The sequence below is a fragment of the Streptomyces sp. NPDC047982 genome, from assembly GCF_043204165.1.
In the GTDB taxonomy this organism is placed as follows: domain Bacteria; phylum Actinomycetota; class Actinomycetes; order Streptomycetales; family Streptomycetaceae; genus Streptomyces.
The window spans coordinates 130014-358389 of record NZ_JBIDBS010000005.1; the positions used below are offsets into that span (position 1 = coordinate 130014).

A 228376-nucleotide genomic window follows, 5' to 3' on the forward strand; every position below is an offset into this window, starting at 1 on the left:
AAAGCCCGGGGGTCCGCGTCCATGGCGCCGTTCGGCGTGGCCCGGCCGCAGGGGCGCGGCATGCACGGGTGGTGCGGGCACGGGCCCGGTCGTACTGTCGACTGAGGAGACGGTCGCCGGGACGTCCGCGAAGGACCGGCCGAAACGGTGGACGGGGATCGCCACACCGTTGTGGCGGTGGCCGCATCCAGTACGCCCGTACCAGGACGCGGTGCGCCCGCACGGCATACGGCGCGGGCCCCGCGCAAGCGGCTTACGAGGGTCGCCCGCGTCCGCGGTGCCCGAGAAGCAGTTGGGAGACGGCATGCCCGGACACGGACTCAGGAGCACGGTCATGTTGTGCGCGGCCTCGGCACTCGCCGTGACGGCGGCGCCGACGACCGCCCCCGCCGCGACGCCCGCGCGCTCCTCCTCCCAGTCCCCCTCGGCCCGCGCGGTGGCCGTCGACTGCTTCTCGCACGCGCGCATCCGTCCCGGCGACTTCCTGCTCGCCTGCGGGGACGGCAACAACCGCCTCGTCTCGCTGCGTTGGACCCAATGGGGGCAGGCTTCCGCCGAGGGCACCGGACTCGACGCGGTGAACGACTGCCGACCCTACTGCGCCGCGGGCACGTTCCACACGTACCCCGTCCAGGTGCGGCTCGACCGCCCGGCGAACTGGAAGAAGCATCCCGGACTCCAGCGGTTCACCCGACTGCGGCTCGTCTACACCGACGGCGTCCCGGCGCACACGGACCGGGTCGCATACCACACCCTCTGGGACTGACGCTCTCCGAAGCCCGTCGGGCGCCGTCGGCGCGAATCCCTCATGGAGACCGCCCGCGACGGGACGCGCAGGCGCCACCGGAAGTCCGGCACGGTGGACGTGTTGGTCCGGGCCTCCGAGGCAGGCCGCTGGAGGCTTCCGGGGCGAGGCGGCCCGGCGCGCACCGAGCGGTGACGCAGCCGTCCTCGTCGTCCCGGCCGGTCCGGTCGGCCCGGCGCGCGGCCGGGACGTTGCCGGAGTCGGCGCCGTCACGAGGACGCGGGGCCTCCCGGACCATCCACCGCGTAGACGGTGACGGCGTGGTGGTCGACGTGCCCTGTCGGTGCGGGGGACGGGGCGTTGCCGGGGCGGTGTGGCGAACCGCCCGTCGAGGCATCCTCGCGCCGCCTCGATGGCGCACCCGTTTCTCCAGTGTTCCGCCCGGGACTCCCAGCCCGGCCCGACCTCGTGGAACTCGTCTTCGGTAGTGCAGGCTGCTCCGGCCGATGAGCTCGCCGCTCGGCCCGAACAGGACGGCACACGGTCAGTGGCCCCGCTCGGCCCACTGACGTTCGACGACGGTGAGCCGTTCCAGCGCCTTGCGACGGGAACAGGCCCCCCACCGAACCGGGGCCGCTCCCGGGTCCGCGTGGAATTCGAACGAAGGCGTCGGCATCGGAGAGCCGAAGGGCCCCGCGGCGGTCGCTCGGTCTCGATCACCGCACTTGCCGCCCGGCACCCCGGCACCCCGGCGAGGGCGGTTCTCCGCGCCGGTCGGAACATTCGATTCCTGACGTTGCCGACACCGTCACCCGGCTTGACGTGCCGTCACCACTCAGGGGCGGGCCAGACTTTAGCTCCCACACATCGCGTCGCTGCCCCGGCCGGTGGGCCCGACCGACATCGAACACTGTCGAACAATGGTCATGCCCACGCACGCTACCGTGTGCCATCAGCGCTCTTCCGGCTCGTGTCCGGGTGATGGTCACACCGTCTCCCGGCACGAGGCGTCGCAGCGCCTGCCCACGTCCGTTTCCGAGCCCGCTGCACACCTTCTCTCAGCTCCGCGCCCCGGTGGTGCGGACCGCGCAACGACCCATGGAGAACACGTTGAGGACGAAGTTCCGTTCTCGTATCACCGCCCGGCTTGGGCGCACCTACCTGTCCAGGATCCAGAAGTACGGCATCGGCTCCTCCACGATCCGTCTGCTGCCCGACGATCTGCTGGCGCTGTTGCGCAGGGACGGTCTGGACCCGGTGGACAGGCTGGCCGCTCTCCGGGCGAACTCACCCGTGCACAAGGTCGCGTTGCCGTTCGGGATGGACGCCTGGGTGGTCAGCGGCTACGAGGAGTCGAAAGCCGTACTCGGTTCGCCCGACGGTTTCAGCACCGATTTCGCCCACCTGGCAACGAATGCCGGAGTGGCCGCGGAACAGAGCCCGGGCGGGCTCGGCTTCAGCGATCCTCCGGTGCACACGCGGCTGCGCCGCATCCTGACACCCGAGTTCACGATGCGGCGGCTGCGCCGGCTCGCGCCCCGGATCGACGCCATCACCGCTGAGCGTCTCGACGCGATGCAGGCCCGGCGCGGCCCGGTCGACCTGGTCAAGGAATTCGCGCTGCCGATCCCCTCCCTCACCATCTGCGAGCTGCTCGGGGTGCCCTACCAGGACCGGCACGACTTCCAGCAGCTGGCCATGGACCGGTTCGACCTCTTCGCCGGCACGACCGCGCCCTTCGGCGCCATGTCGGAGTCCCTCACGTACTTCAGAGAAGTGGTCAGGAAGCAGCGTCGCAACCCGGGTGACGGGCTGCTCGGCATGATCGTGAAGGAGCACGGTGACGACATCGACGACGAGGAACTCGCCGGCCTCGCCGACGGTGTGCTCACCGGTGGATTCGAGACGACCGCCAGCACGATCGCCCTGGGTTCCCTCGTACTGCTGCGGAACGAGGACGTGTTCGAGCGGATACGGACGGACGACGAGGCGGCCTCGCCGTTCGTCGAGGAAGTTCTGCGGTACACCTCCGCGGTGCAGATCGCGTTTCCCCGGTTCGCCCGCAGGGACATCGAGATAGCCGGGGTGGTCATACCCGAGGGCGACATGGTGCTCTGTTCGCTGAGCGGCGCCAACCGCGACGCGTCGTACGTGAGGGACGACGGACGTTTCGACCCGCACCGCAGTCCCACCGCGCATCTCGCCTTCGGCCACGGATTCCACCGGTGCGTCGGCGCCGAACTGGCCCGTATGGAGCTGCGCACCGCCTACCCGGCCCTGACCCGGCGGTTTCCCCGGATGCGGCTCGCCGTGGCACCGCAGGACCTGTCCTTCCGCAAGCTCTCGATCGTGTACGGCGTCGAGACGCTGCCCGTGCACCTGGACTGAGCGCGTACGAGCGCGCCGAGCGGACACGCCTCACCGGCCGGCGCGGTCGACGCGGCGCCGAAGGCACCGTTTTGGCATCCGGCTCCGGAGGAGTGCTGCCGCGGGCCGCATCCGTCCGGCTCGCAACCCGCGCCCTCCGGTCCGCGACGGCGTCGCGGACCGACGCCCGGCTACCAGGTGACGGCGATGCGCTGAGGGCTGCGGGAGGTGCTGCCACGCCGCCACTCGACCTCGTCGGCCGGACACGCGAGCCGGAGGCCGGGGAAACGGGCGGCGAGCCGGTGCAGGGACACCCGGAGTTCGAGCCGGGCCAGCCAGGCGCCGAGGCAGTAGTGCGGGCCGGCGCCGAACGCCAGGGTGGGCGCTTCCAGCGGGCTGAACAGATCGTCCAGTTGCCGGGGCGGGAACACGTCGGGGTCGCGATTGGCCGCGCCGCAGTCGGCCAGCACCACCGCTCTCCGCGGGATGACGACGCCGCCGACCTCGGTGTCCGCGGCGGCGTGCCGTGCGGTACCCCGGTCGTCGCCGAGCGGAACGAGGTGCAGCAGCCGCTCGGCGACCGCGCCCGCGGCCTCCTCGTCCGCGCCGATGCGGGGCCAGCACTCCGCACGTTCACCGAGCAGGTAGAGCAGGCAGTTGCTGAGCATCGTCATGGTGCTGTCGTGTCCTCCCACCACCAGTCCGCACACGAGGTCCACCAGTTGGCCCTCGGGGATGCCGCCCTCGTCGTCCGCCGCTCGGACGAGCATGCTGGTCAGGTCGTCGCCGGGATCCTTGCGGCGCTCCGCCAGGAGCGCCGCCCCGAACCCGGCGAACTCCGCCAGCACCGGTTCCGTGTCCTCCTCGGAGTGGGAGCCGTCGGAGAACGCGTAGCGGCTCCAGTGGCTCAGCCGTTCCCTCGCGGCGGCACCGAGACCCATGAGCCGGCTGATCACCTCGACCGGGAGGGGCAGGGTGAACCCGGCGACCAGATCCGCCGGAGGCCCGCCGTCCGCGAGAGCGTCCAGCCGCTGTTCCACGATCGAGGCGATCCAGGGCTGCCAGCGGGCGACGGCCCTCGGGGTGAACGCTCCGCGCAGGGTGCGGCGCAGGCGCAGGTGGTCCTCGCCGTCCTGGTTGAACAACAGGTCCGTGCTGGCGACGAGACCCGCTTGCCCCGCCAGGGGTGCGGCGTCCGTTATGCGGAGCCGTGCGCGTCCGAAACGGGGGTCGGTGAGGACCTTGCGCACGTCGTCGTAGCGGGTCACCTGCCACGCCCGGGCTCCGTCGGGCAGTACGACGGGCCGGGGCGGGCCCGGCGGGTCGAATTCCAGACGGTGCAGCGGGAGCGTCGACGGACCGTTGATCGCGTCGTGGTCGTCGGGACGGGGCATGGTTCCTCCACGGGTGCGGATTCGGTGGATCACGGTCACGGGCGGACGACGGAGGGGTGGGGGCCCGGGGCCGCGGGGCGGGAGCTCCAGCGGGTTCGCGTCCCGCCTGCCCGGGCCCGGCGGGCGGCCTGCCCGGGCGCGGGGTGCAGGGTGCGGGTCACGAACGCCCGGCGGGGGCGCAGCACACGGCCCCGGGGCAGGGCGCGGGGGCGGACGCGCGGCCCCAGGCGCGGATGACCGGAGGTCAGAGTTCCACCAGCACCTTGCCCCGGTGGGCTCCCGTGTCCTCGTAGAGGCTCCGGTAGGCGTCCGGAATGTTCTCGAAGCCGTGGTGGACGGTGTGGCCGAAGCGGACCTCGCCCCGCCGGACCCTGCCGCCGAGCTCGTGATGAAGCGCGCGCCAGTTCTCCTCCGTGAACCACTCCAGCGAGAAGATGCCGCGCACGCAGGTGCGCGGGAACATGATGTACGGCAGCAGCCGCGGGCCGGTCGCCTCCCGGCCGACCTGGGTGGCCCACTGCCAGCACACGGCCACCTGGCTGTCCACGTTGAGCATGGAGAACACGGCGTCCGTGACCGTGCCTCCGAGGTTGTCGAAGTACTTGTCGATCCCGTCGGGCGCCACCCAGCCGAGTGCCTCCCGGACCGCCTCCCAGCTGTCGCCGTGGCGGTAGACGACGACCGCGTCGAACCCCAGCTCGTCCAGGTAACCCGCCTTCTCCGCCGTCGACGTCGTGCCCACCACGCGGGCGCCCGCGAGCTTGGCGAGCTGCCCGACCAGTGATCCCACCGAGCCGGAGGCGCCGCTGATCACGACGGTGTCCCCCGGGCGGATGGACATGAACTTGGTCAGGGTGCCCCAGGCCGTCATGCCGGGGCCGCCCATGACGCTCAGCGCGGTGGTCAGCGGGAGCGCGTCGTCGTACCAGTTGCGATCCAGGCGCCGGAAGGCGGGGAAGACCATCGGGAACGTCCCGGTCTGCCACGGCGTCGCTCTGCCGTCGCTGACGAGATGGGTGCGCCAGCCGCCGAACCCCTGCACCAGGTCACCGGGGCGGTGGGCCGCCAGCGGGCCCGCCTCCAGCACTTCCATGATCGAGTCGGCCCCCATGTGCGCGCCGATCGGGGTGTCCAGCGCGATGCCCTGGAGGTAGGGGTCCACCGACACGTACCGCGTCCTCAGGAGCATCTCGTCGGGGGCGAGGTCGGTGTCGAGATCCTCCTCGACCATCCCGTACACCCGGTCGACGTCGGGCACGCCCTCGATGTGCTCCTGCACGACCCACTTCCTGGTCCTCATCGCATTCCCTTTCTCTCGACGAGGGATGAACGGTCCGCCGTGCCGGACGGGGTGTCCGGCCGGGGTCCCACCGGGATGACGCGATGGGTCGGTGGCGGCCCGCTCTCGTCGACGGAGGCGGTGAACGGCCGTCCGTCGTCCCGGCAGATGAACTGCATGACGTGCCGGCCCGCCGCCGCCGCCCGGATCAGGCCGCCCGTCGTCGCCCAGACACCGGACTGGTAGAAGTTGCGCAGTCCCGGAAGGCCGGGGCCGTGCTTCTTGACGAGCCTCTCCAGCGTCTCCCCGCTCTCCACGAACGGCTGCCAGCCGAGCACCGTGCCGTCGTAGTTGCCGGTGTAACGGACCTGCGTGAGCGGGCTCGACACGTCGCGGACGGCGATCGCGTCCCTGATCCCGGGATGGTGCCGTTCCAGGAACGTGATCAGCGCCTCGCGGGCCCGGCGTTTGGCGGCGTAGTAGCCGCGGCCATGGCGCACCGGCAGGGTGTGGAGCCGCTGGCCGCCGCGGCTGCGGGTCACCTGCTCCGGTCCTTCGTCCAGCGCCCGCCACGGTGCGATGTCGCAGAAGTAGGTGACGTAGGCGACGCTCGTTCCTTGCGGGGAGAGTTCCGGATAGTGCCTGCTGCGGAACTGGACGTTGATGCTCGGGTGACGCATCCCGGTGAGCTCGGCCGCGACCTCGTCGTCGAGCAGGTAGGTCGTGCACGGGTCGGCGTCGGGGAAGTCACGGCGCAGGCCGAGGAAGAGGATGAAGTATCCGGGAAAGACCATGCCGGGTTCGAGGATGGTGCGGGTGTAGAGCCGGCGGTACGCGTCGTCGAGATAGCGCCCGCCGAGCAGGTCCATCATCGTGGTGCGGCCGTCGCAGGCCGAGACGACGATGTCGGCGCGCAACTCCTCGCCGTCGCTCAGCCTCACCCCAACCGCCCGGTCGTCCTCGACCAGCACCTCTGCGACCTTGGTGTTGTAGGTGACTTCGCCGCCGAGCGCGCGGTATCGGCGCTCGATGGACTCGGCGAGGCCGAGCGATCCGCCCTCGGGGACGCCAGCGGAGAGGTTGGCGTGCGAGGCGAGCTGGAAGTGGAACGGCAGCACCGGGAAGGCCGGGTGCTTCTCGTACAGGATGAAGTTGAACGCCTCGCGCAGCAGGGGGTCCTCGAATCTGGCCGAGAAGTCGCTCATGAGAACGCCGATGGATTGGCGCACGGCGTTGAAGTAGGGAATGAAACCGGCCAGCATGCGCCAGCGTTCCGGCGTCGACATCAGCCCGACCGGTTTGAGGAAGGGGTAGACGGCCAGGCATTTGCAAAACGTGCGCAACTGCTTGCAAAAGCTGCGGATCAGGGGCGCGTCCGCGGGTGAGAGCTCCGTCAGGTGGGCCTGGAGGCGGTCGGGGTCCGAGTAGAAGTACACGGCCCGGCCGCACCGGCCGCGTACCACGTTGAAGACGTCGAAATGCCGTACCTCCTTGCCCTGCAACGCGCCCAGTTCCAGCCAGATCTGGTGCATCTCGTTGCCGGGCCCGCTGCCGAGGAGCCAGCTGACGCACGGGTCCAGCGTGAAGTCGCCGCGGTCCCAGGCGGTGCAGCAGCCGCCCGGCAGCTCGTGCATCTCCAGGATGTGGGTGCGGTAGCCGTTCATCCGGGCATAGCAGCCGGTGGACAGGCCGCCGAGCCCCGCACCGATGATGATCATCGATTCTCGTCGGGAACGCGACACGCGCGTGGTCTCCTCGGTGTTCATGTGCGGGTGTCCCCGCGGGTGGACCATCGGTCGAGCTGGGGCAGCCGGCCCAGCTTCCCGGGGTGCCAGGGTTCGTCGCCCCGGCTCTCGTACGCCGTGAAGGGGCGACCGAGTTCGTCGCAGAGGTACTGAACGACGAAGCGGCCGGTCGACGCGGCGCGGATGAGGCCGCCCAGGCCCACCCACTGCCCGGCCATGGAGAAGCCGCGCAGCCCGGGCAGGCGCATGCGGTCCTTGCCGACGAGTTTGGTCGCGATGTCGTCGGCCTCGGAGAACGCCTTCCAGGCGAGGATGGAGCCGTCGTGGTTGCCGGTGTAGCGGCGGGTCGTCGCCGGGGTGGCGATGTCGACGAGCTCGATGCGTCCGGCCGTGCCGGGCATGCGGCGTTCCAGGAAGCCCCTGACGAATTCGGCCACGTCGCGCTTCCGCGCGCGGTACGCCTTGCGATCGGCGACGCGCAGTTCCTTCCAGTGGGCGAAGTCGCTGAAGTACGTGCAGTGGATCACCGAGCGGCCGGGCGGTGCGAATCCGTCGGAGTAGTCGGAGCGCAGCTGGACCACCAGGCTGCTCTGGAGCGCTCCGGGCAGGCGTGCGGCGTCCTCGGGGGTGAGCAGGTAGGTGGTGCTGTGCGCCCGGTCGTGTCCCAGGTCGCCGCGGATCCCGACGAAGGCGGAGACCACGGCGGGGAAGAGGGCGCCCCGGCGGTGCAACAGGTCGTTGTACAGCTTGTCGATGCGTGGCCCGGTGTACCGGCCCTGGAGGAGGCCGTGGATGGTGGTGTGGCCGTCACATGCGGAGACGACGTGGTCGGCGTAGTACCGCCTGCCGTTGCGCAGTTCGACGCCGACGGCTCGTCCGTCCTCGACCAGGATCCTCTCGACCCGTGCCCGGTAGCCGATCTCGCCGCCCAGTCCCGTGTACCGTTCCTCGATCGACCGGGCCAGGCCCAGCGAACCCCCTTGCGGAAAGCCCGCGTTGCGGTGATGGGCGCTGGCCATGTTGAAGAGGTACGGCAGGAGCGGGAAGCCCTCGGGGTCCTGGAAGAAGATGTTGCGAAACGCCCGGCGCAGCAGCGGATCCTGGAAACGGTCGGCGAATTCGTGCATCGGGGTGGCCGCGGTGCGCCAGAAGAGGCGGAACGCGGGCAGCACGGTGCGCAGCGTCGCGGCCCTCTCGCGTACGGTCCTCAGAGCGGGTGCGGTCAGGAACGGGTACAGCTCGATGGCGGTGAACCGGCGCAGGTCGCGGCAGAACGAGCGGATCGGGCGGGCGTCGGTGGGCGACAGTTCGAGCAGGTGCTTCTCCAGCCGGTCCGGGTCGTTGTAGAAGACCACCGACCGGCCGGTCTCGTCGACGACCCGGTTGAACATCTCGAAGTTGGTGATGGTCTTGCCGTCGAGTGCGCCGAGTTCACGCCAGACCTGGTGGGCCTCGTTGCCCGCGGCCGTGCCGATCAGCCATTCGATGCAGTAGTCGAAGATGTAGCCGTCGCGCGACCAGGCGGTGCAGCAGCCCCCGGGCAGTACGTGCTTCTCGAAGATGCGCGACCTCATGCCGTTCATCTGGGCATAGCACCCGGTGGACAGTCCCGCGACGCCCGCGCCGATGACGATGACCCGGGGTGCGCCGTTTGCGGCGCGCCCGTCGCGGCCCCACTCGTCGTCCGTGTCATCGGTCATGACCGCCGCCCTCCCGGAGGATGTCGCGCACGAGTTCGGCGTTGCAGGCCACGTGCTTGGGGTCGAGCATGTCGGCGTGGACCCCGGAGCCGCGGAGCACGGCCGTGGCGGTGGTGGAGCTGCCGTACCAGGTGCCGCGCGCGTCGGCGGCGTACAGGCCGGACTTCTCCTCGTCCGTGACGACGCTGACGGTCGCGGACACCGTGCCGAGGTTGGGGCGGCGGCCGCAGAAGGCCAGGTATTCCGCGGCGTGGTCGAGGGTCTCGCGGGCGACGATCTGCGATCCCGTGTGCTTGAGGAGGTGTTCGGCCAGCTCCGCCTCGAAGATCTCGAGGTGTTCGGGGCCGGGGACATAGGGCTCGGTGATGCGGTGCGAGTCCAGGACGATCACGTGAGCGACCTCACGCCCGCGGCCTTCGAGTTCCTTGGCCACCTCGAACGCGAGGTTGCCGCCGAGGGAGTAGCCGAGCAGCCGGATGCCGCCGTCGGGCTGCATGGACTCGACGAGGTCGGCGTAGCGGGTCGTCTTGTCCTCCCCGGGGACGTAGTTGAAGGCGATCAGCCGGTGTCCGGGGAGCTTGGCGGCGAACGTCCGGTAGACGAGTCCGTGGCCGCCGGCCGGGGGGAAGCAGAACACGGTCCGTTTCCGGTCGGGGTTGAAGTCCAGGCAGGGCAGATCGTCCGCGAGACCGCCGGTGGCGAGGCGTTCCACCGTCGCGGCCATGCCCTGCAGGGTGGTGACCCGGTACAGCAGGCTGACGGGGATTCCCACGCCGAACTCCTGCCGCAGGCGGTGGATCAGTTCGATCAGTTTGATGGAGCTGCCGCCCACCTCGAAGAATTCGTGCGTCGCGCCGACCCGTTCGAGCCCCAGCAGGTCCCTCCAGTGCCGGGCCATGCTGATCTCGAACGGTGTGCCGGGCGTCTCCTCGGGTTCCTCGGCGGTCTCCGGCCGGGGGTCGGGCAGGCCGGTGAGGTCGACCTTTCCGTTGGGCGTCAGCGGCAGCTCCGGCAGGGTGACGAAGTGCGCGGGGATCATGTGGGCCGGCAGCAGGTCGGCGAGGTGGCGGCGCAGCGAGCGGCGGTCGAGTTCCGCTCCCGGCACCGGTACGCAGTACGCGCAGAGCGCGTCCTCGCCGCGGGCGTCGGGGCGGACGGTGACGACCGTGCGGGCCAGCTGCGGCCACCCGGCGAGGTGGGTCTCGACCTCGCCGGTCTCGATGCGGTGGCCGCGGAGTTTGATCTGGCCGTCGACGCGCCCGAGCAGGTGAACGACGCCGTTCGTGTCCCAGCGTGCCGCGTCCCCGGTGCGGTAGAGGCGTACGGGGCGGGCGTCCGGTCCCCGGCCGAGCGTCCGGGTCACGAAGCGTTCCGCCGTCTGCCGCGGATCGCCGGCGTAGCCGAGGGCGACGCCTTCGCCGCCGATCCACAGCTCGCCGGGGACGCCGGGCGGTACGGGTTCGCCGTGCCGGTCGAGGACGTGGAGCGTGCTGTTGGCCAGGGGTCGTCCGATGGGCACGGTCCGGCCCGGTTCGAGGTCGTCGGCGGGCCCTTCGAAGCAGGCGCTGTCGATGGTGGCCTCGGTCAGTCCGTAGGAGTTGAGCACGCGGGTCCGCGGGCCGCACAGGTCGCGCAGCCGCCGGTACTCCCCCACCTTCCAGGCGTCGGAGCCGACGACCAGCAGGCGCATGAAGTCCAGTCGGTGGCCTTCGCGTTCGCAGTGGTCCATGAGTCCGCGCACGACGGCGGGGACGAACTCGGCGCAGTCGACGTGTTCCTCGCGCATGGTGCGGTGGAGGCGTTCGGTGTCGAAGAGGAGGTCCCGGTCGACGAGTACGAGGGTGCCGCCCGAGCACAGCGCGCGCACCAGGTCGCCGGTGAAGACGTCGAACGAGGGGGCCGCCATCTGGAGGTGCACGCGCACGTCCCGGTCGAGCCGGTACTCGTCCCGCCATGCGCGGTACGCGGAGGCGAGGTTGCGGTGGCTGACCTGGACGGCCTTGGGGAGTCCGGTCGAGCCGGAGGTGTGGATGACGTAGGCGGGCGCGTCGAGGTCCACCGGGGGCGTGGCGCCGGGTGCGGGCGCCTGCCGGTCCTGCGGCGCGGGCGGCGCCTCGTACAGTTCGCGCAGAGTCAGCGTCCGGGCCGGCAGTCCGGTGAACCGGTCGCGGGCGGTGTCGTCCTCGACCAGGGCGAGGGTGGCGCCGGCCGTCCGCAGGGTGCGGGCGACACGGTCGGCGGGGTGGTCGGGCGGGACCGGGAGGTAGGCACCCCCGGCCTTGAGCACCGCGAGGAGTGCCACGACGAGGTCGGGAGACTTGTCGAGGCACAGTGCCACGGTCGAGCCGCCCCCGGCTCCCAGTCCCCGCAGCCGTGACGCCAAGTGGTCGGAGCGACGGTCCAGCTCCGCGTACGTCAGCCGGAGGGCCGGGCCGCGAGGTGCCGGTACGGTGACGGCGACCGCGTCGGGGCACCGGGCGGCGGCCTCGGCGATCAGTTCGTGCACCGGCCGGACCCGGCCGGTGCCGGTCTCCTCCGGCTCCGGGGACGCGGTGAGACGCCCGGCGCCGCTCCACTCGCCGACCAGGCGTTCGCGTTCCCGGGCGCCGAGCATCTCCAGCCGGGTGACGGGGTGTTCGGCGGTCGCCCGGGTCATGCTGTCGAGGAGCCTCGTGTAGTGCGACGCCATCCGTCGCACGGTCTTTGCCTCGAACAGGTCGGTGTTGTACTTGAGGACGCAGTGGAACCGGTGGTCCGCCTCGTCCTCGTAGACGGACAGGGTGACCTCGAACTGCCCCTCCTCCTCGGGGAGCTCGATGTATTCGAGCCGGTAGCCGTATTTCTCGGTGGCGACCTTGTGCGTGAGCAGGATGAACATGGCCTGGAACACGGCGGACCGGCTGGGGTCGTGCTGGAGGCCCAGTCGGTCCACCAGCAGGACGAACGGGTACTCCTGGTTGTCCAGGCCGCCCAGTACGGTCGTGCGGACCTGTTGCAGCAGTTCGGCGACCGATGGTTCGCCGGACAGGTCGGCGTGCAGCGGGAGCGGGTTGACGAAGTAGCCGTAGACGGAGGCGAACTCCTGCTCGGTGCGGCCGGTGACCGGGCTGCCCACGATGACGTGGTCCTGTCCGGAGTAGCGCTGGAGAAGCACGTAGTAGGCGCCGAGCAGCACCATGAAGGGGGTCACGTCGTGCCGGCGGGCCAGGGCGTGCACGCGGGCGGTGAGGGCCGTGTCCAGGACGAAGAACTCCGAGGCGCCGTTGTGGGTCTGGACGGCGGGGCGGGGCCGGTCGGTGGGCAGTTCCAGGACGGGGACCTCGTCCGGCAGGTGCGAGCACCAGTAGTCGAGCATGCGCTGCGCCGCGGGTCCGGCCAGGAACCGGTTCTGCGCGTTGAGGAAGTCCAGGTAGCGTGCGGTGACGGGGGGCAGTGAGGGCGCGCGGCCCTGGCGCAGCCCTTCGTACACCGCGAGGAGTTCCTCGATGAAGGTGAACGTCGAGATCGCGTCGGAGATGATGTGGTGGACCGCCTTCATGATCACCCAGCGGTCGGGGCCGCGCTTGAAGAGGCGGAAGCGGAACAGCGGGTCGTGTTCGAGGTCGTACGGTTTGCGGTACTCGGCCACGATCGTGCGGTGGATGTCCTCCCACTCCTGGTCCTGGACGTCGAACAGCGCGAGGTCGGGGCTCCGGTCGGTCGAGACCTGCTGCATCGGAACCCCGTCCACCGTGAGGAAGTTGGTCCGCAGCGCGGGGTGCCGTGCGACGAGGTGGCGGACGGCCTCGAACATCAGGTCGGGTTCGAGGGCGACCCTGACCTCGACCGCGCCGCCGATGTTGTACGCGTAACCCTCGGGGTTGAGCTGGCGCAGGAACCACAGGGCCTTCTGGTTCTGCGTCAGCGGGTACCGGAACGCGTCCTCGAAAACCTCCACCGCCGTCTTGTCGTCGCCCCCGGCCTTCAGTGCCACCGCCTCGGCGAGGCTGTCGTGGAGCTGTACGACCAGTTCGCCGACCGTCGTGCCGCTGAGCAGCGCCACCACGGGCGGGGCCACGCCGAGTTCGGCGCCGAGCCGGGCGCGGAGTTCCATCGCCAGGAGCGAGTCGAGGCCCAGCGCGTTGAGGCCCGCCTGCGGATCGATCTGCTCGGCGCCCGCCCGCAGCACGGAGGCGGCGACGGCGGTGAACCGGCGGGTCACCAGGGCCAGGCGTTCGGCCGCGTCCGCACCGCGGAAGATGTCGAGGAGACCGTCGCCCGCACCCGCGTCGGCCGTGTCCGCGCGGTCCGTCGCGGCCAGTTCGGCCACCAGCGCGGGCGGTGAGGCGTACCAGGCCAGGAACACCGGCCAGTCGACGACGGTCGCGACGAGCAGCTGCGCCCGGTCCTGGCCGATGACGCGCTCCAGGACCGCCATGCCGACGTCCGGCGCGAGGGAACTCATCCCCCGGCTGTGGAGGTAGTGGCCGACGAGGCCCAGCTCCTCGATCATGCCGGTGGCCCACGGGCCCCAGTCCACGCTCAGGGCGGGCAGGCCGAGTGCCCTGCGGTGGTGGGCCAGTGCGTCCAGGAAGGCGTTCCCGGCGGCGTAGTTGGTCTGGCCGGCGGTGGTCAGCAGGGAGGCGATCGAGGCGAAGAGGACGAAGTGGTCCAGGGGTTCGTCCCGCAGGTGCCGGTGGAGCAGGTACGCGCCGACGGCCTTGGGGTCGTGGGCATCGGCGAACGTGCGGTGGTCCATGTCCGCGACGAGGGTGTCGCGGACCTGTCCGGCCAGGTGGAACACCCCGCGGACGGGCAGCGGGTCGGTACGCCGGTGGGCGTCGAGCCAGGCCGTGAACGCCTCCTCGTCGGTGATGTCGAGCGGTGCCAGGACGACGCGTGCGCCGAGTGCCTCCAGTTCCTTGACGAAGGCGGCGGCGCGGCCCTCGGCGGTGCCGGGGTCGAGGTCGCGCCAGGCGGCGCGTTCCGGCAGCGCGGTGCGTGCGACGAGGACGAGACCGCGCGCCCCGCGCCGTACCAGGGTGCGGCAGAGCAGTCGGCCGAGCGCTCCGAAGGCGCCGGTGACCAGATAGTTCGCATCGGCGCGCAGGCGCAGCGGAAGGGGACGGGTCAGTCCCGCGGCGCGCCGTGCCCTGCTGGTGAAGCGTCGCGTGCCGCGCAGCGCGACCTCTTCCTCGTCGTCGGTGAGCATCTCCCGCAGGAGTGCCTCGGCCTCGGTCCGGGAGTCCTCGCCCTCCTGCGGGCGGGGGTCCAGGTCGATCAGCTTGCCTGGGTGGGTGAGCAGTTCCTGGTGTCGCAGGACCCGGCCGACGCCCCACGCGGGTGCGCCCAGCGGTTCGACCGTCTCGTCCGGCTCGACGTGCTGCGCGCCGCGGGTCACGATGTGCAGCCGCCCGCTCGCCCTGCGGCGCAGCAGCGTCCGGGCGAGCGTGATCAGGGAGTACGCGCCGGTGTCGCGATGGTGTGCCAGGTCGCTTCGTGTCGCGTCGGCGAGGTGCGGCAGGTCGAGGTTCCACAGGTGCACGACGGTGCCGGGGAACGGCGTCGCGCCGCCTCGTGCGTCCGTTCCGTCCGCTCCCTGCGGTCCGGTCCGGGCGCCGCTCCCGTCGTCTGCGGCCTCGTCCAGGTCGGCGAGGAGCCGTTCGAGGTCCACGACGGAGCCGGGGGCGACGGTGAACTCCCTTCCGTCGTTCGACCTCCGGTACGTCTTCCCCGGTCGTACGAGGCGGCATCGCTCGCCGCGCGCGGCGAGCAGGGCGCTCAGGGCGTCGCCGACACCCCGGCCGTCGGCGAACACCAGCCAGCCGCCCCCGGTGGCGCGGTCGGCTCCGGTCCGCGCTTCGTTCGCGGGCGCGTTCTCGTTCCCGTTCGTCGGCCGGTTCTCGTCCGTGCTCCCGTTCTCGCCGACGAGGGGCCGGTCGATCCAGACGGTCTCGGCGAGCCAGGAGTCGATCGTGCCGAGGCCGACCGCCGTGGATGCCTTCTCCACGTCGGCCGCGCGAAATCCCCGGATGTTTCCGAGTGGTTCGCCGTCGTCCGTGTAGAGGGCGATGTCCCCGACGAGTTCGTCCGCGTCCTCGCGGGTCACCGTGGCGTGCACCCGGATCGGGCGGTCCCCGACCGGGGCGAGGCACACCTCGTCGATCGACAGCGGCAGGCGGATGCCGGAGCCCCGGCGGTCGGTGCTGTCGCCCAGGAGCCGCGTGGTCAGCAGCGCCTGGAAGCAGCCGTCGAGCAGCGCGGGGTGGATGTGGTACCGGGCCGCGTCGCCGCCGATCGCCGCGGGCGGACGGAGCCGGGCGAGCACCTCGCCGTGTCCGATCCGTACCTCCTCGACGGCGCGGAAAGCGGGACCGTAGTGGTATCCGAGGGCCGCCAGTTCCGCGTAACAGTCCTCGCTGTCCAGTCGGCGTCGCATCCGTGCCCGGACGGCCTCGATGTCGGCCGGGGGGCCGGAGGGGCGCGGCTGCTCGGAGCGTACGACTCCGCTCGCGTGCACCGCGCGGTCGTTCTCGTCCTCCCCCGCCGAGGCGATCGTGAACGCCGCGTTCCGCGACGAGAGCGTCAGGCGTACGCCCCGGTCCTCGCCCTCGGGCAGGAAGAGGGCCTTGCGGAGTTCGATGTCCGTGAGCACGGCGTGGGTGCCGCCGGTCAGGGCGCGGACCGCCTGGATGGCCATCTCCAGATAGCCCGCTGCCGGGAAGACGACGGTGGACTGGATGCGGTGGTCGTCGAGGTAGGGCAGCCGCTCCGTGTCGAGTGCGGTGTGCCAGGTCGGTTCGGGGTGTGTGGTGCGCCGGCCCAGCAGCGGATGGTCGGTGCGGCCGAGGCGGACCTGCGCGACGGGGCCGGGCTCCGTCCAGTACCGGTCGCGCTTCCACGGGTAGCGGGGCAGGGTCACGGGAGTGCCCGCCGGGTGCAGGGTGTCCCAGGCGATGGGCACACCGAGGGTGTGCAGGTGCGCCAGCGAGGCGGCGAAGCGCTCCGGCTCGTCCTCCTGGCGGCGGATGGAGGGAAGGGTGCGTGCTGTGCTTCCCCGGCCGTCGAGACATTCGCGGATGGAGTGGCCCAGCACCGGGTGCGGGCCGATCTCCAGGAACAGGCCGTACCCGTCGTCGGCGAGCCGGTCCACCGCCGACCGGAAGCGGACACGGTCGCGGACGTTCTTCCACCAGTAGCCCGCGTCCAGTTCGGGGCCGTGCGCCATGCCCTCCTGGCCCGTCAGGTACAGCGGAACGGTCGCCGGTCGTGGTGCGAGTCCGTCCAGCGAGGCGAGCAACTCGTCCTTGATGGCCTCCATGCCCGGGCCGTGGTAGGGCACCTGCACGGTCAGGAACTTGGCGAAGACCTTCTCCGCCTCCAGCTCCTGCGCCAGTTCGGCGAGCGCGTCGCGGTCGCCGGCCAGGGTGACGGCCGAGGGACTGTTGACCGCGGCCACGGACACCCGGTCCCCGTACGCGGCCACCCGGGTCTGCGCCTCCTCCTCGGGCAGGCTGACGGCGAGCATGGTGCCGGTGCCGGTCAGCGTCTGCTGGAGCCGGCTTCGGTGCACCACGATCCTCACCGCGTCGTCCAGGGTGTAGACGCCCGCCTCGTAGAAGGCGGCGATCTCGCCGGTGCTGTGACCGACCACGGCGTCGGGCCTCACCCCGTACCGGCGCCACATCGCCGCGAGTCCGACCTGGACGGCGAAATTGGCCGGCTGTGCCAGCCAGGTCTCGGCCATGCGCGAATCGGCCTCGTCGGCCGTCATCTCCTCGATCAGGGACCAGCCCGCGAGCTCGCGGATCGCCCGGTCGCAGCGGGTGACGGCGTCCCGGAACACCGCGTCGCCCTCCAGCAGTTGGCGCCCCATGCCCCACCACTGGGGTCCCATTCCGGTGAAGACCCAGACCAGGCCGCGCTGTTCGGCGTCGAGCCTTCTGCCCTGGACGACCCGGGGGTGGGGTTCGCCGCGGAGGAAGGCCGCGAGCCCCTCGTCCAGGTCGGTCCGTGAGGAGTACACGACGCCGAGTCGGGATTCGAGGTGCTGACGGCGGCGGGCGAGCGTGTAGGCGAGATCGGGCAGCGGTGCCGTCGGTCCGTGCGCACCGGCCAGTTCGCGGCGGATGCCCTCCGCCACGTCCGGCAGCAGGTCCGCGGTCCTGGCGCTGAGCGGGAGGACGTTCCAGGCCCGCTCCTCGTGCGCGGTGCGCGGGGCTTCCCGTTCGGGCGCCTCCTCCAGGACGACGTGCGCGTTGGTGCCGCCGAACCCGAAGGAGTTCACACCGGCCCGTGCGGGGCCTTCGTGCGCGGGCCAGTCGGTCGGCTCGGTCGGGATCCGGTACGGGGCGGACGCCGCGTCGACGGCCGGGTTGATCCGTTCCAGGTTGATGTGGGGCGGGATCCGGCGGTGCTTGAGGCAGAGGACGGTCTTGATCAGTCCGGCGACGCCCGCCGCGGATTCGGTGTGCCCGATGTTGGTCTTGACCGACCCCACGTAGCACGGGTCGCCCGGTCTGCGGCCCTCGGCGAGCGCCCGGCTCAGCGCGTCCGCCTCGATCGGGTCGCCGACCGGTGTCGAGGTGCCGTGCGCCTCCACGTACTGCAGGGCGCCGGGCGTGATGCCGGCTCCGGCGCAGACGCTTCGGACGAGCCGGACCTGGGCGTCCGCGCTGGGTACGGTGATGCCGTTGGTGCGGCCGTCCTGGTTGACTCCCGTGCCGATGATCACCGCGTGGATCGGATCGCCGTCCCGCAGGGCGTCGTCGAGGCGCTTGAGGGCGACCATGCCCACGCCCTCCGCGCGTACGTAGCCGTCGGCGGCGGCGTCGAACGTGCGCGAGCGCCCGTCGGGCGACAGGAAGCCGCCCTTCGTCTCGGCGATGGTGTACTGGGGCGCCATGTGCAGCAGTACGCCGCCGGCCAGCGCGAGGTCGGTCTCGCGGTGGTGCAGGCTCCGGCAGGCGAGGTGCACCGCGACCAGGGAGGAACTGCAGGCGGTGTCGATCGACAGGCTGGGGCCCCGGAAGTCGAAGCAGTACGAGAGACGGTTCGAGACCATCGTCATCATGGTGCCGGTGGCGGTGTGGGCGGCCAGTGAGCCGAAGCCCAGGTCGGAGAACTGGAGGATCTTGTAGTCGAGCGTGAACGCGCCGACGTACACCGCCGTGTTGCTCCCGGCGAGCTCGGCGGGCCGCTGGCCGCCGTCCTCCAGTGCCTCCCAGGCCACCTCCAGCAGCTTGCGCTGCTGCGGGTCCATGTGGTCGGCCTCGCGCGGGCTGATGCCGAAGAACCCTGGGTCGAACTCGTCGAAACCGTCGATGTATCCGCCCCGGCCGCCGACGAGGCGTCCCGGCTTGTCCTTGTGCCTGCTACCCAGCGTCGTGATGTCGTAGCGGTCGGCCGGCGTCGGTGTGATGCAGTCCTTGCCCTCCATGAGGTTCTGCCAGTAAGTGCGGTGGTCGGACGCACCGCCGGGCAGTCGGCAGCCCATGCCGATGATCGCTACTTTGTCGCTCACAGAGGCACTGTTCACGTCGGGCAAGGTCGTACTCCTCAAGTAGTGGCGCCGGGGCACGGCATGGGTCGGGGGCTGTCCGGGTCATCACAAGAATCAGGAACGGTCACACGGGGCCGGGCCCGGCTCTCTTCGCGCGGCGCCAGGGGTGAAGAAGGGTGGAGGTGATCTCACCTGTCGGCGGGAACGACGCGGGGTCGACAATTCCGACCGCGACGGGTTCCCGGCCGGGCCGCCAGGTGTAGCTGTCGAAAAGGTGGTCCCAGATCGACAGGTCCGAGCCGTAGTGGCCCGCCTCGGACAGGTCGGTGCTGTGGTGCAGGCGGTGCTGTTCGGGGCTGGCGAGCACATGGTTGAGCCGGCCGATGCGTACGTCTATGTTGGCGTGAACGAAATATCCCTGGGCGGCCACGAACAATCCCACGACGAGCACGGATTCGCGCGAGAATCCGATCAGTGCCAGAGCCAGCTGGACAAATCCCTGGGCGATCACGATGTCCAGGATGTGATTGACACCGTTGTTGGCGACGTTGACCTTGTCCGGCACGTGGTGGACACCATGAAATCGCCACAATATCGAGTTGGTGTGACCGAGCCGGTGCACGAGATAACTCGCCAGAGAGCCCGTCAGGAGCGCTGCGGGGATTTCTTCCCAGAGGTCGAGTGCGGTCTCCTCGGGCGTCAGCGCGGAGACGGTCGTGGTGACCAGATACTGGGCCATTCCGCTGGCCGCCATCGTGAACAGGAAATAGACGCCGTACCAGCGCCACTCGCTGGGATTCGGATGCCAGGAACGCTGATAGGGAATCAGCCTTTCGAGGGCGGCGAGATAGGCGACGGTGCCGAGCAGGAAGAGCGGGCTCACGCTGTCCGGGTCCCAGCCGAACAGCAGCGCCGCTGTCGCCACGGACGCTGCGGCGACCAGCAGGATCGGGTACGCCGACACCCTGAGCAGACCGCGCGCCCGGGACGCGGGGGAACCTTTCCCCTCCGCCCCGACGCCCGGTTCCGGACCGCCACCGGGCATGGGTTCGCAATTTTTCATCCGCAGCACCTTCATGAAAGACGGCACAGAAAATGCGCAGACCGCGAAAGAGGTCTGACGACTTCCTGCGGGCGCGCGAGACCGGCGCACGGGCGCCGGTATTCACACATGAGTCATGGACGTTCGGGGCCGATACGGGCCGCTTCGCGACCCCCGCACGCAGGACGGGGACCCCGAGTGAACCCGCTCCTCTTTCTTTCCTCTCCCGACGCCGCCAACCGTCGGATTCCGGCCGCGTATCAGCGGGACGTGCATACCCGGGGCGATCTGCCACCCGTCCACTTTCCGATGACCCAGCCGGACCAGCAGGGCGGAATGGGAATAATTCGACCCACCTCCAAGTGGGTTACTAATCATATAGATTATTTATGGGCTTTCATATTTTCGATGCGGAATGTGAATCACTCCCCCTGACCTGTGTGCGACAGGGATCCCGGGACATGGCGCGCCGGAACGGGAAAGCCGTGCGCCGACCGGGCTCTCATCCGTACAGACCGAGGCGGCCCCGCGGTTCGGCCTCGGAATCCACGACGCGCCGGCCCGCCGCGGCATATGCAGGGCAACGCCTCGACCACTGGGACGAGCAGGGCGGCGGACCGGACACGATCGCGTTCCCGGGTGGCTCATAAACGCCGGGGGTCGAAGCGCCGACCGAGCCCGGTTCGCATCTGAGCGCCGACGAGACGGGGGACGTCGTCGGCGGTGGCACGCTGCGCGCGCGGACCGTGTACAGCGACGGCAACCTCCTCGCACCCGACATGCAGGCGTCGCTGGTGGTCGGCGAACACCCCGCCGGGATCCTCGGCGTGGTGGGTACGCTCTGCTCCGATCCGGTCCGCAACTCCGAACACACCCTTGTCGCGGGAGCCTTCGACGCCGGGTTCGTGTACGACGACACGAACATCGGGGGACTACGAGAGCGCCAGGCTGAGGCTGCTCGACGAGCTCGCCGCGCGTCTGCCGCGACGTTTCGTGGACGCGAACGAGGAGAAGGAGGAGCGCGTGCGCATCGCGGCCCTGCTGGAGCACGTCAAGGCGGGCGGCAGCCCGTTCCCCGACCGTGCCACCGCGGCGTGGCGGCGGGAGGTGGCGCGACGACGTCGCGTCACCTCACCGGGAGGCGTTCCGCGGCATGTGCAGGGCGGTGGCCACGGACTCCAGGACCTGGATGGGGCGCAGCAGGTCCGCGTAGGCGATCGGCGGCCTGCCCGTGCGGACCATCCCGAGAAACACGTCGAGACCCGGCACGCAGTAGTCCGCGTCGAGGGTGAGGGTCTGCTCGACCATGGTGTCCTGGGTGAACGTCATTGCGTGGAACGGGATCTGGCGGGTACCGGTGGGCTTGACGAAGTTCACGACGACACGGGTGGCGCCCGCCGTGAACGTGGCGGTGACGGTGGTGTCGGTGGTGTCCGTGCGCACGCCGGAGATCTCTCCGGGAGCGAGCCGGAGCGCGAGGTCCACCGGATGGATTCCGTAGAAGAAGATCCCTCCGTGGTCGCCGTCGGGGTCGGCGGGGCCGGACATGACGACCACGTGCGGCTGTCCGCCGCGCGCGGACCGGGCCACCAGCGCCTCCGCGTCGGGAATCCAGCGGAGGGCCGAGGACGAGGTGAGCGGTGCGTCGTGGGCGAGCGCGGTGTCGATCATGGCCCGGGCGTCCTCGACGGTGCAGGCCAGCGGCTTGTCGACGAAGACCGGAAGTCCCTCGGCGAGGAAGGGGACCGCATGGTCGCGGTGGTGTGCGCCGTGCCGGTCCGCGACGATGACGGCGTCCACCAGCCCGAGCAGGTCGGTGGGGGCGTCGACGATCCTCGTCGTCCCGCCGGTGGCGGCGAGTGTCTCGTTGCGTCGGCTGTGTCCGCCGCTCAGCGCGACGACGCGGGCGTCGCCGCCCGCGCGGCGGATGTTGAGGCGGTCGATGATCTGGTCGACGTGGCTGTTCTCGGTTCCGACGATCCCGATGCGCATCGGGAGATGCTACCTCCATGGTGTCGAGCCGACCGGGCGGGGGTTCCCCTGATCACGGGCGGTGATGTGCCGACCGCGCGCGCCGACCGCAGGGCCCGTCGACGCCGACGGTCGCGCCGGATCGTCCCTGTCAGATCGACGGGCCGCCCGCGCGCAGCCAGCCGAGCAGATCGTCCGTCATCAGGTCGCCGTTCGTCTCGATGCGCTCGTCGATCGCACCGAGGTCCAGGCGGTGCACGCGGGTCCGGTCCCGGCCGTGACGCCGCATGAACAGTCCGCAGCCACCGCTGTCGTCGCCGACCAGCACCCAGTGGGGCGCGTACCGGGCGACCTCGAAGGTCTCGTTGCGTTCCGTGAGGCAGTCCGGTCCGTAGATGTGAACGCCGTTGTCGAGCAGGACGCCCGGGGTCGACCGCCACAGGCGGGCGACCGTGGGGTTGGGCCCCTCCCTGAGTCCTCGCGAGAGCGCTTCCCGGACGGTCAGGAAACCTGCGAAGGATTCCGCGACGGGGTACTCTTCGCCGTCCGCTCCGTCGCGGCACACCACCGGATGCTCCCCGTCCCCCGCTTCGCCGTACCGGTCGAGGGCGAAGCAGTAGCTGTCGCCCCAGTCGGGCTCGACGGCGAAGCACAGCCGAGTGCCGTCCAGCCGCCAGTCGGCGGTGATGGACTCGTACACGTCGTCGGCGAAGTCGACCGGTACGACGGTCGCGATCTGCGCGCGTCCGGCCCGGCCGTGACCGAACTCCGCCAGCCACCACCGGTACGACGGCGGGAGCGGGCCGACGCGCGCCTCGGCCCGGCGGATCATCGCCTCCGGTGCGGCGACGGCCCGCCTGCGGCCGAGTTCCGGCGCCCCGTCGATCATGTCCCGAAGTCGGGTCAGGTCGGGTCTCACGACGCGGAGTCTGCCAGGCCCCCCGTCGCACCCGTGCGACGGGGGGCGCGGCAGTGCGGGAGAGGCAGCGGACGCATGCGTCACGTGCGCTTCACCGCGTCCTGCGGGGCGACGGGGTGCCGGCCATGTACGCGGCCATCGCGTCCACGTCGCCCGGCAGCCCGTAACTCCTCACGAGCGTGCCGACGTTGCCGAAGGGCCTGCCGTCCAGCAGCCAGGTCCCGGGCGACTTCGCGAGGACGCGGACCAGCCGTCGCCGACGGCCGTCGAGGGACGCGAACCGGGTCTCCTCGGGCAGGGCTCGTCCGGGGAACGCCAGACGCAGGGCGGCCTGGGCGACGGGCAGCGCCTCGGTACCGGACACGTCCGGCAGCGAGGTCAGCGGGGGCGGTGGACGTGTCGTCCGCGTACGCGTCGTCGAACAGGCACAGCGACAGCGCGGCGCATCCCCGTACGCCGCCGTCGAAGAACGGCGTCGCCTCGTTCCGTGCGCCCCGCCAGCCGCGACCGCAGACCCTCGGCGCCCCGGTGAGGTGACGGCGGCGAGCAGGACGGGAAGCACGGCGAGCGGTGGCAGTCCCGGCAGCCGTCGCCGGTACAGGACGCCGTAGACCGCGAAGGCCGTGGTCGCAAGCGCCCACCAGCAGCGGGCCCGGCCCGTCCGTGTCCCCGCGCCCGCGTCCCCCGCGGCCGCGCCGAGTGCCGCGTATCCGGCGGCCGCCGCGCACGCCATGACCGCAGCCACCACCGCGCGCCGCGGGCCGCTCGCCGAAGAGCATCGCGCCCACCGCCACCGAGGCGCAGGGCATCAGCGCGACGACGAGGTCGGTGAGCGAGGTGCCGATGCGCGGGATGGCGGGCAGAGGGTACCGGCCGCTTGTCCGGCGACTCCGAGCGGGCCCAGCAGCCATACGGTGCCCGGCGTCGCGGCAGCGGCCATGCGCGGCAAGGGCACGCGCGGTCCCGCGGGTCGCGGATCCGCGGACCGGGTGTCAGCCTGGGTACATGGCTTGGGCGTCATGGACCACTCGTGGTGTGTTCTCGGGGCGCGGCGGCGTGCTCACGGACGAGGCCGGCGTCCTGACCGGGGACCTGACCGTTCATACGACCTGGGCCGACGACACGGCCCAGGTGACCGTGCAGTACACGGGTGCGATCGACTGGTTCACCATGTCGGGCAGCCCCGTGCCCTGCTGTTCCGAGGAGGACAGCAGACGTCTTCACGAGGCGGCGGTGCGGTCCGTCCGGGACGGTGCGGCGGCGACGCTTCCCAGGCCGCCGCGGGAACGGCCGACGGGCAGCGCCCTGGAGTGACCACGAGCGAAGTGCGCCCCGCCCGCGGGCGGGGCAGGGGAAGGCGATGGGGCCCCGGGTACGACGCGACGGGATGCGCCCCTCGGGGAGCCGTGCGGCTTCCGGAGGGGCGCATCCGCGGCTTGCGGACCGGCACGGACCCGGGCCGGTGCGTGCCGGTATGGGTCAGTAGGCGCCGAAGACGTTGTCGATGGAGCCGTACTTGTCGGCGGCGTAGTTGCACGCGGCGGTGATGTTGGCGACCGGGTCGTAGCTGTCGAACGGGGTGCCGGGCACGTGGTAGGCGCGGAACGTCGGGTCGATGACCTGGAGCAGGCCCTTGGACGGCGTTCCGGCGAGGGCGTTCGAGTCCCAGTTGTTGATGGCCCGGGGGTTGCCGGAGGACTCACGCATGACGTTGCGGTGGATGCCGTCGTAGCTGCCGGGAATGCCGTGCTTGGCCATGATGGCCAGCGATTCCCTGATCCAGCCGTCCAGGTTGTCCGCGTATGAGACCGGCGCGGCGGTGACGGTCGCGGACGGGGCACCGGAGGCGCCGGTGGTGGCCTTGGACTCGGCCTTGGCACCGACGGCCAGCTTCATTCCGGGGAGAATCAGCGCGGGGTTGTTCCCGATGATCTCCCGGTTGTCCTCGTACAGCTTCTTCCAGCCGCCTTCGAGGGAATAGCTCTGTGCGATCTTGGAAAGGGTGTCGCCCGAGAGGACGGAATGCGTGACGGTCGCCGCCTTCGGCGCGGAAGTACTTCCGGTGGTGACGGCGGTCGGCACCGCGACCTTTTCGGTGGTGGCGGCCTGAGCCGGAGCGGCCGTGGCGAATCCCGCTCCGATCAGCGGAAGCACCAGGGCGACTCCGCCCGTGGCCGCGGCGATGAGCCCACGGGTCCGGGAAGTGGACGAGCGGCGACGGTACGTGCCCGTTGCGGTCATGGTGAATTCCTCTCCGTCGCCTGCGAGGTGAGCTGTCGGGTTCAGACGGGAGATGTCTGGCCGCAAGGAATGCGACTTCACCCCGAGCCGTTCCGGATACCGGACCGGCGGCTTACCTGGGTCCCCCGCTCCTGCCGTACACGAGTGGGTCGGTTTCTCGGACGGCGGCAGGATTCGGCGTTCCGTCCGGATTGATGGTGACCGTAGGCGAGAAAAGCGGAACGGAACAAGCCCCCATTTTTGATCACAATTGATTCGCATGATCAATTCATGGAATTCGCAGTAATCCAGCTCACAACCCGAACTCGAATCCCCTTGCGCGACAAGGGTGGTCGAGCCACGGACCGGCCCTTCGGGAGGTTTTTACGTGACTCACACCACGAGGCGACAAAAGGGACGTTTCACCTGACACCCAAACGCCTCAACGATTGCCGAAAGTATCTTTACCGGCCAAAATTGCAATTCACTTCAAATCAATCCAAAAGGGACATTTCACTTCTCGCTCGGTCGCAGGCTCCGGAAGCCCCAGCGGCCTCCGGCGCGGCACGCGTGAGTGCGGCACGCGTGAGTGCGGCACGCGTGAGTGCGGCACGCGTGAGTGCTCCGGGCACGAAAAAGGTGCGGAACGTCCGGTGGACGGCCGATCTCGAGGTCCCGGGCGTCGCGGATCGCCGCGGCCAGTTCCTTGATCCCGGGATCGGCGGCGCCGCCGTCGGCCGGCGCCACCGTCGCGACGGCCTGCTGGTGGTGCGGGATCATCTGCTGCGCGACCGTCGCGTCGCCCGGGTGCCCCGGGCTTCAGCGGTCGTTCCGGGCCCGCCTCCACGCGGCCTCGCGCAGCAGCCGGAGCCCGTTGAGGCCGACGAGGACGGTGGAGCCCTCGTGCCCGGCGACGCCGAGCGGCAGCGGGAGGGTGCCGGCCAGGTCCCAGACGACCAGGCCGGTGATGAAGACGCCGGCGATCGTCAGGTTCTGCACCACCAGGCGTCGGCAGCGGCGGGAGAGGGCGACGGCGGTGGGGATGGCGGCGAGCTCGTCGCGGACGACGACCGCGTCGGCGGTCTCCAGGGCGAGGTCGGAGCCCGCCCTGCCCATGGCGATGCCCGTATGGGCCGCGGCCAGGGCGGGGGCGTCGTTGACGCCGTCCCCGACCACGAGGACCTTGCGCCCGGCCCCCTCCATCTCCCTCACCGCACCCACCTTGTCCTCGGGCAGCAGCCCTGCCCGGACGTCCCGGATCCCGACGTCGGCGCCCAGGCGTGCGGCGGCGCGCGGATTGTCGCCGGTGACCAGCACCGGTGGGGCATCGGTGAGCGCGCTGAGCCGGGTGACGGTGTCGCGGGCGTCGTCGCGCAGCCGGTCGGCGACACCGAGGACGCCGACCGGGGCGCCGTCGAGGGCGACCAGCACGACGGTGCGGCCGTCCTCCTCAAGACGTGCGACGGCTTCGGCCGCCGCAGGGCCGGTATGCCCGTCGAGCACGCGTCCGGGGCTGCCGACGGCGACGGTACGGCCGTCCACCGTGGCGGTGACGCCGGTGCCGGGCGTGGAGGCGAAGTCCCTCACCGGCGGCGGTACGAGTCCGCGGGCACGGGCCGCGTCGACGACGGCCCTCGCCAGGGGGTGCTCACTCGGGTGCTCGGCCGCCGCGGCAAGAAGCAGGAGGGCGTCCTCGGTCAGGCCGGTCCCGGCCAGCGGACATACGTCGGTGACGCGCGGGGTGCCCTCGGTCAGAGTGCCGGTCTTGTCGAAGGCCACGGCGTCGATCTGGCCGAGGCGCTCCATCACGACCGCGGACTTGATCAGCACCCCGTGCCGTCCGGCGTTGGCGATCGCGGACAGCAGCGGCGGCATGGTGGCCAGGACCACGGCGCACGGTGACGCCACGATCATGAAGGTCATGGCGCGGAGCAGGGTCGGCTGCAGCGCCGCGCCGAACGCGAGGGGCGCGGCGAACAGGGCGAGGGTGGCCGCCACCATGCCGATCGAGTAGCGCTGTTCGACCTTCTCGATGAAGAGCTGAGTGGGGGCCTTGGTCCCGGACGCCTCCTCGACCATGGCGACGATCCGGGCGATCACCGAATCGGACGGATCCCGCTCCACCACGACCCGCAGCGCCCCGGTGCCGTTCAGCGTCCCGGCGAAGACCTCGTCCCCCGGTTCCTTGGCCACCGGCAGCGGCTCGCCGGTGATGGTGGCCTGGTCCACCTCGCCGGCCCCGTCGAGGACACGGCCGTCGGCGCCCACACGCTCCCCGGGGCGGACCAGGATCACGTCCCCGACCCTCAGCCGCTCGGTCGGCACCACTTCCTCGGCGTCGCCGTCACCCAGCCGGGTCGCCGTGGCGGGCGCGAGGTCGAGCAGCCCGCGCACCGAGTCGGCGGTCCGTGCGGTGGCCAACGCCTCCAGGGCGCCGGACGTGGCGAAGATGACGATCAGCAGGGCGCCGTCCAGCACCTGCCCGATCGCCGCCGCCCCGAGCGCGGCGACCACCATGAGCAGGTCCACGTCCAGCGTCCGGTCCTTGAGCGCCTTCAGCCCCTCCCACCCGGGCTCCCAGCCGCCCGCGGCGTACGTCAGGGCGTACAGCGGCCCCCATGCCCAGGCCGGGGCACCGAGCAGATGGAGGGGCAGCGCCGTCAGGAACAGCACCAGGGCCGCGGCGGCCCAGCGGGCCTCCGGAAGGGCGAGGATCCGGGTGCGGCGCCCGCCCGGCGCTCCCTCCCGGAGCCGTCCGACGGGTGGCGCCTCGGGGGTGAGGGTGACGGACATGGACGCTGCTCCTTCGCGCGACGGGCCGGAGTGGTGCGACCCGCACCATACAGGATTACATGAACAGTCATTCATGAAAGGTCTTCGTAGGATGAGGGCATGGGCCATGGAGTTGACGCGAACACCACTGCCACGGCGCGCGAGCGCCTCGACGCCGTGGGAGCCGCCGATGTCGCGACCACCTTGCAGGCCCTCGCCACCCCGTCCCGGCTGCGCATCCTCGCCCGCCTCCAGGAGGGACCGTGCGCGGCGACGGAACTCGCCGAGGCGGTCGGCATGGAGCAGTCCGCCTGCTCCCATCAGCTGCGGCTGCTGCGCAACCTCGGCCTCGTCACCGGTGAACGCCGGGGGCGGTCGGTGATCTACGCGCTGTACGACAACCACGTGGCCGAGCTCCTCGACCAGGCCCTCTTCCACGTCGAACACCTGCGCCTCGGACTGCGCGACGCCCCGGCACCGGGAGCCGTCCGGACCGGCGGGGCGGGCTGAGGGCCGTCCTCACACCACCGCCGCAGCACCGCGTGCGGAAGCGGACCCGCGCCTCTACGTTCATGTGTGGATCAATGCCGCCAACGGTCGTCACCCGACAGGAAGCGAGATCCCCATGGAGCGGCGCATGTTGTCGGGGCTGGGAGGGGAACTCGCGGCGGAATTCGCCGGAACGCTGATCCTCATCCTCTTCGGCTGTGGTGTGGTGGCCCAGGTGGCGGCCGGCGGCGCGCTCACCGATCCGCCGGGCGGACTCGGGGACCACGACAGCATCGCCTGGGCCTGGGGGCTCGGAGTCACCTTGGGCGTGTATGTGGCGGGCCGGCTGAGCGGTGCTCATCTCAATCCCGCCGTGACGCTCTCGCTCGCGGCGTTCAAGGATTTCCCCTGGAAGAAGGTCGCACCCTATTCCCTCGCGCAACTCGCGGGGGCCTTCGTCGCCGCGCTGGTGGTGCGATGGAATTACACCGAGGCGCTGGCGAAAGCGGATCCCGGACACACCATCAAAACGCAGGGGATCTTCTCCACCCTGCCCGCCAACGGCAATACCGCACTCCCCGTCACCGAATGGGGAGCATTACGGGACCAGATCATCGGCACCGCCATTCTGGTGCTGCTGATCTTCGCGGTCACGGATCTGCTGAATACGCCACCGGGCGCCAATATGAGTCCGTTCGTCGTGGGCCTCGTCGTGGTCACCATCGGCATGGCATTCGGCACCAATGCGGGGTACGCGATCAATCCCGCCCGGGACCTCGGGCCCAGACTGGCGAGCTTTCTGACGGGTTATGGGGAGGCGTGGCGGGATCAGTACGGGAATCTCTACTTCTGGGTTCCGATCGCGGGCCCGCTCGTGGGCGGCCCGGTCGGCGCATTTCTCTACACGTACCTCGTCGGCCGTTTCATCCCTGCCGCGGAGCCGGAGGTCAGCGCTCCCGCACCACCGGAGAGATGACGGGGGATCCGGCACCGGTCGCGGACTCGGGAGAGGCAGCACTCCATGGCGGACCGCATCGGGGCACCGGGCCGGGGCAGCTCCGGCACCGCTGTGACGACGAGCGGCGTTCCGAGGGGTGCGAAGTGCGCAAGCGGGCGGTCGAACCGCACCCTCGACCGGGTCGGGCGCGCCGACACCGCCCCGCCGGACACCAACGTGCACGTCGTTACGGCGCTTGCGCCGGACCGTACGACGTACTGGACGTACAGGGCGTCCGGACCCCGTATGGGCGTGCCCGGGAGGCACGCCCATACGGGGTGTACGGATCAGGCGCCGGTACGCAGTCCGGCGAGCAGGTGGTACACCGTGTCGGTTCCCCGCCGCAGGGCCTCGACGCCGATGTGCTCGTCGGTTCCGTGCATGCGCTTGAGCATGTCCCGGTTCACCGTGAACGGGTACATGCCGTAGACGGGGATGTTCTGCTCCCGGAACGGGACGGCGCTGGTGACCGCCTCGAACTGGCAGGGGGTGGCCCGCACTCCGGGATGGGTCCGGCGCACGGCCGACTCCCAGGCGCGGAAGACGTCCGTGTCGTGCGTGGAGTCGGGCGTGGCGAGGTAGCCGCGCAGCCGGTCCAGTGCCTGCTGCTCGCTCTCGCCGCGGTTCCCGACGACGCTCAGCGTCGCGCGGTTGCCGATCAGGGAGCGCAGTTCGGCGACGATGCGGCCGGGGTCGTCGGCGCCGGGCAGGAAGGCGGCGCGGAACTCCGCGGTCGCCGTGCCCGGCACGATGCTCGGGTAGTAGCCGGACCGGGCCGCGGTGAAGGCGAGGGTGGTCCGCAGCATCGCGTTGTGCAGTTCCGGGGTCTCACTGAGCCGGATCACCGCCTCGCCGGCCCGGTCCCGCTCCCGTTCGCTCCGGGCGTCGAGCATCTGCCGCACGGCCTCGGCGAGTTGCCGGTCCGTGGTGGCCCCGGCGAGTTCGGCGAAGTAGCGCAGGGACAGCGCGTTGGGGCGGATGTGGGCCCGCCAGTCCCCGAGTTGCTCCAGCACCTCCCCCAGCCGGATCACGGCCTGTCCGGTGAACGGCTTGGACGTGTGGGTGGCGTACGAGGAGGTCTCCAGGCGCAGCAGCAGGGACCGTTTGTCGTTGCAGGTGAGGGCGGCGATCATGGGAGTCGTGCCGTCGCGCTGGTCGAGGACCCAGCCCCCTTCGGTGATGACCGCGCCCGCCTCGACCCTGCCGGGGTGTTCGGTGAGGAACCAGCGCACCCCGTGAGGTCCTTGTTCCTCGTCGCAGTCGGACCAGAACACGATGTCGCGGTCGAAGGACGCTCCCTCGCGCACGTGCCGCAGCAGAGCGGCGACGAACGCGGCGTTGACGCCCTTCATGTCCAGCGCGCCCCGGCCGTACAGCTTGCCGTCCTTGATCTCGCCGGCGAACGGGTCCACCGTCCAGGTGTCGCCGATGGCGGGGACGACGTCGCAGTGGCCGAGCAGGACCAGCGGCTTCTTCCGGTTCGTCCTGCTTCCGGGTACCCGGGCGAAGAAGTGGACGTTGCCCTCCTTCGGGGTGGGCACGATCTCGGTGGCGACCCCGGCGGCCCGGAAGATGCCCTGGAGCATCCGCGCGTACGGCTCGGTGAGCGCGCCGTCTCCGGGGTTGCCGGTGTCCTGGCGGATCATGGCGACCGCGAGTTCCACGGGATCGGTGGGGTCGCCGTCGAAGGACGCGACGCCTGTCGCGCGTGCGGCGGCCGAGGCGCGGGGTGCGGCGGCCGTCGCCGCGCCCAGGCCCAGGAGCGTGCTTGCGACGGCCGTCGCACCGGCTCCGAGGACGGACCGGCGGGACGGGCGGGTGCCGGGCAGGTCGTCCAGGCAGGCGGAGATGACCGCGTCCGGGTTCTCCCGGTGCGCGTAGTGCCCGCCTTCGACGGACAGGAACGTGCACGTGCCCCGGGTCCAGTCGGCCCAGCGGCGCACCGTCACCTCGGGCACGTGCGGGTCCTCGGTGGCCCACACGGCGCGCAGTTCGACGTCGGGCACGGGTCTGCGGCCGCCGTCGTAGCGTCCGGACAGCCGCAGGTCGGCGATGACAGGGGGCAGCAGTACCTCCTCGAACTCGGGGTCGGCCAGGAGTTCGGGATCGGTCAGCCCGGTCCCGGCGACGAAGGCGCGGGCGTCCTCGACGGTGACCTCGTCGCCGTCGCCGTGGAAGTCGCCGGGGCACTGTCCGGCCACCGCGCACAGCCGGGCGACCGGCACCCCGGCGTCGAGCAGTCGGCCGCACGTCTCGTACGCCAGCAGTGCGCCGAGGCTGACGCCGATCAGTACCAGGCGCCGTCCACCGCGCGCCGCGCGCACCTCGGCCGCCACGGCGTCCGCGTAGACCGCCATGTCGACGACGGGTTCCTCGTCGATGCGGGTGCCCCGTCCCGGTGGTGTGACCAGCGCGAGCGTGGTGTCCCCGGGAAGCCGGCCGCGCCAGCCCGCGAAGGTCGGGCCGTGGGCGCCGGTGGGGGCGAAGCAGACCACGAGCGTGCCGGTCGTGCCCCCGCCGTCCGGTCCGTTCTCCGGCATGCCGAGCCAGGGGGTGCTCATGCCCGGTCCTCCTGCGGGGTCTCGCGGCACAGTGCGGCGATGGCTGTGACGGTGGGTGCGCCGAGGATGCGGCGCAGGGGTACGCGCCGGCCGGCCGTCGCCACGAGCCGGTTGGCGAGCCGCACGGCGAGCAGGGAGTGGCCGCCCGCGTCGAAGAAGTTCTGCTCGGCCGAGGCGGGCGGTGCGCCGAGGAGTTCCTCCCAGAGGGCGGCGACGGCGGCCTCGGTGGCGTCGGACGGGGCGAACCCGGTCGTGCGTTCCTGTCCGATGCGGTCCACGAGGGTGCGCAGGGCGGTGCGGTCGAGCTTGCCGTTGGTGCTCATGGGGAGCGTCGGGACCTGCTGGACGCGGGCGGGCACCATGTAGTCGGGCAGCCGGTCGCGCAGGTATCCGCGCAGGGCGGCGGGGGCGATCTCCTCGTCGGCCGTGCAGCAGGCGACGACGCGTGCCTCGCCGTCCTCGGTCTTGGCGTACGCTCCGGCGTCGGTGACGCCGGGCGCCTTGCGGAGGGTGGCCTCGATCTCCTCCAGTTCGACGCGGTAGCCGCGTACCTTGATCTGGTTGTCGGTGCGGCCGGTGATCTCCAGCGCCCCGTCCGGAAGACGGCGGCCCCGGTCGCCGGTCCGGTAGTGCCGGACGCCGTCGTCGTCCGTGAGGAAGCGGTCCTCGCCTTCGCCGCCGACATAGCCGAGGGCGAGCGGCGGTCCGCAGACCCACACCTCGCCGGTCGTGCCGGGCGGCAGCCGTCGGCCGAGCCGGTCGCGGACGGAGAGCGAGGCTCCCGCCACGGGGGCGCCGACGGGGACGCGTCCGGCGTCGGCGGGCAGCAGTGCGGTGTCGTACGCGGCGACGTTGGAGGCGGTCTCCGTCATGCCGTAGAGGTTGAGCAGGGTGGCGTCGGGCCAGACCTCTCGAAACCGCAGGACGGTGTCGACGGGGAGGGCGTCGGCGCCGCTGGTGACCAGGACGGGCTGGTGACGGTCCGGCTGTTTCGCGCTCTCCTCCAGCAGGCCCGCGATCAGGTGCGGGGTCAGGAAGAGGTGGGTGATCCGCTCCCGGTGGACGGTGGCGGCGAACAGGACCGGGTCGAGGAGTTCGTCGGTGCCGAGCACGACGGAGGGCACGCCCTTGAGCAGTCCGCCCAGGAGTTCCCAGGGCGAGGCGACGAGGGCGAGGGACTTCTGGACGGCCAGCACCGCGTTCCGGGGAAACGGGTGGTCCTGCCACATCCACTCCAGCCGGCCGCGCACCGAACGCCTGCTGACGCGCACGCCCTTGGGGTTTCCGGTGGTGCCTGAGGTGTAGACGATGTGGAAGAGAGCGTCGTCGTCGGGTTCCTTCTCGGGCACCTGGTGCAGTGGGCCGTCGGCGAGGGGGGCGAGCGTGACGCGCGAGGCGTCCAGGGTGGGGAACTGGTCGAGCCCGGGTTCGGCCAGCACGCAGTGCGGTCCGGTCTCCTCCACCATGCGGCGCTGGCGTCGCACGGGGATCGCGGGGTCCAGTCCGAGGTAGGCGGCACCGGTCTTGAGCACGGCGAGGACCCCGGCGACGGCGGCGGGGCCGCGTTGCGCGGCGAGTGCCACCAGGCTGCCGGGGCCGGTGCCCCGGGCGGCGAGCCGGGCGGCCAGTCTGCCGCTCCAGTCGTCGAGTTCGCGGTAGGTGAGGCTGGCGCCGCTGTGGCGCAGGGCTACGGCCCGGGGGCGGGCCGCCACCTGCTCGGCGAAGCGTTCCAGCAGGGTCGGCGAGGTCATCGGTGGTCGCCTCCGGGCAGCAGGTCGAGGGAGCGGATGGTGGTGTGCCGCGCGCGCCCGGGATCGGTCAGGGCGCGCAGCGCGATCAGGGTGGACTCCAGTACGTTGCGGGCGGCCGGGGCGTCGAGCAGGTCCCGCTGGTGGGCGTACTGCAGCAGCAGCCGTCCGGGGCCGTGCGGCTGGACGTAGAGCGCGCAGTCGTACTTGGTGAATCCGGTGTCCAGTTCGACGAAGCGGAAGCCGACGCCCGCGGCGGTGGTGGCGCGGGCCGGGTACGGCAGCATGTTCAGCATGGTCTGGAAGACCGGTGTCGCCGCGGAGCTGCGGGAGGCGGCGGGCAGCCGTCGCAGGGTCCAGGCGAACGGGTACTCGGCGGCGACGTACGCGTCGTACACGGTCTCCCTCACCTGCGCGGTGAAGTCGGCGAGGGTCGTGGACGGGTGGACGGGCAGCCGCAGCGGCAGCATGGCCAGGGTGAACGCCGGGACCTCGGCCGCCTCCGGCCGTTCCCGGCCCGCCATCGGGGCGCCGACGACCACCTCGTCGGCGTCGGAGTAGTAGCTCAGGGCCAGTGCGTAGGCGGCGAGCAGCGGCACGAAGGCGGTGGCGGAGGCGGACAGCGCGGTGTCGCGCAGCCGCCGCGTCAGGTCCTCGTCGAGCACCGCCTCGGTGATGCCGCCCCGGTAAGTGGGCGCGGCGGGCCGCGGCTTCTGCGCGATCTGGAGTGCCGGCAGTTCGCCCGCGAGCCGGCGCTGCCAGTACTCCCCCGCCTCGGCGACCTCCTCGGTGGCCAGCCGGGCCTCCAGGTGGTCCAGGTAGCGGTCGTAGCGGGTGGCGCGTTCCGGGTCGGGGGCGGCGGGGCGTCGTTCGTAGAGTTCGGCGAGGCGTTGGAACAGCACGGTGGCGCCCCAGCCGTCGAGGAGCAGTTCGTGCAGGGTGACGAGCAGCCGGTGCTGTCCGTCGGGCAGCCGGAACAGCTCGGCGCGCAGGGCCGGTTCGGCCAGGAGGTCGAAGGGCGTGGCCGCCTCCCGCGACGCCGTCGCCCGCAACTCCTCCTCGGTGGTCTCGCGCACCTGGCCGGACAGGGGCACGTCCCAGTGCGGGTAGTGCTGCACCACTTCCTGCGTGCCGGGCTCGTCGCTCTCCGAGAACCGGGCGAGAAGCTGCGGGTTCTCGGTGAGCAGTTGTCGCCAGGCCCCGGCGAGCCGGGGCACGTCCAGGGGGCCGTCCAGTTCCAGGGAGCCCTGGTAGCTGTAGGAGGGGCTGAGGGGGTCGAGCCGCCAGTGGAAGTAGACCCCGGCCTGCTGCGGGGTGAGCGCACGGGTGCGAGGTGCGTCCGGGGCCGCCGTCGCCGTGCGGGTGTCCTCGGCCGTCCCCGTGCGGGCGTCTCCCGCCGGCTCGCGCCGGGGGCCGGGCCCGGCGAGTGCGGCGAGCGCGGCGGGGCTGCCGTCGCGCAGCACGTCGCGCAGGGCTGCCTCGGACCCCGTCCGGCGCAGTGCCGCGACCAGGCGCATGGCCTGGAGCGAGTCGCCGCCCAGGGCCAGGAAGGAGTCGTCGCGGCCGACGCGCCCGGTGCCGAGGACGTCGGCGACGAGGGCCGCGATCGCGGTCTCCGTCGCGTCGCGCGGCGGGGTGTAGGGGCGGTCGTCGGGGCGGCTGCGGCGAGGGGGTGCGGGGAGCGCCTTGTAGTCGGTCTTGCCGTTGCGGGTGAGGGGGATGCGGGGCAGGGCGACGAAGATGTGCGGCACCATCGGTGCGGGGAGCCGTTCGGCCAGGTGGGCGCGGAGTGCCGCTTCGGGCACCTCGTCCCCGGTGGTGGTGACGTGGGCGACGAGGCGGGGCGGCCCGGCGGCCCGCGGGGTGTGGGCGCTGTCGCGGGCCACCAGGGCTCCGTCGTCGTCCGGGGTGTGGACGGTGACGGCGCAGGCGGCGACCGAGGGGTGGGTGCCGAGCACGGCCTCGATCTCCGCGAGTTCCATGCGCACGCCGCCGAGCTTGACCTGCCGGTCGACCCGGCCCAGGTACTCGAGTTGGCCGTCGGGCAGGACGCGCACCGCGTCCCCGGTGCGGTACAGGCGCCCCTCTCCGCCGCCGAAGGGGTCGGTGAAGAAGGCGCGGGCGGTACGCTCCGGGTCGCCGAGGTAGCCCCGGCCGACGACGGGTCCGCCGACGAAGAGCTCTCCCGTCTCGCCGTGCGCGCAGGCGTGCCACAGCCCGTCCTCGGCACGCAGCACGTACAGGGCGGCGTTCCCGACGGGCGAGCCGATCGGCAGGTGGCGGGTGTCGGCGGCGGGGCGTTCGAGTACGGCGTGGGTGACGTCGTCGGAGCACTCGGTGGGGCCGTAGGCGTTGAGGAGTCGGATGCCGGGCATGGTGTCGTGCCAGCGCGCGGCGAGGGCGGGCGGCAGTTCCTCGCCGGTGGCGATCATCCAGCGCAGCGCCCCGGGGCGGGTTCCCTCGGCGTCGTGGGCGTCGAGCAGGAAGCGGATCAGGGTGGGCACGGTCTCCAGGACGGTGGTTCCGCGCCGCCGCACCTCTGCCAGCAGCAGCGCGCCGTCCCGGGCCTGTTCGTCGTCGAGGATCTGGACCCGGCCGCCGACGAGGAACGGGGCGAGCATCTGCCACACGGAGATGTCGAAGGCGAGCGGCGCCGTCTGGGCGAGCCGGTCGTCGGCGGTCAGGGCGAGGTCGTCCGCCTTGGCCCACAGGTGGTTGAGCATGCCCCGGTGCTCCACGACGGCGGCCTTGGGGCGGCCGGTCGAGCCGGAGGTGTAGAGGACGTAGCGCACCTCGTCGGGGGCGGGCGGCGCGGTCCGGGTGCAGGGGGTGTCCGCCAGGCGGGGTGTCGTGGTGGGGACGCCCGCGGCGCGCGCCCCTTTCACCAGTTCGCCGTGGTCCTCGGGGCCGCCGGTGGTGAGCAGGAGGGCGGCGCCGCTGTCGGTGAGGAGGGACTCGACGCGGGCGGCGGGCCATTGCGCGTCGAGGGGCAGGTAGACGGCTCCAAGCAGTTCCAGCGCGAGGAGGGCGGTGACGACGTCGCCGCCGCGCCGGCCGCCGACCGCGACGATCCGGCCCGCCCGGACGCCGGTGGCGGCCAGGTGCGCGGCCATGCGGTGGGCACGGTCCGCGAGGGCGGCGTAGGTGAGGGCGGCGTCGCCGTCCTCGACCGCGATGCGGTGCGGGTGCGTGTCCGCGTGGCGCTCGACGTACGCGTGGACTCCTTCACCGAGTTCGTAGGGTTCGCTCCGGGTGAGCGCGGCGGCGACGGCGGCGTCCCGGGCCCCTTCGGCCAGTGGGAGCGCCGGGTAGTGCCCGGGTATGCCGGTCACCGGGCCCCCTTCTTCTCGGCGACGACGAGCAGGTATTCGACGGGCACGCCCGTGCCGCGTGCGTCGGTGGTGTGGAAGCCCTCGGTCATCTCGGCCATCTCCGCCCGCAGTTCCTTCCAGCGCGAGGGCGGCGAGATGGTGTTCCTGGCCGCGATGCAGGGGCCGAAGCAGCTCTCGAAGAAGGCGACCAGGTCCTCGGCGGTGGCGAACGGGTAGAAGAGTTCACGGCGTTCGGCGGTGACGGTGAACTCCGGGCCGAGCAGTTCGGCGAGGTAGTCCGGGGAGCCCCACAGCATGGGCTGTCCCTGGTGTCCGTTGGGCGAGGGGAAGTAGGCGGAGAGGATCTCCTGGAAGTGGGCGGTCCAGCTGCGTGCCGTCCAGTTGCACATGCCGATCCGGCCGCCGGGCCGCAGCACCCGGGCCATCTCCCCCGACGAGGCTGCGTGGTCGGGTGCGAACTGGATCCCGTAGGTGGAGGTGACGAGGTCGAACGAGGTGTCGGGGAAGGGGAGTTCCTGGGCGTCGCCGCGGTGCAGCTCCACCTCGGCACCGGCCTTCGCGAACCGTTCGCGGGCGTCGGGGAAGAACTCGTCGGTGAGGTCGAGGCCGGTGACGACGCAGCCGCGCAGGGCGGTCAGCAGGGCGACGTTCCCGTTGCCGGTGGCGACGTCGAGGTGGCGGGTGCCCGGTCCGGGGGCGAGCCGGGCCACGAGTTCGTCGGCGCCGGGCCGCAGCAGGTCGGCGACGTGCCGGTACTCGCCGTACGACCACATGGTGCGGTTGATCTCCTGGACGTTCCGGTCGATCGTCATGCGGATCCCCTTCAGAGTGTGAGCCGGGCGCCCACGCCGACGGCTTCGGCGCGGGCGAGGACGCTGTCGGCGACGGCCACGTCGAGGATCGACATGCCGAACGGGTTGCTGATCACGGTCTCGTCCGGGGCGCGGCGACCCGGGTGACGGCCGGTCAGCACGTCGCCGAGGGTGCCGTCGACACGGCGGGCGCCGGGGCGCGCGGTGACTCCCTCGCGCGGGGCGCCGTCGGGGCCGAGCAGGGTGCCGGCCCGGTGCATGCGGCCCAGCAGCCGGCGCGGGTCGTCGCGGACCAGGCTCCAGTCGTCGACGATCACCGCGCCGGCCGCGAGCACCGCCGCCTCGGTGAGGTCGTCCAGCGACACGTGGCAGACCAGGGCGCCCGGCATCAGCCAGTCGGGCTCGATGTAGCCCTCGGTCACCGTCGTGACGGGCACGACGAGTTCGGCGTCCCGCACGGCCTCGCGCGGGCCGTCGGCGAGCACGGTCTCGATGTCCGCCGCCGCGGGGAGCGAGGCGATGTACCCGGCGACGGCCTTCGCGCGCTCGGGTGCCAGGTCGTACAGGGTGATCCGGCGCAGGGTGGGCACGGTGTCCAGCAGCAGCGTCACGTGTGCCTGGGCGAGCGCCCCGCAGCCGATCAGCGCCAGAGCGTGCGGTTCGGGCACCGCCAGATGGCGCACGGCGAGGGCGGTGACCGCCGCGGTGCGCATCGCGCTGATGTACGCGGCCTCCATGAGTGCGCGCGGACGGGCGGTCTCCGGGTCCAGGAGCAGGGTGAACCCCTGGGAGCGCGGAATGCCGCGGCCGGGGTTGCCGATCGAGGCGTTGATGGTCTTCATGCCGATGACCGGCGGCCGGCCGTCCTGGACGAGGGCGCCGGGCATGGCCAGCAGCCGGGCCCGGTAGCCCTCCGGGGTGGTCCAGCCGAGATACGCCTCCTCGGGCAGGACCGAGTGTCCGGCGCAGTGCAGGGTGAGCGCCTCGGCCACCGCCGTCACGATGTCGACGCCGCGGGCGGCCTCGATGACGTCCGCGCGGGTCAGATAGCGGAATCGGCTGTCGGGATAGTGCTCGAAGTCCATGGCGGGCGGGGCTCCTTGGCGTGAGATCCGATACTGACGACGGGGGAAGGGTGCGGGGGCGGTTCAGCCGGCGGTGGCGCGCGGACCGCGCAGCACCACGAAGGGGACGAGGGCGCCCAGCAGCAGCACGCAGGCGAGCGCGATCCAGCCGGCGGTGCCGAGGGCGAGGACGACGCCGGTCATGAGCACCGGGCCGGCGACCCGGTTGGCGACGGTGCGGCTGGTGTTGAACAGCACCAGGTAGGCGCTGCGCGCCCCCTGCGGTGCCAGTTCGAAGGACAGCGTCCACGAGGCGCCGACCTGGAGCAGTTCGGCGAAGGTGAGCAGGACGACCGCGCCGCCGAGCACCAGCAGGGCCTGCGTGCGGCCGAACGCGGGCGCGGCGGCGAAGGCCAGGGCGCCGAGGGCGAGCAGCAGGGCCGCGGCCGCGTACGAGTACCACGCCCGGCGAGTGGTGCCGTAGCAGCGGTTGAGCGGGTACTGGAGGGCGATGCACAGCACGGTGTTGACGGCGTACAGGATGCCGACATAGCGCTCCGGTACGTCGGTCCCGGTGACGAGCCACAGCGGGAAGGCCACGTTGAGGACCGGCATCCACAGCGACACCAGCGCGTTGTAGGCGGTGAACCCGAGCAGCGCGCGGTCCTTGAGGAGCGGGGCGACCCGGGCGCTGTCGGCGGTGGCCGCGGCCTCCTCCGCCCGTGCGGTGGCGTACACCGCGGCGACCGCCACGTAGGCGAGCGCGCCGCCGATCAGCAGCGGCCGGAAGGCATCGGGTGCCCCGGATCCCAGGGCGACCCCGGCGATCAGTCCGCCGAGGCTGATGCCGAGGTTGACGACGGTGCGCTGCACGGCCATCACCTTGGCGCGCAGGCTCTCGGCGGCCCGGGCGCCGACGTACGACTGCACGAGCGGGGGCGAGGACTGCTCGGTGACGGCGACGAGGGCGACCACGGCGAGGAAGCTCCACCAGCCGTCCACCCACAGATAGCCGAGCGTGGCCAGGGCACGCAGCAGCATCACCCCGATGAGCACCGGCTTCGGTCCCCATCGCCCGGCCAGCCGCGCGATGGGGACGGCGGCGGCGATCGCGACGGCGCCGCCGATCGTCAGGCCGGTGCCGACCGAGGAGGTGCTGAGATGGGCGACCTTGACGAAGTAGATGGTCGAGACCGCGAGGAACAGTCCCGTGCCGGTCCACTCGATCAGCGTGGCGCCCTGGACCAGCGGCAGGAACTGCCGGTAGCCGGCGTCCGGCTGCCGGGCGGGAGTGGTGGTCGTGGTGGTGCTCGTGCCCATGGTCAGTGCTCCTGGTGCTTCCTGTCGAAGAAGAGGCCCTCGCGGCGCAGTCGTTCCATGGCCGTGTCGATCTCCTTCACGATGCCCTGCTCGTCCGCCCAGTCGTCGCAGTAGAGGGTGTCCTGGTACTTCTCGCCGCCGTCGGCGGCGAGGCAGACCGCGAGTCGGCCGTCCGCGTGGCCGTCGTCCTGGTCGGTGAGCAGTGCGCGTACGGCGCAGCCGCTGGAACCGCCGAGCACGATGCCCGTGTCCTCGGCGAGGATCCGGCAGACGGCGATCGCCTCGATGTCGTCGACGCGTACGGCGCGGTCGTAGCGGCGCGGCCCCTTCAGCAGCGCGGAGGGCCGACTGGCTCCTATGCCGGGGATGAGGCGTCGCCCGGTGCTGCCGGAGACGGCCGTGGAGCCGGTCACGTCCACGGCGACGACGGCGACGTCCGGACGGTGCCCCCGCAGGTGGGCGCCGATGCCGGCGAGGGTGCCGCCGGTGGAGACCGGTATGTAGACCGCGCCGAGGCCGGGGCCGGCCTGTTCGGTGATCTCGGGGCCGGTGGTGCGGCGGTGGATGTCGGGCGCGGCCGGGTTCTCGTACTGGTCCGGCCAGCGGTAGGCGGGGTTGCGCGCGCACAGTTCGCGGACCGTGCGCAGTCGGCTCAGCAGGTATCCGCCCTGGCCGTCCGGTTCGTCGACGACGATCGTGCGGGTGCCTCGCTCGGTGAGCGTGCGAAGGGTGGTGTGCGGGGTCTTCAGGTCGACCACCGCCAGGAACACGCAGTCGATGGCGGGCAGCAGCCGCGCCAGGGCGAGGCCGAGGTTGCCGGAGGTGGATTCCACCACCACCGTGCCGGGGGTGAGCGGCCGTTCGTCGTGCAGCGCCCGTAGGAGTGCGACGGCGCTGCGGTCCTTCACCGATCCGGTGGGGCCGTGTTGCTCCAGCTTCAGTCCCAGACGCCGCACCCGGCCCCGGTGGGCGACGTCCAGGAAGAGTAAGGGAGTGCGGTGGATGGCCCGCGCGAGGACGGGCTGGACAGGCGGCACTGCTTCCCCCCGTGCGATGGGTCGTCGGCCCTTCCGGTGGTCCGGCCGGGATGCCTTCGCTGTGCGGTCTCAGACATTAAGCGGGCCCGCCCCGCTGTCACCATGCCGCTCAGCGGGCTGCCCCTGCGCTGTTGGCGCGAACCACGCTTGACCGCCGTCCGCGTCCCGTCTCCGGCCGGTCCGGTCTCCCGAGCCGACGGCCGTTCCCCGGGCGGTCCGTCGCGCGCTGGGCGCGGCGGGCGACTCGAAATGGCCGGTTCGGTTCTGCCGACGCGGCGCGACACGCCGTGTTCGGCGCCGGTCGGTCCCCCCGGGTCCGGGTCGCCGGGTGAGCGCGAGCGGCTCCGCGGGGCAGCCGACCGCGGTCGGCGCGACTCGGCCGACGGAGGTCCGCCGCGGTCAGGGCTCCAGGCTGCTGACGACGTCGGCGGTGGCCGTCAGGCCGTCCTGAATGGTCGGCGCCATGCTCGTGCCCGCGAGGAAGAACCCGAACAGGGCGCAGACCAACGCGTGCGAGACCTTCAGCCCCCCGTTGCGGAGGAAGATCACCGCCAGGATCAGCAGAAGCAGCACCAGTGAGATCGAAATGGCCATGGCCAACCTCCTCCGCCGCGCCGGAATGCGGCATTCGGCCGCCAGTGTGGCGTAGTGAGGAGGCCGTCCGGCGGACTGGCGTGTCCGCCATCCGGGTGCTGTCCGGTTGCCGGGTTCCGGTCGGTGCGCCGGATCGGCCGCCGGGGCCGGTCCCGTCGTTCCGGGCGCCCGCGTCGGACACCGGCGCGAGTGACGCGCTGCGGGACCTGGTCCGCGAGAGCAACCGGGGCACCCGCCTCCGGCTCCTCCCCGGCCCGGGTGCCCTGCGCACGAGCCCGGCGGGGGCCGACGTCCTCGTCACGGCGGATTCGCGGGCGCGGTCCTCGCTCACCCCGCCCGGCGCGCGCCCTCCCGTGGTGCCGGGGCCGCCGGGCCGGGCCCGCAGATCTCGGGCCAGCCGATCGTGCGGTCGCACCAGCGTTCCAGCAGGACCCGGTCGTGGCCCACGGCCAGCAGTCCGGCGCCCGACTCGTGCCGGTACGCCTCGACGACCGCGACCAGTGCGGCAGTCGTCGACGCGTCGAGCATCGCCGTCATCTCGTCGCAGATCAGCCAGCGCGGACGCAGGACCAACGCCCTGGCCAGGCAGGCGCGTTGCAACTGACCGTCGCTCACCTCGTGCGGGCGGCGGCCCAGCAGATCGGCGGTGAGCCCGACGGACGGTGCCAGTTCGGCCAGCCGGTCCGCCACCTCGGCTCGCCGGCCGGTCGCCCGCAGCGGCTGGGCGATGAGTTCGCGCAGGCTGAGCCGGGGATCGGCGGAGAGCCGGGGCTGCTGGAAGACGACGCCGACGGCGGTGCGCTGTTCCCTCGGGGCACGGTGCCGCCAGCCGCGTACCGGCCGGCCGTCGAGGGTGAGCGTTCCCGCGTCCGGCCGGTGCAGCAGCGCGGCGACCCTGGCCAGGGTGGACTTGCCGCAGCCGCTGGGCCCGAGGAGCCCCACGGACTCTCCCGGCTCGATGGCCAGCGAGGCGTCACGGACCACGGGCGCACGGCGGTCGTACCCGGCGGTGATACGGGTGAGTTCAAGCACGGGCGGACTCCTGCGCGTACGCCGGCGCACCGTGGTGGCAGGCGAGACGACCGTCGAACGGGGGTGGTACGGAGCATCGGTCGTCGGCGCGCGGGCAGCGGGCCGCGAACGCGCAGCCGTCGGGGAGCGCCCCGAGTTCCGGGGGCATGCCGGGGATGGGCACGAAGGCACGCTCCGGCAGGGCGTCGAGGAGCCCGCGGGCGTACGGGTGGCGGGGTCCCGGCTTCCCGAAGAAACCTCCGGCGTCGGCGAGTTCGACGATACGGCCGGCGTACATGACGGCGACTCGGTCGGCGATCCGCTCGGCCGCCGCCAGGTCGTGGGTGATGATCAGCAGCGCCCGGCCGCCGTCGGTGTGGCGGCGCAGTTCGTCCACGGTGCGCTCGACCAGGTCGCGGTCGAGCCCGGTGGTCGGTTCGTCGGCCAGGAGCAGGGGTGCGTCGCCGATCAGGGCGAGGGCGGTGGCGGCGCGCTGGGCGAGGCCGCCGGAGAGCTCGTGCGGGTAGCGGTCCAGGTGGCCGGGCGGGAACGCGGCGCGTTCGGCGGCTCGTTCCGCGGCGGCGCGCAGCTCCGGCCTGCGGGTGCCGGTCAGTTCGCGGAGGGTCTCCTCCAGGTGGGCCCGGACGGTGCGCACGGGGGTGAGGTGGGCCGCGGGGCTCTGCGGGACGAGTCCGATGCGGCGGCCCCGTACCGTGCGGGCGAGGGTCTTCTCATCGGCGGTGAGGAGGTCGGTGCCGTCCTTCAGGACCGCCGAGCCCCCGGTCTCCGCGTTGCGGGGGAGCAGCCCCAGCAGCGCGGAGGCGAGGACGGACTTGCCGCAGCCGCTCTCGCCGACCAGGGCCAGGCACTCCCCCGCCGCGAGGTCGAAGTGCGCGTCGGTGACGGCCGCGATGTGCCGCCCGCCGCGCATCCGGAAGCGGACGCGGAGCCCGCGGACGGAGAGGACCGGGGCCGCGGGCTCCGGGTCCCCGGTGTCCGGGGCGGGCGGTCGCGGGGTGGTCGTCACAGCATCAGCTCCGATCGGCGGCGCGGGTTGATCCGTTCCCGCCAGGCACCGGCGAGGCCCGCCAGGGCGAGCGTCGGGAGGATCAGGAACAGGCCGGGGAAGAGCGTCGGCCACCAGTGCCCGGCGAGCAGCGAACCGCGCGCCGTCTGCACGAGGTTGCCCAGGCTCGCCTGATGGGCGGGCAGCCCCAGCCCGAGGAAGGAGAGGGCGGATTCGTGCCACATGGCGTGCGGCACCATCAGCACCGCGGCGAGACCCGCCTGCGGCAGCACCGCGGGCAGCAGGTGCCGGACGACGACCCGGCCGCGCGAGGCACCCCCGGAGATCGCCGCGTCGATGAACGGCCGGGAGCGCAGGGACAGCACTTCGGAACGGACGATCCTCGCGGTGGACAACCAGTGGGTGAGGGCGATGGACACGATCACCGGGCCGACGCCGGGCCGGAACATCGCCACGACGAAGATGCCCAGGAGCAGGTGCGGTACGGACGAGAAGGTGTCCACGAGCCGCATGACGACCCGGTCGACCCAGCCCCCGGACGCGGCGGCGAGCGCACCGACCGCCGTGCCGACGACGGTGGCGGTGAGCCCGGCGACGACGCCGACGATCAGCGAGACGCGCAGCCCGTAGACGCAGCGCAGCAGCAAGTCGCGGCCGACGTCGTCGGTGCCGAAGGGGTGCTCCCAGGACGGTGGCTGAAGCCGGGCCGAGAGGTCGACGGCCTGCTGGTCGAGCTGGACCAGCGGGGGGACGAGGAGGACCGCCAGCAGCACCGCGGCCATGGTCCCGGCGGAGCAGAAAAGCCGGACGCGGCGGCTGGTGCGGCGGGTGGATCCGAGAACGGTCTCAGCCATCGAAGCCCACTCTCGGGTCGGCGAGCGCGTACAGCACGTCGGACAGGAGGTTGCCCAGCACGACCGCCACGGTGGCGAGCACCGTGAGCGCGGCCAGCAGCGGGAAGTCGACGGAGGTGGCGGCCTGCACGGTGGCAGCGGCGATGCCCGGCCAGCTGAACACCGTCTCGACGAGCAGGGCGCCGGTGATGAGTTCGGGGACGCGGGAACCGATGAGGGTGAGCATCGGCAGCATCCCGGAGCGCAGCGCGTGGCCGAGCAGTACGGTGCGTTCGCGCAGTCCGCGGGCGCGGGCGCCGCGCACCGGGTCCTCGTCGAGCGCGTCGGCGACGCCCTGGCGCACGTAGAGGAAGAACCACGGCAGCTGCGAGATCCCGAGCACGGATGCGGGAAGCACCAGATGACCGGCGACCTGACCGAAGGTGACCGTGTCGCTGCCCGCGTCGGTGAGGCCGCCGGCCGGGAGCACGTCGAGTTCCAGGGCGAAGAACCAGATGGCGAGCAGTCCCAGCCAGAACGCCGGGGCGGCTTCGAGGGTGTACGCGGCCGCGGAGACGCACCGGTCGAGCAGGCCGGCGGGCCTGCGGGCGGCCAGTACGCCGAGGCCGGTGCCCAGGACGACGGCGACGGCGAAGGCGGTCCCGGCGAGCAGCACGGACCAGCCGAGGCGCTCGCCGATGACGTCGGCGACGGGCTGGCGCATCACGCTGGAGACGCCGAGATCGCCGTGGAGCGCGGCGGTCAGCCAGTTCCACCAGCGGGTCACCAGCGGCTGGTCGACGCCGAGGTTGGCGCGCAGTTGGTCGAGGTTCTCCTGCGACGCGGTGAGCCCGGCGGTGCCCGCGTACGCCTTGACCGGGTCGAAGGGGGAGGCGGCGGCGACGGCGAAGACGCCGAACGTCACGGCGACGAGGACGGGGACGGCGAGCAGTGCCCGACGTCCCACCATCCTGCCCATCGGCCCCCAGGGGAGGCGGTGGCTCACTTCTTCGGCGTCCAGTCCTCGACGTTCCACCACGGGCCGGTGGCCAGGCCGTGGTCGTGCGGCTCGACCTGGGTGGTGAGCGTGCCGAACCGGTCCTTCACGACGTAGAGGTGGTCGATGTGGGTGAGGAAGGTGTAGCCGGGGTTCTTCACGAGTTCGCGCTGGACGGTGTCGTAGGCGGCCTTGCGTGTGGCCTTGTCGCCGCTTCTGCGGCCCTGTTCGAGGGCCTGGTCGACGGTCTTGTTCTCGTACCAGCCCATGTTGTTGAAGCCCTCGCCCGCGAGGGAGGACTTCAGCATGGAGTACTGGTCGAAGTCGGGGTCGGCGGGCGATCCGCCGCCGGCGAGGACAGCGTCCTGCTTCATCCGGGGCTCGATGACCTCCCAGGTGCCGGACTCGGTGGTGATGTCGATGCCGGCCTTCTTCGCGTCGGAGGCGTAGGCGAGCGCGTGGTCCTGGCGGAGCTTGTCGCCGGTGAGATACCAGAGCGGGAACGCGGCGCGCACGCCGTCCTTGACGCGGATGCCGTCCTTGCCGGGCTTCCATCCGGCGTCGTCGAGGATCTTCTTGGCGGCGGTCAGGTCGTGGGCGCGTTCGGTGCCCTTGGTGAACCACTCGCTGTCGGTGGGGACGGGCCCGTAGGCGGGCCTGCCCTCTCCGTTGAGGATGGAATCGACCATGGCCTGCCGGTCGACGGCGATGTCCAGGGCGCGCCGGATCGCGAGGTCGCCCGTGACCTCGTTGTGGGTGGGCAGGGTCACGTTGCGGTTGTCGTACGTGGTGGCGGCGTACGTCTTCATGCCGCCGTCGCCGGCGAAGCCCTTGGCCAGGTTGGGCGGCAGGATGGCGCCGTCGAGTTCGCCGGAGCGCAGCCGGGTGGCGCGCACGTCGTCGTCCTTGATGATCACCATGGTGAACCTCTTCACCCTGGGCGCGCCGCCCCAGTAGTCGGGGTTGGCCCGGAAGCTCAGCTTCTCGCCCTTGGACCACTTGGTGAGGACGTACGGTCCGGTGCCGACGGGGTGGGTGGTGAAGGCGCCGGTGTTGACGTCCTGTCCGGCCGCGACGTGTTCGGGGGCGATGGGCAGGACGGTCCGATGGGCGAAGGGCGCGTAGGGGTACTTGAGAGTGAAGACGACGGTGTCGTCGCCGCTCGCCTCGACGCTCTTCAGCGCGTCGAGCTCGGTGCGGGAGGCGTTGTTCGTCTTCGGGTCCAGGACGGTGCGGTAGGTGAAGACCACGTCCTTGGCACCGAACGGCTTGCCGTCGCTGAACTTCACGCCCTTGCGGAGCCGGTACGTGTACGTGAGCCCGTCGGCGCTCACCTCGGGCAGGGCGGTGGCCAGCGCGGGGCGCAGCCGCATGTCCGCGTCGAGGGCGAGCAGGCCGTCGAATATCTTGGAGTTGCCGTCCTTGCCGTAGCCCAGGAGCGGGCTGAGGCTGTCGGGCTCGTACGCGATGCCGACCACCGCCGAGTCGTCCGCCCCCGGGCCGAAGCCGCCGCCGTCCGGGCCGCTCGGCTTCGAGCAGGCCGCCGCGGACAGCGACAGCGCGGTCGCCAGTGTCACGGCGACCGCACTCCGTATCGATCGGCCCGTCATACTCCGCACACCCCTTGTTGAAGATCGACTGTTATTGCGAATCCATCGCAATTAAACAGCAGGTAAACGGGTTCCCGGTACCCCCGCCCGGCACCGGAACGACGGGCACAGGCGCGTGGATCCGCCGCCGCACCCCAACTCCCGGGCGTGAACGGCAGCGGGACCGCATCTGGTGCCGCCCCCGGCCGAGCGGCGAGTCGGGGAAGTCGGCGTTCGCCGCGCGCATCCTGAGCAGCACTGCCCGCCCTCCGGGCGTGGGGCGTCCGGTCCCTCCGGGCGTGGGGCGTCCGGTCTCTTCGAGCCGCATCGCCTCGCCCGCTCGCGGTTCCGGTGCACTTGCCATGCCTGCATGAGTGGCCTTCACGACGCTGTCGGCGAAACCACTGCGGCAGCGCTCACCGAGCGGTCGCACGGCTCCCGTGAACGGCCCGGCTCACGAACTCCGGGGGCGGGCCCGTCGACGCCGCCGCCCGGACCGCGCTTCGCCCCCGGGGACCGGTAGCGGTTCGGGCCTGCGTGACGGCACGGACCCCGCGCCCGCCCCCGGTCATCCCCGCCCCGGCGGACGAGGAAGCGGCGACGCGCACCGCGCGCACCGGGCGGGCACGGAGCCCGGCGCCGCCACCGGGCTCCCCGGCCGGGGCGGCGGACTCGGTCGCGGGCCGGACGGGCCTTTCGAAGCCCGCCCCGGGGGCCCTGCCCGTAGGCGCCCTTCCCGTCGGCCGGTTCAGGCCAGCGAGAGGAAGAGCTTCTCCAGCCGCGCCCGCATCTGGTCCCGGTCCGCCGGCTCGCTCCCGCCGTCGGCCAGGCACTGCTGGAGGCCCGTGGCGATGATCGCGAAACCGGCGCGGTCGAGCGCCCGGGACACGGCCGCCATCTGCGTGATGACGTCCTCGCAGTCCCGGCCCTCCTCGATCATCCGGATGATCGCCGCCAGCTGCCCCTGAGCGCGACGAAGGCGATTGAGGACCGACTTCAGTTCGTCGGCCGCGATGTCGAGTTGCACACACCCTCCTCTGATACCCCAAGGGGTATTCTAACCTGAATGGGGACGGACGGACCGAGTCCCTCCGTGTCCCGGTGAACGAAAGGACGACTGTTCGTGACCAGCACCGCCTCCCTCTCCCCCGCCCAGGCCGCGGCCCGGCTCGCGGAGTTCACCGTCGTCGACGTGCGATCCCCCGGCGAGTACGCCTCCGGGCACGTTCCCGGCGCGCTGAACATCCCGCTGGACCGTCTCCCCGAGGCCGTGCCCGCGCTCAAGTCCGCCGCTGCCCGCAGGCCGCTGCTGATGGTGTGCGCCTCCGGCGTCCGCTCGACCCGTGCCTGCGACATGCTCGCGGCGGCCGATGTCGACGCCATGACCCTGTCGGGCGGGACCTCGGCCTGGGAGAACGAGGGCCGGACTCTCGACCGGCCCGCCGGAGCCCGGGCGACGTGGCCGATGGAACGCCAGGTCCGGCTCGCCGCGGGTTCGCTCGTGGTGGCGGGGCTGCTGACGGGCCTGCGCTTCCCGGCCGCGCGCTGGATCTCCGCCGGTGTCGGCTCCGGACTGGTCTTCTCGGCCGTGACCAACACCTGCGGCATGGCGGCGGCCCTGTCCAAGCTGCCCTGCAACCGCGCCCCGCGCTCGGCCACGGACCTGGACGCGACGCTGCGGGCCCTCCAGGGCTGACCCGCGGCGCTCACACGGCAGGAGCCGGTCGCGCGAGCGCGTGACCGGCTCCTCCCCTCGTGCCGGCGGGTCAGATCTGGTCGCGGACGAGGGCCAGCAGCCGGTCGAGGACCCGCGGGCCCCCAGCACGGAGACCGTCGTGCTCGTACTCGTTCGTGACCCACACGCGCAGTCCCCGGATCGCCTCCGCCGTCCGCAGCGCGTGCCCGGTGTCGACGTACATGTCGTCGTGGTAGACGGCGGCGGCGACCGGCACCTCGTTGACGGCCAGGCGCTCCGGGTCGTAAAGCGGTGCCCAGTCGGTGCGGTCGGCCAGCAGGTGGGCGGTCTCGCGCAGCGGGCGCAGCGCCGGGTCGACCTCGAAGTGCCAGGGGTGGATGGTCTCCCCGGTGAACAGGACCGGGCCGCCTCCCTCCAGTGCCGCGGCGGCGTCGAACTGCGGGAACTCGGCACGCATCCGCTCGGCGGACCAGGCGGTGGGGCGTTCGTCCTGGCCGTAGATGGCCTCGTGCATCAGCGCGTACAGCGGATGCCCGGCGAACGACGTGGCCGAACGCATGGCCTCCTGGAAGGTGTCGGAGAGTTCGGTGCCGTGCGGGGTGCGGACGAAGGCGTTCTCCAGCAGGTAGTGCAGTTGGTGGCTGCCGTTACCGCTTCCCAGCATGATGCCGAGCGACTGGAATCCTTCGGGCGTCAGCCGGTGTCCCGCGCTCTCGGGGCGGTGTTCCGCGAGGTGGGCGGTGATCCGCCGGGCGCGCTCGACGTCCTGCGGGTAGCGGGCGTAGTGGGCAGCGACCTTGCGCTCGATCCGCGGGTACGCGGCCCGGTAGACGTCGTCGGCGTGGGCGTCGAGGGAGGGCAGTCCGCCGGTGATGAGGACGGCCTTCAGTCCCTCGGGGGCGGCCGACAGATAGCGGACGGCGCAGAAGCCGCCGAAGGACTGGCCGAGGACCGTCCACGGCCCGCCACCGGTCAGCCGGGGCCGGATCAGCTCGCAGTCGCGCACGATGTTGTCGGCCCGGAAGTGCGCGAGGTGGTCGGCCTGCTCGCGCGGTCCGCCGCGCAGCGGCAGCGTCTGCCGGTTGGCCGGGGTGGACAGGCCGGTGCCGCGCTGGTCGAGGAGCAGTACGCGGAACTCCCGCAGGGCCCGGCCCAGCCATGCCTCCGGACCCACGAAGCGCCGGGCGCCGAAGCCGGGACCACCCTCCAGATAGACCAGCCAGGGCAGTTCCTCGTCGGCGCGGCCGCTCGCCACGACCTCGCGGCCGAAGATCTCGATCTGTTCGCCGCCCGGATCCGCGTGGTCCAGCGGGACCGTGAAGCAACGGTCGGTGAAGACCGCGCCGGGGTGCCGATAACTGCTCACAAGCCGCTCCTGATTCCGATGTGCCGCGAACAGTTCAGCACACGGCCGCGGTACGGCCGGTCGCGGCCCCGGAGCGCGGGCCCGGGCCCGGAGGGCGGACGGGGCACGGCCTGCCTGCCTGCCTGCCTGCCTGCCGGTAGCCGCTGCCGTCCCTGGGCCGGACCAGCAGCATGCGCGTCGGCGACCACCGTTGCGGCCGGACCGGCAACCGTCAAAGACCGTGGCGGCTTCTTCCGTGCGGGAGGGCACCCGCCGCCGTCGCTCCGCCGTGCCCGTACCGTGTGAGCGACAACCCACGGGTGATCGCTCACCCCCGTGACGAAGGCGGTTCCTCATGTCCCTGTTCGATCTGCCCGTCGAGGAACTGCGCGACTACCGCAGCCGGTCGGTGGAACCGGCGGACTTCGACGCGTTCTGGTCGAAGACCCTCGACGAAGCGCGGTCCTACGAGCTCGGCGCCCGGTTCGAGCCCCGCGCGGACACGGGGCTGAAGACCGTGGACGTGTACGACGTGACGTTCGCGGGCTACGGCGGTCATCCGGTGAAGGGCTGGTTCGTCCTCCCCGCCGACACCACCGAACCGCTCCCCGTGGTCGTGCAGTTCCTCGGCTACAACGGCGGACGGGGCCTGCCCCACACCTATCTGCTCTGGGCGTCGGCCGGGTTCGCCCACTTCGTGATGGACACCCGGGGCCAGGGCAGCGGCTGGCAGGCCGGCGACACCCCCGACCCGGTGGGCAGCGCGCCCTCGTTCCCCGGGTTCATGACCCGGGGCATCGAGGACCCGCGTTCCTACTACTACCGGCGCGTGTTCACCGACGCGGTACGGGCGGTGGAGGCGGCACGCTCGCATCCGCTGACCGACGCGGCGCGCACAGCGGCCGTCGGCGAGAGCCAGGGCGGAGGCATCGCGCTCGCCGTCGGCGGGCTGATACCCGACCTGGCGGCGATCGCGCCGGACGTCCCGTTCCTGTGCGACTTCCCCCGCGCGCTGACCATCACCGACCGCGCCCCGTACCGCGAAGTGGGCAACTACCTCAAGACGCACCGGGGCCGGGCCGAGCGTGCGAAGACCACCCTCTCCTACTTCGACGGGGTGCACTTCGCCGCGCGCGGCCGGGCGCCCGCGCTGTTCTCGACGGCCCTGGAGGACATGACCTGCCCGCCGTCGACCGTCTTCGCCGCCTACAACGCCTACGCCCACCCGGACAAGGCCATCGAGGTGTACGACTTCAACGACCACGAGGGCGGCGGGCCGTTCCAGCAGGCCGCACAACTGGCCTGGCTGCCCGGAAAGCTGACCGCCTGACCGGACACGGAATCCGCCGACGCGCGCCTGCCGCGCAACCGGGCGCGCGGCGTGCCGTACGCGTACGGCACGCACGGCGCGGCGGACGCGAGCGCCCCGGGGGCGAGCGGCCGTCCCGGCGGGTCCGTCGCGCGGGGAGGCGCGGGCGCGTTCGCGGCGCCTGCCCGCAGCGGTCGTCAGTGCTGCTCGGCCATCGGTTCCAGGACGATGACCGGGATCTGCCGCTCGGTCCTGCGCTGGTAGTCGGCGTAGTCGGGGAACGCCTCCACCGCACGCCGCCACCACAGCGCCTTCTCCTCGCCGGTGACCTCACGGGCGTTCATGTCCTGCCGCACCGGGCCGTCCTGGAGTTCCACCCGGGGGTCGGCCACGACGTTGTGGTACCAGACGGGATGCTTGGGGGCGCCTCCCTGCGAGGCGACCACCGCATACGTCCCCTCGTGCTCCACCCGCATGAGCGGGGTCTTGCGGATCTTTCCACTCCTGGCCCCGCGGGTGGTCAGGATGACCACCGGCAGACCCCGCATCGTGGTTCCCTCCGTCCCGCCGGAGCTCTCGAACAACTCGACCTGATCGCGGACCCACTTCTCGGGGCTCGGCTCGTACTCGCCCTGGAGAGGCATGGCATCTGTCCCATCGTCGACATGCGGATACCGAGGCGTCCGGACGCGTGGCACGGGAACGCGCCGATGTCGGGCTCGTTGCTCCGGCGTGTCCGGCTGCTGCGAGAACTCTGTCATCTCCCGCGCCCCGCACGGCCCGACGGATCCGCGTGTCTTGGCGCCGGAGCGCGGGGCACGACGCCCGGGGCGCGAACGGTCCGCACGAGCGGGAAATGCGATTGCGGCGTGATCGGCTGCTCGGCAGGGTGGACCGAGTGTCCCCCCAATACCAGATACGCGCCCAGTACGACGCCCGCACGATCGTGGTCCACCAGGCGTACTCACCCGCCGTCGCCGATCCCTGCCTGCGCGCGAAGCGCTTCGTGGCACCGTTCTCGTTCCACCGGATGACATGGATCAAGCCGTCGTTCCTGTGGCTCATGCACCGCAGCAACTGGGCGCGAAAATCCGGGCAGGAACGCGTCCTGGCGGTACGGATCACCCGGGCCGGATGGGAGGAGGCACTGTCCGCCGCGGTGCTGACGACCTCCGATCCGGCGGCGGTGGCACAGGCGCCCGTCCATGTCCAGTGGGACCCGGAGCGCTCGCTGCGGGGAGCCGCCCTCAACCACTACAGCATCCAGGTCGGGATCGGACGAGGGCTGATCCGCACCTTCGCCGAGGAGTGGGTCGTCGACCTCACCGACATCACCCCGCAGGTGCGCGCGATCGCGGCGGCGCGGCAGAACGGGCGGGCGGCGCAGGCCCAGCGGATGCTTCCGCCGGAGCGCGCCTACCCCGTACCGCCTGCCCTCGCGAAGAAACTGCGCATCGACGGCTGAGGTTCGATCGGCCCGCGTCCCCGCCTCGGCCCTGCCCCTGCTCCGGCGTCCACGGGTGCGCGAACCGAGCACCCGATGTTCCGCTCCCGGAAGGGATACGGACACCGGCCCGCCGAATCCGCGGCGCCTGCGGGTCGGTTGAGGAACCGTCAGCGATTTCTCCGCCGGACGCGTCCTGGCAAGAAAGCGCTTTCCCGGATGCCTCCGTCGTCCGGGAGCTCACCGAGGGCAAGCGCGTATGGCATGTGTGAAGATCTGGCCATGAGTACATCATCGCAGTCCCCGGCCGACCGTGTTCAGGCGGACCGCCCCCATTCGGCCCGTGTGTGGAACTACGTTCTGGGCGGCAAGGACAACTACGCCGTCGATCAGCAGATGGGCGACATGATCCTGAAGGCGTTCCCGGACTTCGCCGCCATCGCCCGCCTCCAACGGGCTTTCCTCGCCCGCGCGGTGCAGTTCCTGACCGCGGAGGCCGGCGTACGCCAGTTCCTCGACATCGGCACGGGCCTGCCCACGGCGAACAACACGCACGAGGTGGCCCAGCGAGTGGCTCCCGAGTCCAGGATCGTGTACGTCGACAACGATCCGCTCGTCCTGGCCCACGCGCGCGCCCTGCTCACGAGCACCCCGGAGGGCGCGTGCGCATACATCGACGCCGATGTCAGGGATGTCGACACCATCCTCTCCGAGGCGGCCAGGACGCTGGACTTCAGCAGGCCGGTCGGGCTGACCATGCTGGGAATCATGGGGCAACTGCCCGACGAGGACGATCCGTGGACGGTGGTGGACCGGCTGCTGGCGGGCCTCCCCCCGGGAAGCTATCTGGCACTCAGCGACGGCACGAACACGAGCGACTCGCTGAACCAGGCCGTCGCTTCGTACAACGCGAACTCGGCCGGTTCGTACCGCCTGCGCAGCCCCGAGCGGATCGCCGACTTCTTCCACGGCCTGCAGTTGGTCGAACCGGGTGTGGTGAGGACATCGGCCTGGCGCCCGGACCCCGCCCGTGGCGGGGTGGACGAGCTGCAGGGCCACGCGGTGAGCGGCGTCGGGCTCAAGGTGTGAGACGCCCGGTTCCCCGATGCCGGGGCCGCGCCGTCCAGCGGCCTCGGTACCGGGAGACGGGAGGAGACGGCGGTGCGACGGGCCGGAGCACCCCGCACCGGCCCACGACGCGCCCCACTCCCGTGCGCGACGGGCTACCCGCGCGCGAGAACCCCTCGGACGAACTCCGCCTGCCCGGCGTGCTGCAGATCGTCCGAGATGACGCTGATCAGTCGGACCCCGAGGGTGACCGGCGGCGACCATGCTTCGTCGACGACCCGGTTCAGTGACCTGCCGTCGAGCCCGCGCACGAATGCGAGGGTCTGCTCATGGACGGCGTCGTAGTAGCCGAGCAGCAGGTCGCCCGATTTCACGCGCACGGCCGCCACGTCCGCGGAGCTGTGGCCGTATCCGGTGGCGGACTCCTCGAACGGCAGGTCGAAACGGCCGGCCCAGTCCTGGGCGGACCAGACCTGCTCGACTCCGGCGACGTCCGAGACGTGGTCGTCCTGGACGCGGGTGAGGTGCCAGACGAGCCAGGCGATCGTGTTCGCCCCGTCGTCGAGCCGTGCGTGGAGGTCGGCGCGCGACGCGCCCTCGACCGCCGCGTGCACCGTCTCCTGGACGCGGCCGAACGCGTCCGTCAAAAGGTCAGCGCTGTTCATGCCCCTCACGATGGCCGCTGCCGTGCCGGTGCTCCGCCATCGACACGCGAGCCGCGCCCGGCACGCCGCCCGGCCGCGGCGTGCGGGAGTGTTTCGGTGTCCGCGTGGGGCGGGAGGAGGGCACGACCTGCGCGGCGCGGGGCGTTCCGCCGACGGTCGGACCATGGTGCGCCGTCTCGCGCTACCGGGCCCGCGGTCCCGGGCAGCTCGCCGGGCTCCTCGCCACATGGTGTCGCGGAGCGCCTGCGGGCCGTCGTGGCCCTCACGGATGCGGGAGCGGTCGAGCAGGGAGAGCCGAGAAGCGGGTGGCCGCGATCACTGGGTTCACGTCCTTGTTCGACGTCCGGCGCCCGCACGGGTTCTCCGGCCCGTCGCACGGAGCCACGCGGCCCCCGAGCGGCGATCATGGGTGCTCGGGGACCCGCGCGGTCGTGCGCCCGCGTGCCACCGGAGGGAGGCGGGCGCTGCTGTGCCGAGCGGCCGCCCCATGGGGCCGCTCCGGTGAACGGACACCCCGCGGGGAGGGGCGACCGGTTGGTTCCACGGGTGCGAGGGGGCTTCAGTCCATGGGGTAGATGTCCCCGCTCGCCATGCCGCTGACCTGCTCGCTCTCCGCCTCGATCCTGCGGGCCCTGTCCTTCAGGCGCTGGCGTTCCTTGGGGTCGGTGGTGCGCTCGGCTGCCTCCTTGAGGTCCTTCGCCTTGGCGCGCAACTCCTTCACCCGGCCACGGTATTCATCCGACTCGCTCATGATCACTCCTTGGGTCTGTGGGTGGAGCCGCCTCCGCCACGGAACCAGGTTTCACGGGACACCGCACACCAGAGCATCACCCACCGTCACCATGTACGGGACGGAGCGCTTCCTGCGTCAGCCCGGCGTCCCCGGCGGCCGGCGCCGCCCGGACGCGGTTTCCCACCCCCAGCGTAGTCAGGATGCGGCTGACATGGGCCTTCACGGCGCTCTCGCTCATGCGCAGCCGTCCGGTGATCTCCGCGTTCGTGGCCCCCTCGGCCGGCAGCACCAGCACCTCGCGCTCACGCGGCGTCAGCCGGTCCACCCGTGCCCGGCCCATGCCGGTCCGGTGCGGGCGGTGTGCAGGAAGCGACGCGCGCCGGGGGACGCGGTCGGATGCCGGTCGGTCGCTCCGGCCACCACGGCTGCGACGAGAGGCCAAAGCGGTGCCGGTGCGAGGCCCGGGCCGCCGTGCGCGGAGACACACGTCGAGCATCTGGACACCGACAGGTCCTACGACGTGATCGTCTCCGGCCTGCCGATCACCAACTCCGACCCGGACATGGCCGCCTCCGTGATGGACCGCTACCTGGAAATGCTGCGCGCGCAGGGGGCGTTGACGTACTTGGCCCATCTCGGGACCGCCCCGGCCCGCAGACTCGTCGCGAGCGCCGCTGAAGCCGCCCGGCACCGGACGGTCGAGACCGAGCCGGCCGATAGCGGCGGCGCGGGGCGGCCATGGCACGCACGGTGTGGGCCCATGTCCCGCCGACGAGGGTGCGGCGGCTCGGTCCGGTGGCCCGCCCGGCGCCCGGACTCGCCCGCCCCGGGCGCGTTCCGCGGGCGCCGGTCCCGGGCCCGGCTGACCGTCAGCCCCGGCGACGGCAACGGCATCGGGGGCACCAGGAACGGCGGGGGGCCGTCCGGCGGGCGCCCGCGCCGAGGAGTCCGAGCCCGATGCCCAGCATCCAGGTGTCCTTGGCCAGCGGGACGCCGTTCTGCGTGGGCCGCAGGCTGCGGGGTTCGCGCATTCCGGGCAACCGCAGGTAGAGGCCGAGCAGCCCTCCGGAGAACCCGGTCAGCGCCAGTCCGGCCAGTCGCGTCGGCACGATCGGGGCGACGAGGGCGCCGCCGATCGCCACCTCCGACCAGGCGAGCATCCGGGTGAATCGCCCGGGCTCGACCTTCTTCAGGAACGGGTAGGCGACGCAGGCCATGTCGTGCATGATCCGGGCGGTGTTCTCGTCCGCCTTCAGTTTGCCCAGGCCGGAGTTCAGGATGAACGCTCCGGTGGCGAGCCGGGGGGCCACATCGCGCAGTTCGATTGCCGTCGTCATGGGAGCCTCCGTCGGTCTGGAATCCGACCCCCCGTCGAGCTTAGCCAGAAGGCTCCGATGGCGCTCCACAAGCGGATCCGGCCCACACCGCGCGGGCCCGCGGGGCCGATTCCGGCTCGTCCCCCGGCAGGCGGCCCCGGAGGACGACGGCTCCGCATCCGGATGACGGCCCGTCGACGGTGGCCGGCCGGCCCCTTTCGCCCCGTCGCGGGCCCGGGCGCGCGCGAGAGCGCCGCCCTCCGCACTCCCGGTTCGCCGAGGACCACCCGGTCGTGCGAATTACGCGCACATGCCGCTGACGGCCGTCTGGCACGACGAGCGGCGCCCGGTGTGCGGGGCCGACCTCGCCTCGGCCGCCCCCACCGCCTGGGGCAGGCCGCTCGACCGCTGACGTGCGGCCGGATCGGGCCCTGAGCCCCTCGCGCCGCCGTCGGCGCCCACGCCACGGAAGCCGAGGGCGGGGCCGCGTCGCCGCAGCCGCCCGCGCACCCCGGCCCCGGTAGCACCGGAGCGCCCACCGCACGCGCACGCACGACGGACCCGGCCGTCCGGCCACGACCGCTCACCCGCCTCCCGGACGGCCCGAGCCGACCGAACCGGCCGCCCGGGGACAGCCGTCAACTCCCGGCCGCCTGGCACGAATCAGCCGGTGCTCGACTTCCGTCGAGCGCGGAGCAACCTCCGGCACATTCCCACCGTCTTGATCCACAGCAAGGCGGTTCGCCGCAAGAGACACCCAGTCCGAAACCCCACGAGTGCCCGGATGCGACCACCAATCAGCTATGCACCGAGTGCATACATGGAGTGCATAGTCACGGTCGGCGGCCCGGACGCGCGCGAAAGGCTTCCATGCACAGCAAGGCACTGGCACCCGAGTACCAGGGTGCCCTGACCAAGATGTCGGTGAACTCCTCACTCACGGACGTACTCGCGGAAGGACTACGGCACTTGAGGGAGGCCGAGCTCACCGGGTCGCGGCAGGACGTGGCACGGTGCGGGCTCGCGGTGGCCGAGGCGCATCGTCGGCTCGGCAACGTCGAGGAGGCGGACCGGGCCTGGAAGGCCAGCTACCGCGCGGCCCGTTCGGCGGGCGACCAGGGGTCGATGGCGTGGGCACTGTGGAGCGGCGGCACGCTCGCCCGGCAGCGTGGTGAACTCAGGCTCGCCTTCCGCTTGCTGGAACTCGCGGCCGAGATGGGCGAACGCGGCGGTGACATCGTCGCGCGTGGATACTCCCTCGCCGGTCTCGCGGAGACCGGCCGCATACAGGGCGACTACCGGACCGTCGCAGCCCTGCACGAACAGCTTCTGGCCGAGGCGCGTGCCCGCGGCGAGGCTCGCCACACCGTCTGGGCCCTGGAGGGCATCGCTCAGATCCACCGCAACACCGGTTCGCTGGACAGCGCGCTGGCCATGTTCGAGGAGGCGGCCGAACTGGCCGGGGCGGCGGACGACCGGCGGGGCCGGGCCTGGGCGCTGCGCGGCATGGCCGACATCATCTCCCTGCGGGACGACCCGGAGCGCGCCCTGGCCCTGCTCTCGGAGGCCGAACTCGCCTGCCACGAGATGAAGTTGTCCAGCGCGCTGGCGTACAACCACAAGATGCGAGCCAACGTCCTCTTCCGCGCCCGCCGTTACGAGGAGGCGCGACAGGTCTACGAGCAGGCGCTCGACGAGTTCCGTGCCATGGCCGAACCCCGGGGCGAGGCCCTGGCCCGGCTGGGACTGGTCAAGTCGCTCGCCCGGCTCGGCCGCGCCCCGGAGGAGACCGCGGCCGACCTGACCGAACTGCGCCGCACCCTGGACCGCATCGGCCTGCTCAACGCCCGCGAGATGGTGGACAAGGCGTTCGCCGAACTGGGTGTGGCACCAGCCGGTGACGGGGCGGACGAGGAGAGCGGGCGACGATGACCTCACCGTCCGTGACGCGCAGCCCCACCGCGCCGCAGATCCTCGGCCGCTGCCGCGACCTGGTCCGCCCGGCGCTCGTGCGTGCCGTGCGCCAACTGCACCCGTGGCACGCGGAGATGGCCGCCTACTCCTTCGGCTGGGAGACGGCGGACGGCGGTCCCCCGCCGGGTTCGCAAGGCAAGGGGATCCGTCAGGCGCTCGCTCTGCTCGCCGCCGAGGCCGCGGGCGCGCCCGCGGAGGATGCCGTGGTCGGTGCGGTCGCCGTCGAGCTGATCCATGTCTTCTCGCTCCTCCACGACGACATCATGGACGGCGACGAGACCCGCAGACGGCGTGCCACCGCCTGGAAGGCGTACGGAACGGGGCCGGCGCTCCTCGCGGGGGACGCCCTGTTCGCACTGGCCGTGCGGACGCTGGCCGAGGCTCCCGGCGCGCACGGCGCGGCAGCGGTGCGGCATCTCGCCGCGGCGCTGGCCGATCTGGTGCGCGGTCAGGCCGAGGACCTGCTCTTCGAGTCCCGGCCCTGGACCGGCCCGAAGGCGGTGCGGCCACGGGAGTACCGGTGGATGGCCGAGCACAAGACAGGCGCGCTGCTCGGTTGCGCGGCGGGGCTCGGCGGTGTGCTGGCCGGTGCGCCGTCCGCGACCGTCGACGCCCTCGCCGACGCCGGCCGGCACCTCGGGGTGGCGTTCCAGGCCGTGGACGACCTTCTCGGTATCTGGGGTGATCCCCAGGTCACGGGCAAGCCCGTCCACGGCGACCTGCGACGACTGAAAAAGACGTACCCCGTGCTCGCGGCCCTGGCCTCGGACCGTCCGGCCGCCGGGCGCCTGGCGGTTCTTCTCGGCACCGGCGACCCGCTCGACGCCCCGGCCGCACGGCGGGCCGCCGATCTCGTCGAAGAGGCCGGCGGGCGGGAGGCGACGCTGGTCGAGGCCCACCGGCATCTGGACGGAGCGCGCCGCAGCCTGGAGAGCGTTCCGCTGGCACCGGGCGCGCTCGACGAGATCCTCGCACTGCTCCCGTTCCTCGTCGAACGCGCCTTGTGAGTCCGGTGCGGACGCCGCCGCGCTCTTCGCCGCCCCCGCCGGTCACGTGCCGTGCCGGGGGCGGCCGGTCGGGGCGGCCCCCGGAAGGGCCCGCCCGTGACCACCGCCCCAAGTCGCTCCTCGTCACTCCTCGACGGCGCCGTTGATCCACCATCGGGCGCCGATCCCCGCCGGTGGGGGACGCAGCGGCACGCCGGTGCGGAGACATGCGTCCACCAGCAGGTGTACGGGTCGTCAAAGGCCCTCGGCATCGGGGTCTGCCTGGTGCCGCCGACGGCGGGCGGCGACAGCGGGAGCGCGGGGCGGTGGTACGGGGCGGACCAGGTCCTACCAGTAGTGCCGCCGCCCGCCCACGGCATGCCCCACGGCGCCCAGGACCCAGAGGACGAGTCCGATCACGGCGAGCACGATGCCGATGGTCCACAGGATCGAGATGCCCGTCACCAGGCCGAGGATCAGCAGAATGACGCCAAGGACAATCATGGAGTCCTCCAATCACGCATCTCACTCCAGTATGCGCCGGACGCCGCCGCGGGGACACGTGGAACGACGGCCGATGTCCTCCCGCCGCCGCCCCCGGCCCGGATGTCGCCCTCGGGGGCCCGCATGGGACAGGAGCCCCCGGGGCGCGCCGGCGGCTCCGCCCGTAGGGTGACTTCCCGCGCATGTCGCCGCAGGAGCCTCGAACGGCACCGTCCCTGCTGATACCAGCAGGGGAATGCCCAGGTCATCGCATCCGCAGCCCGACAGCACGGCCTCCGGCTGGTCGCCCGGAGCACGCCGGACGCGTCGTCGTGCCGCGTCCCGCCGAGTGCGGCACGGATCGCCCCGGACCGCGCGCGCACGTCCCTCGCCGCCCCGTTCCGGCGGGCGCGAGCCCCGGGTGAACCCCACGCTGCGGGCGTGCGCCGCGTACGCGTGGCGCATTCTCGTCGTGGGGGCCGTCGTGTACGCCGCCTTCTCCGTCCTGGGGCGGTTCCACGAAGTGGCGGTGGCCGTCTTCCTCGGTCTGGTCGGCACCGCGATGCTGCGCCCCGCCGCGGATGTACTCGCCCGTCTGGTGCCCCGACCGCTCGCCGTCGCCCTGGCCGTGCTCGGCAGCATCGTCCTGGTCCTCGGCGTGCTGAGTCTGGCCGGCAAGGCGGTGGCGGGGGAAAGCGCCGGGCTGGAACGGGCGTTCGGTGAGGGACTCGAGCGGATCAAACGCTGGCTGGAGGCGGCTCCGTTCCGACTCGACCCGCATGTGCTCGACGGTCTCCAGTCCCGGATCGGCGAGTACTTCTCCCGTCATCGCGCCGCCGTCATCAGTACGGCCCTCATCGGTGTGGGGCGGCTGATCGAAGTGGTGACGGTCTTCGCGCTCGCCCTGTTCTGCTCCGTCTTCTTCATCCACTCGGGGGACCGGCACTGGGACTGGTTCTGCGCACAGCTCCCGCGGACCGCCCGGGCCCGGGCGGAGATCGCGGGCCGGGCGGCCTGGCGGACGTTCACCGGCTACACCCACGGCATCGTCCTGGTGGCCGCGACCAACGCCGTGCTCGTGGGGCTGGCCCTCTCGGCGCTCGGGGTGCCCCTGGCGGTTCCGCTGGCACTGCTGGAGTTCTTCGCCGCGTTCGTCCCGCTGATCGGCTCGCCGATCGCGCTGGCGGTCGCCAGCGTGGTGGCCCTGGCGGCGAAGGGCCCCGTCGTGGCGGTCGTCGTCATCGCACTGATCGTGGTCATCGGGCAGATCGAGGGCCATCTGCTGCATCCCCTCGTGATGAGCTGGGCCGTCCGTCTGCACCCCGTCGTGGTCGCGGTCGCGGTGATCGGCGGCGCCATCACGGCGGGGGTGCTGGGCGCGGTGGTGGCGGTGCCGCTCGTGTCCGTCCTCTGGGCGGCCCGGCAGGCGCTGCGGGGGGCGGGCGGGTCCACACGCACGACGCGCTGAGCCGCCCGCGTCGGCGCCTGTTTCTTCGCTTCCGCCCGGCGCCACTTCGTGAACGGTGGCGACGCGGGCGCGGTCGTGGCACGAGCCCCGGGGTACCGCCGGATTCCCGGACGCGCGAGGCCGCGTGCTGGGGGCAACGCCCCCATGTGCCGGTCGGTCTTAGACTCGGCGGATGGCGAAGTACTTCGACGTACACCCCGAAAATCCCCAGCAGCGCACCGTCCGGTCCGTGGCCGAGAGCATCCGGTCGGGAGCGCTCGTCGCGTATCCGACGGACTCCTGTTACGCGCTCGGGTGCCGGCCGGGCAGTCGTGACGGACTCGAACGGATCCGGTCGATCCGGCATCTCGACGACCGCCACCACTTCACCCTCATGTGCAGGAACTTCGCGCAGCTGGGCCAGTTCGTGCACATCGACAACGACGTGTTCCGCGCGATCAAGGCGGCGACGCCCGGCAGCTACACGTTCATCCTCCCGGCGACGAAGGAGGTGCCGCGTCAGCTGCTGCACCCCAGGAAGAAGACGGTCGGCGTCCGGATCCCCGACCACGTCGTCACACAGGCGCTGCTCGCCGAACTCGGTGAGCCGCTGCTCTCCAGCACACTGCTCCTGCCCGACGAGGACGAACCGCTGACACAGGGCTGGGAGATCAAGGAACGTCTCGACCACGTGGTGGACATCGTGGTCGACTCGGGCGACTGCGGCACCGAGCCGACGACCGTCGTCGACTTCTCCGGCGGCGGGGTCGAGGTCGTGCGCCGGGGGGCCGGTGACGCGACCCGCTTCGAGTAGCGGTCCCGGCTCCCGCCACCCGGCGGCTGCCAGGCCGCCCCGGCCGTCGGCCTCCGACTCCCGGCCCCGCGAGCTTCACGGGCACCGGTCATCCGGCCGGCGGCGGGCTCATCGCGGTTCTCGCGGCAGCGAGGAAGGCGAGCTTCGCCTCCATGAGGTCGTCGGGCCTCTCATGGCGGCGCAGACGATCGACGAGGTCCTGGGCCGCGGCGGCGACCTCGGCCGGTCCTTCCAGGAGGACCGTGACCAGGGCACGTTCCAGAAGGCCGTCGTCGTCCCCGCGTCCCCGGCCGGTCCGCTCGGTCAGGGTCCGGGCCTCCGCCGCTTCGAGGAAGCGCACATAGGTCTGGCGCCGCAGATCGAGCACGCGCACGGCCGCCTGCTCCTGAAGGGTCGTCCGGACCGTCTCCAGCAGCGCGTCGGCCTGCCGTTCACCGGCCCGGCGTGCCGCGTCGGCCTGCCGGATGCCCGCGTTCCGGGTGAACCATCCCGTGGCGACGCTGCCCGCGACGGCCGCCCCCGCGGCGATCAGCGCGATTCCCAACTCACTCATCCCGCCATCCTCCCGACCGCCTCGGATCCGCGCACCGCACTTGGCGAACATGCGGTACGGATCACTGCCCGTCCGACCGGAAACCGCTGCGCGGTACGATCGGATCATGTCGCTGGACGACGCGAACGACCTTCCCCACCTGCGGAAACCGGATCCACGCGGCCGCTCTCGGCTAGAATGGAGGCTTGGTGCGACGGGCGACGGGCGACGGGCGACGGGCGACGGGCGACGGGCGACGGGCGACGGGCGACGGGCGACGGGCGACGGGCGACGGGCGACGGGCGAGAGGTCCGTGCTGCTGGCCGCGCGGTCGGCGGTGGCCCTGTACCGCCTGCTGGACTCCCTTCTGGCCTTCTCCGGGGATGAGCGTTTCACCCGCTTCTTCACACTGGTTCCCGGCTCCGACTTCGACGTCGACACACTGTCCGTGATCGACGCCGTCAAGGGCCGCGTGCTTCCGTGGGACGAGGCGTGCCGACGCACGTACGACCTGGTGCTCGCGGCGAGCCCGAAGGGCGAACTGGGCCGGCTCCGCGGTACGCACGTGCTGCTGCCGCACGGGGCCGGGTTCAACAAGTCGATTCCGGGCGAGGGTTCCGCCGACTCCGCCTCCGGACTGGATCCCCGGTACCTGTCGCCGGAGGGGGACGGCACACCGATCACCCTGCACGCCCTGGCCCACCCCGACCAGATCGCCCGGCTGGCCGCCGCCGGTCCCGGAGCCGCCGAGCGGGCCAAGGTCATCGGCGATCCCACCCTGGAACGCGTCCTCGCCTCGCTTCCCCTCCGCGACCGCTACCGGGCAGCCCTCGACACCGGGCCGCGCACCCTGCTCGTGCTCGCCTCGACCTGGGGTCCGGAGTCCCTGCTCCACCGGCGTCCCGGGCTCCCCGTCGAGCTCGCGGCCCATCTCCCTTACGACGAATATCAGTTGGCGCTGATCGTGCACCCCAACGAACGGAGCCGACTGGGCGAGTACGAACTGACCGAGCGTCTGGCGCCCGGCCTGGACGCCGGCATGGTACTGACGGGTCCGTACGAGGACTGGGCATCCGTCCTCATCGCCGCGGACGCGCTGATCACCGACCACGGTTCGACGGCGCTGTACTACGCGGCGGCCGGTGACCGGCCGGTCGTGAGCGTCCACCGCGGCGGTGCGGAACTGATCCCCGGCAGCCCGATGGACACCCTCTTGGGCGCGGTACCGGAATTGGGACCCGCCTCGGACGTGCGCGAGGCACTCGCCGCGTACCGGCCGGGGCCCGGACTCGCCGCGGCCCGGGCCGCGTTCGACCGCTGCGGCGAAGCTCTGGACCTGTTGCGGACCGAGGTGTACGGCCTTCTCGGCCTCGCCGCGCCCCGGTTCGGCGCCCCGCCCCGGCTGCTGCCCTCCCCCGTGGGCGCCACCCGTGTGCCCGCCGCGTTCGACGTCCACGCCGAGGTCTGCGGCACCGCGATCCGGATCGACCGGCGCCCCGCCGGGCTCGGTGTGCCCGGGCACCACCTGGCGGTGGAACACGGTGCGGCCCGGGAGCAGCTCGCCCGTTCGGCCGGTCTGCTGTACCGCCGCCCGCTCCCGCCCACCGCCGGTCTGCCGGACGCGGCGTGGACGGCGTCCGGGTGGACGCGGCACGCCCTCTTCGAGTACCCGGGCTGCCGCACGGCCGCGGCCGTACTGTCCGCCGAGCTGTGCGTGCTCGCGCTCCGCGGCGAAGAACGCGCCCGCGCCGTGCTGGTCGGCCCCCGGTCCGAGGACGGCCGCGTCGTGCGCGCCGACCCGGCCGCCGCCCTGTCCGCCGTCCACGCCTGGTTGTCGGGCCGCCACGGCGGGCCCGACGGCGAGGTGCGGCTGACCTGCCGCATCGGCGACCGGGCGTTCCCCGTCCTGGTCCGGCCGGCCACCGACGAAGAGACCGGGCGGCTGGTCTGAGGGCTGTCCCGTGATCCGTGGTGGGCCGGCGCGCGAGGTCGGATGCGCGGAGGGCACCCGCATGCCGGATGTACGCGAGCCCTCCGGCGACGCGGCAAGGCGCCACGGGCTCTCGTCGGGCCCGCCGGACACCATGGGAGACAGCCCCCGGGTACCGTGACCGGCACCCCGGCCGACAGGGGCGGTCACAGCCGAGAGGAGGTCAGCCTCCCTCGCGGGCGAGGCCGTTGCGGTTGCGGATGGCGTCCGCGGCGGCGCGGTGTTCCTCGGCCTCCGTGTCCCGTCCCTCGTCGTGGGCCAGCTCCGCGAACGCGTCGAGAACCCGCACCTGCTCGACATCGGAGCCCCGTTGGCGGGCCCTCTCCAGCGCCTGCCCGTACAGCCGTCGGGCCTCGTGGGTGCGGCCGAGCCGCCGCAGGACACCGCCGAGCACGAAGCCCGTGCGCGCGGTCATCCGCTCGCGGTGGTCCGCCACGGCCGCTTCGTGCGCCTCGGTCAGCAGGCGGTACGCCTCCTCCAGGTCGCCGAGTTCCGCGCTCGCCTGCCCCATCCGGTAGGTCTGCAGCAGGGCCCCGTAGGGGTTGGGGATCGCCCTGTGCACCTCGCGGGAGCGGGCGAAATCACTGATCGCCGCGTTCCAGTCGCCGCGTGCGGAGTTGAGCATGCCGCGGAACTCGATCGTCGAGGCGTGGAGCTTGCGGTCCCGGGGCGACGGACCCAGCAGATCGACGGCGGCCAGTGCGCCTGTGATCTCCCGTTCCGCCTCGGTCAGTCGTTCCGATTCCCACAGCGGGCGGGCAAGCTGACAGCGCATCCGCACGACCCACGCGGCGTTGCCGGAGCGGACGGCCGAAGCGGCGCCGAGCCGGAAGACCTCGGTCACATCGGACTGGTGGGGGTGGTCCAGTGCGTACGTCCACACGGGCTCGCACAGGGCCACGGCCTCGGCGTCCAGGCCCCGCCCGTGGGCCAGGCGCACGCACGCGTACAGCGCGTGGCGTTCGGCGTGCAACCAGCGGGCGGCGCGCTCGGAGCGCTCCGACCGGACGGCGCGGTCACCCGTCGCTTCCGGGTCCTCCAAAGACACGTCCGGAGCGCCGGGCACGGGATCGAAGAGGTCCGCGACGACCAGGCGCCGACCGGCCGCGTACCGGTCGGCGAGCTGGGCCTGCCGGACGTACCAGCGCACCACCCGTGCCTGTCCCTCGGCCGACTCGCCGCGCGCGTCGTGCTCGCGGGAGCGCCGCCGGGCATGGCCGTGCAGCGGGCCGGGCAGGCGCATCCGGCCGGCTTCTCCTCGCCGCGCCGCGGCCAGTTCCAGTAAGCCGGCCCGGTGCAGCTCCTCCAGCGCGTCCTGTCCGGTCCCGGTCCCCCGTCCCAGCAGCGCGGTGGCGGACTCCGGGGTGAAGGTGGGGCCCGGGTGGTCGGGCAGCAGCCGGTAGAGCGTGGCCGCCGGGTCGGACAGACCGCGGTAGGCCATGTCCCAGATGCGTTCCACTCCGGGCGTCACTCCCTTCTCGTCCAGCTCCGAGCGGAAGTCGGCGACCAGGCGGTCGAGCGGTCGCACCCGGTGGGCGCGGACCCAGCGCCCCGCGACGTGCAGGGCCGCGGGCAGACCGTGACACAGCCGCACCATGGTGCGTGCCGCCTCCGGATCGGCGGCCAGGCGCCGGTCCCTGACGATCAGTTCCAGGAGTTCCGTCGCCGCGGGATCCGCCAGCGTCGGCAGCGCCATGTCGACGGCGGCGCCGTCCTCCAGGTCGTACAGCGGACCGTGGCTCGCGACCACGACCAGGCTGTCGCCCGACGCCGGCAGGAGGGGGACGACCTCCGAGGCGTAGCGGGCGTTGTCCACGACGACGATCAGCCGGCTCTCGGCGGTCTTCTTCCAGTACTGGCGGCACCGCGCCCTGAACTGGCGTTCCAACAGATCCGGCGGTACGTCGAGGGAGTCGAGCAGTTGCGCCAGGACCTCACCGGGGTCCAGCTCCGCGCCCGCCCGGTAGTCGTCCAGGTCGACGGTGAGGACCCCGTCCGGGAAGCGGTCGCGCAGGGTGCGGGCGATGTGGAAGGCCAGTTCGGTCTTGCCCAGTCCTCCCGGGCCGCTCAGCGACAGGACCAGGGGCCGTGAGCGGCCCCGCCATTCCTCGACGGCGCGCAGGGCGCGCTCCCTCTCCTCTACGCGGTTGACGAAGTGCACCGGCTCCGGCGGCAGTTCGACCCTCATGCAGGCTCCGATCCGATGGTCCTCACCCGACACTACCCCGATCGGCCGCGTGGGGTCCGGCGCCGGTCCGCTCCATCACGACGTCGTCCGCGACGGTCTCAGCGGTCGTCCTCGGTGTGCCGGGCCGGACCGGTGCGCCGGGCGGAATCGGGGCGGCGGGCGGGGGTGGCGGTGCGCACCCGCAGGAGGGCGGCCCAGCGGGCCGCCTCCTCGCACTGTTCCTGGCGCCGCAGCAGCCACGACCGGACGGCCAGGGTCAGGGTGGCTGAGAGTCCGGCGGACCCGACCGTCACGGCGACCCAGGGGGTGAACGGTGCGAGCAGCAGGAGCATCGTCAGGCCGGCGGACGCCCACCCGGTCAGCACGGCGGCCGCGGCGGGCCGCCGTGAGACCGGGCGGTCCTGTGCGGCGCGCAGGTCGATGCACGCGGGCAGGTACCAGACGTGCCCCGATATGCAGATCACGGCGACGCCGAGCGCCAGGACTCCATGGGACATCGGTCATCTCTCCTTGGGGAACGGGGCACGAATCCGGTCGTCGGCGGATCAGTGCGATCCGGCGTGTTCGAGTGCGGCGATCTCCGGGTGGTGCAGGTCGAAGGCCGGGGACTCGCTGCGGATGCGGGGCAGGGAGGTGAAGTTGTGCCGGGGCGGCGGGCAGGAGGTGGCCCATTCCAGGGAGCGGCCGTAGCCCCAGGGGTCGTCGCCGGTGACCTTCTTGCCGTACTGGGAGGTCTTCCAGATGTTGTAGAAGAAGGGCAGGAAGGACAGTCCGAGGAGGAACGACCCGATGGTGGACAGGGTGTTGAGGGCGGTGAAGCCGTCGGCGGCCAGGTAGTCGGCGTAGCGGCGGGGCATGCCCTGCGTGCCGAGCCAGTGCTGCACGAGGAACGTGAGGTTGAAGCCGACCGTGAGCACCCAGAAGGTCATCTTCCCGAGGCGTTCGTCGAGCATCTTGCCGGTGAACTTCGGCCACCAGAAGTGGAATCCGGCGAACATCGCGTAGACGACGGTTCCGAAGAGCGTGTAGTGGAAGTGGGCGACGACGAAGTACGAGTCGGTGGTGTGGAAGTCGAGCGGGGGTGCGGCCAGGATGACCCCGGTCAGTCCGCCGAAGACGAAGGTGACGAGGAATCCGGTGGCCCACAGCATCGGTGTCTCGAAGGAGAGCGACCCCTTCCACATCGTGCCGATCCAGTTGAAGAACTTCACCCCGGTGGGCACGGCGATCAGGAAGGTCATGAACGAGAAGAACGGCAGCAGGACGCCGCCCGTGGCGTACATGTGGTGGGCCCAGACGGTGACGGACAGGCCCGCGATGGCGATGGTGGCACTGATCAGGCCGATGTAGCCGAACATGGGCTTCCGGGAGAAGACCGGAACGATCTCGGAGACGATGCCGAAGAACGGCAGGGCCAGGACGTAGACCTCCGGGTGCCCGAAGAACCAGAACAGGTGCTGCCACAGCATGGCGCCGCCGTTGGCCGGGTCGAAGATGTGCGAGCCGAACTTGCGGTCCATCTCCAGTGCGAGGAGGGCCGCGGCGAAGACCGGGAAGACCATCAGGATGAGGACCGCGGTCAGCAGCACGTTCCAGGTGAAGATCGACATCCGGAACATGGTCATGCCCGGGGCACGCATGCAGATGATGGTGGTGATGAAGTTCACCGCGCCGAGGATGGAGCCGAAGCCGGAGAGAGCCACGCCCATGATCCACATGTCGGCGCCGATGCCCGGGGAGTGCGTCGCGTCGGACAGCGGGGCGTAGGCGAACCAGCCGAAGTCGGCTGCGCCCTGGGGCGTGAGGAAGCCTGCGGCGGCAATCAGCGAACCGAAGAGGAACAGCCAGAACGCGAGCATGTTCAGCCGGGGGAAGGCCACGTCGGGGGCGCCGATCTGAAGGGGCATCAGCCAGTTCGCGAAGCCCGTGAACAGCGGCATGGCGAACAGCAGCAGCATCACCGAGCCGTGCATGGTGAACGCCTGGTTGAACTGCTCGTTGGACATGATCTGCGTGCCGGGGCGGGCGAGTTCGGCCCGCATCACCAGTGCCATCACGCCGCCGATCAGGAAGAAGGCGAAGGCGGTGACGAGGTAGAGCGTGCCGATCTGCTTGTGGTCGGTCGTGGTGAGCCACGAGACGATGAGCCGGCCGCGCGAGGGGCGGCGTTCGGGGACGGTCCCGGAAGCGGTCCCGGTGACGGGACGGTCGGGGCCCGGTGCGGGAGCGGGCCGGGGCCCGGGCGGCTGGGGGCCGTGTGCGGGAGCGGCCTCGCTGCCCTGCGTTTCCATTGCGTCCACCGGACTGATTCCTCCAGTTGTTGCGGTTGTCCGAGCGTTCCCGGCCGTGCGGTTCCGGTCCGGGATCGGTCGGGAAGGTCCGGCTGCTCACGGGGGACGGACGGACCGGACCTTCCCGGCGCCGGACCATGCTGGTCGCGGGCGGCGGCGCTCCCCAGGGGCCGACGGACACCTTCCGCGGGGGCCGGTCGGCCCTGCCGTGGGCCTCGTTCGGGGCCGGTCGGTCCCACGCCGTTCTCGCGCGGGGTGTGCACCGCCCCACGGCCGCTCCGCGGCCTGCCGTAGGCTGACGGGTCGTGGACCGGCCCCAGCCCTGCGGTGATCCGGTGAGCAGATCCCGGCGTACGGCGCACGACGTACGGCACCAGAGAACGGCGACCCGATGGAAGAGACAGCACCTCCCGCGCCCGGCTCCGCGTCCGGAGTCCCCTCCCCCGGCACCAACGTGCCGGGGGAGGGTTCGTCCGGGGCCTCGTGCCCGCGCCATGCGGCGTGGCCGCAGCCGAGCCGGCCGGACCGGATGCGGGGTCTGCTGGACGCCGTGATGGGGCTGGGGCGCGGTCTGGAGCTGCCCGAGGTGCTGCGCGGCATCGTCGAGGCCGCGGTGACACTGACCGACGCGCAGTACGGGGCGCTGGGCATCATCGGGGACGGGCAGAAGCTGCTGGAGTTCCTGCCGGTGGGGCTGTCGCAGGAGGTCACCGCCCGGATCGGGCAGTCACCGTGCGGGCGTGGCATCCTCGGCGAACTGATCCATCACCCGGAGCCGCTGCGGCTGACTGATCTGGGCAGCCATCCGCGCAGCTACGGCTTTCCGCCCCACCATCCGCCGATGCGCACGTTCCTCGGGGTGCCCATACGGGTGCGCGACGAGGTGTTCGGAAACCTGTACCTCACCGAGAAGCGGGGCGGGGCGGGTTTCGACAACGACGACGAGGCGGTGCTGACCACGCTGTCGATCGCCGCCGGGGTCGCCATCGACAACGCCAGGATGTACGAGGAGAGCCGTCGCCGGGAACGGCGCCTGGAGGCGCTGGGCGAAATCACCCGTGCCCTTCTGTCGGGTGCGGACGCCGACGAGGTGCTGCATCTGATCGCCGAACGGGCGATGGAGGTGGCGGGGGCGGACCGGGCGGCGGTCCTGCTGCCCGGGGCGCGTCCGGGGGCGGCGGTCGCCACGCCGGTCCCGGCGTCGGGGGCCGAGGAGCGGCTCACGGTCGCTGTCGCCCATGGGCGGGACAGCGACCGTGTGACGGGCCTGTCCGTGCCGGCGTCGGGGTCGCTGGCCGGGCTCGCGGCGCGGACCGGGACGCCCGCGCACTGTGCCGATGTACGGACGGATCCGCGCGCCCATCCGTTCGGCGACGGCGCCGAGGACGGGCTGGGACCGGTGGTGGCGGTGCCGTTGCGGTTCGGCAGCGGGGCGATGGGCGCGCTGCGTCTGGGACGGCCGGTGGGCCGGCCGCCGTTCGACGACACCGAGGTGGCGCTCGTCTCCGGCTTCGCCGACCAGGCTGCGATCGCGCTGGAACTGGCCCGTGGGCGGGCCGAGTCCGAGGAGCTCGCCGTGATGCACGACCGGGACCGGATCGCCCGCGACCTGCACGACCTGGCGATCCAGCGGCTGTTCGCGACGGGGATGACGCTGCAGAGCACCACTCGGGCCATCGCGGACCGGCCGGGCGCGGCGGAGCGGGTCAGCCGGGCGGTGGACGACCTGGACACCACGATCCGGATCATCCGGTCCACCATCTTCGATCTGCGCACGGCGGACGCTTCGGGGCCCAGCGGGCTGCGGCACCGGATGGCGGAGACGGCCCGTACGGCGGCGCGCGCGCTCGGCTTCCGGCCGTCCGTGCGGATCGACGGGCCGGTCGACACCACCGTCCCGGACGAACTGGCCGAGCACGTGGTGGCGGTCGCGGCCGAGGCGGTGTCCAACGCGTCGCGTCACGCGGGCGCGAGCCGTATCGACATCGTGCTGTCGGCGGACGACGCGGTGACCCTGACCGTCACCGACGACGGCATCGGTGTCCCGGACGCCCACATGACCGTTCCCGGCGCAAAGACCGGTGCCGGCGAGCAGCCGGTCAGGCGCGGCGGGCTGACCAACATGCGGACGCGGGCGGAGCTGTGCGGCGGCACGCTGAGCGTGGAGCGTCCCGCGGGCGGCGGCACCCGCATCGTGTGGCGTGCCCCGCTCCACGCCTGACGCCCCGCGGGGTGGGCGCCGGCCGGCCGGTCCGCCGTCGGTCCCGGGCTCTGCGTCGGGCCCGGCGTCCGTCGGCCCCCGGTGCAGGGGTGGGAAGCGGCCTCAGCCGCGCCGGATCTGTTCGGTCCCCTGGCGGTCCTTGAGCCGGCCGACGAGCATCGCGGCCTGGATCCGGCGGCCGACGCCCAGCTTGGCGAGGATCGAGGAGATGCGGTTCTTGACGGTCTTCTCGGCCAGGAAGAGGCGTTCGGCGATCTCGCGGTTGGTGAGGCCCTCGCCGATGAGATCGAGGATCTGGCGTTCCCTGGCCGTGAGCTGGTCCAGTTCCGAGAGCTCCGGCTCCTCGGCGGGTCCGGTCTCGGGGCCCCTGAGCCGGGCCATGACGCGCGCGGTCGTCCGCGGGTCGAGCATCGACGTTCCGGACGCGACCGTGCGAACGGCGGCGATCAGGTCGGCGCCGTTGATCTGCTTCAGCACATAGCCCGCCGCGCCCGCCATGATGGCGTCGAACAGCGCCTCGTCGTCGTCGAAGGACGTCAGCATCAGACAGGCCAGGTCGGGCATCAGGGCGCGCAGTTCCCGGCAGACCTCGATCCCGGCGTGGTCGCCTCGCGGGTCGTCGCCGAGGCGTACGTCGAGCACGGCCACCTGGGGCCTGGTCGCGGGCACCCGGGCCAGCGCCTCACGGGCGTCGGACGCCTCCCCGACCACCTCGATGCCGTCCTCGGCCTCCAGGAGATCGCGCACACCGCGTCGTACCACCTCGTGGTCGTCGAGGATGAAGACGCGCACGGGGTCGGCGGACCGCGACGGGTCCGTGCTCAGCGGGGACTTCGCGAAGTCGTTCACACCATGCTCGATCGGCTCGGGGAAAAGGCGGACGACCACCAGTATGTGCGCTCCTCCGACCGCCCGTACGCCGGGGTTCCGGAGCATGGTGAACAGCATCTGAACAGGGCCGAAAGGCCCTGTGACCAGGGCCGGTCGGCGAGTCGTTGGCGGTGCCATACTGACGCCGCCGAGATCATCCGGGCGCCGCCGACTTCATCCGGCCCGGTTTTGGCAACCATCCCCATCGCACCGCCCCTAGGAGTCACCGGTCCATGAACACCCCGAGCGAGGACTACCACGCACTGCTCGCGCGGCACGACGCGATGCGGCTGAGGCGGCGCATCCTCTCCCCGACCGGTACGGACGACGGAGCGCGGCGCGCCGAGGGTCCGCAGGCGTACGACGGCACGGCCGACCAGCAGTTGATCCTCGACTGCCTGCCGCTGGTCGGCCCGTTGGAGGGGTTGATCGACGACCTGTACCGGGCCCTGTTCGAACGGCACCCGTATCTGCGGTCGCTGTTCCCCGAGTCGATGGCGTTCCAGCAGGCCCATCTCGTCGAGATCTTCCGCCACCTGATCGGCAATCTGCACCGCACCGACGACATGATCGGCAGGTTCACGCAGCTGGGGCGCGACCACCGCAAGCTCGGTGTGCGACCCGCGCACTTCGAGGCGTTCGAGGCGGCGTTGCTGGAGGCGCTGCGCATGCGGGCGGGTGCCCGGTGGACGGCGCCGCTGGGGGACGCCTGGCTGCGCATGCTGCGTCTGGCCGTGTCCGCGATGGTCAAGGGCGCCGACGAGGCGATCGCCGAACCGCCGAGCTGGCACGCGACGGTGACCGCGCACGAGTTCCGTGCGCCGGGCCTCGCGGTCCTCAGGGTGCGCCCGCACCAGCCGTACGCCTTCACGGCGGGACAGTACGCGTCCCTGGAATCGCCGCTGCTGGAGCAGGCGTGGCGTCCCTACTACCTGGCCCGCGCGCCGCATCCGGACGGCGAGCTGGAGTTCCACGTGCGTGCCCGTGGCGCCGGCGGCGTGAGCGACGCGCTGGTGCACCACACACGGGAGGGCGACACCGTACGCCTCGGCGCGCCGCGCGGCAGGCTGGCGCTGCCGGCCCACACGCCGTCCGCCGACGTGCTGCTGATCGCCTCGGGCACGGGCTGGGCCGCGATGAAGGCGCTGCTCCAGCAGATCGACGCCGAACGGTCCCGGGCGTTCCGGGTGCGGCTGCTGCTGGACGGCGGGGCGGACGAGGGCATGTACGACGTGGCGTATCTGGACTCGTTGCGGCGCGGGCGTACCTGGCTGACCGTGCTTCCCTCCACCGGCCCCCTCACGGATCAGGAGCTGCGGGCGATGTGCGGCGTGCCGGGACGCGGTTCCGGGAACCTCGTCCGGCAGCAGGTGTTCCTGGCGCTGGCCCCCGAGGTCTCCGCACCGGACGCGACGGGGGTCTTCGCGGACCGGCTCGCCTCCGCCGGAGTCCCGGCCGGGTGCGTCCATCACGACAGCACGTCGAGCGTCCCGGTCACCGGACCGGGACGCGAGGCCGTCGCGGGCGCGCTCGAACCGGCGGTCACAGAAGTGACGCCCAGGACGACCAGAACCGGGTTGCTATCAGCATGACGATGACCAGGCACCAGGTCACGGGCACCACCAGCGGGAATTCCAGTACCGCGGCGACGACGGCCCGCGGGGCGGGCAGCACGCCGTGGCGCAGATTGTGCACGGTTGTGTACCAGAACATGAAGATGGTCGCCACCCACACGAGCATGCACCACAGGCAGAGTGCGCCGATGTCGTACAGCGCCTGAATCATCAGCCACATGCAGAACACGACACCGAGGAAGGCGCCCAGATTCAGGCCCAGCCAGTACCAGCGCCGGTAGCGGGCGCCCGCGAGGAGCCCGGTGCCGATGCCCATGACCGCCCCGAAGCCGATCAGCCCGAGAAGCGGATTGGCGAAGCCGAACACCGATGCCTGTTCACTGCGCATCACGTCCGTGCAGGAGAGCACGAGGTTCAGTGAACAGGACGGGACGAAGGCGGGGTCGGCGAGCAGTTCGAACTTGTCGATGGTGATCACGAAGGAGCCCAGCAGCCCGAGTGCCGCGGTCACGACGAGCAGCCACCCGAACCCCGGCCGGGCGCCGATCCGTTCCGCGCCGCCGTCCGCCCCGGGCGGGTCGTCGTCCGTCCGTGCGGCGCGGTCGACCGGTCCACCGTGCGCCGGGCGTGGCTCGTGGTCGCCCACGGTCCGAGGGTCCGGCTCCGCCGCCCGCTGTGCCGATGTGTTCATGCCGCCCTCCGTCGTACGCAGCCGTCCGGCCACACGATGTCCACGGGGATGCCCCGTGCCCGCGCGAAGGCGACCAGATGGGCGGTGGCGTCCCGGCCGTCGGTGGGTGAACCGTCCCACACGGCGAGCACGGAACGGCATGTCGCCACCACCCGCTCGTCGGCGCCGACGCACGCGTCGCGGTCGGCCGGGTCGAAGGCCAGCAGGCTCACGTGCTCGGCCAGGACAAGCAGTTCACCGGCGGCCCGCCGGTCGCGCTCCGGCAGCACCGCGGGGACCGACCCCTGGGCCGGCAGCAGCACCGTCAGTTTCCGTCCGGCCTCCCGGACCGCGCGCCCGAACACCAGGGGCAGGCCCGCCCCGACGCGGACGAGCGCGGCCACGCCCTCCGCCAGGCAGTCCAGCCGTGCTCTCAGTTCCGCCTCCACCAGTTCCAGCGTTCTGCTGTCGAGATCCCTGTGTCCGACGACCGCGATCACCGCGTACCCCTTCTGTGCACCTGTGCACCACCGACCCGACCGAACACTCCGCATGCCGCGGCCCGGCCCCGGTTGCCGCCGTCGAGCGGGGCCGGGCATGCGAACCACCGAAGTGAAACCATCGGGGGAGCGACCCCGCTAGGGCCGTTCGGCCCTGGGCCGTTCGGCCCTGGCGGGGCGGTGCGGCGCAGGATGTACTCGTACGGCAGACGAGCACATCAGGAGACGAGGCCGCCCCATGAGCCACGCAGGTCGCCAGTCATGAGCCACACAGGTCACCGGCCGCCGCCCCGGTCAGCCCTGCCCATGGCCACGAGCCCAGCCGCGCACGGCTGGCCGCAGGGGGACGTGGCCCACGCACCCGAGGCCGTCTGGCCGCGCCGGACCGTCGAGTTGACGAGCACCCAGGCGCTCGGGCTGCTGCGCGAGGTGTCGTTCGGGCGGATCGTCTTCACCCGGCACGCGCTGCCCGCGATCCGGCCGGTGAACCACGTGCTGGACCGCGGCCGGATCGTCATCCGGACCCATCAGGACTCGGACCTGTTCGCCCAGGCCCGGGACCACGGCGACCGCGGGGTCGTGGTCGCCTATCAGGCCGACGCCATCGATCCGCTGACCCATCTGGGGTGGAGCGTCGTCGCAACAGGCTACTGCCGTCCGGTGACCGATCCCGACGCCCTGGTCCGCTACCAGCGGCTGATCCGGCCCTGGTCGGACCGGATGATGGAATGCGCGGTCCACATCCGGCCGCATCTGGTCACCGGGATACGGCTGGCCGAGGGCGGCGGGCACGAGTGAGGCGGCGGCCCGCGGCGCGCCGTCGGGGCACGTTGCGGGCCGCCGCGGACGGGAGTCCGGTCCCGCGCCCGCGGTCGGCGCCCCGGCCCGGCCCTCCGCCGCACGGTACGTCCCGACCGGGGCGGGGCGTCCGGGCCACCTGCTGACGGCGAAACGCATCAGGTCCCGCTCGTCCCCCTGCTTGATCCTCCCGGTCTCGTTGATCACTTCGAGCTTCCAGCTCGCGCCGGCGCGAATCGCCTTGGCCGCGGCACAGCGTCGTCGTTGGTGAGCAGACTCGGCCAGATGTCGGCGACCTGCTGGCTGCTGCCGCCCGTCGCGTCGTACGCTGCCCCGGATCCGACGACCGGCGCCACGCGCCCGGTGCGGTGGCCGGGACCGTACGGCCCGTCAGGCGCCGTCGCGGGAACGGGCCGGCGCGAGGCCGTGCTCGGCGAGCGGGCCGACGGCCAGTCCCGCTGCGCGGATCTCCTCGACCAGCCGGGGCAGCGCCGCGAGCGCGGGCCGCCAGCGGCCGGACGCCGACGGGTCCGCGTCGTGCAGGAGGAGCGTGCCGCCGCCCCGGAGATCGCGGCGCACGGTGGTCAGGACGCGCTCGGCCGTCGCGTTCTCGGCCCAGTCCCGGCCCCAGGCGGACCACAGCACCGGGCGCAGTCCGCAGCGCACGGCCGCGGCCCAGCGCCCGCCGGTCAGGATGCCGTACGGCGGCCGGTACCACAGCGGCCGGGCGCCCGAGACCCGGTGCACCGCCGCCGCGGCGCGGGAGACCTCGCGTGTGTCCCGGCCCGCCGCGGGGAGCCAGGGGCGACTGTGCGTCCAGCCGTGGACGGCCAGTTCATGGCCGCGGCGGGCGATGTCGCGGCCGAGTTCCGGGTGGCGCAGCAGACTCTCCCCCAGTACGAAGAACGTGGCACGCGCGCAGAGCCGGTCCAGTGCGTCGAGGAAGTACGGAGTGGAGCCGGGATCCGGACCGTCGTCGAAGGTCAGGGCGATGTGGCGGGGGCGGCCGAGGCCGGCCAGGGCGGGGAAGCAGGTCCGGCGCGGGCCCGCGAGCCAGGTGCCTGCGGGGGCGATGTGTGCGGTCAGCACCAGCGCCGACAGCGCCAGGGGAACACGCGCCCCGGCGGGAACGCGCGGGTGTCGGTGGTTCATAGGGTCCTCGTCCCTCCGTTCGGCGCGGGCTACCGGTCGTGGTCGGCCGGCTTCCCGCGCGGTGTCGTTCCCGTCGTGTCCCAGTGCCCCGCCACCGCCGGGGAGCGCGACAGACCGACGGTCCCGGCGGCCACCAGGCACGCGCCGGTCACGGCCGCCGGCGCATGGGTCCCCCACGCGATCTGTTCGCCGAACAGCACCGCGCCCAGGACCACGCTCACCAGCGCGTCCCCCAGAGTGAGCGCCGGCTGGGAGACGGCCAGCGTCCCGGCGCGCAGGGTGCTCTGCAGCAGCGCCAGGCTCAACAGGCCGACACCGCACATCGCGTACGGGTAACCGGTCGTGAAGACCGCCGCCGCCCCGTCCGGGATGCGCCCGGCGACCTCTTTGATCAGACCGGCGGTGCAGGCGAAGCAGATGGCCGTGGCACAGCCGAGGGACGCGACGCGGGCGGTGCCGCGGACGGCGCGGGCGACCAGGACCAGCACGGCCACCGCCGTCGCGATCCAGGCTCCGGCGAACAGCCACATGCCGGCCTCCGCGGTCGCCTCGCCCGGCGACGGCCCGGCGGCGGTCAGGAAGAGCGTCAGACCGGCGCCGAGCATCAGGAAGGACAGCCAGGTCCTGCCGCCCGGTCGCCGGCGGAACACGGCGGTTCCGAGCAGGAGCGTGAAGAGGAGCTCACTCGCCATCAGCGGCTGCACCACCGACATGCTGCCCACCGCGAGCGCCGCTGCCTGGAGCACGGCGGACAGTCCGAGCGCCGACGCGCCCGCCAGCCACAAGGGCTTGCGCACCAGCCGCGCCGACCGGCGCACCGCGTGACGCACCGTCCGGTGCGTGTCCGGTGCGTCGTCCGCCGGTTCGCACACCGCCTGGTCCACGGCGGCCCGTCGTTGCAGCACCGAGGCGGCGCCGTTGGCGAGAGCCGCCAGCAGCGCCAGTGTCACGGCGAGGACGTCCATGCGTACCGGCGGCTTCACCCGAAGCGGGCGGCGAGCCGGTGGTAGAGCCCGGGGGCCACGGCGCGCACGCATCCCGGCAGGCGCAGCCAGCCGGGGACGTACACCTCGTCACGGCCCTCGAGATAGGCGTCCCAGACGGCGTCGGCGACTCTTTCCGGCGACATCGGGCGGGGCCACGAACGGGCGTACGGCATGCCCCGGCGTTCGAAGAACGGGGTGTCCACGACGCCGGGGACCAGATGGGTGATCCGTACTCCGGTTCCCCTGAGTTCGTGACGCAGGGCGTCGGCGAAGGTGCCGATCGCCGCCTTCGCCGCCGAGTAGACGACCTCGCTGCGGACGCCGGTGGATCCGGCCACCGACCCGATCAGCATGATGTGGCCACGCCCCGCCGCGAGCATGTGCGGCAGCAGGAGCCGCACCAGCCGGACGACGGACACCAGGTCGACGGTGAGGACCCGGTCGGCGGCTGCGGCCGGCATGGCGGCGAAGGGGCCGGACCAGCCGACCCCCGCGGCGGCGACGAGCAGGTCCACCCGGCCCGCGAGGTCGAGGGCCTGCCGGGCGAGCCGCTCCGTACCGCCGGGCGCCATCAGGTCGGCGCAGAGCGCCGTCGAGCGCGTGCTCGCCGCGACGCGCTCCAGCCGCTCGCGGTCGCGACCGGTCACCAGCAGCCGCCAGCCCCCCTCGGCCGCGATCCGGTGCGCGACAGCGGCCCCGATGCCCGACGAGGCCCCCGTCACCAGGGCCACGCCCTTCCCGCCGGCGCGGCCGTCCGACGCGTCGCCGTCCGGCACGCCGCGGTGGGCGCTGCCCGGACCAGATGACATGGCCTCTCCCCTGTGTCGGCACGGTGCGGCGCGTCGCCTGCGCCGCCCGGGGATCGGGCTCGCTCGGAGATCCCGGGTCGGGGGGACCACGCGCCACCGGGTCTGGTTAGGAGTAGCCGGGGCGTGCTCGGCCAAAACCGTCGCGACCCGCGCCTCACTGAACCGCACGGCACCGCCCGGGCCCACACAATGGGACCACCACGCCAGTGCCCATGGCGCCGGACCCGCCGCGCGCCGCCGAACGTCAGGGGTGATCAGGTGCCTGCTGCCCACACGGACGGCCGTTCGGGGCCGCGCCGGGACACCGGCCGACCGGGTGAGCCGGGCGAGCCCGTGCCGCGGCGGGTGCGCCGGTCCGCGGCGGCGGCCGGCTGCGGACGCTCGACCGTACCGGCCCGCCCCGGTCGGCGGGCAGGGGCAGTCGGCCGATGAGCGCGGCATCCGGACGCTTCCTCGTCCTGAGCGCCGGCATGGGCTCCGGGCACGACACCGTGGCCGCCGAGCTGACCCGCCGGCTGGAGGCCGGCGGAGGGCGGACGACGACGGTCGACGTCCTCGATCTGCTGCCCGCCGGGATCGGTGCCGGGCTGCGCGCCTTCTACCGGACGGTCGTCCGCCGCGCGCCGTTCGTCTACGCCGGGCTGTACGCGGCGTTCTTCCGCGCCCCGGACGACGGCCTCCCCCGCCCGGGCAGCGCCCCGTTGGCGGCACTCGCGGAGCGGCGGCTGCTGGAGCTCGTCGCGCGGCGGCGCACGGACGTGGTGGTCCCCGTCTTCCATCTCGCCGCCCAGCTCACCGGCGGTCTGCGCGCACGCGGCGCGCTCCGCGTGCCGAGCGCCGTCGTCATCACCGATTTCGCCGTGCACCGCCAGTGGCTCCATCCGGGCAACGACCTCCACCTGTGCCTGACGCCCGGTCTCGCGCGCCGGGTACGGAGCGTGCTGCGGCGCCCGGCCGTCGTCTCCGGCCCCCTGGTGGCGCCCCGCTTCCACGCCCCGGCGCCGACGGCCGCGGACTGGCGGCGGCGGATCGGCTCGCCGGACCGTCCGCCGGTGCTGGTGTCGACGGGGGCGTGGGGGGCGGGCGCGCGGGTGGTGGACACCGCGCGGCTGCTGGCCTCGGCGGGGTACCGGCCCCTCGTGCTGTGCGGGAACAACACGCGGCTGCGCCGGAGCGTGGCTCGTGTCGGACACGCGGACGCCTTGGGCTGGGTGGACGACGTACGGGGCCTCATGGCGGCCTCCCGTGCCCTGGTCGACAACGCTGCGGGCCAGACGGCGTTGGAGGCGCTGGCCGCCGGGCTGCCGGTGGTCGGCCACCGACCGATTCCGGGGCACGGCGCACAGGGCGTGCGGAGCATGGCGGCGCTCGGCCTCGCCGACCATGCCCAGGACCCGTGGGCCCTGCTGAGGGCCCTGGACGAGGTGACCGCGCCGGGCCCGGCCCGCGAGCGGCGCCTGGCCGCGGCCCGCGGCCTGTTCCGGGGAGAGGGGGTGCTCCCCCTGGAGGACCTGGCCCGGCCCGGACGTGCGCGTGGGAGCGGGGCCGGGGCACCCGGTGGGTCGTGGGGGACCTGACCGGCGGCCGGTTCAGTAGCGGAGCGTGCCCGCTATGCCGACGCCGTCGGAAAGCGTGCCGTCGGGGACGAAACGCACTTCCGTGTCGGCGTCCAGCGCCGCTTCGACGAGGCTGTCGACGATGTCCGTCTCGACGCCCTCGGGCGCCGGTTCGCCCTCCGGGACGTCGACGACGTGCAGCTGGTGGTTCTCCTCGGCCCGTCCCGCCGCGCGCAGGCCCTCCTCCACGAGGATGAGGGCGGCCCGGTGGTCCATGACCGCGTGCCACACCTCCGCGAGGCCCGCGACGTACGCCTTGCGGCCGCGCGCCGCGTCCAGGTCCCGGCGGGCCTCCTGCGCACGGTCCTCGCGGATCTTCCGGAAGACCGGCTCCAGACGCTTCTCCAGCTGGGGTACGGCGTGCTTGTCGGCGCCCGTCAGCTCCAGCTCCCCCACCATCGCCCCGGCGTGGCGCGAGATCTTCCCGAAGGCGGTGGTCAGCTCGGGGCTGCCCACCAGGATCAGGGGAAGGTGGCGCTCCGTCATGGCCCGGGCGAGGCGCTCCTCGATGTCGGAGACGTACTGGGCGACCCGAGCCGCGCGGTAGCCCGTGCGGTCCGTGCCGTACGCCGGGCCGGGCATCGCGTCCGCAAGGTTCGGGACGTGCGGCTTCGCCGGGAAGCCGTGGGCGGTGACCCCGGTCAGGCTCCCGGCGTGGGCCAGGTACAGCCTGCTCTCCTCCTGGTCGAGGGCCAGCACCCAGTACGGGCGCGCGTAGAGGTGGGCCGCCACGAGGTTGCGGGTGAGGAACGTGGTCGTGATCTCGACGCGTTCGGGGATGTCGTGCGGGGAGACGAACTGCCACGCCTGCGGCTCCTCGTCCGGCGCCAGCAGCACCAGCAGGCCGTCCTCGGCTCGCTGGGCGTCGAACAGCCGCAGAACGCTCTCCATGTCGAGCTGCCGCTCCAGCCGGAGCCGGGTCTCGCGGTCGACCGCCGGGTCGTCCTTGACGCGCCGCGCCGCCTCGTTGAGGAGGTTGCGCAGACGGATGGGGTCCTGTTCATTGCCGGGCCTGGCCCGGTGGGTCGGCATGAGCAGCGAGATCGCCGGGAAGGGGCGCGGGCGACGCAGGTCCTTGAGCACGGCGGGGGTCAGGTCACTCGTGCGCATCCATGGCCTCCCTGGAGCGGCGGGAACGGTGATCGCATCCAGGGGACCACGGCGCGGCGGGACCCGCGACCGGGCGGCCCGTGGCCGCGGATCCGGCGCCGGGGATCCGGCTCAGCCCACCGCCGTCGGTGACGACGCGCCGGACACGGCCATGCCGGGTGCGCCGGTGCCGTCCGCGGGAACGGTCCAGATGTCGCTGTCCCGGCCCCCGGTGCCGGGCAGGGCGTAGGCGACCGTGCGGTCGTCCAGCCAGGCCGCCTGGTCGTCGACGTTGCGCGTCTCCGCGAGCGGTGTCTCGCGCATCGTCCGCAGGTCGAGGACGTGCAGCCGCCAGGGCGCGGCCGGTTCGTCGGAGACCTTCTTCTTGAACGCGAGCCGGGTGTTGTCGGGGGACAGGGAAGGGCACTCGACGTTCTGCCGCAGCGCCTTCGCCGACCACTTCTCCATGTCCCCCTCGACGAGGTACGTGCGGCCCTTGGTGGAGACGGTCGCGTAGAAGCGGTTGTCGTCGCGGGCGAAGGTCACCCCCCAGTAGTTGACGTCGGGGGCGTGGTAGCGGGCCCCGTCGATGGTCAGGGGGATCCCCTCGATGGATTTGACGAGGTAGCCGGTGCGCAGGTCGAGGATCGCGGTCCGGGTGGAGAAGGCGGTGGTGGCGTACGAGTCCCCGGTGGCGAACACCGTCCAGGACACCATCCGTCCGGAGGCGGAGACGCGGGCGCGGGTGGGGGTGCCCGGCACGGTGATCCGGCGCTGTTCGCGCAGTCGGCGGTCGAGCACGACGGCGTGCGTCCTCGGCAGTACGCCCGGCCGGGCGCGCAGGCAGACCGCGTGGTCGCCGGAGGCGTGGAACCGGTCGCAGGCGGGACCGCCGGGAGTGCGTGCGCCGGGCGGAGCGGCGAGCGGGCGGCGGGCGACGCGTCCGGTGGCCGTGTCCCGGAAGTACAGCGCGGGCCCGCTGACGGTGAACGAGGAGTCGGCGGCGGCCTGTTGACCCCGCGTGCGGTGTTGCGCGTGCAGGGCGTAGCCGACGGAGCCCCCCGTGAGAAGCAGCACCGCGGCCACCAGAACGGCGATCCGGGCCCGGGGGCCCGGGGAGGTCGAGGGTTTCGGGAACCTGGCGCTCATGCGGTCGGCCTCTCGATGGTCGGGGCTCCGGGCTCCTCGGCGGCCGCGGCGTCGGACGGGTCACGGGACAGCAGCGCCCAGCCGCCGAGGAGCGCGGCGAGCAGCGCGGTGGCCGCCGCCCACAGCGCGGGGCGCGGTCCCCACACCGTCCAGGCGGCGCCGAAGCCCGCGGCGGCGAGCATCCGGGCGAGCGCCTGGCCGGTCTGGAGCAGGGCGAGGCCGCCCGCCCTGCCGTCGGCGGGCAGCGCGGGTGAGGCGAGGGCCATCAGCACGCCGTCGGTGGTGGCGTAGAAGACGCCGAGCAGCACGAGCACGGGCACGACGAGGAACGGGACGGGACCGACGGCCGGGACGAGGAGCATGACGTACACGCCGAGCAGCGCGAGGTGCCCGTACAGGAACGGCAGACGTCGGCCCGCCCGGTCCGCGATCCGCCCGGCCGGAACCGCGAGCAGCAGGTAGCACGCCGCCGCGCCGAGCGGCAGGAGCGGGAACCAGCCGACGGGGAGATCGAGCCGGCGCTGGAGCAGGAGGTAGACGAAGGCGTCCCCGATGGTGGCGGCGCCGAGCAGTCCGGCGGCTCCGAGGATCCGCCGGAAGCGCCGGTCGCGGAGCGCCGCGAACACCGTGCGCGTACGGGGGGCCGGGGTGGCCGACGGGGTGGTGGTCCGCCGTCCGGGCACGTACAGCACGAGGATCAGTACGCCGAGCAGCCCGACACAGAAGCTGACGACGAACACCGCGTCGTAGGCCCCGGCGGTCGCCCAGAGCAAGGCGAACGCGGCGAGCGGCCCGAGCAGGGCGCCGGTGGTGTCCATGGCCCGGTGCACGCCGAAGGATCTGCCGAGCGTCTCGGGCCGGCTGCTCAGCGTGATCAGCGCGTCCCGGGGCGCGGTGCGGATGCCCTTGCCGACACGGTCGGCGGCGAGGGCGGCCGCGATCCCGGCGGTGGCGCCGCCCGCGAGCAGCAGTCCGAGCCGGGAGCAGGCGGAGAGGGCGTAGCCGGTGCCGGCGACCCTCTTGTGCCGGTGTCCGCGATCGGCCGAGTGTCCGGCGATCAGCCGGACGACGGAGGTCGCACCGTTGAACAGGCCGTCGAGGAAGCCGAATTGGAGGGGTGAGAGACCGAGTCCGAGGACCAGGTAGAGCGGCAGCACCGCGGTGACCATCTCGGAGGAGATGTCGGTGACGAGGCTGACCGCGCCGAGGGCGATGACGGTGCCGGGGACGCGCCGGCCCGCCCCGCCGGTGCGGGGCGGTGCCGGTGCGTCCCGGCGTCCTGTGGTCGCCAGGTACATCAGTGGCAGGTGTACTTCGGGCTGGTGTCCTTGGCCTTGCCGTCGGTGCCGACGTAGCTGAAGCTGTAGCCGGTGTCGTTGAAGTCCAGTTTCAGGACGCCGTATTGACCGCTGATCCGCTTCTGGCTGTTGGGCTGGACCTCCTCGATGGGGTAGGGCTCGGCTCCGCCCATGCCGCCGACGACCTCGGTGATTCCGTCGGCGGTGGCCTTCCCGTCGGGGTTCTGCGGGGCGAACCGCTCGTAGTGATGGTCGTGCCCGCCCAGCACGAGGTCGGCCCTGGCTCCGTAGAGGAGCTTCCAGACCGGCCGGCTGACCGGGTCGTTGCCGTGCCCGCCCGAGGAGTACAGCGGGTGGTGCCAGTAGGCGGCGATGCATGCCTTGGTGTTGGCGGCCAGATCGGCCTTGAGCCAGTCGATCTGGGCGCTCTTGTCGAGGGAGTTGGAGTCGAGGGCGATGAAGTGCCAGTTGCCCTCGTCGAAGCTGTAGTAGGGCTTGCCCTGGGGGTAGGCGATCGCGCCGAAGTACGCCTTGTAGCCGGCGAGCGATCCGGCCGGGTCGTAGGTCTCGTGGTTGCCCGGCACCGGACGGGTCTTGTTCTTGAAGGCGCCCCAGGTCTTGTCGTAGTAGGCGCGGTAGTCGGAGATCCGGGCGTCGTCGTACTGGTTGTCGCCCATCGTCAGGTAGAACTTCGGATTGATCCGCTGGGCCAGGGCGGCGGTCCTCGGGTGGGCGCAGTCGCTGTCGGAGGCGGTGCACTGGGCGGCGATGTCGCCCGCGGCGACCACGGTGAAGGCGCCGGTCTCCGGGGGCGTTCCGGCAAGCGTGCCGTACACCTCGACCTCGTGGAGCGAGTAGCCGTACGAGGTGCCGCGGGCGGTGCCGTACACGCGCAGGTAGCGGCCCTTGCCGGACAGGCCGGGCCGGTCGTCGGTGCCTCCGTCGCCCGCCGTCTCCTCGGCGAGCCGGGTCCAGCTGGTGGCGTCGGCGGAGACCTCGATCCGGTACGCCTTGGCGTACGCGGCCTCCCAGTCGAGCTTCACGCGTGTGATGTCGGCGGTGGCGCCGAGGTCGACGCGGATCCACTGCGGGTCCTTGCCCTCGGCGCTCGCCCAGCGGGTGGCCGGGTCGCCGTCGAAGGCGTTCTGCGGACCGAGAGCGGAGTCCTCGGTGGAGGAGGCGGTGGCGGGTCTGCCGCGGGAGATGAGCGGGTCGGCGGTGGCGTCGGCCCGGTCGGGGTAGGCGAGCAGCAGGCCGCCGACGAGGAGGAGTACGGCGGCGAGGACCGTGCCCGCCCGCCGGTGCCGGGTGGGTGTGAGGAGCGGAGCTGAGCCGTTCAGGTGCATACCTGCACTCCTGGCCTGGGGGGCGAGAGCTGGGCGTCGGTGCGTGGCCGCGCGCCCGGCCCGGGTGCGGACGGGGCGCGGCTTCAAGGTGGCCGGGGCAGAGCTCTCGCTGAGCGCGTCATGCCCGTGGGGCGGGCACCGCGCCAGGCCACCGGCCGGAATGCTAGCGAACAGTAAACTTTCCTACCAGTCCCTCGACCCGCTTTGTTCCGGCGGGTGTTCACCCATTTTCGGACATGCCTTCGCGCGTCGAAGGCGTTCCAGGAATCGGTCTCGAACCCCCTTCCCGAGGGGTGCGGCGACGGAGCCTCGCTCGTGTGCGGGTTGCCGCGGAACGGGATGGGGGACGACGCTGGAGGAAACGGCGGCCCCCGGCTCGGGGAGCCGGGCCCGGGGCCGCGTACCCGGAGACGACGGGGAGGCACCGACCGTGGACGGTCGGAAACCCGTGGCGCGGCGGCGCCCCGGCGCGCGCGGCCACCGCACCGTGCCGCACACCGCGGACCTGCGGGTGGAGGCGTGGGCTCCGACGGCCGGGGACTGTGTCGCCGAGGCCGTGCGCGCGATGGTGGAGAGCTTCGCCGACACGTCCGGCGCGGCGCCGGCCGGCGAGCGCGTCTGCACCGTCGCGGCCGGCTCCGGGGAGGACCTGCTGGTCTCGGTCCTGGAGGAGGTCGTCTACCGGCTGGACGCCCACGGCGAGATCCCGCTCGACGTGGAGGTGGACGCGGACGTGAGGGTGGACGCGGACACGGGAGCGTCCCGGACGGAAGGCGAAGGCCCCGGAACGCTCGTCCGATTCCGTATGGCCGACGCCGGGTCCGCCCGGGAGATCGGAGCCGTACCGAAAGCCGTTTCACTGCACGGCCTGCGGCTGCGGGACGGCCCTGACGGCTGGATCTGCCGGGTCACCCTCGACGTATGAGCCCGGGTCCGGCCACCGACCGCAGGAGGCGAGGGTGGTGGAGATCGTACTGGCTGAACGGAGCCCGTACCGGTTCCGGATCGAGCAGAGGGAGCCGATGCGCGTGCCCGGGATGGTGTTCGCCTCCCGCGCGCTGCTGCCGCAGGCGGCCGGGGACAAGGCGCTGGAGCAGGTGGCGAACGTGGCGACGCTGCCCGGCATCGTGCGCGCCTCCTTCGCCATGCCCGACGTGCACTGGGGCTACGGCTTCCCGATCGGCGGGGTGGCCGCCACGGACATCTCCCGCGGCGGGGTCGTCTCACCGGGCGGCGTCGGCTTCGACATCTCCTGCGGCGTCCGGCTGCTGGCCGCCGGGATCGACCGTGAGGCGCTCGGCCACGACCGGATGCGGCGGCTGATGGACGCCCTCGACCGCACCGTCCCGCGCGGCATGGGGCGCGGCGGCCTGTGGGAGCTGTCCGGCACGGCGGAGATGGACGAGCTGCTGGTCGGCGGGGCGCGGTACGCGGTCGAACACGGTCACGGTGTGCCGCGCGACCTCGCACGCTGCGAGGACCGCGGCGTCCTGGACGGCGCCGCGCCGGGAGAGGTGAGCTCGCGCGCCGTCGAGCGCGGGCTGCACCAGGTGGGAAGTCTCGGATCGGGCAACCACTTCCTGGAGGTCCAGGCGGTCGACCGGATCTACGATCCCGCCACGGCGGCGGCGTTCGGGCTGCGGGTGGACCAGGTGTGCGTCATGATCCACTGCGGCTCGCGGGGCCTGGGACACCAGGTGTGCACCGACCACGTCCGCGTGATGGACCAGGAGCTGCACCGGCACGGCATCCGGGTCCCGGACCGCCAGCTGGCCTGCACCCCGGTCGACTCGCCGCGCGGCCGCGCCTACCTGGGGGCGATGGCGGCGGCAGCCAACTACGGCCGGGCCAACCGGCAGTTGCTGTCGGAGGCCGCCCGTCGCGCCTTCGTCACGGCCACCGGGGCGGGCCTGGACCTGGTCTACGACATCTCGCACAACACCGCCAAGATCGAGGACCATGAGGTGGACGGTGTGCGGCGCTCCCTGTGCGTCCACCGCAAGGGCGCTACACGGGCGCTGCCGCCCGGCGACCCGGACCTGCCCGATGACCTCGCCCGGGCGGGCCAGCCGGTGCTGGTGCCCGGGACCATGGGCACCGGTTCGTACGTGATGGTCGGTCTGCCCGGCAACGACGCGTTCCGCTCCGCCTGCCACGGCGCCGGCCGGGTCTGGAGCCGTCACCAGGCACTGCGCATGGTCCGCGGCGAGCGGCTCCGTGATGAACTGGAGGCCCACGGCATCGCCGTGCGCCCCTCGTCGTGGCGCGGTCTCGCCGAGGAGACCCCGGAGGCGTACAAGGACGTCGACGCGGTCGTCGCGGCGACCGAGGGGGCCGGACTCGCCCGGCCTGTGGCACGCCTGGTACCGCTCGGCGTCGTCAAGGGCTGAGCCGTCGGCCGGGAACGCACCGCCCTGCACCCGCCCTCCCCTGCCCCTGTTCGATGGTGTCCGCGAAGTCGTCGGCGTTCTCGGGCTCCACCATGTCGTCACCGGCGGTATAGGTGTCCTTGACCTTGACCTCGCTGACGCCCCGGCCCTCGGGGAAGACGCGCCGCCAGTCGCCGATGACGTGCAGCTCGTCGGTGCCCATGGCCCGTACGACGGCGAGTCCGTCCTGGTGCGCCTTGAGTGCCTTCATCCAGAGGTTGGCGAACGCCTGCGAGCGGATGATGTGCATCCAGTCCGGCCGGTACAGCTCCCGGTTGTAGTTCGACTCCCCCATGGTGGAGACGAACTTCGAGTACATCGCCTTCACGTACTCCAGCGTCACTTCGTCATCGGCGGTGATCGCCGTGTCCCTGGCCTCCTTGAGCGCGACCCGGAACTTCTCCAGCAGATTCTCGGTGGCTCCGGAGGTGAACGACTCGTGGATCTCCGGAGGTTCGCACAGTCCGTACTTCGGCCCGGCCAGCCGCAGCAGGAGGCGCAGCGTCGGTTCGGTCACCCACAGCGGGCCGGGTTCGTCCCGGTTGCCGATCGGGTTGGGCAGCACCGCCGTGTGTTCCCACGCGGGCGGGGTGATCAGGTGGACTCCGGCACGGCGACGGTCGTGGGCGAAGCCGGTGGAATGCTCCAGCTGCCCCAACGGCAGATGTGTCTTGAGGGCGGAGAGATAGGCGCCGTTGACGTCGAGCGCGGTCACCTCGTGGCGACCGGGCGGGAGTTCGTGGCGGGTCCACTTCGGGCGGGCCTCCCAGATCTGGTCGGCGCCCCTGGACGTCTGCTTCTTGAGGATGTCGGGGATCCAGGGGTGGGCGATCACGTCGTAGCGGGCGCCCTTGCGGGTCTCGTCCAGCAGACGCATCGCGTCCGGGATGGCGCGTTTCGACAGGGCCGCGACGGCCGCGTCGATGTCGCCCCGGTGCTCGGCGAGGGCGCCCCGGACCGCCTCGTGGATCAGATCGGCGGGACCGGCCGGTTGCTGGAAGGCGCGTCGGGCCGGTGACCCGGAACGCCTCGACGGGCCCGTCGTGGGCGGCACGCCCGTGCCGGGGCCGGCGGACCGTTCCGCCTTCCGGCGGACGGGCGGTCCGGCGGCGCGGGCGGGGGCGGCCGGGGCTCCGGCCGTCGTGGTGGCCGGGCGGCAGTCGGCCGCGTCGAGGTGCTGGGCGAAGCCCGCGACGCGCTGCGTGGCCGGATGCCCGCACAGCACACACGGCTCGGCGGCCTCCAGATGCTCCACCTCGTCGGGTCCCGGTCCAAGATCCCCTGCGGGAGCGGCCGCTGCCCCGGACTCCACCGCGGGCCGTTCCTCGGCCGTGGCCGCCCCACCCGCGTCCCCGGGCTCGGCAGCGGGCTCGGGATCCGGCGCGGGGGTGCCGGGCTCCGTGCCGAGCTTGGCACTCAGTCCGTCCAGCAGATACGCGTACTTGGTGCGCGTCTCGCCGGACGGGTCCCGGCCGCTCTCCCACCCGGCGACGGTCGACGGGCCCACTCCGAGCGCCCGCGCCACCTGCGCCCTGGACAGCCGGGCCTGCTCGCGCAGGGCGCGGCGCACCTCTGCGGCCGGGAGCTCCGCTTCCGGGCCGACGGCTGCGAGCAGCGAGTCGATCGCGTCGAAATCACTCACCGGACAGGCCCTTCAGATGTAGGTGACGGGATTGCGGGACAGATGCGGGCTGGGAGTGGGGCGGCCGACGCGCGGATCACCGCGCAGGATCTCGCCCTCCAGCGCGTAGCGGCCGTCGTGCTTGGAGATACCGGTGATCCTCGCCACCACGAGTACGGTGCCCGCGGGGTTGATGATCTGCGCCTCGCTCTGGGACAGGGCCCGGTCGGCGTTGAACTTCCAGACGCCCCGACCGGCCTCCCACGCCTCGTCCTCACTCATGCCGGGACGCCACCCGAGGGCGGTTCGCGCCAGACCGTCGCCCGCCTCCGCGGCACGCTCCGCGCCGATCCGGATCTGCAGCACCCGCACACTCCTCAGCCATACTCCTTAACTTGTTGAGAAGTTTATATCGCCCGGGCGAACGGTGTCGGCGCGTCATGGAGGGGGCCGACCACCCACCGGAGAAACTTCCCTTCATGACCAACACACTCAAAGCATTCCTCGAAGGCGGTCCCGACGATCTCCCCGAGCGCATCGTCCCCGTCACCACCCCGGGGAACGACCTCAAGGTCCCGTTCCGCGGCGGATATGAGCACTTCAGGATCACCACACGCCGCCAGGAGACCCCGGAGGGCCAACTGCCCGTCTACGAGTGGTGGGAACGCACGGAGTTCCCGGGCTGAACGACGCCCGGAGCACCACACCGTCCCCGGGGCGCACGCGACCCGGGGCACGACACCGTTGCGGGATGCGGCACCGCCCGGTGCGCGGACGCCCCGGCAGGCCGACACCACAGGACAGAGGACCACCGGGCGGCACAACGCAACGCCCTCGAATCGGCAGGTCAGAGACGGAAGCAACCGACGCCGACGAAATGGCGAGCACCCTTTCCCGGGCGTGTCAACGATGGACACGCTGTCGCGGGGGTGAGCGGGCCTCAGGAAGTCGCCCGGACAGACCAACGAGACATCAAGAGGCTCCCACATCATGTCAATTGAGAGATCGTCAGATTATTCGGAAATAGCATTTGGCGTACGTTGCGTACCTCGATAGGCGTTCCGGCTCCACGCGGCAACGTGTCCGATATGACAGGTATGGGGACCGTCAGTACGTTCAATCACGGGCCGACTGCTCAGCCGGCCTCCCTGAGACAGGAGAAGTGACATGGTTACCCGTTCCACCGTCGTTACCGGCGCTGTCGCGGCCGCGGCGGCCCTGGCCGCCACCGGTATCACCTACGCCTCGGCAGCCACATCGGAGCCGGCCCAGGCGGCCCCCATCGTCCAGCAGGCCGCCGCCCCCATGGCCCTCGACGGCGGCGACGCCGGCAAGGGCAACGAAGGCGGGGGCAACGAGGGCAGGGGCAACGAGGGCGGCCACGAGAAGGGCCACCAGAAGAAGAAGCACCACCGCCACCACCGCCACCACCACGGCCGCATCCACATCAACGAGCGCACCTACACCGACGAGCGCGGCGGCTGCGTGACCGTGATCAGCGGGCTCGGATCCAAGACCCTCAACATCCGCAACGAGAGCCACAAGACCGTCGAGGTCTTCCGCGGCGTCACCTGCGACAACGGCTCCCCCATCGCCACCGTCGGCCCGTGGAGCTCCAGCGACGGCGTCCGCCCGGGCCACGTCAAGGGCGGCGTCCACGTCAAGAACGGAATCGTCGCCAGCTTCCGCGTCATCCACCACCACCACGGTCACCACGGCGGCGGTCACGGCTACGGCGACGAAGGCGGCTACGGCGACGAGGGCGGCTACGGCGGCGGCGACGAGGGCGGCTACGGCGACGACCGCGACTGACCCGACCGCTCCACCCCACACACAACCCCGGCCCGCCGGAATCGGGCCGGGGTTCCGTGTGCCCCGGCAATCCGGGGAAGCGGCCGGGACCGCAGCTCTCCGGCCCCGGTCGGCCGACGTCGGCGTCGATGCAGGCGTTGGCGGAGTCGGCGATGTTCCACACCGCGAGCACCTTCTGCTTCCCGCTCAGTCCGCCGAAGCCCACCTGGTGGGTGACCGTCGCCCCCGGCTGGGCCCCGTTGTCGTTGAACTCGGCGATCTCCAGGCCGCCCGCGAAGTACAGCCACGGGCTCGTGGCGTGCCGGGCGGTCAGGACCCACTGGAACGACGTGGTCCGGCCGACCGGGGTCACCCTCCATCGCTCGGAGTCGTTGTCGAGTTCGGCGAACCGGCCGTTGCCGCCGCTGCAACTGGTCAACCCCCTTGGGGCCTTCCACGCTCTACGGCTCGTACGTGATCTCTCCGCAGCTCACGGCCCTGGCGGCGCACTGGGCCTGACGGCTCGGCGGCGAGGAGACGTATGGACACGCCGCGCCGCGCCCGTCAGGTTCCGGCGCCTTCCGGCAGGGCCACGCAGAGAATGCAGGCGTGTCCACCGTCTCCTTCCCCACCGGGCGCGATCCGCGGACCGAATGGACCCTGCTGCTCCTGTCGGCCGCCTCGGGTGCGGCGGACGCGTTCGCCTTCGTCTGCGTGGGGCAGGTCTTCGCCGGCGTGATGACCGGGAACCTCGTACTGCTGGGCGCCTCCGCGGTCGGCGTCGGGGAGCACGGGGTGGCCCTCAAGGTGATCACCGCGCTGGCCTCGTACGGCTTCGGGGTCGCGAGCGGGGCGTGGCTGAGCTCCTGGCTGCGGTGGCATCTGCCGATGACGCTGCTCGTCGAGGTGGTGTTGCTGACGACGGGTGCCGCGCTGTGGGGGCCGGGTCCGATCACGTCCGAGGCCGACCGGCTGGGGCTGCTGGTGCTCGTCTCCGCGGCCATGGGTGTCCAGGGGCGTGTCCTCACGACACCCACGAACTACTTCACCGGCACGCTCACGTCCCTCGTCGGGCGCGCGGCCTTGCGGACGTGGCGACGGGAGGACCGATGGGCGGCCGGCCGGCTGGCGGCGGTCGTGACGGGCGCCGTCGTGACCGCGCTGGCGGTCCGGTTCCGGCCGGAGGCGGCGGCCGTGGTGGCGGTGGTGCCCGTGGCCTGCGCGCTGCTGATCGAGGCGCTTCCGCGGCGGTGCTCCGGGCGCTGATGCCCCGGCCGTCCCGGCCCGCGCGCCACGCGCGCCTCGCCCTGTCGGTGACTTCCGCGTTCGTCGATCAGGTCGACCACGGTGTCGGTCGTGCTCACGCGGCGCTTTCGGTTCGGCGGGCCGGGAGCTGGTCGTGGCCGCCGTCGGCCGGCAGCGCCGTTCGCCCCGGGCAGCCGGGCCCGGCGGGCCGTCGGCGACGCTACACCGCTGGGCTCGGTGGGGGCGGCGGGTCGTCCGGGCCCTCGGGCCGGGCGGGTCCGGCGCGGGCCGTTTCGCGGCACGGGAGGGCGTCTCGGGCCTGCCCGAGACGCTCACGAACATCGCCGGCCCCGGCGGGATCGGGGGTTTCCGGCCGGGGCGGTCGAGGGGAGGGCGCGTTGCGCGACCCCCATATAGGTGAACGGTAAACGATTGCGGGTCGCTCCCGGGAATCCCCCGGGCGTGACGCGCGACGCGGAGCCGGGCCTTTGGCGAACGGAGGCCGGGGGCGCCGATCGTCAGCGCTCCCCACGGAAGGGGACATGCCGCCCGCAGCGGGGGCGAACCGGGCCGCCGACCGCACCCGGTCCGCCCGCGCGCCCCCGTCGCACGCCGCATGAGCCGGGCGCACAACCGGCGCGCGCACGGCGCGACACACGCCCGTCCATGAGCGTCAACTTCCGCCACAAGAAAGGCCGTTCGACGAATCGAGGTCACGCACAGCCTATGGCATATGCCAGAGGCAACAGCGTATCGAGTGTTGCCAAATCCCTTACGCGCCCCCGCGGCCTGTGCCACAGTCATCTTCGGTCCACCCCTTCAGACCTGGCCGCGCCGCGCCTGTATCGGAGTACGAGATGCCGTCCCATCTGTCCGCGGACCGCCCCGCCCCCCAGCCTCACGAGCCTGACGCCGTCGACGCGCTGATCCACCGCACACGGCAACTGCGTGGTGAGGTGGACGCCGTACGACGGGACGCGGTCCTGATCGACGAGGAGGACCCGCGGACGCGCTGGCAGCGGGCGCTCTGCGAGCTGGCGGTCCACCATCTCGACGACCTCGGCACCCATCTGGGACAGCTCAGGGAGGGCCTCGGGCCCGAGGCCCCGCACGCAACGCCCAAGCGGTCGTCCACGAGGACTCCCGCCCAGGCCCCTTCGCGCGACGCAGCGGCCCCGCCCGGTAACGGGTCTCTCATCGGCAGGGTGGGCAGTGCCGAGTGGAACCTGCTGACGGACGAGGTCACCTGGTCCGATGAGCTGTTCCACATCTTCGACAGGTCCCCCGAGGCAGGCCCTCTCTCCCTGGACGAGCTTCCGTCCATGCTGCTCCCCGAGGACCAGCCCCTGCTGACCGCCCTGGTCACGGACTGCCTGGTGGACGGGAGGCCGATGGACGGGGAATTTCGCATCCTGCGGGCCGACGGACGGACGCGCACGCTCCACATGATGGGCGAGCCCGTCCTCGACACGGACGGCTGCACGGCCTCGATGTGGGCGGTGCTGCGTGATGTGAGCGAGCTGCGACGCAGCGAGCAGGCGGTGCGGGGGACCCGTGACGCCCTGCGCCACAGGCAGCACATGGCCCGGACCGAGCACCGGGTGGCGGTCGAGCTCCAGGAAGCCGTACTGCCCCCCTGGCGCGGTCCGCTCCGGCTTCCTTCGCGAGGGGCCGGCGTGCTGGACGTCGCGGCCCACTACCTCCCCTCGGAGTCGAGCTCCCTGATCGGGGGCGACTGGTACGACGCCCTGGAACTGCCCGACGGCAGGGCGATGCTCACCGTGGGCGACCTGACGGGGCACGGCATCGAGGCCACCTCCGCCATGGCGATGCTCCTCGGAGCGCTGCGCGGGATGGCTGTCGCGGGTGTCGAGCCAGGGCCCCTGATGGGACACCTCAACCGGTTGCTGGAATCCTCCGCGCAGGCGGCCCTCGGCAGCGCCGTCTGCTGCCGATTCGATCCGGCCACCGGCACCCTCGCCTGGGCGCAGGCCGGGCACCCCGCACCGCTGCTCTTCCGCAACAGCGAGGGGCGCCCGCTGCCGTCGCCCGACGGGGTCCTCCTCGGCGCGGCGTCGGCGGTCGCGTACGAGCAGGACGAAGCACGCCTGCTGCCCGGCGATGTGCTGGTCCTGCACACCGACGGGCTGAACCGTCACGGCGACCGGGGTGCGGGCCCGGACGCCCTGCTCGCGCTGGCGCCGCGCTTCGCACGGGCCCGTACGGCGCAGGAGTGCGTGCGGGCGATCGTCACGGAGTTCGGCGGTGCCGAGCGCCTGGACGACGCGTGCGTGCTGATCGCCCGTATCGGGGCATAGGCACAGCGGCACACGTACCGCTGCACGAACGCGAACGCCCGCCATGAAGCGGTGCGCGGGAGGACGGGCCGCGCACGACACCGGTGTGCCGATGACCGGACATGTCCCTGGCGGACGGTGACCGATGGAACGGTGCCATGCCGGGCGGTGCCGGATCGGGCTGTGCCCGACCGGGCCGCGGCCGATGTCTCCCGGCCGACGACAGACGTCCGCTCGTCGCGGTGCCGGGTCAGATCTCGGACGAGCGCACGGGCTGCTTGATGACGGAGTGCTGCGGCATGGCGACCCTGATCTCCTCCCGAAGGTCCTCGATCTTCGCGTAACCCGCGTACTGGCCCGTCAGCCGGTACATCTCCCGCAGCCGGTCCCAGGTGCGGTGCGAGGAGGTCTCCCCCATCGTCACCAGCGCCAACCGCGCGTAGCGGTCGGCCTGTTCGGGGTCGTCGGCGATGAAGCACGCCGAGGCGAGCGAGATGTAGTCGAAGATCTTGGACCGCTGGCGTCCGTTGACCCGGAGTTCCAGCGCCCGCCTGGCGTGGCGCTGGGCCACCGTCGCCACCGACGGGTCGTGTTCGGCGAGCGTGCGGAACGCCAGGGCCTGCATGCCGTGCAGGTCCGCCTCGTCGAACATCTGCATCCAACTCGGGGGCGGCACGTCGTTCTTGTCCGAGACGAAGAGTTCCTCGGCCCTGCCGAGCGTGCGCCGCATCGCCTGGCCGTGCCCCATGGACGCCTGTGCCCATGCCTCGATGGTGCACAGCATCGCCCGGGTGCGCGGCAGAACCATGTCGCCGGAGCCGGACTTGGCGAGCTTCATCAGGTCCAGGGCGTCGTCGGGACGGCCCAGGTGGACCATCTGGCGCGCCGCCCTGGACAGCGCCTCGCCCGCGCGGGGACGATCGCCGCCCTCACGTGCCGCGTGTGCGGCGATGACGAAGTACTTCTGTGCGGTGGGTTCCAGGCCGATGTCGTGGGACATCCATCCCGCGAGCACCGCGAGATTGGCGGCGACGCCCCACAGGCGGCGCTGCAGGTGCTCGGGGTGGCGGTAGGCGAGCATGCCGCCCACCTCGTTGAGTTGGCCCACCACGGCCTTGCGCTGGAGCCCGCCGCCCCTGGAGGCGTCCCAGGCGCGGAACACCTCGACGGACCGTTCGAGTGCCTCGATCTCCTCCGACCCGATGGGCGCGGCCTCGTACCGGTCGAATCCGGCGGGGTCCGCGTGCAGCGGGTCTTCGGTCCGTGGGGCGTCGGCCGCCAGCACGGGGTCGCTGTGCAACCAGTCGTGCATGGGTCCGGTGATGGTCGATACTGCGGCGAGCGCGGCGCCCGCGCTCACCAAGCCGCGTCGGTTGAGCATGAGGTCCATTCCCGTGAATTCGGTGAGGACCGCTGCCGTCCGCTCGGGCGCCCACGGCAGTCCGTCGGGGTTGTTCTCCGCCCCCGCCTCTCGCCGTTGTTTCCCCATACGCCCGCGCCGGCCGAACCCGAGGTCCTCGATGGTCACGACACGGCCGAGCCGCTCGGTGAACAGGGCTGCCAGCACCTTGGGCACCGGATCGCGAGGGGACTCGCCCATCTCGATCCAACGCCTCACCCGCGAGGTGTCGGTGGCCAGCTGCGGGTGGCCCATGGCCGCCGCCTGCCGGTTCACCAGCCTCGCGAGTTCGCCCTTGGACCAGCCGGCGAGGCCGAACAGGTCGGACAGGCGGGTGTTGGGTTCTCCGGTCACGTCAAGCCCCCAGGTTCTCGGCTGTGTTGACAGTAACCCCTGTCAGAGGCGTCGCGACTATTCGCCAGGGTTCGCCAGGGTGCGCCACATGGTCTGCCACCCGCGATCCGGTGTCGGGTAGGAAAGCGCCATCCCGCCCGGCAGTCTTCGGTACTCCCCAGGGTGCCGAAGGGCCGCCGGCCGGGGCGGTGCACGCAACTTGTCGGCGCACGAAGGGATCTGTCTCCCCCATGTACACAGCATCGTCCTCCGTGACCGCCCCGCCCCGGCCGCTCCGTCCCATGGGGGCGGGCGGCCGGCCGTACCTCGCGCCGCAGGCCGCCCCGTCGGCGTCCGGCGCCGTCCGGCCGAGGCGGCCGGCGGGGGTGGGCGGCGCGCCGCTCAGCGGACGGCTGGACCTGTCCGGTCCCCAGGGCGCTCAGTTGAGGAGGGTGATCGCCTCGGTGCACCGGATCTGCCCGGAGTTCAGCCCGGTGCAGGTTCTGCGCCGCAGCGGCCGTTCGGTTCTCCTGGTCGGCTCCACGGGGCGCACGACGGCGGTCGCCAAGTGTCTACTGGACCACTCCCCCGCGTGGTCCGAGCGGTTCCGTCACGAGATAGCGGCCTATCGCGCGTTCGTCCGACACCGTCCGCCGGTGCGGGTGCCCCGGCTCATCGCCGCCGATCCGGACAACTGTGCCCTGGTGATCGAGCGGATGCCCGGCCGGGTGGCGGCGCTGACCCGGCACCCCGCGGAGGCCCCGCCCCGCGCCGACGTACGGGCCGTGCTCGGCGCGATCGCCCGCGTCAACACCTGGAGCCCGGCGCCGGGACTGTTCGACGCGCCGCTGGACTACGTCGCACGGATCACCCACTACCACGAGCTCGGTCTGTTCACCGACCGCGATCTGGGCGACCTGCAGAAGCTGCTGCACGGTCTGGCGGGCAGCCGTCAGAGCATGTGGCAGTTCTGCCACGGCGACGCGTTGCTCTCCAACATCCTGCTGTCGCCGACCGGCCCGGTGCTGGTGGACTGGGAGCACGCGGGCTGGTACCTGCCGGGCCACGACCTGGCGACGCTGTGGGCGGTCCTGGGGGACGCGCCGGCGGCGCGGCGCCAGATCAGCCAGTTGGCGCAGGCGGCGGGGCCGGCGTCGCGCGACGCGTTCCTGGTGAACCTGATGCTGGTGCTGACGCGGGAGATCCGTACCTATGAGACGGCCGTCCAGCGGGCCATGCGGGAGCCGGGGAGCGGGGGCGTCGTTCCGGACCGGCCGGGTGCGCTCTCGTCGAGCGAGGAACAGCGACTGCTGCTGCGACGGTTGCACGACGACTGCGCCATGGCCCGCCGGGCCGTTCGAGCCGCGGTCGGCACTCGCTGACCCTTCCGGGGGGGACGTGCCGCGGGTCCGGTGCCGACACACCGGGCCCGCGGCCTGCTGTCGTGGTGCGGGTCCTTCTCAGCGCACGCGCACGATGTCCACGTCGGACGCCTTGACGAAGGCGATGCGGTGGCCGATCTGTACGGTCACGTACTTCTCCTCGCCGCGGAAGTACGTGTGGTCGTACGGGCGCGAGGAGTCGATCGTCGGGGCGTGGAAGTAGCCCGTGGGGGCCTCGCCACCGCCGGGGTAGGACTGCCCGGCCTTGATGGTGTACCCGAGCGGTGCTCCCACCCGCTGGTCCGCGAAGTCCGCGGGGTACTCGGACTTCTCCGGGTAGGCGACGCCGTAGACCGGGACCTCGTCGCGTCCCTTCCTGGGACGGACCACGTATCCGGCGGTGGGGGTGGTGGTACGGGTGTGGGCCGGGGTGCGGAACCACGCCTTCTGGCCGTACCACCAGATCGCCGTCCAGCCGGGGACGCGGTCCGCGACGACGGCCTGCTGGGTGGCGCTGATCTTGCTGCCCCAGTCGGCGGCGCAGTTCGTGCCGGGAGAGCCGTCGGGGTGCAGACCGGGGTCCGAGAAGAGCGGCGCGTCGGCGGACGGCGCGGTGCGGAGCGGGACGGCGCTGGAGCCCTGGACGGGCAGGTCCACGCCCTTCTCGCAGTCACGGAACTCCTGCTTGTTCTTCTTGAAGTCCGGGCTTACGGTGACGAGTTCGCTCCGGGCCGAGGCGGTGGGCACGGTGGGCCTGCCGAGCAGTGCCATGAAACGGTTCCAGTCCCAGTAGGGGCCCGGGTCCCAGTGCATGTTCCTGGTACCGGAGGCACTGGTGGGCGGCACGCCGTCGTGGCCGATGATGTGCTGCCGGTCGAGGGGGATGTCGTACTCGGCGGCGAGGTGGCGCACCAGCTTCGCGGTGGAGCGGTACATCTCGGGGGTGTACCACTTGGCGCCGTCGACGGCGACGCCCTCCTGCTCGATGCCGATGGAGTGGCTGTTGACGTACCAGTTGCCCGCCTGCCAGGCGACGTCCTTGTTCCTGACCATCTGGGTGACGTGACCGTCGGCGGAGCGCACCACGTAGTGGGCCGAGGTCTGCTTCAACGGGTTCTGGAAGATCTTCAGGGTGGTGTCGAAGTCCTCCTCGGTGTCGTGCAGAACGATGAATCTGATCTTGTTGGTGTGGGGGCGGTCGGAGGTGTCGTAGTTGCCGTACGTCTCCTTGTCGCCGGGGTCGCCCGTCTGTTCGTAGGCCGCAGGAATCCAGTCGCACGCGAGGCCGCGCGGGCAGTCCGGCCGCACGGGGTCGGCACCGGCGTGTGTCGTGGGGCCGAGCAGTGTCATGCTCAGTGCGCCGGCGGTCGCCAACGCGGCCGCGAGTCGGGTCCTCTGCTTGGGCGTCATGGCAGCCTCTCCTGGAGCCGTGCGAGTGGGGTCGTGCGTGTTCCGATCTCACTGTGTTCCGTTGTGCGCGCACACTCTCCGGCCTCGGGTGACAGCACGTCAAGAGTTCGGCCCGGCCCGCCTATCGAGCCAGTGGACCAGACCACTGGCGTACTCTCCGACCTGCGGAAAGAAGGAATCCGCGAGAGCTCGGCGGCGGCTCGCTCGCCGCGTTGCGGGCAGCCCGGCCCGGCCTTCGGCGGTCAGGGGTACCGCTCATCCGAGCGCACCATTCGTGTGACTAATGGCGGATGCGCGTGCCCCGAAGGGGCGAAGGGTAGTGCTCGCGCGGACACCCGGTCCGTGCGGCGTGCGCGCGGCGAGATCTCGGAAAGGCCCGACACACATGGCTCAGCCCTTCACCCTGCCGGACTTCTATGTTCCTCATCCGGCCCGGCTCAATCCCCATGTCGAGGAGGCCCGGCGGCACACCAAGGAGTGGGCGCGCGGCATGGGGATGCTGGAGGGTTCGGGCGTCTGGGGGGAGAAGGACCTCGACTCCCACGACTACGCGCTGCTGTGCGCGTACACCCACCCCGACTGCTCCTCGGAGGCGCTCTCGCTGGTCACCGACTGGTACGTGTGGGTCTTCTTCTTCGACGACCACTTCCTGGAGCTGTTCAAACGCACCCGTGACCGCGAGGGCGGCAAGCGGTATCTGGACCGCTTGCCGGCGTTCATGCCGATGGACCGCGGCGCGGGCACGCCCGAACCGGAGAACCCGGTCGAGGCGGGGCTCGCCGATCTGTGGGCGCGGACGGTACCGACCATGTCCGACGCCTGGCGGGCCCGGTTCGCCGAGGCGACGGAGAACCTCCTCAACGAGTCGCTGTGGGAGCTGGCCAACATCGACGAGGGCCGCATCGCGAACCCGGTCGAGTACATCGAGATGCGTCGCAAGGTGGGCGGCGCTCCGTGGTCGGCGGGTCTCGTGGAGTACGCGGCGGGCGCGGAGGTCCCCGATTCGGTGGCGGACGAGCGTGCGCTGCGGGTGCTGCGGGACGCCTTCTCCGACGGGGTGCATCTGCGCAACGACCTGTTCTCGTACCAGCGCGAGGTCGAGGACGAGGGCGAGAACAGCAATGGCGTGCTGGTGCTGGAGCACTTCCTGGGCTGCTCGACGCAGGAGGCGGCCGACGCGGTGAACGATCTGCTGACGTCCCGTCTCCAGCAGTTCGAGAACACCGCGCTCACCGAACTCGGCCCGCTGTGCGCGGCGAAGGGTCTGGGCCCGGAGCAGACGGCGGCGGTCCTCGCATACGTCAAGGGTTTGCAGGACTGGCAGTCGGGCGGCCACGAATGGCACATGCGCTCCAGCCGTTACATGAACGACGGTGGTACGGCCGGGGCCGGGGCCGTACCCGGCTTCGGCATGGCCGCGGCGTCGATCCGGCTGACCCGCCGCTCGGAGTCGGCCCGGCTGCGCAGTCACACGCATGTGCCGTACCAGTACGTCGGCCCGTCACTGCTGCCCGACTTCGAGCTGCCGTTCGGCACGAGCCTGAGCCCGCATCTGGAGGGTGCGCGGGCGCGGATCGTCGACTGGTCGAAGCGGATGGGGATTCTGGAGGCGCAGCCGGGGGTGCCGGGCTCGCACATCTGGGACGAGGAGCGGCTCGTCGCCTTCGACCTCCCGTTGTGCGCGGCGGGGCTGCATCCCGACGCGACGCCGGAGGAACTGGATCTCGCCTCGCAGTGGCTGACCTGGGGGACGTACGGCGACGACTGGTTCCCGGTGGTGCACGGGCGGGCCCGTGACCTGGCGGGGGCCCGGCTCGCCAACGAGCGGCTCTCGCTGTTCATGCCGCTGGACGGGGCCGGGACGCCCGAACCGGTCAACGCGCTGGAGCGGTCGCTCGCCGAGCTGTGGGCGAAGACCTCCGCACCGATGGACGCGAGCGCGCGGCGCGCGTTCCGGACGGCGGTCGAGGAGATGACCGCGAGCTGGCTGTGGGAGCTGGCGAACCAGGTGCAAAGCCGCATCCCGGATCCGGTGGACTACGTCGAGATGCGGCGCATGACGTTCGGCTCCGATCTCACGATGAGCCTGAGCCGGCTGGGCCACGGGCGGAAGGTGCCGCAGGAGATCTACCGCAGCGGTCCGCTGCGCTCGCTGGAGAACGCGGCGGCGGACTACGCGTGCCTGCTGAACGACCTGTTCTCGTACCAGAAGGAGATCGAGTACGAGGGCGAGGTGCACAACGGGGTCCTGGTCGTGCAGAACTTCTTCGGGGTGGACTACCCCACCGGGGTGCGGATCGTGTACGACCTGATGAAGTCGCGGCTGCGCCAGTTCCTGCACGTCGCCGAGCAGGAACTCCCGGTGCTGTACGACGACTTCGGGCTGGACGCGGAGGCGAGGGAGATCCTGGCCGGATACGTGCGGGAGCTCAAGCACTGGATCGCGGGCATCCTGATCTGGCACCGGGGCTGCCGGCGCTACCGTGAGCAGGACCTGCGGCGGGGCACCGGCACCCCGTGCCTGCTGAGCGGTCCCACGGGGCTCGGTGTGTCGGCGGCCCGGGTGACGGCGCTGTTCGCGCCGCTGGCGGGCAGCGGCGTGTAGCACCGGCGGCGGGTTCCTCGGGGCCCTGCTCACCGGGCGTCCCCGCGCGGCCGCGCGGCAGGGAGGCGCGCGGTTGCGAAGGGACGTTTCAGCCCTGCTGGAACAGCTCGGCGGGCAGCGGCTTCAAGAGCGTGTACAGGTCGTCGGTGATCGGCCGGTCCCAGCTGGCGATGGTGACGAGCACACCGTCGCTGCGGTCGAACTGGACGCAGGAGATACGGCTCTCGGAGAGCTTGATCCGGCGGACGATGAGCAGGTTGTCGCCCTGCATCACCGGCATGTCCTCGGTGCCGGTGACCTCGACCGGTTCGTCGTTCTCCAGCGCGAGCAGCAGCTGGGCGACCTCGAACGGGACCTGGCCCTCCTCGGTCTCGCGGGCGGGTGAGCCCTCCGGGAGGTTGCCGATGATCATCGCGGGGCCGCGGCCGCCGAACAGGTCGTAGCGCAGGAAGACACCCTGACAGCTCCCGTCCGGGGCGGGCAGCAGACCCGCGCCGAGGTTTCCGGGCCAGTCCCCCGGGTCCATGGCCAGGACGTCGAAGTCGGGGCCCGCGGGTGTGGCGGCGCTGCGGCGGCGGAGGAAGGACATGCGGACATGGTACGTGTCCGGGCTCACGTCGCGGCGCCGGGGCCGCGCGGGGCGGGGCGTGCGTCCGGGTCCGCCGCGGCCCGCGGGCCGCGGCGTTTCCGCGGTGGGCGTGCCCCCGGTCCGGTCTCCGGGGCGGCCGTGGTGTCGGCGGTGACGGCCGGGCCGGTCCTGCTCGGGGTGGGTGCACGGCCGGGCCGGTCCTGCGCGGGTGGGTGTCGGCGCCGCGTGCCGCATGTGCTCACCGACGTGCCGCGCCTGTCCGGGGCCGGGGACGGTGACCGGGAGGTCGCCGGGGCATCGACGACCACGGTTCGGCCGAACCCGCGGACGCGTTCGCTCTGCGGCCTGCGGCCTGCGGTCTCCGGTCTGCGGTCTGCGGTCTGCGGTCTGCGGTCTGCGGTCTGCGGTCTGCGGAGTGGTCGCCGACGCCTCCGCTTCGCCGATCCGGCCCCCACGGCGGATGCCGCGCGCCACCTGTTCGCCGTGTTCCCGGTCCCGGGGAGGTGACGCGCGGGGGCCCGGGCCCGGCCCTGCCCAGGTCCGGACGGCGCGCGGTCAGCTGCTGGGGGGTTCGGCTCCGACCAGCCACATGGAGAAGAACTGCGATCCGCCGCCGTAGGCGTGACCGAGTGCCGTGCGTGCCCCTTCGACCTGGTGCTCGCCCGCCCGTCCGCGTACCTGCAGCGCGGCCTCGGCGAAGCGGATCATGCCGGAGGCGCCGATGGGATTGGTGGAGAGCACTCCGCCCGAGGGGTTCACCGGGAGGTCGCCGTCGAGTTCGGTGACCCCGGACTCGGTGAGCTTCCATCCCTCGCCCTCCTCCGCGAAGCCGAGGTTCTCCAGCCACATGGGCTCGTACCAGGAGAACGGCACGTACAGCTCCACGGCGTCGATCTGCCGTCGCGGGTCGTCGATCCCCGCCTGCCGGTACACGTCGGCGGCGCAGTCCCGGCCCGCGCGCGGCGAGACGAAGTCCTTGCCGGCGAAGAGCGTCGGTTCACTGCGCATCGCGCCGCCGTGCACCCAGGCGGGCGGGTGCGGCGAACGGTCCGCTCCGGCTCGGTCGGTGAGGATCATCGCGCAGGCGCCGTCGGAGGACGGGCAGGTCTCCGAGTAGCGGATCGGGTCCCAGAGCATCGGCGCGGACCGGACCTTCTCCAGGGTGATGTCCGGGTCGTGGATGTGTGCGTACGGGTTCTTCAGCGCGTTGCGGCGGTCCTTGTACGCGACGAGTGAGCCGATCGTGTCGGGCGCGCCGGTGCGGCGCATGTAGGCCCGCACGTGCGGGGCGAAGAAGCCGCCCGCGCCTGCGAGCAGCGGCTGCTGGAACGGGACGGGCAGCGAGAGTCCCCACATGGCGTTGGACTCGGACTGCTTCTCGAAGGCGAGGGTGAGGACGGTGCGGTGCACCCGCGCGGCGACCAGGTCGGCTGCGACGAGCGCGGTGGAGCCGCCGACGGATCCCGCCGTGTGCACCCGCAGCATCGGCTTGCCGACCGCGCCGAGGGCGTCCGCGAGGTAGAGCTCCGGCATCATCAGGCCCTCGAAGAAGTCGGGGGCCTTGCCGATGACGACGGCGTCGATGTCGGGCCAGGACAGCCCGGCGTCCTCCAGGGCGCGGACGGCGGCCTCGCGGACGAGTCCGGCGATGGAGACGTCCCGGCGTGCGGAGACGTGCTTCGTCTGGCCGATCCCGACGACGGCCACGGGCTCATCGGACATGAACGCTCTCCCCTTCGAGTACGGCGACCAGGTTCTGCTGCAGGCAGGGGCCGGAGGTGGCGTGGGCGAGCGCCCGGTCGGACTCGCCCCGGTGGATGCGCGCCGCGGCCTCGCCGAGCCGGATCAGCCCGGCGGCCATGACGGGGTTGGCGGCGAGCGCGCCGCCGGACGGGTTGACGGTGACGGTGTCGTCGAGCCGCAGCGCCTTGCGCAGGACGACTTCCTGGGAGGTGAACGGGGCGTGCAACTCGGCGGTGTCCACGGGGCGTTCGAAGACCCCGGCGTGTTCGGCGGCGAGCCGGGTGGACGGGGACTCGGTCAGTTCGCGGACGCCGAGGCCGTGTGCCTCGATGCGGTGGTCGATGCCGCGGATCCAGGCGGGGCGGGGGCACAGGGCGCGCGCGGTGTCGCCGGCGGCGAGGATCACGGCGGCCGCGCCGTCGCCGACGGGCGGGCAGTCGCCGGTGCGCAGCGGGCGTACGACGTAGTCGCCGGCCGGGACGGTGCCGGTGAGCTGGGCGTGCGGGTTGTCCGCGGCGGCGGTGCGGTTGCGGGTGGCGAGCGCGGCGAGCGCCTCCTCGTCGGTGTCGCCGGCGTCGATCAGGGCCTGGGCCTGGAGGGCGGCGAGCGCGACGGAGTCGGGCCAGAGCGGGGCGGCGTAGTACGGGTCGAGCTGGCGGGTGAGGACGTCGCGCACGGAACCGGGCGAGGACTTGCCGTAGGAGTAGACGAGCGCGGTGTCGGCCCGGCCGGTCCGGATCTTCACCCATGCCTCGTACAGCGCCCAGGCGCCGTCCATCTCCACGTGGGACTCGGGGACCGGCGGGTAGGCGCCGACTCCGTCGAGCGCCATGGTGAAGGAGAAGGCGCGGCCCGCCAGGTAGTCGCTGGAGCCGGAACAGATGAAACCGAGGTCGCCGGTCCTCAGCCCGGTCTCGTCGAGGACCCGGTGGAGCACGGGCATCAGCATCTCGGCCTCGGAGAGTTCGTCGGTGCGGCGCAGATGGTCGGTCTGCGCGAAGGCGACGATCGCGACGTCTCGCATCTACAGCAGCTCCTTGTACGTCTCGTAGTCGGCGTCCGGCTCTCCGGTCGGCCGGTAGTGGTCGGGGTGGCGCGCTCCCTCGGTCCAGACGGGCTCGACCCGCAGGCCCATGCGCACCTGGTCGTAGGGGATGCCGCCGATCCGCGCGTGCAGTGCCAGGTCCGCGCCGTCGAGTGCGATGTGCGCGTAGACGTAGGGGACCTCGATGCCGAGGTTCGCCGTATGAGCGGCCTTGATGTTGACGACGCAGTACGTGGTCACGGTGCCGCGCGGGCCGACCTCGACCTGTTCCGCGGTGGCGACACCACAGGTGGGGCAGGCACCGCGGGGCGGTACGTACACCTTGTCGCAGGACGGGCAGCGTTCGCCGATGATGCGGCGTTCGGCGAGCGCTTCGAGGTAGCCGCCCTGGGCGCGGCCCGGGGTGTACCGGTAGTCGAGACGGGCCGGGGTGACGATCCCGGTGACGGGGTCGGCGAACTCGCCGCTGTGCGGGGCAGGTCGGCCGGGTTCCCCCTCGTACGGCTCGAAGCAGGCGATGTCCGTGATGGCGCCGGTGCGTTCGGCGGCCCAGCGGATCCGTACCCGCATGCCGGTGCGGACGGCCTCGGGGCCGGAGGCGTCCAGGGCGTGCAGGAGCGCGGTGTCGGCGCCGTCGAGACGTACGAGCACCCAGGCGAAAGGGGTGGCGAGGGGCTGGCGCGGGCGCGGGTGCGGGTTCCACGCCCAGGTGGTGACGGTGCCGGTGGCGGCGACCTCGGTGAGTTCGCGGAGCTCGCGCGCCGTGACCGGGTCGTACTCGACGGGCGGGACGAGGATCCTTCCGCCCTCGGTCCGCACGCCGAGGACGGTGCGTTCGCGCAGTCCGGTGAGGAAGGCGCTCTGGACCGGGCCGAGGGAGCGGGTGAAGGGGAATTCGACCACCAGGGGTGCGCTGAGAACGTCGGACACGGTTGCCTCCTCGGCTCGGGAGCGGGCTCAGGAACGCCGGTAGACGGGCGGGCGCTTCTCGGCGAAGGCGCGTGCGCCCTCCTTGGCGTCGTCGGTGGCGAAGACCGGCCGGCCGCGTTTCAGCTCGGCGGCCAGGCCCTCGGTCTCGGTCAGTTCGGCGCACTCGTACACGGACGCCTTGACGGCCTCGACGGCGAGCGGTCCGCAGGCGTTGATCCGCTCGCCGACCGCGAGGGCCTCCTCCAGGGCGGTGCCGTCGGGCACGACCCTGCCGATGAGCCCGATGGCCGCGGCCTCCTCGGCGCTGTACGGACGTGCGGTGAGGAGCATTTCGAGCGCGTGGGTGCGGGGGATCTGGCGCGGCAGCCGCACCGTCGAGCCGCCGATGGGGAAGAGGCCGCGCCGGACCTCGAAGAGGCCGAAGGTGGCGCCCGCCCCGGCGATCCGGATGTCGGTGCCCTGGAGGATCTCGGTGCCGCCGGCCACGCACGGGCCCTCGACGGCGGCGATCACCGGTTTGCGGGGCCGGTGGTGGCGCAGCATCGCCTTCCAGTGCAGGTCCGGGTCGGCGGCCATCCGGTCGCGGTACTGCTCGCCCTCCATCCCCTTGCCCGCCAGTGCCTTGAGGTCCATTCCCGCGCAGAAGCAGCCGCCGGCGCCGGTGAGGACGATCGAGCGGACGGTGTCGTCCTCGTCCGCGGCGAGCCAGCCGTCGTACAGCCCGACCAGCATCGACAGCGACAGGGCGTTCTTCGCCCCGGGCCTGTTCAGGGTGAGCACCATCGTGGCGCCCTCGCGCCGCACGGTGAGGTGTTCCGTACTCATCGTCTGCCTCCCGTCTCACGTCCCGGAACAGGTTGCAGGAGGCGAGGAGCCAGTTCAATAGTTTTCTGACAGTCAGTCAGATTTCCTGGGCGACGCCCTTCCCACTTGTGCGTCCCGGCGCTCTAATGACGGCGTGTCCGTCAGCAGCCGGGGTCAGGAGGAGCGGTGGAGTACAACCTTGCCGACCTGTTCGAGTCGGTCGTCGACGTGGTCCCGGAACGCGAGGCGCTCGTCTACGTCGACCATCCCGGCACGGGTGCGGAGCGGCGGCTGACATACGCGCAGCTGGACGCCGCCGCCAACCGCATCGCCCACCATCTGCTGGACGCGGGGATGGCCGTCGGGGAGCACGTGGGACTGCACCTCTACAACGGGGTCGAGTACCTCCAGACACTGCTGGCGTGCCTCAAGGCCCGTCTCGTACCGGTCAATGTCAACTACCGTTACGTGGAAGAGGAGTTGGCCTACCTCTACCGTGACGCCGATCTGGCGGCACTGGTCTTCGACGCCGAGTTCGACGACCGGGTCCGGGCCGCCGCCCCGAAGGCCCCGACCCTGCGCCGCCTGCTCCGGGTGGGCGCACCGGTCGAGGGAGTCCACGGCCCGGACGCGGTGGCGTTCGAGGACGCCGAGGCGGGCGGGAGCCCCGGGCGCGGGTTCGCGCCGCGGTCCGCCGACGACCAGTTCATCATCTACACCGGTGGCACCACCGGCATGCCCAAGGGCGTGATGTGGCGTCAGGAGGACCTCTTCTTCTCGGGCCTCGGCGGTGGCGCGCCGACCGGCGAGCCGGTGAGGTCCCCGGACGAACTGGCGCGGCGGGTGGCCGCGGGCGGGGACGGCATCACGTTCTTCCCCACTCCCCCGCTGATGCACGGCACGTCGACGCTCACCGCGTTCATCGCCTTCGACTTCGGCCAACGGGTGGTGATCCACCGCAAGTTCGTGCCGCATGAGGTGCTCCGGACGATCGAGAAGGAGAAGGTCACCAGCGTCTCCCTGGTGGGTGACGCGATGCTGCGGCCGCTGATCGACGCGCTCAGGGGCCCGCTGAGGGGTACGGACTGCTCATCCTTGTTCTCCGTCTCCAGCTCGGGTGCGATCATGTCGGACTCGGTGCGCGCCGAGTTCCAGGAACTGGTGCCGACGGCGATGCTGCTGAACAATTTCGGCTCGTCGGAGTCCGGCTTCAATGGCACGGCGACGTCCGACTCGGGCCCGGAGAAGGGCTTCCGTCTCCAGGTCAACTCCCGTACGGCGGTGGTGGATCCGGTGACGTACGAGCCGGTGGCGCCCGGTGAGCCGGGGCGGCTGGCCCAGTGCGGCCATGTGCCGCTCGGTTACTACAACGATCCGCGCAAGACGGCGGAGACGTTCTTCCGGCGAGACGGCCGGCGCTGGGTGCTGCTCGGCGACATGGCGACCGTGGGCGAGGACGGCATCGTCACGGTCCTGGGCCGGGGTTCGCAGTGCATCAACACCGGCGGCGAGAAGGTCTATCCGGAGGAGGTCGAGCAGGCGCTGAAGGCCCACCCGGACGTGTACGACGCACTGGTCGCCGGTGTGCCGGACGAGCGGTGGGGCAACCATGTCGCGGCGGTGGTGCAATTGCGCGAGGGAGCCCCGGAGCCCTCGCTCGACGACGTCCAGGCACACTGCCGGACACGGCTGGCCGGCTACAAGATCCCCCGGCGGCTGGTGATCACCCGGCAGATCCAGCGCTCCCCCAGCGGCAAGGCCGACTACCGGTGGGCGCGCGCGGTCGCCGCGTCCCCGCGCGGCGCCGGGAACTGAGACGCCGTACCGGGGCGCGCCCCGCGCCGCGTCCGCGCCGGGTCCCCGAGGGTCCTGCGCGCCACCCGGACGGACCTGGCCCGCCACGCCCGGAAAGCACTCGAACGGCCCCGCCGCGAACCGCCCGGCGCTCGCACACCGCTCCCGCACGCGCACGCGCCCAGGAGCCCGGGCATCGGGCCGCCGGCCCGATGCCGTGGGGTGTCCCGCGTCCTGAGCCATTGCGGCTACGCCCGTACCCGACCGCTCACTCTGTGTGGCATAGGGGGGAAATCACCCATAGCTTCGGCACATGAGGAAACGACATTTCAAGAGCTTCGTCCCCGTCGTGGTCGTCTCCGCCGCCGGGCTCGGCACGGCGGTTCCGTCCGCGTCGGCCACGAGCCCGCATGTGGTGCGGCCCGGCCAGTCGATCCAGAAGGCGGTGGACGCCGCCCGGCCCGGCGACACCGTCGTCGTCCAGCCCGGCACGTACCGCGAGACCGTCCTGATCACCAAGCCCGGGCTCACCCTGCGCGGCTCCGGCGAGCGGACCGTCATCCGGCCGGCGGCCGGGAAGCCGCCGGCCACGGACGCCTGCACGAAGGCCGGCAGCGGGATCTGCGTCCTGGGACGGTCCGGCGCGACCGTCGACGGCGTGACCATCGACTCGCTGTCCGTCTCCGGCTTCCCGAAGAACGGCGTATGGGCCTCCTGGACGGACAGGCTCTCCGTACGACGCGTGCTCTCCGAACAAAACGGTGTCTGGGGCATCGCCCAGGAGCGGTCCACACGCGGGAGGTTCACGGGCAACACCGCGCGCGCCAACGGGGACGCGGGCATCTTCGTCGCCAACACCGTCACCGAGGAGGGCGGCGCCACCGACACCCGGGGCACCGAGCTCCAGGGCAACACGCTGAGGGACAACCGGATCGGCTTCACCGCCCGACGCGTCAGGAACCTGTCGGTCCACGACAACACCTTCACCGCCAACTGCAGCGGTGTGTTCGTGGTCGGCGACGAGGGCAAGCCGCAGGCCGGGGCGATGACGGTCCACTCCAACCGGATCATCGGCAACAACAAGTACTGCGCGAAGACGGAACGGCTGCCCGCCATCCAGGGCTCCGGCATCGTACTCACCGGCGCGGCGGACACCCGGGTCCGCTCGAACACGATCAGCGACAACACGGGCGCCACGCCGATGTCCGGCGGCGTCGTGCTGTTCAGGAGCTTCGTGGACACGAAGAACAACGACAACACCGTCAGCGGCAACGTCGCGCTCGGCAACAAGCCCGCCGACCTCGTCAACGGAGACACCGGCAAGGGCAACACCTTCGTATCCAACGTCTGCACGAAGTCCACACCGGCCGGGATGTGCTGACCGGCGCACCCCCGCACGAGGAGAAGCGAAACGGCATGACCACTGTGAGTCCCACTCCCGCCCCCACTCCTGCCCCGACCACCGCCCACGCCGCCGTACCCCACCCGGGCGCAACCCCTCAGCCCGCCATGCAGTTGCGCGAGATCGTCTTCGGGGCGGCGCGCGCCGCCGCCGTGCGCGCCGCGGTCCGGCTGGGCGTCGCCGACGCGCTGGGCGAGACGCCCGCCGACGTGCGGGAGCTCGCGACGCTGGTGGGCGCCGAGCCCGTGCCGCTGCGCCGGCTCCTGCGCGCCCTGTCCTGCTACGGGATCTTCGCCGAGACCCCGGACGGCCTCTTCACCCACACGGAGACGTCCCGACTGCTGCGCGAGGACGATCCGAACAGCCTGCGCCACATCTCCCTGTGGTGCACCGAGCCCTGGACCTGGGACGTCTGGCCGCACCTCGACGACGCGGTGCGCACCGGCCGCAGCGTCTTCCAGGACGTGCACGGCAAGGGGTTCTTCGACTACCTCCACCAGGACGCCCACGAGTCGGCCCAGGTCTTCAACCGCGCCATGACCACCTCCAGCGTGCAGTCCGCGCTGGACGTGGCCGAACTCCTCGACCTCACCGGCGTGTCCTCGGTCGCCGACATCGGCGGTGGCCAGGGACATGTGCTGGCGAGCCTGCTGGAGAAGCACCCGTCGCTGCGCGGCACGCTCATGGACCTGCCGGGCGTGGTGGCACGGGCCGACGCCCGGCTGCGGGACGAGGGGCCGCTCACCGACCGGACCCGCATCGTGGCCGGGGACTGCCGCGAGGCCATCCCCGTCGACGCCGACCTCTACATCATCAAGAACATCCTGGAGTGGGACGACGACAGCACGCGCCGCACCCTGCGCAACGTCATCCGCGCGGCCCGTCCGGGCGCCCGCGTCGTCGTCATCGAGAATCTGGTCGACGACAGCCCCTCCATGCGGTTCACCACCGCGATGGACCTGTTGCTGCTCCTCAACGTCGGCGGCGCGAAGCACACCAGGGAGAGCATGGTCGGCCGGATCTCGGACGCGGGCCTGGTGATCGACAGGATCGTGCCGGTCAACCCCTACCTGGACGCCTTCGAATGCGTGGTCCCCGACTGAGTCCGGGACCCCGCGTACGGCGCAGTGCCCCGGGGCCGTCCGGAGGGACGGGCCCGGGGCACTGCGCCGTACGCGCTCCGGACAGCCTTTACGCGGGGGCGGCTCCCCGCTCCCACCGGTAGAACTCCCGGGCCATGGCGTCCTTGGGGCTGCGCCAGGTCTCGGGGTCGTACGCGCTCACGTACGCGCCGAGGCGCTCGCTGACGGCCTTGAACTCCGGGTGCTGCGTCACCTTGGCGATCTCGGGGCCCGGTGGGCGATCCGACTCGATGAGGTGCAGATAGACGTCGCCGAACTGGAAGAGCTTGCGCCGGGTGACGCCGACGAGGTGCGGCAGTTCGGTGCTGTCGGAAGCGGCGAACACCCGGGCGATGTCGGGCGCCGAGCCCGGTGCCATCCGGGCGACGATCAGGGCGTGGTGCATCGTTGCGTGCCTTTCTCGATCCCGGCCCGGCATCCGGTCGTGACCGGATGCCGGGCCGTGGGAGGGGTACGGGGGGGTCAGCCGGCCGACACCGGGGCGGTGCGGCGTTCCCGGGCACGCTGTTCGATCTTGTCCCGGATGAGCCCCATCTGGACCTTGGAGTTGCGGTTGATGTTGTCGGTCATCCACGCGTCGTCGACCGGGGCGTCGGGCCGCATGGCGAAGTCCTGGGACCAGTGCATCCGAGTGCCCCCGGAAACCTCGGAGTACTCCCAGCGGATGTCCATGTGCTGGAAGGGGCCCGGCTCGACACGGCGCGCGCGGACGGTGCGACCGGCGCGGTCGACGGTCCGCTCGGAGACCCAGCTCCAGACCTTGTCGTTCTCGTCGGGATGCATGGTGAGCCGGAACTTCGTCCGGTCGCCGTCCCGTTCGATGATCTCGACGGAGGCGTACTCGCTGAACAGGCTCGGCCAGTTCTCCAGGTCGTTCGTCATGTCCCACACCAGATCCAGGGGGGCGGCGATGGTGATCTCGTTCTCGGTGTGTCCGGGCACGTCAGGCTCCTTGCATGAGGCTGTTGTTGACGAGGTCGAGGAATTCACGGGGGGTCTTGCAGCGGTCGGCGTCGGTCGGCAGCGCCCGTCCGTGCCGGTTCTCCAGCACGCCCACGATGCCCAGGAGGCCGAGCGAGTCGAGGCCGAACTCGTCGAAGGCGGTCTGGGGGCTCTGCTCCATCTGGCGCGGGTCCACGGTGAGTCCGGCGCCCTTCTTCATCAGGGACGCGAGTTCCGTGTAGGTCAGTCGGTCGGTCATCAGGACTTCTCCTTTTCACGATGGGGTGTCGGTGGAGCCCCGCAGCACCATGGCCGCGTTCGAGCCCATGAGCCCGCGGCTGAGTACCAGCGCCGTCCGCAGTGCGGCGGGGCGGGCGCTGCCGGTGACGACGTCGAGGTCGTGACACACCTCGTAGACGTTCGGTGTGGGCGGTATCAGGGCGTTCTCCATGGAGAGCACGGCTGCGGCCGCGTCCAGCACCGGGGCCCCGCAGTAGGCCCGCCCGATACCGGTCTTGGGCGCCGTCACCGGTACCTGCCGGCCGTGCGCGCCCAGCGCGTCGGCGATCGCGAGCGCCTCGGCGCGGTCGGCGGCCGGTACGCCGAGGGCGTCCGCGAAGACGACGTCGATCTCGTCCGGTGCGCAGTCGGCCTCCCGCAGCGCGCCGATGATCGCCTGGGCGAGGCCCTCCCGGGACTCCTCCCAACGGCCCGCCCCGGTGAACGTGGCGGCGTGTCCGGCGACTTCGGCCCGGACCCGGGCGCCGCGCCGGCGCGCCGACTGTTCCTCCTCGACCACCAGCATGGCGCCGCCCTCGGCCGGCACGAAGCCGCAGGCGTCCGAGGTGAACGGCAGGTAGGCGCGGGTGGGTTCGTCGCGGGTGCTCAGGTCGTCGTACCCGAGCTGGCACACCACCGAGTAGGGCGCCAGCGGTGCCTCGGCCGCGCCCACCACCACCGCCTCGGCGCCGCCGCGGATCGAACGGGCGGCGTGGGCCAGCGCGTCCAGTCCGCCCGCCTCGTCGCTGGCCACGACCCCGCACGGGCCCTTGAATCCGCCCCGGATGGAGATCTGGCCGGTGCTGGCGGCGTAGAACCAGGCGATGGACTGGTACGGGCCCACATAGGTGGAGCCCTGCCCCCACAGCCGTTGGAGCTCGCGCTGCCCGAATTCGCCGCCGCCGGACCCGGCGGCGGTCACCACGCCGATGTCGAACGGTGAGTTCTCGTAGTCGGCGCGGCCCAGCCGGGCGTCGTCCAGGGCGACGTCCGCGGCGGCCATCGCGAAGTGCGTGAACCGGTCGGTCTGGACGACGAAGCGTTCCTCGATCAGTTCCGCCGCCTCGAAGCCCCGCACCTCGCCCGCGACCCGCAGCGGAAGGTGCTCGCACCCCTCGCGGGAAACCCGGTCGAGAACGCTGATGCCCTCCTGCGTCCGCTTCCAGAAGGCTTCGGTGCCCATTCCGCCGGGCGCGACGACGCCGATGCCGGTGACGACGGTCCGCCGGGCTCTGCGGGTTCTCATGGTGTCCTCCCACCTGTCCGGGTCAGGGCCACCGCCGACTGGAATCCGCCGAAGCCGCTGCCGACCGACAGGACGCTGCGCAGCTTCAGGGGACGTGCGGTGCGCGGCACGTAGTCGAGATCGCATTCCGGGTCCGGGCTCTCGTAGTTCGCCGTCGGCGGCACCGTCTGGTGGAGCAGGGCGAGTACGCAGGCGGCGACCTCTATGGCCCCGATCGCCCCCAGGGAGTGGCCGATCATGGATTTGATCGAACTCATCGGCACGTCGTAGGCGTGCGCGCCCAGGGCCCGCTTGACCGCCGCCGTCTCGTGCCGGTCGTTCTGCTTGGTGCCCGAGCCGTGCGCGTTGACGTAGTCGATCTGCGAGCCGTCCAGCCGGGCGTGGCCGAGTGCGCGGTTGATCGCCTCGGCCATCTCCAGTCCTTCGGCGGTCAGCCCGGTCATGTGGTACGCGTTGCCGAAGGTGGCGTATCCCGCGATCTCGCAGTACACGGTCGCGCCGCGGGCGCGGGCGTGCTCCAACTCCTCGAGGACGAGCACCGCCCCGCCCTCTCCCATGACGAAGCCGTCGCGGCGGGCGTCGAAGGGCCGGGAGGCGTGCTCCGGGTCGTCGTTGTTGGGCGAGGTGGCCTTGATCGCGTCGAAGCACGCCACCGTGATGGGGGTGATCGGCGAGTCGGAGGCCCCGGCGACGCAGACGTCCACGTGTCCTTCCTCGATGGACTGGAAGGCGTACCCGATCGCGTCGAGACCCGAGGTGCAGCCCGTGGACACGGTCTGCACCGGGCCGTGGGCGCCGATCTGCTCGGCCACCGCGGAGGCGAGGGTGCTGGGCGAGAAGGCCCGTTCGAGGTGCGGGCCGGCCGGCCGGGGGTCGACGTCCCATCGGGCACCGCCGCCGCTGACGGCGACGTAGTCGTGCTCCAGCCGGGTCGTGCCGCCGACCGCTGTGCCGAGCGACACCCCCACCCGCCAGGGGTCCACCTTCTCCGGGTCGAGACCGGCGTCGTCGAGGGCCTCCCTGGCACCCACCATGGCGAACTGGACGTAGCGGTCCGACCGGGCGATCTCGTCGGCGTCCAGGCCGTGTGCCGCCGGGTCGAAGTCGCACTCGGCGGCGATGCGGGAACGGAAGCCGGCGGGGTCGAAGAGCGTGATGCCCCTGGTGGCGGTCCGACCGTTCGCAAGGAGGTCCCAGAAGGCCGGTACGCCGACGCCGCCGGGCGCGACGACACCCACGCCGGTGACCGCCACGCGTCGGGTCATGAGGGGGCCTCCGTCCGCTCCGGCGGTGCGACGCGGTCGGCGGCCCCCGTGTGCTCGGTGTCGACGTGGCCGAGTTCGGGGCGCGGCGCGAGCGGGCCGAGATGGAAGACCATGCGCGCCTCGATGTCCCCCACGTTCCGGAACCGGTGGCGCACATGGGGAGGGATCAGCAGTCCCTGGTCGGGCCGCAGCTCGTACGGCTCGTCGTCCAGATCCACCTCCAGGAGGCCGTCGACGACGTACACGAACTCCTCGGAGTACGGGTGGTAGTGCTCACCGATGCGGTCGCCGGGCTGGACGATGGCCAGCCCCATGAAGCCGCTGGTGGCTCCCACGGCGGTCGGCGTGAGCATGGCGCGAAGGTCTCCTCCGCGCCTGCGATTGGGCTGCGTCTCACTGAGATCCACGATGCGTGGCCGGTACGTGGTCATGACTGCTTTCCTCCTGGCACATTGCGCGTTGTGTTGACGGGTTGAGCGAGAACCCCCCGGAGTGCGGTCGCGCGGTTCAGGACTCCGTGGCGCACCGGTCGGTGATCAGGGACATCTCGGCCCCCGCGAGGAAGTCCGCGATCTGCGGGTCGTCGGTGGGCACGGTGTTCGTGGCGCCGTCGAGGAGACGTCCGAGCCTGGCCACCTTGCCGGGGCCGTCGATGCCGACGGCCTGGGCGGGCTGCGCGTCGAGGGGTTCGACCGCTTCGAGGAGGCGGACGACCACGTCGTCACGCTGGAAGATGGTGCTGCTGTCGATGATGCTCGCCGGGTCGTCGGCCGCTTCCTCGTCATGGCCGGCGAGCAGCCGGGCGAGTGCCATGCCGCACCCCGGTCTGGCCTGGTAGAAGAGCGCGTGCCGGTGTACGTCGGCGGCGGCGTGGCGGCCGGCGGTCACGTGGTGGACGGTGGGCAGTGCCGCCCGGGTGAAGAACATGCGGGCGGAGTCCGGGTCGCTGAGGTCCCGGTCCTGTTCCAGGTACGGGTTGATGGCCTCCTCGACGGCCCGGACCTCGGGCTGGCGGGCGACGTGGCGCAGGGCCGCGAGGAGGTCGCCCTCGACCTCGATGGCCCGTACGACGCGGTTCCCGTGCATGAAGAGCGAGGTGCGGCGCAGTCTGGTGTCTTCGTCGACACGCGCTTTCGGGGACTCGTAATCGGCGAGGATCTTGGCGACGATGCCCTCGGTGCCGGGCTGGACGGTGAACGTGAGCGCGTGACGCACCACTCCGTCGCCCAGACGGGGCGACGCCTGGAGCTTGCCCTTGGCCGTCTCGGGCGTCAGCGCGAACGCCTTCCCGGTCTCCCGCAGGACGCTGAAGCGCAGCGAACGGGTGTCGCGCACGCAGTTGTGCAGCGGCTGGACCGTCTCCACGTGCTCTTCGCTGTTCACCCAGGCGAGGAACGGCGGGGCGCTCTCCCATTCGCTGGTGATCAGCCACTGCGAGGGGTTCTCGATGGACTGGCACAGCTCGTCGCTGATGTGGCCGGGGACGGACGCCACCTGGTTGCGCAGGTGCTCGTACGCCTCCAGGAACTGCTGCTGGGCCCCGTCGTAGAGGTCGAGCAGCAGCACGACGCGCAGTCTGGAACCGTCGAACGCGGACTGGGAGATCCGTTCCGAGAGGGTGCTGGTCATCTTTGGGTCTCCTTCGAGACGGCGTCATGGGCAGCCATCGGGCATGCGCTCGGCCGTCGGTTGGCGAGTGTGGGAGCAGGGGACTGTCCCGGTGGTCGGAGCGGGGACTCTCCCGGCGCGTGTGGGTGGTCCGCCCTCGTGACAGCGCGGATCGTCTCCGTGACCGATCGTGAAACGCTGGTCCGGGTGGCGCGAGATTTATGAACCGTTCAGGTGAGCGACCGTCCGAACCGCTCCGACAAGGGCATGGAACAAGGCAACCGAACGGCGTCCGAGCTGGAGCAACTGATGAACGAGAACGTCGACATTCGCGTACCGGTCCTCATCGTGGGCGGCTCTCTGGTGGGCCTGTCCGCCTCACTCTTCCTCGGCCGGCTCGGCATCGAGCATCTGCTGGTCGAGAAGCACCGGGCCACCTCGACGCATCCCCGCGGCCGCGGCAACAACGTGCGCACGATGGAGGTGTTCCGCACGTCCGGCACGGAGCCGGCGATCCGCGAGGCGGCATCGGTGCTCGCCGGCAACCACGGCATCCTGCAGGCCGGTTCGCTCACCGGGGACGACCAGACGTGGTTGTTCAAGGAGATCGACCCGGGTGGCGGAGTGGCTCGTTTCAGCCCGACCGGCTGGTGCCTGTGCAGTCAGAACGACCTGGAGCCCGTGCTCCTGGAGCAGGCCCTCCGGCAGGGCGGCGATCTGCGGTTCTCCACCGAGCTGCAGAGCTTCGACCAGGACGCGTCGGGAGTGGACGCGGCTCTCAAGAGCCGGGAGACCGGTGAGCACATCCGTGTGCGCGCGGACTATCTCATCGCCGCCGACGGGGCGCGCAGCCCCATCCGTGAGCAGCTGCGGATCGGACGGACGGGCCCCGGTGACCTGTTCCACAACGTCAGCATCACCTTCCGTTCGCGGCAGCTCGCCGATGTGCTGGGCGACCGGCGTTTCATCGTCTGCTATCTGACCAACCCCGCGGCGGACGGTGCGCTGCTGCCCGTGGACAACCAGAAGGACTGGGTCTTCCACGCGCCGTGGCAGCCCCAGCTCGGCGAGACGCTGGACGACTTCACCGACGAGCGGTGCGCCGCGCACATCCGCACCGCGGTCGGGGCACCGGACCTCGACATCGAGATCACCGGCAGGGCGCCCTGGCACGCGGCGGAACGCGTCGCGGAGCGGTACGGCTCCGGCAGGGTGTTCCTCGCCGGGGACTCGGCCCACGAGATGTCGCCCACCGGGGCGTTCGGCTCCAACACCGGCATCCAGGACGCGCACAACCTGGCCTGGAAGCTGGCCGCCGTGCTGCGGGGCGAGGCGGGTTCGGGTCTGCTGGACACCTACGAGGCGGAACGGCTGCCGGTGGCGCAGGCGACGAGCGCGCGGGCCTCGGCTCGTTCCAGCGAGCACAGCCACCCGGGCTACACCGCGGCCCCCGGCGTGGGCGGTGGCAGGCAGGCCGGGATGCTCACCGTGGCCCTGGGCTATCGCTATCCCCGGGGCGCCGTGCTGGGCGCCGACCCGGATCAGCCGGTCGTGCCGGAGCGGATGCGGCTGGACGGTGCGCCCGGCAGCCGCGCGCCGCACCTGTGGGTCCGCCAGGCCGGCGGGCGCAAGTCCACCCTGGATCTGTACGAGAGCACCTTCGTGCTGCTCACCGACGGTACGGACGTGGTGTGGCGGCACGCGGCCGAGCGGGTCGCCGCCCGGCTGTCGGTGCGGCTGCGGGTGTACGGCATCGGTCCGGGCGCCGATCTGGAGCCGGAGGACGGGGCCGACTGGGCGCAGGCCCACGGCACGACGTCCGAGGGCGCCGTGCTGGTGCGTCCCGACGGTTTCGTCGCCTGGCGGTCGACGGGCTCCGTCGCCGATGCCGAGGCCGTCCTCCACGACGTGCTGACCTCACTGCTGCACCGGTCCTGACGGGCCCGCCGTGTCCCCGGCCGGCCCGGCCCGCAAGCCGTGCGGGCCGGGCCGGGCGGGACGGGAACGGAGGGGCGACGCGAACGATGCGCGTCGCCCCTCTTGCCACGGAGCGGAGCATCCTGAATTACTGCTCTCGAAAGATCGACCGAATGATCGGTCGCCTGCTCGGGAGAGGGAGATCCGGATGACGTCTCTGCTGGACTCGGCGGAACGACTGGGCCGGGACGAGCTGGAGGCACTCCAGCTGGAGCGGCTACGGGCCACGCTGCGCCACGCGTACGAGAACGTCGGCCACTACCGGGCCGCGTTCGACGCGGCCGGGCTGCGGCCGGACGACTGCCGCACGCTCGCCGATCTCGCCCGTTTCCCCTTCACGACCAAGTCGGATCTGCGGGACAACTACCCCTTCGGCATGTTCGCCGTCCCCGAGGAACGAGTGCGCAGGATCCACGCGTCGAGCGGGACGACGGGCCGTCCGACCGTCGTCGGGTACACCGAGCGGGACCTGGACACCTGGGCGGACGTGGTCGCCCGCTCGATCCGGGCGGCCGGCGGGCGCCCCGGGCACAAGGTCCACGTGGCGTACGGATACGGGCTGTTCACCGGCGGCCTGGGGGCGCACTACGGGGCGGAACGGCTCGGCTGCACGGTCATCCCCGCCTCCGGTGGCATGACGGCACGTCAGGTGCAGCTGATCCAGGACTTCCGGCCCCAGATCATCATGGTGACGCCGTCGTACATGCTGACGCTCCTCGACGAGTTCGAGCGTCAGGGTGTCGATCCGCGGACGACCTCCCTGAAGGTCGGGATCTTCGGCGCCGAGCCGTGGACGGAGGGAATGCGGCGCGAGATCGAAAAGCGGTTCGCGATCGACGCGGTCGACATCTACGGGCTGTCGGAGGTCATGGGCCCCGGTGTGGCGCAGGAGTGCGTGGAGACCAAGGACGGGCTGCACATCTGGGAGGACCACTTCTATCCGGAGATCGTCGACCCGTTCACCGGGGAGGTCCTGCCGGACGGTGAGGAGGGCGAACTGGTCTTCACCTCGCTCACCAAGGAGGCCATGCCGGTGGTCCGTTACCGGACAAGGGACCTGACCCGGCTGCTGCCGGGCACGGCACGGGTGTTCCGGCGGATGGAGAAGGTGACCGGGCGCAGCGACGATCTGGTGATCCTGCGCGGTGTGAACCTCTTCCCGACCCAGATCGAGGAGATCGTGCTGCGGACGCCGGGAGTCGCACCGCACTTCCAGTTGCGGCTGACCCGCGAGGGTCGCCTGGACGTCCTGACCGTGCGGGCGGAGGCCCGCTCGGGGGCAGCCCCCGAGCAGCGGACGGCCGCCGCGGAGTCGATCGCGACCGCGGTCAAGGACGGGATCGGGGTGTCGGTGGGGGTCGAGATCGTCGATCCGGGGACGCTGGAGCGGTCGGTCGGCAAGTTTCGGCGGATCGTGGACGAACGCGGCGGGCGGTAGCGGGTCGGTGGCCCTCGGCGGGGCCGGCGCGGACCCGCCGAGGTGCCGTACCGGGCTGTCAGGCGAACCGGTCGCGCAGCTCCCGCTTGAGGATCTTCCCACTGGCGTTGCGCGGCAGTTCGTCCACGAAGAGGACCCTCTTGGGGGCTTTGAAGCGGGCGAGCCGTTCGCGGGCGTGGTCGATGAGCTCGGCTTCCGTCGCCTCGCCGCGCAGGACGATCACGGCCGTCACCGCCTCGATCCAGCGCTCGTCGGGCAGTCCGACGACGGCGGCCTCGGCGACGGCGGGATGGGTGTAGAGCGCGTCCTCGACCTGGCGGGAGGCGACGAGGACACCGCCCGAGTTGATGACGTCCTTGACCCGGTCGACGACCGTGAAGAAGCCGTCCGCGTCGCGCACGGCCAGATCGCCGGAGTGGAACCAGCCGTCGCGGAACGCCGCCGCGCTCTCCTCGGGCTTGTCCCAGTAGCCCTCGCACAACTGCGGCGAGCGGTACACGACTTCGCCGGGCGTCCCGTCGGGCACCTCCGTGCCGTCCTCGTCGACGACTCGGGCCTCGACGAACAGGACGGGCCTGCCGCAGGAGTCCATCCGGCCCTCGTGCTCGTCCGGTCCCAGGACCATGGCGAGGGGACCGATCTCGCTCTGCCCGAAGCAGTTGTGGAACGCGAGGCCGGGCAGCCGCTCGCGGAGCCGTTCCAGCACGGGTACGGGCATGATCGACGCACCGTAGTACGCCTTGCGCAGTCCGCCGAGTTCCCGGGTGGCGAACCCGGGGTGCCGGGAGAGGCCGATCCAGACGGTGGGCGGGGCGAAGAGGCTGTCCGCCCGGCCCGCCTCGACCAGGTCGAAGATCGTGTCCGCGTCGGGGGCGTCGAGGACGACGTTGCTCGCGCCGACGGCGAGGCAGGGCAGCAGGAAGACGTGCATCTGCGCGGAGTGGTAGAGCGGCAGCGAGTGCACGGGCCGGTCGGTGGCGCGCAGGTCGAGCGCCGTGATCGCGCTGACGTACTCGTGGACGAGGGCGCCGTGGGTCATCATCGCGCCCTTGGGCAGCGCGGTGGTGCCCGAGGTGTAGAGGAGCTGGACCAGGTCCCCGGCGGCCGGTTCGCGTTCCGGGGTGAAGGGGCGCGGGGCGGCGAGGGCGTCGAGGAGCGAGCCCGGTGCGTCGCGCAGCGCCCGTACGGCGAACGCGTCCGGGATCCGGTCGGCGAGGTCCGGGTCGGTGAGCACGAGGACGCTGCCGGACTGGTCCAGGATGTACGCGAGGTCGTCACCCGTGAGGTTCTGGTTGACGGGTACGTGGACCAGCCCCGCGCGGGCACAGGCGAGGAACGCGATCAGGTACACGTCGGAGTTGTGCGCGTAGCAGGCGACCCGGTCGCCCGGGCTCAGCCGGTGCTCGCCGGTGAGGACGGCCGCCGCCGTGCTCACGGCGGTGTCGAGTTCCGCGTAGGTCCAGGTCCGCTGTGCGTATGCGAGGGCCGTGCGCCCCGGGGTGCGGCGTGCGCTGCGGGCCACGACACCGTCGACTGTGCTGCTTCGTACACCTGTCATGGCGTGATCCTGTGCGGCCGGATCCCCGCGGTCAAGGGGCGGGACGGCGGGAGGAGTGGTCGCGGGGCATGGACGCAGGCGCGTTCACGTGCCGGTGGCGCGGGTGCGGGTGGCGAGGAGCGCGGCCAGGGCGCAGGGCACGAGCAGCAGCAGGAAGGCGGCGAGATATCCGACGTGACCGGCGGCCCCGGCCCCCAGGCAGACGGTGAAGAGGGCGGAGGCGGCGGCCAGCACGATGGTCTGGCCCAGGTTCTGGGTGGTCTGCATCGCGCCGCTGGCATAGCCCTGTCGCCCGGACGGGGCGTGGGACAGGGACAGCACCGTGAGGGACGGCGCCATCATGCCCATGCCGAAGGCCGCGATGATCATGGACGACGCGGCCGTGTACGGCGGCAGCGAGGAAATCGTCCCGACGGCGGCGATGGCGACGGCCACCGCCAGGATCAGCGCGCCGCTCACGACCAGCCGGTGCCGAGGCCGCTGCTCCAGCAGGCGGCCCTGCACCCAGGACGACGCGGCCCAGGTCACGGCGGCGCCGGTGAAGACCAGACCGAGCGGAGTTGCAGCACCAGGGCTGTCGGGGGGGTGCTCGGGGGCATCGGTCACGACCGCACAACGTACGGGGGCCACGCGAGCGCGTGCCACTCGTTTTCCCGGCTACCGAGCGCGCGGGAACGGCGCCGGGCCTCGCGGTCGTCGGTGGTCATTCGTGTCCGGCTGCCGCGCGGGGAACGGCGTCAGAGAACCAGGGCGAGCACGGTCGCCGTGACCGCGGCGAGCACCGCGCCCGCACCGGTGACCAGGGCCCTGAGATGAAGCATGCCGAATGACGGGGCGCGCGTCGTCGCGGCCTGCGGGTCGCGCGCGTTGTAGTACACCGTCAGGACGTCGCCCTCGGCCAACTCCACGCGCCCCCGGCGCTCCTCGAAGGCGACGGTCCGTCCGTCGGCGGTGCGGAACTCCAGGGTCGGGAGGGTGTGGACGAACGGCACTGCGTCCGCGTCCTGCCTCTCCTCGGTGCGCACCCGCGTGCACCGCGCCTCGGCCGTGAGCCCGTCCGCCCACGCGGCCCGCAGCCCGGGCCCGTGGAGCTGCCGGTCCAGCGCCCTGCCGAAGGCGACGGCCGCGCCCAGGGCGACGACGAAATACACGACGGAGATGACCACGGCTCCCCCAAAAAAGCTACCGGTCCTGTCGGGCGCCGGTGCCGCCCGCACGTCGAACTCCCGTAGGGAAGCCATGATCTCGTGTGCGTCGTCCGCTCGGCAAGGGACACGGACGGCCACCCGGCACCCGCCGCCGCCCACCGTCCGATGGCGGATCACACGGCCCGCGGACGCCCCTCCCAGTACGGGTCGCGCAGTCGCCGTTTGTACAGCTTGCCGTTGGGGTCGCGGGGCATCGCCCCGATGAAGTCGACGCTCCGGGGGAGCTTGTACCCGGCGAGGCGCTGCTCGCAGTGGAGCAGGATCTCGGCCGCGAGGGCGTCGCCCGGTTCGTGTCCCGGGGCCGGTTCGACCACGGCCTTGACCGCCTCGCCCCAGTCGGGGTGGGGAATGCCGAAGACGGCCGCGTCGGCGACGGCGGGGTGGGCGAGGAGTGCGCCCTCGATCTCGGCGGGGTAGATGTTGACGCCGCCGGAGATGATCATGTCGATCTTGCGGTCGCGGAGGAAGAGGTAGCCCTCCTCGTCGAGGATGCCGAGGTCGCCGACGGTGAAGAAGTCGCCGACGCGGTTCCTCTCCGTCTTCGCCTCGTCCTTGTGGTAGCGGAAGCCGCCGGTGTTCATCCTCATGTAGACGGTGCCGAGTTCACCGGGCGGCAGGCGGTTCCCGTCGTCGTCCAGGACGGCGAGTTCGCTGATCGGCCAGGCCCTGCCGACGGTGCCGGGCTTCTTCAGCCAGTCCTCGGCTGTCGCGAAGGCGCCGCCGCCCTCGCTGGCCGCGTAGTACTCCTCGACGCTTCTCCCCCACCACTCGATCATGGCCCGTTTGACGTGGTCGGGGCAGGGCGCGGCACCGTGGACGGCGTGGCGCATGGAGGTGACGTCGTACCGTCGCTTCACCTCGTCGGGGAGGGCGAGGAGGCGGTGGAACTGGGTCGGGACCATGTGGGTGTGGGTGCAGCGGTGGGTGTCGATGAGCCGCAGCATCTCCTCGGGCGCCCATTTGTCCATCAGGACGAGCCGGTGCCCGATGTGGAGGGACGCGGCGGCGAACTGGAGGACGGCCGTGTGGTAGAGCGGCGAGCACACCAGATGGACGTTGTCGTCGAAGGGCCGGATGCCGAAGATTGCGAGGAAGCCGCCGAGATGGCTCTCCTCGGGGAGCCTGCCGGGGAGCGGGCGGCGGATGCCGCGCGGCCGTCCGGTGGTGCCGGAGGTGTAGTTCATGACCCAGCCGAGCGTGCGGTCCTCGGGCGGCGTGCCGGGCCGGCCGTCGAGGAGTTCGCCGTACGGGCGGAAGCCGTCGACCGCGCCCACGGCGTAGCGGCGGTCGGCCGGGAACCCCGCCTCGTCGGCGGCGGCGGTCGCGGCGGAGGCGAAGCGTTCATGGGCGATGAGGACCTTGGCGCCGGAGTCGGAGACGATCCAGGCGATCTCGGGTCCCACGAAGTGGTGGTTGACGGGGACGAGGTAGAGGCCCGCCTGGGCGGCGGCGAGGTAGGCGGTGAAGAACTCGACACCGTTGGGCAGCACGACCGCGAAGGCGTCGCCGTGTCGCAGCCCCGCCGCGCGCAGTCCGTGGACCAGCCGGTTGGCCGCGGCGTGCAGCCGTCCCGCCGTCCAGTCATCGCCGTCGGGAGCGGTCAGCACCGTGCGGCCGGGGTCGGCGGCGGCCTGGGCCCAGAAGCCGTTCGGCGGGGTGTTCATGAGGCGCTCCGTCCGGCGATGCGGTTGATCCGGTCGACTGCGCGTTCGAAGCCGCGGGTCAGATCGTCGAAGACGGCGTGTACGCTGCGTTCGCTGTTCATCCGGCCGACGATCTGGCCGACGGGGGTCCCGAGCAGCGCGCCGGTCTCGTACTTCTGGATGCGGGACAGCGCCTCGGCGACCAGCAGCCCCTGGAGCGGCATGGGCAGGGCGCCGGGGCCCGACGGGTCGTCCCAGGCGTCGGTCCACTCGGTGCGGAGCTGGCGGGCGGGTTTGCCGGTGAGGGCGCGGGAGCGGACGGTGTCGCCGGAGCCCGCGGCGAGGAGCTTACGGGTCAGGGCCGGGGAGTGCAGGTCGGCCTCCTCGGTCGTCAGCCAGAGGGAGCCGAGCCAGACGCCCTGGGCGCCGAGGGCGAGTCCGGCGGCGATCTGCTCGCCGCTGCCGATGCCGCCCGCGGCGAGGACGGGGAGCGGTCCCACGGCATCGACCACGTCCGGGACCAGGACCATGGAGGCGATCTCGCCGGTGTGGCCGCCCGCCTCGTACCCCTGGGCGACGACGATGTCGATGCCCGCGTCCGCGTGGTGGCGGGCATGTCGGGCGCTGCCGGCGAGCGCGGCGACGAGGACGCCTTGGTCGTGAGCGCGCCGGACGACGTCGGCGGGCGGTGAGCCGAGCGCGTTGGCGAGCAGCTTGATGGGATAGTCGAAGGCGACGTCGAGCTGGGTGCGGGCGACGTCCTCCATCCACCCCGTGATGCGCCAGCCGGACGCCTCGCCCTCGGCGAGTTCCGGCACTCCGTGCTTGGCCAGGGTGTCCCCGACGAACTGCCGGTGCGCGTCCGGGATCATCGCCTCGACATCGGCCTCGGTCACGCCTTCCACCTTCCTGGCGGGCATGACGACGTCGAGGCCGTACGGCTTGCCGTCGGTGTGCTCCTGCATCCAGTCGAGGTCGCGCGCGAGGTCGTCGGGGGCGGTGTAGCGGACCGCGCCGAGTACGCCGAAGCCGCCGGCCCTGGTGATGGCTGCGGCCACCGCGGGGAACGGCGTGAAGCCGAAGATGGCGTGCTCGACTCCCAGTTTCTTGCTCAGCTCCGTCTCCATGGGGCGCAGGATGCCGCAGCCGGACGGCCGAAGGAAGAGATTTTCTGATGCTACGTCAGATTCTTTGTGACGCCGGAGCCCTCCGCGACGGCGGGGGTGACAGTAACCTCTGCGGCGGAAAGAAGTTTCATCATCGGAAACGATTTCGAAAATTACTTTCGCGCGGCGGGAAGGGGTCTCGGATGACCGAGGACACGACCGGCAACAGAGGGATCAGCCGACGCGGGCTGAGCGGTGGGATGCTGGCCCTGGGCGGGGCACTCGCCCTGGCGCCGATACCGTTCGCGGAACGGGCGTCGGCCACGGAGTCGGGAGCGGAGTCGTCGGGTATGCGCGCGGGATCCGGGACGGGTACGGCGTCCGGGCGCGCCCGCCCGACGCTGCGGCGCGGATCCGCCGCCCGCGCCGGTCTCTCGCCGGAGCAGCTGGACCAACTGGTCGCGGACGCCGAGAAGTTCCTCTCCCCCTCCCCCGCACACCCCTGGTACGCCGGTGCGGTGCTGCTGGCCGGGCGGGGCGGCACGGTGGCATTGCACCAACCGATCGGCAAGGCCGTGCGCTACTCCGGTTACGACGAGAAGACCGACACGGGGGTCGAGTTCCCGCCCGACCGGCAGATCGCCATGGCCGAGGACACGGTCTTCGACCTGGCGTCGGTGTCCAAGCTGTTCACCTCGATCCTGGCCGTGCAGCAGATCGAGCGCGGAACGCTGGAGCTGGAGGCGAAGGTCGCCTCGTACCTGCCCGACTTCGCCCGCGCCGGGAAACATGACATCACGGTCCGTCAACTACTCACGCACACCTCGGGATTCCGGTCCTGGATCCCGCTGTACAAGGCGCCGACCCGCGAGGGGCAGCTGGAGCTGCTGTGGAACGAGGCGCCGGCCAACGCGCCCGGCACGGTGTACCTCTACTCCGACCTGAACCTGATCTCGCTGCAACTGGTACTGGAGAGGGTCACCGGCCGCGCGCTGGACGTCCTGCTCCGCGAGGAGATCACCGCTCCGCTCGGGATGCGCCGCACCCGGTACAACCCCCCGTCCTCCTGGAGACCGAGGATCGCGGCGACGGAGGACGCCCGGCCCCCATGGTCCGGCCTCGACCGCGGGCTGGTCTGGGGCGAGGTGCACGACGAGAACGCGTACGGCCTGGGCGGCGTCGCGGGGCACGCCGGAGTCTTCTCCTGCGCCTGGGACCTCGCGGTCCTCGCCCGCACCCTGCTCAACGGCGGGGTCTACGGCCGGGCGAGGATCCTGTCCGACGCCTCGGTGGACCTGCTGTTCACGGACTTCAACACCGCATTCCCCGGTGATGCGCACGGGCTCGGGTTCGAGCTCTACCAGCACTGGTACATGGGCGCGATGGCGACACCGCGCACGGCCGGGCACACCGGCTTCACCGGCACGAGCCTGGTCCTGGACCCGACGACCGACTCGTTCCTGATCGTTCTCGGCAACTCGGTGCACCCGGTACGCAGTTGGCGTTCCGGCAGCGCGCCGCGCGCCGCCACCGCCAACCGGATGGCGCGGGCCGTCCCGGTCCGTCCCCTCCGGGGCCGCACGGCGTGGTTCTCGGGGATGGCGAGCGCCTCGACGGCCACACTCACCCTGCCCGCGCTGCGCCTGACCTCGTCCCGGGCCCGGCTGACGTCGGCCCTGTGGTGGGACACCGAGCCCGGTTCGGACTTCGTCCTCCTGGAGGCGTCGGCGGACGCGGGGACGACCTGGCAGCCGGTACCGTTCACCACCTCGCCGCTGGACGGGCACGGCCGCCCGGAGCCCGAACCGCACCCGACGGGCTCGGTCTCCGGCTGGTCCGGCCGGATCTGGCACCGGCTCGACGCCGACCTCGCCGCATGGCGCGGCAAGAAGGTGCGGCTGCGCTGGCGTTACACCACGGACCAGCGGTACCTCGGACGCGGGGTGTACGTGGACGCGATCCGGGTCGGGGACGGCGGCCGGACGGTCTTCGACGACAACCGGCGCGCCGACGCGGCACGGATCGAGGCGCTGGGGTGGACGGCCTCGGCGGACTGAAGGAGGGGTGCGGCCGGGGCGCGCCGGGCCCGGGCACCGCCGTTCGCCACAGGCCGTCGCCCCCGGGGCCGGCCGCGCCGGAGAGCCGGCCCGCTCCCCGCTCGCGGTGATCCACCAGAGGTCGTCGCGCCCCCGCGGTCGATGCCCGCGGGGGGCTCGTCGAAGAAGAGCGCCTCCGGCAGGTGGGTAACGGAGGTGGTAACGGAGGTGCGGGACTTACGGGACGGCGGCGGGGACGCCGACGGCCGTGGGGGCGGGACGGCGGCCGGCCCCGGGCGACGGGGCCTGGGGTGGGAGGACGGTCGCGGGGTGGAGGGTTACGAGGCCACGCCGCGGCCGGGGAGGCCGGCGCCGCCGAGGTGGGCCAGCAGGGCGGACAGCCGGCCGATGTCCTCCTTGCTCCACGGGGGTGCGGCGAAGATCTCGGCGGCGACCTGTTCCGCCGTGGCGAGCATCTCCGTCAGGCGCACGCGGCCGGTGCCGGTCAGCGCCGCGTAGGCCACCCGGCCGTCGCGGGCATTCGTCTCGCGCGTCACCAGTCCGATCCGCTCCAGCGGCGCCAGTCCCCGGGTCACCCCGGAGGCGGTCAGTCCCAGTGCCTCGGCCAGGTCCACCCGGCGCATCCGGCCGCCGGGCGCCTGTCCCAGACGCAGCAGCATCGTGAAGTCGGCCATGCTCACGCCGTGCAGCCCTCCCAGACTCGCGTCGAACCGCTTCACCAGGACTGTCTGGGCCCTCGCGAGACGCAGGGCCGCGTCCAACCCCTCACTCATTGCCACCTCCTTGATTACTCAAGCATATTTTTCGCACGTGAGTCGTCAAGGATTTGATGGAGTGGCCCGCATGTTCGGACGTTCTTCGGGCTCAGGCGTGCCGACCGGCGTGCCGACCGGCGTGCCGACCGGCGTGCCGACCGCTGTGCCATCAAGCACAAGGTCTCCGATCGGCCCGCGGACGCGCCAACCGTCGCAGTGCGGGCCCAGGATCCGTTGGGGTTCGGCGCACCGAAACCCCAACGAATCCTGGGCGTATTGCCACATAGCTGGACATATCGGAACCGGCTCGCTACCTTCGAGTGGAGGCGTCAAAGCTGCGTAGTTGCAGGCATGCAGCGCAATTGGCGTTCGGAAGCCGGAATCCACCGGCCCCTCAGGTGCCCACGCACAACACACCGTGCAGATACCATTCCCTGGCTCACGACCGCATTCGTCTGCGTCCGGCCAGGTCCGAGGCACCATCGGCGCGTATTGACCTCGTGAAAGGGGATAGCTATGCGTGCACAGCACATCATCGCTCTGGCGAGCCCCCTCGTCGCAGCAGCCGTGGCCCTCTCGCCGGCGGCGATGTCGCAGGCCGCGGCCGCCACCACGGACACCTCGGCAACGACAACCTCCGACACCGCGCGTTTCCCCTCGGACGATGCCTCCGAGGGCCAGACAAAGGGCGCGAGGGACGGCAGGCGCGACGGCCTCACCAACAAGTGCGACTACCGCCACTCGTACGCTCCGGCGAAGACGACGGAGGAGTACACGGACGCGTACTCGCTCGCGTACCGGACCGGCTACGACATCTACTGCAGCGACGGCGCCTCCCCCATGGTGCCTCCGGGACCCAACGATGCCGCCGAGGGCAAGGCAAAGGGCGCGAGGGACGGCAAGCGCGACGGCCTCACCAACAAGTGCGACTACCGCCACTCGTACGCTCCGGCGAAGACGACGGAGGAGTACACGGACGCGTACTCGCTCGCGTACCGGACCGGCTACGACACCTACTGCTAGCCAGGGGTGTGGGTCGGCAACTCCCAAGCAGGTCAATGGCTGTGACTGGCGGTGAGCTGGTCACAGCCATTGGTCTGGTCACAGCCATTGGTCCGGTTCCGGCAGGACGAGGTCCCGCGCGCACGTTCGGAAGGCCGCTGAGCGCGCGCACGCCCTGGCCGCCCGGACCATGCTCCTGGTCTGCGCCGGTGCCATCGCGGCGGCGACGGTCCCCAACCTCTGTGTACGGGACGTGTACCGCGTCGACCGCCGCTGAACGCACGGGCGCGGTCCGGCGTAAGGGCTGTCCCTCGCGGCGCTCCCGGCGACGTCTGCCGGGAGCGGCGCGGGAACGGGAGGGTCACCGACCGAGCGCCGCCATGGCGGCGTTGTGGCCGGGCACACCGCTGACCCCGCCGCCGCGCACCGCGCCCGCCCCGCACAGCAGCACGTTGGCGTGCCGCGTCTCCACACCCCAGCGGCCCGTGTTTTCCGAGGCGTACGGGAACGCGAGGTCGCGGTGGAAGATGTGACCGCCCGGCAGTGCCAACTCCCGTTCCAGGTCGAGCGGTGTCTTCGCCTCGATGCAAGGCTCGCCGTTCGCGTCGACGGCCAGACAGTCCGCGATCGGTTCCTCCAGGTGGGCGTCGATCTGGGCGAGCGTGGCGGCGAGCAGTCGGGCGCGTGTCGCGGCGTTGTCGGCGGCGAACAACCGGGCGGGGGCGTGCAGGCCGAAGAGGGTGAGGGTGTGGTGGCCGCTCGCGGCGAGGCCGGGGCCGAGGATCGACGGGTCGGTCAGCGAGTGGCAGTAGACCTCGGACGGCGGGGCGGTGGGGATCCGGCCGGTCGCCGCCTCCCGGTAGGCGTCGGCGAGCTGCCGGTACCCCTCGGCGATGTGGAACGTCCCGGCGAACGCCGCGCGAGGGTCGACGGAACGGTCGCGCAGCCGGGGCAGCCGGGTGAGGAGCATGTTCACCTTCAGCTGCGCCCCTTCGGCCGGGGCGGGCGGTTCGTCGCCGACCAGGGCGGCGAGCGCCCGCGGCGAGGCGTTCACGAGCACCCGGCGGGCCGCGACGACGTGCTCCGCCTCCGGTGAGCGGACGGTGACCTCGGCGTGCGTCCCGTCGGTCTCGATCCGGGTCGCCTCGTGCCGGACCCGGATCTCGGCCCCGGCCGCGCGGGCCGCCCGGGCCAGGGCGTCGGTGAGGGTGCCCATGCCGCCGACCGGTACGTCCCAGTCGCCGGTGCCGCCGCCGATGACGTGGTAGAGGAAGCAGCGGTTCTGACGCAGCGACGGGTCGTGCGCGTCGGCGAAGGTGCCGATCAGGGCGTCGGTCAGCGCGACTCCGCGGACGAGGTCGTCGTCGAGGTGCCGCTCGACGGCGACGCCGATGGGCTCCTCGAAGAGTGCCCGCCAGGCACCCTCGTCACCGATCCGTTCACGCAGCGCGTCCCGGGTGGGCAGGGGCTCGGTGAAAGTCGGGAAGACCCGTCCGGCGACGTGCCGCGTCATGCCCTGGAAACACCGCCACGCCTCGTAGGCGCGGTCCGAGCCGGTCAGCGCGGCGAAGGAGTCCCGGGTGGCGCGGTCCTCGCCGACGAGGAGACCGGTCGCCCGGCCCTCGCGCACGGTCGGGGTGTACGAGGAGACGGTCCGCCTGCGCACGGCGAAGTCCAGGCCGAGGTCGCGGACGATCTTCCGGGGCAGCAGGGACACCAGGTACGAGTAACGCGACAGGCGGACGTCGACCCCGTCGAAGGGACGGGTGGAGACGGCCGCTCCACCGGTGGCGGCCAGGCGTTCCAGGACCAGGACGGACTGTCCGGCACGGGCGAGGTAGGCGGCGGCGACCAGACCGTTGTGGCCGCCGCCCACGATCACCGCGTCATAGCGGTCGGGAGCGGGCAGGTTCCTTCGTAGCACGGGGCGTTCACACCCGGCCGGAGGCGGCGGGGCCGGGGCCGTCGGGCGGCGTGGCGGGTCGGTGGCGCAGTGCGGCCACCCGGCGGTACAGCTCGACAGCCTCCGTTCCCCGGCCGGTCTGCTCCAGGCAGTGCGCCTCGTCGTTGCGGGCGGCGAGGGTGTCGGGGTGACCGGCGCCGAGGACGCGCTCGCGGGTCTCGGCGACCTGGTGGTAGAGCGTGAGTGCGTCGGTCCAGCGGCCGAGCCAGCCGAGGCCGACGGCGACCTCGCGGCGGCTGACCAGGGTGTCGGGGTGGTCCGGGCCCAGGACGCGCTCGCGGATCGCGCAGACCTCGCGGGCCTCGGCGAGCGCCTCCTCCCAGCGGGCGAGGCGCCCCAGGTTGACGCCGAGACCGTGACGGGCACGGAGTGTCTCGGGGTGGCTGGGGCCGCTCGCCCGGATCCGGTCGCCGACGAGGGCGCGGTACAGCTCCAGGGCCTGCGCGCTGCGGCCCAGGCGGCCGAGCGCGATACCCGTCTCGTAGCGGGCGGCGAGGGTGTCGGGGTGGTCGGGGCCCAGGACGCGTTCGCGGCTCCCGGCCACCCGGCCGAACTCCCGCAGCGCGTCCTCGGACCGGCCCGTGCGCGCGAGGGTGAACCCGATCTCGTATCTGCTGGACAGCGTGTCCGGGTGGTCGGGGCCGAGGGCCCGCTCGCGTTCGGCGGCGACCGCGCGATGGACCTCCTCGGCTTCCTCCCAGTGACCGAGACGCCCCAGGTTGAGGCCCGCGCCGTGGCGGCCGGCGAGGACGGAGAGGAGTTCCGGGGACGGGGCCGGCCGCTCGGTCCGGGCGGGTGACGGCTGCGCCGCGAGGTGCCACGGCCCGGTGCCGCTGATCCCTTCGATGCCGGGATGCCGCGGAACGGCGCCGGTGCCCATGGCCGCTTCCCCGGAGTGATGCCATCGGCCGGTGGCGGTGGTCCACTCGGCGGTGAGGCCCGCGCAGCGGCGGGGCGGGGCGGTCCGCGGAAGGCCGCCCACGGCCTTGGGTCCGGTCGTCATGCCGCGGGTCCAGGCCGGCAGCTCCCGCCCGGGACGCGTGGCGGGGGCGGGCGGCGGGGGCGGGGCGAGCGAAGCGGGCGGAACGTGGCCGGTGGGCCCGGGCCGGTGCTGCTCGCCGGTGCGCCCGACCGCGATGCGGCGACGCAGGTCGCCCGCGTCGGCGGGCCGCTCCTCCGGTTCCTTGGCCAGCAGGTCCAGGACGGCGCGGTCGAAGAACCCGGGGAGTTCCGCCCGGCGTGCGCGCAGGGGCTCGGGCTCGGTGTCACGGTGTCCGACGAGGACGGCCCAGGTGTCGTCGAGGTCGAACGGCGGCGCCCCGGTGGCGATCTCGTACAGGACGCAGCCCAGGGAGTAGAGGTCGCTGCGGTGGTCGACCTGGCCGCCGCCGATCTGTTCCGGCGACATGTAATGCGGGGTCCCCATGGCGATGCCGGTACCGGTGAGGCGGGAGGTGAAGCCGATGTCGCGGCCCAGCCTGGCGATGCCGAAGTCGCAGATCTTCACCGTGCCGTCGGCCAGGCGCATGATGTTGGCGGGCTTGAGGTCGCGGTGCACGATGCCCTGCCGGTGGGTGTAGCCGAGGGCGTCCGCGACCTGCTCGGCGATGTCGACGACGTCGGGCACCGGGAGCGGGCGCTGTTCGTTGTCCTCCAGGAGCTGACCGAGGTTGCGGCCGTCGAGGAGCTCCATCACCAGGAACAGGACGCCGTCGTCCTCGCCGAAGTCATGGACCACGGTGACGCCCCGGTGCTGGAGCGAGGCGGCGACGTGGGCCTCGCGGCGGAAGCGCTCGCGCAGGACCCGGGTGAACGACTGGTCGTGCTGGGGCCCCACGGGCTTGAGGCATTTCACGGCCACCTGACGGCCGAGCGACTCGTCCCGGGCACGCCACACCTCGCCCATGCCCCCGCGCCCGATCAGATCGAGCAGTCGGTACCGGCTCTGGACCAGCCTGGTGTCCGCCATGTCGTGCTGTCGCCCCCGTCGCTCCGCCCACTGCCCCCGCGCCCTCCCCGGCGCGTCCAGTATGGCCGCCCGGGGCGCGATCCGTACGCGGCGGGGCGGCCTGCGGGGCCGTTCGACCCGTCGCGGCCGGGCGCGGCCGGGTGGAGGCCGTCGGCAAAGCCGCGTGACGCCCGGGGCGACGGCGTCGTTCGGCACCGGCCGCGGAGCGGGGTGGGCCGGGGTGGTTCAGCGCTGTTCGCGGAGCACGGTGAGGCGGCGTCTGTACTCGTCCTCGTCGATCTCCCCGCGGGCGAACCGTTCCGCGAGAAGGTCCTCGGCCCGTCGGCCGCCGCCCCAGCCGGCCTCGCCGGAGGGCGGACCCGACCGGTTCCCGCGCCCGCCGCCGAGGTAGCGGGTGAGGGCGACGATCCCGGCGATCAGCAACGACCAGAACACCACCATGATCACGGCCATGAGGAGCCATCCGCCGCCCCAGCCGTCGTACCACATCATGCCGATCACCTTCTGCCGGACGACCGTTCGTCCCCGTTCGCCCCCCTACCCGTTCCCCGTCCCCGTCCCCCAGTGTGACGCGGCGCGCCGTCGGCCGGCGAGGGGAGGAACGGGCCCTGCCGGGAGGCGACGGCCCGTCCGGCCCTCGCGTCAGTCGTGCGGTACGACGGCGACGGGGCAGCGCGCGTGGTGGATGGCGGCCTGGGCCACGGGTCCCAGGTGCGGCGCCAGGGGACGGTGGTGCCTGCGCCTGCCGACGACCAGCAGGTCGGCGCCCTCGCAAGCCCGTACGACGGCTTTGGCGGGGCTGGCGAGCACGGCGCTGTCGATGACCTCCACCCTCGGGAACCGGTCGCGCCAGGGGCGGAGGGTCTGGCCGAGGAGCTTGCGCGCGTCCCGGGCGATCGCGTCCGTCACACCGTGGTCCACGCCCCAGGGCACGTACGCGTCCACCGGCAGGCTCCGGCCGTGGACGGCCCGCAGGGGGCTGCCGCGCGCGGCGGCGGACTCGAAGGCGAATGCGAGCAGTTCGTCGCAGGGCCCTTGCGGGTCGAGCGCCACCACCACGCCGCCCGCCGCGGCCCGCCGGGGCGGCGGGCCGTCCTCGTCCGTGCCCGCGCGCACCAGGACCACGGGCCGCTCGGCACGTGCCACGACGGGCATGCTGATGTCGCCGAGGAAGTAGCTCTCGACGGGCACCAGGCCCCGTGAACCGAGCACGACCATCTCGGACTCCGCCGCCGCGCGCAGCAGCGCGTCCTCGGCGTCGTCGGCGACCAGGCTGCCGACGACGGAGAGGCCCGGGTGGCGGGCCTGGATCTCCGCCTTCGTGTGTTGCACGATCCGCCGCGCCCAGTAGTTCTGGTCCATCTCGGCCGGTACGCGGGCCGGTTCCGGCACCAGCAGGGGCCACGCGTGCAGCAGGCGCAGGGTGAGTCTGCGCCGCTCGGCCTCGTCCGCGGCCCAGCGGGCGGCGGCCAGGCTCTCCGGCGACCCGTCGAGGCCGACGGTGACGACTGGATCCATGACGACTTGCCTCCGTCTCGCGAGAAGCGGGGAACGACGGTGTGCGTGTGCCGCCTTCCCGTACCGCCTGCCTGTCACCGCCGTGTCCCGTCACGGGGCGGCGCCCGGGGTTGGGGCCTGCGCCCGGACGGCGACGCGGCTGCGGCTTCGGGAGCATCCGCGGGGAGGCGGCGAGCGCGGGTCGCGCTCCTTTCGAGAAGTACCGCAGATGCGCCGAGGGCGCATACGGAGCCCATCGGCGCGGACGTCGCGGTCCTCGGCGCGGACGTCGCGGTCCTCGGCGCGGACGCGGCGGTCTCACGTCCCGCCGGAGGCACCGCGGGTCTCGTCGTCCGCCCGGGGCGTCAGGTGCGCCGTCACGGACACCACACCGTCGACGCTCCGGCACAGCCGCTCGATGACGGGGACGAGGCCCTTGGACTCGACGGATCCGGTGAGGACCACCTGCCCCTGCCGGACCTCGATGGTCACCGCAGCGGGATCGAGGCCCATCGTCCCCCGCAGCACGTCGCGGTCGATCTCCTCGCGGATGGCCTCGTCGCGGCGCAGGAAGACCCGCAGCAGGTCCCTGCGGCTGATGATGCCCAGCAGTTTGTCCGTCTCGTCGACGACGGGCAGCCGCTTCACGTCCTGCACCTCCATGAGACGGGCCGCCTCGACGACGGTCCACTCCGGACGCGCGCACACCGCGGGGGCCGACATCAGTTCCTCCGCCCTGGCTCCCTCCGCCTTGGCCCGCTCCCACGCCTCGATGCGCGGGATCGGTGTCAGGCCGGACGGGTCGTCCCGGTCGGAGCACTTGCGCAGCAGATCGGCCTCGGACACCACCCCCATGGGCCGGTCCAGCTCGTCCACCACGGGCACCGCGGTGACGTCGTTCTCGGCCAGCAGTTCGACGATCTCCTTGAACGGCAGGTCACGCCGCGCCCGGACGACGTCCCGGGTCATGAGCTCTGCAACCGTTCGGTGCTCCATGCGACTTCCCCTTCGGGATGTGACGACCGACGGTCCGGGAGTGGTCGTCCACGCCCGGAAGTGGTCCTGTGTCGAGCGGATCAGGAACCCCGGCTCGCGCGGCCCGGCCGACCGGGCCACTCCTCGGGGCCGGTGCGGCCCGGGAACGGCCCGCGGGCCCTACGGCGCGGTGCGTTCCTCCTGGTGCGGCGGCACGCCGTGCGTGGCGGTTCGAGTACGCGGTTCGAGTCGGGTACGCGGTACCAGTACACACCTGTCCGGTCCGGCTCGCCCCGGCGGGTCGTCGTCGGTCGTCGTGCGGCGCTGACGCTTGACTTCGGGCACGGTCATCTTCGTAACGTCGCCGCATGTCGGACGAGAAGGGCTCGAGTGGATCCGGAAGACTGGCCCGCCCGCTGTACGAGCGGGAGCTGTACCGGCTCCAGACGGAGCTGGTGAAGCTCCAGGAGTGGGTGCGGTCCGAAGGCGCACGGCTCGTCGTGGTGTTCGAGGGACGTGACGCGGCGGGCAAGGGCAGCACGATCAAGCGCGTCACCCAATACCTCAATCCGCGCGTGGCGCGCATCGTCGCACTGCCCCGCCCCACCGAGCGCGAGCGCGGCCAGTGGTACTTCCAGCGCTACGTCGAGCACCTTCCCGCCGCGGGGGAAGTCGTCCTGTTCGACCGGAGCTGGTACAACCGCGCGGGCGTCGAGCACGTCATGGGGTTCTGTACTCCGGAGGAGCATCGGCGTTTCCTCCGCCAGTGCCCGGTCTTCGAACGGATGCTGGTCGAGGACGGCATCCTGTTGCGCAAGTACTGGTTCTCGGTGAGTGACGCGGTGCAGGAGCAGCGGTTCCGGCGACGGCTGCGGGATCCCACCCGCCGCTGGAAGCTCTCCTCGCTGGACCTGGAGTCGATCAACCGCTGGGAAGCGTATTCACGGGCCAAGGACGACATGTTCGCCCGTACGGACACTCCCGACGCGCCCTGGTACGTGGTCGACAGCGACGACAAGCGCCGGGCACGGATCAACATGATCGCGCATCTGCTGTCGACGGTGCCGTACGAGGACCTCGCACCACCGGTGGTCGAACTGCCCCCACGCCCGCCGGCCACCGGATACCGGCGTCCGCCGAGGGAGCTTCAGACGTTCGTCCCCGACCACGCGGCCGAACTGGGCGGGTGAGACGGGTTCCCGGCCCGCCGTGCCTCCGGCGGGATGACGGCCACGGGGCAGTCGGCGCGGTGGAGCAGGGAGCGTGTCACCCGGCCGAGCGGGGAGCCGAGACGGGTGCGGCGGCGGTGGGTTCCGACGACGATCAGGTCCGCGGCGGCCGAGCGGCGGACCAGCACCTCGGCGGGCGTTCCCTCGACGACGGCCGAGCGCAGCCGGACCGCCGGGTGGTCTCGTACGCACCGGGCGACCGCGTGGTCGATCACCGTCGCCGCGCGTTCCTTGCAGTAGAGGTGCGGCTCACCGGCGGCACGGGGATGGTCGGCGCGGTCGCCGGGTGGGCACCGCCAGGCGTGCACGGCGTCCAGGACGCAGTCCCGCACCGCCGTCTCGTAGAAGGCGAACCGCACGGCGGGCCCTTCCTCCGGTTCCGCGACGCCCAGCAGGATCCGCCCGTGCGCGGCCTCGACACCCGCCTCGTCGCCGCGCACGACGACGACGGGGCACGGGGCCGACGCGGTCACGGCCGAGCTGACCGAGCCGAGCAGGAGCCCGGCGACCGCGCCGGTGCCCCGCTCGCCGACGATCAGCATCCCGGCGTCGCGCCCCTCGCGCAGCAGGACGGACGCCGGGTCTCCGGGCAGCACCTCGGCCGAGACCTCGGCCTGCGGACGGTGACGGCGGGCCCGCTCGGCGGCCGTCTCCACGATGTTCTCGGCACGTGCCCGTTGTGAGGAGCGTCGGGCGGCACGGGCCGCGCTCCCGTCGCCCGCGCGCCCGGACACGTACACCACCCGCAGGGGCAGCCCGTGGACGGCCGCCTCGTCGGCGGCCCAGGTGACCGCTCGCAGAGCCGTGTCCGATCCGTCCACACCCGCGACGACGGACGGCTTCGTCATCGTCCCCACCGCCTTCCACTGCGCCGGTCAGGAATTCCCCCGCTTTCCACGGTGGCACCGGAGCGGTCCCTTCGTGAGGACCGTCCGGCCCTTGTCCGTGCTCCGGACGGGCGGCCGCCCCCGGCCCCGTCGGCCCCGCGACGCCTCCGGCTGGCCCGCAAGGTGAGGGGGGCCGATAGTGGAGGAAGGCGGGCGGAACCGCGCGGTGCGGCCGGCGGTCCGGGAGGACGGCGCGGCGGGAGGAGGGTGCCGTCGATGTCGAAGGCCACGAGCACCGACCTCTACGAGGTCACCATGGCCCAGTCGTATCTGCGCGAGGGCATGACCGGGCCCGCCACGTTCAGTCTGTTCGTCCGCGAGCTGCCGCCGGACCGGGGCTTCCTGGTCTGCGCGGGCCTGGAACCGGTGCTCGCCTACCTCGCCGACTACCGGGTGGACGCGGACGACGTGGCCGTGTTCGCCTCCGTGACGGGGCAGCGGCGCGAGGACCTGGCACCGCTGCTCGACCTCGAGTTCGAGGGCGAGGTCCGGGCGGTGCCCGAGGGGCGCGTCGTCCTGGCCGGTGAGCCGCTGCTGGAGGTCACCGCCCCTCTTCCGCAGGCCCAGCTCGTGGAGACGTACGTGCTCAACCAGGTGAGCCACCAGACCGCTGTGGCCTCCAAGTGCGCCCGGTGCGTGCTGGCGGCCGACGGGCACCCGGTCGTGGACTTCTCCCTGCGCCGCACGCACGGCATCGAGGCCGGGCACCAGGCCGCCCGGCTCGGGGCCATGGTCGGTTTCGCCGGGACCAGCAATGTGGCCGCCGCCCATGCCGAGGGCCTGGCCGCGGTCGGCACGATGGCCCACTCGTACGTGGAGGCGTTCGGCACCGAGGAGGACGCGTTCCGCGCCTTCGCCCGGTCCCGTCCCGGCCCGGTGACCCTTCTCGTGGACACGTACGACACCGTGGCGGGTGTGGAGACGGCGGCGAGGGTGCTGCGCGAGCTGGGGCTGGGCCCCGGGTGTGCCGTCCGCCTCGACAGCGGGGACCTCGGGGCCCTGGCCGTGCAGGCCCGGGCCGTGCTCGACGCCGCCGGGCTGCGGGAGACCCGGATCGTGGCCAGCGGGGGGCTCGACGAGTTCGCGGTGGACGACCTGGTCCGTGCGGGGGCGCCCGTCGACACGTTCGCGGTCGGCACCCGGGTCGGCGTCTGCGCGGACGCGCCGTACCTGGATTCCGCGTACAAGCTGGTCGAGTACGACGGCCGCCCGGTGATGAAGCTGTCGTCGGCCAAGGTGACGGCGCCGGGCCGCAAGCAGGTGTTCCGGCGGCCGGGGCAGGCGGATCTCATCGCCCTCGCCGACGAGCGGCCGCCGCCCGGCGCGGTCCCGCTGCTGGAGGCGGTCATGCGGGAGGGACGCCGGGCCTCGCCCCGCACGGGGTCGGCCGAGGCCCAAAAGCGGTTCACCGCCGATCTCGCGGCGCTGCCGCCCCGGGCCCGCGCCGTACGGGCACCGGTCGCGCCGAGGGCGGAGCTCTCCCCGCGTCTCGTGTCGCTCACGGCGGACGTCCGCCGGTACACCGAGGCGCGTTTCACGGGGGACGGCCACCGGTCCGTCCACCCGGCCGCACGGCCCGGCACGGGGAGCCGCCCCGCCCGTCGGGAGGGGCCGGTCGGCCCATGTCCATGAACCGGTCGCCCGGCGATGCTGACTCCGGACCCACCACCAGGAGGCTGTCGATGAGCACTTCTCCGACCCGTGTCACCGCTCTGCCCGCCCAGTTCCGCACCCGGTTGCTGCGCGTCGGCCGGGAGGTCAACTTCGACGAGGGCGTCCGCCTCTTCGACGAGGGGGACTACGCGGACCGCTTCTGGATCCTGCGCTCGGGCACCGTCACGCTGGACTTCCGCGTCCCGGGCGGTCGCTCGGCCTCGATCGAGAACCTGGGCCCTGGTGAGCTGGTGGGCTGGTCCTGGCTCTTCGAGCCCTACCTGTGGCACCTCGGAGCGGAGACGATGACCCCGGTCCGCACCCACGAGTTCGAGGCCGCGACCATACGGATGATGATGGACGCGGACCCCGCCTTCGGTTCCGCCGTCGGCCACTGGGTCGGGCAGGTTCTCGCCCACCGGCTGCAGGCCGCGCGGATCCGTCTGCTCGACCTCTACGCCCCGCACGGCGGCGGCTCGCTCTGAGGAGTCGCGGGGGCGTGCCGGCCAACCAACTTACGGAGCACCCCATGGCCGCATCCCGATACACCGTCAGCGATGTGATGACCCATACGGCCGTGGCCATCGGCCGCGACGCCTCGTACAAGGAGATCGTCGAGCTGATGTACGCGTGGAAGGTCAGCGCGGTGCCGGTGCTCGAGGGCGAGGGCCGGGTCGTCGGTGTCGTCTCCGAGGCGGACCTGCTGCCCAAGGAGGAGTTCCGCGCGGACGGTCCGGCGCCGGGCCGTGGGGTCGAGGAGGCGTCCAAGGCCGACGCGGTGCTGGCCGAGGAACTGATGTCGAGCCCGGCCGTCACCGTCCACCCGGACGCCACGCTCGCCGAGGCCGCCCGGATCATGGCGCGCAGGCAGGTCAAACGCCTGCCCGTCGTGAACCGTCTCGGCATGCTGGAGGGCGTCGTGAGCCGCAGCGACCTGCTGAAGGTGTTCCTGCGCCCGGACGAGGAACTGGGCGAGGAGATCCGGTCCGCCGTGTTCGCCGGGCTGCCCGTCCCGGACCGTGTGGACTTCGACGTGCTGGACGGGGTCGTGACCCTTCGGGGGCCGCTCCGCAACCGTGCCCTGCTGCCGCTGCTGGTCCGGGCCGTCCGTGCCGTCGAGGGCGTCGTGGACGTGCGCGTGGAGTTCACCTGAGCCCCCGGTTCGCCCGGGCTCCCGGCGCACCGGGTTCCGGGCGATCGTCCGGCGGCGGGTGTGGTCGGCGCGGCCCCAGGAACCCGCTCAGGAGAGCCGCGTCCTCGAGGAGGCACCTGGACGGGCCCAGAGGCTCGGTCTCCGGGACGGAACGCAGCACGCGGACGTACGACGCGGCGGATGCCACGGGCCAAAGACCGGTCCGCGCCGGTCCGTCTCGTCCGCCGTCCGGGCCGAGGGCGGATGTCGGCCCTCGGACGGTTCGGTGCCGATGACGCTCTGCAGGTGTCCGGGGACCGGCGTCCGGTGTCCGGAGCCCGTCCGCCGGTGTCCGGGGTCCCCGCCCAAGGTCCGCCCGCGGTGTCCGGAGCCCGTCCGTCGGTCTCCGGCGTCCGTCATGCCTCGCTCTTCTGCCCGGTCCGGCGCCGCGGAATGAGCTGCACGGGGCAGTGCGCGTGGTGCACCAGGCTGTGCGTGGCGCGGCCGAGGGTGGGGCCGATGTACCCGGGTGACCGCCGTCCGCCCATCACCAGCAGGTCCGCATGGCGCGACGCCTCCACCAGGGCCGCGGCCACGGACAGGCTCTTCTCGGCGTCCGCCCGCACGGTCAGTCCCGGGAACTCGTCGTGGATCCGGTCGGTCAGGGCGGTCAGACGGCGGGCGTGTTCGCCGACGACGGTGTCGACGCCGTCGAGCATGGGCGCGGCGGCCCCGGCGGACTCGAACACGTTCCATACGTGGAGCAGTCGCAGCGTCGCCCCGCGGATCTCGGCCTCGCACGCCGCGTACCGGGCGCATTCGGTGTCGTTCTCGTCGCGGACGGCGGCCAGGACGACACCGGTCACCGCTTCGTCGTCCCCGCCCCTGACCACGACGACGGGGGTCGTGGCCGCCGCGACGGTCCTCAGCCCGACGGATCCGAGCATGAGGTACGCGAACCCGCCCAGCCCTCGGCTGCCGACCACGACGGTGCCCCGAAGACCCGCGGTCCGTTGCAGGCTGGGCACGGGTGCGCTGCGGCTGAACTCCGCCGTGACGCGCAGGCCGGGGAACCGTTCCGCGACGACGGCCGCGGTGCCCCGCAGCAGTTCGTAACCCGCGTTGCGCACGCCCTCGATGCTGTCCGCCGAGAGGTAGAGACTCCGTGTGTCCGTGTCCGCGCCGTGGACGATGTGGAGCAGGGTGCCCCGGCGTGCCGCCTCGTCCGCCGCCCAGAGCACTGCGCGGCGGGCCGGCTCGGAGCCGTCGACGCCGACCACGACGGAGCCCAGTTCCGGGCGGCCGATGCTGCCTTCCATGGTTCCTCCTGACCGAGTTGCGTCGGTGGGTCGGCTCGCACGCCCGTAGCCCAGGCGCCGCGCGCAGGGCCTGTCAGGGCCGCCCGGGGGCCGATGGCCCCTGTCCGCGTCCCATCCTGCCCCCGTCCGAGCGCCCGAGCCGGGCCGACCGGCCCCGGCCGCTCCCCGTTCGGCCCTTCTCCTCCGGGCGCGGCCGGGCGGATCGTGGCTCGTGGAAGATCCGTGCCGTTTCGTCCGTGCGGGTCTCGGCAGGGGTCTGCGCGAGGCGGCGGAAGGGGCTGCCGTGAAACGCATCGGAGCGGCCGACGTGATGACCGACGCGCTCGCCTCGGTCGTTTCCGCCACCTCCTTCCCGGAGGTCTCGAGGCTCCTCGCACAGCACGACATCAGCGCACCGCCCGTCCTCGACACCGAGGACCGTGTGACCGGCGTCGTGTCCGGGGGCGACCCGCTGGGCCGACGGGCGCCGGGGCGTCGGGGAACGACGACGGACCGGGCCCCGCACGCCGCCGGCCCGCCGGCCCGCCGGTCGCGTCGCCTCCGCCGGTCCGGTGCCCGGTGATCCGACGGCAGCCGTTCCGCAGGGTCCCGCCTCACCGCCGCCGATGTCGTGGCGGCGCCGCGGTGACGGTCCGCACCACAAAGAACGCACCGGACGGGCACGGATTCCTCGACCACGGCCGGTGCTGCCCGGCCCGGGGAGGTCATCATGAACCCACGCATCGTCGTCGGCTTCGACGGAACCGCGGAGAGCGTCGCGGCGTCCCGTTGGGCCGCGCGGGAAGCGCTCCTGCACGGCGTGCCCCTGCATCTCGTCCACGTCGAGGAGTCGTTCACGGTCCTCGACGTCCCCGTGGCCGGATCCGGTCCGCGCCCCGAGAACGGGGACGCCGACGAACTCCTGCGCGGGGCCCGCGAGGAACTGCTGGAGGAACACCCGCGGCTGGAGATCGGCTACGAATCGCTCGGCGGCCGCCCGGCGGCGGCACTGGCCGCCGCCGCGACGGACGCGGGCATGCTGGTTCTCGGCTCCCGGGGACTGGGCACCCTCGCAGGTGTCGTCCTCGGTTCCGTCGGCATGGCGGTCGTCCACGCCGTGGAGCGACCGGTCGTCCTGGTACGTGCCACGCGGGACGCGGTGCCGCGCGCGGGGGAAGGTCACGTCGCGGGCGACGTGGTCGTGGGCGTCGACACCGGTCGTCCGTGCGACGCCCTGCTCTCCTTCGCGTTCGAGGAGGCCGCACGGCGGCGTTGCACGCTCGTCGCGGTGCACAGCTGGACGCCGCCCCCGCTGGCGGGGTACGGAGCCGCCTACAGCCCGGAGCGCAACGCGCGGATGGCCGAGGCCATGAGGACCGAGCTGGACGACATGCTGAAGCCCTGGCACGACAGGTGTCCGACGGTCGCCCTCGACGCGCGGTCCGGGATCGGACGCCCCGCCGAACAGTTGCTGGAAGCGGGAGCCGCGGCGGATCTCGTGGTCGTCGGCCGCCGTGTCCGCCGGTCCCGGATCGGCGGACACATCGGTCCGGTGGCCCACGCGATGCTCCACCACTCCGCCGCCCCGGTCGCCGTCGTCGCCCACGCATGAGCCCCCGTGCGGCGCGAGTCCGCACGCGCATGCCCGTGCACGACGGGTGCGGTGCGCGCGGCCCTGTCGCCGTCGCACCCCGCGCCCCGGCCGGTCGCGGTCGGTGTTGGCCCTCAGTAGGGCATGCGGCGGCCGGAAGGCGTGCGCAGGTCCGGCTGGAGGGGTCTGCGGGGCTTCCTCGGCCGGACCCGGATCCGTGTGCGCCACATGGTTCTCACCTCTTCGGGAGCCGGAATCGCTCGCCAGGAGTCGGGGACCGCCCGGACAGGGCCCAGAGCCCTGGGCGGGGTGCGGCGCGCCGGACTTCCCGCCGCTCCGCGGCGGTCCGGGACATGCGTCCGACTTCCACGATCGCTCCCCCGGCGGGGACATCGCAGTGCCGAGTGGGCCACAGCGCGCAGGGGCCGGTCGGCCCATGGCCGGGGACCGCCCGGACGAGCCCGGAGCCCTGGGCGAGGTGGGGCGCGCCGGGCGGCACGTCCCGGACCCCGCCGGGCCTGGCGCCCGCTCCCGTCACCGGCGCCGACGACGGTCGGTCGACCGCCCCCGGCAGGCCGGTTCAGACGCCCCAGTAGAGACGTTCGAGGTCGACGAGCATGACCTCGCCGCGGGCGTGGGCGGCGTGCAGTTCGGGGCTGAATCCGGATGCGCCGTAGAGCGCCGGGCGGACACGGCCGGTGTCGCCGAGGGGTTCGAGGCGGTCCAGGATGCGGCGCAGGTGCTGCAGATGGCGGATGTCCATGCCGGTGTTCCAGCGCGCGAGCCCCAGGGAGACGAGGGGGCCGCTCAGGAGGCCGTCCCTGCGGCGGACCACGACCTCGGCGTCGAGCCCGGTGGTCGCCGAGGGGTCGCTGAGGGAGCCGTGCGACACGGTGACGTGGTCGGCCCCGAGGGCGGACCAGTCGGCGTAGCCGGCCGCCCAGTCCCGGCAGACCTGGGCGAACCGGCGTCCGGCGACCAGGGTGTCGAAGTCGGTCCGTGCCTCCTCCCACACGGTCTCGGCATCGCTCTGTTCGAGGGCGGCTCTGCGCGGGCGCGCCACGGCGTGCTCGAAGGCGAGGAGCGGGTCGGCGATGTGGTGGCGTGTGATGCCCGGCTGCAGTCCGTCCGGTTGCGAGTGGAGCAGGCCGTGGTCGCGGAGGACGGCGAGGGCGCGCAAGGTGTCGGACGGCAGCGGCTGCGCGAGCCCTGACCGGGGGACGCGGATGCCCGGCCGCCCAGGAAGGAGCCGTATCCGGATGTCCCGGTGGCGACCCGTCGGGCAGGTCGACCATGTCGCCCGTGCTCGTCGCGACCTGTTCGCCGTCGATGACGGAGGTGAGCGGTCGTGACGTCCTGCGACGTGCATCCCCGGGCAGTGGACAGGTCCGGCGGGCGATCGGGGCGGAGCCCGGCTGGGCGAACCCGCCGTCGCCGGGCGTGCACAGGGCCTCTGCCTCGCGTTCGCGCTCGGCGTCGTGACCGCTGAAGTCCCAGGTCCAGCCCGTGCCCGAGCGCGCGCGATCGCCGGACGCGGACTCATGGCCGGCCCGGGGCCACGATCTCGTCGTGCTGGGTCCCGCCCAGCACCACTTTGAGGGCCCCCGTATCCCCGGCCCGTGCGAACACGTCGTACGCCTCCTCCATCTGTCCCAGTTCGAAGCGGTGGGTGATCAGGGTCGACGCGGAGAGCCGTCCCACGGCCGTCATGCGCAGCAGCATGGGTGTCGAGTACGTGTCGACCAGCCCGGTGGTGAGGGTGATGTCCTTGATCCACAGGTCTTCGAGGTGCAGCGTCGCAGGGCCGCCGTGCACCCCCACGTTCGCGACACGGCCTCCGGGCCGCACCATGCGGGTGCACATCTCGAAGGTCTCGGGCACGCCGACGGCCTCCATGACGACATCGGCGCCGAGCCCGTCGGTGAGGTCCTCGACGAGCCGTTCCGGTTCCTCGGCCGCGTTCACCGTCGCGTCGGCGCCCAGGGAGCGCGCGGCGGCCAGCCGGGACTCCGCGAGGTCGACGGCGACGACGCGCCCGGGGCTGTAGAGGCCCGCGCAGACGACGGCGGCCAGTCCGACGGGTCCGGCGCCGACCACGACGACGGTGTCGCCCGGACGCACTCCGCCGTTCAGCACACCGACCTCGTAGGCCGTCGGGAGGATGTCGGCCAGCAGCACCCCGTCACCGTCGTCGACGGACGCCGGCAAAGGGTGCACGGACAGGTCGGCGAAGGGCACCCGTACGTATTCGGCCTGGGTGCCGTCGATGGTGTGGCCCAGCACCCAGCCTCCTCCCCCCTGGCACTGGCCGTAACGGCTCTCGCGGCAGAAGCGGCACCGGCCGCACGGGGAGACGCAGGAGACCAGGACGCGGTCGCCGGGGCGCACGGTACGGACGTCCGATCCGGTCTCGACCACGGTGCCGACGGCCTCGTGGCCCAGAATCAGTCCGGGCGGCACGTCGAGCACGTCGCCCTTGACGATGTGGAGGTCGGTGCCGCAGATCGTCACGACGTCCACGCGGACGACGGCGTCGGCGGCGTCGATGACAGCCGGGTCCGGGACGTCCTGCCACGTGGTCCGTCCCGGGCCCTGGAAAACGAGTGCCTTCACGACGGCGTCCTTCCCGAGTGCTTTCCCGAGCCGTGTCCCCGTCCCCCGTGTCCGAGTCGTGTCCCCGTCCCCCGTCCCCCGTGCCCCGAGTCGTGTCCCCGCCCGCCGTGTCGTGTCCCCGGCGTGCCGTGTCGTGTCCCCGGCGCCGTCGCGCGCGTGGGCCTGCCGCGTGCGTGGGCCTGCCGCGTGCGTGGGCCTGTCGTCGTGCGCCGCCCCTCGCTCCCAGGCTGACCCGGCACACGGCCTCCGCGCTTGGGCCGGTCGGCCCTCGCCCGGGCCTGTCGGCCCCTGGTCCCCGTGGCACCGGGGACATGAGGGTGAGGGCGTTGCCTCCCGGCTGACGAGCGGCGACCGGGACCGGCGCACCGTCCGGACCTGTCCGGGCCGGTTCTCCGGTGTCGGTCGCCGGTCCCCGTCGTCCGCCCGCCCCGCCTGTCCAGCCCGTCCTGCCCGTCCTGCCCGTCCACCGAGGAATGCCATGAGCTCTGCCCGGTACACCGTCGACGACGTGATGACGAGGGCCGTCGTCACGGTCGCGCCCGACACGGAATTCAAGGAGATCGTCACGACCATGGAGCGGTGGAAGATCACCGCCGTACCGGTCGTCGACGACGAATCCCGTGTCGTCGGCGTCGTCTCCGAAGCCGACCTGCTGGCGAAGGAGGAGTTCCGAGCGCACCCGATCGGCATGATCGAGCAGATGAGGCGTCTCGGCGACACCGCCAAGGCGGGTTCGGTCAGGGCCGGGGATCTGATGTCGAGCCCGGCGGTCACGGTCCGGCCCGACGCATCGCTTCCGCAGGCCGCCCGCCTCATGGCCGAGCAGCGTGTCAAACGCCTTCCGGTCGTGGACGACTTCGGCGGTCTCAAGGGCGTGGTCAGCCGCGCCGACCTCCTCAAAGTCTTCCTCCGGGCCGACGGCGCACTCGCCGCCGACGTGCACCGCGAGGTCGTCGACCGACTGCTCCCCGCCGGGGAACGGTCGGTGGAGATCGCCGTCGCCCAGGGCGTGGTCACCCTGTCCGGTCACCTCCACGACAGCTCACTCATCCCCGTCGCGGCCCGCCTCGCGCAGTCCGTGGAAGGCGTGGTCGACGTGGACTGCCGGATCGAAGGCGCGGCACGCGTCTGAGCCGTCCCGCACCGGACGCCGCTGCGGGAGCGACGCGCCTTCAGGAGTGCGGGACGAGGAGGACCGGGCAGTGCGTGTGGTGCACAACGGCGTGTGTCACGTGCCCGAGCGGTGACCCGATGCGGTGGGAACGCCGCCGCGCCCCCATGACGATCACGTCCGCGTCGGTGGTCGCCCGCACCAGCGCCTCGGAGACGGATCCGGCGCGGACGACCCGTTCGGTCACCGACAGGTCCGGGAACTGGGCGCGCACGGGCTCGACGATCCGTGCCGTGGCTCGCGTCCGCTCCTGCGCGAGCCGTTCCGCGCCCTCGAACGCGGTCGCCGTGCTGCCGACGTTCTCGAAGAAGGACCAGGCGCTCACCACCCGCAGCACGGCGCCGTCCCGGCCGGCCAGCCGGGCGGCGCAGTGCAGGGTCGTCCCGTCGCGTTCGTCCCGCGCCGCCGCCAGGACGACGCCCGCCCGTTCGCGTTCCTCACCGGACTCACCGGGCACGACGACGACCGGAACCGACGCGTGGGCAACCAGATCGAGCGAGTCCGACCCGACCAGCAGCGGCGCGAATCCCCCACGCCCGCGCGAGCCGACGACGACCGTGGCGTCGGGATCCGCCTCGCCGAGCAGGCAGGGCGTCGTCCAGTTCCCGCACAAGGTCGTGGTCACCGGGACGGCGGGGGCCTGCCGACGGGCGAGCCCGGCGGCCTCGTCCAGCACCGAGTTCCCGAAGCGCACGATCCGTCGGCGGTCCTCCTCGCAGAGGTACGGACTTCCCTGACCGGCCCCGAGGGCGTGCACGATGTGCAGCGCCGTTCCCCGGGCGGCAGCCTCGCCCGCCGCCCATCGCACGGCCCGCAGCGCGTGACCGGAGCCGTCGGTGCCGACCACGACCGGCCCCGTCATGATCACCTCCTGCGGGGTGCTCCCCATGCTCTCTCCTCGTGTCTTCCTCGTGTCTTCCTCGCGCCTGCCTCGCGCCTGCCTTGCGTCTTCTGTGCGTCTTCCTCGCGATTTCCGCGGCCTCGGCCCGGTTCGCGGCCCCGGCCGGTTCCGCGGCCCGAACGCAGGCGTCATGGGCCCGTACGGTCATCCTGCGCGTCCCCCGGGGTTCGCGGCACGGGCCGGTTGGGCGCGAGAGCAGGCCGGTCGGCCCATGCGCCGCGCTCCATGGAGGCGCACCATGGAGCCGACGACGAAGGCACGTGGAACGGCGGAAGAAGGCGGGGCACGGCGCGGGCCGTCGGCGGACCGGACCTCCACGCGGGCCGGGAGCCGGAGCCCTGACGGCCGGAACGGATCCACGAAGGACGTGTACGACATGATGCGCGCAGAGAGTCATCCGTCGGGCAGTTGCCCGGAACGGGCCCCTTCGGGAGAGCTGGGCCGCCGGGTGGCGATGCGGCGCGAACAGCTCGGGCTCAGCCGGGAGCAGGTCGCGGAGCGGGCCGGTGCCGCACCCGGCTACCTCCAGTACGTCGAGGAGCACCAGGCGACACCCGGCATCGGGTTCCTGCTGCGGCTGGCCGAGGCGCTGGAGAGCACGGTGGCCGAGTTGACCGGGTGCACCGCGGACCTGCCCCCCGGCCTGGGCCGCGCCGGGTATCACACACAGCTGCTCGAGCTCGATCCCCGGGAGTGTCATCTGCTGCTGTCCACGCACGGTGTGGGCCGTATCGGTGCGATGACGGACGACGGACCGACCATCCTCCCGGTCAACTACGTCGTGGACGGTGAACACATCGCCTACCGGAGCGCCCGCGACTCGTTCCTCTCCACCGTCGCGGGCCGGACGGTCGCCTTCGAGGTGGACCACATCGACGAAGCCCTGAGCCAGGGATGGAGCGTCCTCGTCGTCGGCACGGCGACGGCCGTCGACGATCCGGGGGCCGCCCGGCGGCTGGACGAACACGCCTACACCACGCCCTGGGCCGGCGGCCCGCGGGACGTGTGGCTGACGATCACCCCCACGCGCGTCACCGGGCGCCGCATCCTTGTCCGTGGGAGCCACGCCGCCCCGGGCGGGGGCCACCGGCCGGACGGACGGACCCCGCACGGTGCACGGCCCTGAGCCCCGCCGCGCGGAGGAAGCCTGCTCGACCACCGTGGAAGCGGGCTCCGCCGTCCGGTCGCCGCAGGACCCGTTCGGCCCTGGTGTGCCGCTCCCGGCGCGGACCACGATGAGGGGAAACGGGTCCGCACGCCCTCGGGCAGCGGGTCCGCGTCGTTCGGCGACAACGAGGAGGGCGCCATGAGCGCGGAGCCCGGCTTCCCGGCACGCGAACCGATCCGTGTGTTCCTGCTCGACGACCACGAGGTCGTCAGACGCGGGGTGCAGGATCTGCTGGACGCGGAGCCGGACATCGAAGTCGTCGGCGACGCCGGCACCGCCGATCAAGCGCTGGCCCGGGGACCGGCGCTCCGCCCCGATGTCGCGATTCTCGACGTGCGGCTTCCGGACGGCGACGGCATCACGGTCTGCCGTGAACTGCGCTCCCGGATGCCGGAACTGGCCTGTCTGATGCTCACCTCGTTCGACGACGACGAAGCGCTGCTCGACGCGATCATGGCCGGTGCGGCCGGTTACGTGCTCAAGGAGATCAAGGGGTCCGACCTCGTCGCCGCCGTCCGCACCCTGGCCTCCGGGCGCTCCACCCTCGATCCGGCGACCACGGCCCGGCTGATGAACAGCCTGCGCGAGGAGGAGTTCGGTGCCGAATCCGCGCAGGACGACGCGCTGTCGGGGCTGTCGCCGCGTGAGAAGGACGTCCTCGCCCTGATCGGTGACGGACTGACCAACAGCCAGATCGGCAAGCGCCTCTATCTGTCCGAGAAAACGGTCAAGAACCACATCTCACGTCTCCTGGCCAAGCTCGGCGTCGAGCGGCGCATCCAGGCGGCCGTGCTCGCGGCGCACACCGCGCAGTCCGCCCCGTCCGCCGGCGGTACCGGTCACCGCCGCCGATGACCTGGCCCGTGCCCCGGAACGCTCCTGGGCCGCCACACCGGGACGACGTCCCCGGGACGGTCCCGGGCGTCAGGGCGGTCGCAGCGGTACCCGCCAGCTCAGCCGGGTGCCGCCCCTCCCCGCAGGTCCCACATCCATCTCGCCGCCGAGTTTCTCCGCACGCCGTGCGAGGTTGTCGAGCCCGCTCCGGGACACCCCGTGCTCGGTCATGCCGATCCCGTCGTCGTGCTCGGTCATGCCGATCCCGTCGTCGGACACGTCGAGCGTCAGCCGCCCCTGTCCCACCGTCAGCGAGACGTCCACCGCCGTCGCCCGCGCATGGCGCGCCACATTGGTCAGGGCCTCGCCGAGAACCGCGACCACCTGCTCGGCGACGTCGGCCGGCACGTCCGTGTCGAGGAGCCCGGCCATGCGCAGGGACGGCTGGAACCCGAGGGCCCGCGCGGCCTGCTCGACCGCCCTCGCCGTCCTGACCCGCAGCCCCTGGCCGGTCCGGCCGGGGCCACGCACGCGGAGGCCGAAGATGGTCGATCGGATGATCTTGATGGTCTCGTCCAGGTCGTCCACCGCGCGCAGCAGCCGTTCGCTCGCCTGCGGCTGTTCCACGAGGCGTACCACGCTCTGCAGGGTCATGCCGGTGGCGAACAGCCGTTGAATGGCAAGGTCGTGCAGATCCCGCGCGATGCGGTCGCGTTCCTCCAGCAGGGCGATCTGCTCGGCGGACTCGCGCCGCTCGGTGAGCTCCATGGCCAGGGCCGCCTGTCCGGCGAAGGCCAGCAGGGGCGCGGTCTCCGTCTCCGTGAAGGCGGGGCTGCCGCGTGCGCGGGCCAGCAGCAGCACCCCGCAGGTCCGCTTGCCCGTGGCCATGGGAACGGCGACCGCGGGCCCGAGCCCGGTGCGTCGCAGGGCGCCGCTGGTGGCCCTCGGGTCGTGCGCGACGTCGGCGGTGGTGATCGGCTCGCCGGCGTCGAGCGCGGCCCCGGCGAACGATCCCTCGCACGGCAGGGTCAGGCCGCGGTACCGCTCGGCGTCCCTGCCCGACGCCAGGGCCACCCGGACGGTGTGTCCCCCGGAGGGAAGCGCCAGGACCCCGAGGTCCGCGGCGAGGATGCGCGAGGAGCGGTCGACGATCATGCGCCGGACGTCCGCGTCGTCGGCGCCGCCCAGCAGACCCGCGACGATCTCGTTGCCCGCTTCCTGCCAGCGCTGGCGGTCGCGCGTCCGCGCGTATTCGCGCGCGTTCTCGATGGCGACCCCCGCCGCCACCGCGAGCGTCGACAGAACGGTCTCGTCCTCGGCGTCGAACTCCCGGCCACCGCGCTTCTCGGTGAGGTACAGATTGCCGAACACCTCGTCGCGGATCTTGACGGGAACCCCCAGGAACGAGCGCATCGGGGGGTGGTTCGGCGGGAATCCGTAGGACGCGGGATGCCCGGAGAGTTCCGCGAGCCGCAACGGCCGGGGGTGGCGGATCAGCTCGCCGAGGATGCCGTGCCCCTCGGGCAGCGGCCCGATGGCCTCGCGCTCCTCGTCCATGACGCCCACGGTCAGGAACTGGGTGAGCCGGGTTCCCTCACCGACCACGCCCAGGGCCCCGTACTCGGCGTCGACCACGACGACGGCGGCCTCGACGATGCGGCGCAGCACCTGCGACAGGTCGAGCTCCCGCCCGACCGACATGACGGCCTCCAGCAGCAGGGCCGCCTCGACGGGGCCGCGTTCCACGGCGTCGAGGCGGCCCTGGAGGTCCTCCGGCAGCGTGCTCAGCCGCCGGCGCCCCCCACCGCGGTGTTCCGTCCCGTTGTCGCCCACGGTGCCTCCGTCCTGCCCCCACGCGTACGGGGCCGGCCACATCTCCACGTTAACGGCCTCTCCCACGATCGGCAGCGGCGTCGCAGCGCCTTTGACCTCCGCCTCCCGCGTCGTCGTCAGTCGCGACGTTCCCCGAGCCCTCGGCTTCGCTCGATCGAGCAGGGGAGGCTCCATTCGCCCTCGCTCCCTCCTCCGCCTTGGATTCGGGCCCCGGACACCGCTCCTTCTGCCCCTGCCCCTCGTGGGTGAGGCCGTGATCAGCAGCAAGGTCGGCCGCGGGCGTCGCCGACGTCCCGCACAGTCGAGCCCGGTTACCTGCCGAAGGCCCGCTTCGTGCTCTGCTTCAGCAAGAAACTCGGTACGAGTGCGCCTACGTGGTGCCAGGGCCGCGGCCCCTTGTCCTGGTGGGCCAGCAAGCTCTTCCAGGACGTCCAACCGTCTCGGCGTCGCCTCGCCTGCGCCTGCCGCAGGCTCGGTGCGCCCATGTTGTCCGCCGAGCCGAGCGGACAGGACGTCGTCCGCCTGGTCGCCTCACTGGCGCAGGACGTCGAGGACGACGGAACCGTCGACGGTCTCGTGGATGACCAGTTCTCCGGCCAGGCGTTCCAGGGCGGGCCGGTGGCCGCGCAGCAGCGTGAGCGCGCGCTCTTCGGCCTGGCGCAGCAGCCGGGCGACCTCCTGGTCAACGATGCGTTGGGTCTGCTCCGAGTACGCTGACCTGCCGGATTCCTCGGTCGTCTCGTCAAGGAAAGGCTGGTGGGAGAAGGCGTAGCCGATCGGTCCGAGTTCCGGGGAGAGGCCGAACTCGCGGACCATGCGGGTGGCGATCTGGGTGGCTCCGGCCAGGTCGTTGGCAGCTCCCGTCGACCCTTCGCCGAAGACGACGAGTTCGGCCGCGCGCCCGCCCAGGCGCACCGCCAGAAGGTCGTTCAGGTAGCTCTCGCCGTACAAGCGGCGTTCGGCTTCCGGGAGTTGTTCGGTGACACCGAGAGTGACGCCGGCCGGGAGGATGGTGACCTTCGCCACCGGGTCGGCGTGTTCGCACAACGCCGCGACCAGGGCGTGGCCCGATTCGTGGACGGCTACCGAGCGACGTTCCTCGGGCAGCAGCGCGTTGGAGGACTCCCGGCGTCCGAGCAGGACGCGATCGCGGGCGGCGTCCAGGTCGTGCGGCTCGATGCGGGTGCGGTCGTCCCGTACGGCATTGATGGCGCCCTCGTTGACCAGGTTGGCGAGATCCGCCCCGGAGAATCCGGGCGTGGCACGGGCGACGACGTCCAGGTCGACGTCCGGAGCCAGGTTCTTGTCGCGGGTGTGTACGGAGAGAATCGCGGCCCGTTCGGCCTTGTTGGGCAGCGGTACGGCGACCTGCCGGTCGAATCGTCCGGGGCGCAGCAGGGCGGGATCGAGGGCGTCGGGGCGGTTGGTGGCGGCGAGGACGACGATGCCGCTGGATTGGTCGAAGCCGTCCATCTCGGACAGCAGTTGGTTCAGGGTCTGCTCGCGCTCGTCGTTGCCGCCCAGCCGTGTTCCACCGCCGCGGCGCGATCCGAGTGCGTCGATCTCGTCGATGAAGATGATCGATGGAGCACGTTTGCGGGCATCGTCGAACAGGTCGCGTACCCGGGAGGCGCCGACCCCGACGAACATCTCCACGAACGCGGAGCCCGTCACCGACAGGAACGGCACGTCGGCCTCGCCGGCGACGGCCCGGGCGAAGAGCGTCTTGCCCGTACCGGGCGGTCCGGCCATGATCACGCCACGGGGCCCCTTGGCGCCTGCGGCGGTGTACCGGGCGGGATTGCGCAGGAAGTCGACGACCTCGCTGATCTCCTGCTTGACCCCGTCATAGCCGGCGATGTCGTTGAAGCCGGTGGTCGGCCGTTCCGCCTCGATGATCTTCGCGCGTGAGCGTCCGATGGCGCTCAGCCCGCCGGTCACCGACCCCGCGGCCCGGCGTCCCATCCACACGAAGAGGCCGATCAGCAGGAGGAACGGCAGGAAGGCGAAGAGCACGGACGACCACGCCGAGGCGCCGCTGCTGCCCTGACTGGCTTTGATCTGCACATGGTGTGAGGTCAGCTGTTGCTGGAGCTGGGCGCCGGTGTCCAGCGCGGTGGGAATCTGGGTGGTGAACTTCGTTCCGTTCTTCAGGGTGCCGCTGATCGCGCCTTTGTCGTTGACGTCGACCGTCTGCACCTGGCTGGTGCCGACCTTGCCGACGAAGTCGCTGTAGGACAGTGAGGCCGGATGTGGTCCGGAGCGGGCGCGGGCGAGCAGCAGGACGATGATGAGCGTCATCAGGATCCACCAGAAGAGCCACCGTCCGCCGACCGGCTGCGGTTGCCGGGGGGTGGGCGGCTCACGCGGCGGCCCGGGTTTGGCGGGCGGCGTCAGGTGCCTGTGCGGCATCCGCACTCGTGTGATCACTGATCCCACGCCCTTCCGGGCGTCTTGAACGTTGAGAAGGCCCCGCCTCGTCGGAACAGGAGACGGAACGACGACGCCGAGGGCCCTGACCGACATGGGTCCCTCAGCGCTCCGGCCGCGTGGCACCCGGTCGGTACCGTCGGCCCCTGGTCAGGTGCCGGTGATCTCGATGTGCCGGGGCTTGACGGTCTGTGCCTTGGGCACGGTGACGGTCAGCACGCCGTCGCCGAGACCGGCGCTGACGTCGTCCGGCCTGACGTCCGACGGCAGGTGTGCACGGTACTCGAAGTGCCCGGTCCGCCGGGTGCTGCGCCGCAGTACCCCTTCCCGCTCACGCTCCTTGAGGTCTCCGGTGATACGCAGTTCCCGGCCGCTGACCTCGATGTCGATGTCGTCCCGCCTGACGCCCGGGAGTTCCGCCTCGATGACGTAGGCGTCATCGGTGTCCCGTACGTCCGCTGCGGGGGACCATGCGAGCCCGGCCGGTGCGGAGGCGGCGGAGCCCAGCAACTGGTTCATCCGCTCGAACAGCTCGTCGAACTCTGCGGCGACCGGCTCGGTCCATCCCAGACCGGGAAAAGACCTTTCGAGCAGACTGCCGGGCCGGTGTCGTGCAGGCAGTGTCATCGCGGTTCACCTCCGCGGAGCAGGGCTTTCAGGTCACTGTCCATGGTGCGCGTCACGCCGGAATCAGGCGACCGCGTCTCCGGAGGGGGCTGCCCTCCCCGGTGAACGCGGCCGCGGAAGCGAGGGCCGCCGAGGGAAAGGAGCACATCGATGAAGCCGCACTGTTTCGGACCGGCCGACACCACGAACCTCCCGGCGCTCGTCCCACTGATCCGCCGCGACGGCATGGACGACGCGGACATCGCCAGGTACCTGCACACCTTCAACGTGACCGCGCGAGTCGGCGTGAGCGGGCGGGGCCGCTGGACGCCCCCGCGAGCGGTGCCCGTCGGTCCGCCGACGGGCACCGCAGAAGCAGCCTGGCGGCCGCTCGGGCTCGGCGTGCATACGGCATGGGAAAGGCCCAGAATGAGCCATGTACGTGCGACCGAGGGTGGGCCGGACTCAGAGCTCTCTCTCGGTGCCGGATCCTGGACTCTCTAGGGAGAAGGCCATGACCACTGCACGGGAGATCATGCACATCGGCGCGACCTGCATCGGGGAGAACGAGACGCTGGCCGACGCGGCGCGCAAGATGAAAGAGCTGGGCATCGGAGCCCTCCCGGTCTGCGGGGAGGACGACCGCCTCCACGGGATCATCACCGACCGTGACATCGTGGTGAAATGTCTCGCCCAGGGCAAGGACCCCGGGACGGTGACCGCGGGCCGGCTCGAACAGGGCAAGCCGATCACGGTCGACGCAGACGCAGACGCCGAAGGGGTCCTGCGGACCATGGAGGAGCACAGGATCCGGCGGCTGCCAGTCATCGAGAACCACCGCCTCGTAGGGATGATCAGTGAGGCGGATCTCGCACGCCACTTGCCGGAGGAGCAGGTGGGCCACTTCGTCGAGGCTGTCTGCGCAGCCTCCTGATTCGCCGACACCACGCATGCCGATCACGTCTCGGACACCCCGGTGGGGTCCTTTGGGGCGCATGCGGCAAGCCAGGGGCAAACACGCGGTAGCCGGCGTGCCGGGGCGTCACCTTCCCGTGGTGGGCAGGGGCGCCTCGTCGGAGTGATCTCCTTCGACGATCTGTTCTGGCGGCTGGCACAGGAACTGGCGGGTCCGGCGGCCGTGGTCGATGTCGCCGGGAAGGTCCCTGAGACCTTTCATGAGCAGGCGGATGGGCCGGTGCGCGACTCCCACCCGCTTCGGCGGTCCTGTCACTGTGCGCCCTCGGGTGTGGCCAGGGGGGCCGAACTCGCCGCTGGGATGGGGCTCGACGTCCCCGGGGAGGCGCTTGACGTTGCCTCACCGCCATGATCCGGGCCGCCTGGGCCAGCGTGACGTCGGGACGCACCGAGATGGCGGGCCAACTCATGACCTCCTCCGCGGTCACCGCTCCCGAGACCGCATTCTCGCCAACCGCTCGCCATACCTGACTGCTTCAGCGCCCGAGCGACTGCATACCCCACGGTGAGACGGCCCGCGACCAGACTCGCCCGACATCCGCCTCCCCAGCCGCCGTCGTAGCGAAGGCGACGAGGCGAAACCGCCACGGCTGGAGGGCCGAACAAACACGTCAGCACCTGGGTATGCACAGCGATTTGGTTCCGATGTCCACTGGAGCAAGCGGCTTCCCCGATGCCAACCATCCCTCATCTGTTCCAACTGAAAATCCTCGTCACGGCTCACCGCCGCACGCGCGGCATCCCCAGCCCGATCCACGAGATGATCTCCCGCTGGATCTCGTTGTTGCCCCCACCGAAGGTGAAGATGACGGCGGACCGGTAGCCGCGTTCCAGTTCGCCGTGCAGCACGGCGCCCGCCGAGCCCTCCTTGAGGGGAGCCGCCGACCCGACGACCTCCATCAGCCAGGCGTAGGCGTCGCGGCGGGCCTCGGAGCCGTAGACCTTGACGGCGGAGGCGTCCTGCGGGGTGAGGGTTCCGTCCTGGACGGCGGAGACCATCCGCCAGTTGAGCAGTCGCATGGCGTCGAGCCTGGCGTGCGTGCGGGCGAGGAGGGTGCGGACCCAGCCGAGGTCGATGACGCGGCGGCCGTCGGCGATCCGGGTGTCCGAGGCCCAGCGCTGGACGTCGTGGAGGGCGCGGACGGCCATGGTGCCGTGGGCGGCGAGCGTGACGCGTTCGTGGTTGAGCTGATTGGTGATCAGCCGCCAGCCCTTGTTCTCCTCACCGACGCGGTGGGAGACCGGGACGCGCACGTTCTCGTAGTAGCTCGCGGTGGTGTCGTGGGAGGCGAGGGTGTTGATCAGGGTGCAGGAGTATCCGGGGTCGGTCGTGGGGACGAGCAGCATGGTGATGCCCTTGTGCGGGGGCGCGTCCGGGTCGGTGCGGACGGCGAGCCAGACCCAGTCCGCGGTGTCGCCGTTGGTGGTCCAGATCTTCTGCCCGTCGACCACGTACGTGTCGCCGTCGCGCACGGCCCGTGTCCTGAGCGCGGCGAGGTCGGTGCCCGCGTCGGGTTCGCTGTAGCCGATGGCGAAGTCGATCTCGCCGGAGAGGATCTTCGGCAGGAAGAAGCGCTTCTGCTCGTCCGTGCCGAACTCCATGATCGTCGGACCGACGGTGTTGAGGGCCATCAGGGGCAGCGGTACGCCCGCCTGGGCGGCCTCGTCGAAGAAGACGAACTGCTCCACCGGGGTCAGGCCGCTGCCGCCGTACTCCACCGGCCAGCCGGCGCCCAGCCGGCCGTCGGCGCCCAGACGCCGGATTGTTTCGCGGTAGAACCTCTTCTGCGCGACGGGGTCGGTGTGGCGCACGGAGGCGTCGTCGGGGACCAGCTCGGCGAAGTACGCGCGCAGTTCGGCGCGCAACTGCTGCTGTTCAGGCGTGTATGCGAGGTGCACGGCCCCTCCAGGAGTCTCGCGGTCGCGTCGCTCGTGTGCGGCGGCGCACACAGTAGAACGCGTTGCAGGAATCCGGAAGGGCCGGGGTGGGCCCGACGGGGATCGACGCCTGACGGCGCGCACCCGACGGGCGGTCAGCGCTTGACGGCGCGCAGGACGACGAACTTCGGGTTGCCGGCGACGGTTGTGCAGTTGCCGAAGAGGCGGCGCAGCCGGATGTGGTGGCCGAGGTGCCGGTTGCCGACGACCCACAGCTCGCCGCCCGGGCGCAGCGCGGCGTGCGCCCCCCGGAACATGGCGCGGGCCGTCGCGTCGGTGGTGGCCTGGTGTGAGTGGAACGGCGGGTTGTTGAGCACCAGGTCCACGCTGCCGGGCGCTGCGTCCGCGAGTCCGTCACCGACCACGAAGTCGGCCTCGGCACCGGGTCCCGCGTTGGCCCGGAAGGTCTCCTCGGCGGAGGCGACCGCCTGGTAGGACTCGTCGATGAACGTGACCCTCGCCGCGGGGTTGGCGAGCGCGGCGGACAGCCCGACGACGCCGTTGCCGCAGCCGAGGTCGACGACCCGGTCCGGTCCGCTGCGCGCGGGGAGGTGGCCGAGGAAGAAACGGGTGCCGATGTCGAGGCGGTCGGCGCAGAAGACTCCGGCGTGGTTGGTGACCGTCCTGCCGGAGGCCGGGCCGATGTCCTCGGGCAGGTCGTAGCGCAGCGGCCAGGGGCTGGACGGGCGTGGCTTCGCCGGGTCGGGCACGCAGAAGACGAGCCGGGCCTTGCGGACCGCGAGGGAGGTGCGGGTCGGGCCGATGATCCGCTCGAAGAGCGCGAGCGTGGAGGTGTGGATCTCCTTGACCATGCCGGTGCCGATGACGACGGTGCCCGCGTGGACGGCCGGGGCGAGCCGGTGCAACTGGTCCTCCAGGAGCGCGAGGCTCTTGGGGACACGCACCAGCAGGACGTCGACCCGGTCGGGCGGCGTGTCCCTGGTGGACAGCAGGCGCACGGCGTCCCCGGCGATGCCGTTGCGTTCGAGGTTGGCACGGGTCGCGCGCTGCGCCAGCCAGGAGTCGGTGATCTGCACGGGGCGGTGCGCCGCCAGGGCGGTGCACAGGGCGCCCCAGCGGTCGCCCGCCACGACCACGGTGCCCGACAGGTCGACCGGCTCCGTCCCGTCGGCCCCCTCCAGCCGCCGCAGCAGGTACGCGTCGGCAGCGTCCCAGGCGCGGAACGGGTCGCGCGGGTCCTCGGGGAATCGGGCCAGCTCGTACCCGGCCCCTGACGTCGTCAAACGGTTCATCGTGCGCCCAGGCTAGCCGAGCCGCGGGATGCGCCCCACACGCTCCCCGCCGCCGGCTCCCGGGGCCCGCCGCGCCATGGCGGCCTCCCGCTGCTACGGCAGTGCCTTGTCGATCGCCGAACGGCCCTCCTGGGCGAGCCTGCGCTCGGCCCACCGGAGGTTCTCCGGGGTCAGATCCCGCCCGGAGGCGAGCACCAGGTCCTCCGCGGTCGGTTCGTCGCTCCCACCCGTGTGCAAGAGGCTGTCCGGGGTCACTCCCCCGGCGATGGATACGGATACGGATTCGGGCTCGTCGCTCATGCCGCCTCCTCGTCCTTTTCGGACATTCTCGCGCCGCGCCCTGCCCTGCGCATCCGATGCCCGGGCGCCCCCTCCGCCGCCCCGCGGGCGCACGGAGACGCCGCCACTTGACCTGCACATGATAGATACACAGCGTTCACACCATGGTCACGGTGCGTGTGGAAGGCTCCCGCTGACCACTCACCACACGTCCGCCGCGACGCCGTCCCCATCCTCCACCGGTGTCGCGGCGCCCGTCCTTCCGGAGAGGACACCCCCACATGCCCCATCGTCACCTTCGCCACCGACGCACGCTGCTGGCGACGTTCGCCGCGTTCGCCGTGCTCGCCGGCACCGCGGCCGCCGCGCCCGCCGCCACCGCCCGAACCGCTCCCGCCCCCGCGACACCCCTCCAGACCTTCGACGACACGTACTACGAGGGCGCGACAGGAAAGACCGGCACCGCGCTCAAGAGCGCGCTGCACACGATCATCAGCAAGCAGACCAAGGTCTCCTACAGCCAGGTCTGGGACGCGCTGAAGAACACGGACCAGGACCCCGCCAACTCCTCCAACGTGGTCCTCGTCTACTCCGGGCGCTCGATATCCAAGAACAGCAGCGGCGGCTCGGTCGGTCAGTGGAACCGCGAGCACGTCTGGGCCAAGTCCCACGGCGATTTCGGCACCGTCACCGGCCCCGGGACCGACATCCACCACCTGCGCCCGGAGGACGTCCAGGTCAACTCCATCCGCGGCAACAAGGACTTCGACAACGGCGGCAGCCCGGTCAGCGGGGCGCCGGGCAGCTACACCGACAGCGACTCCTTCGAACCGCGCGACGCGGTCAAGGGCGACGTGGCCCGCATGATCCTCTACATGGCGGTGCGTTACGAGGGCGGCGACGGCTTCGCCGACCTCGAACCCAACGAGCGGGTGTCCAACGGTTCGGCCCCGTACATGGGCCGTCTCTCCGTCCTGAAGGCGTGGAGCCAGGAGGACCCGCCGGACGCCTTCGAGAAGCGGCGCAACGACGTCATATACAACCAGTACCAGCACAACCGGAACCCGTTCATCGACCACCCCGAGTGGGTCGAGTCCATCTGGTAGGCGCCCGCCGGACGCGTGACCGCCGACGAGCCACCGGGCAGCCCGTCGGCGGCCGCGCCCCGTCCGCGGCCGGGGAAACGGCCGGTCCGCCCGCTCCCCGCACAGGGACCGCCGTTCGGCATGGGCGCGGGGCGGCCCACGCCCGGCAGGCATGCGGGCCCCCGGGGCCGCTGGGACACTGAGAGGGTCCCCCGACGGGTGCGGGAAGAGCCCCGCGAAAGGCCCCCGGGGCGGTCCCCGAGAGGAGTGAGCGCACCATGCCACGCGGATCGAACGCCAAACGGGAACGACAGTACGAACACATCAAGGAGAGCGCGCAGGAGCGCGGGGTCGGCGAGGAACGGGCGGAGGAGATCGCGGCCCGTACCGTCAACAAGGCACGCGCCCGCGCGGGCGAGTCGAGGACCGCGAGCCGTACGTCCATCGAGGACATGTCGTCGTCACGGCGCGGCGGGCTGCGCTCCCGCAGCGGGGCGGCGGGCCCCACGCGCGACCAGCTCTACGAAGAGGCGAAGAAGAAGAACATCCACGGGCGTTCGCACATGACGAAGGACGAGCTGGCCCGGGCGCTGGGCCGCTGAGCCCCACGTCACGCGGCGCACGCGAGCCGCGCGCCCGTCGCGGGCGCATCGCCTCACCGCCCACCGCCTCGAACGCACGCCGGGGCCCCGGGTCCTCGCGTTCCTTCCGGGCCCGGAGGCCGACGACGCCCGGGCAACGTCAGCCGCCCCAGGTCCATCCGGCGACCTCGGGCAGGTCCACGCCGTGCTCCCGGATCCAGGCGTGATGGCGGGTGCGGGCGTCCGCCATCGCCTGGCGCACCGCCACGGCCCGGACGCCGAGACCGGGCACCCGGTCGATCACGTCCATCACCAGCCGGTAGCGGTCCAGGTCGTTGCGGACCACCATGTCGAACGGTGTCGTGGTGGTGCCCTCCTCCTTGTAACCGCGCACGTGGAGATGCGCGTGACCGGCCCGCCGGTAGGCCAGCCGGTGGATGAGCCACGGGTAGCCGTGGTAGGCGAAGATCACGGGGGTGTCCCGGGTGAACACCGCGTCATACTCCGCGTCCGGCATCCCGTGCGGATGCTGGTCGTGGGGCAGCAGCCGTGTCATGTCGACCACGTTGACCACGCGCACGGCCATGTCCGGCAGGTGACGGCGGAGCAGGTCGGCGGCGGCCAGTGTCTCCAGGGTGGGGACGTCACCGGCGCAGGCGAGCACCACGTCCGGTTCGCGGGAGCCGTCGTCGGTCCCCGCCCACTCCCAGACCCCCGCTCCCCGGGCGCAGTGCGCGCGGGCCTCGTCCAGCGTGAGCCAGTCGTGGCACGGCTGTTTGCCGGCCACGACCACATTGACGTAGTCGCGGCTGCGCAGGACGTGGTCGGCGACGGAGAGCAGCGTGTTGGTGTCCGGCGGCAGGTAGACCCGGACGACCTCGGGGCTCTTGTTGAGGACGTGGTCGACGAAGCCCGGGTCCTGGTGGGAGAACCCGTTGTGGTCCTGACGCCAGACGTGCGAGGTGAGCAGGTAGTTGAGGGAGGCGATGGGGCTGCGCCAGGCCAGTCGGCGGGCGGTCCTGAGCCATTTGATGTGCTGGTTGACCATCGAGTCGACGATGTGGGCGAACGCCTCGTAGCAGGAGAACAGGCCGTGCCGTCCGGTGAGGAGATATCCCTCCAGCCAGCCCTGGCAGAGGTGCTCCGAGAGCACCTCCATGACGCGGCCGTCGTGCGCGAGGTGCTCGTCCGTCGGCAGGATCCGCTCCTGCCATGCCTTGCCGGTGGCTCCGTAGAGGGCGTCGAGCCGGTTCGAGGCCGTTTCGTCGGGGCCCACCACGCGGAAGTCGCGACGTTCGGCGGTCGCGGCCATCACGGCCTGCAGGAGTCCGCCGAGCACCCGGGTCGGCTCGTGCAGCACGGTGCCGGGCTTGTCGACGGTGACGGCATGCTCCTCCAGCGGCGGGACGGGCAGATCCCGCAGCAGCAGACCGCCGTTGGCGTACGGAGTCGCCCCGAGGCGGTCGGCGCCCTCGGGCACGCAGTCGAGCACCTGCGCGGTGGGGCGGCCCGACGCGTCGAAGAGCTCCTGCGGCCGGTAGGAGCGCATCCACTCCTCCAACTGCCGCAGATGGGCGGGGTTGTCCCGGACGCCGGCGAGCGGCACCTGGTGGGAGCGCCAGGTGCCCTCGACGGGCACCCCGTCGACCTCCGCCGGACCGGTCCAGCCCTTGGGGGTGCGCAGCACGATCATCGGCCAGTGGGGGCGTTCGGGGGCGGCGCCGGTGCGGGCGGTTTCCTGGATCTCCTGGATGCGGTCGACGGCCCGGTCCATGGCGGCGGCCATCGCCCGGTGGACGGTGAGCGGATCGTCGCCGCCGACGTAGAGCGGGTCGTGCCCGTATCCGCGCAGCAGCGCGTCCAGCTCGGTCTCGGGGAGGCGGGCGAGGATCGTCGGGTTGGCGATCTTGTAGCCGTTGAGGTGGAGGATCGGGAGGACGGCCCCGTCGTGCACCGGGTCGAGGAACTTGTTCGAGTGCCAGGACGCGGCCAGCGGCCCGGTCTCGGCCTCGCCGTCCCCGATGACGCAGGTGACGAGCAGGTCCGGGTGGTCGAACGCGGCGCCGTAGGCGTGGGTGAGGGCGTAGCCGAGTTCGCCGCCCTCGTGGATGGAGCCGGGGGTCTGCGGTGCCACGTGGCTGGGCACCCCGCCGGGGAAGGAGAACTGCCTGAACAGCCGTCCCATCCCGTGGGCGTCCCGGCCGATGTCGGGGTACGTCTGCGCATAGGTGCCCTCCAGCCAGGAGTTGGCGAGTACGGCCGGCCCGCCGTGGCCGGGCCCCCAGACGCACAGGGCCGGGACGCCGCGGGACTTGATGATCCGGTTGAGATGCGTGTGGACCAGGTTGAGTCCGGGCGAGGTGCCCCAGTGGCCGAGCAGACGGGGCTTGATGTGCTCGCGGGCGAGCGGCTCGGTCAGGAGCGGATTGGCCATGAGGTAGATCTGGCCGACGGCCAGGTAGTTGGCGGCCCGCCAGTGTGCGTCGAGTGCGGCGATCTCCTCGTCGGAGGGTCCGGGGGTCGCTGCCGGGTGGGCGGCGTGACTCATCTGCTTCTCCTCGATCGTGTACGGCGCGGGGCCCCGTCCCGCCGCCCGCGCGGCGGGGCGCGCGGGCGGCGGGACGGCAGGTGCGACCGCGAGGCGGAAGATCAACCTCGTACGGGACATACTCGAACGAATCGTTCGTCGCGGCGAGTGCGCGCGCGCAATGTCGTCCCCCGGACCCCGCACGGGCCGCGACAGCAGGTACGGTACGGCCGTCAGGCGGATGCCCCGGCGGCCTCGGGGCCGTACCAGACCGTGGTCGTGTTGCAGAATTCGCGGATGCCGTGGCCGGCGAGTTCGCGCCCGTAGCCGGAACGCTTCACCCCGCCGAAGGGCAGCGCGGGATGGGACGCCGTCATGCCGTTGAAGAAGACACCGCCCGCCTCCAGGTCGCGCACGCAGCGGCGGGCCTCGGCGGCGTCGCGGGTCCATACGTTGGAGCTGAGGCCGAACGGGCTGTCGTTGGCGAGCGCCACGGCCTCGTCCAGTGACTCGGCCCGGTAGAGCGCGGCGACGGGGCCGAAGGTCTCCTCGCGGTGGATGCGCATGGCGGGGGTGACGCCGCCGAGGACGGTGGGGGCGTAGAACCAGCCGTTCTCCAGCTCGGGGCCCAGGTTGTCGGGCCGGCCGCCGCCGCACAGCACGCCGGCGCCCCGCCGTACCGCGTCGTCCACCAGCTCCTCCAGGTCCGCGCGTCCCCGCTCACTGGCCAGGGGGCCGATGTCGGTGGATTCCCGCATGGGGTCGCCGACCGTCAGGGCGCGCATGCCCTCGGTGAACCGCTCGGCGAACTCCTCGTAGACCCCGGTGTGCACGATGAACCGTTTGGCCGCGATGCAGGACTGGCCGTTGTTCTGCGTCCGGGCGGTCACGGCGGTACGCGCCGCCGCGGCGACGTCGGCCGACGGCAGGACGAGGTACGGGTCGCTGCCGCCCAGTTCCAGGACGGTGCGCTTCACCTCGTCACCGGCGATCGACGCCACCGAGCGCCCGGCCGGTTCGCTGCCGGTGAGGGTGGCGGCGGCGACCCGGTGGTCCCGCAGGACCGACTCGACCGCGCCGGAGCCCACGAGCAGCGTCTGGAAGCACCCCTGCGGATATCCGGCCCGGCAGAACAGGCTCTCCAGGTACAGGGCCGTCTGCGGGACGTTGGACGCGTGCTTGAGCAGGCCGACGTTCCCGGCCATCAGCGCGGGGGCGGCGAACCGCACCACCTGCCAGAGCGGAAAGTTCCACGGCATCACGGCGAGGACGACGCCCAGCGGGCGGTAGCGGACGAAGGCCCTGGAGGCACCGGAGTCCGCCACATCGGCCGGGGCGGGATGCTCGTCCGCGAGAAGCTCCTCGGCGCGCCGCGCGTACCAGCGCATCGCCTTGGCGCATTTGGCGGCCTCCGCACGGGCCGCCGCGAGGGGTTTGCCCATCTCGGTGGTCATGGTGCGCGCGATGTCCTGCTGGTCCTCGTCGAGGAGATCGGCGGCCAGGCCGAGCAGTTGGGCCCGCTCCTCGAAATCAGTGGTGCGCCAGTGCCCGAACGCGGCGTGGGCGGCGGCGAGCCGCTGCTCGATCTCCGCCTCTCCCAGTGCCTCGAACGTTCGCAGCGTCCGGCCGTTCGCGGGGTTGACCGTCGCGATGGGCATGGCTGTGCTCTCCTTGCCTCGGTACTTCGACCGTGCCGCGCCGTGCGCCGTACCGCAACGCGGGCCCCGCCGGGACACCGGACCGGCGCGGACCGTGCGCACCCCACCGGGACACGCCGTCCGTGCCGGGGCGCGTACCGGCCGAGCCGGTGGTACGGCCCCGGGGGCGGCTCAGACGAGGACGGGGGCGGTGTCGGACGTCGTCGTGGCGTCGGGAGCCCCGCCCGCGACGGCGACCGGCGGGCGGCGGAACTCACGCCCCCCGGGCAGGGGTGCGGGCGACCGCTTCCCGGCGCCGCGCGGCTCCTTCGCGTACCGGGTGAACCACACGACCTTTCCCTCACCGGTACGGCAGGCGCCCCAGCTGTCGCTGAGCGCCATGACCCGGCTGAGACCGCCGCCGCCGTGGTCGAGCAGCCGCGGCATCTCGGTGCCGCCGTCGGCGACGGAGACGGTGAGACGCCGCCCCGACCAGCGGAGTTCGACGACGCAGCGGTCGTGGTCACCGACATGCCGGTGGACGTTGGTCAGCAGTTCCTCCACGCCCCGGCACACCGGCCGGACGTGGAGTTCGAGACTCCAGTGGCGCAGGTGCGCCGCGACGATGCGCCGCACCTGGGAGACACGCTCTGGCGAAACCTGGACTTCGACCAGATAGTGCCGGTCGGTCTGAACGGTCATCGTGGGGGGCTCCTCACATCGGGGCCCACTGACTTCGCCTCGTCGAACCAACGACCCCCCGAACACGAAGAGTGAGCGGATGTCACTTCTGGGTCACTCCACAGCGTGACCCGTTGGAGCGGCCCGCGCAACACGAGGACGGCTCCCGGGCCGCGCGGCGGGACCCCCGCGGGTCAGAGCAGGTAGGGCAGGAGCGTGTCGGCGGTGAGCGGAAGCGTGCGCAACCGGACTCCGGTGGCGTGCCGGACCGCGTTGCCGACGGCCGCCGCCGCGCCGACGATGCCGATCTCGCCGATGCCCTTGCTGCCCATCGGGTTGAGGTGGGGATCGTCCTCGTCGATCCACTGCGCTTCGATCCACGGCACGTCGGCGCTGACCGGCACGTGGTAGAGCGCGAGGTCGTTCTCGGTGAAGTCGCCGAAGACGGGGTCCAGGGTGCTCGCCTCGGTCAGGGCCATGCCGATGCCCATGGTCATCCCGCCGATGAACTGGGAGCGCGCGGTGCGGGGGTTGAGGATGCGTCCGGCGGCGAAGACACCGAGCATCCGGCGCGCCCGTGTCTCGCCGGTGCGCGCGTCGACGGCCACCTCCGCGAAGTGCGCGCCGAAAGCGTGCCGCGCGTAGGGGGATCCCTCGGAGACGTCCCGCTCGGTGTCGGCGTGGACCGTCAGTCCCTCGGGGGGAAGGGGGCCGGTGCGCTCGTGGAGCACCCGCAGGAGGGCGGTGGACGCCTTGTGCACGGCCCAGCCCCACGAGGCGGTTCCCGAGGAACCCCCGGCCAGGGGGGCGTCGGGCAGGTCGCTGCTGCCGATGTCGATCCGTACGTTCGTCATCGGGGTGCCGAGCGCGTCGGCCGCGATCTGCGCGAGCACGGTACGGGCGCCGGTGCCGATGTCGGTGGCGTTGACGCGGACGTGGTACGAGCCGTCGGGCGCGGCGTGCGCCGAGGCGGCACAGGGCATGACGTACACGGGATAGGTGGCGCAGGCCACGCCCGTACCGATCAGCAGCGGCCCCTCCTCGCGGACGGCGGGGCGCGGGTCGCGGTCGCGCCAGCCGAAGCGTGCGGCCCCCTCCTCCAGGCAGGCGGCGAGACCTCGGGTGCTGAACGGGCGCCCGGAGTCGGGCTCGTCCACCGGGTCGTTGCGCAGGCGCAGTTCGACCGGGTCCATGCCGAGGGCCGAGGCGAGTTCGTCCATGGCGGACTCCAGCGCGTACATGCCCGGTGCCTCGCCCGGCGCCCGCATCCAGGACGGGCTCGGTACGTCCAGGGCGACGACGCGGTGGGCGGTGCGGCTGTGTGCGGACGCGTACATCACCCGGGTCGGCACGGCCGCCTGCTCCACGAATTCCTTGACGGTGGAGGTGTGGGTGACGACCTCGTGGACGATCGAGGTGAGGGTGCCGTCGTCCTCGGCACCGAGCCGGACCCGCTGCACGGTGGGCGCGCGGTGGCCGACGACGCCCGCCAACTGGCGTCGCGGGACGGCGACCTTGACGGGGTGTCCGGTGTGCCGTGCGGCCATGGCGGCCAGCACGGCCTGCGGGCGCGGGGTGCCCTTGGAGCCGAAGCCGCCGCCGACGTGCTCGGAGACGACGGTGACCTGCCGCGGACGGAGCCCGAACGCGGCGGCGAGGCTGTCGCGGACCGTGGTGGAGCCCTGGCTGGAGTCGTGCACGGTCAGGTGGCCGTCGTCGGTCCATCGCGCGGTGGTGGCGTGCGGCTCCATGGGGTGGTTGTGCAGGGGGCCGACGGTGTAGGTGGCGTCGATCTGGACGGGTGCCGTGGCGAAGGCGTGTGCGGCGTCGCCGCGCTCCCGGACGGCGGGGTAGCCGCCGTTGACCGTCTCGGGGGTGTGGAGGCCGGTGTGTTCCGCCGTCAGCAGGACGTCGTGCGGGGCGGTCGCGTAGGAGATGCGCAGCGCCCCGGCCCCGGCGCGGGCCTGTTCGAGCGTGTCGGCGACCACGAGCGCGACGTACCAGCCCCGGTGCGGGACCCGGTCGTCCTGGAGGACGGCGAGGACCGGGTCGTCCGGCTCCTTCAGCGCCGGGGCGTTGTCATGGGTGAGGACGGCGCGCACCCCGGGCAGGGCCAGCACCTCCTCCGTGCCGACGGCGGTGACGCGGCCGTGGGCGATCGTGGCCGGGACGGGCCACCCGTACAGGCAGCCGGGCGGGGTGTGGTCGGCGGCGTAGCGGGCGGCGCCCGTGACCTTGTCCCGGCCCTCGCGGCGGACGACGGGGCTGCCCAGTGATGGCGGGGCCTGGCTCATGAGGGGTCCTCACGTCTGCGGGTCGGTGTGTCGGCGTTGCTGCGGTCGGTCGGCCGTCGGCGGCCAGGGCCGCGGCAGGCAACGTGCGCCCCGTCGCTCCGCCCGGCACTTCCCCGAGCTCTCAACTTCGTTCGAGCAGGGGAGACCCCCTTGCTCGCGGCGTCGGCCACAAGCCCACGAAGCCTGCTACCAGGGCTTTTGGCCGCCTTGCGATCGCACGCACCGGACGACGCTCCTTCCGGGCAAACCTTGCCGGTCACGGCACCAGTTCGGTCAGCGCGTCGACGGCCAGGCTGTGGGCGAGGCCCACCTTGAACGCGTTGTCGCGCAAGGGGCGGGCCCCGGCGAGTTCGGCGTCCGCGGCCCGGGCGAAGGTCTCCGCGGTGGCGGGGGCACCGCGCAGCACCCGTTCCGCGGTGCGGGCGCGCCAGGGCCGGTGGGCGAGGCCGCCGAAAGCCAGCGCCGCGTGCGCGATCCGGCCGTCGCGGACGCTCAGCACGGCGGCCACGGAGGCCAGGGCGAAGGCGAACGAGGCGCGGTCGCGGGCCTTGCGGTAGAGGGAGCCCGCGCCGTCCGGGCGGGGCGGCAGGATCACCTGGGTGACGAGTTCGCCCGCCCGGATCTCGGTGTCCCGGTCCGGGGTGTCGCCCGGCAGCCGGTGGAACTCCGAGGCGGGCACGGTCCGTTCGCCGTCCGGCCCGTGCAGGAGGACACAGGCGTCGAGGGCGGACAGGGCCACGGCCATGTCGGACGGGTGGGTGGCGACGCAGTGCTCGGAGTGGCCGAGCACGGCGAGTTCGCGGTGGGCGCCGTCGCGGGCGGAACAGCCGGCACCGGGTTGCCTCTTGTTGCAGGGCTTGGAGACGTCCTGGAAGTACGGGCAGCGGGTGCGCTGGAGGAGGTTGCCACCGGTCGTGGCGACGTTGCGAAGCTGTCCGGAGGCACCGGACAGCAGTGCCTGCGACAGGGCCGGATAGCGGGCGCGCACGGCGGGGTGGGCGGCCAGGTCGCTGTTGCGCACGGTCGCGCCGATGCGCAGCCCGCCGTCGTCGGTGTCGGCCACCTCGGCCAGGGGCAGCCGGCTGATGTCGATGAGCAGGCGGGGGGTCTCCACCCCGAGCTTCATCAGGTCGACGAGGTTGGTTCCGCCGCCGAGGAATCCGGCGCCGGGGTGGGCGACGTGTTCACGGACCGCCTCGGTGACGGTCCGGGCGCGGAGGTAGGCGAAGGGTCTCACGGTGCCACGTCCTCGATCGCCTCGACGATACGGGGGTAGGCGCCGCAGCGGCACAGATTGCCGCTCATCCGCTCGCGGATCTCGGCGGCGTCCAGCGGGGCCGGGCCGGTGACGGGGGCCGTACGCGCGGTGGCGTGGGACGGAAAGCCGTCCGCCGCCTCGCCGAGCATGCCGACGGCCGAGCAGATCTGGCCGGGTGTGCAGTAGCCGCACTGCAGGGCGTCCCGTTCCAGGAAGGCTTCCTGCAGGGGGTGGAGCCGGTCGCCGTCGGCGAGTCCCTCGACGGTGGTGACGCGGGCGCCGTCGTGCGCCACGGCGAGGAGCAGGCAGCTGTTGGCGCGCCGCCCGTCGACGACGACGGTGCACGCCCCGCACTGTCCGTGGTCGCAGCCCTTCTTCGCCCCGGTGAGGCCGAGGTGCTCGCGCAGGGCGTCCAGGAGCGTGGTGCGGTGGTCGAGCGTCAGGGTCCGCTCGGTTCCGTTGACGTACAGCGTCGGAGTGGACCGGTCGACGATCGTTCCCGTCGCTCCGGCCTGCCGCGCGCCGCCGTCCGGCCTGTGTGAGGGATCCACTCGCCCACGCCTTCCATAGGTGACCTTTTGCCCGTTTTCTACCAGACGGGGTGGCGCTTACCGGCTCATTGCTCCGTGGCGGGGCCCCGCCCGGCCGCCGGGCGGTCCGCGCCGCCCGCACGACCGCCGCCCCGGCTGCTCAGGCGCAGGCGCACCTCTTCCTCCTGGTCCCCGGAGACGGTTCCGACGACCCGTACGTCGAAGGCGTGCGCCAGACTCCGCCGGAGCCGTTCGACCGCCCAGTAGCCGCCCTGCACGTCGAGCGAGACCGGCGCGCCGAGCGGCGCCGGCCCTGAGACCACCCGCTCCTCGGTGACGTCGACGGTCGCCGTCCACGCGGTGGGGCGCTTCTCCGCGAGCTTCCTCGGCACGTCGACGGAGGCCCGGTCGGTGGTGAAGGCGGCCCGCAGCGCATCGAAGACCATCCGCGCGTCGCCGGTGTCGCAGCCGCTGATGACGACCGAGACGTCCCGGCCGGGCAGGCTCTCGTCGCTCCGCCTCTCCTTGATGCTGTTCACCGTGGATTCCTCCGCTCCGCGTCGTGCGCCGGACCCCGCGCCGGGACACGGCCGGGGGTCCTCTCCAGGCTCACCCCGCGGCCGGGCGACGGCGACACGAGCGGGTCGGCGGACGGGGGCGCCAGGACGGGCGGTCCCGTGCCGGTACGCCGACGCCCGGCCACCCGGCGAGGACCAAAACCCTTTTAAGTTTCATATCCACTTAAAACATGAATTCATCTCCTTTATCGACTGGTGCCCGTCCCTCGGGGTATCGGGGAGGCATGGACGTATCGAACGGAGTCATCGGCTCACTGGCCCTCTTCCTCGCCGACGGGCGGGGTGCGACCGGGTCGGTGATGGGCGTCATCGGAATCGCGCTGGTGGGCATGCTGATCGGCGCGGTCTGGCTGGGCAGGAGGCGCCGGGCCCAGGAGCTCCCCCCGCCCCGGCCCGAGGAGCAGCCGCCGCGGCCCGACCACCGCGCCCACGTCGAGCAGCGCGATGTCCACGGCGACGACAGCTTCCCGCCCGACGGCAGGGGCCTGTCGCCCTACGAACTCGGGGACCACGGGAACGAGACCATCCGGCGCGACACCGACGAACGACGCGACTGAACCGCCCGCGCTCCTCCAGGCGGACACCGCGCGGGACGCGGTGCGCGGGGCCGTCGCGTGTTGCGGGAGCGATCGGCCGCGGACAGGCTGGTGTGGCCCCGACGGCCGGCGTGCACGCGCGGGCCGCACGACCGATGAAGGCAGTGGGACCATGACCGCAAGCCGTCCCGGGGCGGTGTCCATGCCGCCGCCGCTGACCGGGTCCGCAGCACCCTGCTGGGTCAACCTCATGACCCGTGACCTGGACTCGGCGCAGCGGTTCTACGCCGCCGTGCTGGGCTGGTCCTTCCGGCCGGGCAGGCTGGGGCAGGAGTTCTCCGTCGCCCGCCGCGGGGACGTACCGGTCGCCGGTATGGGCGCGTTGGCGACCGCCTACCGCGTGGCGGTGAGCTGGACCCCCTATTTCGCCGTTCCCGACGCCGACGCGGCGGCGGCGCGCATCCGTGAGCGCAGCGGCACGGTCGCGGTGGGGCCGCTCGCCTTCGGAAAGGGACGCGGCGCGCTGGCGGCAGACCGCGACGGCGCGGTGTTCGGCATCTGGGAGCGCACGGAGCCCACGACCTCGCCGCCCGCGCCGGACGGCCATGCGCACGCCTGGCTGAGCCTGCACACCAGGAACGCCTTCGACGCGGCGATCTTCTACGGCGAGGTGCTCGACTGGGCGAGCGGACGCCCGGGGTCCTGCGAGGTGTCGTACGAGCAGGACGAGGTCGTCGTCGAATGCGCCGGGCGCCGGCTGGCCCGGATCAGCTCGGGCGCGGTGGAGGCCGCCCCCGATCCGCTGGTCCGCCCGCACTGGCAGGTCCACTTCCCCGTCGCCGACGTGGACGCGGCGGTCGAGGCGGCGCGGCAGCACGGGGGGAGTCTGGTCGAGCGGCTCCCGCCGGGGCAGGGCGACGAGGCGGTGCTGCTGGATCCGGACGGCGGCCTCTTCACGGTCGCCGACGCGCGGCGCCCCGGCACGAGGTGACGGGGGCGCTCCCGTCGGACGGTCACTTCTCCTGTCCGGACGAGGAGCGGGCGAGCAGCAGGGCCGGGAGGACGAACCAGCAGATCAGGAACCACAACGCCATGGCGCCGACCAGCCACAGCGCGAGCGCGTCGTGCAGTACGACCCGCAGGACGAGCAGCAGTGCGGAGCACATGGTGCAGAACAGCAGGACGAGTCCGAGCACGGTCAGCCGCGCGGCCAGGGTGACCGTCTGCGGTTTGAGCCGTCGCCCCGTGAGGATGCGGTGGTACGACACGGGCCCGATCAGGGCGGCGGCGGTGGCGGAGCCCAGCATCACCGTGACCACGTAGATGGTGCGATCGTTGTCGGACAGCTCGGCGAAGCGCGGCTGGAAGACGACGGCGAGCAGCAGGCCGAACAGGATCTGGACACCGGTCTGGGCGACCCTCAGCTCCTGGAGCAGTTCGCCCCACTGCCGGTCCGCCCGTTCGTCGGGCGTCTCGTGGCGCCCCGTGCCGCGGCCCTCGCCGCCGGGAGGTCGAAAGGTCGAGGTCACCGTGGGGCACCGTCCGGATGCGTGGAGTACGTGGACCCAGCCTAGGTCCTTCGGCCGGGATCCCGGTGGAGCCTCGACGGCCGGGCCGGGCGCCGCCTAGGCTTGCCCGTACGGCATCGCGCGTCGGTCACCGGCCGGGTGAGGCGTGGAGGTGCCCGTGAGATGCCTGTCGGAGGCATTCACCGTGTCTGTCGAGTTGAATCACACCATTGTCCACGCCCGGGACAACCGCGAGTCCGCCGAGTTCCTGGCGGACATACTGGGCCTCGAGGTAGGCGAGGAATGGGGCCCGTTCATCCCGCTCGCCACCGCGAACGGGGTCACCCTGGACTTCGCGTCCGTCCCCGAGGAATCGATCGCCATGCAGCACTACGCCTTCCTCGTCTCGGAGGCGGAGTTCGACACGGCGTACGCCCGCATCAAGGAACTGGGGATCACGTACTACGCGGATCCGCACCGGGAACGTCCGGGCGAGATCAACCACAACGACGGCGGCCGGGGCGTCTACTTCCTCGACCCCGCCGGCCACGCCATGGAGATCATCACCCGCCCGTACGGGGGGTTCCCCTCATGACGCCCGCGGCGGCTCCCGCGCATGACGCGCGGTGGGCGCGGCACGTGTGACGCGGATACGGGATCGGGACCCGGCCAGGGACAGCGGGTCTGCGGCCGGGCCCTTCCGCTTCGTCGGCGCCCGACGCCGGAGGCCCGGCCGCAAGGCGCGCCCCTGCCGGGATCAGGCGATCGGCAGCAGCAGTTCGGGCCGGTCCCACATCACGGCGGGCGGGGCCGCCGCGCGGGTGCCGGTCCGCCGGGCGCCCATGCTCCGGTAGAAGCCCTCGGCGGGCGGGTGCGAGACGACGTGGACACCGGTCAGGCCCATGCGCCGCGCCTCGTCGCGCAGATGTCCGATGAGCAGCCGCCCGATGCCGAGACCCTGCGCCTCGTCGGCGACGAACATGAGGTCGAGCTCCGGCGGCGAGAGGACCAGCGCGTAGAAACCGAGGATCCGGTCGTCGGTCCCGACGGCCGCGAAGACGCGGTGATTCTCGACGTAGTCGGCGCCCACCCGGTATCCGGCGACCATGGCTGCGTAGGGCCCCTCGTAGGCACGGGAGGTCCGCACTATTCGGGTGAGCCTGCGCACGTCCTGCGCGGTCGCGCGCCTGACGCGCACGCCCTCCCGCGTTCCGCCATCCGGACGCGTAATACCTGGTCTCATTTACAGATCATTACACACTGGGTCGCGGCCGTGACCGTCCGCCCTTTCCGCGGTCGCCGCGCGCCGCCCGGCGTACGGATCACGGGCTCACGAGGAACGCGCCGCGCGCCACTCCTCGACCATGACCTCGATGTCGAACGGTTCGAGATCCAGCACGGGCCCGGGTGGCGGCCTCCTGAGAGCCGCCCTGATCTTCTCGTCGACCTCTGTCAGCAGGCGTCGCACCTCGGCCTCCGTCCGCGCCCGGGAGACGGCGTCCCGCACGTCCTCCGCCTCCTTGCGCAGCTCGAGGGCGGGCGGGAGCACCGACACCCCCTCCTGCCGCAGCTTCCGCTTGATCCACCAGTTGTCGTCGTAGGGAGCCGCGAGCCCCTCGATCGGCTTGCCGAACCCCGGCAGCCGCGAGATGTCGTCGCGCTGTTCGGACTCGCGGATCTGCTTGTCGACCCAGGACTCGAAGCTCACGCCCGGGGGCTTGCGTTCGGTCAAGGCGACCCCTTCCGGAGTTTGTACGAACCGGCGCCTTTCACGATACCCACGGCGTCGCGGGGTTCAGTGAGCGTGCCACCGGTGTACGCCGCCGGGCGCTCCCCGACGGTCACCAGCGGGTCGGTTCCCCCGCCCACGCCGTGCGCGGCCCCGCAGGCCGCGGCGAGCGCGGTGGCGAAGGCGGCGATCCTCGGCACGTTGTCCACGGCGGTGTCCTCCCTCGGGCCCCGTCGGGTGGGCCGCCCTTCCCGACCGGAGGCACGGGGCGCCCGGAGGGTATGAAGTCGATCCGGGAGTGCGGCCGTCGCCGCCGGAGCCCCCGCGGCCCGCTCAGGCGGGGACGACGAGCCCGTCCCGCAGCCGCTCCACCGCGGCCCGCGGAATCCTCAGCCCGTCGCGCACATAGCCGTCGAGCCCGCCCCAGCGCTCGTCCATGGCATCGAGCGCCACGTCGAGGTAGCGGGGGCGGACCTCGACGATCGCGGACGCGATCTCCGGGTCGCCACCGGCGTCGAGGAAGCCCCGCACGTAGGGCGCGCAGGTCCCCCACGCGACACGGTTCACCGCGAGGAACTCGGCCCGCGCCACCTCACGCGACGCGCCGAGCAGCATCAGGAGCAGCACGGTGGCCCAGCCGGTGCGGTCCTTTCCGGTCGTGCAGTGGAACAGCACCGGGCGGGCGCGGTCGTCGGCCGCCGTCTCCACGAACGCCCGGTAGGCGGCGGACGCGCAGGGCGAGAGCACCATCCGCCGGTACGACCCGGCGAAGACCTCCTCCGCCCTCCCGTTCCCCAGCAGCCGGTCCGCCGCCGCCGGATCGGCGAGCAGGGCGCGCAGACGGGCCGGGGCCAGACCGGGGTTGTCACCGAGCACGTCGGCGACGAACAGCCGCGCGCCGGGCGGCAGCCGGTCGGGAGCCGCCGCACGCTCGTCGGCGGTCCGCAGGTCCACGACGGTGCGGATGCCGAACGCGGTCACCGCCGTGTCCCGTTCCACGTCGAGTTCACCGAGCCCGCCGGAACGCAGCACGGCACCGGGCCGCACGAGGCGGCCGGGCCCCACGGCGATCCCGCCCAGGTCCCGCAGGTTGACGACGGTGGACGCCGGGACGGCTCTGGCGGTCTCCACGATGAACTTCCCCTTCGCCCGGCGCCTGTCGGAACGTGCGTCAGAAATAGTCATGAATGACCGTTTCCAACGTCGCATGCGGTCGGGGATTCGACAAAGGAAAACGCCGCAGGGGCACCGACCGGGGAACGGCGGGAGCCGGGCCCCCGTACGGTGGCCCCGGCCCCCGGTCCCGTCACAGGGGGACGACGGTGACCTCGGTGGCCTTGACGCCGGTCCACACGGCAGTCCCCTCGCCGAGCCCCAGTTCGCCCGCCGCCTCGGGGGTGATCTCGGCGACGAGGTCCGGCACCTCGGCAGAGCCGATCACCAGCCTGATCCGGCCCCCCGCGGCGGTGAGCTCGCGCACCGTTCCGGGCCAGACGTTCCGGGGGCTTCCGCCGGGCCTCTCACGGTGCACGGACACCGCCTCCGGCGCGATGACCGCGAGCGAGGCCGTCCCCTCGGGGAGCGGGTCCGCGACGACCAGCCGGCCGCCTCCCACGAGGCCGAGCGTGCCGTCGGCCGCCGCCGTGCCCGGCCAGGCGTTGCGGCCGAGCATCCGGGCGACCCAGGGCGAGCGCGGATGCCGGGTCACCTCGGCCGGTGGCGCGTCCTGGAGGGTGCGGCCCTCCTCCAGCACGAGGACCCGGTCGGCGAGCGACACCGCCTCGACGGGGTCGTGGGTGACGATCAGGCAGACACCGCCGAAGCCGGCGAGGTGGCTGCGCAGGGTGTGGCGGACATGGGCCCGGGTGGTCTGGTCGAGCGCGGCGAGCGGTTCGTCGAGCAGCAGCAGCCGGGGACGGGCGGCGAGGGCGCGGGCCAGCGCCACGCGCTGGGCCTGACCTCCGGAGAGCTGGGCGGGTCTGCGGTGGGCGAGAGGGCCGACGCCCAGCCGGTCGAGCCACTGCTGGGCCTCGCGGCGGGCCTCGCCCCGGGGGACGCCGCGGGCCCGGAGCCCGTACGCCGTGTTCGACAGCGCGCTCAGGTGCGGGAAGAGGGCACCGTTCTGCGGTACCCAGGCGACCTGACGGCGGTGCGGCGGTGACGCGGTGACATCGGTGCCGCCGAGACGCAGCACGGCCCGGGAGCGGCGGGTCAGGCCGAGGAGGGCGCGCAACAGGGTCGTCTTGCCCGCGCCGTTGGGGCCGACGACGGCGATCGTCGTGCCGGGTTCGGCGTCGAGCGTCAGCTCGTTGAAACCCGTGACGTCGGCGTGCAGCGAGCAGTCCTCCCGTGCGGTCCGGGCCGGTGCCGGCCCGTGTTCCGGGGTGTCCGGCGCGGGGACCGGCCGGTCCGTGCCGCTCGTGTCGTCCGGTCCGGGCGCGGGGGCGCGGGAGTGGTCGCGGGGCGTTGTGGTCCAGCGCCCGCGCAGGGCGACGAGTACGGCCATGGCGATGGCGAGGAGCAGGAGCGAGACGGAGGTGGCGGCCTCCGGGGAGTCCTGGAGCAGCAGGTACACCTGGAGGGGCAGGGTCTGCGTGGTGCCGGGCAGGTTGCCCGCGAACGTGATGGTCGCGCCGAACTCGCCCAGCGCCCGCGCCCAGGTGAGCGCGGCGCCGGCGGCGAGTCCGGGGGCGACCATCGGGAGCGTGACCGTCAGGAACACCCGGATCGGCCGGGCCCCCAGGGAGGCCGCGGTCTCTTCGTACGCGGGCCGCAGGCCGGCCAGTGCCCCTTCGAGGCTGATGACGAGGAACGGCATGGCGACGAAGGTCGCCGCGACCACCGCGCCCGAGGTGTGGAACGGCAGGGTGATGCCGAACGTGTCCTCCAGCCAGGGGCCCAGCACACCCCGGCGGCCGAAGCCGAGGAGGAGCGCCACACCCCCGACGGTGGGCGGCAGCACCATCGGCAGCAGGACCAGTGAGCGCACGATCACCTTGCCGGGGAAGTCCACCCGCGCCAGCAGCCAGGCCAGCGGCACCCCGAGCAGCAGTGACAGGCCCAGGGCCCAGAACGAGACGAGCAGGGACAGCCTGAGCGCCTGGGTGACGCCCGGGGAGGTGAGGTGGGTGCCGAGGTCGGCCCAGGAGGTGCGGGCGAGGATGCCGATCAGCGGGATCATCAGGAACGCGACGGCGAGCAGCGCGGGCAGCGCCAGGACGACGGGGGTGCGCCCGCGGGGCGGGCGCCTGCCAAGGGCTCTCACCGGGGGTTCCCGGAGCGGTGCCGGAACGGGTGTCGCACGGTCCTGCGGCCGGAGGACCGTGGGGCGCTCATGTGGGTTCACGGCTGCTGGAAGCCCGCGGCCCGGAGGATCTTCTGCGCCTCCGCGCCGCTGAGCCACTTCACGAACGCGCCGGCGGCGTCGGCGTGCGCGGACTGGCGGAGCGTGGCGGCCGGGTAGGAGGCGACGGCGTTCTGCGCGTCGGGGATGTCGACGACGTCGACCTCGCCGGTGGCCGACTCGGCGTCCGTCTGGTAGACGATGCCCGCGTCCGCCTCGCCGAGTTCGACCTTGCTGAGCACGGCACGGACGTTGGGTTCCTGGGAGACCGGTCGGACGCGGACGTCCTGGGCGTCGAGGACCTGCTCGGCGTAGCGGCCCACCGGGACCTCGGGGGCGGCCAGGACGACCTTCAGGCCGTCCCTGGTCAGGTCCTTCAGACCGGTGATCCTCTCCGGGTTGCCCTCCCCGGTGGCGATGACGAGGCGGTTCTTCGCGATGACGGTGGGGGTGCCGGTGTCGGACCTCAGCCCGTCCATCGTCCTCGTGTCCGCGGTGACCACGGCATCGGCGGGGGCGCCCTGCCTGACCTGGGCGGCGAGTTCCTGGGATCCGGCGAAGGAGAACGTCACCTTCGTGCCGGGGTGTGCCCGCTCGTACGCGGCGCCCGCGGTCTCGAACACGTCGGTGAGGGACGCCGCGGCGAGGACCGTCAGCCGGGCGCCCGGTGATGCCGCCGACTCACCGGCGGCGTCCTTCTCGCCGTCGCCGCCGCAGGCGGTGAGCGGGATCAGCAGCGCGGCGGTCACGAGCGCGGCGGCGGCGCGGCGCCCGGTGAAGGGGGTCGTCATGGTGTGGCCGGGTTCCTCGGGTAGGCGTGCGCGTCGTGGACGAGGCGCGGTCAGACACGGTCGATGTGCACGTTGGTGGACTTCACACGAGCGGTGGCCCGCATGCCGACCTCCAGTCCGAGTTCCTCGACGGCTTCACGGGTGAGCAGCGACACGAGCCGGTGCGGACCTGCCTGGATCTCGACCTGGGCGGCGACGTCGCCGAGCTTCACCGCGGTGACGATGCCGGGGAAGGCGTTGCGCGCGGTCGTGTACGAGGGTTCGTCCTCGCCGCCGCTCTGGCCGGTCTCGACGGCGAAGGCGGCCAGATCACGGCCCGCGATGACCCGACGGCCGTTCTCGTCGCGGTGGGTCGCGACCCTTCCGGCGTCGGCCCAGCGACGGGCCGTGTCGGGGCTCACCCCCAGCAGGCGCGCCGCCTGCCCGATCGTGTAGTGCCGCATGTGCGCCACGATATGCGCATCCGCCTCGCATATACAATCCGTACTGCTGATTTTCCGTGCGGATGCCGGTTGGCTCGCACGAAGCGGCGAGGCGAGGAACGGCGCGCGACGACCGCGCCGGCAGCCATCACCGGCCGGTGACCGACCGCGCATGCCGTGGTACCGACCGCACATGCCGTGGTACGGTGCGTCCGGCATGTGTGTCATGCCTCACTCCGAGGCTCCCTGTGCCGCCCCCCCTCTTCTCCAGGCTGCCGCTCCCGTCCTTCTCCGACCGGCGGTCCAGCTTTCCCGCACCACTTCTCCAGTCCGGTACGCCTTTCCCGTCCGGACTTCTCCGCCCGTCGACCGGGGCGTGATCCGTCCGCCCCTCGTGTCGTCCGGGCCCCTGCATCCGTCCTGTCCGCGAAAGGACCACCCACATGACGAACACCCTCGAACTCCCCACCTCCCCGCGGAAGTTGTCCACCGAGGCCATCGGCATCCTGGACATCGCGCACCAGGGTCACGGCATACTGCGCACCCGGGCCGACCACCCCTCCCCCGGCGACGTACAGGTCCCCGCCGCCCTGATCCACCGTCACGCCCTGCGCCGGGGCGACCTGGTCGAAGGCGTCTGCGACCGCCCCCGCGTCCTGTCCGGCGTCGTACGCGTCGACGGCCGCTCCCCCGAAACGCTGCGGGGGCGGCCCCACTTCCGCGACCTCACGCCGATCCACCCGCGGCGGCGACTGCGCCTGGAGACGCCCTCGGGCGGTCCCGCGACCCGGCTCGTCGATCTCGTCTCGCCCGTCGGCAAGGGGCAGCGCGGTCTCGTCGTGGCACCGCCCAGGGCCGGCAAGACGGTCCTGCTGCGGCAGTTGGCCGCAGCCGTCGCCACGAACCATCCAGAGTGCCGGCTGATGGTGGTGCTGGTCGACGAACGCCCCGAAGAAGTGACGGACATGCGCAGGTCGGTGCGGGGCGAGGTGCTCGCCTCGACCTTCGACCGGCCCGCTCGGGAACACATCGCGCTCGCCGACCTCGCGATCGAACGGGCCAAGCGTCTGGTCGAGCGGGGAGAGGACGTCGTCGTCCTGCTGGACTCCCTGACCCGGCTGTGCCGCGCCCACAACAACGCGTCAGCCACGGGCGGACGCACCCTCAGCGGCGGCATCGACGCGGCCGCCCCGCTCGGCCCGAAGCGGCTCTTCGGTGCAGCCCGCCTCACCGAGGAGGGCGGCTCCCTCACCATCCTGGCCACCGCGCTGGTGGAGACCGGATCCCGCGCCGACGACTACTTCTTCGAGGAACTGAAGGGCACCGGCAACATGGAGCTCCGGCTGGACCGGGCACTGGCCGACCGGCGCGTCCACCCGGCCGTCGACGTCCAGGCGTCCGGCACCCGGCGTGAGGAACTCCTCGTGCCGGATGCGGAGTTGCGGGCCATGCGCCGACTGCGGCGCGCACTGCTCACCAGGAAGGACCCGCGTGCGGCGCTCGAAACACTGCTCGACCGGCTGCGGCGCACCCCCGACAACGCCGCCTTCCTCCGCACGGTCCACCTCACCGTTCCGGATGCCTGAGCCCCCTCCGGCCGCGCCGGACCCGCGGGCAAAGGACGTTCAGGTGGCGGTGTGCAGCGAGGCGGTGTGCTCGCGCACCTGGGCCGGTGTGAGGTATGCCTTCGCGTACTCGAAGTCATGCAGCTTGGCCGGGTTGCGGGCCTGGAAGCCGGTGCGTACGAAGTCGTCGCCCGCGACGGCGTTCAGCGTCCAGTTCGTCATCACGCGCACCTTGGCCACGTTGGTCCGCAGCGCCGACCAGTGGTAGCCGCGTGCGACGGCCTGCGCGGCGACTCCGTGCAGTTCGACGCCGAGGGGCTTGGAGACCGCGTCCTTGCCGCCGAGGTCCACGACCAGGCCGAGGTCCCTGTGGACGTACGGCTTCAGCGGCCGGTGCCGGAGCGTGGCGATGAGGTTGTCGGCGAGCGTGCGGCCCTGGCGCGAGGCGTGCTGGGCGGTGGGCGGGCACACCGCCCCGTCGCCCTTGCTCAGATCGGGTACGGCCGCGGCGTCACCGAGCGCGAAGAGGCCGTCGAAGCCCGGCAGGCGCATCTCGGGCGTCACCGCCAGCCGGCCGCGCACCGTCTCCGCGCCGAAGGTGGACACCAGCGGGCTCGCGACGACCCCCGCCGTCCAGATCAGCGTCCGGCAGGGCACGACCCGCCCGTCGGTGAAGGTCACCTGCTCGCGTCGGGCCTCGGCGATCGAGACACCGAGCGACACCTCTATGCCGCGTGCGCGCAGCGTCTCCAGGGCGCTCCGGCCGAGCTTGTCCCCGAGTTCGGGCATCAGTTTCGGAGCGATGTCGATGAGGTGCCACTTGATGAGCTTCGGGTCGAGACGGGGATAGCGCTTGACCGCGTTGGTGGTCAGGCGCTGGAGGCAGGCGGCCGTCTCGGTCCCCGCGTATCCGCCGCCGACCACCACGAACTGCAGACGCGAGGCCCGCTCGTCCTCGTCGTGACTGGCGTCGGCGAGATCGAGCTGGGCGATCACATGGTCGCGGACGTACGCGGCCTCGGCGAGCGTCTTCATGCCCCGGGCATGGTCGATCAGGCCGGGGATGTCGAAGGTGCGGGTGACGCTTCCCGGGCCGAGCACGATGTAGTCGTAGGGCTCGTAGACGATCTCGTCGGTGATCTTGCGGATGACGCAGATCTTCGCCTTGGGGTCCACACCGATGCCACCGCCCGGAATGATCCGGGTGCGGTGCCTGCGGCTGCGGCGCAGCGACACCGCGACGGACTGCGGCGTCAGCACGCCGGCCGCCACATGCGGCAGGAGGGGGAGGTAGAGCTGGTACGAGAACGGGCTCACGAGCGCGAGCTCCGCCTCGCCCGGGATGAGTCTGCGCTCCAAGCGGCGTACGCACTCCACCCCGCCGAATCCGGCACCGACGACGAGAATCCTGGGTCGTGCCACGGTGTTCGTCCCTCCTCGGGCATGCGCGGTCGTCCTTCGCGGACCCGCCTCACGCGCCCGTCCACTCCCATCTTCACGAGCCGCGTGCGAATCCGCCTGTCGGAGACGACGGAGCGGCTGACCCGGCCGCGCCGCCGGGCCGGCGCGGTCACCGCGCGGGGGCCGCGTTCACGACCGGTTCTCCGGGGGCGTCGGCGCCGGCCCGGCCCAGGGGCGGTTGACGAATTCGTCGAGGGCGCGGACCGAGGGATGGTGCAGGTCGAAGGCCGGGGATTCGGAACGGATGCGCGGCAGCGCGAGGAAGTTGTGCCGCGGCGGCGGGCACGAGGTCGCCCACTCCAGGGAGCGGCCGTAGCCCCACGGGTCGTCCACACCCACGTTCCTGCCGTACCTGGCGGTCTTCCACACGTTGTAGAGGAACGGCAGCATCGACAGGCCGAGCAGGAACGAGGCGATCGTCGAGACCGTGTTCAGGGCGGTGAAGCCGTCGGCGGCGAGGTAGTCCGCGTAGCGGCGCGGCATGCCCTCGGCACCCAGCCAGTGCTGCACCAGGAACGTGCCGTGGAAGCCCACGAACAGCGTCCAGAACGTGATCTTGCCGAGCCGCTCGTCCAGCATCTTGCCGGTGAACTTCGGCCACCAGAAGTGGAATCCGGCGAACATCGCGAAGACCACGGTGCCGAAGACGACGTAGTGGAAGTGCGCGACGACGAAGTACGTGTCCGAGACCTGGAAGTCCAGCGGCGGCGACGCGAGGATCACACCGGTCAGACCACCGAAGAGGAACGTCACCAGGAAGCCGATGGCCCAGAGCATCGGGGTCTCGAAGGACAAGGACCCCTTCCACATCGTGCCGATCCAGTTGAAGAACTTCACCCCGGTGGGCACCGCGATGAGGAACGTCATGAAGGAGAAGAACGGCAGCAGCACAGCGCCGGTCACGAACATGTGGTGCGCCCACACCGTCGCGGAAAGACCCGCGATGGCGATCGTGGCACTGATCAGACCGACGTAACCGAAGATCGGCTTGCGGCTGAACACCGGAATGATCTCGGTGACGATGCCGAAGAACGGCAGGGCGATGATGTACACCTCCGGATGCCCGAAGAACCAGAAGAGGTGCTGCCAGAGCAGCGCCCCGCCGTTGGCCGGGTCGTAGACGTGCGCGCCGAACTTCCGGTCCGCCTCCAGCACCAGCAGGGCCGCCGCGAGGACCGGGAAGGCCAGCAGGACGAGCACCGCGGTCAAGAGGACGTTCCAGACGAAGATCGGCATGCGGAACATCGTCATGCCGGGTGCGCGCAAGCAGATGATGGTGGTGATGAAGTTGACCGAGCCGAGGATCGTGCCGAACCCGGAGAGCACCAGACCCATGATCCACATGTCGGCGCCGATGCCCGGCGTACGGACCGCGTCCGACAGCGGGGTGTAGGCGAACCAGCCGAAGTCGGCCGCGCCCTGCGGGGTGAGGAACCCGGCCACCGCGATCAGCGAGCCGAAGAGGTAAGCCCAGTAGGCGAACATGTTCAGCCGCGGGAACGCCACGTCGGGCGCGCCGATCTGCAGCGGCATGATCCAGTTCGTGAATCCGGCGAACAGCGGAGTCGCGAACATCAGCAGCATGATCGTGCCGTGGATCGTGAACGCCTGGTTGTACTGCTCGGGCGAGACGATCTGGATGCCGGGCCGGGCCAGTTCGGCGCGCATGACCAGGGCCAGCACCCCGCCGACGACGAAGAACGCGAACGACGTGACCAGGTAGAGCGTGCCGATCGTCTTGTGGTCGGTGGTGGTCAGCCATCTGACGACGACGTTTCCGGGCTCCTTCGCGCGGACCGGAAGCTCGTTCGCGTACGCCTCCTCCTCGTCGGCCGCCCCTGGTGTGCCGGTCGTCGTCACTGGGCCGCTCCTTCGGTCGTCGTTCGCGGATGGACCGCGCACCCGGCCGGGAAAAGCGCCTTCCGCGTCGGGCCGTCCGCCGGGCCGCTCCCGCGTGTGCCACGCGGGATCCCGGATGCAGCAAACCAGCCGTGGGGCCGCCGAGGGCGGCCCGGCACCCGCCAGGGCACGACTTTCACCCGTCAGGGCGGCGGTGGAGACGCCGGTGCGCACGGCGGACGCCCGTACACGCGGCGGGCATCCCGAGACGCACGCCGGACGCCCGGGACCGGTGGCCGGTCCCGGGCGTCGCGGATTCCGGTTCAGGCCAGCCCACCCGTCGCGCGCAGGTTCTGGCCGGTGATCCACCGGGCGTCGGGTCCGGCCAGGAACGCGACCACGTCGGCCACGTCGGCGGGGTCGCCCAGCCGGCCGAGCGGGGTCATGGCGGCGACCGTTTCGAGGGCCTGCGGCTGGTTGGCGGCGCGCAGCATCTCGGTGTCGGTGGCGCCGGGCGAGACGGTGTTGACGGTGATTCCGCGTGCCCCGAGTTCGTGGGCCGCCACGGCGGTGAGCTGCTCGACGGCGCCCTTGCTCGCGGCGTACGCGGCGATGCCGGGGCCCGGGCGCACGGTGTTCGCGGTGGAGACGTTCACGATCCGCCCGCCGTCGCGCATCCGCCGGGCGGCGTGACGGATCGTCATGAAGACCGGCCTGGTATTGACGGCCATCGCGCGGTCGAACACGGCCGGGTCGGTGTCGGCGATGAAGGACGGGGCGGGGCACAGCGCGGCGTTGTTCACCAGCACGTCCAGGACGCCCAGTTCCTCCTCCGCCGTCTCCATCAGCTGCCGGGGTCCGTCGGGGACGGCGAGATCGACCCGGACGGCGTGTGCCGTGCCGCCGTTGTCCCGCACGGTGCGGACGACGTCGGCGGCCGCCTCGTCATGGGTGGCGTAGTTGAAGACGACGTGTGCGCCGTCGCGGCACAGTCGCTCGACGATCGCGCGGCCGATGCCTCGCGATCCTCCGGTGACCACCGCGTTCCTGCCTGTCAGCACGGTCCCTCCTTCTTCGGGCCCGGTCGGCCCGGGGTACTCGAACCTACCGAGGGACCGGCCCGAACGTGCGGGGTTGCGAGAACGGCGTCCGGCCGGGCGTGCGCGTCGCGGTGGGCGCGGCCCCTCGGCCGGACACGCGGCCGCCCCGGCCGGGCGTGGTGCCGGCCGGGGCGGGGAGGGACAGGACGGGCGGGGCGCCGGAAGGGGCGCCCCACCGCCACCGTTTCGTCAGCCGAGGGAGGCGATGGCCCGCGTGAACGTCGCCGACGGACGCATCACGGCCGACGCCTTCGCCGGGTCGGGCTGGTAGTAGCCGCCGATGTCGGCCGGCGAACCCTGCACCGCGATCAGCTCGTCGACGATGGTCCGCTCCTGCTCGGCCAGCGTCTTCGCCAGACCGGAGAACGCCTGCGCGAGGTGCGCGTCCTCGGTCTGCCGCGCCAGCTCCTGGGCCCAGTACAGGGCCAGGTAGAAGTGGCTGCCGCGGTTGTCGATGCCGCCCAGCTTGCGGCTCGGCGACTTGTCCTCGTTGAGGAAGGTGCCGGTCGCGCGGTCGAGGGTGTCCGCGAGGACCTGCGCACGGGTGTTGCCGGTGGTCGTCGCCAGGTGCTCGAAGCTGGCCGCGAGCGCGAAGAACTCGCCCAGGCTGTCCCAGCGCAGGTAGTTCTCCTTGACGAGCTGCTGGACGTGCTTGGGTGCGGAGCCGCCGGCACCGGTCTCGAAGAGTCCGCCGCCGTTCATGAGCGGGACGACGGAGAGCATCTTCGCGCTCGTGCCCAGCTCCAGGATCGGGAACAGGTCCGTCAGGTAGTCGCGCAGCACGTTGCCGGTGACCGAGATGGTGTCCTCGCCGCGGCGGATGCGCTCCAGCGAGAACGCCGTCGCCTTCACCGGGGACATGATCTCGATCCGCAGGCCGTCGGTGTCGTGGTCGGCGAGGTACGTCTTGACCTTGGCGATCAGCTGCGCGTCGTGGGCGCGGTCCTCGTCGAGCCAGAACACGGCCGGGGCGCCGGTGGCACGGGCCCGGGTGACGGCGAGCTTGACCCAGTCCTGGATCGGCAGGTCCTTGGCCTGGCACATGCGGAAGATGTCGCCCGCGCCGACCGCCTGCTCCAGCACGACGTCGCCCTTGCCGTCGACGACCCGCACCGTGCCGGTGGTGGGGATCTCGAAGGTCTTGTCGTGGCTGCCGTACTCCTCGGCCTTCTGCGCCATCAGCCCGACGTTCGGCACCGAGCCCATGGTCGACGGGTCGAAGGCGCCGTTGGCACGGCAGTCGTCGATGACGACCTGGTAGACGCCCGCGTAGCTGCTGTCGGGGAGCACCGCGAGGGTGTCGGCCTCCTGGCCGTCCGGGCCCCACATGTGGCCGGAGGTGCGGATCATGGCCGGCATGGAGGCGTCGACGATGACGTCGCTCGGCACGTGCAGGTTGGTGATGCCCTTGTCCGAGTCGACCATGGCCAGGGCGGGGCCCTCGGCGAGCTCGGCCTCGAAGGACGCCTTGATCTCGGCGCCCAGGTGCGGCACGGAGTCCAGGCCGTTCAGGATGGCGCCGAGGCCGTCGTTCGGGGAGAGCCCCGCGGCGACGAGCGCCTCGCCGTACTTGGCGAAGGTGTTCGGGAAGAAGGAACGGACCACGTGGCCGAAGATGATCGGGTCGGAGACCTTCATCATGGTGGCCTTGAGGTGGACGGAGAAGAGCACGCCCTCCTCCTTGGCCCGGGCGACCTGCGCGGTGAGGAACTCGCGCAGCGCCGCGACGCGCATGACCGCCGCGTCGACGACCTCGCCCGCGAGCACCGGCACCGACTCGCGCAGCACGGTCGTGCTGCCGTCGTCGCCCACGAGCTCGATGCGCAGGGAGCCGTCCTCGGCGATGACGGTGGACTTCTCGGTGGAGCGGAAGTCGTCGACGCCCATGGTGGCGACGTTCGTCTTCGAGTCGGCCGTCCAGGCGCCCATGCGGTGCGGGTGCGCCTTGGCGTAGTTCTTCACCGAGGCGGGGGCGCGGCGGTCGGAGTTGCCCTCGCGCAGCACGGGGTTCACCGCACTGCCCTTGACCTTGTCGTAGCGGGCGCGGACGTCCTTGTCCTCGTCGGTCTGCGGGTCGTCCGGGTAGTCCGGGAGCGCGTAGCCCTGTGCCTGGAGCTCGGCGACGGCGGCCTTCAGCTGCGGGATCGAGGCCGAGATGTTCGGCAGCTTGATGATGTTGGCCTCGGGCCTCTTGGCCAGCGCGCCCAGCTCGGCGAGCGCGTCGTCGATGCGCTGCTCCTCCTTCAGACGCTCGGGGAAGGAGGCGATGATGCGCCCGGCCAGGGAGATGTCCCGGCTCTCGACATCGACGCCGGCCGTCGAGGCGTACGCCTGGACGATGGGCAGGAACGAATACGTCGCCAGGGCCGGGGCCTCGTCGGTGTGTGTATAGATGATGGTCGAGTCAGTCACCCTCTGCTCCGCTCCACGTCTGCAACATTGCTTGACATCAAGATATCTCGTGACGGCTGCCGACTCGACAGGGCCCTGCTCCCGCACCGGCGCGGCCCCTCCCCGCCGCTTTCGCGGGCTCCGGTTCAGGGACGCCCCGACGCGGGGACCTCCTCACCGGCCGGTACCGGGCCCGGAGCGGTGCCGTACCCGAACGGGCTTCCGCCCAGCTGCTCGCGGTGGTGCGGGGCCAGCCAGCCCGACAGGTCCGGGCCGCAGGGCACGATGCCGGTGGGGTTGATGCCGGTGTGCACCCGGTAGTAGTGCCGCTTGATGTGGTCGAAGTCGACGGTGTCGCCGAAGCCGGGAGTCTGGTAGAGGTCCCTGGCGTACGCCCACAGCACCGGGTCCTCGGCCAGCTTCGAGCGGTTGCACTTGAAGTGACCGTGGTAGACGGCGTCGAAGCGGACCAGTGTGGTGAACAGCCTGATGTCCGCCTCCGTGATGAAGTCGCCGACGAGGTAGCGCCGGTCCGCGAGGCGCTCGGAGACCAGGTCCAGGCGGCGGAACACGTCCTGGTAGGCGTTTTCGTAATCGGCCTGCCCGGACGCGAACCCGGCGCGGTAGACGCCGTTGTTCACGTCGCGGTAGACGCCCTCCATGACCTCGTCGATCTCCTCACGCAGGCCCTCGGGATACAGGTCGGGGGCGCCCGGGCGGTGCAGCGTGGTCCATTCGGTCGCGAGGTCCAGGGTGATCCGCTGGAAGTCGTTGGTGGCCAGCCGGCCGCTGGGCACGTCCACGATCGCGGGCACGCTGACCCCGCCGGGGTAGCCGGGCTCCCGTGCCTCGTACGCCTCACTCAGGTACGCGATGCCGAGCACCGGGTCCCGGCCGCCCTCGTCCAGCGTGAAGCGCCAGCTGCGGTCGTCCTGGATCGGGTCGGCGACGGCCAGCGACAGGACCCCTTCCAGCCCGAGGAGCCGCCGGGAGATCAGGGCGCGGCTCGCCCACGGGCAGGCGCGGCTGACGACGAGCCGGTAGCGGCCGGCCTCGACGGGCCAGCCGTCCCGGCCGTCGGCGGTGATGCGGTCGGCGAAGTGGCTCCGGGACCGTTTGAAGGGCTTGTGCCCGTACGCCTCGTTGCCGACGACCTCCGGGCCGGCTTCCCCGGTGTTCCCGGGCGCCTGCGTCCCGTTGTCGCTCATCACGTTCTCCCTGCGTTCATGACGTCGTGTCCGTGGGGGTGCGAGGGATGGTTCGGAGGGTGCGGCCCCGGCCGCGGCGTTCCCCGCGCACGTCCGCCAGGCCGACGAGCAGGGCGACCAGGACGAAGGCGACCGCCACGACCAGGCCGTGGTCGTACGCGCCGGCCCAGCCGTCTTCGCCCAGCTGGGCGAAGAACACCGAGCCGACCGCGGCGATCCCGATCGCCGACCCGACGCGCTGCCCGGTCTGGAGGGTGCCGCCCGCGCTGCCCGCCGTGGCCACCGGCACCTCGGCCAGGGTCAGTGTCTGGTTCGGGGCGACGACCAGACCGCTGCCCAGACCGGCCAGGAGCAGCGGGGCGGCCATCGCCCATCCCGCGCCCCGCCCCGGCACCAGGTGCACGGCGAGCGCGGCGCCCGCCAGTCCGACGACCACCGCGGTGAGCCCGGCGACCACGAGGGGGCGTCCGAAGCGGTGGACGAGCCGGCCGCCCGGACTCGCCGCGAGGGCCGAGCCCAGCGCGAACGGCGTGATGGCGAGCCCGGCCTGCAGGGCGCTGTAGTGCAGTCCGTTCTGCAGGTAGAGCGTGGTGACGAAGAAGATCGAGGTGAATCCGCCGAAGTACACCAGAGCCAGCAGACAGCCGAGCCAGTACGAGCGGACCCGGAAGAGCGACAGGTCGACGACCGGCCGCGTGGCGCGCGTGGCGCACCGGGCCTCCCACCCGACGAAGGCCGCGAGCAGCGCCACGGCCGGCACCAGCAGCAGCCACTTGCGGTCCCCCGGCCACTGCTGGGCCTGGACGAAGGGCAGCAGCAGGGCCAGGACGCCCGTGCCGAGCAGCAGGACCCCGAGCGGGTCGAGGTCGCGCGGGCGCACCCGGCCCGCCGACGGGGTGTCGGGGAGCAGTCGCCGGGCGAGCAGCAGGCAGACGGCGCCCAGCGGCAGATTGACGTAGAACACCCAGCGCCAGCCCTCGTGGGCGCCGGCCGCCTGGATCAGCAGCCCACCCGCCAGCGGGCCGACGGCGGTGGAGACGCCCACCACCGTGCCGAACATGCCGAAGGCCCGGCCGCGCTCCTGGCCGGAGAACATCTGCTGGATCAACGCGGAGATCTGTGGCGAGATCATGCCGCCGGCGAGGCCCTGGAGCAGGCGGGCGATCACCAGCCAGAGGCTGGACTGGGCGGCGCCGCAGGCCGCCGAGGCGAGCGTGAACAGGGCCAGACCGGCCATGAACACGGCGCGGCGCCCCCGCGCGTCACCGAGGCGTCCGGCGGGGATCAGGAACAACCCGAAGGAGAGCGCGTAGCCGGAGAGGACCCATTGCAGGTCGGACTCGGGGGTGCGGAGCCCGGCCCGGATCGACGGCAGGGCGACATTGACGATGGACACGTCCAGCAGGGTCATGAACCCCGCGATCAGGCACACCGCGAGCGCCTGCCAGCGGCGCGGGTCGGGGATGCCGGGGGCGGGGGCGCAGCGAGTACTCCCCCCCGCGGCACCCCGGTGAGCAGCGCTCTCTGCCATGGCTCGCACCCTAAGCGCTGTCCCGTGATCCGTGGTGGATCAGCGCGCGGCGCCGGACGCGGTGCGTCGCCGGACGGAGGGGCGCTTCGCTCACTGGACGTGTACGGATGTTGCGACACAGCGGTCGTGCGGGCGTCCCGCCCGACGCGGTGCCGGCCCTCCCCGACGGCGCCGGGCCTACCAACGGTTCACCGCCGGCCACCCCGTCTTCCACCATGGTGAGCAGCAACGTACGCTGCATCATGGGGACTTGGCCCTCACTTCGGTGCAGTTGGCCGACGGGGAGGACGCCACGATCGAGGTGGCCCGCCGCCGGCCGGACGGGACGTGGCTGTGGAATCGACCGGCCCGGCGTGCTGGGCCGACCGGGAACGGACCCTTGCGTTTCTCTGCGCGCCAAGGCGCTCCGCTCCTTGTGCGCCGAGGTGTGACCGCACAACACCCGACCGGACATCCGTCCGGCCGCCTCCACCGCAACCTGACCCACCCTCAGTAGAGTCGGCTCCGGTTCAGCGACAGCCCGCCACCCTCTCTAGGAGATTCCGTTGAGGATGCTGATCAATGCCCCGGAAACCGTCGTCGCGGACGCGCTGCGCGGTATGGCCGCCGCTCATCCCGAGCTGACCGTCGATCCGGAGAACCGCGTCGTCGTGCGGCGTGACGCGCCCGTGGCCGGGAAGGTGGCGCTCGTCTCCGGGGGCGGCTCCGGTCACGAACCGTTGCATGCCGGGTTCGTCGGCCCCGGCATGCTGTCCGCCGCCTGCCCGGGCGAGGTGTTCACCTCGCCGGTGCCCGACCAGATGGTGCGGGCCGCCACCGCGGTCGACGGCGGGGCCGGGGTCCTGTTCGTCGTCAAGAACTACACCGGTGACGTGCTGAACTTCGAGATGGCCGCCGAGCTCGCCGAGGACGAGGGGGTGCGGGTCGCCCAGGTGGTCGTCGCCGACGACGTGGCGGTGACCGACAGCCTGTACACGGCGGGGCGCAGGGGCACCGGCGCCACCCTGTTCGTGGAGAAGATCGCCGGGGCGGCGGCCGACGAGGGGGCCGCGCTGGACCAGGTGGCGGCCGTGGCCCGCCGAGTGAACGATTCCTCACGGAGCTTCGGCGTGGCGCTCAGTGCCGTCACCACGCCCGCCAAGGGCTCCCCCACGTTCGACCTGCCGCCGAACGAGCTGGAGCTGGGCATCGGGATCCACGGCGAGCCGGGGCGGGAGCGGCGCCCCAGGATGACGTCGCGCGAGATCGCGGACTTCTCGGTGGACGCGGTGCTCGACGACCTGCGGCCGACCGCTCCGTTGATCGTTCTGGTCAACGGTATGGGCGCGACACCGCTGCTGGAGCTGTACGGGTTCAATGCCGAGGTGCAGCGGGCGCTGTCCGGGCGGGGGGTCGTGGTGGCTCGTACGCTCGTGGGGAACTATGTGACCTCGCTCGACATGGCGGGCTGTTCGGTGACGGTCTGCCAGGTCGACGAGGAATTGCTGCGCCTCTGGGACGCGCCGGTGGAGACACCCGCGCTGCGCTGGGGCCGTTGACCCGACTGACCCGACGACAAGGAGATCATGTGCTCGACGCCGGTTTCTTCCACCGTTGGATGACCGCGGCCGCGAGTGCCGTGGACCGCGAGGCGGACCGTCTCACCGAACTCGACTCGGCGATCGGGGACGCCGATCACGGCACCAACATGCGGCGCGGGTTCATCGCCGTGACCGCGGTCCTGGACAGGGAGGCGCCCGCGACCCCGGGAGCCGTGCTGATGCTCGCCGGGCGGCAGTTGGTGTCGACGGTCGGCGGGGCCTCGGGGCCGTTGTACGGGACGCTGCTGCGTCGAACCGGAAAGGCCCTGGGCGACGAGCCCGAGGTGACGCCGCATCAGCTGGCGGAGGCGCTCGGGGTGGGCGTCGCGGCCGTGGCCCAGCTCGGCGGGGCGCAGGCCGGTGACAAGACGATGCTGGACGCGCTGCTGCCCGCGGCCGAGGCGCTCGTGACGTCGTTCGAGGAGGCCAGGAAAGCCGCCGAGGCGGGCGCGCTGGCGACGGTGCCGCTGCTGGCGCGCAAGGGCAGGGCGAGCTACCTGGGCGAGCGCAGCATCGGGCACCAGGATCCCGGGGCGACGTCCTCGGCCCTGCTGATCGCCACGCTGGCCGAGACGGCCGGGACGGACGGAGGCGGAGGGTGAGCGACGTGAGCCAGGTCGGGATCGTGCTGGTCTCGCACAGCGGCCAGGTGGCCGAGTCGGTCGCCGAACTGGCCAGGGGGCTCGCGGCCGGTGGGGCGACGGCTCCGGTCGCCGCCGCCGGGGGCACCGCCGAGGGCGGGCTCGGCACGAGTGCGGACCTGATCGCCGAGGCCGCCGCGGCGGTGGACTCGGGGGCGGGCGTGGTGCTGCTGGTCGATCTGGGCAGTGCCGTGCTGACGGTGAAGTCGATGCTGGCCGAGGGCGACGAACTGCCGGAGGGCTCACGGCTGGTGGACGCGCCGTTCCTGGAGGGCGCGGTGGCCGCCGTGGTGACCGCGTCGGCGGGCGGGGACGTCGCGGCGGTCGAGGCCGCGGCGTCTGAGGCGTACGCGTATCGCAAGGTGTAGTGCGGCCCGGGGCCGTCCCGCGCCCGGTGGCGGGTGCGGGACGGCCCCGGGAGGCGGGCCGGTCAGGCGGCCGGGGCGGTTTCGGCCGCCGTGGCCGTTCGGCCCGCCGCGATCCTGATCACCGCCTTGCGTGTCGTGCCGTTGACCGTCACGGCGAGCGTGACGGTGCCGGGCCGGAGCGTGGTGAGGATGCCGGTCGTCGGGTCGAGGGCCGCGGTGTGGCGGTGCCGGGCGTCGGCCGGGCGGCCGATGTGGACGTTCGGGGATCCGGTCCAGTCGGCGGACAGCGGGAAGCCGACGGGTACCTGCCGGGAGCCCTGGGCGACGGTCGCCGTGACCTTCGTACGGCTCCCGACGCCGACGACCGCGGGCGCGTCGAGCGACAGCGCGTCGACGTGGGCCCGGGTCTGGACGGAGACCCAGTCGGGGCCGCCCCGCCACGGCCGCTGCCGGGCGGCGGCCTGTTCACCGGAGGTCACGCGGTCGACCCCGATCAGCGACCAGCCGGTGAATCCGCCCTCTCCGGCGGGACCGGCCGGTGCCTTGCCGGAGTTGCCGTTGATCAGGTATGGCACCCCGTCGACGTGCGAGGCGTGGAACACCCCGACATGGCCGCCGACGAACGCCGCGCCCTTGCCCGTCGTGCGACGGAAGTCGGCGAGCCACCGCTCGACGAGGGCCGCCTCCTTGCGGTCCCCGAGCCGGCTGCCCTTCTGCGCGGTCGGGTCGCGCGGCGGCACGTGCTCGATCAGCACGACCGAACCGACGGCGCGGTCCTTCGCCGCGGCGTCCAACTGGGCGCGGAACTCCTTGATCTGCTCGAAGCCGCCGCCGCGCAGGCTGAGGCTGGACGTGTCGAGGGTGATGACACGGGTGCCCTTGTGGTCGAATGTCCGGTGCGCGGGCCCGAACTCGTCCACGAAGTCGTCGATCCTCCCGCCCATCACCTCGTGGTTGCCCGGGACGTAGTACCAGGGCAGCGCGTCGCCGAGTTCCTCGGTGAGGACGCGCCGGGCGAACGCCAGGTCCGCGGGCGTTCCCTCGTCGACGAGGTCGCCGTTGACGACCAGGAAGTCGGGGCGGGCCGCCTTGATCTCGCGCAGGGTCCGCCGTGCCTGGGCGACCAGGTCGCTGTCCGGGGCGCGCGCGACGAACTGGGCGTCGGACATCACCGCGAACCGCCAGTCCCGCCGCCCGGTCACGGCGGCCGGGTCGATCAGCGGGTCGGCCGGTGCGGCCTGTTCGGGGAGGTCGGCGGCGGGCGGGACCTGGGCGGCGAGGTCGTCGATGACGATCTCACCCGTGTACTGCTTCGTGGCGGCCGTCTCGGCGAGATAGAACCGGGACACGGTGAGCGGCGTGGCGGCTCCCTGCGGCACGGCGAAGGTGACCTGCCGCCAGCCGGTCCAGGTGACGTACGGTCCGCGCAGCAACTGGTCGGAGCCGGCGGCGTCCTTGAGGTGCAGCGTCGGCCAGGCGCCCTTGCCGTCACCCTTGATCCACAGCGTGAACGACTGGGGGTGTCCGGGCACGGCCAGCGGCCGGGGCGGGGCGGCGTAGGCCGCGCGGGTGGCGGTGGACTGCGTGAAGTCGTAGCTCAGCTTCAGTCCGGTGCCGGTGCGGCCGTCGGGGGTGGCGGAGAGGGAGCCGCTCGCCCGGGCCTGGCTGAACTTCCAGGCGTCGGCGTCGTCGAAGGAGGAGGCGGCCTGTTCGCTGAGGCCGACGGTGACGGCGAGGACGGTGGTGGTTCCGGCGACGGTGGCCGTGATCCGTCCTGCACCGCTCCCGGTGCGCGAGGTGACGGTGAAGGAGCCCCGGCCGTCGTCCCGGACGTCGAAGAGCGTGCGGTCGTAGTCGAGGGTGACGTCGCGCGGCTCGATGGGGGCGGAGGTGCCGTGGGCGTCGAGCCCGATGATCCCGAACGCGCCGGTGGCGTTCGCGTCGGCGAGGCCGATGCGCCGGGCGGTCGGCTCGATGCGGGCCAGTTCGTCGAGAACGGTGAGCGTCGTGCTGCCGCGCGCGGCGCCCTTCTCGGCACGTATCTCGGTCGTGCCGCCGTGCCGCGCGGTGAACAGGCCGCCCCGGTCGACGGTGCCGACCGAGCCGTGGACGGTCCGCCAGCGCGGGGCGCCGTCGGCGGGGCCGTAGGTCTCGTCGTATCCGCTCGCGGTGAGGCGGCGGGTCAGCCCGGGGAAGACCCGGTCGGGGTGACCGCCCTCGACCGGGTCGAGGCCCGGCGCGGAGGCGGCGGGGGTGCGGGTCTGGACCCAGAAGCCCTGGAGCCGGCCGCTGCCGTCGGGGGCGGTGAGGGCGAGGCCGTTGGGGACGGTGCGCTCACTGCCGTCGGACGGGCTGTTCTCGACGCGGAGCGCGTCGCTGCCGGGTTCCCGTGCGACGAGGGTCGACGAGCCGCCGCCGTCGAGGTTGAGCGCGCTGTACGAACCGGCGCGGCGCATCATCCGCCCGAGTTCGGTGAGGGTGACGCCGCCGCTGTCGGCCTGTCGTCCGTCGACGGTGATGACCTGCATGGTCCGGCCGTCCTTCGAGAATCCGACGGCGGTACGGGGCGCGGCCGTGTTGTTGCCCTCGCCCTCGTGGTCCTGGGCGACCCCGTCGACGACGAGGAGTTCCCGGCCGCCGACCGCGGTACGCGGCACGGCTCCGCCGTCGGTGCGGGCCCGGTAGGTCAGGGACACCGGGTCACCGGGTTTCAGGGCGCGCAGCGCGGCGGCCCCGGCCTCACGGCCGGTCAGGACGGTGGCGCCGCCCGGGATCTCCCCGGATCCGGGGGTGTCCGACACGGACACCACCCTGCCGTTGCGTACGACGGCCTCGGCGACGGGCGCCGCGTCGTCCACGGTCAGCGCGCGGTCGGCGCTTCCCCAGGCGGAGGTGTAGACCCCCACTCCCCCGACGGGCACATCGGCGGCGTTGTACGCGGTGAGCGGGTGCCGGCCCGAGGGCAGGGTGAGCGTCCCCTCGAAGTAGAGGTTCAGGATGCGGCCCGCGCCGCCGGGGCCGATGCCGACGGCCCGGTCGACGCCCGGTGCCGGTGACTGGACGACGGCCCCGTCCCTGATACCGATGCCCTGCGGGGCCCCGGTCTGATTGATGTCGAAGAAGTCGGCGTTGATCGCGGCCACGGTGCGACGGCCCCGGCCCGGGTCGTGCCCGGCGGCGAGTTCGGAGACCGTGCGCCGTTCGGAGACCCTGCCGGAGGAGAGGTAGTCGGCGCGCACGCCGCTGCCGTCGAGGTCGACGGAGAGGGAGTCGACCCGCAGCCACTTGTCGGATTCGAGCCGGTCGTACGAGTCCAGTCGGATGCCCGGCGCGATCGGGCGCGAGGCGCGCGCGGTCTCGATGCCGTCACCGTCCACGACCGAACGGGGCCGCCCCACCGGGCTGCTCGCGGGCGGTGGGGAGACGGGTCCGAGGATCTCGGCCGAGGTGCGGGGGTGGGGGTCGGGGGTCGTGTCGGCGAGGGCGGGCGTGATCGCGCCGGCCGTCAGCGCGGACACGGTCGCGAGCAGCACGAGCGAACGCGTCGCCCTCCCGCGCCGCCGCGCCGCTCCCCCGGGTGATCCGTTGATCCTGCCGGCTGTGCCAAGGGCCACAAGTCCTCCTGAGGTTCCGTCGGTCGCCCGGCCCGGGCCATGGACTGGGCGCTGTCGGCCGCCAGCCTGGCCCGCGCGCGGGGCCACGCGCCAGGGGGACTCGGGAACCACGGGGAGAACACATCGGGTCGGCTCCGTGACGGGAACGATCACCTGAACGGCGGCGCTGTCCGCGACGGCATGCCCCACCGCGGCGCAGACTTGACGGCATGCCACCTTTGAAACGCGCCCGGCGCAGTGCGGGCCTCCTCCTGTTCCGCCGTGCGGACGGGGCCGCGGACGACGGGACCGAGGGCGTGCGGGCCACGGACGGCGGCCCCGGTTTCGAGGTGCTGCTCGCTCACATGGGTGGCCCGTTCTGGGCGGGGCGCGAGGACGCCGCATGGTCGGTGCCCAAGGGCGAGTACGGCCCGAAGGAGGAGCCCGAGGACGCCGCCCGCCGGGAGTTCGAGGAGGAGTTCGGTCACGCGGTGCCGGACGGTGTGTGGGTGACGCTCGGCGAGGCCCGGCAGTCCGGCGGCAAGACCGTGACGGTGTGGGCGGTGGAGGCGGACGTGGATCCGGCGACGGCCGTGCCGGGGACGTTCACCATGGAGTGGCCGAGGGGCTCCGGCGTGCTGCGGGAGTTCCCGGAGGTGGACCGGTTCGCCTGGTGCGCTCCGGGGGAGGCGAAGCGGCGGCTCGTGGCGGGGCAGCGGGTGTTCCTCGACCGGCTGCGCGAACATCTGCGCGGGGGCGGGTGACGCACGCCCTGGACGGTCCCCGGGCGGGCTGTGGGTCGTTCGTCGCTCCGGCCTCCTTCGCGATGCCGCCGGTCGGGTCTGTCTCGCCTTCTCGCCGGTCCGGTGTCGCGGTGGCGCCGGTTCAGCCGCCGTGCTCCTGATCGCCGACGCGCCCGTACGCGCCCGCGTCCGCCGCGACCGAACGGCCGTCGCGCAGTTCCATCCGGTCGCCGGTGAAACGACTGCGGAAGGCGCGGTGGTGCGAGACGACCACGACCACTCCCCGGTACCGCGCGAGCGCCGCCTCGCAACGGTTCGGGCGGGGAAGGCACGGGAATTCCCGCGCAGTTCGTCCAGCCGTCTTCCGGCCGCCGGGGCCCGCCGCGACGTCGTCCACGAGCCGTCGCGGCCGGGCCGGGTCGTGCGCGCTCACGGGCTGCAGGTGTCCAGCATCTCGCCCAGCTCGTCCTTCTCCGCCGCGGTCACCGACAGCTCGTACGCCGCCTTCACCGCGACCCAGGAGCGGGCGTAGGTGCACCAGTAGGTCTTGGACGGCGGCTGCCATTCGTCCGGCCCCTGGTCGCCCTTGGATCGGTTGGAGGCCGCCGAGACGGCCAGCACCTGCGGCCGGGCCAGGTCGTTGGCGAACGCCTTGCGCCGGTCCTGCGTCCAGGTGCGGGCCCCGGAGCGCCAGGCGTTGGCCAGCGGCACCGTGTGGTCGATGTCCAGGTCCGATGCGTCGGTGAAGGTCTCGTCGTCGTAGACGCTGACCCACTTCCCGGAGACCGCCCGGCACTTGTCGTCCCGTTCGACACCGGTTCCGTCGCGCCCCAGCACCGTCTCCCGGGTGTCGCAGGACTCGCCCTGGGAGGCCCAGTGGGGGAACTTGGAACGGCTGTAACCGGACATCGAACCGTGCGCGGCCACCTTCAGCCCGGCCAGGTCCTGCCGCGCCCGCTCGGCGCTCGGCACGCCCGGCAGGGTCGAGGCGGGCCCGTCCGCCCGGCCGCGTTCGGCACCGGCCGACGCCGAGGCGGTCGGCTTGCCGTCCGTCGTGGCGGGTGACGACGCCTCATCGAACGCGGAGCACCCCGCCATCGCGAGGACCGCCACGGTCGCCAAGCCCCGCCCCCACCAACCGTGCTGACCCGCCATGACCTGGAAGACCTCTCGCAGCTCGCACCCAAGAAACGTTCCTGCACACCCTATCGGCTCCAGCACCGCCCGGCTCGTGGCAATGTCCGGCCGCTCGAACGGATCGCTCCTGCTTCTCGGGGCGCACCGCCGCGACCGCCGACGGCGCGGTCCGGCGCCGCAGGGCCGGGCATCGTTCGCGCCACCGTCGATTTCGACTCAACTCCCGGGCGGATGTGCGCAGGCCGCCCCCGGCGGGCCGTCGGCTGTGGCAGTCTGGAGACGGCCGCCCCACCGGGCTCCCCCGTACCGGTGGGGCGGTTCCGCTGCCCTGTGCGGCGCAGCCCGGCGGTGCCGGCGCGTTCCGTCCGCGCGTTCCTGACCGGCCGTCACGGCGGTTACCGGCCATTGACCGTCGCCCTCACCGGCCGACCGTCGCTCCTCCGCATGAGTGCCCGCTTCGGGGGCAGGCGCTCCCACCTCACCTACGACCAGGGGAGTGTGACGAGATGACGGCGCACACCGCGCGCACCGTGCGCGGGGACGGTGCGGGGGCCGGGAGGGCCGAGAGCGGCCCGCAGGCCGCCGACGACGGCGAGCTGCCGTGGATCGAGAACGCGGGCGGGCTCGCCCCGTCGGACGCGCGGGAACTGTCCCGGCTGTTCTTCGAACGCCTCCGGGTCCTGGAGGAGGGCACCCCGGCCCATCAGTACGCGCGCAACACGCTCATCGAGATGAACCTCTCCCTCGTCCGGTTCGCCGCAGGGCGGTTCCGGGGCCGGGGCGGCGGCGACAGGGAGGACGTCGTCCAGGTCGGCACGATCGGACTCATCAAGGCCATAGACCGTTTCGACCTCTCCCGGGAGGTCGAGTTCACCTCCTTCGCGGTCCCGTACATCACGGGGGAGATCAAGCGCTTCTTCCGCGACACCGGCTGGGCCGTCCATGTGCCCCGCCGGCTCCAGGAGTTGCGGGTCGACATCGCCAGGGCCACGGAGTCCCTGGCCGCGCAGCTCGACCGCGAACCCACCGTTCGCGAGCTCGCCGAACGGCTGGGGCTTTGCGAGCGCGAGGTCGGCGAGGGGCTCGTGGCGGCCAACGGGTACACGGCGGGATCGCTGGACATGCCCGCCGAACCGGGGGCCACGGGGCGGCACCACGGTTCCGTGCGCACCTTCGCCGATGTCCTCGGCGGGCCCGATCCCGCCATCGAGACGGTGGAGAATCTGCACGCGCTCGCGCCGCTGCTGGGCGGCCTCGACGAGCGCGAGCGCCGCATCGTCGACATGCGTTTCGGCCAGGAGATGACGCAGTCCCAGATCGGTGCGGAGCTCGGCGTCTCGCAGATGCATGTGTCCCGGCTGATCAGCCGGATCCTGCGGAAGCTGCGCAGCGGGATGGGCGTGGAGGACTGACCCGGCCGGTGCCGCCAGTGTCAGCGGAGGCGTTCGAGGCCATGAGGAGAGCGCTCCCTTTCGTCCGTCGCGCTCCCATCGGCATCGTGTTCGTCCGCCGCGCTCACGTCGGCTTCGTCCGCCGCGCTCCGGTCGGCCCGCGGCACGGTGGATTCCCATGACCGCCGCAGCGCGCCTTCGCGAACAGCGGCATGCACGGCCCTGGCGAGTCGTGCGCCCCAGCGGGAACGCGGTCCCGCGAAGGGTTCGCCCGGAGTGCTTCCCGGACAGGGCGCGGCGACGCAGACGGCATCGGTGGGGGTGCCCGAGCAGTCGAGTCCCGCGTCCAGGAGCGCCTGCACCTTGGCCTCGGTGGCCGTGGCGACCGCGTTGACGAGTGCCGCGTCGGACAGCGCCACCGGCAGGGTGACCACGATGTTGACCGTCCCCGGCCGCGGCGGTCGCCCGGCGTCCCCGTCGGTGGCACCGGACTCCCTGGCGGGGGCCGCGGCCCAGCCGCGCACGCCGAGGCCGCAGGTGGCGGTGGCCGTCACCCCGTCGTCGGTGGCGAGGCCGTACGCGGTGACGTCGGCGGCCGTCATCAGGCCCGCGCCGGGTCCGGCGAGGCGTTCCGCGGCGGCGATCTCGGCGAGGTGGCGGTCCGGATCCATGCGTGGGTAGCCGCCGGGCACCTGGGCGTTGAGTATCCACGCGCGCGGACCGATGCCACCGCCGAGCACGGCGCTGCTGCACACCCGCCACCCCGGCCCCAGCCGCCACACCAGGTGGTGGAGGTCCAGACCGTCCTCGCGTCGTGCGAGCAGTTCACCGCGCTGCTCGGGCAGCCGGATGCGTACGGAACTGATGGGACACCCCCGGGTGGTACGGCAGGACGGGGCCGACGGCCGGCCGGACGATCATAAGCGCCGGGCCCGTGACCTCCCGGTCCCGGCCCGCAGCGCCCCGCCGTACGGCTGCGGCGCGTAGGCCCGCCAGCGTCGCGCCCCTCCGAAAGCCGCACTCACTCGATTGGCCTAACGAAGGTGCGGCCTGCGCACCGCCGTGCCCGGCCGCAACCGCCGACGGCGCACACGTGCGGCGGCCGGCGTCCGGGGGCGCGGCGGTTGCAGCGCCCATCCGGGTGAGGCGCGATGGAAATCGGACGCGCCTCCCCTGATGGATCCAGCCACAGGACGCGCCCGGGTGAGGAGGAATCGGTCATGGGAGCCGCTGACGGTTTCACGGATTCCGGAGAACTCGACGGTCTGACGGTGTACGACACCGCGGGCGAGAAGGTCGGCAGTGTGGGCCGGGTCTATGTCGACGACAACACAGGTCGCCCGGACTGGATCACGGTGAAGACCGGTCTGTTCGGCATGAAGGAGAGTTTCGTGCCCCTTGCCGGAGCTCGCCGCGTGGGCTCCGACCTGCACATTTCACATACGAAGGAGCGCGTCAAGGACGCCCCTCGGGTGGACGCGGACGCGCATCTGTCCGTGGCGGAGGAGGAGGAGCTCTACCGTCACTACGGCCTCGCCAGGGACACCACGGCCAGGCTCGGAGGCCGGGAGGGCACCGGAGCCACGACCGGGGCCGGGGCCATGGGCGCGGCCGACACCGGGCGTACCACCCGGCGCGACAGGTCGGCCACGACCGGCGCCCCCGCCCCGGACATGGACACCTCCCGCCCCACGCCGCGCACATCCGGCATGACCGGAGCCGGTGCGGGCACGGGCAGGCACCGTGACACCGAGGCGACCGGCCGGCCCCTCGTCGGCGCGGGCGCGGGCACCGAGCGGTCCGCCGAACTGCGCGGCAAGGAGGAGATGATCCGCTCCGAGGAGCAGTTGCGCGTCAGCACCGAGGAGTACGAGAGCGGCAGGGCCCGCCTGCACAAGTACGTCGTCACGGAGAAGGTGACCAGGACGGTGCCGTTGACGCACGAAGAGGTACGGGTGGTCCGCGAGCCGCTGCAGCCCGGCGAGAGGACGACGGGGCCCACGAGCATCCGCGAGCAGGACGTCGAGGTCACCCTGCACGCCGAGCGCGCCACCACGCGCAAGGAGACCGTGCCCGTCGAGCGGGTGCGCCTGGAGACCGAGCGCGTGACCGAGCAGAAGGAGATCTCCGCCGAACTCCGCAAGGAACAGATCGACTACACAGGCGGCGACAACACCGGTCGCGAGCGCCCCGGCGGTGAGTTCGGCCGGGGACGCCACCGCTGACCGGGTACGGGTAGGACGCTCCCGGCCGTCGCCCGGGAGCCGGGGAGCGGGGGTGCGGACCCGGGCCCCTCACGGGTCCGCCGCTTCCGCGCCCGCGGGCTGTCGCCCCGCCGCGTCGGCCGGGCGTGAGGTGACCGGTGCGGGCGGGTCGCGCCGGGGCCGGATGCCGGGATCGTGACACGGGTACGGCACGGTCCGGCCGGTGTGCGGCGCCCCGTGGTCGGCCCGGACGCACCGTTCGGCCGCCGTCTATGGCCGTTGGAGGGCGAGCACGGCGTTGTGCCCGCCGAAACCGAAGGAGTGGCTGACGGCCCGCCGGACGGGGCTTCGCAGCGGCTGCCCGATGACGCAGTTGATGTCGAACTCGGGTGCCGGGGCGTCCAGGTTGGCGATCGGTGGCACGACGCCGCGCTGGAGCGTCAGGACGGTCAGTCCGGCCTCGATCGCCCCTGCCGCCCCCATGCAGTGGCCGAGTACGCCCTTCGGCGCGGTGACGGGCGGCCGGTGGGGGTAGACCCGCCCGATGAGAGCGGCCTCGGTGGCGTCGTTGCTCGGCGTCGCGGTGCCGTGCGCGTTGACGTGGTCGACGTCGCCGGGCCCCCAGCCCGCGTCCCGCAGCGCGGCCTCGACGGCGGCCTGGGCGACCGCTCCGGACGGGTGCGGGCGCGTGGGGTGGTGGGCGTCGGTGGTGGCGCCGGTGCCGGCGAGCAGCGCCCTCGGCGTGGCGCCCCGGGCCGCCGCGTCGTCCGCCCGTTCCAGCACCATGACGGCGGCGCCCTCGCCCATGACCAGTCCGGTCCGGTCGGCCGCGAAGGGACGGCACAGCCGGGCCGGGTCGCCGACCGCCCGGGCCGCGGCACCGGACCGGGCGAATCCGGTCATCGCGACCGGGTAGACGATCGACTCGGTGGCCCCGGCGATCGCGATGTCGCACTGCCCGGTGGCCAGCAGGTCGCGGGCGAGGGCGAGGGCGGTGGCCCCGGACGAGCAGGCGGTGCACGGTGCGAGGCTGGGCCCGGTGGCCCGGAACTGGATCGCGATCTCGGCGGCGGGCATGTTCGGGATCGTGAGCAGGATGCCCGAGGGCGACGTGGCGTCGGGCCCGTGCCGGTCGAGCACCACGGCCTGCTCGGTCAGTGCCGCGGAACCCCCGCTGCTGGTGCCGACGACGACCGCGACCCGATCACCCTCCCACCGCTGCGGGTCCAGTCCGGAGTCGGCGACCGCCTCCCGGGCCGCGACGACGGCGAGCTTGACGTACTTGCCCATCCGGAAGGCCGTACGGCCGCCGATCGCCGCGTCGAGATCGATCCCGTCGACCGTGCAGGCGAAATCGATCGCGCACCCGTCGAGTTCCGGGACGGTGCGCACCGGCGAGACCCCGGCGCACACCCCCTGCCAGGTGGATTCCGTGTCGTTGCCGACCGGGGTGATCATCCCCAGGCCCGTGACGGCGATGTCCGGCTTGTTCATCGGGCGTTGCTCAGGTGTGCCTCGGGGCGTGCCGGCGTCCCGCTGCCGCGCGGTGGGTCGATGAAGCGCGAGATCTCGGCCAGTGTGGCCTCCTTGGGGAGCCCGCCCAGGTCCGCGTCACCGCCCGTCGTCTCCCTGAGCAGGACGGCGAACTCGGCGACGGCGAGGGAGTCCATCTCCAGGCTGTCCATCGTGGAGTCCGGGTGGATCTCGGACGGCGGCACCTTGAAGGTATGGGTCAGGACTTCGGTGATCCGCGGATGAATCGCGCTCATGAGCTTCCTCTCCATCATTGGGTACGGCTCATTCGGTACGACTGCCGACGCAGGGGGACAGCATCGTCCCGACGCCGGATCAACTGAGTGACGTCGATCCAGTTACGCCTTGTGGCGAACCGATTCCGCACGGCCGGTCGGCGGCGATGCGCGCCAGCAGTCCAAAAGGGCCGGCGTCCCCCGGAGGACCAGCGGCACGACACGGACCACGAGGACACCGGTCACCTCCCCGGCCCGGTGGCCGCGACCGGTGGTCCCCGCGTCGTTCACCGCTCCCGCCGCTCGCCCGGAACCCTCGCCCGGTCCGGGCCACCGTTCCGGTGCCATGGGGCCTGCGGGTCGTCGTGGACGTCGATGTAGCCGGCCCCGGCGATGGGCCAGTCCGCGAGGAGTTCGGCGGGCAGGGCGAAGGAATCGACGAGTTCGGGGAGCCGGTCGACGAGAGCGGCGATCAACCGGTCCGCCTCGTCGGGAAGTTCATTGATTTGACGGGTCGTCATGCATCCGGAGGCCAGCAGGTCGCCACTGTCGCGCGCGATCCTGTCCAGTGCGAACAGCCTCTGCAACCAGACGAGTTGCTCACGGGCGCGGCCGTGCGGCAACTGCTGCGCCGCGTCCGCGAACGCCTCGGCCGCCTGCCGGTGGGCATGGGCCTCGACGCCTCTCAGGGCGGGCCCGGAAGCCGCGTTCCAGCGTGCCAGCGGATCGCCGTGCGGCACGCTTCCCATGCGCCGGCCGGCGCGGTCGAACCAGATCCTCTCCAGGGCCGCCAGGAGCCCGAGGAGGAACCGGGGGTCGGAGAGTTCGCCCGGCTCGCCGCCCAAGGGGGCCGCGTGCCCGGCCGGTTCGGTGGCCAGGAGCATCTCCGCGGCGGCCTTGGCGTGGATCGCCAGGTTGTCGCCCTCCGCGGTGATGGCGCCCTCCACCCCGGTGAGGAGCGCGCTCATGCCGTTGTTCTCCAAGAGCGCCTGGGCGCCACAGCGTTCACGGCATTCCACGATCACCGACCTGGCCTGCCAGGTGATCCACCCCTTGGCGACGGCGACCAGCCGCTCCGCCTCCTCCCGGCCGGTGCCCGCCGCGTCCCGGCCTGCCGCTTCCCAGCGGTCCAGGGCCCTGCGGTGCAGCAGGCTCATCGCGAAGACGGTGGCCATGGCGCGGACCAGCGGCCCGTGGTGGCTGCGGTGTGCCATCACCGGCACGTTCCCCGTGCCCCGGGGCCCGGATACGTGGCGGTGGCCGCCGTAGCGGACGGCGACGGCGAGCGTGGCGCGCGCGGAGCCGACCGCGCAGGCGCTCATCGAGACCTTTCCGGCGGTCACCCTCCCGATCGACGCGAGGAGGCGCCGCCTGCGGTTGCCGATCGCGCTGCTGAACACGCCGTCGTCGTCGATCCGCCCGTGGTCCCCGGCGAGCAGCGCGCCGCGCCCCACGAAGACCTCGTCGAAGGAGGTCAGGCAGTGGTCCACCGGGCTCCCCATGCGCTCGGGAAGCCTGCGGACCCGCACTCCGGGCAGGGGGCGGTTGGCGTCGGTGAGCGGTACGAGGAAGAGGAAGACCCCCTGATCGGCGCCGTCGACGAGCAGGCGGGCGGCCACGAGCCCCGTCTTGGGGCCGCCCGCCGGGCCGGTGTTGGGCATGAACTTCTGGGCTCCGGCGTGCGGTGTGTGCAGGACGAACCCGTCACGGGCGCGCTCGTAGCGGGCGGTGGTCTCGATGGCCGCCGCGTCGTTGCCGTGCGCCAGCTCCGTGCACAGGAAGGTGCCGGTGCTCCGCAGCCGGAGGAAGTCCGACAGGTCGCGGCGGCCGGGGGCGTCGTGGTCGAGGAGGCTGCCGAGGAAGAGGTTGTAGTGGATGCCGGCCACGGTCGTGAGCGCCGGATCGACCGGGCCGAGCCACTCGTGCAGGGCCGCGAGAGCGCGCGGGTCGGCGGCGAGCCGCGCACCGCCTTCGGTAGCGGTGCCGGGGCCGTCGCCGATGTCGCCGTCGATGCCGTCGACGAGGGCGTCGTTGAGCGCGCGCAGGCGGTCGTACGCGAGGCGCAGGCGCTGCTCGGGGGTGGGGTGGTCCGGTCGCCGGAACGGTTCTGTGGCGATCAGCCGGCGCCAGAAGCCGTGCTCGCGGTGGTGGTCGTCGCCGAGGAGCACCGCAGTGAGGAGTTCCGTGGACCGTTCGGTGAACGGGCTGTCGATCGTCGCGGTCATGAGACATGAACGATTCAGTCAACGGCTAGGACACCGGGGCCGGTCCGCCGCCACGCCCCGTGCCGGGACGGCTCCGCCGGGACCCCGGACCGTCCTCGTCGGCGCGCCGGAAGGCGAGCACGACGTTGTGCCCGCCGAATCCGAAGGAATGACTGAGCGCACGCTCGACGTCCTGGGCCCGCGGCTCCTCGACCACGCAGTCGAGGTCGAAGCCGTCGGGCAGCGAGTCCAGGTTGGCGACCGGGGGCACCAGCCCGCGTTCCAGGGTCAGTACGGTGGCCACCGCCTCGATGGCGCCTCCCGCCGCGAGCGTGTGTCCGAGCACCCCCTTCGGCGCGGTCACCGTCGGCCGGTGGGGGAACATGCCGGAGATGAGGCCGGTCTCCATCGCGTCGTTCAGACGGGTGGACGTGCCGTGGGCGTTGACGTGGTCGACCTCGGGGGCCGTCCAGCCCGCCTCGCTCAGCGCCGCTTCCACGGCCCTGCGCGCCCCGGCCCCGTCCGGGGAGGGTGCCGTGGGGTGGTGGGCGTCGGTGCCGGCTCCCGTGCCGGCCAGCAGGGCGCGCGGACGCCGGCCGCGGGCGTACACGTCGGGCGTGCGCTCCAGCACCAGTGCGGCGGCGCCCTCGCCGATCACGAATCCGTCCCGGTCGGCGGCGAACGGCCTCGACGCCCGCGCGGGGTCGGCGGTCCGCAGCGAGAGCGCGCCCATGCCCGCGAAAGCGCTCACCACGAGCGGGGTCACCACCGACTCCGCGCCGCCCGCCACCACCACGTCGCACCGGCCGCTCGTCAGCAGGTCGCGGGCCAGGGCGATCGCGGTCGCCCCGGACGCGCACGCCGTGGCCGGGGCGAGGCTGGGGCCGTGCGCCCGCAGCGCGATGGCCACCTCCCCCGCCGCGGCGTTGGGCATCATCATCGGGACGAGGAGCGGTGACACCGCCTCCGGCCCGCCGTCGTCCAGCCTGCGCACGTTGTCGGTCAGCACGGCCACCCCGCCCACGCCGACCCCGAACACCACCCCCACCCTGCCGCCGTCCCACCGCTCCGGTGCCAGCCCGGCGTCGGCGACCGCCGCGCGGGCGGCGACCAACGCCATCTTCACGAACCGCGCCATCCGCCACACCGAACGCCCGCCGACGGCCTCGTCCAGGTCGATCCCGTCCACCGGACAGGCGAAGTCGACCGGCAGACCGGCCAGTTGTTCACAGCGCCGGGCCAGCGACAGCCCGGCGCACAACCCCTCCCAGAAGGTGTGCTCGTCCGCTCCCGCGGGAGTCACCATCCCCATGCCGGTCACCGCAACGCCCGTGTCGGCCCGCCCCATGTTCCGCCCCCTCCTCCGTAATCGATCACGCCTACCGGTTGTCGAACGGCCGTAGCCTCAGGAGGATGCGGTCAATGAGCCGAACGGGTCATGGTCGGGCCGTCCGGGCCACGCGCGGGGACACGTTCACCCGTCCGCCGCAGCTGCGTCGCGCCGCCCGGCGAGCGTCCCGTACGGCCGGCTCGGGGCGCGGCGCCGCCGTCGTGGTCAGGCACGGGCGAGTGCCGCCCGCAGCTCGGCCGCGTCCGGCGGACTGGCCCCGGCCCGTGCCACGGTGACGGCGGCGCAGGCGGCGGCGTGGCGCAGGACGTCGGCGACGGTGTCCCGGTCCGCCGTGCGCAGCCGCTGTCCGCCGCCCGGGCCCAGCAGCCCGTGCGCGGCGAGGGCGTGCAGGGTGCCGGACATGAAAGCGTCGCCCGCCCCCACGGTGTCGACGACGTCGGTGGCGAACGCGTCGACCGCGACGCGCCCGCCGGGCAGGACGGCCAGGGCGCCGTCGCCGCCGCGGGTGACGAGGACGGCGGCCGGGCCCCGGCCCAGCCACCGCCGCGCCACCGCTTCGGGCTCCTCGCCGGGGTACAGCCATCGCAGGTCCTCGTCGCTGGCCCTGACCACGTCGCTCAGCGCGACGCAGCGCTCGACCCGGCGGACGGCGGCGCCGTGGTCGCCCATCAGCGCGGGCCGCACGTTGGGGTCGTAGCTGACGGTCGCGCAGGTGCGCAGCGACTCGACGGCGGCGAGGACGGTGGCCGCGCCGGGGTCCGTCACGGCGGCGATCGAACCGGTGTGGACGTGGTGGGGCGGCCGGTCCGGCGCGACCGGGGTGAGCGTCCAGGCGATCTCGAAGGCGTACGCGGCCCGGCCCTCGCGGTCCAGGGTCACGACGGCCGACGGGGTGGGTGCCGTCGTGCCGTCCGTGCGCACCTCGACCCCGGCCTCGGTCAGGTGACTCCTGATCAGGCGTCCATGGCCGTCGGGCCCCAGCTGTGTGACCAGGGTGACGGCGTGCCCGAGCCGCGCCAGGCCGTGGGCCACGTTGGCAGGGCTGCCCCCCGGATGGACATGGACGTTCGAGTCCGGCATCCGGACGATGTCGGCGACGCATTCGCCGATGACCAGCAGGTCGAGGGGGTCGGGCATGGGGGCGGGGCCTCCTGGCGTGCGGGCCGCTGGCGACCCGGCGGACGGTGCGGCGTGCGGTCACGGTCGGTCCCATCCTGCCCCGGCCGCTGGTCACCGGCCGGTGACGGTCTCCACCGCGTCCGCCACGAAGTGCGTGCGGGAGACGGGGGACTCCCCGGTCTCCCAGCGCTCGGACGGGGTTCGGTCCGGGTTGTTCGGGCTGCTGGGCGTCATCGGTGTCCTGGGCATGAACGTCGCCGCCCGGCTGAGCGACCGCGGCCGGGCGCAGGCGGTGTCGGGGACGGCTGCCGCGCTGCTCACCCTCTCGTGGCTGCCGCTGCTGGCCGGGGAGTCCTCCCTGCCGTGGCCGGCGGTCGGGGTGATCTCGCTCAACATCGCCCCAGCAGGCGGGGCTCAACGGCTGCCAGAACGTGATCCACGCGCTCCGTCCGGAGGCCCGCAACCGGATCAACGCCGGGTTCATGACGCTGTTCTTCCTGGGCGGCGCGCTCGGCGCCGCGCTCGCCTCGATGGTCTGGTCGCGGGCGGGCTGGAGCGGTGTCTGCCTGCTGGGCGGACTGCTGGCCGCCGGGAGCCTCGTGCTGTGGGTGCTGGAGCGGGTCCGGACGGGCGGCGCCGCACGAGCCGTCCCCGGCGCCGTCACTCGTTGACGGTGGTCAGCAGCACCACGGCGTCCTCCAGCGCCTCCAGCCCGTGCCGCTCCCTCGGGACGGGCTGGAGCTCTCCGGCGCCCACCTCCACGTCGCCCGAGGCCACGGTCAGGCGCACCCGGCCGCGGAGCACCTGCAGGGAGCCCGCGGCGGGCGCGTTGTGCTCGTCCAGGGCGGTGCCCGCGGCGAGGGCGATGACGGTCTGGCGCAGGGGTTCCTGATGCAGCAGTCGGTGGGCGCTGCGGCCGTGCGCGGAGGCGCGGGCCGCGGCCAGGTGCTCGTCGGCGAGGGCAGTCAGATCGTCCATGTGCCCACTGTGCCGCAGGTCCTGGGCCCGCGCGAACCTTCCGGTCCCCCGCCGCACGGGCTCGCACGCCGGCCGCCCCGTCCGCGGGCTCCCGCCCCGCCGTGCCGATGCGGCGGGGCGCCCGCGGACCGGCTCGGACGACCCGCGAAGATGGCACGGGGCAAGCCCGCGACGACCGACCGATACGGAGGACTGACGGATGCCGCACGAACGAGCGGGACAGCCGGCCCGGCCGGAGGATCTCACCGATGTGGCACGGCTGGTGACGGCGTACTACACGCTGCACCCGGATCCGGCCGTGCCGGACCAGCGGGTGGCGTTCGGAACCTCCGGTCACCGGGGGTCGTCCCTGGCCACCGCGTTCAACGACGACCACATCGCCGCCACCAGTCAGGCCATCGTCGAGTACCGGGCGCGCCGGGGCACGGACGGGCCGCTGTTCCTCGGCGCGGACACCCACGCCCTGTCGGAACCGGCCCGGGCGACCGCCGTCGAGGTGTTCGCCGCCAACGACGTGACCGTGCTCGTCGACCCGGCCGACGGATGGACCCCGACCCCCGCGGTGTCGCACGCCGTCCTCACCCACAACCGGGGCCGGACGTCGGGCTTCGCCGACGGTGTGGTGGTCACCCCGTCCCACAACCCGCCCGCTGACGGCGGGTTCAAGTACAACCCGCCGAACGGCGGACCGGCCGGCTCCGAGGCCACCGGCTGGATCCAGGAGCGGGCCAACGAGATCATCGCGGCGGGCATGAAGGACGTGCGCCGGCTGCCGTACGCCCGCGCGCGGGCGGCGTCGACCACCGGGACGTACGACTTCCTCGACGCCTACGTGAGCGACCTGCCCTCCGTGCTCGACCTGGACGCGATCCGCTCCGCCGGGGTACGCGTCGGCGCCGACCCGCTGGGCGGCGCCTCGGTCGCGTACTGGGGCCGCATCGCCGAGCAGCACGGGCTCGACCTGACCGTGGTCAACCCGCTGACCGACCCCACCTGGCGGTTCATGACGCTGGACTGGGACGGGAGGATCCGGATGGACTGCTCGTCGCCCAGCGCGATGGCCTCGCTGATCGCCCGGCGCGACCGCTACCAGATCGCCACCGGGAACGACGCCGACGCCGACCGGCACGGCATCGTCACCCCGGATGCCGGGCTGATGAACCCGAACCACTACCTGGCCGTCGCCATCGACCACCTGTACACGCACCGCGAGGGCTGGCCGGCCGCCGCGGGCATCGGGAAGACGCTCGTCTCGTCGGCGATGATCGACCGGGTCGCCGCCGGTCTCGGACGGCGGCTGGTCGAGGTGCCGGTCGGCTTCAAGTGGTTCGTCGACGGGCTGGCCGACGGATCGCTCGGGTTCGCCGGCGAGGAGTCGGCGGGGGCCTCGTTCCTGCGCCGCGACGGTTCGGTGTGGACGACGGACAAGGACGGCATCCTGCTGGCGCTGCTCGCCTCGGAGATCCTCGCGGTGACGGGAAGGTCTCCGTCGGAGCACTACGCGGCGCTCACCTCCCGGTTCGGAGAACCGGCGTACGCGCGCACGGACGCCCCGGCCACCCGTGAGCAGAAGGCCGTGCTCGCCCGGCTCTCCCCCGCGCAGGTCGGCACCGGCGCCCTGGCCGGCGAGCCGGTGACGGCCGTGCTCACCGAGGCGCCCGGAAACGGGGCGCCGATCGGCGGCATCAAGGTGACCACGCGGAACGCCTGGTTCGCCGCCCGCCCCTCGGGCACCGAGGACGTGTACAAGATCTACGCCGAGTCGTTCCTGGGCCCCGACCACCTGGGCAGGGTGCAGGAGGAGGCCCGGGCCGTGGTGTCCGCGGCCCTGGATGCCTGAGGAGGGCCGCCCGGTCCGGACATCCGTCCGGTGAACCCGGCCCGAAGGAACGGGCATCGCCGGACGGCGCACCGAGCGGGAGCGGGCCGGGTCCGTGCGGGACACGTCTGTCGGCGCACGGGTGAGCCGCCGACGGACAGCGGTCGCGGTCCGGCCGGCGGTCCACCGGCCCGCCCGTGGCGGTTCACCCGTACACCGCCCGCCGGTGGCGATGCGTGGGGCGCGGGCCGACGCTTGGCATCAGCCTCCGATCCACGCGGGGGCGAAGCCTCATGGGGGTGAACCCGTGTCGGATGCCGGTGCACCGGGCCCCGCGTCGGCACGGGCCGACGCCATGGGGGCGGCGCTGCTGCGCACGCTGTTCGCCCAGTCGGCGGTGGGGCTGCACGTGCTGGACACCCGGCTGCGCCTGGTGCGGGCGGCCAGCCTGTCGGGTGCAGGGGCCGCCGAGCACCTGGTGGGGCGTCACTTCACGGACGCCTACCACTGCGAACGGCCGGAGCGGGTGGAGCGGTTGCTGCGCGAGGTGCTGGACAGCGGCGTCTCCGTGCACGACCACGTGATCCGGGGCAGGCTCACGGACTCCTGCGGCCCGGACCGCAGCCTCATGGTGTCGGTCCACCGGCTGGAGGAGGCGGACGGCCGTGTCCTCGGCCTGCTGGCCACGCTCGTCGACGTCGACGAGCGGGAGAAGGAGCGCGTCCGGGCGACGTGCCTCGCCGCCGTACGGACGACGGTGGGCAGGTCGCTCGATGTCGCGACCACCTGCGAGGCGCTCACGGAAGCCGTTGTTCCGGTGTTCGCCGACCTCGCGGTGGTGGAGGTGGTGGACGACGTGGTGCGCGGCTCGGATCCGCCGCCCGGCCCCCTGGGCCCCGCGGTCCCGCTGCGCCGCGCGGCCGTGCGCGGCGGGGACGACCGCCTGGAGGGCCTCGCCCCGGAGATGCGCCGGCTGCCGGCCCGTACGCCGCACTCCCTGGCGGCCTCGGATCTGCGGGCCCGCCTCGTGACGGTCGGCGACCGGACACCGTGGCTCGACGCCGCCCCGGACACCGCCCGGCTGGTACGGGCGGCCGGGGCCCACTCCTTGATCGTCGTCCCGCTGACGCTGCGCGGGACGGTGCTCGGCCTTATGAGCCTGTACCGGTGCCGGGGAACGGACCCGTACGAGGAGAGCGATCTCCCCCTCGCCCTGACGGCGGCCGCCCATGCCGCCCTGAGCATCGACAACGCGCGGCGCTACGTGCGCGACCATGTGATCGCGTCGACGGTGCAGCGCAAACTCCTGCCCCAGCGGGAGGGCGGCGGCGTGGCCGTCGAGGCGGCGCACGTCCTGCTGCCCGGCCGCGGCAGCGGATGCTGGTACGACACCATCAACCTCTCCGGGGCCCGCACTGCCCTGGTCGTCGGCGCCGTCGAGGGCTCCGGTCTGCGGGCGGCCGTGGTCATGGGACAGCTGCGGACCGTGATCCACGCACTGGCCGGCCTCGATCTGGAGCCCGACGAGGTGCTGGCCAGGCTCGCCGAGACCGCCGTCCGGCTGGCCTCCGAGCAGGTGGAGCCGCCGCCCGTCGGCCGGGGGCAGACCCAGCCCCTGACCGCGACGTGCGTCTACGCCGTCTACGACCCCCTCGCCCGCACCTGCACCGTGGCCCGGGCTGGGCATCCGGCGCCGGTCCTGGCCACGCCCGACGGCACCGCGAGCGCCCTGGACGTGCCGGAGGGGCCCTCGCTGTTCGACACGGACGGCTCGCCGTTCGCCATGACCGAATTACGGCTCGCCGAGGACAGCGTCCTGGCCTTCTTCACCGGGACCCTCCTGTCCGACGAGCGGTCCGCGGACCAGGTGCGGGAGGCTCTCGCGCGGCCGGGGCGAAGCGTCCAGGACCTGTGCGACGACGTGGTCTACGCCCTGCCCGACAGCACGCGCGCGGAGGGGGTCGTTCTCCTGATCGCCCGCACCGGAGCGGTGCCGGCCGACCGGGTCGCGGCGTGGGAACTGGCCCACGACCGGACGACCCCCGGCATCGCGCGCACGCTCGTGCGCGATCGGCTCGACGGCTGGAACCTCGACGAGAAGACGGCGGAGGCGACCGAACTCATCGCGAGTGAACTGATCACCAACGCGATCCGCTACGGCGCCCCTCCGCTGCGCCTGCGGCTGATCCTGGACCGCACGCTCACCTGCGAGGTGCACGACAGCAGCCGGGTGTCGCCCCATCTGCGCCATGCGCGCACCGTCGACGAGGGCGGGCGCGGGCTGTTCATCGTCTCCCGGCTCGCCGCGCACTGGGGTGTGCGGTACGGCGCCGACGGCAAGACCCTGTGGACCGAGCAGGAGATTGCGGACGCGTCCGCCGCCGGGCCATTGCCCGCTGCACTCGACCATGGTTGAGTGCCATATAAAGATATGAATCGAGGTTCAGAACATCGTGGCCTACCGACCCACCGCCCGCACGGAGGCGACCCGGCTCGCCCACCGCGAACGGCTGCTGGACGCGGCCCGCGAACTCCTGGCCGAGGGAGGCTACGCGGCGGCGAGCGTCTCCGCGCTCGCCGACCGGGCCGGCGTCGCCACCGGAAGCGTCTACAACCACTTCTCCTCCAAGCAGGAGCTGCTCGCCGCCGTCTTCCGCCATGTCGCCGGTCATGAGCTGAGCGCGGTGCGGGAGGCGGTGGGGGCCGCGACCGGGGCCGCCGAGCAGCTGCGGGCCCTGGTCGAGGTCTTCTCCCGTCGGGCGCTGCGCACCCCGCGCACGGCCTGGGCACTGCTCGCCGAGCCGGTCGACCCCCTCGTCGAACAGGAGCGTCTGGCCTATCGCCGCGACTACCACGCACTCGCCGAGTCGGTCGTCGCCGCCGCAGTGGCGTCGGGCGAACTGCCCGCGCAGAACGCGCGGCTGTCGGCCGCCGCCGTGATCGGGGCGGTCGGTGAGGCTCTGCTCGGTCCGCTGTCTCCGGTCGGTGAGCGGACCGATCCGGAGCCGGTCGTGGCGGGGATCACCGCGCTGTGCCTGCGCGCGGTCGGGGCCGCCGCCCCCCGACCGTGCGCCCGGTGACCGTTCGCCGCCGCCCCGCCCCTGCCCCGTACCGCCGGACCGACCGCTCGCCGAGCCGCCGCCCGGCATCAGGCCGTCCGATCCCGTACCACCGCACCCGTTCCCCGTCGGCCCGTCACCCTTCCCGCCCGTCCACCGACCCAGGACAGGAACCCGCGATGACCATCACACCGCAGTCGGCCGGACCCCGGCCCGAGGCGCCCGCCCCGCACCGCACCCACGAGGTCACCAACCAGGCGCCTCCCCGCACCGGCATCGACGAGTACGCCGCCAACCCACCGCTCGCCGAGGCCGTCCACGCCTTCGGCGCGGCCTGGCGGGAACCGGAGCTGCGCGAGATCGGCGCCCTGGTCGGTTCCGAGCGGTTCCGGGCGAACGCCGAGCTCGCCCACACCTCCCCGCCCGTGCTGCGCACCCACGACCGCTACGGCAACCGGGTGGACGAGGTCGACTTCCACCCCGCGTACCACGAGATCATCGGCGCGGCGGTGGGCCACGGCACGCACACGGCGGGCTGGGCCGACCCGAAGCCCGGGGCGGCGGTGGCGCGGGCGGCGGCGTTCATGCTGTTCGCCCAGGTCGAGCCCGGCCACGCCTGTCCGATCTCCATGTCCCATGCCGTGGTCCCGGTGCTGCGGCGCGATCCGGAGGTGGGGCGGGACTGGCTGCCGGGACTGCTGAGCCGTTCCTACGATCCCCGGCCGATCGCCCCCGCCGGCAAGTCCGGACTGACGTTCGGCATGGGGATGACGGAGAAGCAGGGCGGTTCCGACGTACGGGCCAACACCACCCGGGCCGTGCCGATCGCCTCCGACCCCGAGGGCCGGGCCCATCTGCTCACCGGCCACAAGTGGTTCTTCTCCGCCCCGCAGTCGGACGCCTTCCTGGTGCTGGCCCAGGCCCAGGCCGGGCTGACCTGCTTCCTCGTGCCGCGCGTGCTGGCCGACGGCACCCGTAACACCATCCGGATCCAGCGGCTCAAGAACAAGCTGGGCAACAGGTCGAACGCCTCCTCCGAGGTCGAGTTCGACGGCACCTGGGCGGTAAGGATCGGCGAACCCGGGCACGGGGTCCGCACCATCATCGAGATGGTCAACCACACCCGTCTCGACTGCGTGCTGGGCACCACCGCCGGGATGCGCGAGTCGGTGTCCGAGGCGATCTGGCACGCGCGGCACCGCAGCGCGTTCGGCGCCCGGCTGGCCGACCAGCCCGCCATGACCGCGGTCCTGGCGGACCTGGCGCTGGAGACGGAGGCCGCGACCTGGACCTCGCTGCGTCTGGCCCACGCGTACGAGGCCGACAGCGGCGAGTCCGAGGAGATGTTCCGGCGGCTGGCCACCGCGGTGTCCAAGTACTGGATCTGCAAGCGCGGCCCGCACCACGCCTATGAGGCGCTGGAGTGCCTGGGCGGCAACGGTTACACGGAGGACTGGCCGCTCGCCCGGCGCTACCGCGAGCAGCCGGTGATGGCCGTGTGGGAGGGCTCGGGCAATGTCGTCGCCCTCGACGTGCTGCGCGGCATCGGCCGCACCCCGCAGTCGCTGGACGCGTTCTGGGCCGAGCTGGAGACCACCTCCGGCGCCCATCCGGTGCTGGACGCGCACGTCCGGCGGCTGCGCCGGGAACTGGCGGACGATCTGCGCGATCCGCACGCCGCGCAGACCCGCGCCCGGGCGACGGTCGAGGGCATGGCCCTGGCGCTGCAGTCCTCGCTGATGCTGCGTCATGCCCCGGCGGCCGGCGCCGAGGCGTTCGTCGCCGCCCGGCTCGGGGAGGATCGCGGCCACCAGTACGGGGTGCTGCCGCGCGGCACCGACGCCGCGTCGATCGTCGAACGGCACTCCGGCGCCGCCGCGTGAATCCGCGCCCGGGCGGGCGGTGGCCCCGGGCGGCGACGAACGCCCCGGCGCTGGCACGCCATCCAGGTCGGCCGGGGATGGAGCGACCCGGAGTGGGCGGACGCCGAGGAACGCCAGCGCTCGCGCGGACTGCTCGACGCGCGCTCGGCCGTCACGGAGCGCGGCCGCGCCGAACGCGATCTGGTCGAGGACACCACCGACCGGCTGGCCGGCCGACTACTCGGCCCCCTCGCCGAGGCCACGGCGGACGCGCTGCTGGCCGCGCTGGAGGTGCCCGGCCGCCAGGTGCTCGCGTCGGGGCTGCTGCCGTTCCCGAACCGGATCGGTCTGCCCGCCTGCGACCGGGACGCATCCGGCTGAGCCCGGCCGGCGCGCGGGGACCGGGCTGCCGGGTGCGCACCGCCGCGCACCCGGCCGCGGCTCAGGCCGTGGTGTCGGACCAGGCGTACGGAGGCGCCACGGGTCCGCTCGCGGGTCCCGCGCCGACCGATTCCAGTTCCTCGTCGGCCACCTTCATGAGCTGGGCGGCGACGTCCTTCATGGCGCGGCTCGCCGCGAGCTCTTCGCCGATGGCGGGGATGTCCACGTCCTGCGGATTGCAGCGGGCGACCCCGTGCCCGACGAGTCTGTCCGAGCCGGTGTCCAGCACCGCCTCGGCCCTGGTCGTGCCGTCCTCCTCGGTCAGGCCGACACGGACGTTCCATTCCAGCGTGCGGGTCATCGCGCACCTCCTGCCGCCGCGCCCGGACCCGGGTCGCCGGACACGGCCCGGTCCTGCCGCCCCTCTCCTCAGCATCCACCCGTCCGGGTCCGTCCGCGCGCTCCGGTCCGTCCCGGCGCATTCCGTCCCACCCCGCGTATACGGGTGGTCCTCGCCCGGCGCATACCGGTGGGTCCTCGCCCCGCGCTCCAGCAAGGACGCCGCAGGCCCGCCGGGCGGTCTCCCGGGACCCACCGGTTGATGCGATCATGCAAGGGACCACGGACAGAGCCGCGCACCATCGGTCCCGATGTCCCCCACACGCGCACGGGTGCTCACGGAACCAGAGGTCCAGCACGGAACGGGACGAGTTCCGAGCCGGTGCGGATGTCCGAACTTCACCGCAACTCCAGCGAAATGGCATGTGTGTGGATATCGTGCACCGAGCGGGGGCGCATCCGTCAGTCCACAGGATCGGCGGATGCGCCCCGTTCATGACGATGCGACTGTGACTGGGGGGTTCATGGGGCACGTCGAGTTGTCCGATGCCGACCGATCGGGGTCCGCGGGAGCATGGGGGCCGCCTCGCCCGCGGACTGCCGCGCCCCGGCGGCGCGGCACGGAATGCGAGGGCCCGCGGCAGGCGGTGGCCGCCGCGCGCGGACGTCCTTCACCGGCCGCGGCGAGGGCGCGGCGGACCGGCCGCCGCGTGCCCGCCCTCGTCGGCGCCGAGCTTCTGGGACTCGGGATTCCGGCGTGGCTCGTGCTGCGCGCCGGCGCACAGCCCGGGGCCGTGGTGGCGGCGGCGGTGGCGGCGCTGGCGTGGAGCTGTGTGCGGGCCGCGCGCGGCCGGTACGCGGACGACCGTACCGGGGGGAGCGCTCGGCTCGCGCTGAGCACGGTCGCCGACTGGCTGCTCCTGGTCGGCGTGCTCGCCGTGCTGCGGACCACGACCGGCGGCACCATCGATGCCGTGACCGGTCTCGTGGCACTGCTGCCCGGCCTGCCTGTGGTCACGGCGATGCGGTGGCTGCCCCGTGCGGGGCGGCGTCGGCGGTCCGTGCGGCGCGTGCTCGTGGTCGGGGAGACCCCCGGGGTGGAGCGCGCGGTGCGGCTGCTCGGTTCCCGGGCCGGTCATCCCTACGCGGTCGTGGCCGCCGTACCGGTGGGTTCCGCGCCGCTGGAGTGCGGGGTGCGGGTGGCCGGGCGACTCGCCCCGGCGCCCGCCGGGGACGACGCGTCGACGGTCCTGGGCGCGGCCTTCGCCCATGACGCGGACCTGGCCCTGGTCGCCCCCGGTCCGCATCTGTCCGAGGAGCGGTTGGGCCGGCTCTTCTGGGGACTGCACGACGGCGGTCTCCCGCTGTCCGTGCTGTCGGAGCTGTCGGGCATCGCGGCCGAGCGGGTGCGGCCCGCCACCGCGGCCGGGCTGACCCTGCTGCACATCGCCCCGCCGCTGCGCCGGGGCCCGCAGATGGTCTTCAAGACCGCTGTGGACCGTGCGGGCGCGGCGCTCGGGCTGCTGCTCCTGGCGCCCGTGCTGCTTCTGATCGGAGCGGCGGTGCGCCTGGGCTCGGACGGTCCGGCGCTCCACCGGCAGATCCGCCAGGGGCTGCACAACCGCCCGTTCACGATGTGGAAGTTCCGCACGATGGTGGTGGACGCCGAACGCCACAAGCGTCTGCTGACGGCGGCCAACGACAGCGACGGCCCGATGTTCAAGATGCGGCGGGACCCACGGGTGACCGGAATCGGCCGTCTGTTGCGCCGCACGTCGCTCGACGAACTCCCGCAGCTGGTCAATGTGCTGCGGGGCGAGATGTCGCTGGTGGGCCCGCGCCCCCCGTTGCCGGACGAGGTGTCACGGTACGACGAGCGCGAATTGAGACGGTTGGCGGTCCGGCCGGGACTGACCGGGCTGTGGCAGGTCAGCGGGCGCTCGGACCTGTCCTGGCAGGAGACCGTCTCCCTGGACCTGTGGTACGTCGACAACTGGTCGCTGACCACCGATCTGGGGCTCATGGCCCGTACGCTGCGCGCCGTCACCGACGGGCGCGGGGCCTACTGAGGGCGGACGGGGATGGGCGGCTCACGGGACCACCGGCGGTGCGGCCGACCGCTCCAGCCACCAGGCGTACGTACCGGCGATGCCGTCGCGCAGCGGGATCCGCGGGGCGAATCCCAGGGCCGCGAGCCGGGTGACGTCGAGCAGCTTGCGCGGAGTTCCGTCGGGCTTCGAGGTGTCCCATTCGACGACTCCCCGATACTCCGTCACTTCTTTGACGAGGTCGGCGAGTTCACCGATGGACAGGTCCTCGCCGCAACCGATGTTCACGGGCTCCTCGCCGTCGTAGCGTTCCAGCAGCAGAAGACAGGCGGCGGCCAGGTCGTCGACGTGCAGGAATTCACGGCGGGGCCGCCCGGATCCCCAGAGCGTGACCGCGGGCGCACCGTCCCGTCGCGCCTCGTGGAACCGGCGGATCAGCGCGGGCAGGACGTGCGAGGTCTCCGGGTCGAAGTTGTCGCCGGGCCCGTAGAGGTTGGTGGGCATGGCGCTGATGTACGAGGCGCCGTACTGCCTGCGGTAGGAACGGGTCTGCACGACACCGGCGATCTTGGCCAGTGCGTACGCCTCGTTCGTCGGTTCCAACGGGCCCGTGAGCAGGGCGCTTTCGGGAATCGGCTGGGGGGCGAGCCGGGGGTAGATGCAGGACGAGCCGAGGAAGAGCAGCCGCTCGACCCCGGCGGCGTGCGCCCCGGCGATGACGCTCAGCTGGATGCGCAGGTTGTCCTCGAGGAACTGCACCGGGAAGGCGTCGTTGGCCATGATCCCCCCGACCCTGGCGGCGGCCAGCACCACGGCGTCCGGGCGCGCCTCGCGGAGGAACGCCCCGGTCCGCTCGGCGTCGCGCAGGTCGAGGAGGCCGCGGTCACGGGTGATCGCCTCGTGTCCGGCGGCGGTGAGACGGCGCACCACCGCCGAGCCGACCAGACCGCGGTGGCCCGCGACGAACACACGGGCGCCGGGGCGCAGCAGGGGACTGGTGGATCGCTGGGAAGGGCCGGGTAAATCAGTCGTCATGGCCCGGATTGTGTCAGCAGCGGCGGGACAGGGTGACGTCGTACCGCGGATCTCCGCTCGCGGAACGCGGGCGGGAAACATCGGGTGAGGACCAACAGCCCTTCGGGCAGGAGACATTGGGGGATTCATGGCGAAGACCGCACTCATCACGGGCGTGACGGGACAGGACGGCTCCTACCTGTCCGAGTTACTGCTCGACAAGGGGTACACGGTCCATGGGCTGATACGCCGGTCGTCGAGCTTCAACACGGAGCGGATCGATCACATCTACCAGGGCCCGGAGGAGCCGGACCGGTCGTTCGTGCTGCACCACGCCGACCTGGCCGACGGCGTCGCACTGGTGAACCTGCTGCGGGACATCCGCCCGGACGAGGTCTACAACCTGGGTGCGCAGTCGCATGTCCGGGTCTCGTTCGACGCCCCGCTCTACACCGGTGACATCACCGGTCTGGGCACCATGCGGCTGCTGGAGGCCGTACGCGCGAGCGGTGTCGACACCCGGATCTATCAGGCTTCGTCGTCCGAGATGTTCGGTGCCAGCCCGCCGCCGCAGAACGAGCGGACGCCGTTCCACCCGCGCAGCCCGTACGGCGTCGCGAAGGTCTACTCGTACTGGGCCACCGTCAACTACCGTGAGGCGTATGGCATGTTCGCGGTCAACGGGATCCTCTTCAACCACGAGTCCCCACGGCGCGGCGAGACCTTCGTGACCCGGAAGATCACCCGAGCGGTGGCCAGGATCAAGGCGGGTCTGCAGACCCGCCTGCACCTGGGCAATCTCGACGCCGTGCGCGACTGGGGCTACGCCCCCGAGTACGTGGACGCGATGTGGCGGATGCTGCAGCGCGACACCCCGGACGACTACGTGGTGGCGACCGGGGAGGGTGTCAGCGTCCGGCTGTTCCTGGAGCACGCCTTCGCGCACGCGGGTCTCGACTGGCGCGAGCACGTCCGCCACGACGCCAAGTACGAGCGGCCGAGCGAGGTCGACGCGCTGATCGGTGACGCCGCCAAGGCGGAGGAACTGCTCGGCTGGAAACCGGCCGTACGGGCGCGGGAACTCGCCGCGATCATGGTCGACGCCGACATCCGCCTGCTCGCCGACCAACTCGCCGGGACGGCCGTGCGGGTGGACCGATGAGCCGCCCGGTCCCCTCCCCGCGCCCCGCTGCCCGCCGTCCGGCGGAGCCCGGGCCGTCCGCCCGGCCCGGCCTCGCCCCCACCCACTCCCCCGCACCCGCGACGGGAGGGCCCTGCCCCGTCACGCCGCCGGGCGCGGGAATCGCGGCCCCCGGGCCGCGGACCGTTCTCACCTTCGGAGCTCAATGATGAACGCAACCACGGGGCGCGGACCCTCCGGACGCCGCCGCAGGGCGCGTGCCGCGGTCGGCGCGCTGTGCCTGCTGGCCGGAGCACTGACCGCCGCCGCGTCCGGGGCCTCCCCGATCTCTGCCCTGACACCGCCGGTCGCGCTGACGGCCGACGATCTCACCACCTGGCAGACCAACGGCATCGTCTGGTCGATGGCGGCGTCGGACGCCGGTGTCGTCTACGCCGGCGGCACCTTCTCCACCGTCCGGCCGCCGGGCGCGGCCGCGGGCACGTTGGAGCGGTCGGCGCTGAACTTCGCCGCGTTCGACGCCGCGACCGGTGAACCCACCGGCTGCACGCTGTCGTTCACGCTCTCGTCGGGGACGGCGACGGTACGGGCACTCGCGCTCTCCCCGGACCAGAAGACGCTGTACGTCGGCGGGCAGTTCGGGGCGGTGAGCGGGGTCGGGGTGAGCAACATCGCGGCGATCGACACGGCGACCTGCACCCCGCGCCAGGACTTCAAGGTGTCGGTCACCGCGACGGTGCGGGCCCTGGCCGTCACCTCGGACACGGTCTACCTGGGCGGCGACTTCAACAAGGTCGCGGGGCAGACCCGGAACAAGTTCGCCGCGGTCACCACGGGCGCCGCGCTCAAGCCGTGGAAGGCGAACGCGGACGACGTGGGCCGGGCCGTGGAGCCGACCCCCGACGGCAGGCGCGTCCTGCTCGGCGGAAACTTCTTCAAGGTCAACGGCACCACCTCGCACGCCCTGGCCGTGGTGGACGCCACCACCGGCGCCGTCGTCAAGGGCTACCCGGCCGGTTTCATCCCCGACACCTCGACCGTGCAGGACATCACCACCGACGCGACGGGCTTCTACACCGCCAACGAGGGCACCGGCAGGGGTGTCTTCGACGGCCGGATCGCGCTGAACCTCAGCGACTTCGCCCAGCGCTGGCGGGACACCTGTCTGGGGGCCACCCAGGCCGTTCTCGTCCACGAGGGCGTGCTGTACAGCGGGAGTCATGCCCACGACTGCGCCAGCATGGGCGGGTTCCCGGACCAGCCGCGCAAGCATCTGCTGGCCCAGTCCGTGAACGACCCGAAGCTGCTCCCCTGGTTCCCGGACACCAATGACGGCATCGGGGAGCCGGTCGGTCCGCGGGTGATGGCACAGACCGACAAGGGCGGACACCACTATCTGTGGGTGGGCGGCGAGTTCACCACGGTCAACGGGGTCCGCCAGCAGAGCCTGACCCGGTTTGCCGACGGCCCGGACACCGGGGCCCCGTGGGTGCCCAACGTCAGCCTGTCCACCGTCGCCCCGGGGAAGATCGAGGTCAACTGGCAGGCGAGCTTCGACGCCGACGACGGGGCGCTCACCTACCGGATCTACAAGGACGGCGCGACCACTCCGGTGCACACCACGACGGGGTACTCGCTGTTCTGGGACCGCCCGCAGCTGAGGTGGACCGACACGGACGTGGCCCCCGGCGAGACGCACTCCTACCGGATCAGCGCGAGCGACGGCACCCACACGAGTGCCAAGTCACCGGCCCTGTCGGCGACGGTGGCGTCCACCGCCCAGAAGTATCCGGCCAGGGTGCTCTCCGACGGCGCGTCGCTGTACTGGCGGTACGACGAGGGCACGTCGACCTTCGCCGCCGACACCGGCTCCGGGCGCAGCAACGGCTTCCTGCGCAACTCCCCCGCCTACCGGCAGACGCCCGCCGCGGTCGCCGGGCCCTCGACGGCGATCGGTTTCAACGGATCGAACCAGTACGCGTACAGCAACAAGCGCCACCCGCACCCGGCCCGGTTCTCCGTCGAGACCTGGATCAGAACGACGACCGCCAAGGGCGGGAGGATCATCGGCTTCGGCAACGTGACCATGCAGAACAGCACCCAGTTCGACAAGCACGTGTACATGCGCGACGACGGACGTCTCGTCTTCGGCGTCTACAACGGTGGGGCCAGGACCATCACCACGCCCGCCGCCTACAACAACGGCGCCTGGCACCACGTCGTCGCCACCCAGGGGACCGGCGGCATGGCCCTGTACGTGGACGGGAAGCTCCGCGCCTCCAACAGCTCGTACACCGTGAACCAGAACTACAGCGGCTACTGGCGCGTGGGCGGCGACAACCTGAACAACTGGCCGGGCAGGCCGACGAGCAACTTCTTCGCCGGGCAGGTCGACGAGACCGCCGTCTACCCGACCGCGCTGAGCGCCTCGACGGTCAGTGCCCACTACGCGCTGAGGACGGGCTGATGACACACCCGTTCCGTGCCGGCGCCGCCGCCGTCGTCCTGGCGGCGGCGCTGGTCGCCTGCGGCTCGTCCTCCTCCGAGCGGGAGACGGCGGACGCGACCGCCGGAGCGTCGGCGTCCCCGGCTCCAGGCCGGGGCGGCCCGGTGGCAGGTCCCGCCGCCACCGCGTCCCAGCCGCCCGCGCCCGCGCCGGACAAGGGGCGGCCGAGGCTGCCGACCGCCGAACTGACCCCGGCCACCGGCTCGTTCACCGAGAAGGAGAAGGAGTACCTGACCGACCGGGTGCCCCGGGGCATGGACCCGGCGGCCGTGCTCCAGACCGGCCAGGAGACCTGCGACCGGCTGACGTTCCTGGTGAAGGCCGACCGGGACACCGCGGTCGGCGCCCTCCTGACCGGCGAGATCGCGGACGCGGAACCGGCCGTCGAGCACCTGTGCGTCCGCCACCGCGATCTGCTGCGAGAAGCCGCGCGCGGATACGCGGACGGCACGCACGAGGACGACGGACTCCGGCCGGGCCGCTACCGGGGCGTCTCCCCCACCGACTCCTGCGCCTGGCGGGTCACCGGGGCCGGCGGCACGGTCCTGGCGTCGGGTTCCACCACCGCCGGGAATCCGGCCCGGATCACCGTCCCGAAGACGGCCCGCGCCTTCACCTCCACCGGCTGTTACGCCTGGCTGCCCGAAGGAGGGGCCGGATGAAGAAGCTGCCGATCGCCGTGGCGATCCCCACGAAGAACGAGGCACTCAACGTCGCCGAGGCCGTGCGGTCGGTCATCGACCACTTCGAGGCGGTGGTCGTCGTCGACTCGCACAGCACCGACGACACGGCGAAGATCGCCGCCGAGAGCGGCGCCGAAGTGATCGCGTACACGTGGGACGGCGGCCATCCGCGCAAGAAGCAGTGGTGTCTGGACCATGTCCGCACGGACCTCGACTGGATCCTGCTGCTCGACGGCGACGAGCGGATCAGCCCCGGCCTGCTGGCCGAACTGCGGCGGGAGTTCGCCGATCCCGGGGCGCCGAGACCGGCGGCCTACGACATCCCGTTGGGCTACTGGTTCTCCGGGAAGCGGCTGCGGCACGGCTACACCATCCGCAAGCGCTCACTGACCGACCGCACCCGCTGCCATTACCCGGAGGTCGGGGACCTCGACGCACCGGGCATCGGCGAGGTGGAGGGCCACTACCAGCCGGTCGCGGAATCGGTCGGGGCGCTGCGCCATCCGATCGAGCACCAGGATCTCGACCCGGTCACCGCCTGGTTCGAGCGGCACAACCGCTATTCCGACTGGGAGGCGTGGCTGGAGCACCACCCCGACGTCAAGGAGCAGGTGCGCAGGGTGAAGTCGCGCCAGGGACAGTTGTTCCACAAGGCGCCGTTCAAGCCGCTGGTGTCCTTCGCGTACATGTACGTGTACCGGCGGGGGTTCCTGGACGGACGGGCGGGGTTCGACTTCGCGCTGGCGATGAGCTTCTACCGCTGGCAGATCGGCCTCAAGTCCCGGGAGAAAAGGGCGACCTGACGGCGCGTCCCCTTCGGCGGACCACGTCCTCGTAGGTCCGTCGAAGGGTACGGGTCACCGCCTCGATGGTGAAGTGCTCGTCGACCAGTCGCCGGGCGGCCCGGCCGGCCCGTTCACCGGCCCCGGGCTCGAGGAGTTCCAGGATCGCGCCCGCGACCTTCGACGCGTTCTCCGCGTCCTCGCCGACCCGGCTGTCGATCACCCGGCCGGCCCCGGCCCGTGCCACATCGGGGCCGAGGCCGCAGGTTCGGGTGATGACGACGGGGGTGCCCACCGACATCGCCTCCAGGACGGAGACGCCCAACGGCTCCTCGATCGAGGGCAGCACGTACACGTCGGCCCGCCGGTCCGCCGCCAGGACCTCGTCGTGGTCGAGCGGTCCGACATGGTCGAGGGAGCCCGTCACCCCGAGCTCGCGGGCGAGTTCGAGGGTCTCGGGCAGGGCGCCGGTGTCGGGCCCGGCCAGCACGAACCGGGCGTCCGGATGGACGGCCAGGACCTCCGGCATGGCGGCGACGAAGTCGCGCGGCCGTTTGCGCTGCTGGATCCGCGCCAGGAACAGGACCGTCGGCGGACGGCCCGGCTCGCGGGCGGGCTTGTGCTCCTGCGGCCGGACGCCGTTGACCAGCCGCACGGTCCGGGTCAGCGCCGCGGGCGCGGCGACCGCGTTCACGTCGAGGCGTTCCGACTCCGTGAGGTGGAGCACCGCGTCCGCCCGGCGCAGGACCCTGCGCACCCCCAGCAGGTCGGTCAGCCGGGCGACCCGGTTCTCGGTCGGGTCGACCATGCCGTGCGTCTGCACGACCAGAGGGGTGCCGGACGAAAGCGCCAGCAGGGCGACGGGCAGGGTCACCAGGTCGCGCATCAGATGCACGTGGACGAGGTCGGCGCCGCGCATCATGCGGTGGGCGGCGAGCAGCAGCGCTCCGGAGGTGATCCCGCTGACCTCGTACCGCGGCAGCACATGGCGGGCCCGGAAGAGGTGGACCGGCACGCCCTCGACCTCGCGCGGCAGCCGGCCCGTGAAGCCGTCGGCCAGGGCCATGACGCGCGCGTCGTCGCCCCCGGCCCGCTGGGTCTTCGAGAGGTTGAGCGCCACCCTGGTCGGCCCGCCGAAGGCGTGGTCCGGGGTGTGCAGTGTGACGACGTGCAGAATCCTCACCAGGGCCCCCTCGACCTCGGCCGACCCGTCACAGGTTAGCCGCCCGACTTCCCAACTGGGTTGTTTCGTTAGAGTGTTCACAGGTCGGTGGAACGGGGAGCCCATGACGTCCGTGCGCGAGACGGCGCCGTCCGCACCCGTACGGGAAGGCGGCCCGCCGGACCGGCCGTGGGCGAGGCCCATGTCGTGGGCGATGCTGTCGCGCGCCCTGGCCGTCCCGCTGATCCTCGCCCTGGTGTGCTTCCTTCCGGCGGTGATCGCCGCGCAGCCGGGCAGCGGTGTCCGGGACACCGCGTACTGGCTGCAGCTCGTGCTGACGTGTTACGCGGGTGCCCGGCTCGCCACCATGATCCTGTCCACCCGGCGGCGGCTGCTGCAGGGCGTGTTCTGGATGTTCGTGTACATCGCGATGGGCGTGGCGCCGTTCGCGCAGGCGGTGATCGGGCAGACTCCCACACCCCTGGTCGGCCCGCGCTCCGATCTGGTGACGGCCGTCGCACTGGTCCTGGTCGGCTGCGCGGCGTTCGACCTCGGCGCACTGCTGGCGTCCCGGCGTCCGCTGCGCGAGCGGGCCGCGGGGCGTCCCGGCCGGCATCCGGCCTCCGCGCACCGGGTACGGCGCGGACTGTTGGTGCTGTTGGCCTTCGTGGCGAGCGGCTACTACGTCGTGAAGGTGGGCGGGCCCGGGATCTTCTTCACCAGCAGGCAGGAGATCAGCGCGTCGGTCGCGGTCAGCGGGGTCGGCTCCGAGGGTTCCCAGGTGGGGTCGGCGTTCCTCAAGGGCTTCGGGACGGTGCCCGCCCTGCTCGCGCTGCTCCTGTACACCCGTCTGCTGGTGACCTCGCGCCGGGCCCGGCGCTCCCCGTCGGCGGTGCTGGTGTGGGGGGCGCTGACGGTCCTCAATGTGGTCGTCAACAACCCTGTTTCCAATGCCCGTTACTGGTTCCTGACGGTGCTGGTCTCGTTGTTGTTCACCGCGTTCCCGAGGAGCGCGGCGATGTACCGGTCGGTGCTGGCCGTGGGGGTGGTCGGGGCGCTGGTGCTGTTCCCGTACGCGGACCGGTTCCGTTACGGCGGCGCGGGATACCGGCCGGTCGAGTCGTCGTCGGTGTTCGAACCGCTGACCACCAAGGACTACGACCAGACGGTGATGGTCGCCAACACCGTCACCTGGGTCGGCACCCGGGGGCACAGCTACGGGCGTCAACTGGCGGGCTCCGCGCTGTTCTTCGTGCCCCGGTCGGTGTGGAGCGGCAAACCGGAGGACACGGGGGTGCGGGTCGGTCAATGGATGGGGATGAACATGACCAACCTGTCGGCGCCGCTGTGGGCCGAGCTGTGGGTCGATTTCGGCGCCCCGGGCATGGCCGGGGCGTTCGCGCTGATCGGGTACGCCGCCGCGCGCACCGACCGGCGTTACGCGCGTGCGGTCTCCCGGGCCGGGCCCGGCAGTGTGACGGCCGTCGTCGTGCCGTTGGTCGCCGGGTACACGTTCATCCTGCTGCGCGGCCCGTTGCTGCAGGCCATGGGCAAACCGGCGATCGCGGTGCTCTGTCTGCTGCTGGTCGCCGGCGTCAGGAGCCGGGGCGGGCGGCGCTCGCACTGACGGGCTGCGCCGACGAGTCGGATCGGCGCCGCAGTCGCGCCACCCCGGTCCAGGTGGCCGCCGCCTTGCAGGCGGATCCCAGGCACAGGCCCCAGGCCGCGCCCGGTATCCCGCCGAGCACGTATCCGCCGGTGAGGAACGCGACGGCCACGAGCGAGAACACCACCTGGACGGGGAGGGTGGCGCCGGGATCGAGCGTCCGCAGGGCCAGCAGCCCGCAGGTGCCGACGGCCATCGCGGCGTACTGGCTGCCGGTCGCCGGGAGCAGCGCCGCCGCCGCGGGCCAGGTGTCGCCGAGCAGCCCCCGGCCGGTCTCTTCGGGCAGCAGGGCGAGCGCGGTGGCCCAGAGCACGGCCGTCGCGGCCAGCACGACGGCGAGCGCCGCCGTGGCACGGACCCGGTGACGTGCGGAGGGGAGCCGGCCGAGCAGGGGCGGGCCGAAACCGGTGGCGGAGGTGAACAGCACGTTCAGCGGCCCGAAGAGCGTGGTCGCGCCGCGCAGGGCGCCGACGACCAGCGGTTCGCCGACCGCGCCGAGCCCGAGCACGGAAAGCTGGCTCGTGGCGTTGCCCACCCCGAACTCCACCACGAAGCGCCGCCCGAGATGGCCGCGCCGCAGCAGGTCCCGGGGCCGCAGTAAGGTTCCGGCCGTCCTG

General features: G+C 72.5%; 187 protein-coding genes, 5 pseudogenes and 1 riboswitch (1 of these 193 running past the window's edge). Of the genes and pseudogenes, 68 read left to right on the forward strand and 124 right to left on the reverse strand.

Going from position 1 to position 228376, the window contains the following annotated elements:
- Positions 1–334 precede the first annotated feature (334 nt).
- Both ACGF2V_RS07995 and ACGF2V_RS08000 read left to right on the forward strand, forming a co-directional pair.
- Entirely contained in the window at positions 335–766 is a 432-nt protein-coding gene (locus ACGF2V_RS07995; protein WP_362704625.1) for a hypothetical protein, read from the forward strand.
- Positions 767–1843: 1077 nt separating this feature from the next.
- Positions 1844–3133 (forward strand): cytochrome P450, encoded by a 1290-nt coding sequence (locus ACGF2V_RS08000; protein ID WP_389047185.1) that lies wholly within the window; start codon positions 1844–1846, stop codon positions 3131–3133.
- Positions 3134–3303: 170 nt separating this feature from the next.
- On the opposite strand, the gene ACGF2V_RS08005 is transcribed toward ACGF2V_RS08000, so the two are convergent.
- The 9 genes from ACGF2V_RS08005 to ACGF2V_RS08045 all read right to left on the reverse strand — a co-directional run bounded on the left by ACGF2V_RS08005 (position 3304) and on the right by ACGF2V_RS08045 (position 23376).
- Positions 3304–4506, reverse strand: a complete 1203-nt coding sequence (locus tag ACGF2V_RS08005; protein ID WP_362704628.1) for a cytochrome P450 — start codon at positions 4504–4506, stop codon at positions 3304–3306.
- 244 nt (positions 4507–4750) lie between these two features.
- Positions 4751–5806, reverse strand: coding sequence for an NADP-dependent oxidoreductase (locus ACGF2V_RS08010; protein ID WP_362704630.1), 1056 nt, complete (start codon positions 5804–5806; stop codon positions 4751–4753).
- Positions 5803–7503 carry a phytoene desaturase family protein gene (locus ACGF2V_RS08015; protein WP_392911335.1) on the reverse strand — a complete coding sequence of 567 codons (1701 nt, stop codon included), beginning with the start codon at positions 7501–7503 and terminating at the stop codon, positions 5803–5805. The genes ACGF2V_RS08010 and ACGF2V_RS08015 overlap by 4 nt, the downstream gene beginning before the upstream one ends.
- Before the next feature lie 44 nt (positions 7504–7547).
- On the reverse strand, positions 7548–9230 hold the full coding sequence (locus ACGF2V_RS08020; protein WP_362704635.1) for an NAD(P)/FAD-dependent oxidoreductase: 1683 nt from the start codon (positions 9228–9230) through the stop codon (positions 7548–7550).
- Positions 9220–18756, reverse strand: a complete 9537-nt coding sequence (locus tag ACGF2V_RS08025) for a non-ribosomal peptide synthetase/type I polyketide synthase (protein WP_362704637.1) — start codon at positions 18754–18756, stop codon at positions 9220–9222. Before ACGF2V_RS08025 ends, ACGF2V_RS08020 begins: the two co-directional genes overlap by 11 nt.
- Positions 18757–18835: 79 nt before the next feature.
- On the reverse strand, positions 18836–19774 hold the full coding sequence (locus ACGF2V_RS08030) for a sterol desaturase family protein (protein WP_389047191.1): 939 nt from the start codon (positions 19772–19774) through the stop codon (positions 18836–18838).
- A 1110-nt stretch (positions 19775–20884) separates the two neighbouring features.
- On the reverse strand, positions 20885–21745 hold the full coding sequence (locus ACGF2V_RS08035) for a Gfo/Idh/MocA family oxidoreductase (RefSeq protein WP_362623142.1): 861 nt from the start codon (positions 21743–21745) through the stop codon (positions 20885–20887).
- Positions 21746–21875: 130 nt separating this feature from the next.
- On the reverse strand, positions 21876–22643 hold the full coding sequence (locus ACGF2V_RS08040; protein ID WP_362704640.1) for an SMI1/KNR4 family protein: 768 nt from the start codon (positions 22641–22643) through the stop codon (positions 21876–21878).
- A 91-nt stretch (positions 22644–22734) separates the two neighbouring features.
- Positions 22735–23376 (reverse strand): hypothetical protein, encoded by a 642-nt coding sequence (locus ACGF2V_RS08045; RefSeq protein WP_362704642.1) that lies wholly within the window; start codon positions 23374–23376, stop codon positions 22735–22737.
- A gap of 272 nt (positions 23377–23648) precedes the next feature.
- Here ACGF2V_RS08045 and ACGF2V_RS08050 point away from each other — a divergent pair, with 272 nt between their 5' ends.
- Positions 23649–23957, forward strand: coding sequence for a hypothetical protein (locus ACGF2V_RS08050; protein WP_362704645.1), 309 nt, complete (start codon positions 23649–23651; stop codon positions 23955–23957).
- A 165-nt stretch (positions 23958–24122) separates the two neighbouring features.
- On the opposite strand, the gene ACGF2V_RS08055 is transcribed toward ACGF2V_RS08050, so the two are convergent.
- The 3 genes and pseudogenes from ACGF2V_RS08055 to ACGF2V_RS08065 all read right to left on the reverse strand — a co-directional run bounded on the left by ACGF2V_RS08055 (position 24123) and on the right by ACGF2V_RS08065 (position 27656).
- Complete coding sequence (locus ACGF2V_RS08055) at positions 24123–24884, reverse strand: LysM peptidoglycan-binding domain-containing protein (RefSeq protein WP_362704647.1); 762 nt, start codon at positions 24882–24884, stop codon at positions 24123–24125.
- A 4-nt stretch (positions 24885–24888) separates the two neighbouring features.
- A riboswitch (cyclic di-AMP (ydaO/yuaA leader) is annotated at positions 24889–25074 on the reverse strand.
- Between the two features lie 302 nt (positions 25075–25376).
- Positions 25377–25652, reverse strand: a pseudogene (locus ACGF2V_RS08060) (DUF305 domain-containing protein); the annotation flags it as partial.
- A 30-nt stretch (positions 25653–25682) separates the two neighbouring features.
- The gene (locus ACGF2V_RS08065) at positions 25683–27656 is read right to left on the reverse strand and encodes a heavy metal translocating P-type ATPase (RefSeq protein WP_362704651.1); all 1974 of its coding nucleotides are present in this window, start codon (positions 27654–27656) and stop codon (positions 25683–25685) included.
- A gap of 99 nt (positions 27657–27755) precedes the next feature.
- Between ACGF2V_RS08065 and ACGF2V_RS08070 the strand changes: the two genes are divergently transcribed.
- Positions 27756–28145 (forward strand): metalloregulator ArsR/SmtB family transcription factor, encoded by a 390-nt coding sequence (locus tag ACGF2V_RS08070; protein ID WP_362623125.1) that lies wholly within the window; start codon positions 27756–27758, stop codon positions 28143–28145.
- 115 nt (positions 28146–28260) lie between these two features.
- Positions 28261–29100: an MIP/aquaporin family protein gene (locus ACGF2V_RS08075; protein WP_362704653.1), complete on the forward strand. Its 840-nt coding sequence runs from the start codon at positions 28261–28263 to the stop codon at positions 29098–29100.
- 308 nt (positions 29101–29408) lie between these two features.
- Here the strand turns inward: ACGF2V_RS08075 and ACGF2V_RS08080 are convergent, their stop codons facing one another.
- From ACGF2V_RS08080 to ACGF2V_RS08145, 14 genes are all read right to left on the reverse strand, one after another.
- Positions 29409–31682 carry a M20/M25/M40 family metallo-hydrolase gene (locus ACGF2V_RS08080; RefSeq protein WP_362704656.1) on the reverse strand — a complete coding sequence of 758 codons (2274 nt, stop codon included), beginning with the start codon at positions 31680–31682 and terminating at the stop codon, positions 29409–29411.
- On the reverse strand, positions 31679–33433 hold the full coding sequence (locus ACGF2V_RS08085; RefSeq protein ID WP_362704658.1) for a non-ribosomal peptide synthetase: 1755 nt from the start codon (positions 33431–33433) through the stop codon (positions 31679–31681). Before ACGF2V_RS08085 ends, ACGF2V_RS08080 begins: the two co-directional genes overlap by 4 nt.
- The gene (locus tag ACGF2V_RS08090) at positions 33430–36762 is read right to left on the reverse strand and encodes an amino acid adenylation domain-containing protein (protein WP_362704660.1); all 3333 of its coding nucleotides are present in this window, start codon (positions 36760–36762) and stop codon (positions 33430–33432) included. Before ACGF2V_RS08090 ends, ACGF2V_RS08085 begins: the two co-directional genes overlap by 4 nt.
- Positions 36759–37574 (reverse strand): methyltransferase domain-containing protein, encoded by an 816-nt coding sequence (locus tag ACGF2V_RS08095; protein WP_362623111.1) that lies wholly within the window; start codon positions 37572–37574, stop codon positions 36759–36761. The genes ACGF2V_RS08090 and ACGF2V_RS08095 overlap by 4 nt, the downstream gene beginning before the upstream one ends.
- A gap of 11 nt (positions 37575–37585) precedes the next feature.
- On the reverse strand, positions 37586–38659 hold the full coding sequence (locus tag ACGF2V_RS08100; protein WP_362623108.1) for an ornithine cyclodeaminase family protein: 1074 nt from the start codon (positions 38657–38659) through the stop codon (positions 37586–37588).
- Between the two features lie 63 nt (positions 38660–38722).
- Positions 38723–39958, reverse strand: a complete 1236-nt coding sequence (locus ACGF2V_RS08105) for an MFS transporter (protein ID WP_362704663.1) — start codon at positions 39956–39958, stop codon at positions 38723–38725.
- A 2-nt stretch (positions 39959–39960) separates the two neighbouring features.
- Positions 39961–40995: a pyridoxal-phosphate dependent enzyme gene (locus tag ACGF2V_RS08110; RefSeq protein WP_362623103.1), complete on the reverse strand. Its 1035-nt coding sequence runs from the start codon at positions 40993–40995 to the stop codon at positions 39961–39963.
- A gap of 399 nt (positions 40996–41394) precedes the next feature.
- On the reverse strand, positions 41395–41589 hold the full coding sequence (locus ACGF2V_RS08115; RefSeq protein WP_362623101.1) for a hypothetical protein: 195 nt from the start codon (positions 41587–41589) through the stop codon (positions 41395–41397).
- A gap of 327 nt (positions 41590–41916) precedes the next feature.
- Positions 41917–42621, reverse strand: coding sequence for an ATP-binding cassette domain-containing protein (locus ACGF2V_RS08120; protein WP_362623098.1), 705 nt, complete (start codon positions 42619–42621; stop codon positions 41917–41919).
- Positions 42614–43531, reverse strand: coding sequence for an ABC transporter ATP-binding protein (locus ACGF2V_RS08125; RefSeq protein WP_362704892.1), 918 nt, complete (start codon positions 43529–43531; stop codon positions 42614–42616). The genes ACGF2V_RS08120 and ACGF2V_RS08125 overlap by 8 nt, the downstream gene beginning before the upstream one ends.
- Positions 43532–43623: 92 nt before the next feature.
- A complete protein-coding gene (locus tag ACGF2V_RS08130; protein WP_362704666.1) occupies positions 43624–44481 on the reverse strand; it encodes an ABC transporter permease in 858 nt (285 codons plus the stop codon).
- Positions 44474–45439 (reverse strand): ABC transporter permease, encoded by a 966-nt coding sequence (locus ACGF2V_RS08135; RefSeq protein WP_362623205.1) that lies wholly within the window; start codon positions 45437–45439, stop codon positions 44474–44476. Before ACGF2V_RS08135 ends, ACGF2V_RS08130 begins: the two co-directional genes overlap by 8 nt.
- 23 nt (positions 45440–45462) lie before the next feature.
- Positions 45463–47067: an ABC transporter substrate-binding protein gene (locus ACGF2V_RS08140; RefSeq protein ID WP_362623093.1), complete on the reverse strand. Its 1605-nt coding sequence runs from the start codon at positions 47065–47067 to the stop codon at positions 45463–45465.
- Positions 47068–47794: 727 nt separating this feature from the next.
- Positions 47795–48073: a metal-sensitive transcriptional regulator gene (locus ACGF2V_RS08145; RefSeq protein ID WP_073784356.1), complete on the reverse strand. Its 279-nt coding sequence runs from the start codon at positions 48071–48073 to the stop codon at positions 47795–47797.
- A 96-nt stretch (positions 48074–48169) separates the two neighbouring features.
- On the opposite strand from ACGF2V_RS08145, the gene ACGF2V_RS08150 reads away from it, so the two are divergent.
- Positions 48170–48742, forward strand: coding sequence for a rhodanese-like domain-containing protein (locus ACGF2V_RS08150; RefSeq protein ID WP_362623090.1), 573 nt, complete (start codon positions 48170–48172; stop codon positions 48740–48742).
- A 70-nt stretch (positions 48743–48812) separates the two neighbouring features.
- On the opposite strand, the gene ACGF2V_RS08155 is transcribed toward ACGF2V_RS08150, so the two are convergent.
- Positions 48813–50108 (reverse strand): alpha/beta fold hydrolase, encoded by a 1296-nt coding sequence (locus tag ACGF2V_RS08155; protein WP_362623087.1) that lies wholly within the window; start codon positions 50106–50108, stop codon positions 48813–48815.
- Positions 50109–50442: 334 nt separating this feature from the next.
- Here ACGF2V_RS08155 and ACGF2V_RS08160 point away from each other — a divergent pair, with 334 nt between their 5' ends.
- Positions 50443–51417, forward strand: coding sequence for an acetylxylan esterase (locus ACGF2V_RS08160; RefSeq protein ID WP_362623085.1), 975 nt, complete (start codon positions 50443–50445; stop codon positions 51415–51417).
- Between the two features lie 176 nt (positions 51418–51593).
- Here the strand turns inward: ACGF2V_RS08160 and ACGF2V_RS08165 are convergent, their stop codons facing one another.
- Positions 51594–52040 (reverse strand): nitroreductase family deazaflavin-dependent oxidoreductase, encoded by a 447-nt coding sequence (locus ACGF2V_RS08165; protein ID WP_362623082.1) that lies wholly within the window; start codon positions 52038–52040, stop codon positions 51594–51596.
- A gap of 254 nt (positions 52041–52294) precedes the next feature.
- Between ACGF2V_RS08165 and ACGF2V_RS08170 the strand changes: the two genes are divergently transcribed.
- Together ACGF2V_RS08170 and ACGF2V_RS08175 are read left to right on the forward strand one after the other, a co-directional pair.
- Entirely contained in the window at positions 52295–52861 is a 567-nt protein-coding gene (locus ACGF2V_RS08170) for a DUF4291 domain-containing protein (RefSeq protein ID WP_362623079.1), read from the forward strand.
- Between the two features lie 261 nt (positions 52862–53122).
- On the forward strand, positions 53123–53929 hold the full coding sequence (locus ACGF2V_RS08175; RefSeq protein ID WP_362623077.1) for an SAM-dependent methyltransferase: 807 nt from the start codon (positions 53123–53125) through the stop codon (positions 53927–53929).
- A gap of 134 nt (positions 53930–54063) precedes the next feature.
- On the opposite strand, the gene ACGF2V_RS08180 is transcribed toward ACGF2V_RS08175, so the two are convergent.
- From ACGF2V_RS08180 to ACGF2V_RS08195, 4 genes are all read right to left on the reverse strand, one after another.
- Positions 54064–54573, reverse strand: a complete 510-nt coding sequence (locus ACGF2V_RS08180) for a DUF664 domain-containing protein (protein ID WP_362623074.1) — start codon at positions 54571–54573, stop codon at positions 54064–54066.
- A gap of 559 nt (positions 54574–55132) precedes the next feature.
- Positions 55133–55324 (reverse strand): DUF6381 family protein, encoded by a 192-nt coding sequence (locus ACGF2V_RS08185; protein ID WP_362623072.1) that lies wholly within the window; start codon positions 55322–55324, stop codon positions 55133–55135.
- Positions 55325–55400: 76 nt separating this feature from the next.
- Entirely contained in the window at positions 55401–55646 is a 246-nt protein-coding gene (locus tag ACGF2V_RS08190; RefSeq protein ID WP_389047218.1) for a LuxR C-terminal-related transcriptional regulator, read from the reverse strand.
- Between the two features lie 529 nt (positions 55647–56175).
- A complete protein-coding gene (locus tag ACGF2V_RS08195) occupies positions 56176–56643 on the reverse strand; it encodes a hypothetical protein (RefSeq protein WP_362623070.1) in 468 nt (155 codons plus the stop codon).
- Between the two features lie 849 nt (positions 56644–57492).
- On the opposite strand from ACGF2V_RS08195, the gene ACGF2V_RS08200 reads away from it, so the two are divergent.
- Together ACGF2V_RS08200 and ACGF2V_RS08205 are read left to right on the forward strand one after the other, a co-directional pair.
- A complete protein-coding gene (locus ACGF2V_RS08200; RefSeq protein WP_362623067.1) occupies positions 57493–58554 on the forward strand; it encodes a tetratricopeptide repeat protein in 1062 nt (353 codons plus the stop codon).
- Positions 58551–59603 carry a polyprenyl synthetase family protein gene (locus ACGF2V_RS08205; protein ID WP_362704669.1) on the forward strand — a complete coding sequence of 351 codons (1053 nt, stop codon included), beginning with the start codon at positions 58551–58553 and terminating at the stop codon, positions 59601–59603. The genes ACGF2V_RS08200 and ACGF2V_RS08205 overlap by 4 nt, the downstream gene beginning before the upstream one ends.
- Before the next feature lie 327 nt (positions 59604–59930).
- On the opposite strand, the gene ACGF2V_RS08210 is transcribed toward ACGF2V_RS08205, so the two are convergent.
- The gene (locus ACGF2V_RS08210; protein WP_351521565.1) at positions 59931–60086 is read right to left on the reverse strand and encodes a DUF6131 family protein; all 156 of its coding nucleotides are present in this window, start codon (positions 60084–60086) and stop codon (positions 59931–59933) included.
- Between the two features lie 400 nt (positions 60087–60486).
- Here ACGF2V_RS08210 and ACGF2V_RS08215 point away from each other — a divergent pair, with 400 nt between their 5' ends.
- Positions 60487–61533: an AI-2E family transporter gene (locus ACGF2V_RS08215; protein WP_362704671.1), complete on the forward strand. Its 1047-nt coding sequence runs from the start codon at positions 60487–60489 to the stop codon at positions 61531–61533.
- Positions 61534–61705: 172 nt separating this feature from the next.
- A complete protein-coding gene (locus ACGF2V_RS08220) occupies positions 61706–62326 on the forward strand; it encodes an L-threonylcarbamoyladenylate synthase (RefSeq protein WP_362623060.1) in 621 nt (206 codons plus the stop codon).
- A gap of 88 nt (positions 62327–62414) precedes the next feature.
- Here the strand turns inward: ACGF2V_RS08220 and ACGF2V_RS08225 are convergent, their stop codons facing one another.
- Positions 62415–62879: a hypothetical protein gene (locus ACGF2V_RS08225; RefSeq protein ID WP_362704674.1), complete on the reverse strand. Its 465-nt coding sequence runs from the start codon at positions 62877–62879 to the stop codon at positions 62415–62417.
- Positions 62880–63171: 292 nt separating this feature from the next.
- On the opposite strand from ACGF2V_RS08225, the gene ACGF2V_RS08230 reads away from it, so the two are divergent.
- A complete protein-coding gene (locus ACGF2V_RS08230) occupies positions 63172–64809 on the forward strand; it encodes a translation initiation factor 2 (RefSeq protein ID WP_362704677.1) in 1638 nt (545 codons plus the stop codon).
- 202 nt (positions 64810–65011) lie between these two features.
- Here ACGF2V_RS08230 and ACGF2V_RS08235 read toward each other — a convergent pair whose 3' ends face one another.
- The 3 genes from ACGF2V_RS08235 to ctaD (ACGF2V_RS08245) form a co-directional block, all read right to left on the reverse strand.
- Entirely contained in the window at positions 65012–67036 is a 2025-nt protein-coding gene (locus ACGF2V_RS08235) for a tetratricopeptide repeat protein (RefSeq protein ID WP_362623053.1), read from the reverse strand.
- Between the two features lie 98 nt (positions 67037–67134).
- Positions 67135–67533, reverse strand: a complete 399-nt coding sequence (locus ACGF2V_RS08240) for a hypothetical protein (RefSeq protein ID WP_362623050.1) — start codon at positions 67531–67533, stop codon at positions 67135–67137.
- A 48-nt stretch (positions 67534–67581) separates the two neighbouring features.
- Entirely contained in the window at positions 67582–69327 is a 1746-nt protein-coding gene (gene ctaD / locus ACGF2V_RS08245; RefSeq protein WP_389047271.1) for a cytochrome c oxidase subunit I, read from the reverse strand.
- Between the two features lie 529 nt (positions 69328–69856).
- On the opposite strand from ctaD (ACGF2V_RS08245), the gene ACGF2V_RS08250 reads away from it, so the two are divergent.
- Entirely contained in the window at positions 69857–71548 is a 1692-nt protein-coding gene (locus ACGF2V_RS08250; protein ID WP_362704895.1) for a GAF domain-containing protein, read from the forward strand.
- Between the two features lie 102 nt (positions 71549–71650).
- Here the strand turns inward: ACGF2V_RS08250 and ACGF2V_RS08255 are convergent, their stop codons facing one another.
- A complete protein-coding gene (locus tag ACGF2V_RS08255) occupies positions 71651–72484 on the reverse strand; it encodes a response regulator (protein WP_389047225.1) in 834 nt (277 codons plus the stop codon).
- Positions 72485–72651: 167 nt separating this feature from the next.
- Here ACGF2V_RS08255 and ACGF2V_RS08260 point away from each other — a divergent pair, with 167 nt between their 5' ends.
- The gene (locus ACGF2V_RS08260; protein WP_362704680.1) at positions 72652–74010 is read left to right on the forward strand and encodes a globin domain-containing protein; all 1359 of its coding nucleotides are present in this window, start codon (positions 72652–72654) and stop codon (positions 74008–74010) included.
- Here ACGF2V_RS08260 and ACGF2V_RS08265 read toward each other — a convergent pair.
- Positions 73961–74683: a vitamin K epoxide reductase family protein gene (locus tag ACGF2V_RS08265; RefSeq protein ID WP_362623042.1), complete on the reverse strand. Its 723-nt coding sequence runs from the start codon at positions 74681–74683 to the stop codon at positions 73961–73963. The two genes, ACGF2V_RS08260 and ACGF2V_RS08265, sit on opposite strands and share 50 nt — an antisense overlap.
- Complete coding sequence (locus ACGF2V_RS08270; RefSeq protein WP_362623039.1) at positions 74680–75162, reverse strand: hypothetical protein; 483 nt, start codon at positions 75160–75162, stop codon at positions 74680–74682. The genes ACGF2V_RS08265 and ACGF2V_RS08270 overlap by 4 nt, the downstream gene beginning before the upstream one ends.
- A 306-nt stretch (positions 75163–75468) precedes the next feature.
- On the opposite strand from ACGF2V_RS08270, the gene ACGF2V_RS08275 reads away from it, so the two are divergent.
- Positions 75469–75960, forward strand: a complete 492-nt coding sequence (locus ACGF2V_RS08275) for a pyridoxamine 5'-phosphate oxidase family protein (protein WP_362623036.1) — start codon at positions 75469–75471, stop codon at positions 75958–75960.
- A gap of 138 nt (positions 75961–76098) precedes the next feature.
- On the opposite strand, the pseudogene ACGF2V_RS08280 reads toward ACGF2V_RS08275, so the two are convergent.
- The 4 genes and pseudogenes from ACGF2V_RS08280 to ACGF2V_RS08295 all read right to left on the reverse strand — a co-directional run.
- Positions 76099–76286: pseudogene (locus ACGF2V_RS08280) on the reverse strand (stress protein); the annotation flags it as partial.
- 64 nt (positions 76287–76350) lie between these two features.
- Positions 76351–77112, reverse strand: a complete 762-nt coding sequence (locus ACGF2V_RS08285; protein ID WP_362704683.1) for a polysaccharide deacetylase family protein — start codon at positions 77110–77112, stop codon at positions 76351–76353.
- 29 nt (positions 77113–77141) lie between these two features.
- Entirely contained in the window at positions 77142–78077 is a 936-nt protein-coding gene (locus ACGF2V_RS08290; RefSeq protein WP_362704685.1) for a DMT family transporter, read from the reverse strand.
- 14 nt (positions 78078–78091) lie between these two features.
- Complete coding sequence (locus tag ACGF2V_RS08295) at positions 78092–78907, reverse strand: SDR family NAD(P)-dependent oxidoreductase (protein WP_362704688.1); 816 nt, start codon at positions 78905–78907, stop codon at positions 78092–78094.
- Positions 78908–79335: 428 nt separating this feature from the next.
- On the opposite strand from ACGF2V_RS08295, the gene ACGF2V_RS08300 reads away from it, so the two are divergent.
- Positions 79336–80484, forward strand: coding sequence for a galactosyldiacylglycerol synthase (locus tag ACGF2V_RS08300; RefSeq protein WP_362623025.1), 1149 nt, complete (start codon positions 79336–79338; stop codon positions 80482–80484).
- Between the two features lie 12 nt (positions 80485–80496).
- Here the strand turns inward: ACGF2V_RS08300 and ACGF2V_RS08305 are convergent, their stop codons facing one another.
- The 4 genes from ACGF2V_RS08305 to ACGF2V_RS08320 all read right to left on the reverse strand — a co-directional run bounded on the left by ACGF2V_RS08305 (position 80497) and on the right by ACGF2V_RS08320 (position 85405).
- Complete coding sequence (locus ACGF2V_RS08305) at positions 80497–81633, reverse strand: hypothetical protein (protein WP_362623022.1); 1137 nt, start codon at positions 81631–81633, stop codon at positions 80497–80499.
- 111 nt (positions 81634–81744) lie between these two features.
- On the reverse strand, positions 81745–82761 hold the full coding sequence (locus ACGF2V_RS08310; protein ID WP_362704690.1) for a hypothetical protein: 1017 nt from the start codon (positions 82759–82761) through the stop codon (positions 81745–81747).
- Complete coding sequence (locus ACGF2V_RS08315) at positions 82758–84059, reverse strand: MFS transporter (RefSeq protein ID WP_362704693.1); 1302 nt, start codon at positions 84057–84059, stop codon at positions 82758–82760. The genes ACGF2V_RS08310 and ACGF2V_RS08315 overlap by 4 nt, the downstream gene beginning before the upstream one ends.
- A complete protein-coding gene (locus ACGF2V_RS08320; RefSeq protein WP_362623015.1) occupies positions 84059–85405 on the reverse strand; it encodes a discoidin domain-containing protein in 1347 nt (448 codons plus the stop codon). Before ACGF2V_RS08320 ends, ACGF2V_RS08315 begins: the two co-directional genes overlap by 1 nt.
- 430 nt (positions 85406–85835) lie before the next feature.
- On the opposite strand from ACGF2V_RS08320, the gene ACGF2V_RS08325 reads away from it, so the two are divergent.
- Entirely contained in the window at positions 85836–86330 is a 495-nt protein-coding gene (locus ACGF2V_RS08325) for an archease (RefSeq protein ID WP_362623012.1), read from the forward strand.
- Positions 86331–86364: 34 nt separating this feature from the next.
- A complete protein-coding gene (locus ACGF2V_RS08330) occupies positions 86365–87795 on the forward strand; it encodes an RtcB family protein (RefSeq protein WP_362623009.1) in 1431 nt (476 codons plus the stop codon).
- On the opposite strand, the gene ACGF2V_RS08335 is transcribed toward ACGF2V_RS08330, so the two are convergent.
- Together ACGF2V_RS08335 and ACGF2V_RS08340 are read right to left on the reverse strand one after the other, a co-directional pair.
- Positions 87785–89476 carry a helix-turn-helix domain-containing protein gene (locus tag ACGF2V_RS08335; protein ID WP_362623006.1) on the reverse strand — a complete coding sequence of 564 codons (1692 nt, stop codon included), beginning with the start codon at positions 89474–89476 and terminating at the stop codon, positions 87785–87787. The genes ACGF2V_RS08330 and ACGF2V_RS08335 overlap by 11 nt on opposite strands.
- A 12-nt stretch (positions 89477–89488) precedes the next feature.
- A complete protein-coding gene (locus ACGF2V_RS08340; protein ID WP_362623003.1) occupies positions 89489–89821 on the reverse strand; it encodes a hypothetical protein in 333 nt (110 codons plus the stop codon).
- 113 nt (positions 89822–89934) lie between these two features.
- Between ACGF2V_RS08340 and ACGF2V_RS08345 the strand changes: the two genes are divergently transcribed.
- Both ACGF2V_RS08345 and ACGF2V_RS08350 read left to right on the forward strand, forming a co-directional pair.
- Positions 89935–90141, forward strand: coding sequence for a DUF5988 family protein (locus ACGF2V_RS08345; RefSeq protein WP_362623000.1), 207 nt, complete (start codon positions 89935–89937; stop codon positions 90139–90141).
- Between the two features lie 481 nt (positions 90142–90622).
- The gene (locus tag ACGF2V_RS08350; protein ID WP_362704696.1) at positions 90623–91267 is read left to right on the forward strand and encodes a hypothetical protein; all 645 of its coding nucleotides are present in this window, start codon (positions 90623–90625) and stop codon (positions 91265–91267) included.
- Between the two features lie 115 nt (positions 91268–91382).
- Here ACGF2V_RS08350 and ACGF2V_RS08355 read toward each other — a convergent pair.
- A pseudogene (locus ACGF2V_RS08355) lies at positions 91383–91815 on the reverse strand (lytic polysaccharide monooxygenase auxiliary activity family 9 protein); the annotation flags it as partial.
- A 40-nt stretch (positions 91816–91855) separates the two neighbouring features.
- Between ACGF2V_RS08355 and ACGF2V_RS08360 the strand changes: the two are divergent.
- A complete protein-coding gene (locus ACGF2V_RS08360; RefSeq protein WP_362704699.1) occupies positions 91856–92512 on the forward strand; it encodes a YoaK family protein in 657 nt (218 codons plus the stop codon).
- 836 nt (positions 92513–93348) lie between these two features.
- Positions 93349–94809, forward strand: coding sequence for a SpoIIE family protein phosphatase (locus ACGF2V_RS08365; protein WP_362704701.1), 1461 nt, complete (start codon positions 93349–93351; stop codon positions 94807–94809).
- Positions 94810–95038: 229 nt separating this feature from the next.
- Here ACGF2V_RS08365 and ACGF2V_RS08370 read toward each other — a convergent pair whose 3' ends face one another.
- The gene (locus tag ACGF2V_RS08370; RefSeq protein ID WP_362704704.1) at positions 95039–96541 is read right to left on the reverse strand and encodes a hypothetical protein; all 1503 of its coding nucleotides are present in this window, start codon (positions 96539–96541) and stop codon (positions 95039–95041) included.
- Between the two features lie 230 nt (positions 96542–96771).
- On the opposite strand from ACGF2V_RS08370, the gene ACGF2V_RS08375 reads away from it, so the two are divergent.
- A complete protein-coding gene (locus ACGF2V_RS08375) occupies positions 96772–97902 on the forward strand; it encodes an aminoglycoside phosphotransferase family protein (RefSeq protein WP_362627520.1) in 1131 nt (376 codons plus the stop codon).
- A 78-nt stretch (positions 97903–97980) separates the two neighbouring features.
- On the opposite strand, the gene ACGF2V_RS08380 is transcribed toward ACGF2V_RS08375, so the two are convergent.
- Complete coding sequence (locus tag ACGF2V_RS08380; protein ID WP_362704707.1) at positions 97981–99312, reverse strand: peptidoglycan recognition family protein; 1332 nt, start codon at positions 99310–99312, stop codon at positions 97981–97983.
- A gap of 385 nt (positions 99313–99697) precedes the next feature.
- Between ACGF2V_RS08380 and ACGF2V_RS08385 the strand changes: the two genes are divergently transcribed.
- A complete protein-coding gene (locus ACGF2V_RS08385; protein ID WP_362704709.1) occupies positions 99698–101917 on the forward strand; it encodes a terpene synthase family protein in 2220 nt (739 codons plus the stop codon).
- Between the two features lie 88 nt (positions 101918–102005).
- On the opposite strand, the gene ACGF2V_RS08390 is transcribed toward ACGF2V_RS08385, so the two are convergent.
- From ACGF2V_RS08390 to ACGF2V_RS08410, 5 genes are all read right to left on the reverse strand, one after another.
- Positions 102006–102506, reverse strand: a complete 501-nt coding sequence (locus ACGF2V_RS08390; RefSeq protein WP_073789562.1) for a hypothetical protein — start codon at positions 102504–102506, stop codon at positions 102006–102008.
- Positions 102507–103061: 555 nt separating this feature from the next.
- Complete coding sequence (locus ACGF2V_RS08395) at positions 103062–104228, reverse strand: thiolase domain-containing protein (RefSeq protein WP_362704712.1); 1167 nt, start codon at positions 104226–104228, stop codon at positions 103062–103064.
- A complete protein-coding gene (locus tag ACGF2V_RS08400) occupies positions 104218–105273 on the reverse strand; it encodes a thiolase domain-containing protein (RefSeq protein ID WP_362627532.1) in 1056 nt (351 codons plus the stop codon). Before ACGF2V_RS08400 ends, ACGF2V_RS08395 begins: the two co-directional genes overlap by 11 nt.
- Positions 105274–106224 carry an OB-fold domain-containing protein gene (locus ACGF2V_RS08405; RefSeq protein ID WP_362627535.1) on the reverse strand — a complete coding sequence of 317 codons (951 nt, stop codon included), beginning with the start codon at positions 106222–106224 and terminating at the stop codon, positions 105274–105276.
- A gap of 27 nt (positions 106225–106251) precedes the next feature.
- The gene (locus tag ACGF2V_RS08410) at positions 106252–107049 is read right to left on the reverse strand and encodes a crotonase/enoyl-CoA hydratase family protein (protein ID WP_362627537.1); all 798 of its coding nucleotides are present in this window, start codon (positions 107047–107049) and stop codon (positions 106252–106254) included.
- A gap of 165 nt (positions 107050–107214) precedes the next feature.
- Here ACGF2V_RS08410 and ACGF2V_RS08415 point away from each other — a divergent pair, with 165 nt between their 5' ends.
- The 3 genes from ACGF2V_RS08415 (at position 107215) to ACGF2V_RS08425 (ending at position 111327) form a co-directional block, all read left to right on the forward strand.
- The gene (locus ACGF2V_RS08415) at positions 107215–108843 is read left to right on the forward strand and encodes an acyl-CoA synthetase (RefSeq protein WP_362704715.1); all 1629 of its coding nucleotides are present in this window, start codon (positions 107215–107217) and stop codon (positions 108841–108843) included.
- Positions 108844–109135: 292 nt separating this feature from the next.
- Positions 109136–110203, forward strand: coding sequence for a right-handed parallel beta-helix repeat-containing protein (locus ACGF2V_RS08420; protein WP_362627543.1), 1068 nt, complete (start codon positions 109136–109138; stop codon positions 110201–110203).
- Between the two features lie 35 nt (positions 110204–110238).
- Positions 110239–111327: a methyltransferase gene (locus tag ACGF2V_RS08425; RefSeq protein ID WP_362627546.1), complete on the forward strand. Its 1089-nt coding sequence runs from the start codon at positions 110239–110241 to the stop codon at positions 111325–111327.
- 88 nt (positions 111328–111415) lie between these two features.
- Here the strand turns inward: ACGF2V_RS08425 and ACGF2V_RS08430 are convergent, their stop codons facing one another.
- From ACGF2V_RS08430 to ACGF2V_RS08460, 7 genes are all read right to left on the reverse strand, one after another.
- Positions 111416–111751 carry a TcmI family type II polyketide cyclase gene (locus tag ACGF2V_RS08430; protein ID WP_362627549.1) on the reverse strand — a complete coding sequence of 112 codons (336 nt, stop codon included), beginning with the start codon at positions 111749–111751 and terminating at the stop codon, positions 111416–111418.
- A 77-nt stretch (positions 111752–111828) separates the two neighbouring features.
- The gene (locus ACGF2V_RS08435) at positions 111829–112308 is read right to left on the reverse strand and encodes an SRPBCC family protein (protein WP_362704718.1); all 480 of its coding nucleotides are present in this window, start codon (positions 112306–112308) and stop codon (positions 111829–111831) included.
- A 1-nt stretch (position 112309) separates the two neighbouring features.
- Positions 112310–112567 (reverse strand): acyl carrier protein, encoded by a 258-nt coding sequence (locus tag ACGF2V_RS08440; RefSeq protein WP_362627555.1) that lies wholly within the window; start codon positions 112565–112567, stop codon positions 112310–112312.
- A gap of 15 nt (positions 112568–112582) precedes the next feature.
- On the reverse strand, positions 112583–113833 hold the full coding sequence (locus ACGF2V_RS08445) for a beta-ketoacyl synthase N-terminal-like domain-containing protein (protein ID WP_362627558.1): 1251 nt from the start codon (positions 113831–113833) through the stop codon (positions 112583–112585).
- Entirely contained in the window at positions 113830–115098 is a 1269-nt protein-coding gene (locus tag ACGF2V_RS08450; RefSeq protein ID WP_362627561.1) for a beta-ketoacyl-[acyl-carrier-protein] synthase family protein, read from the reverse strand. The genes ACGF2V_RS08445 and ACGF2V_RS08450 overlap by 4 nt, the downstream gene beginning before the upstream one ends.
- Entirely contained in the window at positions 115095–115529 is a 435-nt protein-coding gene (locus ACGF2V_RS08455; protein ID WP_362704721.1) for a cupin domain-containing protein, read from the reverse strand. The genes ACGF2V_RS08450 and ACGF2V_RS08455 overlap by 4 nt, the downstream gene beginning before the upstream one ends.
- A gap of 76 nt (positions 115530–115605) precedes the next feature.
- The gene (locus ACGF2V_RS08460; protein WP_362627567.1) at positions 115606–116727 is read right to left on the reverse strand and encodes a SchA/CurD-like domain-containing protein; all 1122 of its coding nucleotides are present in this window, start codon (positions 116725–116727) and stop codon (positions 115606–115608) included.
- A gap of 288 nt (positions 116728–117015) precedes the next feature.
- Here ACGF2V_RS08460 and ACGF2V_RS08465 point away from each other — a divergent pair, with 288 nt between their 5' ends.
- Both ACGF2V_RS08465 and paaK read left to right on the forward strand, forming a co-directional pair.
- The gene (locus ACGF2V_RS08465) at positions 117016–118644 is read left to right on the forward strand and encodes an FAD-dependent monooxygenase (RefSeq protein ID WP_362627601.1); all 1629 of its coding nucleotides are present in this window, start codon (positions 117016–117018) and stop codon (positions 118642–118644) included.
- A 187-nt stretch (positions 118645–118831) separates the two neighbouring features.
- A complete protein-coding gene (gene paaK, locus ACGF2V_RS08470; RefSeq protein ID WP_362627569.1) occupies positions 118832–120121 on the forward strand; it encodes a phenylacetate--CoA ligase PaaK in 1290 nt (429 codons plus the stop codon).
- Positions 120122–120179: 58 nt separating this feature from the next.
- Here paaK and ACGF2V_RS08475 read toward each other — a convergent pair whose 3' ends face one another.
- The 5 genes from ACGF2V_RS08475 to ACGF2V_RS08495 form a co-directional block, all read right to left on the reverse strand.
- The gene (locus ACGF2V_RS08475; protein ID WP_362704723.1) at positions 120180–121679 is read right to left on the reverse strand and encodes an acyl-CoA synthetase; all 1500 of its coding nucleotides are present in this window, start codon (positions 121677–121679) and stop codon (positions 120180–120182) included.
- A gap of 84 nt (positions 121680–121763) precedes the next feature.
- Positions 121764–122285 carry an MFS transporter gene (locus ACGF2V_RS08480; protein WP_362704725.1) on the reverse strand — a complete coding sequence of 174 codons (522 nt, stop codon included), beginning with the start codon at positions 122283–122285 and terminating at the stop codon, positions 121764–121766.
- Positions 122286–122416: 131 nt separating this feature from the next.
- Positions 122417–122920 carry a DUF3592 domain-containing protein gene (locus ACGF2V_RS08485; RefSeq protein WP_362627578.1) on the reverse strand — a complete coding sequence of 168 codons (504 nt, stop codon included), beginning with the start codon at positions 122918–122920 and terminating at the stop codon, positions 122417–122419.
- A gap of 80 nt (positions 122921–123000) precedes the next feature.
- On the reverse strand, positions 123001–124551 hold the full coding sequence (locus ACGF2V_RS08490) for an acyl-CoA synthetase (RefSeq protein ID WP_362704728.1): 1551 nt from the start codon (positions 124549–124551) through the stop codon (positions 123001–123003).
- The gene (locus tag ACGF2V_RS08495) at positions 124548–125657 is read right to left on the reverse strand and encodes a nitronate monooxygenase family protein (protein ID WP_362704731.1); all 1110 of its coding nucleotides are present in this window, start codon (positions 125655–125657) and stop codon (positions 124548–124550) included. Before ACGF2V_RS08495 ends, ACGF2V_RS08490 begins: the two co-directional genes overlap by 4 nt.
- A gap of 182 nt (positions 125658–125839) precedes the next feature.
- On the opposite strand from ACGF2V_RS08495, the gene ACGF2V_RS08500 reads away from it, so the two are divergent.
- Complete coding sequence (locus ACGF2V_RS08500) at positions 125840–127693, forward strand: serine hydrolase (RefSeq protein ID WP_362704734.1); 1854 nt, start codon at positions 125840–125842, stop codon at positions 127691–127693.
- A gap of 317 nt (positions 127694–128010) precedes the next feature.
- Here ACGF2V_RS08500 and ACGF2V_RS08505 read toward each other — a convergent pair whose 3' ends face one another.
- Positions 128011–128466, reverse strand: coding sequence for a MarR family transcriptional regulator (locus ACGF2V_RS08505; protein WP_362627589.1), 456 nt, complete (start codon positions 128464–128466; stop codon positions 128011–128013).
- A gap of 498 nt (positions 128467–128964) precedes the next feature.
- On the opposite strand from ACGF2V_RS08505, the gene ACGF2V_RS08510 reads away from it, so the two are divergent.
- Positions 128965–129471, forward strand: a complete 507-nt coding sequence (locus ACGF2V_RS08510; RefSeq protein ID WP_362627592.1) for a hypothetical protein — start codon at positions 128965–128967, stop codon at positions 129469–129471.
- Between the two features lie 340 nt (positions 129472–129811).
- On the opposite strand, the gene ACGF2V_RS08515 is transcribed toward ACGF2V_RS08510, so the two are convergent.
- From ACGF2V_RS08515 to ACGF2V_RS08535, 5 genes are all read right to left on the reverse strand, one after another.
- Entirely contained in the window at positions 129812–131374 is a 1563-nt protein-coding gene (locus ACGF2V_RS08515; RefSeq protein ID WP_392911254.1) for a phytoene desaturase family protein, read from the reverse strand.
- A 7-nt stretch (positions 131375–131381) separates the two neighbouring features.
- Complete coding sequence (locus ACGF2V_RS08520) at positions 131382–133382, reverse strand: tetratricopeptide repeat protein (RefSeq protein ID WP_392911257.1); 2001 nt, start codon at positions 133380–133382, stop codon at positions 131382–131384.
- A gap of 225 nt (positions 133383–133607) precedes the next feature.
- Complete coding sequence (locus ACGF2V_RS08525) at positions 133608–133874, reverse strand: SHOCT domain-containing protein (protein WP_362622494.1); 267 nt, start codon at positions 133872–133874, stop codon at positions 133608–133610.
- Between the two features lie 150 nt (positions 133875–134024).
- Positions 134025–134900, reverse strand: a complete 876-nt coding sequence (locus ACGF2V_RS08530; protein ID WP_362622491.1) for a universal stress protein — start codon at positions 134898–134900, stop codon at positions 134025–134027.
- 297 nt (positions 134901–135197) lie between these two features.
- Positions 135198–135875, reverse strand: a complete 678-nt coding sequence (locus tag ACGF2V_RS08535; protein ID WP_362622488.1) for a CBS domain-containing protein — start codon at positions 135873–135875, stop codon at positions 135198–135200.
- Positions 135876–136222: 347 nt separating this feature from the next.
- On the opposite strand from ACGF2V_RS08535, the gene ppk2 reads away from it, so the two are divergent.
- On the forward strand, positions 136223–137044 hold the full coding sequence (ppk2, locus tag ACGF2V_RS08540) for a polyphosphate kinase 2 (protein WP_362622485.1): 822 nt from the start codon (positions 136223–136225) through the stop codon (positions 137042–137044).
- On the opposite strand, the gene ACGF2V_RS08545 is transcribed toward ppk2, so the two are convergent.
- Positions 137002–137931, reverse strand: a complete 930-nt coding sequence (locus tag ACGF2V_RS08545) for a universal stress protein (RefSeq protein WP_362622482.1) — start codon at positions 137929–137931, stop codon at positions 137002–137004. The two genes, ppk2 and ACGF2V_RS08545, sit on opposite strands and share 43 nt — an antisense overlap.
- A gap of 255 nt (positions 137932–138186) precedes the next feature.
- Here ACGF2V_RS08545 and ACGF2V_RS08550 point away from each other — a divergent pair, with 255 nt between their 5' ends.
- Genes ACGF2V_RS08550 through ACGF2V_RS08560 form a run of 3 tightly spaced genes read left to right on the forward strand, consistent with a single transcriptional unit; the run spans position 138187 to position 140776 of the window.
- Positions 138187–139602 carry a nicotinate phosphoribosyltransferase gene (locus ACGF2V_RS08550; RefSeq protein WP_362704742.1) on the forward strand — a complete coding sequence of 472 codons (1416 nt, stop codon included), beginning with the start codon at positions 138187–138189 and terminating at the stop codon, positions 139600–139602.
- Positions 139603–139652: 50 nt separating this feature from the next.
- Positions 139653–140108, forward strand: coding sequence for a cyclic nucleotide-binding domain-containing protein (locus ACGF2V_RS08555; RefSeq protein WP_362622477.1), 456 nt, complete (start codon positions 139653–139655; stop codon positions 140106–140108).
- 44 nt (positions 140109–140152) lie between these two features.
- On the forward strand, positions 140153–140776 hold the full coding sequence (locus ACGF2V_RS08560; RefSeq protein ID WP_362704745.1) for a CBS domain-containing protein: 624 nt from the start codon (positions 140153–140155) through the stop codon (positions 140774–140776).
- A 395-nt stretch (positions 140777–141171) separates the two neighbouring features.
- On the opposite strand, the gene ACGF2V_RS08565 is transcribed toward ACGF2V_RS08560, so the two are convergent.
- Positions 141172–142074, reverse strand: coding sequence for a universal stress protein (locus ACGF2V_RS08565; protein ID WP_362704747.1), 903 nt, complete (start codon positions 142072–142074; stop codon positions 141172–141174).
- A gap of 283 nt (positions 142075–142357) precedes the next feature.
- On the opposite strand from ACGF2V_RS08565, the gene ACGF2V_RS08570 reads away from it, so the two are divergent.
- The gene (locus ACGF2V_RS08570) at positions 142358–142636 is read left to right on the forward strand and encodes a CBS domain-containing protein (RefSeq protein ID WP_362704749.1); all 279 of its coding nucleotides are present in this window, start codon (positions 142358–142360) and stop codon (positions 142634–142636) included.
- 147 nt (positions 142637–142783) lie between these two features.
- A complete protein-coding gene (locus ACGF2V_RS08575) occupies positions 142784–143665 on the forward strand; it encodes a universal stress protein (RefSeq protein WP_362704751.1) in 882 nt (293 codons plus the stop codon).
- Between the two features lie 559 nt (positions 143666–144224).
- Here the strand turns inward: ACGF2V_RS08575 and ACGF2V_RS08580 are convergent.
- Both ACGF2V_RS08580 and ACGF2V_RS08585 read right to left on the reverse strand, forming a co-directional pair.
- Positions 144225–144824 carry a hypothetical protein gene (locus tag ACGF2V_RS08580; RefSeq protein WP_362704755.1) on the reverse strand — a complete coding sequence of 200 codons (600 nt, stop codon included), beginning with the start codon at positions 144822–144824 and terminating at the stop codon, positions 144225–144227.
- A 359-nt stretch (positions 144825–145183) separates the two neighbouring features.
- Positions 145184–146257, reverse strand: coding sequence for an alcohol dehydrogenase catalytic domain-containing protein (locus ACGF2V_RS08585; protein ID WP_362622463.1), 1074 nt, complete (start codon positions 146255–146257; stop codon positions 145184–145186).
- Positions 146258–146735: 478 nt separating this feature from the next.
- Here ACGF2V_RS08585 and ACGF2V_RS08590 point away from each other — a divergent pair, with 478 nt between their 5' ends.
- A complete protein-coding gene (locus ACGF2V_RS08590; RefSeq protein ID WP_362622460.1) occupies positions 146736–147389 on the forward strand; it encodes a CBS domain-containing protein in 654 nt (217 codons plus the stop codon).
- Positions 147390–147429: 40 nt separating this feature from the next.
- Here ACGF2V_RS08590 and ACGF2V_RS08595 read toward each other — a convergent pair whose 3' ends face one another.
- Positions 147430–148317: a universal stress protein gene (locus ACGF2V_RS08595; RefSeq protein ID WP_362622457.1), complete on the reverse strand. Its 888-nt coding sequence runs from the start codon at positions 148315–148317 to the stop codon at positions 147430–147432.
- A 388-nt stretch (positions 148318–148705) separates the two neighbouring features.
- On the opposite strand from ACGF2V_RS08595, the gene ACGF2V_RS08600 reads away from it, so the two are divergent.
- Both ACGF2V_RS08600 and ACGF2V_RS08605 read left to right on the forward strand, forming a co-directional pair.
- Complete coding sequence (locus ACGF2V_RS08600) at positions 148706–149455, forward strand: pyridoxamine 5'-phosphate oxidase family protein (RefSeq protein WP_362622454.1); 750 nt, start codon at positions 148706–148708, stop codon at positions 149453–149455.
- Between the two features lie 180 nt (positions 149456–149635).
- Positions 149636–150352 carry a response regulator transcription factor gene (locus ACGF2V_RS08605; protein WP_362704758.1) on the forward strand — a complete coding sequence of 239 codons (717 nt, stop codon included), beginning with the start codon at positions 149636–149638 and terminating at the stop codon, positions 150350–150352.
- 69 nt (positions 150353–150421) lie between these two features.
- Here the strand turns inward: ACGF2V_RS08605 and ACGF2V_RS08610 are convergent, their stop codons facing one another.
- From ACGF2V_RS08610 to ACGF2V_RS08620, 3 genes are all read right to left on the reverse strand, one after another.
- A complete protein-coding gene (locus ACGF2V_RS08610) occupies positions 150422–152206 on the reverse strand; it encodes a GAF domain-containing protein (RefSeq protein WP_362704900.1) in 1785 nt (594 codons plus the stop codon).
- Between the two features lie 489 nt (positions 152207–152695).
- Entirely contained in the window at positions 152696–154576 is a 1881-nt protein-coding gene (ftsH, locus tag ACGF2V_RS08615; RefSeq protein ID WP_362704760.1) for an ATP-dependent zinc metalloprotease FtsH, read from the reverse strand.
- Positions 154577–154744: 168 nt separating this feature from the next.
- On the reverse strand, positions 154745–155221 hold the full coding sequence (locus ACGF2V_RS08620; protein ID WP_362622445.1) for an Hsp20/alpha crystallin family protein: 477 nt from the start codon (positions 155219–155221) through the stop codon (positions 154745–154747).
- 162 nt (positions 155222–155383) lie between these two features.
- Here ACGF2V_RS08620 and ACGF2V_RS08625 point away from each other — a divergent pair.
- Together ACGF2V_RS08625 and ACGF2V_RS08630 are read left to right on the forward strand one after the other, a co-directional pair.
- Positions 155384–155497, forward strand: a pseudogene (locus tag ACGF2V_RS08625) (oxidoreductase); the annotation flags it as partial.
- Positions 155498–155714: 217 nt separating this feature from the next.
- Complete coding sequence (locus tag ACGF2V_RS08630) at positions 155715–156134, forward strand: CBS domain-containing protein (RefSeq protein WP_362704763.1); 420 nt, start codon at positions 155715–155717, stop codon at positions 156132–156134.
- A gap of 108 nt (positions 156135–156242) precedes the next feature.
- Here the strand turns inward: ACGF2V_RS08630 and ACGF2V_RS08635 are convergent, their stop codons facing one another.
- The 4 genes from ACGF2V_RS08635 to ACGF2V_RS08650 all read right to left on the reverse strand — a co-directional run bounded on the left by ACGF2V_RS08635 (position 156243) and on the right by ACGF2V_RS08650 (position 159666).
- Entirely contained in the window at positions 156243–156377 is a 135-nt protein-coding gene (locus ACGF2V_RS08635; RefSeq protein WP_362704766.1) for a hypothetical protein, read from the reverse strand.
- Positions 156378–156895: 518 nt separating this feature from the next.
- Positions 156896–158074 (reverse strand): acyl-CoA dehydrogenase family protein, encoded by a 1179-nt coding sequence (locus ACGF2V_RS08640; protein ID WP_362704768.1) that lies wholly within the window; start codon positions 158072–158074, stop codon positions 156896–156898.
- A 134-nt stretch (positions 158075–158208) separates the two neighbouring features.
- Positions 158209–159366, reverse strand: coding sequence for a methyltransferase (locus tag ACGF2V_RS08645; protein WP_362622436.1), 1158 nt, complete (start codon positions 159364–159366; stop codon positions 158209–158211).
- A gap of 93 nt (positions 159367–159459) precedes the next feature.
- The gene (locus ACGF2V_RS08650) at positions 159460–159666 is read right to left on the reverse strand and encodes a hypothetical protein (protein WP_362622433.1); all 207 of its coding nucleotides are present in this window, start codon (positions 159664–159666) and stop codon (positions 159460–159462) included.
- Between the two features lie 260 nt (positions 159667–159926).
- On the opposite strand from ACGF2V_RS08650, the gene ACGF2V_RS08655 reads away from it, so the two are divergent.
- Complete coding sequence (locus ACGF2V_RS08655; RefSeq protein WP_362704771.1) at positions 159927–160751, forward strand: endonuclease; 825 nt, start codon at positions 159927–159929, stop codon at positions 160749–160751.
- 257 nt (positions 160752–161008) lie between these two features.
- Positions 161009–161332 carry a plasmid stabilization protein gene (locus tag ACGF2V_RS08660; RefSeq protein WP_362622427.1) on the forward strand — a complete coding sequence of 108 codons (324 nt, stop codon included), beginning with the start codon at positions 161009–161011 and terminating at the stop codon, positions 161330–161332.
- Between the two features lie 139 nt (positions 161333–161471).
- Here ACGF2V_RS08660 and ACGF2V_RS08665 read toward each other — a convergent pair whose 3' ends face one another.
- The 7 genes from ACGF2V_RS08665 to ACGF2V_RS08695 all read right to left on the reverse strand — a co-directional run bounded on the left by ACGF2V_RS08665 (position 161472) and on the right by ACGF2V_RS08695 (position 170777).
- Positions 161472–163859 (reverse strand): phosphoketolase family protein, encoded by a 2388-nt coding sequence (locus tag ACGF2V_RS08665; protein ID WP_362704903.1) that lies wholly within the window; start codon positions 163857–163859, stop codon positions 161472–161474.
- A 212-nt stretch (positions 163860–164071) separates the two neighbouring features.
- Positions 164072–165496 (reverse strand): NADP-dependent succinic semialdehyde dehydrogenase, encoded by a 1425-nt coding sequence (locus tag ACGF2V_RS08670; protein ID WP_362704773.1) that lies wholly within the window; start codon positions 165494–165496, stop codon positions 164072–164074.
- A 171-nt stretch (positions 165497–165667) separates the two neighbouring features.
- A complete protein-coding gene (locus ACGF2V_RS08675) occupies positions 165668–166177 on the reverse strand; it encodes an ATP-binding protein (RefSeq protein ID WP_362622419.1) in 510 nt (169 codons plus the stop codon).
- Between the two features lie 173 nt (positions 166178–166350).
- Positions 166351–168450 carry a xanthine dehydrogenase family protein molybdopterin-binding subunit gene (locus ACGF2V_RS08680; RefSeq protein WP_362704776.1) on the reverse strand — a complete coding sequence of 700 codons (2100 nt, stop codon included), beginning with the start codon at positions 168448–168450 and terminating at the stop codon, positions 166351–166353.
- A 256-nt stretch (positions 168451–168706) separates the two neighbouring features.
- Positions 168707–169687, reverse strand: a complete 981-nt coding sequence (locus tag ACGF2V_RS08685; protein ID WP_362622414.1) for a xanthine dehydrogenase family protein subunit M — start codon at positions 169685–169687, stop codon at positions 168707–168709.
- Positions 169684–170259 carry a 2Fe-2S iron-sulfur cluster-binding protein gene (locus ACGF2V_RS08690; protein ID WP_362622412.1) on the reverse strand — a complete coding sequence of 192 codons (576 nt, stop codon included), beginning with the start codon at positions 170257–170259 and terminating at the stop codon, positions 169684–169686. The genes ACGF2V_RS08685 and ACGF2V_RS08690 overlap by 4 nt, the downstream gene beginning before the upstream one ends.
- A 65-nt stretch (positions 170260–170324) precedes the next feature.
- A complete protein-coding gene (locus ACGF2V_RS08695; RefSeq protein WP_362622410.1) occupies positions 170325–170777 on the reverse strand; it encodes a hypothetical protein in 453 nt (150 codons plus the stop codon).
- Positions 170778–171040: 263 nt separating this feature from the next.
- Between ACGF2V_RS08695 and ACGF2V_RS08700 the strand changes: the two genes are divergently transcribed.
- Together ACGF2V_RS08700 and ACGF2V_RS08705 are read left to right on the forward strand one after the other, a co-directional pair.
- On the forward strand, positions 171041–171373 hold the full coding sequence (locus tag ACGF2V_RS08700) for a DUF6479 family protein (RefSeq protein ID WP_362622408.1): 333 nt from the start codon (positions 171041–171043) through the stop codon (positions 171371–171373).
- 151 nt (positions 171374–171524) lie between these two features.
- Positions 171525–172343, forward strand: a complete 819-nt coding sequence (locus tag ACGF2V_RS08705; RefSeq protein WP_389046946.1) for a VOC family protein — start codon at positions 171525–171527, stop codon at positions 172341–172343.
- Positions 172344–172365: 22 nt separating this feature from the next.
- Here ACGF2V_RS08705 and ACGF2V_RS08710 read toward each other — a convergent pair whose 3' ends face one another.
- The gene (locus ACGF2V_RS08710) at positions 172366–172881 is read right to left on the reverse strand and encodes a DUF6328 family protein (RefSeq protein WP_362622406.1); all 516 of its coding nucleotides are present in this window, start codon (positions 172879–172881) and stop codon (positions 172366–172368) included.
- Between the two features lie 184 nt (positions 172882–173065).
- Here ACGF2V_RS08710 and ACGF2V_RS08715 point away from each other — a divergent pair, with 184 nt between their 5' ends.
- Positions 173066–173455, forward strand: coding sequence for a VOC family protein (locus ACGF2V_RS08715; protein WP_362622404.1), 390 nt, complete (start codon positions 173066–173068; stop codon positions 173453–173455).
- A 162-nt stretch (positions 173456–173617) separates the two neighbouring features.
- Here the strand turns inward: ACGF2V_RS08715 and ACGF2V_RS08720 are convergent, their stop codons facing one another.
- The 7 genes from ACGF2V_RS08720 to ACGF2V_RS08750 form a co-directional block, all read right to left on the reverse strand.
- Entirely contained in the window at positions 173618–174103 is a 486-nt protein-coding gene (locus ACGF2V_RS08720) for a GNAT family N-acetyltransferase (RefSeq protein ID WP_362704779.1), read from the reverse strand.
- An 87-nt stretch (positions 174104–174190) separates the two neighbouring features.
- Complete coding sequence (locus ACGF2V_RS08725; RefSeq protein WP_362704782.1) at positions 174191–174592, reverse strand: DUF1992 domain-containing protein; 402 nt, start codon at positions 174590–174592, stop codon at positions 174191–174193.
- Entirely contained in the window at positions 174589–174798 is a 210-nt protein-coding gene (locus ACGF2V_RS08730) for a hypothetical protein (protein ID WP_362704785.1), read from the reverse strand. Before ACGF2V_RS08730 ends, ACGF2V_RS08725 begins: the two co-directional genes overlap by 4 nt.
- 124 nt (positions 174799–174922) lie before the next feature.
- Entirely contained in the window at positions 174923–175720 is a 798-nt protein-coding gene (locus tag ACGF2V_RS08735; protein ID WP_362704789.1) for a tyrosine-protein phosphatase, read from the reverse strand.
- A gap of 175 nt (positions 175721–175895) precedes the next feature.
- Positions 175896–177854: an ABC transporter permease gene (locus ACGF2V_RS08740; protein WP_362622393.1), complete on the reverse strand. Its 1959-nt coding sequence runs from the start codon at positions 177852–177854 to the stop codon at positions 175896–175898.
- Between the two features lie 77 nt (positions 177855–177931).
- Positions 177932–178723, reverse strand: a complete 792-nt coding sequence (modA, locus tag ACGF2V_RS08745) for a molybdate ABC transporter substrate-binding protein (RefSeq protein WP_362704796.1) — start codon at positions 178721–178723, stop codon at positions 177932–177934.
- A gap of 50 nt (positions 178724–178773) precedes the next feature.
- Positions 178774–179166 (reverse strand): helix-turn-helix transcriptional regulator, encoded by a 393-nt coding sequence (locus ACGF2V_RS08750; RefSeq protein WP_362704799.1) that lies wholly within the window; start codon positions 179164–179166, stop codon positions 178774–178776.
- A 422-nt stretch (positions 179167–179588) separates the two neighbouring features.
- Between ACGF2V_RS08750 and rho the strand changes: the two genes are divergently transcribed.
- Positions 179589–180731 (forward strand): transcription termination factor Rho, encoded by a 1143-nt coding sequence (rho, locus tag ACGF2V_RS08755; protein ID WP_362704802.1) that lies wholly within the window; start codon positions 179589–179591, stop codon positions 180729–180731.
- A 39-nt stretch (positions 180732–180770) separates the two neighbouring features.
- Here the strand turns inward: rho and ACGF2V_RS08760 are convergent, their stop codons facing one another.
- The 6 genes from ACGF2V_RS08760 to ACGF2V_RS08785 form a co-directional block, all read right to left on the reverse strand.
- Complete coding sequence (locus tag ACGF2V_RS08760) at positions 180771–182132, reverse strand: FAD-dependent oxidoreductase (protein WP_362622382.1); 1362 nt, start codon at positions 182130–182132, stop codon at positions 180771–180773.
- 168 nt (positions 182133–182300) lie between these two features.
- Positions 182301–184031: a cytochrome c oxidase subunit I gene (ctaD, locus tag ACGF2V_RS08765; RefSeq protein ID WP_362622379.1), complete on the reverse strand. Its 1731-nt coding sequence runs from the start codon at positions 184029–184031 to the stop codon at positions 182301–182303.
- Between the two features lie 302 nt (positions 184032–184333).
- Positions 184334–185071 carry a glucose 1-dehydrogenase gene (locus ACGF2V_RS08770; RefSeq protein WP_362704805.1) on the reverse strand — a complete coding sequence of 246 codons (738 nt, stop codon included), beginning with the start codon at positions 185069–185071 and terminating at the stop codon, positions 184334–184336.
- A gap of 228 nt (positions 185072–185299) precedes the next feature.
- Positions 185300–187522, reverse strand: a complete 2223-nt coding sequence (locus ACGF2V_RS08775) for an NADP-dependent isocitrate dehydrogenase (RefSeq protein WP_362704808.1) — start codon at positions 187520–187522, stop codon at positions 185300–185302.
- Positions 187523–187647: 125 nt separating this feature from the next.
- Complete coding sequence (locus tag ACGF2V_RS08780) at positions 187648–188709, reverse strand: glutathione S-transferase C-terminal domain-containing protein (protein WP_362704811.1); 1062 nt, start codon at positions 188707–188709, stop codon at positions 187648–187650.
- Positions 188710–188725: 16 nt separating this feature from the next.
- Positions 188726–190240 (reverse strand): MFS transporter, encoded by a 1515-nt coding sequence (locus tag ACGF2V_RS08785; RefSeq protein ID WP_362704814.1) that lies wholly within the window; start codon positions 190238–190240, stop codon positions 188726–188728.
- Between the two features lie 545 nt (positions 190241–190785).
- Between ACGF2V_RS08785 and dhaK the strand changes: the two genes are divergently transcribed.
- Genes dhaK through ACGF2V_RS08800 form a run of 3 tightly spaced genes read left to right on the forward strand, consistent with a single transcriptional unit; the run spans position 190786 to position 192829 of the window.
- The gene (dhaK, locus tag ACGF2V_RS08790; RefSeq protein WP_362622366.1) at positions 190786–191778 is read left to right on the forward strand and encodes a dihydroxyacetone kinase subunit DhaK; all 993 of its coding nucleotides are present in this window, start codon (positions 190786–190788) and stop codon (positions 191776–191778) included.
- A gap of 29 nt (positions 191779–191807) precedes the next feature.
- Positions 191808–192422, forward strand: a complete 615-nt coding sequence (gene dhaL, locus ACGF2V_RS08795; RefSeq protein WP_362622364.1) for a dihydroxyacetone kinase subunit DhaL — start codon at positions 191808–191810, stop codon at positions 192420–192422.
- Positions 192419–192829 carry a PTS fructose transporter subunit IIA gene (locus ACGF2V_RS08800; RefSeq protein ID WP_362622362.1) on the forward strand — a complete coding sequence of 137 codons (411 nt, stop codon included), beginning with the start codon at positions 192419–192421 and terminating at the stop codon, positions 192827–192829. Before dhaL ends, ACGF2V_RS08800 begins: the two co-directional genes overlap by 4 nt.
- Positions 192830–192891: 62 nt before the next feature.
- Here the strand turns inward: ACGF2V_RS08800 and ACGF2V_RS08805 are convergent, their stop codons facing one another.
- Positions 192892–196443, reverse strand: a complete 3552-nt coding sequence (locus ACGF2V_RS08805) for a phosphodiester glycosidase family protein (protein ID WP_392911292.1) — start codon at positions 196441–196443, stop codon at positions 192892–192894.
- Positions 196444–196661: 218 nt separating this feature from the next.
- Between ACGF2V_RS08805 and ACGF2V_RS08810 the strand changes: the two genes are divergently transcribed.
- Positions 196662–197186 (forward strand): NUDIX domain-containing protein, encoded by a 525-nt coding sequence (locus tag ACGF2V_RS08810; protein WP_389047005.1) that lies wholly within the window; start codon positions 196662–196664, stop codon positions 197184–197186.
- Positions 197187–197307: 121 nt separating this feature from the next.
- On the opposite strand, the gene ACGF2V_RS08815 is transcribed toward ACGF2V_RS08810, so the two are convergent.
- The gene (locus ACGF2V_RS08815) at positions 197308–197439 is read right to left on the reverse strand and encodes a hypothetical protein (protein ID WP_362704922.1); all 132 of its coding nucleotides are present in this window, start codon (positions 197437–197439) and stop codon (positions 197308–197310) included.
- Between the two features lie 155 nt (positions 197440–197594).
- On the reverse strand, positions 197595–198320 hold the full coding sequence (locus ACGF2V_RS08820; protein ID WP_362622358.1) for an HNH endonuclease family protein: 726 nt from the start codon (positions 198318–198320) through the stop codon (positions 197595–197597).
- 488 nt (positions 198321–198808) lie between these two features.
- Between ACGF2V_RS08820 and ACGF2V_RS08825 the strand changes: the two genes are divergently transcribed.
- Positions 198809–199714 (forward strand): SigB/SigF/SigG family RNA polymerase sigma factor, encoded by a 906-nt coding sequence (locus tag ACGF2V_RS08825; protein ID WP_362704817.1) that lies wholly within the window; start codon positions 198809–198811, stop codon positions 199712–199714.
- A gap of 170 nt (positions 199715–199884) precedes the next feature.
- Here the strand turns inward: ACGF2V_RS08825 and ACGF2V_RS08830 are convergent.
- Positions 199885–200517 (reverse strand): annotated as a pseudogene (locus tag ACGF2V_RS08830) (adenosylcobinamide amidohydrolase); the annotation flags it as partial.
- A 396-nt stretch (positions 200518–200913) separates the two neighbouring features.
- On the opposite strand from ACGF2V_RS08830, the gene ACGF2V_RS08835 reads away from it, so the two are divergent.
- Positions 200914–201918: a PRC and DUF2382 domain-containing protein gene (locus ACGF2V_RS08835; RefSeq protein ID WP_362622352.1), complete on the forward strand. Its 1005-nt coding sequence runs from the start codon at positions 200914–200916 to the stop codon at positions 201916–201918.
- A 249-nt stretch (positions 201919–202167) separates the two neighbouring features.
- On the opposite strand, the gene ACGF2V_RS08840 is transcribed toward ACGF2V_RS08835, so the two are convergent.
- From ACGF2V_RS08840 to ACGF2V_RS08865, 6 genes are all read right to left on the reverse strand, one after another.
- Entirely contained in the window at positions 202168–203391 is a 1224-nt protein-coding gene (locus tag ACGF2V_RS08840) for a beta-ketoacyl-[acyl-carrier-protein] synthase family protein (RefSeq protein WP_362622349.1), read from the reverse strand.
- On the reverse strand, positions 203388–203666 hold the full coding sequence (locus tag ACGF2V_RS08845) for an acyl carrier protein (RefSeq protein WP_362622346.1): 279 nt from the start codon (positions 203664–203666) through the stop codon (positions 203388–203390). Before ACGF2V_RS08845 ends, ACGF2V_RS08840 begins: the two co-directional genes overlap by 4 nt.
- 266 nt (positions 203667–203932) lie before the next feature.
- The gene (locus tag ACGF2V_RS08850; protein ID WP_362622343.1) at positions 203933–205870 is read right to left on the reverse strand and encodes an acyl-CoA dehydrogenase; all 1938 of its coding nucleotides are present in this window, start codon (positions 205868–205870) and stop codon (positions 203933–203935) included.
- A 25-nt stretch (positions 205871–205895) separates the two neighbouring features.
- Positions 205896–207197: a beta-ketoacyl-[acyl-carrier-protein] synthase family protein gene (locus ACGF2V_RS08855; protein ID WP_362704821.1), complete on the reverse strand. Its 1302-nt coding sequence runs from the start codon at positions 207195–207197 to the stop codon at positions 205896–205898.
- 207 nt (positions 207198–207404) lie between these two features.
- Positions 207405–208337, reverse strand: coding sequence for a carbohydrate kinase (locus ACGF2V_RS08860; protein ID WP_362704824.1), 933 nt, complete (start codon positions 208335–208337; stop codon positions 207405–207407).
- Between the two features lie 93 nt (positions 208338–208430).
- Positions 208431–208715, reverse strand: coding sequence for a hypothetical protein (locus tag ACGF2V_RS08865; RefSeq protein ID WP_362704827.1), 285 nt, complete (start codon positions 208713–208715; stop codon positions 208431–208433).
- A 35-nt stretch (positions 208716–208750) separates the two neighbouring features.
- Between ACGF2V_RS08865 and ACGF2V_RS08870 the strand changes: the two genes are divergently transcribed.
- On the forward strand, positions 208751–208990 hold the full coding sequence (locus tag ACGF2V_RS08870) for a hypothetical protein (protein ID WP_362622333.1): 240 nt from the start codon (positions 208751–208753) through the stop codon (positions 208988–208990).
- On the opposite strand, the gene ACGF2V_RS08875 is transcribed toward ACGF2V_RS08870, so the two are convergent.
- The gene (locus ACGF2V_RS08875; RefSeq protein ID WP_362622330.1) at positions 208980–209297 is read right to left on the reverse strand and encodes a cupin; all 318 of its coding nucleotides are present in this window, start codon (positions 209295–209297) and stop codon (positions 208980–208982) included. The two genes, ACGF2V_RS08870 and ACGF2V_RS08875, sit on opposite strands and share 11 nt — an antisense overlap.
- Before the next feature lie 199 nt (positions 209298–209496).
- On the opposite strand from ACGF2V_RS08875, the gene pgm reads away from it, so the two are divergent.
- The 5 genes from pgm (at position 209497) to ACGF2V_RS08900 (ending at position 216418) form a co-directional block, all read left to right on the forward strand.
- The gene (gene pgm / locus ACGF2V_RS08880; protein ID WP_362622328.1) at positions 209497–211137 is read left to right on the forward strand and encodes a phosphoglucomutase (alpha-D-glucose-1,6-bisphosphate-dependent); all 1641 of its coding nucleotides are present in this window, start codon (positions 209497–209499) and stop codon (positions 211135–211137) included.
- A 286-nt stretch (positions 211138–211423) separates the two neighbouring features.
- Complete coding sequence (locus ACGF2V_RS08885; RefSeq protein WP_392911303.1) at positions 211424–213532, forward strand: SpoIIE family protein phosphatase; 2109 nt, start codon at positions 211424–211426, stop codon at positions 213530–213532.
- Positions 213533–213569: 37 nt separating this feature from the next.
- Positions 213570–214196: a TetR/AcrR family transcriptional regulator gene (locus ACGF2V_RS08890; protein WP_362622325.1), complete on the forward strand. Its 627-nt coding sequence runs from the start codon at positions 213570–213572 to the stop codon at positions 214194–214196.
- A gap of 158 nt (positions 214197–214354) precedes the next feature.
- The gene (locus ACGF2V_RS08895) at positions 214355–216058 is read left to right on the forward strand and encodes an acyl-CoA dehydrogenase family protein (RefSeq protein ID WP_362704830.1); all 1704 of its coding nucleotides are present in this window, start codon (positions 214355–214357) and stop codon (positions 216056–216058) included.
- A 60-nt stretch (positions 216059–216118) separates the two neighbouring features.
- Positions 216119–216418: a hypothetical protein gene (locus tag ACGF2V_RS08900; protein WP_392911344.1), complete on the forward strand. Its 300-nt coding sequence runs from the start codon at positions 216119–216121 to the stop codon at positions 216416–216418.
- A 61-nt stretch (positions 216419–216479) separates the two neighbouring features.
- On the opposite strand, the gene ACGF2V_RS08905 is transcribed toward ACGF2V_RS08900, so the two are convergent.
- A complete protein-coding gene (locus ACGF2V_RS08905; RefSeq protein WP_362622319.1) occupies positions 216480–216779 on the reverse strand; it encodes a DUF1876 domain-containing protein in 300 nt (99 codons plus the stop codon).
- Between the two features lie 502 nt (positions 216780–217281).
- On the opposite strand from ACGF2V_RS08905, the gene ACGF2V_RS08910 reads away from it, so the two are divergent.
- The gene (locus ACGF2V_RS08910; protein ID WP_362622503.1) at positions 217282–218826 is read left to right on the forward strand and encodes an exopolysaccharide biosynthesis polyprenyl glycosylphosphotransferase; all 1545 of its coding nucleotides are present in this window, start codon (positions 217282–217284) and stop codon (positions 218824–218826) included.
- A gap of 21 nt (positions 218827–218847) precedes the next feature.
- Here ACGF2V_RS08910 and ACGF2V_RS08915 read toward each other — a convergent pair whose 3' ends face one another.
- Entirely contained in the window at positions 218848–219840 is a 993-nt protein-coding gene (locus tag ACGF2V_RS08915) for a GDP-L-fucose synthase (RefSeq protein WP_362704833.1), read from the reverse strand.
- A 127-nt stretch (positions 219841–219967) separates the two neighbouring features.
- Here ACGF2V_RS08915 and gmd point away from each other — a divergent pair, with 127 nt between their 5' ends.
- The 4 genes from gmd (at position 219968) to ACGF2V_RS08935 (ending at position 224952) form a co-directional block, all read left to right on the forward strand.
- On the forward strand, positions 219968–220981 hold the full coding sequence (gene gmd, locus ACGF2V_RS08920; protein WP_362622314.1) for a GDP-mannose 4,6-dehydratase: 1014 nt from the start codon (positions 219968–219970) through the stop codon (positions 220979–220981).
- A gap of 184 nt (positions 220982–221165) precedes the next feature.
- Positions 221166–223427, forward strand: coding sequence for a LamG domain-containing protein (locus ACGF2V_RS08925; protein ID WP_362704836.1), 2262 nt, complete (start codon positions 221166–221168; stop codon positions 223425–223427).
- Positions 223427–224128, forward strand: a complete 702-nt coding sequence (locus ACGF2V_RS08930; RefSeq protein ID WP_362704839.1) for a hypothetical protein — start codon at positions 223427–223429, stop codon at positions 224126–224128. Before ACGF2V_RS08925 ends, ACGF2V_RS08930 begins: the two co-directional genes overlap by 1 nt.
- Positions 224125–224952 carry a glycosyltransferase family 2 protein gene (locus tag ACGF2V_RS08935; protein ID WP_362622305.1) on the forward strand — a complete coding sequence of 276 codons (828 nt, stop codon included), beginning with the start codon at positions 224125–224127 and terminating at the stop codon, positions 224950–224952. The genes ACGF2V_RS08930 and ACGF2V_RS08935 overlap by 4 nt, the downstream gene beginning before the upstream one ends.
- On the opposite strand, the gene ACGF2V_RS08940 is transcribed toward ACGF2V_RS08935, so the two are convergent.
- Entirely contained in the window at positions 224924–226114 is a 1191-nt protein-coding gene (locus ACGF2V_RS08940; protein WP_362704842.1) for a glycosyltransferase, read from the reverse strand. The two genes, ACGF2V_RS08935 and ACGF2V_RS08940, sit on opposite strands and share 29 nt — an antisense overlap.
- Positions 226115–226217: 103 nt before the next feature.
- Here ACGF2V_RS08940 and ACGF2V_RS08945 point away from each other — a divergent pair, with 103 nt between their 5' ends.
- On the forward strand, positions 226218–227720 hold the full coding sequence (locus ACGF2V_RS08945) for a hypothetical protein (RefSeq protein WP_362704845.1): 1503 nt from the start codon (positions 226218–226220) through the stop codon (positions 227718–227720).
- Here ACGF2V_RS08945 and ACGF2V_RS08950 read toward each other — a convergent pair.
- Positions 227689–228376, reverse strand: partial view of a hypothetical protein gene (locus ACGF2V_RS08950; RefSeq protein WP_362622292.1) — the 3' portion only. The gene runs 557 nt beyond the window's last position; the window shows 688 of its 1245 coding nt (coding positions 558–1245); its start codon lies off the right edge, out of view; it ends in the stop codon at positions 227689–227691. The genes ACGF2V_RS08945 and ACGF2V_RS08950 overlap by 32 nt on opposite strands.

Excerpts from the sequence above, each read along its gene's own strand:
- ACGF2V_RS07995 (WP_362704625.1), top strand. The coding sequence starts at position 335 with ATGTTGTGCGCGGCCTCGGCACTCGCCGTGACGGCGGCGCCGACGACC.
- ACGF2V_RS08000 (WP_389047185.1), top strand. The coding sequence starts at position 1,844 with ATGGAGAACACGTTGAGGACGAAGTTCCGTTCTCGTATCACCGCCCGG.
- ACGF2V_RS08005 (WP_362704628.1), bottom strand. The coding sequence starts at position 4,506 with ATGCCCCGTCCCGACGACCACGACGCGATCAACGGTCCGTCGACGCTC.
- ACGF2V_RS08010 (WP_362704630.1), bottom strand. The coding sequence starts at position 5,806 with ATGAGGACCAGGAAGTGGGTCGTGCAGGAGCACATCGAGGGCGTGCCC.
- ACGF2V_RS08015 (WP_392911335.1), bottom strand. The coding sequence starts at position 7,503 with ATGATCATCATCGGTGCGGGGCTCGGCGGCCTGTCCACCGGCTGCTAT.
- ACGF2V_RS08020 (WP_362704635.1), bottom strand. The coding sequence starts at position 9,230 with ATGACCGATGACACGGACGACGAGTGGGGCCGCGACGGGCGCGCCGCA.
- ACGF2V_RS08030 (WP_389047191.1), bottom strand. The coding sequence starts at position 19,774 with ATGAAAAATTGCGAACCCATGCCCGGTGGCGGTCCGGAACCGGGCGTC.
- ACGF2V_RS08035 (WP_362623142.1), bottom strand. The coding sequence starts at position 21,745 with ATGCGCATCGGGATCGTCGGAACCGAGAACAGCCACGTCGACCAGATC.
- ACGF2V_RS08045 (WP_362704642.1), bottom strand. The coding sequence starts at position 23,376 with ATGGCGTGCGCGGCGGCCGCCGGATACGCGGCACTCGGCGCGGCCGCG.
- ACGF2V_RS08050 (WP_362704645.1), top strand. The coding sequence starts at position 23,649 with ATGGCTTGGGCGTCATGGACCACTCGTGGTGTGTTCTCGGGGCGCGGC.
- ACGF2V_RS08055 (WP_362704647.1), bottom strand. The coding sequence starts at position 24,884 with ATGACCGCAACGGGCACGTACCGTCGCCGCTCGTCCACTTCCCGGACC.
- ACGF2V_RS08065 (WP_362704651.1), bottom strand. The coding sequence starts at position 27,656 with ATGTCCGTCACCCTCACCCCCGAGGCGCCACCCGTCGGACGGCTCCGG.
- ACGF2V_RS08070 (WP_362623125.1), top strand. The coding sequence starts at position 27,756 with ATGGGCCATGGAGTTGACGCGAACACCACTGCCACGGCGCGCGAGCGC.
- ACGF2V_RS08075 (WP_362704653.1), top strand. The coding sequence starts at position 28,261 with ATGGAGCGGCGCATGTTGTCGGGGCTGGGAGGGGAACTCGCGGCGGAA.
- ACGF2V_RS08080 (WP_362704656.1), bottom strand. The coding sequence starts at position 31,682 with ATGAGCACCCCCTGGCTCGGCATGCCGGAGAACGGACCGGACGGCGGG.
- ACGF2V_RS08085 (WP_362704658.1), bottom strand. The coding sequence starts at position 33,433 with ATGACCTCGCCGACCCTGCTGGAACGCTTCGCCGAGCAGGTGGCGGCC.
- ACGF2V_RS08095 (WP_362623111.1), bottom strand. The coding sequence starts at position 37,574 with ATGACGATCGACCGGAACGTCCAGGAGATCAACCGCACCATGTGGTCG.
- ACGF2V_RS08100 (WP_362623108.1), bottom strand. The coding sequence starts at position 38,659 with ATGGACTTCGAGCACTATCCCGACAGCCGATTCCGCTATCTGACCCGC.
- ACGF2V_RS08105 (WP_362704663.1), bottom strand. The coding sequence starts at position 39,958 with ATGGGCACGAGCACCACCACGACCACCACTCCCGCCCGGCAGCCGGAC.
- ACGF2V_RS08115 (WP_362623101.1), bottom strand. The coding sequence starts at position 41,589 with ATGGCCATTTCGATCTCACTGGTGCTGCTTCTGCTGATCCTGGCGGTG.
- ACGF2V_RS08125 (WP_362704892.1), bottom strand. The coding sequence starts at position 43,531 with ATGCGCGGCGGGCGGCACATCGCGGCCGTCACCGACGCGCACTTCGAC.
- ACGF2V_RS08130 (WP_362704666.1), bottom strand. The coding sequence starts at position 44,481 with ATGGCTGAGACCGTTCTCGGATCCACCCGCCGCACCAGCCGCCGCGTC.
- ACGF2V_RS08135 (WP_362623205.1), bottom strand. The coding sequence starts at position 45,439 with ATGGGCAGGATGGTGGGACGTCGGGCACTGCTCGCCGTCCCCGTCCTC.
- ACGF2V_RS08140 (WP_362623093.1), bottom strand. The coding sequence starts at position 47,067 with ATGACGGGCCGATCGATACGGAGTGCGGTCGCCGTGACACTGGCGACC.
- ACGF2V_RS08160 (WP_362623085.1), top strand. The coding sequence starts at position 50,443 with ATGTCCCTGTTCGATCTGCCCGTCGAGGAACTGCGCGACTACCGCAGC.
- ACGF2V_RS08165 (WP_362623082.1), bottom strand. The coding sequence starts at position 52,040 with ATGCCTCTCCAGGGCGAGTACGAGCCGAGCCCCGAGAAGTGGGTCCGC.
- ACGF2V_RS08175 (WP_362623077.1), top strand. The coding sequence starts at position 53,123 with ATGAGTACATCATCGCAGTCCCCGGCCGACCGTGTTCAGGCGGACCGC.
- ACGF2V_RS08180 (WP_362623074.1), bottom strand. The coding sequence starts at position 54,573 with ATGAACAGCGCTGACCTTTTGACGGACGCGTTCGGCCGCGTCCAGGAG.
- ACGF2V_RS08185 (WP_362623072.1), bottom strand. The coding sequence starts at position 55,324 with ATGAGCGAGTCGGATGAATACCGTGGCCGGGTGAAGGAGTTGCGCGCC.
- ACGF2V_RS08190 (WP_389047218.1), bottom strand. The coding sequence starts at position 55,646 with ATGGGCCGGGCACGGGTGGACCGGCTGACGCCGCGTGAGCGCGAGGTG.
- ACGF2V_RS08195 (WP_362623070.1), bottom strand. The coding sequence starts at position 56,643 with ATGACGACGGCAATCGAACTGCGCGATGTGGCCCCCCGGCTCGCCACC.
- ACGF2V_RS08200 (WP_362623067.1), top strand. The coding sequence starts at position 57,493 with ATGCACAGCAAGGCACTGGCACCCGAGTACCAGGGTGCCCTGACCAAG.
- ACGF2V_RS08205 (WP_362704669.1), top strand. The coding sequence starts at position 58,551 with ATGACCTCACCGTCCGTGACGCGCAGCCCCACCGCGCCGCAGATCCTC.
- ACGF2V_RS08210 (WP_351521565.1), bottom strand. The coding sequence starts at position 60,086 with ATGATTGTCCTTGGCGTCATTCTGCTGATCCTCGGCCTGGTGACGGGC.
- ACGF2V_RS08220 (WP_362623060.1), top strand. The coding sequence starts at position 61,706 with ATGGCGAAGTACTTCGACGTACACCCCGAAAATCCCCAGCAGCGCACC.
- ACGF2V_RS08225 (WP_362704674.1), bottom strand. The coding sequence starts at position 62,879 with ATGAGTGAGTTGGGAATCGCGCTGATCGCCGCGGGGGCGGCCGTCGCG.
- ACGF2V_RS08235 (WP_362623053.1), bottom strand. The coding sequence starts at position 67,036 with ATGAGGGTCGAACTGCCGCCGGAGCCGGTGCACTTCGTCAACCGCGTA.
- ACGF2V_RS08240 (WP_362623050.1), bottom strand. The coding sequence starts at position 67,533 with ATGTCCCATGGAGTCCTGGCGCTCGGCGTCGCCGTGATCTGCATATCG.
- ctaD (WP_389047271.1), bottom strand. The coding sequence starts at position 69,327 with ATGGAAACGCAGGGCAGCGAGGCCGCTCCCGCACACGGCCCCCAGCCG.
- ACGF2V_RS08250 (WP_362704895.1), top strand. The coding sequence starts at position 69,857 with ATGCGGGGTCTGCTGGACGCCGTGATGGGGCTGGGGCGCGGTCTGGAG.
- ACGF2V_RS08255 (WP_389047225.1), bottom strand. The coding sequence starts at position 72,484 with ATGCTCCGGAACCCCGGCGTACGGGCGGTCGGAGGAGCGCACATACTG.
- ACGF2V_RS08260 (WP_362704680.1), top strand. The coding sequence starts at position 72,652 with ATGAACACCCCGAGCGAGGACTACCACGCACTGCTCGCGCGGCACGAC.
- ACGF2V_RS08265 (WP_362623042.1), bottom strand. The coding sequence starts at position 74,683 with ATGAACACATCGGCACAGCGGGCGGCGGAGCCGGACCCTCGGACCGTG.
- ACGF2V_RS08275 (WP_362623036.1), top strand. The coding sequence starts at position 75,469 with ATGGCCACGAGCCCAGCCGCGCACGGCTGGCCGCAGGGGGACGTGGCC.
- ACGF2V_RS08285 (WP_362704683.1), bottom strand. The coding sequence starts at position 77,112 with ATGAACCACCGACACCCGCGCGTTCCCGCCGGGGCGCGTGTTCCCCTG.
- ACGF2V_RS08290 (WP_362704685.1), bottom strand. The coding sequence starts at position 78,077 with ATGGACGTCCTCGCCGTGACACTGGCGCTGCTGGCGGCTCTCGCCAAC.
- ACGF2V_RS08295 (WP_362704688.1), bottom strand. The coding sequence starts at position 78,907 with ATGTCATCTGGTCCGGGCAGCGCCCACCGCGGCGTGCCGGACGGCGAC.
- ACGF2V_RS08300 (WP_362623025.1), top strand. The coding sequence starts at position 79,336 with ATGAGCGCGGCATCCGGACGCTTCCTCGTCCTGAGCGCCGGCATGGGC.
- ACGF2V_RS08305 (WP_362623022.1), bottom strand. The coding sequence starts at position 81,633 with ATGCGCACGAGTGACCTGACCCCCGCCGTGCTCAAGGACCTGCGTCGC.
- ACGF2V_RS08310 (WP_362704690.1), bottom strand. The coding sequence starts at position 82,761 with ATGAGCGCCAGGTTCCCGAAACCCTCGACCTCCCCGGGCCCCCGGGCC.
- ACGF2V_RS08315 (WP_362704693.1), bottom strand. The coding sequence starts at position 84,059 with ATGTACCTGGCGACCACAGGACGCCGGGACGCACCGGCACCGCCCCGC.
- ACGF2V_RS08320 (WP_362623015.1), bottom strand. The coding sequence starts at position 85,405 with ATGCACCTGAACGGCTCAGCTCCGCTCCTCACACCCACCCGGCACCGG.
- ACGF2V_RS08345 (WP_362623000.1), top strand. The coding sequence starts at position 89,935 with ATGACCAACACACTCAAAGCATTCCTCGAAGGCGGTCCCGACGATCTC.
- ACGF2V_RS08350 (WP_362704696.1), top strand. The coding sequence starts at position 90,623 with ATGGTTACCCGTTCCACCGTCGTTACCGGCGCTGTCGCGGCCGCGGCG.
- ACGF2V_RS08365 (WP_362704701.1), top strand. The coding sequence starts at position 93,349 with ATGCCGTCCCATCTGTCCGCGGACCGCCCCGCCCCCCAGCCTCACGAG.
- ACGF2V_RS08375 (WP_362627520.1), top strand. The coding sequence starts at position 96,772 with ATGTACACAGCATCGTCCTCCGTGACCGCCCCGCCCCGGCCGCTCCGT.
- ACGF2V_RS08380 (WP_362704707.1), bottom strand. The coding sequence starts at position 99,312 with ATGACGCCCAAGCAGAGGACCCGACTCGCGGCCGCGTTGGCGACCGCC.
- ACGF2V_RS08385 (WP_362704709.1), top strand. The coding sequence starts at position 99,698 with ATGGCTCAGCCCTTCACCCTGCCGGACTTCTATGTTCCTCATCCGGCC.
- ACGF2V_RS08390 (WP_073789562.1), bottom strand. The coding sequence starts at position 102,506 with ATGTCCTTCCTCCGCCGCCGCAGCGCCGCCACACCCGCGGGCCCCGAC.
- ACGF2V_RS08395 (WP_362704712.1), bottom strand. The coding sequence starts at position 104,228 with ATGTCCGATGAGCCCGTGGCCGTCGTCGGGATCGGCCAGACGAAGCAC.
- ACGF2V_RS08400 (WP_362627532.1), bottom strand. The coding sequence starts at position 105,273 with ATGCGAGACGTCGCGATCGTCGCCTTCGCGCAGACCGACCATCTGCGC.
- ACGF2V_RS08410 (WP_362627537.1), bottom strand. The coding sequence starts at position 107,049 with ATGAGTACGGAACACCTCACCGTGCGGCGCGAGGGCGCCACGATGGTG.
- ACGF2V_RS08420 (WP_362627543.1), top strand. The coding sequence starts at position 109,136 with ATGAGGAAACGACATTTCAAGAGCTTCGTCCCCGTCGTGGTCGTCTCC.
- ACGF2V_RS08425 (WP_362627546.1), top strand. The coding sequence starts at position 110,239 with ATGACCACTGTGAGTCCCACTCCCGCCCCCACTCCTGCCCCGACCACC.
- ACGF2V_RS08430 (WP_362627549.1), bottom strand. The coding sequence starts at position 111,751 with ATGCACCACGCCCTGATCGTCGCCCGGATGGCACCGGGCTCGGCGCCC.
- ACGF2V_RS08440 (WP_362627555.1), bottom strand. The coding sequence starts at position 112,567 with ATGACCGACCGACTGACCTACACGGAACTCGCGTCCCTGATGAAGAAG.
- ACGF2V_RS08445 (WP_362627558.1), bottom strand. The coding sequence starts at position 113,833 with ATGAGAACCCGCAGAGCCCGGCGGACCGTCGTCACCGGCATCGGCGTC.
- ACGF2V_RS08450 (WP_362627561.1), bottom strand. The coding sequence starts at position 115,098 with ATGACCCGACGCGTGGCGGTCACCGGCGTGGGTGTCGTCGCGCCCGGC.
- ACGF2V_RS08455 (WP_362704721.1), bottom strand. The coding sequence starts at position 115,529 with ATGACCACGTACCGGCCACGCATCGTGGATCTCAGTGAGACGCAGCCC.
- ACGF2V_RS08460 (WP_362627567.1), bottom strand. The coding sequence starts at position 116,727 with ATGACCAGCACCCTCTCGGAACGGATCTCCCAGTCCGCGTTCGACGGT.
- ACGF2V_RS08465 (WP_362627601.1), top strand. The coding sequence starts at position 117,016 with ATGAACGAGAACGTCGACATTCGCGTACCGGTCCTCATCGTGGGCGGC.
- paaK (WP_362627569.1), top strand. The coding sequence starts at position 118,832 with ATGACGTCTCTGCTGGACTCGGCGGAACGACTGGGCCGGGACGAGCTG.
- ACGF2V_RS08475 (WP_362704723.1), bottom strand. The coding sequence starts at position 121,679 with ATGACAGGTGTACGAAGCAGCACAGTCGACGGTGTCGTGGCCCGCAGC.
- ACGF2V_RS08485 (WP_362627578.1), bottom strand. The coding sequence starts at position 122,920 with ATGGCTTCCCTACGGGAGTTCGACGTGCGGGCGGCACCGGCGCCCGAC.
- ACGF2V_RS08490 (WP_362704728.1), bottom strand. The coding sequence starts at position 124,551 with ATGAACACCCCGCCGAACGGCTTCTGGGCCCAGGCCGCCGCCGACCCC.
- ACGF2V_RS08495 (WP_362704731.1), bottom strand. The coding sequence starts at position 125,657 with ATGGAGACGGAGCTGAGCAAGAAACTGGGAGTCGAGCACGCCATCTTC.
- ACGF2V_RS08500 (WP_362704734.1), top strand. The coding sequence starts at position 125,840 with ATGACCGAGGACACGACCGGCAACAGAGGGATCAGCCGACGCGGGCTG.
- ACGF2V_RS08505 (WP_362627589.1), bottom strand. The coding sequence starts at position 128,466 with ATGAGTGAGGGGTTGGACGCGGCCCTGCGTCTCGCGAGGGCCCAGACA.
- ACGF2V_RS08510 (WP_362627592.1), top strand. The coding sequence starts at position 128,965 with ATGCGTGCACAGCACATCATCGCTCTGGCGAGCCCCCTCGTCGCAGCA.
- ACGF2V_RS08520 (WP_392911257.1), bottom strand. The coding sequence starts at position 133,382 with ATGGCGGACACCAGGCTGGTCCAGAGCCGGTACCGACTGCTCGATCTG.
- ACGF2V_RS08525 (WP_362622494.1), bottom strand. The coding sequence starts at position 133,874 with ATGATGTGGTACGACGGCTGGGGCGGCGGATGGCTCCTCATGGCCGTG.
- ACGF2V_RS08530 (WP_362622491.1), bottom strand. The coding sequence starts at position 134,900 with ATGGATCCAGTCGTCACCGTCGGCCTCGACGGGTCGCCGGAGAGCCTG.
- ACGF2V_RS08535 (WP_362622488.1), bottom strand. The coding sequence starts at position 135,875 with ATGGAGCACCGAACGGTTGCAGAGCTCATGACCCGGGACGTCGTCCGG.
- ppk2 (WP_362622485.1), top strand. The coding sequence starts at position 136,223 with ATGTCGGACGAGAAGGGCTCGAGTGGATCCGGAAGACTGGCCCGCCCG.
- ACGF2V_RS08545 (WP_362622482.1), bottom strand. The coding sequence starts at position 137,931 with ATGACGAAGCCGTCCGTCGTCGCGGGTGTGGACGGATCGGACACGGCT.
- ACGF2V_RS08550 (WP_362704742.1), top strand. The coding sequence starts at position 138,187 with ATGTCGAAGGCCACGAGCACCGACCTCTACGAGGTCACCATGGCCCAG.
- ACGF2V_RS08555 (WP_362622477.1), top strand. The coding sequence starts at position 139,653 with ATGAGCACTTCTCCGACCCGTGTCACCGCTCTGCCCGCCCAGTTCCGC.
- ACGF2V_RS08560 (WP_362704745.1), top strand. The coding sequence starts at position 140,153 with ATGGCCGCATCCCGATACACCGTCAGCGATGTGATGACCCATACGGCC.
- ACGF2V_RS08565 (WP_362704747.1), bottom strand. The coding sequence starts at position 142,074 with ATGGAAGGCAGCATCGGCCGCCCGGAACTGGGCTCCGTCGTGGTCGGC.
- ACGF2V_RS08575 (WP_362704751.1), top strand. The coding sequence starts at position 142,784 with ATGAACCCACGCATCGTCGTCGGCTTCGACGGAACCGCGGAGAGCGTC.
- ACGF2V_RS08590 (WP_362622460.1), top strand. The coding sequence starts at position 146,736 with ATGAGCTCTGCCCGGTACACCGTCGACGACGTGATGACGAGGGCCGTC.
- ACGF2V_RS08595 (WP_362622457.1), bottom strand. The coding sequence starts at position 148,317 with ATGGGGAGCACCCCGCAGGAGGTGATCATGACGGGGCCGGTCGTGGTC.
- ACGF2V_RS08600 (WP_362622454.1), top strand. The coding sequence starts at position 148,706 with ATGATGCGCGCAGAGAGTCATCCGTCGGGCAGTTGCCCGGAACGGGCC.
- ACGF2V_RS08605 (WP_362704758.1), top strand. The coding sequence starts at position 149,636 with ATGAGCGCGGAGCCCGGCTTCCCGGCACGCGAACCGATCCGTGTGTTC.
- ACGF2V_RS08610 (WP_362704900.1), bottom strand. The coding sequence starts at position 152,206 with ATGTGGCCGGCCCCGTACGCGTGGGGGCAGGACGGAGGCACCGTGGGC.
- ftsH (WP_362704760.1), bottom strand. The coding sequence starts at position 154,576 with ATGCCGCACAGGCACCTGACGCCGCCCGCCAAACCCGGGCCGCCGCGT.
- ACGF2V_RS08620 (WP_362622445.1), bottom strand. The coding sequence starts at position 155,221 with ATGACACTGCCTGCACGACACCGGCCCGGCAGTCTGCTCGAAAGGTCT.
- ACGF2V_RS08630 (WP_362704763.1), top strand. The coding sequence starts at position 155,715 with ATGACCACTGCACGGGAGATCATGCACATCGGCGCGACCTGCATCGGG.
- ACGF2V_RS08635 (WP_362704766.1), bottom strand. The coding sequence starts at position 156,377 with ATGAAAGGTCTCAGGGACCTTCCCGGCGACATCGACCACGGCCGCCGG.
- ACGF2V_RS08645 (WP_362622436.1), bottom strand. The coding sequence starts at position 159,366 with ATGAACCGTTTGACGACGTCAGGGGCCGGGTACGAGCTGGCCCGATTC.
- ACGF2V_RS08650 (WP_362622433.1), bottom strand. The coding sequence starts at position 159,666 with ATGAGCGACGAGCCCGAATCCGTATCCGTATCCATCGCCGGGGGAGTG.
- ACGF2V_RS08655 (WP_362704771.1), top strand. The coding sequence starts at position 159,927 with ATGCCCCATCGTCACCTTCGCCACCGACGCACGCTGCTGGCGACGTTC.
- ACGF2V_RS08660 (WP_362622427.1), top strand. The coding sequence starts at position 161,009 with ATGCCACGCGGATCGAACGCCAAACGGGAACGACAGTACGAACACATC.
- ACGF2V_RS08665 (WP_362704903.1), bottom strand. The coding sequence starts at position 163,859 with ATGAGTCACGCCGCCCACCCGGCAGCGACCCCCGGACCCTCCGACGAG.
- ACGF2V_RS08670 (WP_362704773.1), bottom strand. The coding sequence starts at position 165,496 with ATGCCCATCGCGACGGTCAACCCCGCGAACGGCCGGACGCTGCGAACG.
- ACGF2V_RS08675 (WP_362622419.1), bottom strand. The coding sequence starts at position 166,177 with ATGACCGTTCAGACCGACCGGCACTATCTGGTCGAAGTCCAGGTTTCG.
- ACGF2V_RS08680 (WP_362704776.1), bottom strand. The coding sequence starts at position 168,450 with ATGAGCCAGGCCCCGCCATCACTGGGCAGCCCCGTCGTCCGCCGCGAG.
- ACGF2V_RS08700 (WP_362622408.1), top strand. The coding sequence starts at position 171,041 with ATGGACGTATCGAACGGAGTCATCGGCTCACTGGCCCTCTTCCTCGCC.
- ACGF2V_RS08705 (WP_389046946.1), top strand. The coding sequence starts at position 171,525 with ATGACCGCAAGCCGTCCCGGGGCGGTGTCCATGCCGCCGCCGCTGACC.
- ACGF2V_RS08720 (WP_362704779.1), bottom strand. The coding sequence starts at position 174,103 with ATGAGACCAGGTATTACGCGTCCGGATGGCGGAACGCGGGAGGGCGTG.
- modA (WP_362704796.1), bottom strand. The coding sequence starts at position 178,723 with ATGACGACCCCCTTCACCGGGCGCCGCGCCGCCGCCGCGCTCGTGACC.
- ACGF2V_RS08750 (WP_362704799.1), bottom strand. The coding sequence starts at position 179,166 with ATGCGGCACTACACGATCGGGCAGGCGGCGCGCCTGCTGGGGGTGAGC.
- rho (WP_362704802.1), top strand. The coding sequence starts at position 179,589 with ATGACGAACACCCTCGAACTCCCCACCTCCCCGCGGAAGTTGTCCACC.
- ACGF2V_RS08780 (WP_362704811.1), bottom strand. The coding sequence starts at position 188,709 with ATGAGCGACAACGGGACGCAGGCGCCCGGGAACACCGGGGAAGCCGGC.
- ACGF2V_RS08785 (WP_362704814.1), bottom strand. The coding sequence starts at position 190,240 with ATGGCAGAGAGCGCTGCTCACCGGGGTGCCGCGGGGGGGAGTACTCGC.
- ACGF2V_RS08820 (WP_362622358.1), bottom strand. The coding sequence starts at position 198,320 with ATGGCGGGTCAGCACGGTTGGTGGGGGCGGGGCTTGGCGACCGTGGCG.
- ACGF2V_RS08825 (WP_362704817.1), top strand. The coding sequence starts at position 198,809 with ATGACGGCGCACACCGCGCGCACCGTGCGCGGGGACGGTGCGGGGGCC.
- ACGF2V_RS08835 (WP_362622352.1), top strand. The coding sequence starts at position 200,914 with ATGGGAGCCGCTGACGGTTTCACGGATTCCGGAGAACTCGACGGTCTG.
- ACGF2V_RS08840 (WP_362622349.1), bottom strand. The coding sequence starts at position 203,391 with ATGAACAAGCCGGACATCGCCGTCACGGGCCTGGGGATGATCACCCCG.
- ACGF2V_RS08845 (WP_362622346.1), bottom strand. The coding sequence starts at position 203,666 with ATGAGCGCGATTCATCCGCGGATCACCGAAGTCCTGACCCATACCTTC.
- ACGF2V_RS08850 (WP_362622343.1), bottom strand. The coding sequence starts at position 205,870 with ATGACCGCGACGATCGACAGCCCGTTCACCGAACGGTCCACGGAACTC.
- ACGF2V_RS08855 (WP_362704821.1), bottom strand. The coding sequence starts at position 207,197 with ATGGGGCGGGCCGACACGGGCGTTGCGGTGACCGGCATGGGGATGGTG.
- ACGF2V_RS08860 (WP_362704824.1), bottom strand. The coding sequence starts at position 208,337 with ATGCCCGACCCCCTCGACCTGCTGGTCATCGGCGAATGCGTCGCCGAC.
- ACGF2V_RS08865 (WP_362704827.1), bottom strand. The coding sequence starts at position 208,715 with ATGTTGAGCGAGATCACCCCGACCGCCGGCCACGGCAGGGAGGACTCC.
- ACGF2V_RS08875 (WP_362622330.1), bottom strand. The coding sequence starts at position 209,297 with ATGGACGATCTGACTGCCCTCGCCGACGAGCACCTGGCCGCGGCCCGC.
- pgm (WP_362622328.1), top strand. The coding sequence starts at position 209,497 with ATGCCGCACGAACGAGCGGGACAGCCGGCCCGGCCGGAGGATCTCACC.
- ACGF2V_RS08895 (WP_362704830.1), top strand. The coding sequence starts at position 214,355 with ATGACCATCACACCGCAGTCGGCCGGACCCCGGCCCGAGGCGCCCGCC.
- ACGF2V_RS08905 (WP_362622319.1), bottom strand. The coding sequence starts at position 216,779 with ATGACCCGCACGCTGGAATGGAACGTCCGTGTCGGCCTGACCGAGGAG.
- ACGF2V_RS08910 (WP_362622503.1), top strand. The coding sequence starts at position 217,282 with ATGGGGCACGTCGAGTTGTCCGATGCCGACCGATCGGGGTCCGCGGGA.
- ACGF2V_RS08915 (WP_362704833.1), bottom strand. The coding sequence starts at position 219,840 with ATGACGACTGATTTACCCGGCCCTTCCCAGCGATCCACCAGTCCCCTG.
- gmd (WP_362622314.1), top strand. The coding sequence starts at position 219,968 with ATGGCGAAGACCGCACTCATCACGGGCGTGACGGGACAGGACGGCTCC.
- ACGF2V_RS08925 (WP_362704836.1), top strand. The coding sequence starts at position 221,166 with ATGATGAACGCAACCACGGGGCGCGGACCCTCCGGACGCCGCCGCAGG.
- ACGF2V_RS08930 (WP_362704839.1), top strand. The coding sequence starts at position 223,427 with ATGACACACCCGTTCCGTGCCGGCGCCGCCGCCGTCGTCCTGGCGGCG.
- ACGF2V_RS08935 (WP_362622305.1), top strand. The coding sequence starts at position 224,125 with ATGAAGAAGCTGCCGATCGCCGTGGCGATCCCCACGAAGAACGAGGCA.
- ACGF2V_RS08945 (WP_362704845.1), top strand. The coding sequence starts at position 226,218 with ATGACGTCCGTGCGCGAGACGGCGCCGTCCGCACCCGTACGGGAAGGC.